Consider the following 226,107-nt stretch of genomic DNA (forward strand, 5'->3'; position numbering starts at 1 on the left):
ACCCTGTACGTCGAGGCCGACCGGCTGCTCGCCTTCGACGGCTCGCTCCAGCAGGGCACCCTGTTCATGGGCTCGCAGGGCGGGGTGATGGGCATGGTGCGCGGCCAGGTGACCGGGCAGGGTTTGTTCACCACGACCCTGACGGGTCACGGCGCGGTGGCGGTGATGGCGCACGGCGGTGTGATCGAGCTGCCGATCACGCAGGGCCGCCCGGTGCACGTGGACCCGCAGGCCTACGTCGCCCACCACGGGCAGGTCACCAACAAGCTGTCCACCGCGCTCGGCTGGCGGGACATGGTGGGACGCGGCTCCGGCGAGGCGTTCCAGCTGGAGCTCAGCGGCAACGGCGCGGTGTACGTACAGGCGTCGGAGGAAAAGCTGTGAGCACTCCCGTGATCTTCGACCCGGCGACGCTCCCGTCGGACGACAACGTCAACGCGTACACCTTCTGCGTGGAGCTCAAGGGGAGCCAGTGGTTCCTGCAGAAGGGGAAGATGATCGCCTACTACGGGCGGATCGACTTCAACGGCATCGGGCACGGCCGCTTCGACCGGCTGATCCGCACCAGCTTCCACTCCCCGCTGCACGCGAGCGACTGGGTGGTGGCCGAGGGCAGCGGCAAGATGCTGCTCGCGGACCGGGCGTTCGACGTCAACTCCTTCGACCTGGAGGACGGGAACCTCACGATCCGGTCCGGCAGCCTGCTGGCGTACCAGCCGACGCTGGCCCTGAAGCAGTCGATCGTGCCGGGCTTCCTGACCCTGATCGGTACGGGGAAGTTCGTGGCCGCGTCCAACGGGCCGGTGGTCTTCATGGAACCGCCGCTCCGGGTCGATCCGCAGGCCCTGGTGGGCTGGGCGGACTGCCCCTCGCCCTGCCACCACTACGACCACGGCTACATGACGGGGGTGCTGGGCGGGCTGCGCTCGCTGACCGGGTTCGGGGGCACCTCCGGCGAGGAGCACCAGTTCGAGTTCGTGGGCGCGGGCACGGTGCTGCTCCAGTCCACGGAAGCACTGATGGCCGAGCAGACCACCGGCGCGACCCCCAACCAGCCCGGGGTGCCCGGCGGTTCGCCTCAGCCCGGTACCGTCCCGGGGCGGCTGGGGGACCTCCAGAGGCGCTTCGGTCCGTAAGCGATACTCTGCGCAGTGTGACGCACGCGCCGGCGCGTGCGCGGCGTCACACACTCCTACTTCGTCCGGCTTTCAACTTCTTAGGTAGAATGCATCCATGGAAACCGAGACGGCCACCCGCTGGCTGACCGAAGCGGAGCAGTACGCCTGGCGTACCCATCTGGACGTCAGCAGGCTGCTGACCCACCAGCTGGAGAAGGATCTCCAGCCCTTCGGGCTGACCATGAACGACTACGAGATCCTGGTCAACCTCTCGGAGTCGGACGACCAGCGCATGCGGATGAGCGATCTGGCCACCGCCACCCTGCAGTCCAAGAGCAGGCTCTCCCACCAGATCACCCGCATGGAGACCGCGGGCCTGGTGCGCCGCGAACACTGCGAGTCGGACCGGCGCGGGCTGTACGCGGTCCTCACCGACCTCGGCGCCGGGACGATGCGCGAGGTCGCACCGCACCATGTCGAGTCGGTGCGCAGGCACTTCATGGACCTGCTGACGCCGGAGGCCCTCGCGGACCTGCACGCGGCGCTGACCCCGATCGCGGACCACCTGCGCGGGGAGCGCGGCAAGCCGTAGGACCGGCCCGGTGCGGCGGGTCAGGCCGCCGTGGACGCGGCGGGCAGCTCCAGGGTGAAGACGGCACCGCCCCCGGGCGCGGTGCCCACGGTGAGCGTGCCGCCGTGGCGGGTGGCGACGTCGCGGGCGATGGCGAGGCCGAGCCCGGCCCCTCCGTCGTCGCGGCTGCGGGCGTCGTCCAGCCGGACGAACCGCTCGAAGATCCGCTCGCGCTCGTCCTCGGGCACCCCCGTGCCGTCGTCCGCGACGGCCACCCGGACGCGGCCACGGCCGGCGGTCACCTCGACGGTGACCGAACTCTCCGCGTGGCGCCCGGCGTTGTCCAGGAGATTGCCGATCACCCGGGCCAGCTGCCCGCGCGAACCGCCGGCCTCCAGCACCTCCCCCTCCGCCACGGACACCGTGACCGGGATCCGGTCACAGGTCCGCTGCGACACCTCCTCCCGGACCAGGGCGCCCAGGTCGAGCACCGCGCGCGCCGGCCGCTCCCCCGCGTCCAGCCGGGCCAGCAGCAGCAGATCGGCGGCGAGCGCCTGGAGCCGTACGGTGTCGGCGACCGCGCCGTCCACGTCCAGCAGTTCCGGATGGGCCGCCCCCACCTCCAGCTGGGTGCGCAGGGAGGCGATCGGGCTGCGCAGTTCGTGCGAGGCGTCCGCGACGAAGCGCCGCTGCCGCTCCACGGACTCCTCCAGCGCGGTCAGGGTCTCGTTGGTCGTACGGGCCAGCCGGGCGATCTCGTCGCGCGATCCGGGCTCCGGCACCCGGCGGCGGAGGTCCTGGGACGCGGTGATCGCGGCCAGCTCACCGCGGATGCCCTCGACGGGCCGCAGGGCCCGGCGGGTCACCAGCCAGGTCACCGCGGCCACCAGGAGGAGCAGGGCCGGCAGCCCGGCCAGCATCGCGTCGCGTACGGACCGCACGGCTTCCTGCTCGGCGGCGAGCGGGGCGCCGGCCTGGACGGTCAGGGTGACGCCCTCGGAGGTGGTCGCCTCGACGGTGGCGAACCGGTAGTCGGCCCGGTCGCCGTCGACGGTGGCCGTGCCGTCGGTGACGTCCGGCTCGTCGGACGACACCTCGCCCCGGGCCGGCCGGTCCCGGCCGTCGTCACCGTCGTCACCGGCTTCGTCGTCATCGTCCTCGCCGACGCTCCCGCCCCTGCCGTCCTCGCCGCCCCCGGGGGCGATCGCCGACGGGTCGGGGACGACCTGTGACGAACCGGCGCCGGTGATCGCCTCCAGGTCGTCGGAGACCGCCACCACCCGCCCGTCCTCGTCGGTGACCCGGACCGGGTGCGTGTCCTCGTCGCCGAGGTCGAGGTCCGGGTACGGCACGTCCAGGGCGAGCTGTCCGGCGACCTCCCGCGCCGCGACCTCCGCCTCCAGGTCCGCCCGGTCGGTCAGGTTGCCCCGGAGCACCAGGATCACGGCGAGCCCGGCGGCGACCAGGGCGACGGCGACGACCAGGGTGGCGCCGAGGGCGGCCCTGGCCCGTACCGACCTCATCGCGTCTCCAGCCGGTAGCCGGCGCCCCGGACCGTGACGATGGAGGCGGCGCCCAGCTTGCGGCGCAGGGTGCTGACGTAGACCTCGACGATGTTCGGGTCGCCGTCGTAGGCGAAGTCCCAGACGTGCTCCAGGATGTCCGCCTTGCTGACCACCTCGCCGGCCCGCAGGGCGAGCTGCTCCAGCACGGCGAACTCCTTGGCGGTGAGGGTGATCTCGTCCTCGCCCCGGTGCACCCGCCGCGCGGCGGTGTCCAGCCGCAGCGGGCCGACGGTGAGCACCGGGGAGGCGGACCCGCGGCTCCTGCGGCGCAGCAGGGCCCGGACACGGGCGACGAGCACGACGTAGGAGAACGGCTTGGTCAGGTAGTCGTCGGCGCCGGTGTCCAGGCCCTCGGCCTCGTCGTACTCCCCGTCCTTCGCCGTCAGCATGAGGATGGGCACCTCGTGGCCCGCGGCGCGCAGGGCCGCGCAGACCCGGTAGCCGTTCATGCCGGGCAGCATGATGTCCAGGACGACCAGGTCGTACCCGCCCTGTCCGGCCAGGTGCAGTCCCTCCAGGCCGTCGTGGACGACGTCCACGGCGAAACCCTCGGCGGTGAGCCCCTTCGCCAGGGACACCGCGAGCCGCTTCTCGTCCTCCACGATCAACAGGCGCATACCCACAGGGTGGCAGGCGGAACCTGAAGGCTCCTTCAGGCGGCTTCAGGCTGCGTTCAGCATCGGCCCGGCAGGGTGGTTCCCGTCGCGTTCCACCCACCACATCGGGGAGAGACCATGAAGCACAGGATCGCAGCCGCCGCCGTCGCCGCCGCCGTTCTCGTCGGCGGCGGGATCGCCGCGACCGCCGCGTTCGCCGACGACGACGGCCGGGGCCACGAGCGCACGGAGCGCAACGAGGACCGGGCGGACGACCGGACGGACGACCGGGCGGACACGGACGACCAGGCGGACGGCCGGGCGGAGGCCGGGCGCGCCGCGGACGACCGGCCCGTCTCCCTCGACCGGGCACTCGCGGCGGCCCTGAAGGCGGTCCCCGGCACGGCCACCGAGGCCGAACTGGAGGACGACGGCGACGATGACGACGGCCGGGACGACGGCCGGCGGGTCTGGGAGTTCGACGTCTACGGCAAGGACAAGGTCTGGCACGACGTGACGGTCGACGCGGCGAACGCGAAGGTGCTCTCCACCCGCGACGACGACAACGACGACCGCGACCGCCACGCGCCCCGCTCGGCGTCCGTCACGCTGGTCACGGCCGTGAACGCGGCACTGAGGTCCGAGCCGGGCACGGTGACCTCGGTGGACCTGGACGACGACGATGACGACGACCGCGCCGGGGGCGGCACCCCGCGCTGGGAGATCGAGATCACCGGCGACGACGGCCGGGAGCACGAGCTGCGGGTGGACGCCGGGACGGCCGCCGTCACGGTGGACCGCGACGACGACTGACCGCGGGAGGCGGCCGGGGCGGGCACCGGCGCCCGTCCCGGGGTCCGTGGGACCGGGCTCCTGGCGCGGCTCGGCGTCCGCGGTGGCGGACACCCAGAGAGGGCTTGACGAGACGCAACGTCTCGTCTAAGTTTGCGGACGCGGCCGGCGGCGGATGTCCCCGCCGCCGGCCGCACCGCCCTGACCACCCAGCGAAGGACCGCCCTTGCACCCTGCTCCCGCCAAGACCACCGCCCCCTCCCCCGCCACCTCGCAGATCGCCCTGGCCGAGGTGACCAAGCGCTACGGCGACCGTCTGGTGCTGGACCGTGTCTCCCTCACCGTCGGACCGGGCGAGAAGGCCGGGATCGTCGGGGACAACGGCTCCGGAAAGTCCACCCTCCTGCGGCTGCTGGCAGGGCGGGAACCCGTCGGCGGCGGCAGCCTGACCGTCACCGCGCCGGGCGGCACCGCCCACCTCGGCCAGACCCTCGACCTGCCCGACTCGGCACGCGTGGGCGATGCCGTGGATCACGTACTGGGCGAACTGCGCGCCCTGGAGCGCCGTGTCCGTGCCGCCGGGGCCGCGCTGGGCACCACCGGCACCGCGGGGTCCGAGCACTACGCCGCCCTGGTGGCCGCGTTCGAGGCGCGGGGCGGGCACGACGCCGACCGGCGGGTCGAGGTGGGCCTGCGCCGGCTCGGTGAGCGCGCCCCGCTGGACCGGGACCGGCCGCTGGGCACCCTCTCCGGAGGGCAGCGCTCCCGGCTCGCGCTCGCCGCGGTCCTGGCCTCGTCACCCGAACTCCTGCTGCTCGACGAGCCGACCAACGATCTGGACGACGAGGCCGTGGCCTGGCTCGAAGGGCGCCTCCGCCACCACCGGGGCACGGTCGTCGTGGCGACGCACGACCGCGCGTTCCTGGAGCACGTCACCGGCACGATCCTGGAGGTGGACCACGACCGGCACACGGTGCGGCGCTACGGGAACGGGTACGCCGGCTTCCTCACCGCCAAGGCCGCGGCCCGGGCCCGGTGGGCGTGGGAGCACGAGCGGTGGCGCGACGAGGTCGCCCGGCAGGAGCGCCTCGCCGACTCCGGTATCGGACTGCTGGCCGAGATCCCCCGCAAGGGGCCGCGGGCGTTCAGCGGCGCCGGCGCCTTCCGCGCGCGTTCCCGGTCCCACGGCGCGCAGAGCCGCATCCGCAACGCGCACCGGCAGCTGCGACGGCTCACGGACCACCCCGTCCCGCCGCCCCCGCGGCCCCTGCGCTTCACGGGCCGCGTCGACGGCCCGCCGCCCGCCGGGGAACCACCGGCCGCGGTGTACCTGGAGGACGCCCTGGTCGAAGGGCGGCTGTACGTACCGTCCCTGCGGCTGGCCCCGGGCGGCCGTCTCCTCGTGACCGGCCCCAACGGCGCCGGCAAGACCACCCTCCTCCAGCTGCTGGCCGGTGAGCTGGCGCCTGACGCCGGTGTCGTACGCCGGCCTCGCCGGGTCGGATTCCTCCGTCAGCAGAGCGCCCCCGGGGCCGCCTCCGACACCCGCGCGCTCCTCACGGCGTTCGCGGCCGGCCGGGCGGGGCCGTTTGACGAGCACGCCGACGCCCTCCTCGCGCTCGGCCTGTTCCGCGCCGCCGACCTCGCGGTCCCCGTACGGGAGCTGTCCGCCGGGCAGCGCCGCAAGCTCGAACTGGCCCGCCTGGTGACGGCCGGCCCCCTCGATCTGCTGCTGCTCGACGAGCCGACGAACCACCTGGCCCCCGCCCTGGTGGAGGAGATCGAGGCGGCCCTGGCCCCATGCACCGCCACGCTCGTCGTGGTGACGCACGACCGGCTCCTGCGCGAACGCTTCGACGGCCCCCGGCTGGAGCTGCCCGCCGTCACCGGAGGGCGTGGTGCGCCCGCGGCGCCGCCTCGGCACCCGGGCCCGTCGCGGTCATGATCCGCTGGTACCGGGCCGGCCGCGGGGCGCCCGCCGCCGGCACACGGGGGTGCCGGCCGTCCGGCGGGCGGTGTCCGTCCGGCCCGCGCAGGAGGCCGCCGGGCGGGGCGGCGGGCGCGCTGCCCGGGCTCAGGCGGACCGCGTCCGCCGCGACCGCGCGCCGCGTCCCGTCCGGGCCCGCCACCCGGCCCCCGGCACGGCTCCGCAGGCTCCGCGCGGGGTCAGGTGCCCCGCCGGGAGCAGGGTGACGCGTGGGTCGTCGCGGATCTCGCCGGTCTCGCAGGCGTCGGCCTCCGGGTGGGCCACCAGCAGCCGGGTGGCGGTGTCCGGGCGGGCGCGCAGGAAGGTGCCGCCCGGCCGGTCGCCGCCGAGGACGGGCAGGGCCCGGCCCCCGGCGTCGCCCGGCCCGGCCTCCCCGCCCCCTCCGGACGCACGGACGGCGTGTCCCGCACCTCCCCGGACGGGAGGCGCGGGACACGCCGTCACCCGGCCCCGGGCGGCCCGCACGCCGCCCGCGGGCCGTCAGTTCCCGGACGCGCGGCCTCCGTTCCCGGCCGGGGCGCGGTCCTCGTCCCCGGGCACCGGATCCCCGTCCCCGGACGCCGGGCCCTGGTCGCCGGTCAGCCCGGCCACCAGCTCGTCGGCGGCGGCGTACGGGTCGAGGCGGCCGGCCGTGATGCGTTCGGCGAGCGCGTCCAGCCGGCGGTCGCCGTGCAGGTCGGCGATCCGCTCCCGGAGGGCGGTGACGGCGATCGTCTCGACCTCCCGGGCCGCGCGGGCGGTACGCCGCCCGGCCAGGACGCCGTGCTCCTCCATCCACGCCCGGTGCTTCTCCAGCGCCTCGACGACCTCGTCGACGCCCTCGCCCCGGGCGGCGACCGTCTTCACGATCGGCGGGCGCCAGTCGCCGGGCCCCCGGGACTCCCCCAGGCCCAGCATGTGGTTGAGCTCCCGGGCGGTGGCGTCGGCCCCGTCGCGGTCGGCCTTGTTGACCACGTACACGTCGCCGATCTCCAGGATCCCGGCCTTCGCCGCCTGGATGCCGTCGCCCATGCCCGGGGCCAGGAGCACCACCGAGGTGTCGGCCTGCGAGGCGATCTCCACCTCGGACTGGCCGACCCCCACCGTCTCCACCAGGACCACGTCGCAGCCCGCCGCGTCCAGGACCCGGATCGCCTGCGGGGCCGACCAGGCGAGCCCGCCGAGGTGGCCGCGGGTGGCCATCGAGCGGATGTAGACGCCCGGGTCGGAGGCGTGGTCCGACATCCGGACCCGGTCGCCGAGGAGCGCGCCCCCGGAGAACGGCGAGGACGGGTCCACGGCCAGCACCCCGACCCGCTTGCCGGCCCTGCGGTACGCGGAGACCAGGGCCGAGGTGGAGGTGGACTTGCCGACCCCCGGGGAACCGGTCAGCCCGACGACGTAGGCGTGCCCGGCGAGCGGTGCCAGGGCCGCCATCACCTCACGCAGCTGGGGCGAGGCCCCCTCCACCAGGGAGATGAGCCGGGCCACCGCACGCGGCCTGCCCTGGCGTGCCTGCTCGACCAGGGACGGGACGTCCACCTTCACGCTCGGTCTCCTCACTCGGTACGTACGGGACTACTTGCCGGGGACGCGGAGGATCAGCGCGTCGCCCTGACCGCCGCCTCCGCACAGCGCCGCCGCGCCGGTGCCGCCGCCGCGCCGCTTCAGCTCCAGCGCCAGGTGCAGCACCACACGGGCGCCGGACATCCCGATCGGGTGGCCGAGCGCGATCGCGCCGCCGTTCACGTTGACCTTGTCGGGCGTGACGCCGAGGTCCTTCATCGACTGGACGGCGACGGCCGCGAACGCCTCGTTGATCTCGATGAGGTCGAGGTCCTCGACACCGATGCCCTCCTTGGCGAGGGCGTGCCGGATGGCGTTGGAGGGCTGCGACTGGAGCGAGTTGTCCGGGCCGGCCACGTTGCCGTGGGCGCCGATCTCGGCGATCCAGTCCAGGCCCAGCGCCTCGGCCTTCGCCTTGCTCATGACGACGACGGCGGCGGCACCGTCGGAGATCTGCGAGGAGGTGCCCGCGGTGATCGTGCCGTCCTTGGCGAAGGCCGGACGCAGCTTGCCGAGCGACTCGGCGGTCGTCTCGGGGCGGATGCCCTCGTCCTTGGAGAAGAGGACCGGGTCGCCCTTGCGCTGGGGGATCTCGACCGGGGTGATCTCGGCCTCGAAGATGCCGTTCTTCTGCGCGGCGGCGGCCCGCTGGTGGGACAGGGCGCCGATCTCGTCCTGGGCGGCGCGGTCCAGTCCGAGGCGGGTGTTGTGCTTCTCGGTGGACTCGCCCATGGGGATGTTCTCGTAGGCGTCGGTCAGGCCGTCGTACGCCATGGAGTCGAGCATCTCGATCGCGCCGTACTTGTGGCCCTCGCGGGACTTCGGCAGCAGGTGCGGGGCGTTGGTCATCGACTCCTGGCCGCCGGCGACCACGATGTCGAACTCACCGGCGCGGATCAGCTGGTCGGCGAGCGCGATGGCGTCGAGGCCGGAGAGGCAGACCTTGTTGACCGTCAGCGCGGGGACGTTCATCGGGATGCCGGCCTTGACGGCCGCCTGGCGTGCCGGGATCTGCCCCGCCCCGGCCTGGAGCACCTGCCCCATGATCACGTACTGGACCTGGTCGCCGCCGATGCCGGCCCGGTCCAGCGCGGCCTTGATGGCCACGCCTCCGAGGTCGGCGCCGGAGAAGCTCTTCAGCGAGCCGAGGAGACGGCCCATGGGCGTCCGGGCGCCCGCGACGATCACTGAGGTGGTACCGGTCGTTCCTGACATGAGGCGCAGCCCCTTGGGATCGGTTGTGAACGAGGGTTTACCCGAATGTACTGAGCGGTACTGCCCGAGTCATCCGGCTGTGGGTGTGACGGCGCGCACGTTGCGTAACCAACTCGCGGGCGCTGCACTGGTTCCATGCTGACGCGAATCGACCACATCGGAATCGCCTGTTTCGACCTGGACAGGACAGTGGAGTTCTACCGCGCGACCTACGGATTCGAGGTGTACCACTCCGAGGTCAACGAGGAGCAGGGCGTCCGGGAGGCCATGCTCAGGATCAACGGCACCTCGGACGGCGGGGCCTCCTACCTCCAGCTGCTGGAGCCGACCCGCGAGGACTCCGCCGTGGGCAAGTGGCTGGCGAAGAACGGCGAGGGCGTCCACCACATCGCGTTCGGTACGGCGGACGTGGACCAGGACGCCGCGGACATCCGCGGGAAGGGCGTCCGGGTGCTGTACGACGAGCCCAGGACCGGTTCCATGGGCTCCAGGATCACCTTCCTGCACCCCAAGGACTGCCACGGTGTGCTGACCGAACTGGTCACGTCCCGGACGGATCACTGACCTGAGGATTCCCGGCCCGGTAGAGTAGGCGGTTCCGGGCCGGGGCCGGGCCGGGGCCGTTCCGCGTCCCCGCCGTTGATCTGTCACCATTCCCCGGGGGACCGTTCGCCGGCGGGCGGTCCTTGTGTGGAGAATTGCGACCAGGGTCGGGGCCTCCCCTGCTCAGTGGGGCATCCCCTGCTCGAACGAAGTTGAGAGCTTGGGGAAGAAATTGAGAGCTCGGGGAAGGATGGGACCGCGCAGTGCGGGGCTACGAAAGCCAGCAGAGCCACCGAGCTGACGACGACCATCTCTCACGGTTCGAAGCCGAGATGGACCGGCTGAAGACCGACCGGGAGAAGGCCGTCCAGCATGCCGAGGACCTCGGCTACCAGGTCGAGGTCTTGCGTGCCAAGCTGCACGAGGCCCGGCGCAATCTCGCGGCCCGCCCCGCGCACGACGGCGCGGATTTCGGTTACCAGGCCGAGCAGTTGCTCCGCAACGCGCAGATCCAGGCGGATCAGATGCGCAGCGACGCCGAGCGCGAGCTGCGGGAGGCCAGGGCGCAGACGCAGCGCATCCTCCAGGAGCACGCGGAGCACCAGGCCCGCCTCCAGGCCGAGTTGCACGCCGAGGCGGTGCAGCGGCGCCAGCAGCTCGACCAGGAACTGGCGGAGCGCCGGCAGACCGTCGAGTCCCACGTCAACGAGAACGTCGCCTGGGCCGAGCAGTTGCGGGCCCGGACCGAGTCGCAGGCCCGCCGCCTGCTGGACGAGTCGCGTGCCGAGGCGGAGCAGTCCCTGGCCGCGGCCCGCGCCGAGGCGGCCCGGGTGGCCGAGGAGACCCGCCAGCGCGTCGCCTCCGAGGCGGAGGCCGCCCGCGCGGAGGCCGAGAGCACCCTGCTGCGGGCCCGCCGGGACGCCGAGCGGATGCTGGGCGCCGCGTCCGCCCAGGCCCAGGAGGCCACCTCCCACGCCGAGCGGCTGCGTTCGACGGCCACCGCCGAGACGGAGCGGACCCGGCAGCAGACCGCGGAGCTGAACCGCACGGCCGAGGAGCGTGTGCAGGAGGCCGAGACCCGGCTGCGCGAGGCCCGGCTGGAGGCCGAGAAGGTCCTCTCCGAGGCGAAGGAGGCCGCGGTCAAGCGCCTCTCCTCGGCCGAGTCGCAGAACGAGCAGCGCACCCGTACGGCCAAGTCCGAGATCGCCCGGCTGGTCGGTGAGGCCACCAAGCAGGCCGAGACCCTCAAGGAGGAGGCCGAGCAGGCGCTCGCCGACGCCCGCGCGAAGGCCGAACGGCTGGTCGCCGAGGCGGCGGAGACCGCGCGCACGGCCGCCGCGGAGGACGCGGCGGCGCAGCTCGCCAAGGCGGCCCGCAGCGCCGAGGAGGTGCTGACCAAGGCGTCCGAGGACGCCCGGTCCACGACGAAGGCCGCCGCCGAGGAGGCCGAGCGGATCCGCCGCGAGGCGAAGGCCGAGGCGGACCGGCTGCGGGGCGAGGCCGCCGAGCAGGCCGACCAGCTCAAGGGCGCGGCCAAGGACGACACCAAGGAGTACCGGGCCAAGACGGTCGAGCTCCAGGAGGAGGCCCGCAGGCTGCGCGACGAGGCCGAGCAGCTGCGTTCCGAGGCGGTCGCCGAAGGCGAGCGGATCCGCGGCGAGGCCCGCCGTGAGGCCGTGCAGCAGCTGGAGGAGGGTGCCCGCACCGCCGAGGAGCTGCTGACCAAGGCGAAGGCGGACGCCGAGGAGCTGCGGACCTCCGCGAACGCGGAGAGCGAGAAGATCCGCGGCGAGGCGGCCGAACGCGCCGCCGGCATGCGCAAGCAGGCCGAGGAGGTCCTGGAGCGCGGCCGCGCGGAGGCGGAGAAGCTCCGCGCCGACGCGGAGGAGCAGGCGGCCTCGCTGACGGCCGCGGCGGAGGCCGCCGCCGGGTCGCTGCGCGAGGAGACGGAGCGGGCCGTGGAGGCCCGCAAGGCCGAGGCGGCCGAGGAGCTGGCCCGGCTGCGCACCGAGGCGGAGTCCCGCATCGCCGCCGCGGAGGAGGCGCTGGGAGAGGCGCGTACGGCGGCGGCGGCGATGCGCCGCGAGGCCGCCGAGGAGACCGAGCGGCTGCGCACCGAGGCCGCCGAGCGGGTCCGTACGCTCCAGGAGCAGGCCGGGGCGGAGGCCGAGCGGCTGCGTACCGAGGCCGCCTCGGACGCCGCGGCGTCCCGCGCCGAGGGCGAGGCCGTCGCCGTACGCCTGCGGACCGAGGCCGCCACCGAGGCGGAGCGGCTGAAGAGCGAGGCGCAGGAGAGCGCCGACCGGATGCGCGCGGAGGCGGCGGCCGCCGCCGAGCGGGTCGGCGCGGAGGCCGCCGAGGCCCTCGCGGCGGCCCGGGAGGAGGCCGACCGGCGCCGACGTACGTCCGAGGAGACGCTGGAGGCGGCACGCGCCGAGGCGGAGCAGGAGCGCGGGCGCGCCCGCGAGCAGAGCGAGGAGCTGCTGGCCTCCGCCCGCAGGCGGGTCGAGGAGGCGCAGGCCGAGGCCCAGCGCCTGGTCGAGGAGGCGGACGCCCGCGCCGCGGAGCTGGTCTCCACCGCCGAGCAGACCGCCCAGCAGGTCCGGGACGCGGTGTCCGGGCTCCAGGAGCAGGCCGCGGAGGAGATCGCCGGGCTGCGGTCCGCCGCCGAGCACGCGGCGGAGCGTACGAGGACCGAGGCCCAGGAGGAGGCGGACCGGGTCCGCGCCGACGCCTACGCCGAGCGCGAGCGGGCCGCCGAGGACGCCGGCCGTGTCCGCCAGGCCGCGAACGAGGAGTCCCAGGCCGCGACGGCCCTGGCCGAGCGGACCATGTCCGAGGCGATCACCGAGTCGGAGAAGCTGCGCTCGGACGCCGGGGAGTACAGCCAGCGGGTGCGTACGGAGGCGTCCGACGCCCTCGCCTCCGCCGAGCAGGACGCCGCGCGCGCCCGCGCCGAGGCCCGGCAGGACGCCAACCGCATCCGGTCCGAGGCGGCGGCCCAGGCCGACCGGCTGATCGGGGAGGCCACGGCCGAGGCCGAACGGCTCCGCACGGAGACCGCCGAGCAGGCCGCGCGTACGACCGCCGAGGCCACGGCCGAGGCCGAACGGCTCCGCACGGAGACCGCCGAGCAGGCCGCGCGTACGACCGCCGAGGCGGCCGACGAGGCCGAGCGGCTGCGGGCGGAGGCCGCGCAGACGGTGAGCTCGGCGCAGGAGCACGCGGCCCGCACCCGGGAGGAGTCGGAGAAGCTGCGCGCCGACGCGCGGTCCGCGGCCGAGCAGCTGCGCGCCGAGGCACGCCAGGAGGCGGACCGGCTGCTGGACGAGGCACGCGAGGCGGCGGCGAAGCGCCGTGCCGACGCCGCCGAACAGGCCGACCAGCTGGTGGCCAAGGCCCAGGAGGAGGCGCTGCGCGCCGCCACCGAGGCCGAGAAGCAGGCCGACGCCATGGTCGGTGCCGCGCGCAACGAGGCGGTACGCATCACCTCCGAGGCGACCGTGGAGGGCAACTCCCTGGTGGAGCGGGCCCGTACGGACGCGGACGAGCTGCTGGTGGGTGCGCGCCGGGACGCCACCGCCACCCGGGAGCGCGCCGAGGAGCTGCGGGCCCGGATCGAGGGCGAGATCGAGCAGCTGCACGAGCGGGCCCGCCGGGAGACGTCCGAGCAGATGAAGACCGCGGGTGAGCGCGTCGACAAGCTGATGAAGGCGGCGACCGAGCAGCGTGCGGAGGCCGAGGCGAAGGCCGAGCAGCTCCTGGCGGACGCCGGTTCGGAGGCGAGCAAGGTCCGTATCGCCGCGGTGAAGCGCGCCGAGACCCTGCTCAAGGAGGCCGAGACCAAGAAGGCCGAGGTGACCCGGGCCGCCGAGAAGATGCGGGCCGAGGCCGAGGCCGAGGCGAAGAAGATCGTCGACGAGGGGCGCCGCGAACTGGACCTCCTGGTCCGCAGGCGCGAGGACATCAACACGGAGATCTCCCGCGTTCAGGACGTGCTGGAGGCTCTGGAGTCCTTCGAGTCCCCCTCGGCGAACAAGGCGGGTGGCGGTGCGGGCGTGAAGGCGGGCGCGAGCGCCGGCAACCGGTCGGGGGGCAAGGGGTCGGACGGGTAGGGGCCGTACCGCCCGCCCGTCGGCTCGACATGAACATTCAACCCTGCGATGGCAAGTACTCCGCCGGTCAGCCACCCAAAAGGGGTGTCATTCTCCATATCAAAGCGGCATCTTCACGTTGACACGCCGCCCAGGCCCCTAGGATTCCCTACTAACACCTCTCACCGGTCTCATTCGACAGGAACCCCATGAGCGACCCTTCCTCCCCCTTCGGCTTCGAGCTCGTGCGACGTGGATACGACCGCGGTCAGGTGGACGACCGCATTTCCAAGCTCGTCGCCGACCGTGACAGTGCTCTCGGCCGTATCACCTCTCTGGAAAAGCGCATCGAGGAACTCCACCTCGAAACCCAGAACGCCCAGGCCCAGGTCAACGACGCGGAGCCGTCGTACGCCGGGCTCGGTGCCCGCGTCGAGAAGATCCTCCGTCTCGCCGAGGAGGAGGCGAAGGACCTGCGCGAGGAGGCCCGTCGCGCCGCCGAGCAGCACCGTGAGCTGGCCGAGTCGGCCGCCCAGCAGGTGCGCAACGACGCGGAGTCCTTCGCCTCGGAGCGCAAGGCGAAGGCCGAGGACGAGGGTGTCCGCATCGTCGAGAAGGCCAAGGGCGAGGCGGGCGCGCTGCGCACCGAGGCGCAGAAGGACGCCCAGCAGAAGCGCGAGGAGGCCGACGCCCTCTTCGAGGAGACCCGCGCCAAGGCCGCCCAGGCCGCCGCGGACTTCGAGACGAACCTCGCCAAGCGGCGCGACCAGTCGGAGCGCGACCTCGCGTCCCGTCAGGCGAAGGCCGAGAAGCGCCTGGCGGAGATCGAGCACCGCGCGGAGCAGCTCCGCCTGGAGGCCGAGAAGCTGCGTACGGACGCCGAGCGCCGGGCCCGCCAGACGGTGGAGACCGCGCAGCGCCAGGCCGAGGACATCGTGGCCGACGCGAACGCCAAGGCCGACCGGATCCGCAGCGAGTCGGAGCGCGAGCTGGCGGCGCTCACCAACCGCCGCGACTCGATCAACGCCCAGCTGACCAACGTCCGCGAGATGCTGGCGACGCTGACGGGTGCCGCGGTGGCCGCCGCCGGTTCCCCGTCGGAGGAGGAGTCCACGTCCCGCGGGGTCCCCGCCCAGCAGACCCGCTGACCCCGGCCCGACGGCCGTCGCGTTCCCCGCGCCCGGTTCCGCCCCTGTGGCGGTGCCGGGCGCGCGGCCGTTCCCGGGCGGGCCCCCCTCACTCCCGGCGGGCGCGCGCCGGTCCACCGGGGAGGGCGGGACACCCTTTAGCGTGAACCGCATGATCGAGCTGGACGGTCTCACCAAGCACTTCGGCCGCAAGGTCGCCGTCGATCACCTGTCCTTCCGGGTCAGACCGGGAATGGTGACGGGTTTTCTGGGCCCCAACGGCGCGGGCAAGTCCACCACCATGCGGATGATGCTCGACCTCGACAACCCCACCAGCGGTTCGGTGCGCATCGACGGCCGGCACTACCACGAGCTCCAGGAGCCCCTCAAGCACATCGGGGCACTGCTCGACGCGAAGGCGATGCACGGCGGGCGCAGCGCGTACAACAACCTGCTCTGCCTGGCCCGGAGCAACCGCATCCCGGCGAGCCGGGTCTCCCAGGTGCTCGACACGGTCGGTCTGAGCGCGGTGGCGAAGAAGAAGTCCAAGGGTTTCTCGCTCGGTATGGGGCAGCGGCTGGGAATCGCGGCGGCCCTGCTCGGTGATCCCGAGATCCTGATGTTCGACGAACCCGTCAATGGTCTGGACCCCGAGGGAATTCACTGGATCCGCAATCTGATGAAGTCGCTGGCTGCGGACGGCCGGACGATCTTCGTCTCTTCGCATCTGATGAGTGAAATGGCTCTGACCGCGGACCATTTGATCGTGATCGGCCAGGGGCGTCTGCTGGCCGACACCTCGATGGCGGACTTCATTCACGAGAATTCCCGCAGTTATGTGCGGGTGCGTTCGCCGGAGCAGGAGCGGTTGCGTGACGCGCTGCACGGGGCGGGTGTGGTCGTGGTCGAGGCGGGCAACGGCTCCCTGGAGATCGACGGCGGGACGACGGAGCGGATCGGTGAGCTCGCCGCCGGCCAGGGGATCGTGCTGCACGAGCTGAGTGCCCAGCGGGCCTCGCTGGAGGACGCGTTCATGCAGATGACGGCCGGCTCGGTGGAGTACCACGCGCACTCCGACCGCGACGGCGCCGCGCCGCCTTCGGTGGGACCGCACTGGGGTGAGGCGTGGGACGGCCGGACGGGCTCCGGCTCACCCGACGACACGAAGGGCGTGTGACCCGATGGCTTCGCTACCCGCGGTCCTGAACTCCGAGTGGACCAAGATCCGTACGGTCTCCTCGACCACCTGGACCCTGATCTCCGCGTTCGTCGTCACGGTCGCCATGGGCGCGGCCCTCAGCGCTCTGCTGAACAGCCAGTTCGACGACCTCCCGGCGGCCGAGAAGGCCACCTTCGACCCCACCTTCGTGGGTTTCTCCGGGATGGTGCTGGGCCAGCTGGCCATGGTCGTCTTCGGTGTCCTGGTGGTGGGCACGGAGTACAGCTCGGGCATGATCCGCACCTCGCTGGCGGCGGTGCCGCAGCGCGGTTCCTTCCTCTTCTGCAAGATCGCGGTGGCCGGGGTGCTGGCCCTCCTGGTCGGTCTGGCCACCAGCTTCGTGACGTTCTTCCTCAGCCAGGCGCTGCTCGGCGGGCACCGCACGGACATCGGCGCCGAGAACGTCCTGCGCGCGGTCTTCGGCGGGGGCCTCTACATGGGGCTGATCGCGGTCTTCTCCATGGGCGTGGCCGCGATGCTGCGCAGTTCCATGCTGTCGCTGGGCATCCTGATGCCGTTCTTCTTCCTGGTCTCCCAGGTCCTGTCCGCCGTGCCGGGGGCCAGGAGCGTGGCCCGCTACTTCCCGGACCAGGCCGGCGCCAAGATCATGCAGGTGGTGCCGGACGCGATGAACACCGACCCGGCACCGTACGGCCCCTGGGGCGGGCTCGGCATCATGGTGCTCTGGGTGGTGGCCGCCCTGGCCGGCGGCTACCTGGTCCTGCGGAAGAGGGACGCGTGACGCCCGCCGGGTGACGCCGGCGGGCCCCCCTCCCGGGAGCCCGTCGGCGTCAGGGCGCGGGAGGAGCGGGGGCCGCCGTCCCGCCCGGCGCCTTCGCCGGAACCGTCGGGGGCTGGTTATCCTCCTAACTCTCAGGGGGGTGTGCGGCCCGGTGGCCGGCCCCGACGACAGGTACGTCGATGGGGCTGGAAAATGATCGAGGCGGTCGGCCTGACCAAGCGCTACGGCGCCAAGACAGCCGTGCACAACCTTTCCTTCCAGGTGCGGCCGGGGGCGGTCACGGGTTTCCTCGGGCCCAACGGTTCGGGGAAGTCCACCACCATGCGCATGATGCTCGGCCTCGACCGGCCGACCGCCGGGCATGTGACCATCGGCGGCCACCCCTACCGCAGCCTGCCCAACGCGCCGCGGCAGGTGGGCGCGCTCCTCGACGCCAAGGCGGTGCACGGCGGGCGCAGCGCCCGTAACCATCTGCTGTCCCTGGCCCAGCTGGCCGGTATCCCGGCGGCCCGGGTGGACGAGGTGCTCGGGGTCGTGGGGCTCCAGGATGTGGCGCGGAGGCGGTCCAAGGGCTTCTCGCTCGGTATGGGGCAGCGGCTCGGGATCGCGGCGGCGCTGCTCGGCGACCCTCAGGTGCTCCTCTTCGACGAGCCGGTGAACGGCCTGGACCCGGAGGGCATCCTGTGGGTCCGCAACCTGATGAAGCAGCTGGCCTCCGAGGGGCGCACGGTCTTCGTCTCCAGCCATCTGATGAGTGAGATGGCCCTGACCGCGGACCATCTGATCGTGATCGGGCGTGGTCAGCTCCTGTCCGACATGAGCGTCACCGATTTCATCTCCGCCAACTCCGCGGATTTCGCCCGGGTCCGGGTGCCCGCGGACCCGCCCGAGCAGCGGGAGAAGCTGACGGCCGCGCTGACCGGGGCCGGCGGCCGGGTCATGCCCGAGGCCGACGGCGCCCTGCGGGTCACCGGGCTGGCTCTCCCCCGGATCAGCGAGCTGGCGCACGCCTCGGACGTGCGGCTGTGGGAGCTGTCCCCGCACCGGGCTTCTCTGGAGGAGGCGTACATGCGGCTGACGCAGTCCGTGGTGGACTACCGTTCCACGGCGGACGCCAAGGAGGGCCTGCAGCCGCCACCGCCCCCGTACACCCTTCCGCCGGGTCCGGACGGCCAGGGGTGGCAGGGGCCGCCCGAGGTGCCGCAGCAGGGCTGGTACGCTCCGCCGCCGCCCCATCAGAACCCGTACGCCACCCCTGCCCCGGCGGCACCGTCCGCCCCGGCTGTTCCGTCCGCCCCGGCGACGGCCGAGCACGAGACGAGCGAGGATCCCCGTTGAACGCACCGGCGACCCCACCGCCCTTCCCGCACACGTCCCGGGCCCCGGCGGCCTCCGCGGGGGCGCCCGCCGGCCGGTGGCCCGCGCAGGACGGCCCGGGGGCGGGCCCGGGGACGTACGCCTCGCCGATCCCGGTGCGGACGCCGGGGTTCGGTGACGCCCTCGCCTCCGAGTGGACGAAGATCCGTTCCGTGCGTTCCACGGTGTGGACGCTCGGTGTGATGGTCGTGCTGCTGCTCGGGGTCGGGCTGCTCGCGGCCGTCGCCATGAACCTCTCGGACGCCGAGTTCGACGGCGAGCCGGTGCTGAGCCTCGGTTTCTTCGGGGTCCTGCTGGGCTCGATCTGCGTGATCACCCTCGGGGTGCTGACCATCACGTCGGAGTACGGCACGGGGATGATCCGTACGACGCTGACGGCCTGCCCCAGCCGGGGGCGGATCCTGGCCGCGAAGTCGGTCGTCTTCTTCCTGCTCTCCTTCACCATCACCACGGTGACGACCGGCGTCGTGGGGGTGCTGCAGACGGTGATCCTGGACGGCGGGACGCCCACTGCCGGGGACTGGCTGCGCTCCACGGTGGGGGTGTCGGCCTACGTCGCGACGCTCGGGCTGCTGTCGCTGGCGCTCGGGGCGATCGTCCGGCACTCGGCCGGGGCGATCACCGTCATGATCGCGCTGGTCCTGCTGCCGCTGGTGCTGGCCATGTTCATGTTCACGCCGTCGCTCGCCGGTGTGCAGGAGGCGCTGTTCGAGTACTCGATCCCCAGCCAGATCGGCGCGCTGTACGAGGTGTCGGTGACCTCCTCGGGGCCGGCCGGCTGGGAACCCCTCCTCATCATCGCGGGCGTGACCGCGGTGGCGATGGCGGCGGCACACGTGCTCCAGGACCGGAGGGACGTCTGACCCGGCGGGCGCCCGCTCAGTAACGCGGCGCGTTCCTGGACCGCTGCACCTTGGTGGTGCGGCGGTCCTTCGCGTTCCAGCAGGCCTTGTGCCAGTGCCTGCGGTCGTCGACCCCGCCGTACTCCGGCCAGGCCACCAGGTGCGGCACACCGGAGGGGATCTCCTGGTCGCAGCCGGGGCAGCGGTAGCGCTTGCCGACCGAGCTCGCGCCGCTCACCGGGCGCACCGACCACTCCTCGCCCTGCCAGCTCTCGGTGGCCCCGCCCGTGCCGTACCGGCCGGCCGCCTCGCCTGTGCTGCCGGTGGGACTCTCGCCGCCTCGGGGGCGGTTGCGGCGCGGGGACACGGAACACCTCACAGTCGGTACGACGGTTCCGTCCAGCGTAGAGGCATCGGCGTCCGCGCCGGTGCGGCGGTGGCGGGCGAGCCCCGGCGGGACGGGTGGGTTACCGGAAAATCGCAACAACTTCGCCGTGGGCCGTGCCCTTGGCACGTGTCAGACGTTGTTGCCGGTGAGGGGGAGAACCGCGTCGGCCGCAAGGAGGTAACAGGCGATGCGCGTGGGAACGTTCGTACTGGCAGCACAGTTCCCGGGTCAGGGACAGGGCGAGGCCCTGCACCGGGCCGTCCGGTCCGCGGTGGTCGCGGACGAGTCCGGGCTCGACACGGTCTGGCTGGCCGAACATCATTTCGTACCGTACGGCGTGTGTCCGTCCGCGGTGACCCTGGCCGGGCTGCTGCTCGGCCGTACCCGCCGGATCCGGGTGGGGACGGCGGTGAGCGTGCTGCCGGCGCAGCATCCGGTGGTGCTCGGCGAGCAGGCGGCGCTGCTCCACCTGACCAGTGGCGGGCGCTTCACCCTGGGGGTGGGGCGCGGCGGCCCGTGGGTCGATCTGGAGGTGTTCGGCGGCGGCCTGGAGGCGTACGAGAAGGGCTTCCCCGAGTCGTTGGACCTGCTTCTCGACTGGCTGCGCGAGCCCCGGGTGGCGGGGCGCGGGGAGCGGTACGCCTTCCGGGAGGTGGCGGTGGTGCCCCGGGCCGACGAGCTGCTCGGGGACGGTCCGGACGGTCCGGAGGTGGTCGTCGCGTGCACCTCCCCGAAAAGCGTGAAACTCGCCGCTGAAAAGGGTTTGCCGATGCTCCTCGGGATGCACTGCGGCGACGAGGAGAAGGCCGGCATGGTCGCTCTGTGGCGTTCGGCGGCCCGGGAGGCGGGTCAGCCGGGGGACGTCGTGGAGGGGGCCGCGCATGTGTCGGCGGGGGTGGCCCAGGTCGCCGACCGCGCCGAGGACGCCGTGGAGACGCTCGTGAAGGCCATGCCGGGCTGGCTGCGGCAGGGGCTGGACGCCCATGTGACGGTCGACGGCAGGCACCGTGTGATGCGGGACCCGGTCGCGTACACGGAGTACCTCTGCGGTCTGCATCCGGTGGGGCCGCCCCGGCTGGCCGCGGACCGGCTGGCGGCGACGGCGGAACGGACGGGCATCACGCGCTTCGCGCTCATGGTGGAGGGGTCGGGTGACCTCGCGGCGACGGAGGACAATGTGCGACGGCTGGGCACGGATGTGCTGCCGTTGCTGGAGTGATCCGTTCACGGGCGTGTTCCCGCCGGGGCCCGCCGGGACTTCCGGCGGGTCCTGGTGCGGTGGTACGCGCTGCCGCTCCGGAGCCGGTTGCCCTTCTTGTGGCCCGGAGCGACAGCGGCGGCGTTCAGCAGTCCCGCAGTTCGGGCGACTGGTTGAGCAGCTGGCCGCGCACCGAGGTGAAGCGGGCCAGCCGGTCGTCGACCGAGGGGTCCAGCGGGAACACCGCGACGCGGTGGCAGTTCTGGAATGCCAGGCGCACCCCGAAGTGCCGCTGCAGAGCGCCGCGGATCGCGTCGCTCGCGAGCGCACGCAGCAGCTGACCACGTGCCTGCTCGTCCGGCGGCGGCGTCTGGTTGTCGGCGAACTCTCCGCCGTCCACCTTCAGCTGGGCCACCAGGGAGCTGATCATCTCCCATGCGTAGGGCAGGGAGGTCCGGACGCAGTCGACGAAGTCGGCTTCGTCGACCTCGCCTCGCTCGGCCTGTTCCAACAGGGCCGGTGAGACGTCGAGCGACATGGGTTCTCCTCTCGCGGCCCCGACAGGTGGACGGGGCCTTACGGGCAGGGGAGGAGGCCGGCGACGCTGCGTACACGGGCGGCGACCTCCTGTCTTCCACGGTACGGGCGCAGTCCGGGCCGCACCAGGAGAATGGGAACACAACCGGCCAATAACGAACGGTCGCAAAGGGGGGCAAAGGACTGCTCCATGATCCACCGCGGTGCCGCAGGGAGGCACGGAGCGGCCCTTCGCCGGTGGTGCGGCCGTCCGGGGCCGGGGAGGGGCGGAGGCGGGAATCGCGTGGAGCGCCGGTTGTCGAGTAGCGTTGCCGACCATGCGTCTCGTCATCGCCCGTTGCTCCGTCGACTACGCGGGCCGGCTCACCGCCCACCTGCCCTCCGCACCCCGTCTGATCCTGGTGAAGGCGGACGGCAGTGTCTCCATCCACGCCGACGACAGGGCGTACAAACCGCTCAACTGGATGTCTCCGCCGTGCACCTTGAAGGAGGGCGCCGACGACAGCGAGGGCGTGTGGACGGTGGTGAACAAGGCGGGCGAAAAACTGATCATCACCATGGAGGAAATCCTCCATGACTCGTCCCATGAGCTGGGTGTGGATCCAGGGCTCATCAAGGACGGTGTGGAAGCGCACCTGCAGGAACTGCTCGCCGACCGCATCGAGACGCTCGGCGAGGGCTACACCCTGATCCGCCGTGAGTACCCGACGGCGATCGGCCCGGTCGACATCCTGTGCCGGGACGCGGACGGGAAGACGGTGGCGGTGGAGCTGAAGCGGCGCGGTGACATCGACGGCGTGGAGCAGCTGACCCGCTATCTGGAACTGCTCAACCGCGATCCCCATCTGGCGCCGGTGCGGGGGGTCTTCGCGGCCCAGGAGATCAAGCCGCAGGCCCGTGTGCTGGCAACGGACCGAGGGATCGGCTGCCTGGTCCTGGACTACGACGCGATGCGGGGCATCGAGGACGACAAGCTGCGGCTGTTCTGACCCGCCGTGCCGGCCGCCCCGCGGGGAGGCCGGCGGGCCCCTCGTGCCCCTGGCCGTGCCGTGCGCCGGACGTACTCGGAAGGTGAGTACGTCCGGCGCGGTGCGTCAGGCCGTGCCCGTGGTGGCGGAGTCCGCCGGGGCGGCGGTCGCCGAGGCGGGCGCGGATCCGGCGGGGCCGCTCGCCGAGCTGGAGTTCTCCGGAGCCGTCGGGGTGTCGGTGGGCGCGTCCGTCGGGGTCGTCGGTTCGGTGGTCTCCGGCGGGGTCTCCTCGTCGGTGGGCTCCGGGTCCGGGTCCGGTCCCGGGTCCGGGTCCGCGGGCTCCCCCGGCTCCGGGGTGGTCCGGGTCGGCTTCGGGCTCCCGGGGGACTCGGAGGTGCCGCCCGAGGGGTCCTCCGCGCCGGGTGTCGTCCCGGCCGTCTCCGTGGCGCCGGGGTCCGGGGAGGCGGCTTCCGACGGGGTGGCGTCGCCCGAGGCGCTCGGGGCCGGTGAGCCCGGCCCGGAGGAGGTCTCGCCCACGGGTGTGCCGCCGGCCGGTTCGTCCGCGGAGAGGCCGTCCTCGGTGCTCTCCGGGTCCGCCGTCCGCTCGGTGGTGACGTCCCGGCCCGCCGGTTCCTCGCTGTCCGAGGTGGCCCCGAGGGTGACCACGGTCCCCAGTACGGCGGCGAGCAGCGCGCCGGCGCCGATCGCGACCATGTTGCGCCGGGCGCCCCGGAGTATGCCGAGCCGCGCGGAGCGGGGGCCGGACGGCTGTGCGGCGGCCTCCCCGGCGGCGGGCGCGACCCGGGGCGAGACCAGCGTCGGGGGTTCCTCGAACACCGGTACCACGACCGGGGGCCCCGGGAGGGCGGCCGTCCGGACGGGCGCGTGGCCCGCGGCCGGGGCCTCCTCGGCGAAGGGCGTCTGCCGGGCCCGGGCGGGACCGCCCGACCGGTCGGTGACCAGAGCGAGGGCGCGGCGCCCGGCCACCGCGCCGGACTTGTCGGCGAGCGCGCCGCGCATGCCGATGGAGGTCTCCAGCTCCGTACGGGCCCGGGCGAGGTTGCCGGTGAGCAGCGCGAGCACACCCAGCTCGTGGTGGAAGTACGCCTCCTCGGCGACCTCGCCGGTGGTCCGGGCGGCCCCCTGGCCGGTCCTGAGGGCCTTCTCCCAGTGCCCCCACCGCATGCCGGCGGCGAACGCCGGGGAGGCGCTGCGGGCCAGCAGCACGACGGTGCTGGCCGCTCCCGCCCGGTCGCCGGCCAGGAGCCGGTTCATCGAGGCGAGGACCGCGTCCGCCTCGGCGGCGGCGCGTTCCGGGGTGACGGACGGGTGGCCGGCCCACCAGGCGTAGTGCTGGGCGGCGTTACGGGCGTAGCCTGCCGCGTCCTCGTCGTATCCGCTCGCCTCCAGCTGGGCCAGGACACCGGCGGCGAGCCGGTAGCGGGGGCCGGCCGGGGAGAGCAGGCCGCAGAGGGACAGTTCGCCGAGGGCGGCGTCCGCGTGGGTGTCCCCCACCAGGGCCGGGAGGTGCGCCTGGTGCGGCACCTCGCCGCCGAGGGCGACGGCGAAGCGCAGGGTCTCCCGGGCGGCCTCGCTCATCCGGGACGCCAGCAGGGCGGCGGGGGCCGCGCCCTCGCCGAGGCTCGGCAGGGACACGTCCGGCGGCACGGGCGGACCGAAGGGCGCGTCGTCCGGGTCGTAACCGTCGAGGTCCTCGGCGGCGGCGCGCAGGCCGTCGAGCTGGCGCAGCAGGGCACCCGCCTGGACGAACCGCAGCGGCAGCCCCTCCGACTCGAACCAGAGGTCGCCCGCCCAGTTCGCCTCCTCCTCGGTGAGGGCGCGTCCCACGACGTGTTCCAGCAGTTCGACGGAGGCGTCCCGGCCGAGCCCGGCGAGGAAGACCTCCTCCAGGCCGGAGTCGGCGGCGGGGGCGGCCGTGTCGGGGGTCGCGGCGAACAGGAACGCGCATTCGGGGGTGGCGTCGAGGAGTTCATCGAGCGCGGATCCGCCCAGCTCCAGGTCGTCCAGGACGACGACCGCGCCGACGCCGCGGAGGAGGGTCCCGAGTTCCTCCCGGTCCGGGCGGTGCCCCGGGGAGGCGTACACCGTTTCGAAGAGGCCGTACAGCAGGTCCGCGGTGGTGCGCCGGTGGCCGCTGAGGCGCACGACGCCGTCGGGCGCCAGGTCCGCGCAGTCGGCGGCGACCGCGTCCAGCAGGGCGGTGCGGCCCGAACCGGCGGGGCCGGTGAGCCGCACCGAGCGGCCGCGCGCGAGCAGGCGCACCAGCCGCTCGCGCTCCTCCCGCCGTTCCAGCAGGAGCGGTTGCGGTGCCGGCGGGCCCGGCGGGACGGGCGGCGCGGCGTCGCGTTCGCGTGCGGCGCGCTCGGCGGCGGTACGGCGCACGGGCGCGTCGGGGTGTTCACCGGGCGGGCAGGGTTCGATCTCGCTGCCGTCGACCGGGTTGACGGTGAGCAGGAACTCGCCCGCGGTCAGCCGCACCGCACGGGCCCGCTGCGGTGGCTGGTGGGCGAAGTCGGGTGTCAGCGGGTCGCGGGGCGGCCGCCGGCGGGCGGCGTCGTCCGCCGGACCTCCGTACGGATGATCTTCCGGTTCCCGGTTGGTCGGGTCCATTCTCAAGTCCCCCAGACGCCTGGCGCGGTTGTCCCTCCCGGCCTCGTACGCCTTGCAGTCGATCCCGGTCCGGTGTCCGCCGGGCGGGTCGTCGAAGGCGGACGGGCGAACCTTAAACCTTTGTACGGTACCGCCGCACCGGCGGGGTGCCGCGCCGCCCAGGACGTCATGGTCTCGTGGGGATTGCGCGTACGGTCCCGGTCCGGCCCTCACCGGCCTGCGCGGCCCCGGCCGCGCGGCCCCTCACCGCCGTGCTCAGACGCGCGGCAGGAAGTCCGCGGCGATCCCGCCCTCGATGGCGAGGATGCGGTGGAGCCGGGTGGCCACCAGCAGGCGCTGCATCTGCGGCGGCACGCCGCGCAGCACCAGCCGCCGTCCCGCCCGGCCCGCTCTGCGGTGCGCGCCCATGATGACGCCGAGTCCGGTGGCGTCCCAGGAGTCGAGCCCGGTCAGATCGAGCACGAGGTCGCCGGCTCCGTCGTCGACGGCCGAGTGCAGGACCGTACGGGCGTCCGCCGCGCTTCGGACGTCGAGGCGGCCCCCGACGACCAGCTCGGCGTGGTCGCCCCTGATGTGCATATGCGCTCCCCGGAGATACTCCGTGACGAATTCGGTCGGTCCCCCGCTGTCTCTGCCACAACTGACGGCCATGGCGACAGGGAAGTTGCCGTCTGTAAGCGAACCGATATCGAATTCACCCTGAGGGGTGATAGAGGTTCGCCTGGAACAGGAGGTCCTGGTACCGGAGAAGGCACCGGACCCCGGGCCCCCGGGCCTGACAGACGGCGTTCAGGCATCCGGGGGCCCGGAAACGATCAGTAGGTGTAGAAGCCCTGCCCGCTCTTGCGGCCGATGTCACCCGCGTCGACCAACCGGCGCATCAGCTCCGGGGCCGCGAACTTCTCGTCCTGCGACTCGGTGTAGATGTTGCCGGTCGCGTGCAGCAGGATGTCGACCCCGGTGAGGTCGGCCGTGGCCAGCGGGCCCATGGCGTGGCCGAAGCCCAGCTTGCAGGCGGTGTCGATGTCCTCGGCCGAGGCGACGCCCGACTCGTAGAGCTTGGCGGCCTCGACGACGAGCGCCGAGATCAGCCGGGTGGTGACAAAGCCCGCGACGTCGCGGTTGACGACGATGCAGGTCTTGCCGACCGATTCGGCGAACTCCCGTGCGGTGGCGAGGGTTTCGTCGCTGGTCTTGTAGCCGCGCACGAGTTCGCAGAGCTGCATCATGGGCACCGGCGAGAAGAAGTGCACACCGACGACGCGCTCCGGGCGCTCCGTCACTGCCGCGATCTTGGTGATCGGGATGGCGGAGGTGTTGGAGGCGAGGACGGTGTCGTCCCGCACGATCCCGTCCAGCGTGCGGAAGATCTCGTGCTTGACCTCCAGCTTCTCGAACACGGCCTCCACGACCACGTCGGCGTCGGCCACCGCGTCGAGGTCGGTGGTCGTGGTGATCCGGGCCAGCGCGGCCTCCGCGTCGGCCCCGGCCAGCTTGCCCTTGGCGACGAACTTGCCGTAGCTGGCCTCGATGCCGTTCCGCCCGCGGGTCAGGGCTTCGTCGGTGACGTCGCGCAGCACGACGTCCCAGCCCGCCTGGGCGGAGACCTGCGCGATACCGGACCCCATGAGTCCGGCGCCGATGACGGCGAGCTTCCTGGCCACGTTGGCACCCCTATGCAATCTCATCGGTCGATTCCTGCACTTGCTCTCCGGCGGAGATTAGTACCCGTGAGGGGCCCTGCGGCCCTGAAGAGATGCGCGTCACGTCTCACATGACGGACATCACACGCCGGGCCTCACGTCTCGGAGCGCCGACCGTAGTTGAGGACCTTCCCGCCGAGGAGGTCCTCGATGTCGTCGAGCAGGACGAGCGCGTCCCTGGAGACCTCGGCGGGCGGCCGGCCCGCGGCCATCTCCCGGCCGATGTAGGCCGTGAGGGTGCCGTGCACCCAGGACAGCTGACCCGCCACCAGTTCGGCGGTGCGCGGGTCGCGGCCGGCCCCGGGCTCGGCGAGCAGGGTCCGCTCCAGGTCCAGCAGGGCCTCCTGCTGGATGTGCCAGAGGCGGGCCTTGAGGCTGTCCGCGTCCTGGACGACACGCATGAAGCGGTCGTACCCCTCCATCAGGCCGACGGCGGGCGAGACGCCCTCGACCCGGACGCGCAGTTCCCGCAGGACGGCGTCCGCGGCGGACTCGCCGTCGGTGCGGCCGCGGACGTAGCGGGAGAGGCGCTCGACGATGTCCCGGCCGTGGTCGAGGAAGAGGTCCTCCTTGGCCGGGAAGTAGTTGTAGACGGTGTTGACGGAGACATCGGCGGCGCGGGCGATCTCCGCGATCGTCACGGCGTCGAAGCCGCGCTCCAGGAACAGCCCGGTCGCCACGTCGGAGAGCTGCTGCCTGGTGCGGCGCTTCTTCCGCTCCCTGAGTCCCTCGGTCATGGGCTCATCCTACGGCGGGGTGGCGTCCATGAAAATTTGGCGTTGTACCAATTTTGGGGTGTCTCTGTTTCCCTGTGGCCGTGACCGCCGTCAGCGCGTCCGGGCCGTCCCGGACCGTCCCGGACCGTCATGGGGCGGGGTGCTCGTGGACTTCGTGTCCGCCGGGCCGCCGACGGTCTCGCCGGCCCCGCTGTCCTCCGCCCGGCCGTGAAGGCGCGCGCCCCGCAGGAGTCCGGCCCGGTGGCCGGCTCCCGCACCGTGCCCGCGGTGCCGCTCTCCGGGCTCCGCCGCCGCCCGTCGCCCGGACCCCGCCCGGCTGGACCCGCTCCCCCGCCGCGGTACCCGGCGGACGCGGTACGGGACGCCCGCGCGGGCGCGTACGCCACGGCGCGCATGTGGTACGGGGCCCTGGTGGCGGCGTCCTTCGCCCCGCTGACCACGGTGGCGGTCACACGCCTCTTCCGGCGGGCCGGGGTGTGGGCGGGGCCCTCGGCACGGGCCTCTAAGGTGGCCCCATGGTCAACCTGACGCGCATCTACACCCGTACCGGCGACCAGGGCACCACAGCCCTCGGTGACATGAGCCGTACCGCCAAGACCGATCTGCGGATCGCGGCGTACGCCGACGCCAACGAGGCCAACGCGGTGATCGGCACGGCGATCGCGCTGGGCGGTCTGCCCGACGCCGTGGTGAAGGTCCTCGTCCGTGTCCAGAACGACCTGTTCGACGTGGGCGCGGATCTGTCCACGCCGGTCGTGGAGGACCCGAAGTACCCGCCGCTGCGCGTGGAGCAGTCCTACGTCGACAAGCTGGAGGCGGACTGCGACACCTTCCTGGAGGAGCTGGAGAAGCTGCGCAGCTTCATCCTTCCGGGCGGCACCCCGGGAGCGGCGCTGCTGCACCAGGCGTGCACGGTGGTCCGGCGGGCCGAGCGGTCCACCTGGGCGGCGATCGAGGTGCACGGCGAGGTGATGAACGCGCTGACGGCGACCTATCTCAACCGGCTCTCCGACCTCCTGTTCATCCTCGCCAGGACGGCGAACAAGGAGGTCGGAGACGTGCTGTGGGTGCCGGGCGGCGAACGCTGAGCGGTCCGCGCGGCCGGGCCGGGCGCGCCCCGTTCAGTGGTGCGCCCCGACCCGTTCCTTCGGCTCCCGCTTGGGGAAGAGCGTGTATCCCCCGGCGATGAGCAGGTTGATCCCGATCACCCAGAGCATCTTCTGCTGCCACATCCGCAGCGAGGCGGTGTCGCCGTCCCCGCCGACGTACCAGGCCGCCGCCTGGAGCAGGGCCAGGGCCGTCACCGAGGCCAGGATCCAGCGGGCGGCGGTGCGCCACTCGTGGGCGGCCCGCGCCATCCCGTACTTCGGGGGCCTCACCGGTGGCGGGCCGCCCGCGAAGCGGTGGGCGAACCGGACGTCGGCCCACTTGATCACGGAGTGGCCCAGTCCGACGGTGAAGCCGATGTAGACGGCGGCCAGGCCGTGTTTCCAGTCGGGCTCCGCGCCGTTCTTCAGATCGATGGCCGTCACCACCAGCAGGATCACCTCCAGCAGGGGTTCGCAGAGCAGTACGGCGGCTCCCAGGCGGGGTTTCCTCGCGAGGTACCGCAGCGAGAGTCCGGCTGCCAGCAGGACCCAGAAGGCCACCTCGCAGAACACGATCAGCGCGACGATCACGGCACTCCTCCTTCCGTCCCTTCCAGGCTCCCGGTCGCGGGGCGCCCTTTCGTCGTCGCCGATGACGAAACGGGACTGCATCCTTCGATGTAGTGGGGGCTCGCCCCCGGTACGGACGCGGCGCGGGCGGGCGGCGTGTTGGATGGCCGGGTGCACATCTCTTCGCGCCCGCATCGCCAGGACCTGCTGATCGGGGCCGCCGGGCTGGCGGGCGGGCTGCTGCTCTGGGCGGCCGGTCTGCACACCCAGGGCGGCCGGGTCTTCGGCGCGCACTGGGTGGCCCTCGTCCCGCTCGCGGTGACCGCGGCGATGGAGCTGCTGCGCCGGAGCCGGCCGCAGGCCGCCCTGGCCGTCGGCACGCTCGCGCTGCTCGCCGACCAGTTGACGACGGGCAGCCTGGTGACGGTGCTGATGTACACCGATCTGATGTACGCGGCCGTGGTGTACGGCTCCCCGGCCGCGGCCCGGCGGATCCCGGTGGCCACCTTCCTGGTCACCGCGGCGGCGACCGTCGGGTTCTTCACCTGGTTCCGGAGGCCGGAGGCCCTGCTGCTCGGTGTGGTCATCGGCCTGGTCTCCTTCGCCCCGGCCCTCACCGGGGTCAGTGTGCGCAACCACCGGGAGGCCGCTTCGGCGGCCCGGCTGCGGGCCGAGCAGACGGCGCTGCTGGCGGAGATGGACCGGGTCCAGGCGGTCACCGCGGAGCGTTCCCGGATGGCGAGGGAGCTGCACGACGTGGTGGCCAACCACCTGTCGGCGATCGCCATCCACTCCACGGCCGCGCTCTCGATCGACGACCCGGCCACCTCGCGCGACGCGCTCGGTGTGATCCGGGAGAACAGCGTGGAGGGGCTGGCCGAGATGCGGCGGCTGATCGGGCTGCTGCGGGAGAGCGAGGGCGAGGAGCGGCCGAGTGCGGCGCCGACCCTGGACTCGGTGGACTCCCTGGTCGCGCAGGCGGGGTCGAACGGTGCCTCCAGCGGGCTGACGGTGACTCTGGAGGACAGAGTGGAGGACGCGGCGGCGGCTCCGCTGCCCGCGCCGGTGCAGCTGGCGGCCTACCGCATCGTCCAGGAGTCCCTGACCAACGCGCTGAAGCACGCGGCTCCCGGCCCGGTGACGGTCCGTCTGGGACGCGCGTACGGCCGGCTGACGGTCGAGGTGAGCAGCGTCCTCGGCGGCCGTCCGGGGCCGAGTGCGCCCGGTTCGGGGGCGGGCCTGGTGGGGATGCGGGAGCGGGTGGCGCTCCTCGGCGGGACGATCGAGGCGGGCCCGGCGGCCGGCGGCGGGAACGGCAGGGGCGACGGCGACGGGAACGACGACGGCGACGGCGACGGCGACGGCGACGGCGACGGCGACGGCGACAGGATCTGGCGGGTGCGGGCCGAACTGCCCGTGGAGGAAAGGGCGGTACGGGAATGACGATCCGGGTGGTGGTCGCCGAGGACCAGTCGGCGGTGCGGGCGGGCCTGGTGCTCATCCTGGGCAGTGCGCCGGACATCGAGGTGGTGGGCGAGGCGGCCGACGGCGAGGAGGCCGTCCGGCTGGCCCGCGGGCTGCGTCCGGACGTGGTGCTGATGGATGTGCAGATGCCCCGGCTGGACGGGGTGTCGGCGACCCGGCAGGTGACGGCCGAGGGGCTGGCCGACGTACTGGTGCTGACCACCTTCGACCTGGACGAGTACGTCTTCGGCGCGTTGCGGGCCGGGGCGGCCGGTTTCCTGCTGAAGAACACCGAAGCGCGCGATCTGCTGCACGCCGTCCGCACGGTGGCGGCCGGCGAGGGCATGATCGCCCCGGCGGTGACCCGGCGGCTGATCGCCGAGTTCGCGGACGCGTCCTCCCCGCGGCGGGGCGGGGACGCCGATCCTCGGGTGCTCGACGCGCTGACCCGGCGGGAACGGGAGGTACTGGTCTGCCTGGGCCGGGGACTGTCCAACGCGGAGATCGCCGAGCGGCTGACGATGGCCGAGGCGACGGTGAAGACGCACGTCAGCAGGGTGCTGGGGAAGCTGGAGCTACGCAGCCGGGCACAAGCGGCGGTGCTCGCTCAGGAGTTGGGTCTCTGAACTCACCCGCTGATCTTTGGTCTGGACCTCTTGACGATTGGTCCAGACCTTCCTAATCTCACCGAGCAATGCTGCGGTGAGTACGCCATGACAAAAGCGCGCTCAGGGCGACGCAGGGTCGGGGCTTTCGAGCGGCATGCCCTGGCAGTCCACGGACCACCCCCGTTTGTCGGACCTCACCCGAGGAGCACCGTTGAGCACTGAAACCCCCCTGTCCCGGCTCCGGCCGAGATGGCGAACCGGCCCGGGCCGGGCCACCCGGTCGAAGACCGTCGCCGGCCTGACCGCCCTGCTGGTGCCGCTGGCCGCGATGGTCGGCCTCGCCTCCCCCGCCCAGGCCGCGGCCTCGGCGACCGCCACCTTCACCAAGAAGTCCGACTGGGGCAGCGGCTTCGAAGGCCAGTGGACGGTGAAGAACACCGGTACCACCGCCCTGTCCTCCTGGACGATCGAGTGGGACTTCCCCTCCGGCACCAAGGTCGGCTCCGCCTGGGACGCCTCGGTCACCAACTCCGGGGACCACTGGACCGCCAAGAACCTCAGCTGGAACGGTACGGTCGCCCCCGGCGCCAGCATCAGCTTCGGCTTCAACGGCTCCGGCCCCGGCGCCCCCACCAGCTGCAAGCTGAACGGCGCCTCCTGTGACGGCGGCGGCACCATCCCCGGTGACGCGGCCCCCTCGAAGCCCGGCACCCCCACCGCGAGCAACGTCACCGACACCTCGGCGAAGCTCAGCTGGGCCGCGGCCACCGACGACAAGGGCATCAAGAACTACGACGTCCTGCGCGACGGCGCCAAGGTCGCCACCGTCACCACGACGACGTACACGGACAACGGCCTCACCAAGGGCACGGACTACTCCTACACCGTGCAGGCCCGCGACACCGCCGACCAGACCGGTCCGGTCAGCGGCGCGGTCGCGGTCCGCACCACCGGCGGCGACGACGGTGGCCCCGGCCCCGGCACGGGTGACAAGGTCAACCTCGGCTACTTCACCAACTGGGGCGTCTACGGACGCAACTACCACGTCAAGAACCTGGTGACGTCGGGCTCGGCCGAGAAGATCACGCACATCAACTACGCCTTCGGCAACGTCCAGGGCGGCAAGTGCACCATCGGTGACTCCTACGCCGACTACGAGAAGGCCTACACCGCCGACCAGTCCGTCGACGGCGTCGCCGACACCTGGGACCAGCCGCTGCGCGGCAGCTTCAACCAGCTGCGCAAGCTGAAGGCCAAGTACCCGCACATCAAGGTCATCTGGTCGTTCGGCGGCTGGACCTGGTCCGGTGGCTTCCCCGACGCCGCGAAGAACCCGGCCGCGTTCGCCAAGTCCTGCTACGACCTGGTGGAGGACCCCCGCTGGGCCGATGTCTTCGACGGCATCGACATCGACTGGGAGTACCCCAACGCCTGCGGTCTGACCTGTGACACCAGCGGTCCCGCCGCGCTGAAGAACCTCGCCTCGGCGCTGCGCGCCCAGTTCGGCTCGAACAACCTGGTCACCGCCGCGATCACCGCGGACGGCTCGGAGGGCGGGAAGATCGACGCCGCCGACTACGCCGGCGCCGCCCAGTCCTTCGACTGGTACAACGTGATGACGTACGACTTCTTCGGTGCGTGGGCGGCCAAGGGCCCGACGGCTCCGCACTCCCCGCTGACCTCGTACTCCGGCATCCCGCAGAACGGCTTCACCACCGCGGACGCCATCGCCAAGCTGAAGGCCAAGGGCGTCCCCGCCAAGAAGCTGCTGCTCGGCATCGGCTTCTACGGCCGCGGCTGGACCGGCGTCACCCAGGCCGCCCCGGGCGGCACCGCGACCGGCGCCGCGCCCGGCACGTACGAGGCGGGCATCGAGGACTACAAGGTCCTCAAGAACAGCTGCCCGGTCACCGGCACCATCGCCGGAACCGCGTACGCGCACTGCGGCACCAACTGGTGGAGCTACGACACCCCGTCGACCATCGCCTCCAAGATGGCCTGGGCGAACAACCAGGGCCTGGGCGGCGCGTTCTTCTGGGAGTTCAGCGGTGACACCAGCAACGGTGAGCTCGTGACCGCCATGGACGCCGGCCTCAACTAGCACCACATCCCCACGGCGGAACCTCTCCGGAGGTGACGCCACCCCCGAAAACGCCGGGGAGACAGGTCCGCCCCCTGTCTCCCCGGTCTTCGTGTGCCCGGCCTTCGTACGCCGGTCTTCGTACACCGGCCTCCGTGTGCCGGTCTTCGTACACCCGGGAAGACACGGGCCCTCCCCCGGATCACGTCCAGGGGAGGGACACCTGCTCAGGGCGACACAGCCTCTCCCCCGCACCCACCAGCGGGACGCCCGCTCAGGCGGCATCGGCCCTCCCCCGGACTCCGTCCGGGGGGACCTCACTCAGGCGACATTGACCCTCTGGCCAGGCGGTGCGGCTTCCAGCCAGGCGAGGAAACCGGTCAGCGCGTCCTCGCTCATCGCCAGCTCCAGGCGGGTCTCCCGGTGGAGACAGCCGAGCACGACGGCGTCGGACAGCAGGGCGAGCTCTTCCTCGCCCTCGGGCAGCCGGCGGTCGACCACCTCGATGGCGGCACGCTCCAGGGCACGGCGCGGGCGGGGGGCGTAGGAGAAGACACGGAACCAGTCGACGCGGTCACCGCTGTAGCGGGCCACCCCGTAGACCCAGCCCTTGCCGGACGGGTCGGGTTCCTCGGAGACGTCCCAGCGCAGACTGCAGTCGAACGTTCCACCGGACCGCTGGATCAGCCGCCGGCGCAGGCCGAAGACGAACAGCCCCACCGCGACGGCCACGACGACCAGGCCGCACACCCACAACGCGAGGACCATCTCCACCGACCTCCTCGCATCGTCGAGAAACGAATACCGTACCGAGCCGAACCGCACCTGCATCGCCTCAGCCGCGGCACGCTCTGGATGATTCCAGCTCGGGCCGCGGCTGAGTAAGAACTACTTCGTGGGGACGCTCAGCGCGCCGCCACCGCACGCAGTCGCACATCGGCGCGCCGCTCGGCGGCGGCGTCCGTGTCCGACTTCGCGCGCTCCAGCGCGCGCTCGGCGCGCTGGACGTCGATCTCGTCGGCGAGTTCCGCGATCTCCGCCAGCAGCGAGAGCTTGTTCTCCGCGAACGAGATGAAACCGCCGTGCACAGCGGCGACGACCGTGCCGCCGTCGCTCGTACGGATCGTCACCGGGCCCGACTCCAGCACACCCAGAAGCGGCTGGTGACCGGGCATGACGCCGATGTCGCCGGACGTGGTACGTGCGACAACGAGGGTGGCCTCGCCGGACCAGACACTGCGGTCCGCGGCGACCAGCTCGACATGCAGCTCAGCAGCCAAGGGTGGCTCCTCGGGTCACCACCCGGCGGTTGTGCCGGGTGTTGGGTCAATTCTACGGGGCGTGGTGAGGGGGGCGGGACACACCCACCCCCCTCGGTGAGCCGGAGGCTCAGGAGACGCCGAGCTCCTTGGCCTTGGCCTTGAGGTCGTCAATGCCACCGCACATGAAGAACGCCTGCTCGGGGAAGTGGTCGTACTCACCGTCGCAGATCGCGTTGAACGCGGCGATCGACTCGTCGAGCGGGACGTCCGAACCGTCCAGGCCGGTGAACTGCTTGGCGGCGTGGGTGTTCTGCGACAGGAAGCGCTCGACGCGACGGGCACGGTGGACAACCAGCTTGTCCTCCTCGCCCAGCTCGTCGATACCGAGGATCGCGATGATGTCCTGGAGGTCCTTGTACTTCTGCAGGATCCCCTTGACGCGGCTGGCTGCCTCGTAGTGGTCCTGCGCGATGTAGCGCGGGTCCAGGATGCGGGACGTGGAGTCCAGCGGGTCCACGGCCGGGTAGATGCCCTTCTCGGAGATCGGACGGGAGAGAACCGTCGTCGCGTCGAGGTGGGCGAACGTGGTGGCCGGGGCCGGGTCGGTCAGGTCGTCCGCGGGGACGTAGATCGCCTGCATCGAGGTGATCGAGTGACCACGCGTCGAGGTGATGCGCTCCTGGAGCACACCCATCTCGTCGGCCAGGGTCGGCTGGTAACCCACCGCGGACGGCATGCGGCCGAGCAGCGTGGAGACCTCGGAACCGGCCTGCGTGAAGCGGAAGATGTTGTCGATGAAGAGCAGCACGTCCTGCTTCTGCACATCGCGGAAGTACTCCGCCATGGTCAGCGCGGAGAGCGCGACACGCAGACGCGTCCCCGGCGGCTCGTCCATCTGGCCGAAGACCAGCGCGGTCTTGTCCAGAACGCCCGACTCGGTCATCTCGTCGATGAGGTCGTTGCCCTCACGGGTGCGCTCACCGACGCCGGCGAACACCGACACACCGTCGTGCAGCTTCGCCACACGCATGATCATTTCCTGGATGAGGACCGTCTTGCCGACGCCCGCACCACCGAACAGACCGATCTTGCCGCCCTTGACGTACGGGGTCAGCAGGTCGACGACCTTCAGGCCGGTCTCGAACATCTCGGTCTTCGACTCGAGCTGGTCGAAGGCCGGGGCCTTGCGGTGGATCGGCCAGCGCTCGGTGATCTGCGCCTCGGCCTCCGGCTCGTTCAGGATCTGACCGAGGGTGTTGAACACCTTGCCCTTGGTGATGTCACCGACCGGGACGGTGATGCCCGCGCCCGTGTCGGTCACCGGGGACTGGCGGACCAGGCCGTCGGTGGGCTGCATCGAGATCGCGCGGACCACGCCGTCGCCCAGGTGCTGGGCGACCTCGAGGGTCAGCGTCTTGCGCGCACCGGCCTCGGCCGGGTCGTCGACCTCGACGTGCAGGGCGTTGTAGATCTCCGGCATCGCGTCGACGGGGAACTCCACGTCGACGACCGGGCCGATGACCCGGGCGACGCGGCCCGTGGCAGCGGCCGTCTCAACTGTCGTCGTCATTACTTGTCACTCCCCGCGGACGCGTCGGCCAGAGCACCTGCACCGCCGACGATCTCGCTGATTTCCTGGGTGATTTCGGCCTGGCGGGCCGCGTTGGCAAGCCGGGAGAGGGTCTTGATGAGCTCTCCGGCGTTGTCGGTCGCCGACTTCATCGCGCGGCGGCGGGCGGCGTGCTCGGAAGCGGCCGCCTGCAGCAGTGCGTTGTAGATACGGCTCTCGACGTAGCGCGGCAGAAGGGCGTCGAGGACGTCTTCGGCCGACGGCTCGAACTCGAACAGCGGAAGGATCTCGCCCTTCCCGGTGCTCGTCTCCTCGCCCTTGTCGAGCGACAGCGGCAGCATCCGGCCGTCGACCGCGTTCTGCGTCATCATCGACACGAACTCCGTGAAGACGATGTGCAGCTCGTCGACGCCGCCCTCGGCCGTGTCCTTCTGGATGGCCTCGATGAGGGGCTCGGCGATCTTCTTGGCGTCCGAGTACTCGGGGTTGTCCGTGAACCCGGTCCACGACTCCGTGACCTTGCGCTCACGGAAGCCGTAGTACGCGACACCCTTGCGGCCGACGATGTAGGTGTCGACCTCCTTGCCCTCGGCCGCCAGCCGCTCCCGCAGCCGCTCCGCGGCCTTGATGGCGTTGGAGGAGTAGCCGCCGGCCAGACCGCGGTCGCTCGTCAGGAGCAGGACCGCGGCCCGGGCCGGAGCCTCGGCCTCGGTGGTGAGGGGATGGTTGGTGTTCGAGCCGGTCGCCACCGCGGTCACCGCACGGGTGAGCTCGGTCGCGTACGGCATCGACGCCGCCACCTTGCGCTGCGCCTTGACGATGCGCGAGGCGGCGATCATCTCCATCGCCTTGGTGATCTTCTTGGTCGCGGTGACGGCTTGGATGCGGCGCTTGTAAACGCGAAGCTGAGCGCCCATCGATCAGCCCTCGCCCAGGAGCTTGCCGTCCGAGGTCTCGAACTGCTGCTTGAAGGCGGCGATCGCGTCGCCGACCGACTGCAGCGTGTCGTCGGACATCTTGCCGCCCTCGGCGATGCTGGTCAGCAGGTCCTTGCGCTCGCGGCGCAGGAACTCCAGCAGCTCGGTCTCGAAGCGGCGGATGTCCTCGACCGGGACGTCGTCCATCTTGCCCGTCGTGCCGGCCCAGACGGAGACGACCTGCTCCTCCATCGGGAACGGGGCGTACTGCGGCTGCTTCAGCAGCTCGACCATGCGCTTGCCGCGCTCCAGCGACGCCTTCGAGGCCGCGTCCAGGTCGGAACCGAAGGCGGCGAACGCCTCCAGCTCACGGAACTGGGCGAGGTCCACGCGCAGCCGGCCGGAGACCTGCTTCATGGCCTTGTGCTGGGCGGAGCCACCGACTCGGGAGACCGAGATACCGACGTTGAGCGCCGGACGCTGACCCGCGTTGAACAGGTCGGACTCCAGGAAGCACTGGCCGTCGGTGATGGAGATGACGTTGGTCGGGATGAACGCCGACACGTCGTTCGCCTTGGTCTCGACGATCGGGAGACCCGTCATCGAACCGGCGCCCATGTCGTCGGAGAGCTTGGCGCAGCGCTCCAGCAGACGCGAGTGCAGGTAGAAGACGTCGCCCGGGTAGGCCTCACGGCCCGGCGGACGGCGCAGCAGAAGCGACACGGCGCGGTAGGCGTCGGCCTGCTTCGAGAGGTCGTCGAAGACGATGAGGACGTGCTTGCCGTCGTACATCCAGTGCTGGCCGATGGCCGAGCCGGTGTACGGCGCCAGGTACTTGAAGCCGGCCGGGTCGGACGCCGGGGCGGCGACGATCGTCGTGTACTCGAGCGCGCCGGCCTCTTCGAGGGCGCCGCGCACGGAGGCGATCGTGGAGCCCTTCTGACCGATGGCGACGTAGATGCAGCGGACCTGCTTGTTCACGTCGCCCGAGCGCCAGTTGTCGCGCTGGTTGATGATCGTGTCGACGGCCAGGGCGGTCTTGCCGGTCTGGCGGTCACCGATGATCAGCTGACGCTGGCCGCGGCCGATCGGCACCATGGCGTCGACGGCCTTGTAGCCGGTCTGCATCGGCTCGTGGACCGACTTGCGGACCATGACGCCGGGGGCCTGCAGTTCGAGGGCGCGACGGCCTTCGGTCTCGATCTCGCCGAGACCGTCGATCGGGTTGCCGAGCGGGTCGACGACGCGGCCGAGGTAGCCCTCGCCGACGCCGACGGAGAGCACCTCGCCGGTGCGCTGCACCGACTGGCCCTCCTCGATTCCGCTGAACTCGCCGAGGACGATCGCACCGATCTCGCGCTCCTCGAGGTTGAGGGCGAGACCGAGGGTGCCGTCCTCGAACTTCAGCAGCTCGTTCGCCTGTGCCGAGGGAAGGCCCTCGACCTTCGCGATGCCGTCACCGGCAACGCTGACCGTACCGACCTCCTCGCGCGAGGCCGCGTCCGGCTGGTACGACTGGACAAAGTTATCCAGTGCGTCCCGGATCTCCTCCGGCCGGATCGTGAGCTCCGCCATCTGGGTTCCCTGCTCTCCTTGTTGGGCCCGAAGTTTCTCAATGGGGTCTGGGGGCGACCCCCAGGAATCTTCTGCAATTTCTGCACGGCCCAACCGGGCCGCTGTACTTGCTCGTTCAGTTGGTGCGGTGCGTGCGCTGCGCGCTGTCAGCCGGCCATCCTGCGGGTGACCTCTTCGAGGCGCTCCGCGATCGTGCCGTTGATGACCTCGTCACCGACGCGCACCGAGATCCCGCCGAGGACCGCGGGGTCCACGTCCAGGTTCAGGTGCATCTGACGGCCGTAGATCTTCGCCAGGGCGGCGCCGAGGCGCTGCTTCTGGCGGTCGGACAGCGGCACCGCCGAGGTGACGACGGCGACCGTGCGGTCCCGGCGCTCCGCGGCCAGCCTGGACAGGGACTCGAGTCCCGCTTCCAGGCTACGTCCACGGGGCTGCGTCACGAGACGCGTGATCACGCGCTCGGTGACCGGCTGGGCCTTGCCGCCGAGCAGGCTGCGGAGCAGCTCGCCCTTGGCCGCGGCCGTGGCCGTCTTGCTGGTCAGGGCGGAGCGCAGGGCGACGTCGGAGGCGACGATCCGGCCGAACCGGAACAGCTCGTCCTCCACGTCGTCGAGCGCGCCGGCGCGCTGCGCCGCGGTGAGGTCCGCGGTGTTCGCCAGTTCCTCGACCGAGTCCACCAGGTCACGCGACTGCGACCAGCGGGAGCGGACCATGCCGGAGACCAGGTCCACGGCTTCGCCGCTCACCTGTCCGCCCAGCAGTCGTCCGGCCAGCTCGGCCTTGGCCTCGCCGCCCTGCGACGGGTCGGTGAGGACCCGGCGCAGCGACACCTCGCGGTGGAGCAGCGCGGTGACGGCGGCCAGCTCCTCGGCGAGCTTCGCCGCGTCGGCCGACGTGGAGTCGGTCAGCGCGTCGAGACGCTCGCGTGCGGATGCCAGTGCCTCGCGGCTCGCTCCGTTCATCGGACGGCCTCGGCCTTCGCCTCGAGCTCGTCGAGGAAACGGTCGACGGTGCCGCTCTGCCGGGCGTGGTCCTCAAGGGACTCACCGACCAGCTTGCCGGCCAGGGCGGTGGCGAGCGTGCCCACGTCCTGACGCAGCGCCGAGGCGGCGGCCTTGCGGTCGGCCTCGATCTGGGCGTGGCCCGCGGCGATGATCTCCTCGCGCTGGCGCTGGCCCTCCGCCCTCATCTCCTGGATGATGACGGCACCCTGCTCCTGCGCCTCCTGGCGCAGGCGTGCTGCCTCGTGCCGGGCCTCGGCGAGCTGAGCCTTGTACTGCTCAAGAACGCTCTGGGCCTCGGTCTGGGCCGCGTCGGCCTTCTCGATGCCGCCTTCGATGGCCTCGCGGCGCTCTTCCAGAACCTTCTCGATGTTCGGGAGGAGCTTCTTGGCGAGGAAACCGAAGACGATGGCGAAGGCGATCAGGCCGATGACGATCTCGGGGATCGCCGGGAGCAGCGGGTTCTGGATCTCTCCCTCGGACGCCAGCTGTAGGGCGTTCACATCAATGCCTTTCGTCGCTTCGGGCAGTCGGATTGCCGCGAATTAGTCGACCGGGTAGACGAAGGGCATGACGAGACCGATCAGGGCGAGCGCCTCACAGAGAACGAAGCCGAGGATCTGGTTCGAACGGATCAGGCCGGCAGCTTCGGGCTGGCGGGCCAGCGCCTGGGTGCCGTTACCGAAGATGATGCCGACGCCGACGCCGGGGCCGATCGCGGCGAGGCCGTAGCCGATGGAACCGAGGTTGCCCGTGATGTTGACGGCGGCGAGGGTCTCAAGAGCGGACATGCCGTTTCTTCCTTCTCTTTCAGAACCGGTGGGGGTTGGCCACCGGACGACTATCGGGGGTGGTGCTGGACCGGATCAGTGGTGCTCGGCGAGAGCGCCCTGAACGTAGTTGCAGGCCAGGAGGACGAACACGTAGGCCTGCAGCGCCTGGATGAACAGCTCGAAGGCGGTCATCAGGATGGTCATGACGAACGAGACACCGGCGTAGGCGATACCGATGCCGTTCAGCAGGTACCAGCTGGCGATGGTGAAGATCAGCAGCAGCACGTGGCCTGCGAACATGTTCGCGAACAGTCGCACCGCGTGCGTGAACGGGCGGATCAGCAGGTTCGACATGATCTCGATGAGCATGACGAACGGGAGGGCCGGACCGATCGACGGGTCGTAGCCGGAGATGTTCTTCCAGCCGCCGACGAAGCCGTGGCGCTTGAAGGTCAGGCTGACCCAGAGGACGTACACGATCGCGGCCAGCGCCACCGGGTATCCGATGACCGAGACCACCGGGAACTGGGCGAACGGGATGATGGCCCAGAGGTTCATGATCCAGATGAAGAAGAACAGCGAGACCATGAGGGGCACGTACTTCTTGCCCTCGCGCTTGCCGAGCGTCTCGTAGACCACGCCGGTGCGGATGAAGTCGTAACCCGCCTCGGCCACCATCTGGAGCTTTCCGGGGACCAGCTTCGGCTTGTTGAAAGCCGCCCAGAAGAAACCGACGACGACAACGGTGCTCAGGACCGCCAGCAGCATCGGCTTGTTGATCTCGATGCCGCCGACGGTGAACAGCGGTTCGAAAACAAAGGAGTGCAGGCCAGGAGCCGGGAAGCCGCATCCGTCGAAGATGTGGCAATCGGTCTCGAAGGCGAGCACCGTCGTCGGGTCAGCACTCACCGCGGGCTCCTTCAGCGTGGCGCATAGGTACGGCAACCTCGTTGTGTCGGCGCGGCAAGCAGCCGCTGGTCGGCACTGGACTGGTCTTACGGATGGAAGGGCGGCTCAGGCATGACGCCTCGCGATGAAGCAGGCGCCGATTCGGATGCCCGCGTCCGCAGTGCCGCAGTTGGCACCGGACGATAGCAGGGTCTCGAACGCGCACTTATATCGGGCCTACCACTCACGCCGAAGTCCCCGCGTTCTCGGGCTTCTTGCCCGTGGACGACTCGGGTTCGACGTACAGGATCTTGGTCTTCATGTGGACGCGGATCTGTGCGGCCACCCACGAGAGGGTCGCGACGATGATCGCCGCGGCGAACGCCCTCGGATTGAACAGGGTGGTGTCCTTGAAGGCGGCCACGAAGACGAAGAGCAGCAGCAACTCGGCGGTGTACAGCACGAGCCCCATGGACTGGAACAGGTGCGGCAGGGACTTCGCGGTGCGCTGCAGGACGGTGAGTCCGATCCCCATGAAGAGGATCACCACCAGCGTTCCGACCGCCGCTCCGATCGCCCCCTTGCCGCCCGCGACCGCACCGCAGACGGCGACGGTGACGGCACCGGCGGCGGCAGTGGGCACAGCGGTGTGGAGGAGAGTCCGGGCGTCGTTGGACGGCATGGAGGTAGCTCCGCGTTGCAGGGGGTGGTGGGCAGTGGTCGTCAGGGACGAGCGTAGGCCCGGTCGAGTCATGCCTCGGGCCGAGGGACCTGTTCACCAGTATCCTTCGACCGTTTCACCGGGCTTCGTGAACGGTATCACAAACTATTTGATGAGGTCTTTACCCGAAAGGTGTGCCTGCTGTCACACGTGAGGGTTACCGAGCCCGTGTGTGCAGAGCATTGTGGCAATTCACATGCTAATGGGCTTTTGCGTCGAGGACGTCAACGGGCGGAATCAGCGCGATCGTGATCGGTGAGCCGCGAACGGGGGCCGATCGCTGTCGCTCCGTTGACGCCGGACACTCCGACGGTCACGGGAGTGCGCTCCGGGTCGTGGTCCGCGCCCTGTTCACCGGCCTGCCCACGGGGCCGGGAGGCCTCCGGGGAGCCCTCGCGGCCCTCCTGGCCGTCCTGGTCCTCCGCCACCCGGCGCCGGCGCCGGTAGCGGGGCGGGACGACGCGCTGGGCCCAGAGCGGGGCGCGGGGGGTGAAACGCGGCATCAGCAGGAGGACCAGGCCGACCGCGCTGAGCCCCACGACCACCAGCACGATCCACAGCGAGGTGGAATGCACCGAATAACCGACGGCGCCGAACGCGATCAGCGCGGACCAGAAATACATGATCAGAACGGAACGGCTGTGCGAGTGCCCGATCTCCAGCAGGCGGTGGTGCAGATGTCCGCGGTCGGCCGCGAAGGGCGACTGGCCGTTCCAGGTGCGCCGCACGACCGCGAGGATCAGGTCGGCGGCCGGGATGGCGATGATGGTGAGCGGCAGCAGCAGCGGGATGAAGACCGGCAGCATGGCGTGGGTCGCCTCGCGTTCACCGCCCGTGAAGAGCTTCATCACATCGGGGTCGACCTGACCGGTGACGGAGATCGCCCCGGCGGCCAGGACCAGGCCGATCAGCATGGAGCCCGAGTCCCCCATGAAAATCCGGGCGGGGTGCAGGTTGTGCGGCAGGAAGCCCAGCCCCATGCCCATCAGGATCGCGGCGAAGAGGGTGGCGGGGGCCGCCGCCTCGATTCCGTAGCCGTACCAGAGCCGGTAGGTGTAGAGGAAGAACGCCGCGGCGGCGATGCAGACCATGCCGGACGCCAGGCCGTCGAGGCCGTCGACGAAGTTGACCGCGTTGATGGTGATCACCACCAGCGCCACCGTGAGCAGGGTGCCCTGCCACTGGGTCAGGGCGACGGTGCCGACGCCGGGGATGGGCAGCCACAGGATCGTCAGGCCCTGGATGACCATGACGGCGGCGGCGATCATCTGGCCGCCCAGCTTGATCAGCGCGTCGATCTCGAACTTGTCGTCCAGGACGCCGATGAGCCAGATCAGCGCCGCACCGGACAGCAGGGCCCGTGGTTCGTTGGAGAGTTCGAAGACGCTGTTCAGGTTGTTCAGGTGGTCCGCGACCACCAGTCCCGCGCACAGCCCGCCGAACATGGCGATGCCGCCGAGCCGGGGGGTCGGCTCCCGGTGCACGTCACGCGCGCGGATCGCGGGCATCGCCCCGACGGCGATGGCGAACTTCCGCACCGGTCCGGTCAGCAGATAGGTCACCGCCGCCGTGACACAGAGCGTCAGCAGATAATCACGCACGGGCTGCCCCACAGAATTCGCCGGCCATCTCAGCCCCACACCCTAGTCCCAGGAACGAGGACACAAAGGTACGGGTGATGGTTGCACGGGGTTCGCCTACCCCGGATACGGGGGGTTGAGCGCGGCCAGCTCCGCCGCTTCGGCGCGCAGTGACGCGGTGTCACCGTCTCCTCGTACGGCCGCCCCGGCCAGGGCCGCGATCCGCCCCATCGTGCTCTCGTCGAGGCCCTGGGTGGTGACGGCGGCGGTGCCGAGCCTGAGGCCGCGTGCGTCGCCGTAGGGCAGCGCGCAGGTGTCGAGGACCAGACCGGCGGCCAGGAGCCGCTCGCGCGCCTGAGGGCCGTCCACGCCCAGCGGGGCGGGGTCCACGACGATCAGGTGGGTGTCGGTGCCGTCGGTGACCACGTCGAAGCCCTCGTCGGCGAGACCGGCCGCCAGGATCCGGGCGTGGGCGACGACCTGGTGGGCGTAGAGGGCGTAGGCCGGTGTCCCCGCCTCGCCGAAGGCGACGGCCTTCGCCGCGACGGTGTGCATCTGCGCGCCGCCCTGGGTGAAGGGGAACACCGCGCGGTCGATGCGCTCGGCCAGCTCGGCGCCGCACAGGATCATGCCGCCGCGGGGGCCGCGCAGCACCTTGTGCGTCGTGGCGCAGACCACGTCGGCGTACGGCACCGGGCTGGGGGCCGCTCCCCCGGCGATCAGGCCCATCGGATGGGCGGCGTCGGCGATCAGGTAGGCGCCCACCTCGTCGGCGATGTCGCGGAAGGTCTCGTAGTCGGGGTGGCGGGGGTAGGAGATGGAGCCGCACACGATGGCCTTGGGCCGCCGGGCGCGGGCCAGCGCGCGTACCTGGCCGTAGTCGATCAGCCCGGTGTCGGGGTCGGCGCCGTAGCCGGCGAAGTCGAACCAGCGGCCGGAGAAGTTGCCCGGGGCGCCGTGGGTGAGGTGCCCGCCGTACGCGAGTCCCATGGCCAGCACCGTGTCGCCGGGGCGCAGCAGCGCGGCGTAGGCGGCGAGGACGGCGGAGGAGCCGGAGTGCGGCTGGACGTTGGCGTGCTCCGCGCCGAAGAGGCCGGTGGCGCGGCGCACGGCGACGCGTTCGGCCGCGTCGGCGTGCTCGCAGCCGCCGTGGTGGCGGGCGCCGGGATAGCCCTCGGCGTACTTGTTGGCGAGCGGGGAGCCGAGGGCGGCGAGGACCGCGGGCGAGGTGAAGTTCTCCGCGGCGATCAGCTGGAGGGTGTCCGACTGGCGGTCCGCCTCGGCCAGCAGGATCCCGGCGACCTCCGGGTCCTGGTCGAGCAGGGCGTCGAAGTCCTGGGGCAGGGCGGCGCGGGGGGCGGGTGAGGCTGGAGTGGTGACCGGCATCGAGGGCTCCGGGCCTGGAGGAGGGGTGCGCGGGGGTCGGCACCAATGTAGGCCCGTGGCCGGGCCTGTGCCCGCCGCCGTGCGGCCCCGTACGCCGGTCGGCGCAGGGCGGGGCGCCGTGTCCCCCCGGGCGGGGGTCAGTGCGGGGCGCTGACCCCGGTCAGGGCGGTGACGACCGGGTCGAGGGCCTGGCTGATCTCGTCGCCCACCGAGCGGAAGAAGGTGATCGGGGCGCCGTACGGGTCGTGGACCTCGTCCGCCTCGGCGGTGGGGGCCAGCAGCCAGCCGCGCAGGGCCGCCGCGGCGCGCACCAGGGCGCGGGCGCGTTCGACGACGCCCTCCTCGCGGGCGTCGGGCAGCGTCGCCGGGTCGATGGCCCGGACGAGGCGGGTGAACTCCTTGAGCGTGAAGGTGCGCAGCCCCGCGGAGTGGCCCATGGAGATGACCTGGGCGCGGTGGTCGCGGGTGGCGGTGAGGACGAGGTCGGCGCGGATGACGTGCTCGTCGAGGAGTTCGCGGCCGGTGAAGCCGGTGGCGTCCGCGCCGAAGTCGGCGAGGACGACCTCGGCGTTGGCTTCCATGGGGGCGCCCTCGTGGCCCCAGGTCCCGGCGCTCTCGACGATGAGGCCGCCGCTGAGCGGGTCGCCGAGTCGGTCGGCCAGAGCGTGGCGGGTCAGCCGCTCCGTGATGGGGGAGCGGCAGACGTTGCCGGTGCTGACGTGGAGGATGCGGAAGGTGTCGCCCCTCCCCGCTATGCCACGCCCCTCGGGGGCCGTCAACTGGCCACCTCGAGGTCGGGGACCACCTTGCGGAGTTCCTCGACGGAGAGCGCGCCGGCCCGCAGGAGTACGGGCACCTTGCCGGTGACGTCGACGATGGACGACGGCACGATGCCGGGGGTCGGTCCGCCGTCGAGGTAGACGGAGACGGAGTCGCCGAGCATGTCCTGGGCGGCGTCGCAGGTCTCCGGCGAGGGGTGTCCGGTGAGGTTGGCGCTGGAGACGCCCATCGGGCCGACCTCGGTGAGGAGTTCGATGGCGACGGGGTGCAGCGGCATCCGGACGGCGACGGTGCCCCGGGTGTCACCGAGGTCCCACTGGAGCGAGGGCTGGTGCCGGGCGACGAGGGTGAGGGCGCCGGGCCAGAAGGCGTCGACGAGCTCCCACGCCTGTTCGGAGAAGTCGGTGACCAGGCCGTGCAGCGTGTTCGGGGAGCCGATCAGCACCGGGGTGGGCATGTTGCGGCCGCGGCCCTTGGCGGCGAGCAGGTCGGCGATGCCCTCGGAGCTGAAGGCGTCCGCACCGATCCCGTACACGGTGTCGGTGGGCAGCACGACCAGTTCGCCGCGCCGGACGGCGGACGCGGCCTCGCGCAGACCGGTCGTACGGTCGGTCGCGTCGTTGCAGTCGTATCGCCGTGCCATCAGCCGGCCTCCTCGGGCGTGTGCGGGTCTCGTGGACGGGTTTCTCGGGGTCGTGCGCGGTGCGGTGGGCGGGTCCGCGGGGTCACGGCAGGGCCTTGCGGGCCGTCGCGAACCGGGGCCGGTTGTTCAGGTCGGGGTGGTCGGCCGCGTCGGCCCAGCCGCGTTCCTCGGTGAAGATCCACGGCACCTGCCCGCCCTGGGTGTCGGCGTGCTCGATGACGACGACGCCTCCGGGGCGCAGCAGCCGGTGCGCGGTGCGTTCGATGCCGCGGATGGTGTCGAGGCCGTCCTCACCGGAGAAGAGCGCCATCTGCGGGTCGTGGTCGCGGGCCTCGGGCGCCACGTGCTCCCACTCGGTGAGCGGGATGTACGGGGGGTTGGAGATGACCAGGTCGACCTGTCCGTCGAGCTCGGGGAGGGCGCTCAGGGCGTCTCCCTGGTGAATGGTGACCCTGGACCCCTCGGCGTTCTTCCTGGTCCACCTGAGGGCGTCCTCGGACAGTTCCACGCCGTGCACCCGGGAGCGCGGCACCTCCTGCGCCATGGCCAGCGCGATGGCGCCCGATCCGGTGCAGAGGTCGACGATCAGCGGTTCGACGACGTCCATCGCGCGGACGGCGTCTATGGCCCAGCCGACGACCGATTCGGTCTCCGGGCGGGGCACGAAGACGCCGGGGCCGACCTGGAGTTCCAGGTAGCGGAAGAAGGCGCGTCCGGTGATGTGCTGAAGCGGCTCACGGGCCTCGCGGCGGGCGACGGTCTCCCAGTACCGGGCGTCGAAGTCGGCGTCCGGCACATGGTGCAGCTCGCCCCGCTTGACGCCGTGCACGAACGCGGCGAGTTCCTCGGCGTCGAATCGCGGGGAGGGGACACCGGCGTCGGCCAGCCGCTGGGCGGCCTGGGCCACCTCGGCGAGCAGCAGGTTCATCGCGGTTCTCCGTACGGGTTCACGGGCGGGGCGGGGGGCTTGCCGGGTTTACGCGGCGGCCAGCTTGGCGGCGGAGTCGGCGTCCACGCAGGCCTGGATGACGGCGTCGAGGTCGCCGTCGAGGACCTGGTCGAGGTTGTACGCCTTGAAGCCGACGCGGTGGTCGGAGATGCGGTTCTCCGGGAAGTTGTACGTGCGGATCTTCTCGGACCGGTCCACCGTACGCACCTGGCTGCGGCGCACGTCGGAGGCCTCCTGCTCGGCGGCCTCCTGGGCGGCGGCCAGCAGCCGGGACCGCAGGATGCGCATGGCCTGCTCCTTGTTCTGGAGCTGGCTCTTCTCGTTCTGGCAGGAGGCGACGACGCCGGTGGGCAGGTGCGTGATCCGGACCGCGGAGTCGGTGGTGTTGACCGACTGGCCGCCGGGGCCGGAGGAGCGGTAGACGTCGATGCGGAGGTCGTTGGCGTGGATCTCCACGTCGACCTCCTCCGCCTCGGGCGTGACGAGGACGCCGGCGGCCGAGGTGTGGATGCGGCCCTGGGACTCGGTGGAGGGCACGCGCTGCACGCGGTGCACACCGCCCTCGTACTTCATCCGGGCCCAGACGCCCTGGCCGGGCTCGGTGGCGCCGTTGCCGCCCTTGGTCTTCACGGCGACCTGGACGTCCTTGTAGCCGCCGAGCTCGGACTCGGTGGAGTCGATGATCTCGGTCTTCCAGCCGACGCGTTCCGCGTAGCGCAGGTACATCCGCAGGAGGTCGCCGGCGAACAGGGCGGACTCGTCGCCGCCCGCGCCCGCCTTGATCTCCAGGAGCACGTCCTTGTCGTCGCTGGGGTCGCGCGGGACCAGGAGCAGGCGGAGCTTCTCGGTGATCTCCTCGCGCTGCTTCTCCAGCTCCTTGACCTCGGCGGCGAAGTCCGGTTCGTCGGCGGCGAGTTCGCGGGCGGTGTCGATGTCCTCACCGGTCTGCTTCCAGGCCCGGTAGGTGGCGATGACGGGGGTCAGCTCGGCGTAGCGCTTGTTCAGCTTGCGTGCGTTCGCCTGGTCCGCGTGGACCGACGGGTCGGCGAGCTTCTTCTCGAGATCGGCGTGCTCGCCGATCAGTTCCTCGACCGCCTCGAACATCTCCGGGCTCCTGGTTCCGTGCTCATACGTCTGCGGGCCTGCTGGACGGTCTGCCGCGGGGCGGCAGAGCCGGAAAAAACGCCGGTCCCGGGGCCCGCAAGAGGGCCCCGGGAACCGGCGCAGTGGCTCGCTACTTGCCGGCGGTGCCGGCGGCCTTGCCGAAGCGGGCCTCGAAGCGGGCCACGCGGCCACCGGTGTCGAGGATCTTCTGCTTGCCCGTGTAGAACGGGTGGCACTCGGAGCAGACGTCGGCGCGGATGGCGCCGCCGTCGATGGTGCTCCGCGTGGTGAACGAGGCACCGCAGGTGCAGCTGACCTGCGTCTCGACGTACTCGGGGTGAATGTCGCGCTTCAAGGTGTCTCCTAGTTTCGGGAGGGCTCCGGGTCGTCCGCGCGGATTGCGCGTCCGTGAACCGGGGCCGACGTACCAGTCTGCCAGGACCGGCCGTATCTCCCAAAACGAGGGTTGCCCCCCGCCTATTCCCGTGAGTCCGCGGACACGTTCCGCGACGTCGCGGCGGGGGCCGGGGCAGTCGGGGGCCGGAGCAGCCGGGGGCGGGGTCCGGCTCAGCGGACGACCTCCGCGGCCTCGCCCTTGTCGCCCGCCGACCGCGCGGTGGCGGAGGCGGGGACGGGTTCGTCGTGGGCGAGGGCCGCCCACACCCGCGCGGTGGCCTTCTCCTGCGGGAGTACGCGGTTGGGGTCGGCCGGGTCGTACTCCACGGGCAGGGTGATCATCTCCACGTCCTCGGCGCCGAGGCCCGACAGGCCCTTCGCGAAACCGGCGAGCTTCTTGACGGAGCCCAGTCCCGAGTCGGTGGTGAGGGCCTTCGTCGCGGTGCCGGCGAGGCTCAGGAGGGTCTTCGGGCCGGAGAACAGCCCGATGCTCTTCGTCCGCTCCATCAGCGCCCTGACGAATGCCTGCTGGAGCTGGATGCGCCCCAGGTCGCTGCCGTCGCCGACGCTCTTGCGGGTGCGCACCAGCCCCAGCGACTGCTCCCCGGTGAGGGTGTGGGTGCCGGGCTCCAGGTGGAGACGGCTGCCGGCGTCGTCGATGGTCCGGGTGGTGGTGATCTCGACGCCGCCGAGTTCGTCGACGATCTCCTCGAAGCCGGTGAAGTCGACCTCGACGTAGTGGTCCATGCGGATACCGGACATCGCCTCGACGGTCTTCACCGCGCAGGCGGGGCCGCCGACCTCGTAGGCCGTGTTGAACATGGCGAGCCGCCGGCCCGCGACCTCCTCGCCGGTGGTGTCGCTGGTGCAGGAGGGCCGGTCGACGAGGGTGTCCCGGGGGATGGAGACCACCTGGGCCGAGGTGTGGCCCTCGCCGATGTGGACGACCATCGCGGTGTCGGCGCGCGCGGAGCCCTCGTCGGTGCCGTAGGCGGAGTTGGCGCCGGAGCGGGAGTCCGAGCCCAGCACCAGGACGTCCTCGGAGCCGTTGTCCGCGTCGTCGGGGCGGTCTGCGCCGAGCGCGGCGTCGATGTCGACGGCCTCGATGTTGCCGTCGAGGGCGACGTAGGCGTATCCGAGGCCGGCTCCGCCGGCGAGGACGGCGGTCGCGGCGGTCACCAGGGCGGCGGTCCTCAGACGCCTGCCCCGGGAGGGCTTCCGGCGTCGGCCGGTGCCGCGTATCCGGCCGGTTCCCCTGTTCTGCTCGCTCATCCCGCTCCCTCGTCGTGTTCCTGGCCGTCCCCCGTCCGTGGTCCCCCGCACGGTCCGGCGGGACCTCGGGCACGCCGGAGCAGCGAGCAGCGTCGCACAGACGGCTGTGGCCCCCGTCCGGGGACGGGGGCCACGCAAGAAACGGCTCGGACGGCCGGGTGTCCGGCTCTCACCTGCGCTTTCCCGCCCCCGGCGAGAGGCGCCGGGGGCGGGAGAACGCTGCCACGGGTGTGGCCAAGGTCTCGGATCAGCCGAAGAGGTTGTAGTTGTCCCCGCCGGTGCCCAGCAGCTTGCGGGTGCCGAAGATGGCGCTGCCCGGCTTGCCGGTGCCGGGGTAGAGGTACAGCTCCCCGCCCTTCACCCGGACGATGACGTCCGCGTGGCCGTCGCCGGTGAAGTCGCCGGTGGTGACCAGCGCGGTGGCCACGTCCCAGGTGCGGACGTGGACCTTGGTGCCGAACGGCGCGGAGGCGTTGCCGGTACCGGGGAACAGGTACAGCTTGTCGTTGACGCCGCGGGCGATGATGTCGGCCTTGCCGTCGTTGTTGAAGTCGCCGCTGCCGCGCACCATGTCGTAGTTCAGGCCGCCGCCGCCGATCTTGCTGCGGGCGGCGAAGGTGCCGTTGCCCTTGCCCGGGTACAGCCAGAAGCCGCCGGCCGAGTCGGTGGACAGCACGTCCGGGTGGCCGTCGCCGGTCAGGTCGCCGGGCGCGAGGATCTGCGTACGGCTGCCCCAGCCGGTGGCGAGCTGCTTGACCTGCCAGTCCTGGACCGAGGGGTCGTACCACTGCCAGTACAGGTTGCCGTCGTCGCCCCGGATCAGGAGGTCCTGGTAGTCGTCCCGGTTGAGGTCCGTCTGGAGCAGGACGTCGACGCCGTCCCAGCCGGTGCCGAAGGTGGCCTTCGTCATCCCGGTGCCGGTGGAGATGAACTGGTTCAGGGTCCCCGACTTGCGGGCCAGCAGGTCCGCGCGGTGGTCCCAGTTCAGGTTGGTGTCGTACGCACGGGCGTTGACGGCCGCGGTGTAGGTGCTCACCTTGCTGAAGACGCTGTAGGCGTCCTCGCCGACGCAGTCCTCGATGCCCCAGGAGACGATGCCGGCCAGCTTGCCGCCGACCACCAGCGGACCGCCGGAGTCGCCGTTGCAGGACCCCACGGTCTCCGCGTCGGTGGCGCCCGTCGTCCCGGCGCAGACCATGTGGCCCTTGACGAAGTAACCGCCGTACGAGTCGGCGCACGTGGCGTCCGAGACGATCGGTACGGTCGCCGAGCGCAGGGTCGTGGCGATGTCGTCGTTCGTCGAGGACGTCCGGCCCCAGCCGTAGACCTTCCCCTTGGTCCCGGCGGTGTAGAGCGCGGTGTCCGTGCTCGACGCCACGGGCAGCGGCTTGGCCGGGACGGCGTCGAACAGGGTGAGCACGGCGATGTCGTTGTCGGCGGCGCCCTGGTTGTCCCTGTAGAGCGGGTGGCTCCACTGGCGGTACGGGGTCGTCACCGTCTCGCCGTTGCCCGAGTTGGTGGAGCTCGTCCCGGTGACGACGAGACCGGAGTTCGCCCAGTCGTAGCCGTCGACGCAGTGGGCGGCCGTGGCGATCTTCGTGGGCGCGATGACCACGCCGCCGCAGAAGAACCCGAGGTCGTCGGACTCGTTGTCGGTGCCCTTGTTGTCGTAGTACCAGAGCTGCGCCATCCACGGGGCGGCGGAGATGGACGTCTCGGTTCCGCCGATGACCATGGGCGCCGGAGTGGGGCGGTCGCCGTCGGCGTACTCCGACGGCAGCAGGTTCTTCTGGTCCGCGGCTTTCGCGGCGGCCAAACGCTCGCGGAGCTCGGCCTCCGACGGCGCGGCCGGCCGCTGCTGCGCGGCCGTCAACTGCCCTTCGGGCTCGGCGGCCTGGGAACCGGTCGCGGTCAGGCCCGTGCCGAGGACGGCGAGGACGGTGACGGCCACTGCCGGTACTGCGCGTCTGAGCCGGAGCGTGTGCCGGCCCCCCCTGGTGCGTATCTGCACGCGGTGATCCTTCGCGTAGGGACCGGCAGTGCGCGACGGCCTGCCGGCGATGGGAACGGCAGGGGTACACAGGTCTGTCGACAGCACGGCGGCACGCGGCCGGGCTCCCGCCCCCGCGGCACCGCTTCGATGGCCCCCCGCCTCAACTGACGCAGATGTTACGCCAGTGCCAACAAGAGGGTGCGGAAACAATCAAAAAAGAAACCACCTCGTCACCGAGGTGGTTTCCTTCCTGCTTCCGTGCGTCCGCCCACGGGGCCGTCCCCGGCCCCGTGGGGGGTACGGCGTCAGTCGTTGCCGTTGCCCGGCGCCGGCGTCGTCTTCTGGATCTGGAGCAGGAACTCCGCGTTGGACTGCGTCTTCTTCATGCGGTCCAGGAGCAGTTCGATCGCCTGCTGCTGGTCCAGGGCGTGCAGCACCCGGCGCAGCTTCCAGACGATGGCGAGCTCCTCGCCGCCGAGCAGGATCTCCTCCTTGCGGGTGCTGGACGCGTCGACGTCCACCGCCGGGAAGATGCGCTTGTCCGAGAGCTTCCGGTCCAGCTTGAGCTCCATGTTGCCGGTGCCCTTGAACTCCTCGAAGATCACCTCGTCCATGCGCGAGCCGGTCTCGACGAGCGCGGTGGCCAGGATGGTCAGCGAGCCGCCGTCCTCGATGTTGCGCGCGGCACCGAAGAAGCGCTTCGGCGGGTACAGCGCGGTGGAGTCGACACCACCGGACAGGATGCGTCCGGAGGCCGGGGCCGCCAGGTTGTAGGCGCGGCCCAGACGGGTGATCGAGTCCAGCAGGACCACCACGTCGTGGCCCAGCTCCACGAGACGCTTGGCGCGCTCGATGGCCAGTTCGGCGACGGTGGTGTGGTCCTCGGCGGGGCGGTCGAAGGTCGAGGAGATGACCTCGCCCTTCACCGACCGCTGCATGTCGGTGACCTCTTCCGGACGCTCGTCGACCAGGACGACCATCAGGTGGCACTCGGGGCTGTTGACCGTGATCGCGTTGGCGATGGCCTGGAGGATCATGGTCTTACCGGTCTTCGGCGGGGCCACGATCAGGCCGCGCTGGCCCTTGCCGATCGGGGCCACCAGGTCGATGATCCGGGTGGTCAGGACGTTGGAGTCGGTCTCCAGGCGGAGCCTGTCCTGCGGGTACAGCGGGGTCAGCTTCTGGAACTCGGGCCGGCCGCGGCCGGTCTCCGGCGCCATGCCGTTCACCGAGTCGAGGCGGACCAGCGCGTTGAACTTCTCGCGGCGCTCGCCGTCCTTGGGCTGGCGCACCGCACCGGTGACGTGGTCGCCCTTGCGCAGGCCGTTCTTGCGGACCTGGGCCAGCGAGACGTACACGTCGTTCGGGCCCGGGAGGTAACCGGAGGTCCGGATGAAGGCGTAGTTGTCCAGGATGTCGAGGATGCCCGCGACGGGGATCAGGACGTCGTCGTCGGCCACCTGGACGTCGGTCGCGAAGTCGTCGCGGCCACGGCGGCCGCGGCGGTCGCGGTAGCGGCCACGGCGTCCGCGCCGGCCGCCCTCGTCGTCGTAACCGTCGTCCTGCTGGCCGCCGCCCTGCTGCTGCTGGCCCTGGCGGCGTCCGCCGCCCTGCTGCTGGCCCTGGTCGTCGCCCTTGCCGCGGCGGTCGCGCTGGCGGTCACGGCGGTCACCGCGGTCGCCACGGTCACCGCGGTCGCCACGGCGGCCTTCCTGGCGGCCGTCCTGACGGTCGCCGCGGCGGCCCTCCGCGGTGTCGGCGGCGGGCTCGGCCTTGGCGTCGCCCTTGGACTCCGCGCGCTCGTCGCCGCGGTCCTGGCGGCTCTCGGCCTTCGGCTCGGCCTGCGGCTCGGACGCGGTCTCGGCGCGGGGCGCCTCGGCCTTGGTCTCGGGGCTGCCCGCCTGCGCGGTCGCCCGGCGGCGGCGGCGCTCGCCCGCGGGCTGGTCGTCGCTGGCCGGCTGGCCCGGGATGTCGATCTGCTGCTGGGCGGCCTTCTCGGCCGGGGCCGGGGCGCTCTCGTCACCGGTGCGGGCCTTGGAGGTGGCACGCCGCTTGGGCTTGCCACCGTCCTCGGCGGGCGCGGCGGCGGTCTTGGCGGCGGCCTTGGGCGCGGCCGTACCGCCGGCCTGCGCCTCCTTGATGACCTCGATCAGCTGGCCCTTGCGCATCCGCGCAGTTCCCCTGATGCCGAGGCCGGACGCGACCTGCTGCAGCTCGGCCAGGACCATGCCCTCGAGGCCGGTGCCGGAGCGGCGGCGCCGTGAGGTGGTGCCAGTGGCAGCACCTTCGGCGGGCGCGGCGCTGTCGACGTTCTTGTCGGCAGTCACGCCCATCAGATCGGTGGTGTCGCTCACGAAGGGTCCTTCCCTGGAGCGGACGTCGGCCTTCTGGCTCGGCGACCGGTTGTGCTGTCCGGCTGGAGTCTGTTGATCGTGTCGATCGCGGACCTTGCCGGGGCGGTGGTCCGCCGGGATACGGCGGAGAGATGAATGTGCGGGGTTCCGGCGCGAGATCCCCCTGCTCGGCCCACTCCTGGACGAGCAAGAGGGTGTCGTGCCGGTTCCGGAGCGTGCTCGAAAGCTCAGGCAGGCTGCTCAGGCAGTCGGGGAGGCTCCCGGAAGAGTGGTGGTCCCGAAGGGGGACGCGAAGCAATGCGCCACGAAGACGTCGATTGCTGACTTGAGGTTAACACTACCGGCTCCAACAAACATTCCCCCTCTCGTGCACCGGCAATCACGTACGCCTACGGAGCGAGCGGCAGTACGCTCGCCCCCGCCGCGTCGAGGGTGAGCCGGTCGGCGGCCCAGCCCTCGCCCGCCAGCAGGGCGACCTTGTCGGCGGACGCCTCGTCCGCCAGGGCCAGCACGGTCGGCCCCGCGCCGGAGATGACGGCCGGCACGCCGTCGGCGCGCAGCCGGTTCACCAGCTCGACGCTCTGCGGCATGGCCGGGGCCCGGTACTCCTGGTGGAGCCGGTCCTCGGTGGCCGCGAGCAGCAGTTCCGGGCGGCGGGCCAGGGCCTCGACGAGCAGGGCGGCACGGCCGGCGTTGAGCGCGGCGTCCACGTGCGGCACGGTGCGCGGGAGCAGACCGCGGGCGGTCTCGGTGAGCACCGGGGTGGACGGGACGAAGACCACCGGGACGACGGATCCGGCGGGGTCCATCCTGATCGCACGGGCCGACTGCCCGTCCATCCAGGCGAGGGTGAAACCGCCGAGCAGGCAGGCGGCGACGTTGTCCGGGTGGCCCTCGATCTCGGTGGCCAGCTCCAGCAGCGCGGCGTCGTCGAGGCGTGCCTCGCCGCCGGTCGTCACCGCGCGGGCGGCGACGATGCCCGCGCAGATGGCGGCCGAGGAGGAGCCGAGGCCGCGGCCGTGCGGGATGCGGTTGGCGCAGACGATCTCCAGGCCGCGGGGCTGCCCGCCGAGGAGGTCGAAGGCGGTGCGCAGGGAGCGGACGAGCAGATGGCTCTCGTCGCGGGGCAGCGTCTCGGCGCCCTCACCCGCGATGTCGATGTGCAGTCCGGAATCGGCGACCCGGACGACGACGTCGTCGTAGAGCCCCAGCGAGAGGCCCAGGGCGTCGAAGCCCGGGCCCAGATTGGCGCTGGTTGCGGGGACGCGCACCCGGACGGCGGCGGCTCGGAAGGCGGGACCGGCCATCGGTTGGACGACTCTTCCTGTACGGCGGCGGGGATAGGTCAAGCGGTACTGCTGGTGTGCGTGGGGGGCCGTTGTGCCGGGGTCGGGGGGTGCCCGTCGGTCACGACGGCGGCTGCGCCGCGGACGTGCGGCGGCGCGGGTCGGGTACAGCTTATCGAAGGAAGGTTCTGCGGCGACATAGGGCGCACAGGAGGCGCACGATGCGTGTCGCCGGCCTCCCATGCGCTCCGGACCGGTCCGGCGGGGGCGGCGCCCGTCTCTTCGGCGCGCGGCGGGACTTCGCAGGCGGGACCCGCACCCCGTGGGGCGCGGGTCCCGTCCGACGGTCCGTCAGGCGAGGCCCAGCTTCTCGGCCGCGGCGGCGGCGTCGACCGGTACGGTGACGGGCTGCGGGGCGCCCGCGACGGCCCAGTCGGGGTCCTTGAGGCCGTTGCCCGTGACGGTGCAGACGATCTTCTGGCCGGGGTCGACCTTGCCCTCTTCGGCGGCCTTGAGCAGACCGGCCACCGAGGCCGCCGAGGCGGGCTCCACGAAGACGCCCTCCTGGGCCGCCAAGAGGCGGTAGGCGGACAGGATCTGACGGTCGGTCACTTCGTCGATGAAGCCGCCCGACTCGTCCCGGGCCGCCAGGGCGTAGTTCCAGGAGGCCGGGTTGCCGATACGGATCGCGGTGGCGATGGTCGCCGGGTCCTTCACGATCTCACCGCGCACGATGGGCGCGGACCCGGACGCCTGGAAGCCCCACATGCGCGGGGTGCGCGTGGCGACCGCGTCGCGCGCGTACTCCGTGTAGCCCTTCCAGTAGGCCGTGATGTTGCCCGCGTTGCCGACCGGCAGCACATGGATGTCGGGGGCGTCGCCGAGCATGTCGACGATCTCGAAGGCGGCGGTCTTCTGGCCCTCGATCCGGACCGGGTTGACCGAATTGACCAGGGCCACCGGGTAGTTGTCGGAGAGGCCGCGGGCCAGCGTGAGGCAGTCGTCGAAGTTGCCGTCGACCTGGAGGATCTTCGCGCCGTGGACGAGCGCCTGCCCCATCTTGCCGAGCGCGATCTTGCCCTGGGGGACGAGGACGGCGCAGACCATGCCGGCCCGCACCGCGTAGGCGGCGGCGGAGGCGGAGGTGTTGCCGGTGGAGGCGCAGATGACGGCCTGCGCGCCCTCCTCCTTGGCCCGGGTGATCGCCATGGTCATCCCGCGGTCCTTGAACGACCCGGTGGGGTTGGCGCCCTCGACCTTGAGGTGCACCTCGCAGCCCGTGCGCTCGGAGAGGACCTGCGCCGGGACGAGCGGCGTGCCACCCTCACGGAGCGTGACGACTGGCGTCGCGTCCGTGACCGGGAGGCGGTCCCGGTACTCCTCGATGATGCCGCGCCACTGGTGGGTGCCCTTGCTGGTCATGGGTCCTTACTCCCCTTCAACACGCATGATGCTGGCGACACCGCGCACGGTGTCCAGCTTGCGCAGCGCCTCGACGGTCCCGGACAGGGCGGCGTCGGGCGCGCGGTGGGTGACGACGACGAGGGATGCCTCGCCGTCCGGGTCCTGTCGGCTCTGCTGGCGGACCGTATCGATGGATACGCCGCTTTCGGCGAAGACCGTCGCGACCTGGGCGAGCACGCCAGGTTTGTCGGCAACGTCGAGACTGATGTGGTACCGCGTGACGACCTCGCCCATGGGGCTGACCGGCAGGCGGGTGTACGCGGACTCGCCGGGGCCGGTGGTCTCGCCGAGCTTGTTGCGGCACACGGCGACCAGGTCGCCGAGGACCGCGGAGGCGGTCGGCGAGCCGCCGGCGCCGGGGCCGTAGAACATCAGCTGCCCGGCCGCCTCGGCCTCGACGAAGACCGCGTTGTACGCCTCGCGGACGGAGGCCAGCGGATGGCTGAGCGGGATCATCGCGGGGTGCACGCGGGCGGTGACGGACCTGCCGTCGGCGGCGCGCTCGCAGATCGCCAGGAGTTTCACTGTGCAGCCCATGCGCCGGGCGGAGGCGATGTCGGCCGCGGTGACCTCGGTGATGCCCTCGCGGTGCACCTCACCGATGCCGACCCGGGTGTGGAAGGCGATCCCGGCGAGGATGGCGGCCTTGGCGGCGGCGTCGAAGCCCTCCACGTCGGCGGTCGGGTCGGCCTCGGCGTATCCGAGGGCGGTGGCCTCGTCGAGGGCCTCGGAGTAGCCGGCGCCGCTGGTGTCCATCCGGTCGAGGATGAAGTTGGTGGTGCCGTTGACGATGCCGAGCACCCGGTTGACCTTGTCCCCGGCGAGGGACTCGCGCAGCGGGCGTACGAGCGGGATGGCGCCGGCCACGGCCGCCTCGTAGTACAGGTCCCTGCCGTGCCGCTCGGCGGCGGCGTGCAGGGCCGGGCCGTCCTGGGCGAGCAGCGCCTTGTTGGCGGAGACGACGCTGGTGCCGTGCTCGAAGGCGGTGGTGATCAGCGTGCGGGCGGGCTCGATGCCGCCGATGACCTCGATGACCACGTCGATGTCGCCGCGCTCGACCAGGGCGGTCGCATCGGTGGTGACCAGGGCGGGGTCGATGCCCTCCCGCACCTTGGAGGGCCGGCGGACGGCGACGCCGGCGAGTTCGACCGGCGCGCCGATGCGCGCGGCGAGGTCGTCGGCGTGCGTCGTCATGATGCGCGCCACCTCTGAGCCGACCACTCCACAGCCCAGCAGCGCCACCTTCAGCGGACGCGTACGCATCATCCGACCTCGTTTCTCATACTTCTGATGTGTGGACCAGTCTCACTCACCGGACGGGCGTTTCTGTCACCCGTCCGGATCCTGAGACCTCTATTTCATCACCCGACATCGAGGCGCAGGAGATCTTCCTCCGTCTCGCGCCGGACGATCACCCGGGCCTGCCCGTCGCGCACGGCGACGACGGGCGGGCGCAGGGCGTGGTTGTAGTTGCTCGCCATGGAGCGGCAGTACGCGCCGGTGGCGGGCACGGCGATCAGGTCGCCGGGGGCCAGGTCGGCCGGCAGGAACGCGTCCTTGACCACGATGTCGCCGCTCTCGCAGTGCTTGCCGACGACCCGGACCAGCATGGGGTCGGCGTCCGAGCTGCGCGAGACGAGGGAGACGCTGTACTCGGCGTCGTAGAGGGCGGTACGGATGTTGTCCGACATGCCGCCGTCGACGCTGACGTAGGTGCGCAGGCCCTCCAGGGGCTTGATGGTGCCGACCTCGTAGAGGGTGAAGGCGGTGGGGCCGACGATGGCGCGGCCCGGCTCGACGGAGATGCGCGGGGTGGCGAGCCCGGCCGCCTCGCACTCGCGGGTGACGATGTCGCCGAGCGACTTGGCGATCTCGTGGGGCTCGCGGGGGTCGTCCTCGGAGGTGTACGCGATGCCGAGCCCGCCGCCGAGGTCGATCTCGGGCAGTTCCACGCCGTGTTCGTCGCGGATCTCGGCGAGCAGCTGGACGACGCGCCGCGCGGAGACCTCGAAGCCGGCCATGTCGAAGATCTGCGAGCCGATGTGCGAGTGGATGCCGACGAGTTCGAGGCCGTCGAGCGTGAGCGCCCTGCGGACGGCTTCGGCGGCCTGACCGTCGGCGAGCGCGATGCCGAACTTCTGGTCCTCGTGCGCGGTGGCGATGAACTCGTGGGTGTGGGCCTCGACCCCGACGGTGACGCGGATCTGGACGCGCTGGCGCCTGCCGAGCCGCTGGGCGGTGTGAGCGACCCGGGCGATCTCCTGGAAGGAGTCGAGCACGATCCGGCCGACACCGGCCCCGACGGCCCGCTCGATCTCGGCGACGGTCTTGTTGTTGCCGTGGAAGGCGATGCGCTCGGCGGGCATCCCGGCGTCCAGGGCGGTGGCCAGCTCGCCGCCGGAGCAGACGTCGAGGTTCAGCCCCTCTTCCCTGAGCCAGCGCACGACGGCGCGCGACAGGAAGGCCTTGCCGGCGTAGAAGACGTCCGCGTCGGCGCCGAAGGCGTCCGCCCAGGCGCGGCACCGGGCGCGGAAGTCGCTCTCGTCGAGGATGTACGCCGGGGTCCCGAACTCCTCCGCCAGCTTGGCGACTTCGATCCCTCCGACGGTGAGGGCGCCGTCGGCGTCGCGGGTGACGGTCCGGGACCAGACCTTCTCGTCCAGCACGTTGAGGTCGGTGGCCGGGGCGGTCCAGTGGCCCTCGGGGAGGACGTCGGCGTGGCGGGGTCCGGCGGGGTGTGCGGATCGGCTCATCGTTCTGCTCTGCTCTCTCGGCTCTCTCAGAGGTGTTCGGGTGCGCTGATGCCGAGCAGGGCCAGGCCGCCGGCCAGCACCGTCCCGGCGGCTTCGGCAAGGGCCAGCCGGGAGCGGTGGGCGGCCGAGGGTTTCTCGTCGCCGACGGGGAGGGGCCGGGCGGTGTCGTGGAAGTCGAGGAAGGCCGCGGCGACCGTCTCCAGGTGGCGGGCGAGCCGGTCGGGGGCCTGGTGCCGGGCGGCGTCGGCGAGGACGCCGGGGTGGTCGGCGAGGAGGGTGTGCAGCGCGGAGGCGGACCTCTCCCCCGCGGGGTCCGGTATCTGCTCCGCGGGGGCCGGCGTCCCCTCCCCGGAGGCGGGCCTCTCCCCCGCGGGGGCCGGCGGCTTCCCCTCGGAGGCGGGCCTCTCCCCCGCGACGGGAGGCAGCTCGCCCGCGACGGCGGACGCCTCCTCCGCGACGGAGGACAGCTCCTGCGGGGAGGCTGCGGTGAAGCCGAGCAGGCGGGCGCCCCGGGTGAGCGCGCGGGCGCGGGCGTGGGCGTAGCGGACCAGGAAGAGCGGGTTGCCCTCCGCCTGGACGAGGAGGGAGCCGTCGAGCGGGGCACGGTCGTGGGTGGCGGGCCGCAGCAGCCCCCAGCGGGCCGCGTCGGGACCGAGCCGCTCCAGCAGTTCGCCCGCGGTGGCCCCGGCGGGCACGGGCCGGGTCTCGCGCAGCGGGGCGGGCGGGCGTCCGTACGCGTCGACGGTGACGCCGAGGCGGGCCCAGTCCGGGTCGGGGGCCTCTTCGCAGGTCGTACGCACCAGGGCGCCCCGGGCGCGCAGCAGCCGGGCCACGGCGTCGGCCACGACCGCGGCCCGCACCTCGCGGCGGTGGTGCAGCTGGTGGACCTGCCCGGTGGGGCCGTCGGCCCAGCCGTAGCGGATACCCCGCCGGCCGGTCTCGTGGACGAGGGCGGCGCGGGCGGCCGCCTCGGCGGCGTCGTCGAGGTGGAAGTTCAGGAACCCGGGGCCGGTGATCTCGACGCGTCCCACGCCGGGCGCGGCCGTCATCCGCTCGCGCAGGATCCCGGCGACCTCCCGGGCGGGCAGCGCGGCCGGTCCGGCCAGCTGGAGGGCGACGGCGCAGGCGTAGTCACCGCTGCCGCCGGGCCTGGTCCGCTCCACCCGCACGCGCGCGGGCACGGGCGCGCGCAGGGCGTCCTCGTCGACCGCGCGGCGCACGGCGCGCAGCACGGTCCTGGAGAGATCGGCGGGGGTCACAGGACAAGCGTATGGGAGGAAGGGGGGCACTCCGCGACCCGTTTCGCCATGCGGTCAGAAGGGTAAGGGCGCCGGACGCCGTCATGCCCCCGGCTCCGGTGCGGCGGGCGGCCACCAGGGTCACCGGACGGTCACCCGGTGCTCACGCGGCGCTCATCCGCTCCTCACCCGGCGGCGCTCCCGGCCCTTCCCGCCCCGCGTCTGCCGTCGAGCGGCGACCGGTCCTCCAGCGGGGCCGTCAGGGGGCCCCGGCCGCGCGCGAGGCGGTGGACCACCCGCACGAGCTCCTCCGGGTCGAAGGGCTTCGCCACGAACGCGTCGACCCCGGCGGCCGCTCCCGCGTCCACCTCCTCGGACGTACAGGCGCTGACCACGGCGACGGGGAGATGGCTGGTGCGGGGGTCGGAGCGGAGGCGGGTGGCGGTCTGTATGCCGTCGAGCCGGGGCATGACGACATCGAGGGTGATCACATCCGGACAGATGTGGTGCACGAGATCGAGGCACTCGACACCGTCGGCCGCGGTCACGACCTCGAAGCCCTCCAGCTCAAGGTTGACCCTGATCAGCTGCCGGATGGCCTTGTTGTCATCCACAACAAGCACACGGCCGTACGCCCCTGACACCCCTTGAGAGTAGGTCGACCGGAGGAGCCGCGTCCGGGTTTTGGCCACTTCCGCCCCGGCGGGCGCCAGGCGCCGCACGACCGGAACCCACCCTGGCCCCGCCCCGGCCCCGGAAGACCGCGCGACCCCCTCCCCGGCTACGCGTCCCGGCTACGCGTCCCGGCTCCGCGCGGACCGTGATCATCTCCTCGGCGCGCATGTCCACGGGCACGCGGAAAACCTGGTGCCGGGCACCGTCCGGGAGCTGGTAGGGTTTCACTCGTCGCCGCCGAGAGCAGCGACAACGCCCCCGTAGCTCAGGGGATAGAGCATCGGCCTCCGGAGCCGGGTGCGCAGGTTCGAATCCTGCCGGGGGCACTTCGCAAGAAGTGCCGAAAAGACCCTCTCGCCAGTGGAAACACCGCGCAGGGGGTCTTTTTCATGTCCCCGTGCACCCGCCCTCCGACGCCGTCCCCGCCCCGCTCTCACCGAGTGGCGGTTCGCCGCACGGGCGGTCTCACTTCGGCCCATGGAGCCCGGGCCGCGTTTCCTTCCCGGTCCCGGCCGGCGCTGGGACAAAAAAGGGGGAGAAACACCTCCGCCCGGGCGGGAGGATGATGGGTAGGATCAGTAGCATGGGTGAGCCCACCGGCAAGTACTCGATCACCATGCCACGCGACATCGCCGAGGCGGCCAAGGTCCGCAGCGGGCACTCCGGTCTGTCCGCCTATGTGGCCGCAGCCGTCGCCCGCCAGATCGAACGCGACGACCTCAACGAACTCATCGCTGTCGGCGAAGCCGAGCACGGCCCGATCACGGACGAGGAGATCCAGTCCCTGCGTGATCAGCTCACGCGGGTGCGCCGCGAACAGGCACAGCACGGGACGAGCGCGGCGTGACCCGCTCTCCCGCGGTTCCTGGCGGCACTCTCGTCCTGGACAGTGAAGGACTGGCGAAAGCCGTCCTGCGTGACCGTACCCTCACCGGCTGGCTCGCCCTGGCCCGCGCCGACGACCTGCGTGTGATCACTTCCGCGGCCACCCTCGTCGAGGTGGTCCACCCCCGCATCAACCGCCCGGCCCTGGAATGGACACTCTCCCGTCTGGTCGTGGAACCGGTCACCGAACCGGTGGCCCGCCATGCCGCCGCCCTGCTCGCCGACACCGGCCTGCACGGCCACAAGTACGCCATCGACGCCATGCTCACCGCCACCGCCCTGGCCGCCCCCGGACCGGTCACCGTCCTCACCTCGGACCCGGAGGACCTCATCGCCCTCTGCGGTGGGCGCCTCACCGTCATCAGGGTCTGACCGCTCCGCCTCCGCCGGGTGCCGTGTCCGGGTCCTCCAGGTCCGCCGTCTCCGTGACGCTCCTGCCCCGGTAGCCGGCGGCGGGGCCGTCGGCGGGCCGCAGGAATCCGTGGAACTCGACGGGGTCGGGGAAGCGGTGGTCGTGCTTCACCAGCAGCTGCACCCGGTTCAGCTGCACTTCACCGACGTCGCCCTCGTTACGGGTGACGCGCAGCCGGTAGACGGGGTACGCGGCCGGGGCCGCCACACCGAACTCGCGTACCAGGAAGCGTCCGGGGAAGATCTCGTCGGTGCGCCGGTCGAGGGCGGTCCATGTCCTGCCGTCTGCGGACCCTTCCAGTACCCAGTCCCTCGGGTCGCGGGCGCAGTGGTCGTTGGCGGAGGTGAGCGTGTAGGCGGTGACGGCGGCCGGGCCGGGGAGGGTGAACTCCAGCCAGGCCCGCCGGGTGCGGGCGAGCCACTTGCCCGCGCCGGAGTGGAGCACGTTGGCCGCGACCTCTCCGGCGGCCCGGTACTCGTCGTTGGCCGTGACCCCGGCCACGGGCACCGTGCTGCCGATGAGCCGGGGCCGGTCCGTGGTGAGCAGGCGGACCCTGTTCAGCTGTGTCTCCGGCAGCCCGCCCCAGTTGCGGCCGATGTCGATCCGGTACGCCTGGTACGCCGTGGAGTTGACGACCGTGAACGCGCGTTCCTGGAAGCGTCCGGGGAAGGCCTGGTCCACCCGTGAGTCGAGTGTGTACCAGGTGGTGCCGTCCATCGACCCCTGGAGCCGCCAGTCCCGGGGGTCGCGGTCGCGGTAGTCGTTGCCGGAGGTGAGCGTGTAGGCGGTGACGGCGGCCGGTTCGGACAGCGAGAAGTCCAGGGTCGCCCTGTCGTCCCAGCCGAGCCATTTGCCCGGCCCGTCGGTGAGGAGGTGTCCGGCGACCTCGTCGGCCTCCGTGTGCTCGTCGCTGGCCACCACCCCGGCCACTTCCACCGGCACCGTGCCGCCGGCCGGGGGCACGGTCCGCAGGACCACGGATATGGAGGTGTCCCGCCGGTCGCGCCAGCTGATCCGTTCGACGGGGGCCCCGCCGTCGTCCAGGACCAGGCGCAGTGTTCCGCCGGCCGCCGGGCCGTGCGGGTCTTCCGTCTCGGTGGCGAAGACGCGCGCCCGGTGGCCGAAGGGCTTGTCGGCGCCGGCCCGGTACCGCCTTCTTGTGCCGCGGTACTCCTGCGGCGTCCCGTCGGTGGTGCGCCGGTGCCCGCGGAAGGCCGTCATGCCCTCGTCGAACACGACGGTGGCCTCCGCGCCGCCTTCGGACCGCCACGCCAGCTCCACCAGGCCGGACGGTTCGCCCCGGTCCAGACGCACCGTCAGCCGCTCGGCCTTCTGCCACCGCGTCCCGCCGTGGGCCCCGGCGTGGTGCCGGATCTCGGTGTCGTAGACGATCGCGGGAACGCCCGAGGTTCCAGGTGTGCCAGGGGTGTTCTGGCCGGGCCCGGTCGGGCGGGGGCCGGTCGTGCCGTGCATGGGACGCTCCATTGAGTCGTTCGACGGTTCGCCGCAGGCCCGACCGGTCGTCACCCACTGCCGGGTGGGCCTGGGCGACCACTCTCGCAGGGAGGTCTGACAGACCGGGTGGGCGACGACCCGCCGCACGGTCGCCGTGTGGCGGCCGGCCGGCGCGGGGGCGGGTTCTTCCCGCCCTCTTCTCTTCCTGCGGGCTTGCTCCATACTCGTTCCGTACCGGTTTCTGTGCGCACTTGCCCGCAAAGCGACGGATAGACGGATACCCGACGGGGGCCATGCATGACATGGAACGAGTGGGAAGAGATCAAGTCGGCTGTTCAGCAAGGGCAGTCGCCCGGCATGCGGTTGAACGGACTTCCGGGCGAGGGGGGTTCGGGCCCGGGGCCGGGTCCGTCCTTCGCTTCCGCGCCGGAGCGGAAGAAGGCCGCCGCCGACGCCATAGACGATCACTTACTCACCGACACCCTCGCCGCACGCAGGTGGGCCGAGCAGGGGGCCGACGCGGTGGCCGGCGCGTTGCGGGGTGTGGACGGGGAGGGCTGGGACACGGCGCGTGCGCTGGTGGAGGCCGCCGAGGTCCTGGGCCAATCGGTCAGCGGGCTCTGCCAGGAGCTGGCTACGCAGAGCGCCGCACTCCGCAGCGCCGGTGCGCTGTTCCACCTCAACGACCTCGACGCGGGCAGGGCGATCGGCGCTGTCGCCGATCGTCTCCGAGGTCCCGACGGTGACGGTGGCGCCGGCCCGGACGACGGTGGCGGCGGAGGCGGGTCCGACGGTATCGCAGGGGGCTCTGGAGGTCTCGGCATCAGGGCCGGGGCCGTCGGCGGGCTCGGGGGCCCGGCCGGGGCGGTGGGCGGGATCGCCGGTGCAGTCGGCGGCGGTGCCTCGGGCGGACTCGGGGGTGGAGCGGTAACGGGGGGATCCGAAGGGCTCGGGGCCGTGGCCGGGGGCGTCACCGGTGCGGGGGGAGCGGGGGGTTCGGCGGGCGGGGGCCTCGCCGAGGCGGTCGGCGGAGCGGGAGGCGGTATCGCGGGGGCGGGTGGCGGAATCGGCGGGGCGGGCGCGGGAGCCGGAGCCGGCATCGGCGGAGCAGGCGCGGGGGGCCCGGAGGGCGCCGTGGCGGGGATCGGGGCGGGCGCCGGAGGAGGCGTGGCCGGGGGCGTGGCCGGAGCCGGGGGCGGGGCGGGTGGCGGCGACGGCGGTGGTACTGCCGGCGGCAGCGACAGTGGTCCCGGGGGCGGTTCCGTCTCCGGTCTCGACGGGCTCTGACCAGGAGGAGGGGGCACATCATGCCGAGTTACCACGAGGTCATGTCGACGGACCTGTCGGCCCTGGTCACCGCCGCTGACGCATGGGACGCGCTGGCGGGCGGACTGTCGGCCACCCAGGACACCTACCGGAGCGAGGTGTACGACATCACTCTCGGTCCGGCCTGGGTCGGCGAGAGCGCGGACGCGGCCCGCAGGCTTTTCGGTGCGACCCTCCAGGAGTACGCGACGTTCTGCGCCCAGGCCGAGGGCGTGGCCGTCCTGCTCAGGGACGCACATGCCCAGCTGGTCCCGTTGCGCAGTGCGGTGGAGGCGGCGGCGAGAGAGGCGGTCGCCGCCGGAATGGCCGTCTCCGGCCAGGGGCGCTGCCGCCTGGACTTCGGCCGGCTGCCGGAGGCCCAGCGCACCGCCGCTCTCCACGACCCGGGGCTGCCCGCGGTCGAACAGTCCTGGACCGATCACATCGCCAGGGCGGTCGAGGCGGTCACCACGGCCGACACCGCGTTCGCCGCCGCGGTGAAGGGGGCGACGGCCACAGCCGGGCCGGCCGGGACCTGAGGCGTGACCGTCGCTCTGCCCTGGGGCAGCGGCATGAGCATTCCGGACGGCCGGACGGCCCGCCTCCACACCACGGGCATCGCCCAGGAATTCGACATGGCGGGCAGCAGTTCCGTCAAGCACTACGATCCGGGCTCGTCCGCCCCGAACCAGGATCCTCTGCCCGCGCCGGATGAGCCGGGGCGCGAGGGTGACCGCACGGACCCTGGCCGTGAGCAGCAGGAAGCGCGATAGAGGACCATTGAACAGCTCCAGCAAGATCGCTTCCGGCGAGCGGACCGTGCGCAGTCGGCGCATGCCGGTCGCCGTCGTGTCGGCACTCCTCGCCTGCGTGGCCGCCGCGATCGGTGTGGTTTCCTGCGTCGCCGACGACGTGTCGTCGGACCTGTCGGACCAGGAGATGACCTGCTGCTGGGAGGACGGCGCCACCCCTGCCTGGATGAGCGGCCAGCTCGGTATCCGTATTCCGGAGGCGGCCTCGGACCGTCGTGCGGGGTACAAGACCGGGCAGCGCTACGACACCGGTCTGCTGTCCTTCGTCCTCCCCAGCGAGGAGGCGGAGACATACACCGGCCGGCTCATCGCGGTCGGTACGGAGATGATCGGGAACTCCCATCCCAAGGAGAAGGACTACCGCCCTGCGGCCGCCTTCGGCCACCTCGGACTGCCCGAACCGGAGACGTTCGTCCAGGGCCCGCGGAAGTCCAGTCTGTGCCCGGACGGCCTGGCGACGCCGGAAGGCAGGTACCTCCAGCGCTGCGTCGATCTTTTCACCCACGAGTTCACGCCCGGCACCACGCGGATCTATGTCCGGTCGACCATCGAACCGTCTGTGACGCCTCCGCCTGTGGGCAAGGCTCCGTAGGGGCCCACGGCCCGCCAGCCCCGCATCTGGGTTCCCTGGATGCGTTCGGGGCGAGTAGCGGGCGGCGGAGGGTGCGGGCGTGGCGGAGCCCGGGAGTCGTATCCAGCTCCCGGGCCCCTGGGGATGCCACCCAATTGCGCTCGCCGGCGCCGTTTAAGAGTGCGGATCAGTCGTCATACCGTCGCGTTCTGCCTTTGAACTACCGTGGCAGGAAAGAGCCACAGGCCGGATTCGAACCAGCATTCAACGGTGTTCGTCCGCACCCGGTCGATCCGGCAGTCGGTGGCGATGCTGAATCTGGAGCGAGAGTCTGAGTGTGATCACGGCTGCCTCTGTCCATGTTGGGCCACCCCGGCGTGTGGTGCCGGGGGGAGGACTCGAACCTCCACCTTGACCGTGTCTTCAGGCTGAACGTCAGTTTCAGCTTGCGCTCGTCACGCGGGCCGGACCTCAATTCCGGTCCGCGTCAGGTCGCGCGACCCCCACGTGATTGACGTGGGGGCGTCTGTGGGGCTGCCTGCGGCGTCAGCGGCCGAACAGGTAGCCGAACACCGCCTCGCCGACCCGCTGGTCGGTCACCTCGGTGCCGTTGGCCTCCTCGCGGGCGAACTTCACCGCGTTCTGGAGCTTGACGACCCGCTCCAGCAGTTCGTTCACCCGTCGCGCCGGCAGCGCTCCGGAGAACTTCACGGTGGTCCAGTACCCGATGGGCACGTCCTCGTAGTACACGTCGACCTGGGCCGGGTGCTTGTCGGTCGCCTCGGCCTTGACGTGGTTGCGCGGGACCTTCTTCGTACGGATGGTCCGCACCGGGTCGGTCTTCCACCAGTCCGTGGACGGGTCGTGCGACCAGGACTCCGCGGCGTCGAGCGTCGGGAGCTTCTTGACGAAGGTGTGCAGATCGGTGAGCTGCTTCTCCAGGAACAGGAGGTAGCTGACGGGGACTTCGGCGACGACCGTCCGTCCGTCGACGACGACGTCGGCGCGGGCCGAGCAGTTGGCCCAGTCCTTGGTCGCGGTCACGTCGAACAGCCGGGTCAGCGACGCGGCCATCTCCCGCAGCACGTCCTCGCCCTGCACCTGGACCCGCGCCGACTCGGGCGGCAGCTGCTCGCCCTCCTCGTCCTTCGGCTGGTACGTGCGCGAGATCCCGGCCAGCAGTGCCGGCTTCTGGACCTGGTGGTGGGCCGCGGTGATGTCCTGGAGCGCCTTGCTCTTGACACCCTTCTCCACGGCGATGATCTGGTTGAGCTTCGCCACTTCGCCCCCTTCGAATGGCGCCAACCTATCTCAGGGAACCCCGTTCTTTCATACGGGTTTTCGACCGCGGCGGGTGAACCGTGGCAGGCGGGGGCGGTACCGGCCCCTACTCCTCCGGCTGGTCCGCCTCGCGCTCCGGGTACGTCACCCGGCCGCGCCCGTCGACCTGTGGTGCCGCGCCCCACGCGCCCAGTTCGTGGACGCGCGGCTCGCCGGTCGCCATGATGTGCCGGACCGTCCAGCCGCGTGCGGTGAGCGTGTTGGCGATCAGCAGGCGGTGGCAGCGCCACGGCATCGGCTCGCCGCACATGACGGCGACGCGGTCGCGGTCCGCGAGGGAGGTCAGACGGGTGATGCCGCGCTCGTAGTCGGGGAGCAGGGTGTAGTCGGCGTAGTTCTTGAAGCTCGCGTTGCGCCATCCCGCGTTGGTCTCCGGGTCCACGTCCTGTTTACGCCGGCGCCCGCCCAGCTCCTCGAAGTACACGTAGTCGATCTCGGCCGTCTCCAGCCAGTCGCGCATGGTCCCGGCGGAGAACTGCGGACTCCGGCGTGATCCCGGGTGGGCCCGGACATCGGCCAGTGTGTCGATGCCCTGGGCGTCGAGGCGGCCGATGAAATCCTCCTCCGGGCACGTCCAGTGCCCGACCGTCCAGATCTCGCGCATCCCGTCCCTCCCGTGCCCGTGTGACGGGGACACCGGCATGCCGTGGGCCGTACGTGACGTGCCACCCGGCTCACCCGGCCATGATGCACCGGAGGCGCCCGACGAGGTGCGAAGGGCGCGGCTCACGCGAGACTGGAAGGGGAAAGAACATCCCTCCGAGGGAAGGACGAAGCGTTGACCAGCACTTTTTCGGTCGGGGACCACGTCCGCTGGAACTCCGAGGCGGGCCATGTCCAGGGCAGGATCACCAAGGTCCACACCGAGGACGTCGAGTTCAAGGGCCGCACCCGGCACTGCAGCCCACAGGCGCCGCAGTACGAGATCGAGAGCGACAGGACCGGCCACGTGGCCATGCACAAGGGGGACGCCCTCACCAAGGCATGACCCGCCCGCACCGCCCCCGGGCCCGCTGCCCCGCCCGCGCGGGTACGGCCCGCCACCGCCGCACGGATCCCGCCCGGAGCCGCTCGGCCCGTGGGCCCCGGCGGACACCGGTACGTCCCAGGGCCGCCCTCCCTGGGACACGCGGAACGTCTGAACGTCTGACTGCGGGATCACCCTGGTCATGGCCCGGCCTGTTCGGCTTCGCTCCGGGCTCTTCTACCGGGCTGCCCCGCCGTGTGACGTCCTACCCGCGTCAGGCGCAGGCGCCGAGGTCTTCCCAGACGCCCCACTGGCCGGTGGTGCCGGGCTCCGAGCCCTGCGCCCACCACTTGGCGCGCCAGTTGTGGTTGTTCCAGCTCACGGTGTCGCCGCCGTTGTAGATGGCGCCGGAGGTCCACGGGGTCGCGGTGCAGTCGCCGGGGGTCTCGCCGCCGCCACCGTCACCGCCGCCGTCGCCACCGCCGTCACCGCCGCCGCTGCCGATCTGGACGTCGATGCAGGCGTAGAAGGCGTTGGCGGTGTCGGCGATGTTCCAGACCGCGAGGACCTTCTGACGGCCGCTCAGGCCACCGAAGTTCACCTGGTGGGTGACGGTCGCGCCGGGCTGGGCACCGTTGTCGTTGAACTGGGCGATGTTCTGGCCACCGACGTAGTACTGCCAGGTGCTGGTGGCGTGACGCGCCGTCAGCTTCCAGGTGAAGGTGGTGGAACTGCCGACCTGGGTGGCCTTCCAGTTCTTGCCGTCGTTGTCGAGTTCGGCGAACTGCGCGTTGCCTCCGCTACAGCTCTTCAGCCCCTTGGGGCCCTCCACGCTCTGCGGTTCGTACTTGATCTGACCGCAGTCGACCGTGCCGGCGGCGCACTGCGCCTGGCGGCTCGGGGGCGAGGAGACGTAGCCGTGCGCGCTGGCGGTGGCAGCAGGCAGGGTCACCGCGATGAGGGGAGCGATCCCCACACCGATCACGGCGGCCAGCTTCCTTTTTGCGTGCATGTCAACTCCTTGGCTGCTGGGGTCCGCCACCGGGGGGTACGGCGGCGGGCGACGCATCCGCGGCAACGCCCTCCCGTGGCCCGGCGGTGGGGGTGGGCGCGGGGGGACGCATGTGCGGCCGGTGGCGAGAAGAGCTGTTCACAGACCTGTTCGCGCGCCATGGCCGCGGAGTGCCGAGCCATGGCATCACCTTCAGGTCTAGACCATACTCAGGCTCCGGCCGCCGTCAACGGTTCGAGCGTTATTGGTCTGGACAATTCCTTTGTGTGGTAAGGCGGATGGGCGCATCCACGTGCGCACTCCCCATCGGTCGAACGCACGAGCGCCCCGCGCCGGTGTCGAACCGGGCGGGGCGCTCGTGTGCGGGTCGGGGCCGGTCAGCCCCGGGCCGCGTAAGCGACGAAGTCGCCCCAGGCCGCCGGGGAGAGGGCGAGTTCGGGGATGCCCGTGTCCTTGGAGTCGCGGACGTGGACGACGGAGGGGCAGGCCGCGACCTCGACGCAGGCATCACCCTGCGAGCCGCTGTAGCTCGACTTGTGCCAGGACAGGGCCACCTCTACGCAGTTATCTCCTTCGGAGCCGCTGTGGCTGCTCTTGAACCAGGTCGATGCGGACGTGGTCATAGCTCTCCTCGCAATCGCTTCAGCAGGCTCAGGGAATCCTCGGGGGTCATGGCCTGCGAGCGCAGTTTCGCATATCGCTGCTGGAGCACGCTGATCTCCTTGGGGCCGATGATCAGACGGCCGTTCTCCTGTCCCTCCGAGTAGGCGAACCACCGGTTGTTCGGGTTCTCAGCCAGAAAGATCGGCCCATCCATGCCTGCGTGCGAAGGCCGCCGTGTCGGCATCACCTGGAACTCGATGTTCCAATTCCGGTCGATCAACTCCAACAGGTGATCGAAGAGTTCACGCGTCACTTCCTCCCCGCCCGTCCACCGCTCCAGCACGGCCTGCTCCAGGATGAAGTTGAAGGCTGTCGGCGGCTTCCGTGTCACAGAGAGCAGCTGTTGCCGCTCCAAGCGTGCCGCGATCAGTTGTTTCACCCTCGCGGGATCAGGCAGGGGCGGCACGCCCAGGATCACCGCTCGCGCGTACGCCTCGGTCTGCAACAGGCCCGGCACGACCCGGCATTCGTACGTGTACAGACTGATCGCGGTCCGTTCCACCCGAGCCCACTGCCGGAACCAACTGGCCAGACCCGCCTGGCGTGAGAGGTGTTCTGCCGCCTTCGCGAGTGCCCCGGTGTTGCCCAGGACCGGTTCTGCCCGCTTCACGAAGTCCTCGTCGGGCATGCGCCGCCCCTGCTCGATCGAGGCGACGGTGTGTTTCGAGAACCGCACCTGGCGGCCGAACTCCTCGCGGCTCAGGCCCGCGTGCTCCCGTAGGGCCTGGACGAACGCGCCGAAGGTGCGCAGGCTTCCCGACGTCTCCGGTTCAGCCCCGGGGCCGGGCCCGGGGGCCGGACCACCACCCGTGATCGCCCCCGCGCAGTCGTCCGTGTTCTCGTAGGCCACCGTCGGACACCTCCCACACACCTGATATCGCCGCAACGGTCTCCGACCTTGCCCTACGGCTCCGTGCGGACACGCGCACCATGCACCGAACGTGCGCGTACGCTTCCGCAGCGTACGCGGGGCCCGCCCGATGGATCCCCGTGTTCACCCCACGCACCGGACGCGCGACTCCCGTTCACCCGCCGGAGGATCCACCGCCGCACCCGGGGCTCGAAGCCCGGGGCTCGGGTCCCCGGCTTCGGGATCCGAGCGCTGGAAACCTCGCCCTCACTCGTTCGCGGGTACGGAGAGCCGTGCGGGGCCGGGGCTTGAGCTCCGGGATCCGGGGGCCGGTCTTCGAGGGCCGGGATTCGAGCGGTGTTCTTCGACCCGGGGGGATACACGGGGGTTCCAAGAAGGGGAAAGAGGAAACCTCCCCACCCTCCCTACCCCGTCACGGCCAGCAAGTATGACTAATAGTGAGCGACTTGCAGCGGAGAGTCGCGGCTGCTTACGGTGCCCTCGACGAAGCGACCCCGACACGGTGTTAGCGCACCGGCCGGGGTCTCACCCAAGATCGACACAGTTAGAGAGAACCCGATCTCATGGCTGCTCAGCACCTTAACGCCGCCCTGCCCACCGCCGCAGCTCCGCCCCCGCCCCGCAGGGCCCACCCCGGCTACGGCAAGCAGACCGTTCACGGCCAGCACCCCTCCAGTTCACAGGACTTCGCCTTCCTCCCGATGCGTGAGCGCTATGTCGCCGGATACGTCGACCGGCTGCCGGACGGGGCCGCCATGGACATCAAGTCCCTGGCCAAGGACCTTCCCCTGTACGGCCAGATGGCCATCGGCAGCGCCCTGCGCGCCCTCGCCGTCGCCGGTCATCTGCGCCGGGTGCGCTGCCGCGTCGAGAGCGGCGGACAGTACCGATGGGTCACCCGCACCCACTGGTCCCGCACCGCACACGACAACGAGTGGTGGACCGCGCACCTTTCAGGTGACGGACTCGCGGCAGGCTCCGCAGCGGAACCGGTATCCGCGCCGGAGACCGGGCCCCTCCCCTCCCCCGACGCGTCCGGGCCGTATGCCCCTGAGGCGCTTCCCGGGCCGGGCCCGCTGGCGTACGCGGACGCGGGTGACGCGGGTTCGGGAGAGCGCGCCACGACAGATCTGGCTCCTCGCACCTCGGCCGCCTACCTCGCCCTGGCCGGACTCGGCCGGCACGAACCCCGTCTGGGTCTCTCCGCCGCCGACTGCGCCGCCCTGGAACCGCTGGCCGCCGCCTGGTTCGCCCGGGGTGTGGACACGGACTACCTCGTCCACGCCCTCTCCTCGGGCATCCCGGCCGTGATCGATGCTCCCCGGGGCTTCGTACGCCGCCGCCTCACCGACAAGATCCCGCCCCGGCTCCCCCGGGCGGACATCCCGCCCCCGCCCGGCGCTCCCGCAGCCGCCCGCCCCCTCATGGTCGAATGCGCCGAATGCGGCCGTCCCGGGCCGCCCGGAGCGCTCCCCGACGGCCTCTGCCGCCCCTGCCGTGCCGCCGGCCGGAAGCCGCAGACTCCGGTATCAGGTGCCCCGGTGCCGGACACACCGGCGCCGAGTGCCCCGGACGCACAGCCGGTAGGCGAACGCGACGTCGCCGCACTCGTGGGCAGCCTCCGCAACCTGATGCGCGCACCCTGACCCGGTGCGTGGAGCACTGCGGACGTACGGCTCCAGGGCATCCGGTCGGCCGGAGGCTCGCGACGACGGGCCACCGTCACGCTCGGTGACACGTACCGGCCGGGCGACGGGTGCGTACGACGAGGGGACGTACGCGGATTCTGCCTGGTGAGGGCAGGTTCGGGCCGTCATCGTGGTCGCATGACACCATCCCCCGCCCCCACGGCGAACCCCGATGCCCCCGTCACCGTACGTGTGTTCACCCAGCGGTTCAGCTCCACGCCACGCGGCGCCCGGCTGGCACGGCGGCTCGCGGCACACCAGCTGGACGCCTGGGGGTTCTCCTACGGAGGGGCCGCCTCGGACACCGCCGTCGCCCTGGTCGCGGAGCTCGCCGCCAACGCCGCCACCCACGGGCGTGTCCCCGGGCGGGACTTCGAGGTCGTGCTGAGGCTGACCGGACGCGCGCTGCGGATCGAGGTGTCGGACACCCGGGGCGAACTCCGGCCCGCTGCGGCCGGTGCGGCCCGCCCGGCCGTCGCGCCGCTCGCCGAGGCCGGGCGGGGCCTGCTGATCGTGGAGGCGCTGGCCGACCGGTGGGACGTGCTGGACCGGGTGCCCGTCGGCAAGACCGTCGTCGCGGAGCTGGAGCTGGAGCTGGATCCGGAGCTGCCGGGCTGACGGTGCCGGGGTTGGTGCCGGTTCCGGGCTGCCGGTACCGGGGTCGGTGCCGGTTCCGGGCTGCCGGTATGCCGGAGGAAAAGCCGTGCCCAAGCGATGACTTCGCTCCGGAACGGGAGTCCTCCTTACGCATACCCTCACCGGACGCCGCTCGTTCCGGTGCGGTACGACGTAGAGCGCGATCCGTGACAGGAGAACTTTCCGTATGGGTGTTCCGAAGCAGGCAGGGGAACGTGGACGCGAGGCCGGCATGTGGCCCCTGGTCCACACCGAGCGAGCGGCGCTGGCAGCCGATTTCGGGGACCTGACCGATGAACAGTGGGAGATACCGTCCCTGTGCGCCGGTCTGACGGTGCGTGAGGTGCTGGCGCATCTCACCGCGGGAGCGAGCCTCGACACCGTGCGCTGGCTGGCGGGGGTGATCCGCTGCCGGTTCGACTTCGACAAGCAGGTGGCGGTGCGGCTGGCGGAGCAGCTGGGCGCGGATCCGGCGGCGACCCTCGAACGGTTCCGGCGCGTCGTTTCGAGCACGACCAAGCCTCCCCTGCCCGTCATCGCCATGCTGGGCGAGACACTCGTGCACGGGGAGGACATCCGGCGCCCGCTGGGCATCCGCCATGAGTACCCGGTCGACGTCGTCACGCGGGTCGCGGAGTACTACCGGGGTTCGGACCTCGTGGTCGTCGCCAAGGGGCGCGTCGGCGGTCTGCGGCTCGTCGCGGACGACGGCCCCTTCACCACCGGTTCCGGTCCCGTGGTGTCCGGTCCCACCCTGTCCCTGGTGATGGCCATGACCGGGCGTACGGCGTACTGCGACGACCTCGAAGGCGACGGTGTGGGGCTTCTCCGCAGTCGCTGCGGGGCGGCGTGACACGGGGCCGGGGGCCTCGGGGGCAGCCGGTCACGGCGCTCTTCTCGGCACCGGCCCGGGTGACCGCCCCCGGCCCCTGGCCCCGGTTCCGAGGGGCGGCGTGTCCCGTAGGGACTCCCGGGAGCCGGCGCCGCGGTACGGCCCGCGTGCCCGGGGGCGGTCCGGCGCCCCCGGGCGGACGGCCGCTCGACGCGGTGGGCCAGGCGCTGGTCAGCCGAGCGGGGCGGTGGTGTCGCGCAGGGCGGCCAGGGCCGGGGCGTACATGCGGGCCTTGATGGTGCCGAGGGTGTCGCCGGCCTTGTTCACCTGGGCTCGGGCGATCTCGATCGCGGTGGAGCGTACGGCGTCCTCGGCGACGGCCCGGTCGACGATGCCGGCGGTCGCGGCGTCGGTGCCGCCGTAGCGGTGGGCGGTGAGCATGGCCGTGTGCGCGGTCTGCGGGGTCAGCCGGGACTGGACGAGTGCGGCCATGCCGGGAGTGAAGGGGATGTTGATGTCGGCTTCGGGCAGGCACCAGTAGCCGCGGTCGGCGCGCATGACGCGGAAGTCGTGGGCGAGGGAGAACATGGCGCCGGCGGCGAAGGTGTGCCCCTGGAGCGCCGCGACCGTGACGAGCGGCAGCGACAGCATCCGCGCGAACAGGCCGTGGACGGAGACGACGTAGTCCTGGTGCTGGTCGGCGTGGGCGAACAGCCAGTCCAGGTCGAGCCCGTTGGAGTAGAACTTGCCGGTGGCGGCGGTGACCAGGGCGCGGGGGCCCTCCGCCTTCTCCACCTCGTCGAGCGCGGTGCTGACGGCGGTGAGCCAGTCGGGGTGGAAGCGGTTCTCCCCGTCCCCGAGGTCGAGGACGAAGACGTTGTCGTGGCGGTCGAGCGAGGGCATGGTGACTCCTTCGTTACTGATCCGACGCCGGTCGGGGACCGCCGGCTACGCCGTGCTCCGGGGCCCGGAACCGGTGCCCGCGCGGTCGCGCAGGGCGTGGATGAGCAGGTCGTGGATCTCGGGTCACTCCTGCGCGGACTCACCTGCCCACCGCCCACCCCACTGCTCCGGCGCACCACAGAGACGACCTACTCGCCAGTAACTTATGGGGTCTGTCATAGAACACGCAAGGGGGCCGGGGACCGGACCCGGAATTCCCTGGACGCGCTCCCGCGTACGCCGCCTCGGAACACGTGCGCGGCGCGCCCGCCGGAACCCGCCCGGCGGGACCGGCTGTCCCCGGGCGGCGCACCGTACGGCACGTCGGCGTCCACCCGTGCCGGGGCGCGTGTCCCCCGGGAGCGGGCCGGTGGTCCGGCGGCTTTACGGGGACCGCCCGGCCCGGGGCGGGCCGGGCGGGGTCAGTCGCAATGGGGCGGGGTCAGTCGCGGCGGGTCGGGGTCAGTCGCGGTGGGACGGGGCCAGGAGCTGTGCCTGGAGGGCCAGTTCGGTGCCGGTGAGGGGGAGGTCGGGGCGGAGCCGTTCCGGGTGGGCGTCCGGTGGGCCGGTGAGGGGGCGGGGCGCGACCGTGTGGAGGGGCGGGCCCATGGCGGGGTGGCCCATCCAGACCCAGCCCGCCGCCGTCAGCGAGAGGTAGATCTCGTACAGGGCGCGCCTCATGTGTCTCATGCGAGCCGTGCCGTGGGCCGGCCGGCGGGGGCCGGGCCGGATACGGCGGCGTCCGGCCCGGGGTCGCGGGGGGCGGGAGCGGTGTCGCTCCAGGTCCACATGCGGGCCACCGCGTTGAGGTCCAGGCCGTGGCCCTCGGTCCAGACGCGGGCGGCGGCGGTGAGCACCGACTGCCGGTCGGCCTCCGGGGTGCCGGGACGGGCGGGGAGGAGCGGGACCACGGCGCCCGCGCCCAGGCGGACCGAACGGTGCCTGCGGGCGAACGCGGTGAGGGTCTGGCGGGGGCCCGCCTCGATCAGCAGGACGTCCTCGGCGGCCAGGAGTTCGTCGAGGGCGTCGCGGAAGTACACCGTGTCGGTGATCTGGCGTGCCCAGAAGCGGGGGCTGCGGGCGTCCTCCGGGCCCATCAGGGCGCCGGTGTAACCGGAGTACAGGGGCAGCCGGGGTTCGCGCAGGGGGATCGCGCGGTAGTCGGTCTCGATGGCGTCGGAGGCCGGGGCCATCGCCGGTGAGTGGAAGGGGCTGGTGGCGGGGACCGCTACGGCGGTGTGGCCGTCGGCCTTGAGCCGGGCGGCCACCTCCTTCAGCGGTTCCCGCGAACCGGCCAGCATCACCTGCTGGTTGGCGTTGACGGCGGCCACGACGACATCGTCCTGGAGGTACGGGCGCAGCTGTTCCTCGCTCGCGGCGACCGCCAGCATGCCGCCGGCGGGGATCTTCACCGCCTCCCGGACGCGGGCCCGCACCATGCTCACCGCGTCACGCAGCGAGACGACCCCCGCGAAGGTGGCCGCGACGAGTTCGCCGGCGCTGTGGCCGAGGAAGGCCACCGGCTCGACGCCCCAGCTGAGGACGAGGCGGCCCAGGGCGTAGTCGACCGCGAAGAGCAGGGGCTGGGCCCGGCGTACGTCGTCGATGGGGATGGACGCCCGTGCCGGGTCGAGCCAGTCGGCCAGGATCCGGGGGCCTTCGTCGCCCATGTGGGCGAGGGCCGCGTCGACGGCGGCGGTGAAGACCGGCTCGGTGCGGTAGAGGCCGGCGGCCATCCGGGCGTGCTGGGAACCCTGGCCCGGGAAGAGCAGGGCGACGGGGCGGGGGCGTGAGCCGTCGGCGGTACGGGCCTGGTGGACGGCGTGGGAAGCGAGGGAGGACACGGTGACGACGGCGCCGCGTACGGGGCCGGGGGCGGTGCCGCAGGGGACGCCGGTGGGCAGCGCGGGGAAGATCTCGCGGTGGATGCCGTCGAGCATCGGCAGGAGTTCCTGGCGTACCCGGGCCTCGTCGTCCGTGTCGCGCCCCGACCACAGGAGCAGGCGGTGGCGGTCCGGGTCGGTGCCGCGCGGGTCCGGGTGCAGGGGGCGCAGCGGCGGGGCGGATTCCTCGTCCACGCCGTCCGGGGACGCGGAGACCGGAGACGCGGAGACCGGGCACGCGGGGTCCGCGCCGTCCGGGGACGCGGGCCGCTGTCCGGTGCCGTCGACGTCGAGGATCCCGAGGACGGAGTCGCCGTCCGCGACGGCCTCGGCGGCGCGCTTCACGGCGTACACGGTGATGGTCTGCGGGTCGGGTTCGCCGAAGCCGGCCACCAGGGCCAGATCGGTGTCCCCCTCGTGGAGTTCGCGGTGGGCCAGGCGCAGCGCGAGGCCGGGGGTGGGCACGGTGCGGACGGTGAAGCCCTCGTGTTCCGTGCCGAGGTCCGGGGCGGGGTGGGCGGCGCCGAGGAGGACGACCGTGCGGGCGGGCAGTTCCCCGGGGGGACGGCCGAAGGCACGCAGGACGGCGGAGACCCCGGCGGCCGAGGCGATGACCGGTGTGGGGTTCCGGGGCGCGGAGCCGGGGCTGACGATCAGCCGGCGGACCACCGCACTCAGTGAGGTGAGCTGCATGGTTCCTCCTCGTACGGGCCGGGCTCGGGCCCCGTGGGCGGTGCGACGGAACGAGCGGTGCGACGGAGCAACGGAGCGAAAGGGTGGGGGGTGAAGGGGGTGAGGGGGGTGAGGGGGGCGGGGGCGAAAGGCTGGGGAGGGCGAAGGGGACGGCCGCCCCGCCCACGGGGGGACGGGGCGCGGGGCGGCCGTCCGGGGCCGGTCGGTGCCGCGAGGGCACCGCCCGCCGGGCGCGGCCGGGGGCTGCCGGGCGGCCCGGGAGCGGAAGGCGGACGTGCCGGGGCCCGTCCGCTCCGTCCGGGGTCCGCCCGGACGCCTCCTCAGGCCGCGCTGGTCTGGCCGGCGTTGATGAGTGCGAGGAGCGCGCCCGGGGTCTCGGCGTCGACGACGGCGTCGTCGGGGATCTCGATGCCGTACTCGCGCTGGATCTGCCCGATGACCTGGAGCAGGGCGAGGGAGTCGTAGCCGAGTTCCATGAACGGCGTGTCGATGACGTCACCGTCGAGGTCGATGCCCTCCTCCTCGCCGGCGCTCTCGCGCAGCATGCGGGTCAGGTCGGCCAGGGTCACTGTGGCGGTCGTGGTGCTCATGGTCGGTGCCGTCCTCTCGGTTGGGCGTGTGGTTGGTGCGGATACGACGGTGGTGCGGGTACGACGGTGGTGCGTGGGGGTCCGGGGTGGTGTGCGCGGGGCCGTGGGAGCGGCGGCCGGGGCCGCCGCCCACGGCTCAGGACGCGCGGCGTACGACGAGGGCGGCGTTGAAGCCCCCGTGGCCCCGGGCGAGGACGAGCGCGTTGCGCAGGTCCGCGTCGCGGGCCTCGGTGACCAGGTCGATGCCGTGGTCCGGTGCCGCCGCCCCGACGTTCGCGGTGGGCGGTACGACACCGTCGCGCAGGGCGAGCAGCGCGGTGGCCACGTCGAGGGCGGCGCCCCCGGCGAGCAGCCGGCCGGTCATGGTCTTGGGCGCGGTGACCGGGACGCCCCGGGTGCCGAACAGGCCGGTGAGGGCCTGGGACTCGGCGCGGTCCAGCTCGGGCACACCGGCGGCGTCGGCGAAGACGACGTCGATGTCCCCGGGGGTGAGGCCGGCGTCGGCCAGGGCGTTCTCGGCCGCCCTGCGCAGGCCCGGCGGGCGGCCGGAGCCGGGGGCCGGGTCGAGGGTCGCCGCGTATCCGGCGATCTCCCCGTAGACGGTGGAGGCACCGCGGGCGCGGGCCGATTCCGCGTCCTCGACCAGGAGGATCGCGCCGCCCTCGCCGGGGACGTAGCCGGCCGCGTCCGCCGAGAAGGGCAGATAGGCGCGGGCCGGGTCGTCGACGGTGCTCATCAGGCCGGAGGCGATCTGCGGGACCCAGCCCCAGGGGCAGAGGGCCGCGTCGACACCGCCGGAGACGACGGCCGGGAAGCCCTTGCGGATGTGGCGCCGGGCGTGGCCGAGGGAGTCGATGCCGCCGGCCTGCTCGGTGAGCAGGACGCCGCTCGGGCCGCGCAGCTTGTGCCGGATGGAGATCTGGCCGGTGTTGACGGCGTAGAACCAGGCGAAGGACTGGTAGGCGCTGACGTACTCCTTGCCCTGGCTCCAGAGGTTCTGGAGTTCCCGCTGGCCGAACTCGACCGCGCCGCCGGACGCCGCGGTGACCACGCCGATGCCGTAGTGGGGCAGTTCGGAGGTGTCGATGCCGGCGTCGGCCAGGGCCCAGTCCGCGGCGGTGAGCGCGAGGCGGGTCATGTGGTCGGTCTGGGGCATCAGCCGGCTGGGGATGTGGTCCTCGGCGACGTAGTCGGCGACCTCCCCCGCGATCCGGGAGGGGTACTGCGAGGCGTCGAAGCGGGTGACCGGCCCGAGGCCGGACTCACCGGCCAGGGTGGCCTTCCAGTAGTCCTCGGCTCCCAGGCCGTTGGGGGCGGTGATGCCCAGGCCGGTCACCACTGCGGTGGTCATACGGTGCTCCTCTCCGGGCGGGCCAGCACCATGGCGCTCTGGAATCCGCCGAAGCCGCTTCCCACGCTGAGGACCACGTCGGTCTGCTTCTCGCGGGCGGTCAGCGGGATGTAGTCGAGGTCGAGCTCGGGATCGGGCTCGTGCAGGTTCGCGGTGGGCGGCAGGACACCGTGTTCCATCGCGAGGGCGCAGGCGGCGATCTCCAGGGAGCCGATGGCGCCGAGCGAGTGCCCGATCATCGACTTGATGGAGCTGACCGGGGTCCGGTAGGCGTGGTCCCCGAGGCTCCGCTTGAAGGCGCCCGTCTCGTGGCGGTCGTTCATCTTCGTGCCGGAGCCGTGGGCGTTGATGTAGTCGATGGTGTCCGGGGCGAGGCGGGCCTCGCCCAGGGCCGCGTCGATGGCCTCCGCCATCTCCACGCCCTCCGGCTTGAGGCCGGTCATGTGGTAGGCGTTGCAGCGGGAGGCGAAGCCGGCGATCTCGGCGTAGATGTGGGCGCCGCGGCGCCGTGCGCTCTCCAGCTCCTCCAGGACCAGGATGGCCGCGCCCTCGCCGAGGACGAGTCCGCTGCGGGTCCGGTCGAAGGGCCGGCAGGAGCTCTCCGGGGTGTCGTTGCGCGGGGTGGTGGCGTGGATGGCGTCGAAGCAGGCCGAGGTGATCGGCGAGATCGGGGCCTCCGTGGCACCGGCGATCATGATGTCGGCGGTGCCCTCGCGGATGAGTTCCACGGCGTGGCCCAGCGAGTCGAGGCCGGAGGTGCAGCCGGTGGAGACGACCGCGGCCGGTCCTTCCGCGCCGGCGGCCAGGCCGACCTCCGCGGCGATGGAGCTGGGCACGAAGTGCCGGTACAGCTCGGGTACGGCGTACTCGTGGTCCACGTTCCACTTGGCGCCGCCGTTGCTGACGACCGCGTACTCGCGTTCCAGGCTGGTGGTGCAGCCCACCGCGCTGCCCACCGCGGTGCCGACCCGGCCCGGGTCGGCGGCGGAGAGGTCGATGCCGCTGTCGGCTATGGCCTCACGGGTGGAGACCACCGCGAACTGGGCGGCCCGGTCCAGACGGCGGATCTCCTGGTGGGAGAGGCCGGCCGCCAGGGCGTCGAAGTCGCACTCCGCGGCGACCTGCGAACGGAACGGCGAGGGGTCGTAGAAGGAGATCCTGCGGGTGGCGGTGCGGCCCGCCGTGAGCAGGTCCCAGTACTCCTTGACACCGACCCCGCCGGGGGCCACGACGCCCAGGCCGGTGATGGCGACTCTGCGCATGGTCTACCTGACCTTCGACGGGGCCGGATGCGGCTGTCCGCACCTGCCGGCCGGCTCTGTGGGGGTCACTGTCGATCCCTTCGTCCGTGACGCTTCTGCTCTGCTCGTGGGTCGCGCTGTTCGTCGGGCCCCGGGGCGGTCCCGGAGGGATTCGCCGGGTCCCGGAAGGATCCGGGAGGTCCGGGGGCCGGGGCTCCGGAGGTCCGGGGCTCCGGGGGCCGGGGCGTCCGCCGGCCGGTGGGACCGGGCGGGCCGCGTGGCCGGCGGTGGTGCTCGTACATCGGCGGCCGGGGCTGTTCGGGGTGGGAACCTCCCCGGCCGGCCGGTCCGGCCGGCCACCCGCTCGTAACGGGCCGCCGCTTCCGGTGCAGCCATGGAACGTCTGTGTGCTTGACCGGGACTCGCGTACGCGTGGACCTGCCCGAATGCCCCACTATGTAGGGATGTTCCCGTGCTTTCTGGACGGGATCTCGGCGTGCTTGGCCTGGAGCATGGCCAGCGAGCGGATCAGCAGCCGACGCGTGTCACCGGGGTCCACCACGTCGTCCACGAGGCCGCGTTCGGCCGCGTAGTAGGGGTGCATCAGCTCGCTGCGGTACTCCTCGATCCGCCGGGCGCGCAGCGCCTCGGGGTCGTCGGACGCGGCGATCTCGCGGCGGAAGATGACGTTGGCCGCGCCCTCGGCGCCCATCACGGCGATCTCGTTGGTCGGCCAGGCGAAGGACAGGTCGGCACCGATGGACCGGGAGTCCATGACGATGTACGCCCCGCCGTAGGCCTTGCGCAGGACCAGGGAGATCCGGGGCACGGTGGCGTTGCAGTAGGCGTACAGCAGCTTCGCGCCGTGCCGGATGATGCCGTTGTGCTCCTGGTCGACGCCGGGCAGGAAGCCGGGCACGTCGACGAGGGTGACCAGCGGGATGTTGAAGGAGTCGCAGGTGGAGACGAAGCGCGCGGCCTTCTCGCTGGCGTGGATGTCCAGCACCCCGGCCAGCGCGGCCGGCTGGTTGGCGACGACGCCCACGGTGCGGCCGTCGAGGCGGGCCAGCGCGCACACGATGTTGGGGGCCCACGTCTCGTGGACCTCCAGGAGCTCCCCGTCGTCGACGATCTCCCCGATCACCGCCCGCACGTCGTAGCTGCGCCCCGGGTCGGCGGGCACCAGGTCGGCGAGGGCGTCGGTGCGGCGGTCGGCGGGGTCGTCGCAGGGCACCACGGGCGGGGCCTCGCGGTTGTTGGAGGGCAGCAGTGCGATGAGGAACCGCACGTCCTGGAGGCAGGTCTCCTCGTCGTCGTACACGAAGTGGCTGACGCCCGAGACGCTCGCGTGCACATCGGCGCCGCCCAGCCCGTTGTGCGTGATCCGCTCACCGGTCACCGCCTGCACCACGTCGGGGCCGGTGATGAACATCTGCGCGGATTCCCGGACCATGAAGACGTAGTCGGTGAGCGCGGGCGAGTAGGCCGCTCCCCCGGCGCACGGGCCGAGCATCACACTGATCTGCGGGATGACCCCGGAGGCCGCCACGTTGCGGCGGAAGATGCCCCCGTAGCCGGCCAGGGCCGTGACGCCTTCCTGGATACGGGCTCCCGCCCCGTCGTTGAGGCTGACCAGCGGCGCGCCGGCGGCCAGCGCGAGGTCCATCACCTTGTGGACCTTGGCGGCGTGCGCCTCGCCGAGGGCTCCGGCGAAGACGCGGAAGTCATGGGCGTAGGCGAAGACCGTACGGCCGTGGACCAGCCCCCAGCCGATCACGACCCCGTCGCCGTGCGGTTTGCGTGCTTCCAGGCCGAAACCGGACGCCCGGTGCCTGCGCAGGGGCTCGATCTCGGTGAACGAGTCGTCGTCGAAGAGGAGTTCCAGCCGCTCGTGGGCGGTGAGCTTGTTCTTGTCGTGCTGCCGCCGGGTGGCCGCCGGATCGGGGCCGCGGCCCACCTCCTCCTTGAGCCGGCGCAGTTCCGCGGTGGCGCGTCGGAGGTCGGGGGCGGCCGGTGCGACCGTCAGGTCGTCGAGGATCGTCATCGGCCGAACGTAGGAACGCCTCCTAGAGACGTGCTGGAGGCACGCCCCTGGGAAGGGGGCCGCCCGCTCAGCCGGAGGCGGGCACCTGGAGGTCGAGGGCGGGGTCCGCGGAGAGGACCGCCTGGTGGAGGTGCTGGAGCCGGGCCGAGGGCTCCAGGCCGAGCTCGTCGACGAGGGTCCCCCGCAGCCGCTGGTACGCCTCCAGCGCGCGCCAGGCGCCGCCCGAACGGTGCAGGGCCGTCATCAGCTGGGCGCAGAAGTTCTCGTGCATGGGGTGCTTGGCGACCAGGACGCGCAGCTCGGGCACGATCTCGGTGTGCCGGCCGAGCACCAGATCGGCGTCGATGCGCCGTTCCAGCGTCGCCATCCGGTCCTCCTCCATGCGGAGCACCTCCAGTTCGAGCACGGTCCCGATGCGTACGTCGACCAGGGCGCTGCCCTTCCACATCATCAGGGACCGGCTGAGCAGTTCGGAGGCGGCGTGGTGGTCGCCGGCCTCGTGCGCGGCCCGGCCGGAGGCGGCGAGCCGGCTGAACTCGTGGGCGTCGACCTGGCCGGGCTGCACCTGGAGCAGGTAACCGCCGTGCTGGGTGACGAGGATGTCCTTGGCCTGCCGGGACGGGTCGCCGTCGAGGGCGGCCGCGATCTTGCGGCGGAGCTGGAGGATGTAGGTCTGCAGGGTGGTGGCCGCGCTGCGCGGGATGTCCTCGCCCCAGATCTCCTCCATCAGGGTCGCCACCGTCACCACGCGGTCGGACTGCAGCGCGAGCAGGGACAGTATCTGCCGCGGTTTGGCCGCCGTGGGGACGACGGACACTCCGTTCTCGCGTGCCGCCAGCGGTCCCAGAACATTGATCTCCATGACGGGTGCCCTCGCTTTCATGTGCGGTGCGACAGGCCCTGAAGCGGGCCTGAAGGGTGTGCGGAGTCGGCTGCGAGCCTGCCACCTGCGCCGTTCGAGTCCCAGTGAGGCGCTCACGAGGGCGCACATGAAAATGTCATGCCCCGGTGGTGAGCCTCGCACTGTGCCCGGTGGCCCGGCGGGCAGCAGAATCCCGGTATCCGAAGCACCGAACACCTGCTCGTCACCACCGACCCGGGAGGGGCATCCCCCATGAACGTCGTCGTGAACTCCGCGCAGAACTCCTCGGCCCATCCGGCGCTCGGCTCCGCCGGGCACTTCGACGACCGTTTCGCCCTGCTGACGGCCCGGGCCGGCCTGGAACCGGAGCTGGCGCAGCGTTACACCGACGACCCGGCCTCGGTGCTCGCCGAGTTCGGCCTCACGGCGGCCGAGCCCGTCTTCGCCGGTGCCGCCTCCCTCGACGACCACGGCATGAGCGGCTGGGACCTGGTCATCGACGATCTGGACCGGGTCTCCGGCCCGCCGGCCGACTCCCCCGCCATCGGCACCGCCACCTGGGCCCACCTGGTACCGGGCGAAGCCGCCGAGGCGGCCTTTGCATGACCGTTCTCGGGGGGACCGGGAGCGTGGAGCTGCCGGTGGGGTTCAAGAGACACCTGCGGGTGGAAGCGGTCGAGGGCGACGCCGTCTACCTCCTGTCGGAGCGGGGCACGACCGCGTTGCAGGGCCGGGAGATCCAGGAACTCGCGGCCCTGCTGGACGGCACCCGCACGCTCTCCGGCGTCCTGCGGGAAGCCACCGCTTCACTGCCCGCCGCCGCCGCGGCCCGGATGATCGCCGAGCTGGCCAGGGCGGACCTGATCGGCTACCACGATCCGGCCGCCGACGCCGGGGCCGAGGGGTACTGGGAACTCTCCGGTCTCAACGGCCCCACCGCCGCGGCCTTGCTGCTGAGCACCCCGGTGGAGCTGGTGACGCTCGGCCGGGTGGACCGGGAGGCGGCCCTCGCCCAGTGCGCCGCGGCCGGGCTGCGGATCTCCGGTGACGGGGAGGAGGACGCGGCGGGGCTCACCCTCGTCCTGTGCGACGACTACCTGGACCCGCGGGTGGGCCGGGCCGGCGCCCGGTGCCGGACGGCGGGACGTGCCTGGCTGCCGGCCAAGCCCTGCGGCACCGAGACATGGGTGGGGCCGGTGTTCGAGCCCGCCGAGGGTGCCTGCTGGACGTGCCTGGCCCACCGGCTGCGGGGCCACCGCGCCTCGTGGGCCCCGGTGCTGAGGGCCCTGGGGGCGGTGGCCGGGACGGTGCCCGTGCCGGAGGTCTCCCTGCTGACCGTACGCGCGCTGGGGATGCACACCGCGATGCTGGAGGCGGCGAAGTGGGTGGCGGGGCTGCGGTACGAGGGGCAGCGGTCCGTCTGCGCGCTGGACACCCGGACCCTGCGCACCCGGCAGCACCCGGTGACGCGCCGTCCGCAGTGCTCCGAGTGCGGTGACCCCGGGCTGGTCGCGGAGCGGGTGGGCCGCCCCTTCGTGCCGGTGCCGCGCGCCAAGTCCCTTACGGTGGGCGGCAACCACCGGGCGCACAGCGCCGAGACGGTGCTGAGTCGCTACCGGCATCTCGCGGACCCGCTCACCGGAGTGGTCTCCGAACTGCGCCCCGCGTCCGACTCCCCGGACGGGCTGCACCGCTACGTGTCCGGGCGGAACCTGGCCATCGGTGACTGCCACTCGCTGGACCGGCTGCGCGGCGGACTGCGGGCGCAGAGCGGCGGCAAGGGGACGACCGCCGAGGAGGCCGAGGTCGGCGCGCTGTGCGAGGCGCTGGAGCGCTACAGCGGCACCCGGCACGGTGACGAACCGGTGGTGGTCGACACGCTGACCGGGCTCGGCGGGGCAGCCCTGCACCCCAACGACTGCCAGCTGTTCGCCGAGGAGCAGTTCACGGACCGCGACCGGTGGAACCGTACGCACTCCGCCTTCCAGCAGGTGCCGCCGCGCTTCGACGCCGCGGAGCCCGTGGAGTGGACGCCCGTCTGGTCGCTGACGGCCGGGGCGCAGCGGCTGCTGCCGACCTCGATGCTCTACTTCGGCCCGGGGCCCGGCGGCACGCCCCGTGCCCCGTGGGCCGACTCCAACGGCAACGCCGCGGGCAGCAGTCCGGAGGACGCCGTCGTCCAGGGCTTCCTCGAACTGGTGGAACGGGACGCGGTGGCCCTGTGGTGGTACAACCGCACCCGGCAGCCGGCCGTCGACCTGGACGCGTTCGACGAGCCGTGGCTGGCCCGGACCCGCCAGGTCTACGAGCGGATCGGCCGCGACCTGTGGGTGCTCGACCTGACGGCGGACTTCGGCATCCCGGTGATGGCCGCGGTCTCCCGCCGCACCGGCCGGTCCGAGGAGCGCATCTCCTTCGGCTTCGGCGCCCACTTCGACGCCTCGCTGGCGCTGCGGCGCGCGGTGACGGAATTGGCGCAACTGCTTCCCTCGGACACGGCGACCTCCCGATCGGCAGGGCCGGAACTGGCCAATTGGTGGAGCGGGGCCACCGTGCAGAATCAGCCATACCTCTGCGCAGATCCAGCCGAAACGCCCCGAGGCCCGGCGCATTACCCCTGCGTCGCGCACGACGACCTGCGGGATGACATCGCGTACGCGGAGCGGATGGTACGGGCCCATGACATGGAGTTGCTGATACTGGATCAGACACGCCCTGACGTGGGCCTTCCCGTCGTAAAGGTGATCGTTCCCGGCTTGCGCCACTTCTGGGCACGATTCGCCCCGGGGCGGCTCTTCGACACCCCGGTGCAACTCGGCCGACGCACGGGCCCCCTCCCGTACGAAGAACTCAACCCCGTGGCGCTGTTCGTTTGATTTCACCGGTTCAAGACACGGTGGATGACAGCAGAAGAAAGACATAGCATGCCGTCCGCCACTGCTGTTCCGTGCCGAGGGGACGTTCATGCCGACGACGAACGATGGCGCGAAATCATCACACACCCGCTCCTCCGGAAACGGGCGGCAGGCCGCGGACGGCACGGAGGGACCCTCCGCGGCCCCGGTCCCGCCGACGGACAGCCTGTCGCCCCGTTCCCACGTGCCGGCGCCGCGGCTGGCCCGGAGCGTCATCGTCGTGGCCCTGGTCTGCTACGCGGTCATGAGTGTGCTCAACGTCGTACGGACCCGGCCGCAGACGGCCGTACTCGTCGCCTGCGTCGGCCTCGCGCTCACGGTCTTCACCGTGCAGTTCCTGGTCTCCTCGCCGCGCGCGCGCCACTGGTCGGCCCGGCGCAAGACGGGGGTGCTCGTCCTCCAGGCGCTCCTGACCTATCTGCCCCTGTTCTGGTTCAGCACCAACTGGGGTGCGATGCAGGGGCCGTTCGCGGCCACCCTGCTGCTGATGCTCCCGGTGCGGACCGGCTGGTACGCCTACGGGCTCCTGATCGCCTCCATCCCCCTCTACAACTGGCTGGCCGGGGCCGGGCCCGACCTGATCCTCTACTTCACCATCTCGGGCATGCTCAGCGGGCTCGTGATCTACGGCCTCACCCGACTCGCCGACCTGGTCCAGGAGGTGCACGACACCCGGGAGGAACTGGCGCGGATGGCGGTGACCCAGGAGAGGCTGCGGTTCGCCCGCGACCTGCACGACCTGCTGGGCTACAGCCTCTCCGCCATCACCCTCAAGGGGGAGCTGATCCAGCGGCTGATCCTCAGCCGGCCGGAGAAGGCGCGCGCGGAGACCGCCGACCTGCTGGCGGTGGCCCGCCAGGCGCTGTCGGACGTGCGGCTGGTGTCCAGCGGGTACCGGGACATGTCGCTCACCGACGAGGCGGAGTCGGCGGGGACGGTGCTCGCGGCGGCCGACGTACGGGCGCAGGTCGACGTCAGCTGCGGCCGGCTGCACCCCGTGGTGGACACGGTCCTGGCCACCGCGCTGAGGGAGGGGGTCACCAACATCCTGCGGCACAGCCGGGTGCAGACCTGCGTCATCAAGGCCCGGTCGGACGGAGAAACGGTCCGTCTCGGCCTGGTGAACGACGGTCCCGAGAAGCAGCCCGACCTCTTCTCCGCGCGCACCGGCGGGAGCGGGCTGGATAACCTGCGGACACGCTTCGCGGCGATCGGCGGCGGGCTGACAGCCGGGCTGCGGGAGGACGGACGGTTCCATCTGGAGGTCTGGGCGCCGATGAGACCGCAGAGCAACGACGGGCTGCTGGTCCTCGACCAGCCCGCCGCGGAGAGAACCGCGGTTGCCTGATCCACATCATCTGACCGGGGGTAACGATGCTGTCCGTGAGAATCCTCCTCGCCGAGGATGTCCACATGATCCGCGGCGCGCTGGTGGCGTTACTCCAGCTGGAGCCGGACCTGCACGTGGTCGCGGCCGTCGACCGGGGTGACACGATCGTCCCCGCCGCCCTGGCGTCCAAACCCGATGTGGCCGTGATAGACATCGACCTCCCCGGCATCGACGGGCTGACGGCGGCGGCCGAACTGCACGAGCAGCTGCCCAGCTGCCGCACCCTCATCCTCACCAGCCTCGGCCGCCCCGGCACCCTGCGCCGCGCCCTGTCCGCCCATGTGTCGGGCTTCCTGCTGAAGGACTCCCCGCCGGACCAGCTCGCCCTGGCCGTACGGTCGGTGGCGACCGGGCGGCGCGTGGTCGATCCCCAGCTCGCGCTCTCCGCCTGGGACTCCCCGGAGAACCCGCTCTCACCCCGGGAGCTGGAGGTGCTGCGGCTCGCCGCCCGCGGCGCCGAGGCGGCCGAGATCGCCGGCTGCCTCTACCTGTCCAAGGGCACGGTCCGCAACTACCTCACGGCCATCGTCGGCAAGCTGGGGGCGCGCAACCGGATCGACGCCATCCGGATCGCCGAGGAGGCGGGCTGGCTGCCGTGACCCGGCCCCGCCCTCCGGGGCGGGGCGCCGTGCCTGCCCCAGCAGCGCGTCCAGCAGGCCGTGGTCCAGGGTGGTGCCGGCCGACAGGTCCGTCAGTTCGCCGAAGCCCGTGTCGCAGACGGCGACACTGGCCACGTACCCCTCCCCCACGGGGAAGGTGCCGAACTGCCACTCGCCGCCGGGCACCGGGGTGCCGTCGGGGCGCACCAGCCGGGCGGTCCCGCCGTCCAGCGCGAACCCGAACTCCGTGAAGCGGAACCGCAGCCCCTGCCCCAGTGCCTTGCTGTACGCCTCCTTGAGGGTCCACAGCCGCACCATGGTGTCGTTGCGCCCGTCCTCGCCGCCGGCGTCGAGCCGTCCCTTCTCGTACGGGGTGCACGCCTGGCGTTCGGAGCCCGTGTGGGCGAGCCGGCGGTCCGCGCGCTCCACGTCCACCCCGATGCGTCCGCGCCGGGTGATGCCGACGACCATCGTCTCCTCGGTGTGGCTGAGGCTGACGTCGATCTGGTCGCAGCCGCGCACGTAGGGGCGTCCGCCCGGCTGGTAGGCGAGGTCCACCAGCTCCGGCCCGGTGCGCAGGGCGGCGGCCGCCACCTCCCGCAGGAACAGCCGTGAGGCGACGAAACGTTCCCGGACGCGGGGCAGGCCGATGGACTCGTAGCGTGCCCGGTCCCGGCCCAGGCGGAGGTGCAGCTCGGCGTCCGTGGCGCCGCGCGGGACCCAGCCGGGCACCGGGGCGTACACCACCACGCTTCCCGTGGCCGCCAGTTCGCGGTGCAGCCGGCCGTGCAGCTCGTCGCGCGGCTCCCCCGCCGGGCCGCCGGGGCGCCCTTCCGGCCCTCCGGCGTACAACGGGCGTCCCACCCGTGCCGGCATCTCAGGCTCCGGTCAGGGCCGCGGCCAGCGGACCGGCGTCGAGGGCCGAGATCACTCCCGCGAGGTCCACGGCGTCGCTCGCCGGGCCCTGGCAGACGGGGATGCAGGCGGGGCCGCCGGAGCCGCCCAGCCGCCGCAGGTAGGGGGTGAGGACGGCCTGCGGGCCGATCTCGACGACGTGGGTGGGGGCCTGCTGGGCGAGGAGGCCGCGGGCGGCGTCGGCGAACCGGACGGGCGCGGTGATCTGCTCGGTCCAGTAGGGGCCGTACAGCGGCTCGGTGGCGAGCCTGCCGTACACCGTGGAGTAGAACGGCACCCGGGCCGCCCCGCCCGCCGTCCGCCGGACGATCGCCTCGAACTTGGGGACCACGGAGGCCATCAGCGGCGAGTGGAAGGCGTGCGAGACCGCCAGGTGGCGGCAGCGCGTCCCCCGCCCGGCGAGGGCCGCCTCGATCCGTTCCAGCCCCGCCCGGTCGCCGGAGAGCACGACCGCCTTGGCCGCGTTGATGGCGCCGATGCCGACGGCGGGTTCGGCGGCGACGGCCTCGGCGGCCTCGTACGGGGTGAGGCAGGTGGCCATCATGCCGCCGCCCGGCGGCAGGTACTGCATGAAGGCGCCGCGCATCGACACCACCCGGGCGGCGTCCGCGAGGGACAGCGCGCCGGCGATCGTGGCCGCGGCGAACTCGCCGATGCCGTGCCCCAGCACCGCCACCGGCCGCACCCCCGCCTCCTGGAGCGTCCGCGCCAGGGCGTACTCGACGGCGAACAGGGCGGGCTGGGTGAGCGCGGTGCGGTGGATCCGGGGGTCGTCGGACAGGATGAGCCTGACCACCGACTCCTTGGTCCACGGGCTGAGCGCGGCGTCGGCCTCGTCCAGGAAGGTCCGGTAGCCGGTGGAGTTCAGGTACAGGCCGGACGTCATCCCCGGGTGCTGCGAGCCCTGGCCGGTGAAGACGAACGCGGCGCGGACCCGGCCGCCCTCCCCGCGGGTGTCGCGCATCGCCAGGAGGTGGGCGAGCCCGCGCACGGTGGGGTAGGCCCAGATGTCGTCCGGCTCGATCAGCGGGCCGAACTCCTCCTCGATGTCGCCGTAGAGGCTGAGGGCGGCGACGGAGTCCAGGCCCTCGGCCGTCAGGGAGGCGTTCTCGCCGACCGGGTGGCCGAGGTAGTGGGCCACCCGCTCGCTGAGCCATTCGCGGTGCGCCACGGTGAAGTCGTCCTGCTGACTCGGCGGTTTTTCCTGCATGACGGTGCTTCCTGTCCGGCTCTGGGGCGGGGGCGCCCGGTGCGGTCGGGGGGACGGTGGGTCCTCGGCCCGGGTGGGCTTCGGCGGCGGGCCTCTCGGGAGCCGTCGCCCCAGGGGGCGGACGGCGGCTCCTCAGGCGAGCGGCGAGCTGTAGAGGTCGTAGCTGCGCCGGTTGTGGAACCGCGCCATGACCTCGTCCAGGACCAGCCGTTCGCAGTCGGCGGGCCGGTCGGGCAGCGGCAGCCCGAGCCGTCCGGCCAGCCGGTAGAGCAGGGAGGTGATCCAGGCGGTGGTCCCGAGGAAGGCGCCGGCGGCGGTGTCGCGCTGCTCGCGCCAGACCCCCAGGGCCGCGGCCCCGGCGAGCACCAGCGTGTAGCGGTCGGCGAGGCCGAAGCTGTACGGACTGGAGAGGGTCTCCCGGTCGCCTTCCGGGATCTTCTCGAACGCCTTCTTGAGTTCGACGAGTTCACCCGTGAGCGTCCTGACCAGGAAGCGCAGCGCGGGCCCGCAGTCGTGCCCCCCGCCGGTCCCGCTCTCCGACTCCAGCAGGTCGGTGCAGGCGACGAGGGTCGCGGCCAGCGGGTCGCCGTCGCCCAGCAGGGCGGGCTGGGACAGGTCGAGCGGCGGCAGCTCCCCGTCCGGCCGGAACAGCGCGGCCGGCGCCTCCGGGTCGGCGAACCAGGCGTGCCGGGCGAAGTAGGGCAGCTGGGGCAGGATGCTGACCTGGCGGCCCGCGCTCCCGGCGTGGCCCAGCGAGGTGACCGGCAGGTCCCGGCGCTGCTTCTGGAACATGCCGTACGCGCCGTCCTGCGCGAAGGTCTCCTCACCGAGGACCGAGGACATCTCGTCCATGGACTCGGCCACCAGCTTGGGCGCCAGATAGGCCGCGGCGGCGGCGTAGGCGCTCATCTGGCGGGGCAGCAGATGGAGCGCCCGGGTGGCGACCAGGGCCAGGCAGTCGATGACCAGGAGGTCCAGGAAGCCGCCGGTCAGCACGGACCGTACGTGCTGGACGTCCAGCGAGGACCGGCCGTCGGCCCGTTCCCGGACCGCGAACCGGGCGACCGTGCGCAGGGCGGTGTCCGCGCCGGCCAGCACGATCGAGGGGATCAGGCCGCGGATCAGCAGCGAGGAGCGCAGGGACAGCTCGTAGCCGTCGCCGGGCGCGCCGAGGACCGCGTCCCCGGGCACCGGGCAGTCGGTGATCCGCAGCCCGCCGAACTCGGTGCTGCGCATACCGGTGGTGGTGTGGCGGGCCAGGTCCTCGACCCGTCCGGCCGGCAGCTCGTCCCGGTCGAGGAGCAGCACGCTGTGGGTACGTCCGCGCGGTGCGTCCTCCATCCGTGCGAAGACGACCAGGCCGGTGGCCCGGGAGGCGTTGGCGACGGCGGACTTGCTGCCGTCCAGGACCAGGCCGCCGGGCACGGTGCGCGCGGTGAACTCGTCGCGGACGAAGTCGTTGCCGTGCGCCACCTCGTGGCGGGCGACGGCGACCCGCCGTCCGCCGAGGAGCAGCCGGGCCGCGTGCCCGCGCTGCTCCTCGTTCCCCGCGGTCCACACGGGGGCGGTGGCGAAGAAGCAGTTGAGGCCGTAGCCGAAGCCGAGCGAGGCGTCCCGGCGGAAGACGGGACGCAGGATCCGGCCGAGCACGTCCATGCGTTCCAGCCGGCCGCCCACGTCGGCGGGGACGAACTCCGCGTTGAGGCCGAAGGCGTCCAGGACGGCTTCGGCCCCGGGCAGCACGCTGCCCGCCGCGTCGGCGGCGAGCAGGGCGTGGGCACCGAGCGGGTTGCCGGGGTCGTCGAGGGGGCCGAACGCCCTTTCCAGGTCGTCGATCCTCGCGAGGGCCGTGTTCATCGCCGCCTCCCGGCCGCCGCGGCCCGTCCGTCGTTCATCGCTGCCTCCCGGCTGCCACGAGCAGCTCGATCTCCGGCTCCATCCGCTGGTGCAGCGGGGTGATCTCGCCGCGCAGGAACAGCCGCCGCATGGCGGCCCGTTCCACCTTCCCGCTCGTGGTGCGGCGCACCGTACCCGGCCGCACCAGCAGCACGGCCGCGGCGCTCACGTCGTACTCCTCGCTCAGCCGCTGCCGTACGGCGTCGGAGAGGGCGGCCAGGTCGATGTCGTGCCGGCTGCGGGCGCGCAGTTCCTGGAGGAGGACGACGCGTTCGCGGCTGCCGGGCACGGAGAAGGCGGTGGCGGCGCCGAAGAGGGAGCTGACCTGCTGGGCGGTGCGCTCCAGGTCCTGCGGGTAGAGGTTGCGTCCGGCGAAGACGATCATGTCCTTGAGGCGGCCGGTGACATGGAGCAGGCCGCCGTCGAGGGCGCCGAGGTCACCGGTGCGCAGATAGCCCGCTCCGCCGCCGTCGATCCGGTGGCCGAAGGAGGCGGCCGTCTCGGCCGGCCGGGCCCAGTAGCCGGGCCCGACGCTCTCGCCGCGCACCCAGATCTCCCCCACGGTGTTGTCGGGGAGTTCGCGGTGGGTGACCGGGTCGACGACGCGTACCTCGGTACCGGCCGCCGGGCCGCAGTGGGCGAGGACCCGCGCGGGCGCGCCGGGGGCGGGGGCGGCCAGCACACCGGCCTCCAGAGCCCCGGCGTCGACCGTGCGCGAGGCGGCCTCGGGTGCCGTGCGGGCGCCGGTGACCAGCAGGGTCGCCTCGGCCAGGCCGTAGCAGGGGGCCAGGGCGCCGGGTCTCAGGCCGGCCGGGGCGAAGCGTTTTGCGAAGGCGCTCAGGGTGGTGGGGGAGATGGGCTCGCCGCCGTTGACGGCGGTCTCCCAGCCGGACAGGTCCAGCCCGGCGAGCTGCGTGTCGTTGATCCGGCGGACGCACATCTCATAGGCGAAGTCGGGGGCGCCGCTCACGGTCAGCCGGTAGCGGGAGACGGTCTCCAGCCAGTTCGCGGGCCGCTTGACGAACGCGGCCGGGGACATCAGCACACTGGTCCCGCCGAGCCACAGGGCGTGCAGCAGCTGCCCGGCCAGCCCCATGTCGTGGTGGAGGGGGAGCCAGCCGCCCGTCCGGACACCGGGGCGGGTCCCCAGGGCCTCGGAGATGGCCCGCTGGTTGGCGAGCAGGCTGCGGTGGGTGACGACCACACCGTGCGGGGCGCGGGTGGAGCCGGAGGTGTACTGGAGGTAGGCGACGGTGTCCTCGGTGGGCGTGTACGGCTCCCAGGGCTCCGCGGACTCCCGGACGGCCTGCCCGTCGACGGGCAGGCACACCACGTCGCCGTGCCCGGTGCGGGCGAGCAGCCGGGAGACCTCGGGCGCCTCGTCGAGGGTGGTGAGGACGCAGGCGGCGGCCGCGTTCTTCACGATCCCGCCGATGCGCTCGTCGTGGTGGCCGTGCCCGCCGGGCGGGGCGACGGGGACCGCGACGGCCCCGGCGTACAGGCAGGCGAGGAAGGCGGTGGCGAACGGTCCGTTCGCGCGGTGGGCGATCAGCACCCGGTCGCCCACCGCGGTGTGCCGGCGCAGGACGGCGGCCAGGGCGCGGGCCGCGCGGTCCAGTTCGCCGTAGGTGACCGTGCGGGGCACCAGACGGCCCTCACGCTCGGTGAGGAGGATCAGCGCCTCCCGGTCCGGCGTCTTCGCGGCCTGGGCCTGGATGTGTTCCGTAAAGGTCCGGTGACCTGTCACGTCTCCCCCTCCCTCGGTGTGCGGCGAGTCCCGCTTCACGGCGCGGTCCAGGTGGCCGGGTTGCGGTACCCGCCGCGCTTGACGGTCCATCCGGCGTAGGCCGCCCTGGTCTCCTCGTCCGGCTCGCCCGCGCGGCGTGCCAGGGCGAGCAGTACGGCGGTCACGGCCGCGAGTTCCGCCTCGTCGGGCCGTCCGCGGACCACGGTGATACGCATCGGATTCGCCATGTGACCAGAGTGCGCCCGGCCGCTCGAAGGGGGCTCGCGCCCCGGACGCGCCGGAGCCGGGGGCCCGTGGGCCCCCGGCTCCGTACGGCGCTCTCCCGGGGAGGCCCCTCAGAGGACGACGCTCTCGTACGCCACGTGGCGGCAGCGCTCCACGGACAGGTCGGCGACGCGCCGCAGCTCCGTGGCGACCGCCCGGTGGCCGGGGTCCGCCTGGGCGCGGTCGCAGGACCGGGCGTCCTGCCACCACTGGACGCCGGTGTAGACGTCCGGGCGGAGGGTGGAGCGCAGCAGGTCGCTGCCGCCGTAGCCGCCGAGCCGGGCGAGGTGCTCGTTGCCCTCGGCGAACCACCGCTCGTAGGCCGCGGGGTCGCTGCGGACCCTGGCCCGGGTCAGGACGACGGTCGCGGAGTCGGTCACCGCGTTCCCCCGCAGTACCCGCGAGACGCTCACGGCCTGGTCCACCTCGGTCTCGACCATCGGCCCCAGCTGCCTGACGTGCTTCTGGAACGTGTCGTCGTGGACGGTGTCCAGGAAGCCGCGGGAGGTCCGCCAGTGCCCCAGGTGGACGTACACCTCGGGGCGTTCCACGAGCTGGACGGTCACCAGGAAGGCGAAGCCCTCCCGCCGGCGCAGGTACTGGGAGTGGTCGCGGAACGCGCGCTCGAAGCGTTCCGTGTCCCCCTTCACCTGGAACCGGTTGATCACCGTGAGCGGTGCTTCCCGGTTACGCCCGTGCACGCGCTTCCTCCGCGAACTCCTTGGCGTGGCGCAGGGTCGTGGAGCTGTTGGTACCGAGGGACCTGCGGACCAGCGCACGGGCCTCGGCGAGGGTGGCGTCCGGTCCCAGCGCCGTCCTGACGCCCTCCGGGTCCAGGGTGACGGTGTGCCAGGAGGTCGCCCGGACGGTGCCGTCGCCGAGGGACTCGATCACCCAGCGGCCGGTGTGGCCGGCCATCGCGACCGGGACCCGCAGCTGCTTGTAGACGATGACGTGGCGGTCCTCGAAGCAGACGCGGACCGAGGTGGTGTTGTGCGTGGAGCCGTCCGGGCTGCGGGTGTCCATGTCCATGTGCTGGATGCCCTGTTCGTCCTCGTCGAGGTCGAGGCGGGCCACGTGGGGCAGCCGCTCGGGCCACAGGTCGGCCCGGTCGAGGAAGGCGAAGACGTCGCCGGCGGCGCCGAAGACCGTCTCGGAGTCGCTGAAGGTGAAGTGGAGCTCCTCGCGGCGCCCGCCGAGTTCGGCGGTGTTCTTCAGGGCGAGGAGTTCGGCGCGGCTGTTGGTGTCGACGGCCCGCTCGATGAGCTCCTCGGCGGCCGGATCGTCGTCGACCGCCCGGTAGTCGTGCAGCAGGGTGACGCGGCTGGAGCCGTCCTCCAGCTCCTGGACGCGCCACTCGCCGCCCATCGAGGCGACCGGGGCGGCGGTGACGACCTGGCGGAAGGTGACGCTGCGGGTCGCCGGGTCCAGGACGCGGCGCGAGGTCCAGGTGCGGACCTTGTCGCCGGCGACGGCCCAGATACGCAGCAGCTGCTCGCCGCCCTCGGCCGGGGCCTCCTCCAGCACCTCGACGTGCACGGTGGGGCCGAACACCTGGGGCCACTCGGTGACGTCCGCGACGAGGGCGTAGACGGCGTCGGGTGACGCGCCGACGGTGACGGAGTGCTCCGTGACGTGGAGTGCTTCGGTCTCGGTCGTAGCGGTGGGTGCCACGGCGAACCTTCCCTTCGAACAGTCCGCAGCAGGGCGGATCACGAGGCTTGCATGGATGACTTGAGCGGAGGTGGAGAGCGGCTGGACGCGTGCTCAGACGGGGTCCGGGGCCGGACGTTCGAGGATGTCGAGGACGGCGCAGCCCCAGCTGTAGCCCGCGCCGACGCTGATCAGCACGACCCGGTCGCCGGGGGCCGCCCTGCCGGAGGACGTCAGGTGGTCCAGGCCGGCGAACTGGTCGCCCGCGCCCAGGTGTCCGACGGTGCGGCTGAAGTCCCAGGTGGTCCGGGCGGGGTCGATGCCGAAGGGCTTGTAGTAGATGGCGGCCAGACGGCGGCGCCCGAAGTGCGGCAGCACCACCCAGTCGGCGTCCCCCAGTTCGGATCCGGCGTCGGCCAGCGCCTGCTTGATGACGGTCTGCTGGCCGTTGTGGGCGCGGGTGATGGCGTACGAGATACCGGTACGGCCGGTGAAGGAGCGTTTGGCCGCCTCGAAGTCGACCGGCATCCGGTGGCCGAACGGGGCGGTGGTGAACGGGTCGTCGCCGCGGTGCAGCGGTTCCAGTTCGGGGTCGGCGTGCATGGCGAGCGAGACCAGCCGGGCGTAGCCGCCGCGCCGGGAGAGCACCAGCGCGGTGGCACCGTCGGCGTAGGGGGTGCCGGGGTCGGTGTTCCAGCGGTCGATACCGGGGGCGCAGAAGCGGTCGGCGGTGGTGAGCAGCGCGTCACCGCGGCCGTGGCCCGCCCTCAGGTAGGCGGTGGCCAGGTCGAGCGCGGCGAGCCCGCCGTTGGACATCTGCCGGATCTCCACGGCCTGGCAGGAGTTGCCGAGCGCCTCGCGCTGGATGTAGGAGGCGACCGGCCACAGGTCCTGGCCCTGGTGGTAGGTGTCCGCGTGCAGCAGCAGATCGACGTCGCCACCGTGCGTGCCGGCCCGCTCCAGGGCGGTCCTGGCGGCGGTGGCCGCCATCTCCGCGGCGGACTCGTCGGGTGAGTGGGCCACCGATTCCATGGCCGCGCCGGCGGCCACCCGGGGCGGGCAGGCGCCCGAGGCGACGGCCTCGGCGACCGGGATGCGGGCGGGGAGCCTGACGGAGGTCCCCCGTATGTAGACGTCTTCGAGACGCACCTGTCACTCCAAGAGGGTCGGGACTCAGCCCGCTGTCACGGCGGTCAGGCGCGGGGCTTCCTCGGCCCGGCCCGGCGGTCCGTCCAGCAGGACGTAGTGGACGGCGTCGAGGAGGGCCTGCCAGCTGGCGGCCGTGGTGTTGCCGTCCACGCCGACGGTGCCCCAGCGGCGGTCGCCGGCCCGGTAGGAGATCAGCACCCGGGCGGCGGCGCCGCTCCCGGTCTCGCCGCTGAGCACCCGTACCCGGTAGTCGACGAGCTCCAGCTGCGCCAGCACCGGGAAGCAGGGGTCCAGGGCGGTGTGCAGCGCGGTGTCCAGGGCGTTGACGGGGCCGTTGCCCTGACCGCTCGCGGTGACGGTGCGGCCCTGGACCTTCAGCCGCACGAGGGCTTCGGTGCGGACCTCGCCGACGTGCGTGCCGGAGACGCCGACGGACCACGACTCGACCTCGAAGGGGTACGGGGCCGGGCCCTCGCCGCCCAGCTCCTCACGCAGCAGCAGCTCGAAGGAGGCGTCGGCGGACTCGAAGCTGTAACCGGCGTTCTCCAGCTCCTTGACGCGGGTCGCGGCGCGGGCCACCTCCTCGGAGCCGGCCTCGACCTCGTAACCGAGTTCGCGGGCCTTGAGCTCGATGGAGGAGCGCCCGCCCATGTCGGAGACCAGGGTGCGCATCATGTTGCCGACCAGCTCGGGGGTGGTGTGCTGGTAGAGGCCGGGGTCCACGCGCAGGGCCGAGGCGTGCAGCCCCGCCTTGTGGGTGAAGGCGGCCCGGCCGATGTAGGGGGCGGCGACGGTGCCGGGCACCTCGGTCAGCTCGGCTACGGCGTGGCCGACGGCGGCCAGTTCCCGCAGCTTCTCCAGCGGGACGACCTCGCGGCCGCGCTTGAGGACGAGGTTGGCGGCTACGGTGAACAGGTCGGCGTTGCCGCAGCGTTCGCCGTAGCCGTGGGCGGTGCCCTGGGCGTGGACGGCGCCCGCGTCCACGGCCGCCATGGTGTTGGCGACGGCGCACCCGGTGTCGTTGTGGCAGTGGATGCCGAGCCGCACGCCGGTCATGGCGTAGGTCTCGGCGACGACCGCGCCGACCTCGTCGGGCAGCGAGCCGCCGTTGGTGTCGCACAGGACGACGGTCTCGGCACCGGCCTCGGCCGCGGCCCGGACGACGGCCAGCGCGTACTCGCGGTTGAGCTGGTAGCCGTCGAAGTAGTGCTCGGCGTCGACGAAGACCCGGCGTCCGGCGTGCACCAGGTGGCGCACGGTGCTGCTGATCATCGCGAGGTTCTCGGCGAGGGTGGTGCGCAGTGCGTTGCGCACGTGCCCGGTGTGGCTCTTGGCGACCAGGGTGACGACCGGGGTCTCCGCCTCCAGCAGGGCGCGTACCTGCGGGTCGACGGCGGCCTGGACGCCGGGCCGGCGGGTAGCCCCGAAGGCGGCGAGCACCGCGTTCTCCAGGACCAGTTCGGTGCGGGCCCGGCGGAAGAACTCGGTGTCCTTGGGCACGGCACCGGGCCAGCCCCCCTCGATGAAGCCCACCCCGAGGCCGTCGAGCCGGCGTGCGACGGCGAGCTTGTCCTCGACCGTCAGCACCATGCCTTCCTGCTGGGTACCGTCGCGCAGGGTCGTGTCGTAGAGCTGGAAACTCTGCTCGGCCATCGTCCCTCCCCTTCTCGGTGTCCGGCGAACGGCCGGCGTCTCCGGCTGCCGGTGACCAGCGTCCGGCGGGTATGCGGAGGATCGCTGGAGCCCAGGTCGATCCCCCGTGGCCTCGGCGGGACGCACCGGAACGGCGGCCCGGGGCGGGTGTTCCGCCCGGGGCCGCCGCCCGCGAGGGGGGTACCGGAGGGGGGCCGCCGGGCCGGGGGCCCTGGTCGCGGCCGTGGTCGCGGGCCTGGTCGCGGCCGTTCGGCCGCCGGCCGCGAAGGGCCGGGCCGGGCGAAGGGTCACCGGGTCACCGGGTCACCGGGTCACCGGGTCACCGGGTCACCGGTGGAGCATCGCCCGGGTGCGGCTGAACCGTGGCGCGGGGGCGCCGGGGGCGCTCCCGCGGGCCCGCTGGTGCGGGTGGAGGGCGGCTTCGTCGAGACTGAGGACGGGGGTGACACAGGCGTCGGTGTCCTCGAAGTGCCCTGCCCAGGCGTCGCGGTCGCGGCGCAGGAACCGGTCGGCGAACGCCCGCCGCAGGGCCGGCCAGTTCGCCGGGTCCTGGCGGTCCGGCAGCCGGCCCGGGTCGAGGGCGAGGCCGTCCAGGAGGGCGGCGTAGAAGCGGTCCTCCAGGGCTCCGACGGCGACGTGGCCGCCGTCGGCGCAGGCGTAGCAGGTGTAGAAGGGAGCGCCGCCGTCCAGCAGGTTGGTGCCCCGCCGGTGCTGCCACCGGCCGGTGTCCGCCATGGCGACGGCCATGCCCAGAAGGCTGTTGACCCCGTCCAGGATCGAGGTGTCCACGACCTGCCCCCGGCCGGAGGTGTACCGCTCGACGACGGCCGCGAGCACCCCCGCCACCAGGTACATCGCACCACCGCCGAAGTCGCCCAGCAGGTTGAGGGGCGGCACCGGGGGGCCGCCCGCCTCTCCCGTGGCGTACAGGGCACCGGTGAGGGCCAGGTAGTTGATGTCGTGCCCGGGGGTACGGGCGAGCGGGCCGTCCTGGCCCCACCCGGTCATCCGGGCGTAGACCAGCCGCGGGTTGCGGCGCAGGCAGGTCTCCGGGCCGATGCCGAGGCGTTCGGCGACCCCGGGGCGGAAGCCCTCCACGAGGACGTCCGCGGTGTCCGCCAGGCGCAGCAGCTCCTCGGTGCCGGCCGGGTCCTTCAGGTCGAGGGCGACCGTCCTGCGGCCCCGGTCCAGTTCCCGGTGCCAGTCGGCGAACGCCCTTGCGCCGTCGGCCCGTTCGACTCTGAGGACATCGGCGCCGAGGTCGGCGAACATCATGCAGGCGAACGGGACCGGCCCGATCGCCGACAGTTCGAGGACCTTCAGGCCGTCCAGCGGTCCGGCCCCGGTGACTGGGGACATCACTCCTCCTCCTGGTCGCTCCCGGCCCGGCCCCGCCTGGTCACGGGTACCGGGCGTGCAGGGTGCGGCCGCCGCCTCGGGCCCGGGACGAGGCGGGGCGGAGCCGGGACCGGTCCCTCGGCCCCGCCCCGCCCCGGTCCTCCTCGTACGCCCCGCCCCTCCCCGTACGCCCCGCTCTCCGCGCCCGCTCGACCGGCGCACCAGCCCGGCCGGTTGTACTGGCGCCGGCCGGACCCCGCACCGGCGTCGTCCGGCCGGTTCCGCCGGGCCGTACAGCCGAGGCCGGGAAGGCGGTCTCCCGGGTGGACCCGGCTCGCGGGAAGGAGGACGCCCTCGCCACCGGACAGTCGTCCGCCCCGGACGGATGCCCGCTCCGGGCGGAGGCATGGACGTCGCAGCGCGCCGGGCACCGGAGGGCTCCACCCGCGCCCCACCAGGAGCAGTCGCACAGCCGTGCGCCGCACCACCGTGTTCCACCACTTCCACGGACCCTTCACGGACCGGAGAGGATCGATCCACTGTGACCATCAGCGACCTGGAGTCAGCTGTCCCCGCCGAGGCGGAGGCGCAGACCTTCCCGTACAAGCGCCAGTGCCCCTTCACTCCCCCGCGCGCCTATGCCGAGATGACCGAGAAGGACGTCTCGCAGGTCACTCTGGACGGTTCCGGCCTGCGCATATGGACGGTGACGAACTATCAGACGATCCGTGAGCTGCTCACCGATCCGCGGCTGAGCGCCTCCCGCAGGCACGACAACTTCCCCTTCTACTTCGTGGCCCCGCCGGAGTACCGCACCGAGACCTCGTTCATCGGTTACGACGGCAAGGAGCACAGCAGTACCCGCCGCAAGGCCGCGCTGACCTTCACCCACCGGCAGGTCCAGCGGCTGCGTCCTCGGATCGAGGAGATCGTCGACGACCACCTGGACCGGATGCTGGCGATGGAGGGCCCGGTCGACTTCCACCGGGTCTTCTCGCTGGCCGTGCCGATGACGGTGATCTGCGAACTGCTCGGCATCCCGCAGGACCAGCACGAGTTCTTCATCAAGCACGGCACCGCGCTGCTCGGCGGGCACAGCTCGACCGAGGAGCGGCAGGCCGCGATCGTCGAGGTCAACGCCTACATCAGCGAGCTCATCCAGCTGAAGAAGAAGGAGCCGGGCGAGGACCTGCTCAGCCGGGCGATGGCCGACTACGAGGCGTCCGGCGAGGAGTACACCGACCGCGACCTGTTCAACATGGTCCGGCTCCTGATGAACGGCGGCCACGAGACGACCGCCAGCCAGATCTCCCTGGGCACGGCCTGCCTGCTGGAGAACCCCGACCAGCTGCAACTGCTGCTGGACGACCCCTCGCTGGTGGTCCCGGCGGTGGAGGAGCTGGTGCGGTTCGCGACCATCGGGGACACCGCCGTGCCCCGGGTGGCGCTGGAGGACATCGAGGTCGCCGGCCAGGTCATCCGCAAGGGCGACGGCATCCTCTGCCTCGGCCTGGCCGCCAACCGCGACCCGGAGGTCTTCCCCGAGCCGGAGAAGCTGGACATCCGCCGGGGCAGCCGCAAGCACCTGGGCTTCGGGCACGGGGTCCACCACTGCATCGGGGCGGACCTGGCGCGCCTGGAGCTGCAGATCGTCTGGAGCAAGCTGTTCCAGCGCGTCCCGACGCTGCGGCTGGCCAAGCCCTTCCTGGAGATCCCCCGCAAGGAGGGCGCCGTGATCTACGGCCTGTGGGAACTGCCCGTCACCTGGTGACGGCCCCGGCGAGGGGGGTGCGGGAGCGCGGGAGCGCCCCGCACCCCCCTCTTCCCGTGCGGGCTCCCGTACCGCTTCGCGCACGACGGCACCCCCCGCGACCGGTCCGCGGGGGGGTGCCGTCGTGCGGGAAGGGGCCGCCTCTCTTCCTCAGGCCGCCGCCCTCCCGCCGCCGCCCTCGTGGAGGGCCGGCCTCTTCCGTACCGGCACGAACAGCGCGGCCACGAACCCGGCCACGGCGAACAGGGCGGCTCCGGTGAGGGCGAGGCCGTAACCGGAGGCCAGCGCGTCGGCAGGGGCCGCGCCCTCGGCTGCCCGGCCGTCGATACGGGCCGTGGCCAGGGCCGCCAGGACCACCAGGCCGGCGGCGCTGCCCAGTTGCCGGGTGGTGTTGAGGAGGCCGGAGGCGAGCCCCGCCTGGTGCGGGGGCAGACCCGCGGTGGCCGCGTTGGTGGTGGCGTTGAGCACCGCGCCCATGCCGAACCCGAGGAGCGCGGCCGGCCCGAGGACGTCACCGGTGTAGCCGGAGCCCGCGTCGACCGCGGACAGCCAGAACAGGGCGGCCCCGGACAGGCCGAGCCCGCCGAGCAGGATCGGCCGCGGCCCGGCCCGGGGCACCAGGCGGGCCACCCCCCAGCCTCCGAGGGCGATACCGAGCGAGAGCGGCAGATAGCTCAGCCCGGTGTGCAGCGGGCTGTAACCCAGCACCTGCTGGAGGACCAGGGTGAAGAAGTAGAAGGTGCTGAAGAGCGCCGCGATACCGAAGAAGGCCACCGCGTTCGCCGCGGCGACCGACCGGTTGCGGAAGACCCCCAGCGGCACCAGCGGGTCGCGGGCGTACGTGGCCTGGATGACCACGAAGGCGGCGAGCAGCGCCACCCCGCAGACCAGCGGCCCGAGCACCCGGGCGGATCCCCAGCCGTAGGTGTGGGACTCCGCGACGCCGTACACGGTGGCCATCAGCCCGGACGTCACGGTCAGGGCGCCGGGCAGGTCGAGTCCCCGGCCCGGGCCGTTCCGGCGCGGACCGGTCTCCGGCACGGACCAGCGGACGGCGGCGAACAGCAGGACGCCGATGGGGGCGTTGACCAGGAAGATCCAGCGCCAGGAGAAGTACTCGATGATCACCCCGCCGGCCAGCACACCGACCGCGCCGGCCGCCCCGGAGACCGCGCTCCACCATCCGAACGCCTTGGCGCGGGCGGCCGGTTCGGTGAAGGTGGTGCCGAGCACGGTGAGGGTGGCGGGGGTCATGACGGCCGCCCCGAGGCCCTGGAAGGCGCGGGCGAGCACCAGGGTCACCGGATCGTGGGCCGCTCCCCCGACCACACTGGCCAGGGTGAACAGCCCCACGCCGAGCAGGAAGACCCGGCGCTGGCCGAAGAGGTCGGCGAGCCGCCCGCCGAGCAGCAGGAAGCCGCAGACCACGACGGTGTAGGCGTTGTTCACCAAGTGCAGGTTGTGCTGGTCGAAGCCCAGGTCACCGGCGATGACGGGCAGGGCCACGTTCACCACCGAGGCGTCCAGTACGTTCATGAACTGGCCCAGGCAGCAGGCGGCCAGGACGAGCCGCAGCCTCCGGCCGCCGACCGCGCCGGGGGGCGGGGCCGTGTCACGTGTCCGATCGGTCACTGTCATACGGGCACACTGCGCCGCCGTGACGGACCGGGGGTCGGCCCGCGGTGGGGAACCGGTCGAGGCGCCGGAGGCGGTCGAGAGGGGCTCCACCGCGCCTGCAGAGGGATGACCCACAGTCCGGTTTCCGTAAGGGCTGTCCCGTCGTCCCGCCCGGCCGGCCGATATTCCCCGAGGAGAGCTAGCCATGGCCAAGATCACCTACCAGCATCCCAACGGAACCGTCACCGTGGTCGACGTCGAGGCCCCGAACACGGTCATGCGCGGTGCGAAACTCAACAACGTCGAAGGCATCGAGGCCCAGTGCGGCGGTTCCGCCCAGTGCGGCACCTGCCATGTGTACATCGACCCGGCCAACACCCTGCCGCTGCCCGCGATGGACGACGTCGAGGACGACGTCCTGTACGGAACGGCCTGCGAACGCTCGGAGTTCAGCCGGCTGAGCTGCCAGCTCCCGGTGTCCGACGCGATCGACGGACTGCTGGTGCACCTCCCCGAGGCCCAGAGCTGATGGCCGCCGACTCCGTGGTCGTGGCGGGGGCCGGCCAGGCCGGGGCCGACACCGCGGCGGCGCTGCGCGCCAAGGGCTTCACCGGCCGCATCACCCTCATCGGTGACGAACCGGGCGGGCCCTGCGACCGGCCGCCGCTGTCCAAGGGCTATCTGACCGGTGCGGTCGCCCCCGAGGAGACCGTGCTGCGCCCGCCGTCCTTCTACGCCGCCCAGGACATCGAGCTGATGGCCGGCCACCGGGTCGCCTCGGTCGACCGCGACCGGCACACCGTCTGCCTGGCGTCCGGGCTGCGGCTGCCCTACGGCACGCTGGTGCTCGCGACGGGCTGCCGTCCGCGCACCCTGCCGGTCCCCGGCGCGTCCCTGTCCGGGGTGCTGACGCTGCGCGGCACCGCCGACGCGGAGGACCTCCGGCTGCGGCTCAGCGGATCGCCGAAGCGGGTCGTGGTGGTCGGCGCGGGCTTCATCGGCCTGGAGGTGGCGGCCACCGCGCGCGGGCTCGGCCACGAGGTGACGGTGGTGGAGGCACAGCCGCGGGCCCTGGCCCGGGCGCTCACCCCCGTCATGGCGGAACGGGTCGTCACCGGACACCGGGACGCCGGGGTCCGCGTGCTGCTGGGCCGTGAGGTGACCGCGCTGTACGGCGACGGCACGGGCCGGGTCCGGGTGATGGAGCTGGACGGCGGCGAACGGATCGCCGCGGACCTGGTCGTCGTCGGGATCGGGGTGGTCCCGAACACGGACCTGGCCCTGGGCGCCGGACTCGGCGTCGGTGACGGCATCGTGGTCGACAGCCACCTGCGGACCGACGACCCGGACATCTACGCGATCGGTGACTGCGCCCGCTTCCCCAGCCCGTACGCCGGCCGGCACATCCGCCTGGAGTCGGTGCAGAACGCCACGGACCAGGCGCGCTGTGTCGCGGCGGCGATCTGCGGTGAACCGGCCCCGTACACCGCGGTGCCCTGGTTCTGGTCCGAGCAGTACGGCCTGCGGCTCCAGATGGCGGGCCTCACCGCCGCCCCGGACGAGACCGTGACCGTCGGCGACGTGGCGGGCGGGCGGTTCTCCGTCCTCTGCTTCCGCGGCGGCCTGCTGATCGGCGCCGAGTCCCTGAACCGCCCCGCCGACCACGGCATCACCCGCCGCCTGCTGGCCGCGGGCACCGGCCCGTCACCCGAGGCGGCCCGGGAACCGGGCTTCGACCTCAAGACCTTCGCCCGGCCCCCCGCGCCTGTGCGGGGCCGGGCACCCGTCCAGGAGAGACAGACCACCCCTGTCTGAACCACCGCGGCGAGACGGCCCGGCGCGAGGGTGCGCGGGCGGCCGGAGGAGCCCGACCGCGCCGGGCGGAACCCGCGCCGGAGAACCGCCGGCCGCACGCCGGAGGACCGGCGCGGTCAGGCCGGCGCCCTCTCGATGGCCTCGAAGACGTCGGCGTCGGTCTCCTGCTGCCAGGCAGGCAGATCGGCCCAGTCGGCCACGTATCCGGGCTTCGGGTCCTCGAAGTGCTTGAACATCTGAGCCGTCCAGCACGTGGCGACGAAGCGGCCCTTCTGCTCACGGGACAGACGTACCGTGGTGCCGCCGCTGACCTCGACGAAGTGGCGGACCTGCTCGTGGACGGCGCCCGCCGCCTCCCGCTCCCATTGCGGAGTGCCGTCCCACGGCGTGACATAGCCGGCCTTCGGCTCACCGGGGAAGTGCCGGAGGACTCCCGCGATCCATGCCTCCCGGAACAGTCGTGCACCCTCGGTCTGCGACATACCCACCCCTCTCGTCACGGCGTGCCCGGAACGGCGATCTCCGCCCCCAGCTCCGCCACACGGCGGTCATGGCCCAATGGCCTGAACTCCTTGCGCAGGCCCAGGAGTTTACGGACGACATAGCCGGACCCGGAGGACCTGGCCAACGCGAGGGCCTCCCTCCCGTACTCCACGGCCTGTTCCCCGTCCCGCCGCCTCGCACCGACGGCAGCCAGATCGGTGAGAACCGCTGCACGTCTCCGGTAGGACTGCCCGGGTGCCAGGGCCGTCTGCTCCAAGGCGCTCTTCAAGGCCCTCTCGGCCAGATCGAGACGGCCGAGTCGTACGTAGCGTGATCCTCGCTCCTCGGCCAGTCGCGCGCCGTCGAACCGGAGCCAACCGACGTCGAGGCTTTCCGGGGTGAGGTCGCGGACGGTCTCGGCCCGGTCCATCGCGCGCTCGCATGCATCCAGGTCGCCGAGCCCGGCGTACGCCTCGGCCTGGACGGATGCGACCCAGTGCCGGGTCGAGAGGCGGCTGTCCCCTCGGCCGGCCAGTCGCTCGGCCGCGCCAAGGATCTGCGCAGCCTGCTGATAGCGCTGCTCGGACATGTCCACGTAGGCGTGACGGACCAGCGCGCAGGCCCACAGGTCGTACGCCTCGGCGTCCTTGCCGACCGACGCGGCAAGCGCGTACGAAGCGGCGGCATCGGAGTACCGGTTACCGTCGAACGCCACCTCACCAGCCAGTTGGAAGAGATCGGCAGCCGCGCCCAACAAATGCCGTGTACTTCCACGGGAGCCCGCAAGCGCCTCGTTGAGTGTCGTCAACTGGTCCCGGACCACGGGGTAGACGGACCCCTTGGAACGAGCGAGTCGGTAGACCTGCCAGAGATGCCCGTTCATGCGCGCGAAGTCGGCAGGCGCTCCCCGGCGGACGCCCTCGGCCAGAGCCTCGGCCTCCTCAGCAGGCAGAGCGGTCAGAGCACCACTGACCGTCAATATGCGGAGGAACTCACGGCGGATCATTTCGTCGGGGTCTCCCACACTTGAGGAGTCGCTGGAACGGAGACCGGGGGCCTCCTGGTCTGCGGCTCGTGGCGGCTTCAGGAAGATGTCCAGCTCGCGAAGACCGATGCCGAGGGCTGCGGCCAGACAGCGCCGCTGAGGCGGCTGGGGAGCCACCCTTCCACTTTCCCAGCGTCCGACCGTTGTGCGGTCCACACCGAGCAACTCAGCCAATTCCTCCTGACTGTAGCCCAGTGCCCGGCGTTGTTCCGCCAGTCCCACGGCGCTCCTCTCACCGGCTTCGGCCTTTTCGGCGCCCGTGCACGGATCTGCGCCAAGACTGCCGCATCAATGCCGTGGAGATCCCGGACTCCCGGCGGTTTCCTGGATATCCCCCCGGACGAGCAAGGGGATTCACAAAGGAGTTCGGTAATGATCACGAGAGGCGAGGCTTCGAGACCCGTCCCGGACGACATCGCGCGGGCTGGGGGCCAGGCCGCCGGCCGGCGCGTCCTCATGAGAATCAGGGTCTCCCGTGACTCCGGCCGGACGTGGGGCCGGCCGACAGAGGTTCGGGAGGTCGAGAACCCGGTGGCTCCCCCCGATCCCGTCAGCTTTCCCTCATGCCTGTGTCCTCGCTGCACAGGTTGCCCGCCTCACTCCAGCAGTCCTCTTCAGGTGAAAGCGTGATGCGGTGCGTGCACTGGCACCAGGTGCCCTACGGCCTGGTACGGGAAGTACAGGAGCGATCGGCCGCCCCGTACATCGACAGGGCGGTGCAGTGCCAGCTGCCCGCGCACGACGAGGATGAGCACTTCGGTCTCCTCGCCGACATCGGCGCGTACGGGACCGCGCTGTGGCTCCGCTGGCACGGGACGGACGAGGTGGAACTTGTCGTGCTGCCGGACTGTCCGGTGGCCGCCCCGGGTCCTGACGGTGAGGGTTGTTGTCTGTTCGCCGGCCACGCCGAGCAGCACACCTGGGAAGACGCCCTGGAGGAGGTCTCGCGCACCAACTGATCGCGAGCCCGAACAGGTGCCGGGCTCTCGCCCGCCTCCAACGAACGGTGCGGGGGCTGCGGTGGCAGCGGCGCCGACTCGTCCGGCAAGACCGGTCTCGATACCGACAGGGGCTCCTGCTCGACTACCGTCGGGTTTTCCATGGGCGTCGGCCGATGTCCCGTCGCCGGGGTCCATTGCATGATGCCTTGTCAGGAACTGACTCCAAGAGCCACGTGGGCTGGTGCCCGCTGGGCTCCGGACGTGCCGGAGCGCGGTGGAAAGCCCCGCGCCTCCCTGCACGGCCATGAGCGGACACCGCCGTACAACCTGGCACAGATCCCCGGAGCACTCAGAGGGGAGCCTTGAGCCTTCGCCCCGGAGGCTCAAGGGATCTCAACCGTTCCAGGTGGTTCCGCCGCCCTCAGCCGCACGACGGAGGGGCGCCCACCGCGGGGCGCCCCTCCTCGTTGTTCAACCGCTCACTCGACCGGGCCCAGCAGTACCGCCGAGTAGGTCTTGCGGGCCGACGTGTCGTACTGGAGCGCGACATGGCTGGTGGCGGACGTGATGTCCCGCCAGAAGCGCTGGAGGGCGTGCTCCTCGCCGAGGCCGCCGGTACCCGCCGCGCCGACCAGCAGGGTGACCGCCTCGCGGAGGGTCTCCGCGGCGTAGGTGGCGTTGCGCTCGTTGCGGGCCATGTGCTCGGGCGTGAACAGGCGCCGGTCCAGCACCTCGGCGTTCTGCGTGACGAGGGCGCGGGCCGCGTCGATCCGGCCGGAGGCCCGGAGGACGGTCAGTTCGGCACTCTCGCTGCGCCGCCTGCCGGTGATCGACCCGGCGCACGCCGCCAGGGCCCCGGCGGCCGCCCCGACGACCGGGGCGATGAAGCTGAGGCTGCCGACGGCCTGGAAGGGCACGTTGTGGACGGGCACGGTGGAGGTGGCGTTGCGGCCGCTGAGCATGTCGGTCCGGTCGAAGGACAGGTACGCCGGTACGAACACGTCGTCGACGACGACGGTGTGGCTGCCGGTGGCCCGCATACCGACGCTGTTCCAGGTCTCCTGCACGGTGTACGCGCCCCGGGGCAGGGTGAAGAAGCGCAGCCGCGGCGGGCCGTCGCCGCCCGGTACGGCCGCGCAGACCATCACCCAGTCGGCGAAGTCGACGCCGCTGACGTAGGCCCAGCGGCCGGTGACCTGCCAGCCGCCGTCCACGGCACGGGCCCGCCCGGCCGGCATGAGGCCGGTCGCCACGACCGTGTCGGGGCTCGTGCCCCACAGGGCCTGGTGGCCTTCCTCGGGCAGGTGGGAGGCGAAGCGCGCGGAGTACGCGGCGAGCGAGGCGCACCACGCGGAGGCGGCACAGCCCTCGCCGACCGAGACCACGGCCCGGGTCAGCTCGTCGAAGGTGCCCTCGGTGCCGCCGAAGCGGGCGGGGGCGAAGTGCCGGGCGAAGCCGGCTTCGCGTATCGCGTCGGTCACCTCACGGGGGAGGGCCCGGCCGGCGTCGGCGTCCGGTGCGTGCAGGGCCGCGAGCGGCCGCAGCCGGTCGGCGGCGGCGGCGAGGCCGGTGTCCTGGGCGGCCGCGGTGGCGGGGGCGGCCGGCGCGTCCACGCTCATGCGCCCGCTCCGTCCGCGACGGCCTTCTCGAAGAGGGCCAGGGTCTCCCCCGGGCTGGGCCCGTCCAGCGCCTTGAAGATGCGCTCGGCGCCCGGACCGTGCTGGTCCAGCTTGACGTGTGCCAGCGACACCTTGGTGCGGCCCGCGTCGACGGCCTCGAAGTCGACCTGGATCTCGCTGGCCCCCTCGTCGGTGGGCAGGGACTGCCAGTTGGGGTCGATCCGCCAGGTCATCGCGACCCGGCGGCCCGGCACCCACTCCAGGACGCGGCCCCAGGCGATCTCGGTGCCTTCCACGTCCCACTCGTAGTAACGCCCGCCCACGCCCGGCTCGAAGGCCAGTCCGGCCCGCTCCTTGCGCACCAGGACGTGGGACGGCGGCCACCAGGCCGCGGGGCGCTCGGTGAAGATCTTGAAGCACTGGTCGGGCGTCGCCGCCACGGTCACCGACTTCCTCACGTCGGGCAGGGTCTGCGTCTGCTCGGGCACGGGGCCTCCTCGCTCCAGCCGGGTGTCCGCCCGGTCGCCGCTTCGAATGGGGGCCCACGCTGGCGCCCGTCGCTCGTCCCCCTGTCGAGGACGGCTCGAACCCGCCGCCTCCACCGGCGCTCCGGCGCGGTCCGAGAAGTCCGCAAGGAGCCGGGCCCACCGTCTGACCGACGTGGACCGACCAGGCACGAGTGATGGGGAGAGCACGATGACAGACACGGGACGACGAGTCGCTTTCGTCACCGGTGCGACCAGCGGGATCGGCCTGGCCGTGACCGAACTGCTGGCCCGCCGGGGGATGGCGGTGTTCGGGGTGGCGCGCGGCGAGGAGAGCGTACGCACCGTGGTCAAGCGGCTGCGCGAGGAGGGCCTGGAGGTGGCCGGCACCGTGTGCGACGTGACCTCGCCGGAGCAGATCCGTACGGCCGTGGCGGCGGCGGTCGCCGAGTACGGCCGGATCGACGTCCTCGTCAACAACGCGGGCCGGGGCGGTGGCGGGGTGACCGCCGAGATCGAGGACTCGCTCTGGGACGACGTGATCGAGACCAACCTGAACGGCACCTTCCGGGTCACCCGCGAGGTGCTGAGCGCCGGGCTGATGCGTGACGGCGACTGGGGCCGCATCATCAACATCGCCTCCACCGGCGGCAAGCAGGGCGTGGAGCTGGCGGCGCCGTACTCGGCGTCCAAGCACGGTGTCATCGGCTTCACCAAGGCCGTCGGCAAGGAGCTCGCGCCGACCGGGATCACCGTCAACGCGGTCTGCCCCGGCTATGTGGAGACGCCGATGGCCCAGCGGGTGCGCCAGGGCTACGCCGGTCACTACGGCGTCAGCGAGGAGTCCATCCAGGAGAAGTTCAACGCGAAGATCCCGCTGGGCCGTTACTCCACCCCCGAGGAGGTCGCCGGCCTGGTCGGCTACCTGGCCTCCGACACCGCCGGGTCGATCACCGCGCAGGCGCTGAACGTCTGCGGAGGGCTCGGCAACTACTGAAGGCCGCCGACGGCACCGACCGGTGGCGAACCCACGGGGCGGCTCCGGCCGACGGCCACCGAAAGCCCTGATGGCACAAGCAGAATCGGAGTACTGACATGACCGCTGCGACCGCAGGCGCCCTGCTGGCCGGACCCGACGCGGCCGCCTTCCGCGCCGCGATGGGCCGTTTCCCCACGGGTGTCACCCTGCTCACCCAGGGGAGCGGCGAGGACGCCCTCGTCATGACCCTCAACAGTCTGGTCTCGGTGTCGCTCGACCCGATGCTGGTCCTGGTGTCGGTGAAGGCGGACGGCCGGATGCGGCCGCGGATAGCGCGCGCCGGGAGCTTCGCCGTGAACGTGCTGGCCGGGTCCCAGCGCGACCTGGCCCAGGAGTTCTGCCGCCCCGACCGCCCGAAGGGCCGGGCCGCGATGCTCCGGCTGGCCGCCGAGGAGGGGGTGACCGGTAACGCCGTACTGCCCCGGGCGGAGACGTACGTGGAGTGCGTCCTGGACTCCGAGCACCAAGCCGGGGACCACGTCCTCCTCATCGGCAGGGTCGTCGCCCTGTCCACCCGGCCGGACGCCGACCCGCTCCTCTTCCATCAGGGCCGCTTCGGCCGGCTCCTCCCGGTGGCGGAGGCGGGCGCGTGAACACGGACACCCTCACCTCCCCGGCCGCGTCCGCCGCGTCGGCCGCCTCCTCCGCCGCGTCCGCCTCCACGGCGCCGCCCGGCTCGCTGGTGCGGGTCGCCGACGACGTGTACGCCTTCGTCCAGCCCGAGGGCGGCTGGTGCCTCAACAACGCCGGCCTGGTCGCCGGCGGGGACACCGCCGTCCTGGTGGACACGGCGGCGACCGAGTCCCGCACCCGGAGGCTGCGCCAGGAGGTGGCCCGGGTGGTGCCCGGCGGCCCCGACTACGTCGTCAACACCCACTTCCACGGCGACCACACCTTCGGCAACGGGCAGTTCGTGCCCCGTGCGGTGGTCGTGGCCCACGCCGGGACCCGGGCGGACACCGAGGAGGCCGGCCTGGGCCTGCGCCACCTGTGGCCGGACGTCGAGTGGGGCGAGACCCCGCTGACCCTGCCGACACTGACCTTCCGGGACGAACTGACCCTGCACGGCAGCGGTGTACGCACCGAACTGCTCCACGTCGGCCCGGCGCACACCGCGAACGACGTGGTGGCCTGGGTGCCGGAGCGCGGTGTCCTGTTCACCGGCGACGTGGTCTGGTCGGGGGTGACCCCGTACCTCCTGATGGGGTCGGTCACCGGCTCGCTGGCGGCGCTGGAGCGGATGCGGGCCCTCCGCCCGGCCGTCGTCGTCCCCGGCCACGGGCCGGTCGGCGGCCCGGAGCTGCTGGACGCCACGGAGTCCTACATCCGGATGCTCCAGCGGCTGGCCGAGGAGGGTCTGCGGCGGGGGGCCACCCCTCTGGAGGCCGCCCGCCAGGCCGACCTGGGGGCCTTCGCCGGGCTGACGGACGCCGAACGGCTCGTCGGCAACCTGCACCGCGCGTACGCGGAGCTGGAGGGGCTGGCCCCGGGCGCCCGTATCGATGTGGCGGCCTCCTTCCAGGAGATGGTCGCCTACCACGGCGGACTGCCCGCATGCCACGCCTGAGGGCAGCCGCACCTTCCCGAGAAGGAGGACGCGTCGATGGAGACGCTTCTGCTCGACCGTGAGACAGCGGTCCGTACGACACCCGGTCCCGCGACACCGGGGCCCTCGACACCCGGGCCCTCGGCACAGGAGCCGGTGGCACAGGAGCCCCCGGCACCGGGGGCTGCGGCGCGGAAGCCGGTGCCGGGGCCCGCGGCCCCGGCACCGGTGCCGGGCGGCGCACCCCTCTGGGTCCCCCTGCTGCTGGCGGGCGACCCCGACGACGACGGGAGCGAACCGCACATCTGCCGGGGCATCGACTGAACACCGCACCGGGTGCCCGCACCCCGGTACGTGGACGAGGGGCCCTGTCGCACAGGGCCCCTCGTCCACGTACCGGGTGTACCGAAGCCTGGTCAGCCGACGGGCGGGGCCGCCGGGGTGTCGCGGTGGATGACCCGGGAACGCGTCAGCAGCCGGCCGTCACGGCGCACCAGCACGTCGTCCACGGTGAACGTCGGCTGGAAGTTGACCTTGCCCTCACGGTCGGTCTGGGTGACGAGGGTGTAGTACGAGACACGCAGGGTGTCCTCGTCCGCCGCGTCGGGCTCGATGATCAGGTGGCCGAACCAGTGGCGGACCGCTATGTCCTGGTACCGGGGGAGGCTGGACCGCATCCCGGCGATCATCTCCTCACGGCCGGACTGCCGGTGCCCGCCCGCGTGCACGACCTCCCCGTCCTCGGTGAACGTGTCGGCGAACCCCTCGATGTCGAGCCCGTCGACGCGGCGCATCTGCTGGGCGTAGAAGGTCTGCACCTCGGCGTACAGGTCACCGGTGACCTGCTGGCGGAGGGTCCCGACCGGCTGAGACATGACGACTCCCTTCGCGGCTGCGGCCCTCATGGCTGCGCCGTCACGCATCAGGCTGCCGGGGGCGGCTGCAGCGCCGCTGGAGACGCGCTCGCTCCCGCCGGGAGGGGCCGGGCGGCGGTGCGGCCGCCCGGCCCCTCCCCGTCAGGCGTCCGCCCACGCCTCCCGGTTGCGCGCGACGTCGTAGACCCGCTCCACCTGGGTGGGGGTGAGCACCCCGGACAGCGGTGCCAGCGAGGAGACCTGGCGCTCCCTCAGCACGCGCACCCCGGGCGGGGTGGTGACCACCTCCAGGGCCGTCACCCCGGCGAACACCACGACGGTCCCGACCGGCACCGGGAAGGCGCAGTGCGCCTCCAGCACGGCCTGGGCCCGCCCCGCGCCGAAACGGTCGTCGAGGGCGTACGGCAGGGGCTCCCCGTCGCCGACCCGCACGGTGCCGTCACCGATCCGTACGGACGCCTGCGGACGGTGCTCCGCGTGCACCGCGAACACCCCACCCGGCCCGATGAGCAGATGCCCGATCTCCCCGCCGTCCGGCAGGGGTACGGAGTGCAGGACGCGCCAGCCGTGCCGGGTCAGCCGCCGCAGTTCGGCCCCGACCCGCCGCTCACCGGCCAGGGCGGTGCGACGGGCGTCGGGCTCCTTGGTGCGGCGCAGCGCCCCGGTGGCGGCGCGCACCAGCGCTCCCGCAGCCCCGGACTCCCCCAGCTGCTCCCTCAGCGCTGTGCCGGGCCTGCGGACGGCGAGGTCGGTCGCCGGCGTGAGCGCGGGCAGCCCTGTCCGCCGGGGCGCGGGCCCCGGACGCCCCGAAGGCGCCTGCCGCTTCGGGGACTGCTCCGGGGACGACTGGTCCGAGGGCTGCTCCGGGGGTTGCCGCAGGGGCTGCTCCGGGGACTGCCGCGAGGGCTGCCCGGCGTGCTGTCCGGAAGACAGCCCGGCGGGCAGCCCGGAGGAAAACCCGGAGGACGGCTCCGCACAAGGCTCCGGTGACTGCTCCGTGTGCTGCTCCTGCCGGGGCGCCGCCGCCTGTTCCGGTACCCGGACCGCTTGGACCGGCCGCGCGGCACCGCCGGGGGCCGCGGCCCCGGCCCTCTTGCGCATCCGGCGCAACGGCGGGATGCGCGGTGCGGGCGGCGGTGGAGCCGGCGGGGCCGGGGGTTCCGTCTCGCCCAGGGGCGGGATGTCCGGTACCTGGCGGGCGAGCGCGTCGGTGACGGCGTCACGGTAGCTCGGGTGCAGCACGGTGATCGTGCCGCTGCCCAGGTCCGCCCAGCCGATCGCCGTGCCGTCGGGCAGGTTCACATAGAGCCGGTCGTGCCCGAACAGCTGCCATGACGTGACCTTCAGATCCTGCATCGTGTCCCCTCCTGTTCGCCGTTGGGCCGGTCCTCCGTCCTGCTCCCCCGTTCCTTCCAGCGTGGACGGCGCCCCGCCGCCGGCACAGGGCGCAGAGCGGGCGCGCGGTATCGAGGACCCGGCGTTCCGGGGCAGGCGGGGCTCCGTGACGCCCCGGCCGGCCCCGGTGGGCCGGTCACACCAGGGGGAGGCCCGGCGCCGGACAGGCGTCCATCATCACCTTCACCTCGGCCCTGACCTCGGAAACGGTGTCCTCGTCACCTGTACGAGCGGCTTCGACCACACGATCGATCCACCGGGCGACCGTGCCCATCGCGGCGGCCGGCACGCCCCGGGAGGTCAGGGCGGGGGTGCCGATGCGGATGCCGGACGGGTCGAACGGCTTACGGGTGTCGTAGGGGACGGCGTTGTGGTTCACGACGATGCCCGCCCGGTCCAGGGCCTTCGCGGCGGTCTTGCCGGGCACGTCCTTGCCGGTGAGGTCGATCAGGAGCAGGTGGTTGTCCGTGCCGCCGGAGACCAGGTCGAACCCCCGGGCGGCCAGCTCCTCCCCCAGGGCGCGCGCGTTGGCCACCACCTGGTGGGCGTATCCGGCGAACTCCGGTGCGGCCGCCTCCTTCAGCGCGACCGCGATGGCGGCCGTGGTCTGGTTGTGCGGGCCGCCCTGGAGGCCGGGGAAGACCGCACGGTCGATGGCACGGGCGTGCTCGGCCGTGGTCAGGAGCATCGCTCCGCGCGGCCCGCGCAGGGTCTTGTGGGTGGTGGTGGACACCACGTCCGCGTACGGCGCCGGTGAGGGGTGCGCGCCGCCGGCGATCAGCCCGGCGATGTGGGCCACGTCGGCGACCAGGACCGCCCCGGTCTCCCTGGCGATCTCGGCGAAGCCGGCGAAGTCGATGACCCGGGGCACCGCGGTGCCGCCGCAGAAGATCACCTTGGGCCGCTCGGCGCGCGCCAGGTCGCGCACCTCGTCCAGGTCCACGCGCCCGGTGTCACGGCGCACCCCGTAGCGCACCCCCCGGAACCAGGTGCCGGTCGCGGAGACGCCCCAGCCGTGCGTGAGGTGGCCCCCCATCGGCAGGGACATCCCGAGGACGGTGTCGCCCGGCCTCAGGAACGCCAGGTAGACGGCGAGGTTGGCGGGCGAGCCGGAGTACGGCTGCACATTGGCGTGGTCCATCCGGAACAGCGCTTCGGCCCGTTCCGCGGCGAGGGTCTCCACCTGGTCGATGACCTGCTGGCCCTCGTAGTAGCGCCTGCCCGGGTAGCCCTCGGAGTACTTGTTCTGCAGAACGGTGCCGGACGCCTCCAGCACGGCGGCGGACACGTAGTTCTCACTGGGGATCAGGCGCAGGGTGTCCGCCTGGAGCCGTTCCTCCGCCCGTACCAGGGCGGCGAGTTCGGGATCGGCTGCGGACAGGGCGGGGCGGCGGTCTTCGGACGGCTGTACGGCCACGGGGTCCTCCCGGGTCGGTCGCGCGGGGCGACGTGGACCCGGACTGCCCAGGCGGACGGCCTTCCGGCGATGACGCCCCGGATGCCCGGGGAGTGCCGCTCCCTCGTGGTCGTTTCCACTTCCGCGCCCTGGGGGCGCTCGCCAGTCGCGGCACGGCGCACCTTACCGTGCGGCCGGCCGGAGAGGACGGAAATCCGGGAACCGGAGGGAGCGGGGGCCGGGAGCGGGAGACCGTGCACCCCGGGACCGGCGGGAGGCGGCGGCGCGCGGAACGGGCCCCGGGGAGGGCCGGCCGCCTCCGGTCAGCCGCCTTCGCGGGGGTTGCGGTCGATGACCTTCCCGTCGATACCGGCCGTGAGGTGCGCGCCGCCGTAGTCGTCCGAGACGTAGACGCGCAGGACGGGCCGGTCCTCGTGGAAGACGGAGGCCGGCTCCACGATCACGTAGCAGTCCTCCAGGGCCGGATCGGGGACGTTGAGCGTCGTGCGCGCGTCGCGCAGGAGGGCGGGCAGCCTGTCCCAGTCGATCTCCTCCAGGTCGAGGAGCGCGCTGTCCGAGGTGAGGGGGCCTCCCGCGCCGGAACGCTCGGCGCGGCCGTCGCTGTAGGAGTAGTCGTCGTACAGCCCGGGGTCGCTCTCCAGCGGGGCGCTCGCCGAGGCGTGCCCGTCGTAGAGGGTGAAATCGGTGACCTCCGTACCGCCCATCACCTCCGCCAGCGCTTCGATCGCCTGCCGCGCCCCGCCGGGGGTCAGCAGGGTGGCGGGGGCCGGGGCGGTACCGGAGGCGGCGGGGGCGGGGTCCTCGCTCACGACCGGCGAAGGCGCGCCGCTGACCGCGGTACCGGAGCGTTTGCCGCCCTCCTCGTCGCCGGAGAGCGGGCCGAAGGCCCAGAGGTAGACGGCGACGGCGGCCAGGGTGGTGGTGAGCGACGAGGCGAGGGCGATCCGGCGGATCGTCCGCCGCAGACGCGCGTCGCGGTCGGGCCCGCCGTCCGGGACGGTCGCCGCTCCGGCGCCGGGCGAGGACCACGGGTCGTGCCGCCGCCCCGGCCCGGTGCCGGGGTCCGCGGCCGTCACCGGGTGCGGGGCGTGAACGGGCGGTACGGCCGGACGGGAGAGCGGCAGCGTGCCGGCCGGGACGGCGGGGGCGACGGAGGCGGGCGGGGTGGCGGGGGCGGGCGGGACGGCGGGGGTGACGGTTCCCCCGGCGGCCGCCTCGGCCAGCATCCGGTCGAGCGTCCCGGCGTCGGGCCGGGCGGCGGTGTCCCGGGTGAGCAACGCGCCCAGCACCGGTCCGAGCGCTCCGGCGCGCACCGGCGGCGGCACCTCCTCGTCGAGTACGGCGGCCAGGGTGGCGAGGGTGGTGGCCCGGCGCAGCGGGTGGTGGCCCTCGACGGCGACGTAGAGCATCATGCCCAGCGACCAGAGGTCGGAGGAGGGATCGCCCTCGGTGCCGCGGATGCGCTCGGGGGCTATGTAGTCGGGCGACCCGATGAGTGCCCCGGTGGCGGTGAGGCTGGTCGACTCACGGATCGCCGCGATCCCGAAGTCCGTGAGGACGGGGCGCCCGTCGGTCCGCAGGAGCACGTTGGCCGGTTTCACGTCACGGTGGTGGATGCCCGCCGCGTGGGCGGCCCGCAGCGCCGAGAGGACGCCCCTGCCCAGCTCCGCCGCCTCCCGCGGCGGCATGGGCCCGGCGGCCAGGCGGTCCTGGAGCGAGGACCCCTCCACCAGCTCCATCACGATCCACGGGTAGCCCTCCTCGCCCGGGTCCACGATGTGATGGATCGTCACCACGTTGGGGTGGTCCAGCCGTGCCAGCGCGCGGGCCTCCCGCATGACCCGGGCGCGCAGGGTCCGCGCGGCCCCGGGGTCGTGCTCGGCGAGGGCCGGGTCCGGCGGGCGGACCTCCTTGAGCGCGACATCGCGGTGCAGGGCCTGGTCCCGGGCGCGCCAGACCATCCCCATGCCACCGCCGCCCAGTCTTGCGACCAGCGTGAAACGACCGTCGACCACCCGTCCCGACGGGCCGGCGCCTGTGCTCATGCCCGGTAGCGTAAGGGGCCGCTCCGACAGATCCCCCCGGGGGTGCGGGGATCCGTTCCGCCCCCGCCCCGTCCCCGGGCGGGGTCCCGGCGGCCTGCGGCGGCGGACCGCAGCCCGCCCGCAGCTGCCCAGCACATGTCAGGAAAGGCCGCAAGCAGAGGGTGGAATTGCCGGGGCCGTGGTGCACACTCTGCGCAGAGCGCTTCACGGACACCGCCCGGCGAGGAGTGGGGCACGTGGGACGGCACGGGGAGGGGACGGCGTGTTCGCGGGGATCGACGAGGTCGACTGGGCCTCGATGGAGCACGCCTACGGTCCGGCCGACGACGTGCCGGTGCTGCTGCGCGGGCTGGCCTCGGCCGATCCGGCCGAGCGGGAGAGCGCGCTGGACGGGATGTACGGCGCGGTCCACCACCAGGGCGACGTGTACGCGTGCACGCTCGCCTGCATACCGTTCCTCTTCGAACTGGTCGTCGACCCCGGCGTCCAGGACCGGGGCAGCATCGTCGAACTGCTCACCAGCATCGGCGGCATCGATCTCGCCGAGGACGACGAGGACGAGATCGGCGAGGACGAGATCGAGGGCGCGGCGAACTACGCGATGGCGGCGGCCGCCGTCACCGCCGGCGCGGGGGTGTTCTGCGAGCTGGTCGCCGACGAGGACCCGGGGGTGCGGCTGGCCGCCCCGCTGGCCCTCGCCGCCCTGCACAGCAGACCGGCCCGGGTGCTCACCCTGCTGCGGGAGCGGCTGCCGGTGGAGCCGGAGGACGAGATACGCCTCGCGCTGGTCGAGGCGGCGGGCCGGGTGGCGCTGCGCCACCGGCCGGTGGCGGGGCAGGCCGCCGACTGGCTGAGCCGTCTCGCCGCCGAGGCGTACGCGCCGGGTCTACGGCTCGCGGCCCTCGCCCAGCTGGCCCGGTGCGCGCCCGACGTCCTGCCCGACGGTGTCGTGCCGCTGGTGTCCGGACTGCTGCGGGAGCTGCGCTCCCGCCCCGCGGGCCGGGACCCCGAAGGGTTCGCGGGCCCGGGTGAGCGGGCCGCGTCCCCGACGCTGGTCGGGCAGGTACGGGCGTTGCGCGCCGAGGAGACGGCGGGGCGCAGCGCGCCCTGGGCGACCGATCTGCTGCGGACCCTGCACGGGGGTCTGGACAACCGGGTGGAGGACCGCACCGCGCTGCTGACGGACCAGTTGCGCAGCCCCGATCCGTGGCAGCGCATCGACGCCGTGCGGATGAGCAGTGTGCTGATGCGGTCCTGGCGGGGCGTGTACGACGAACCGGTGCGCCTGATGGGGGAGCTGCTCGGCGACCCGGAGCCCCGGCTGGCGGAGGCCGCGGCGCACGCGCTGGAGGAGCTCCACTCGCTGGCCGTACCGGCCGCCGACGCGCTCGCCGCACGGGTGGCAGCCGCCCCGGACGCCTGGGTGCGGCGGTGGGCGAGCGGGCCGCCCGCACTGGGCCCGGCGGTGAACGCGCTGGCCAGGGCGGGGGACGCCCGGGTGCTTCCGGCGCTGGCGGCGGCCCTGGAGCAGTCCGAGGTGCCGCACGACGTGGGGTACGCCATCGGGTACCTGGGGGAGGCCGCGGCACCGCTCGCCGGGATACTGCGGCGGCGGCTGGGCGAGGTCGGGCTGGACGAAGGGGCGTACGACCGGGCGTCCCCCCTGCTCGCCGGGCTGACGGCGCTGCGGGCCGGGGAGGCGGCCGGGGAGGTGCTGCGGGTGCTGCGGGGGGCGCCGGAGTACCGGGGCGAGTGGCTGCGTACGGCCGCGCTGCGGGCACTGGACGCGTTCGGCCCGGCGGCGGCCCGCGCGGCGGACGAGCTGCGGGCGCTGGTACGGCGGGGCGGGACGACGGCGACGGAGGCCGCCGAGGCCCTCTGGTCGGTCGAGGGTGACGCCGCCGCGGTGCTCCCGGTGCTGCTGGAGGGCCTGCGGTCCCGGCGGGTGCACGACTGCCGTGCGGCGGCGGGCGTGCTGGGCCGGCTCGGCCCGGCGGCGGCGGTGGCGGCGCCGGGGTTGCGCGCGCTGCTGGCCCACGGCGAACTGTGGCTGCGGGTCGACGCGGCCATCGCCCTGAGCGGGGTGACCGGCCGGGACGACGAGAGCGTGCCGGTGCTCCTCGACGCCTGGGAGCACGACCGTCACACCCGTGTCCGGATCGCGGGACACCTGGCGCGGACGGGCCCGGCCGGTGCAGGCTCGGAGGTGGCGCGGGTGCTGCGTGCCGAGCTCCGCTCCGTCCGCCGCCACAACGCGCTGGACGGTGGATGCGGCAGCCATGACATCCACGAGGACGAGAAACTGCTGGCGCTCTGCCGGCGGGCTCTGGGAACCGACACAGGACAAGGGACCACATCATGATCATCTTCGGTACGAAGGGCTATCTCCACCAGCTCGCGGTCCTCACCATGGTCTGCGGCTGGTGCGGCAACCCCGCCGCGCACACCCTGCGCAAGCGGGTCACGAAGTTCACGCTGTTCTTCGTGCCGCTCTTCCCGTTCTCCACGAAGTACGCGACGCAGTGCACCTTCTGCGGCGGGGAGCGGCAGATCCCCGCCGAGGAGGCGGACCGGCTGCTGGCCCAGGCCCGGTCGGGCCAGGACGGCGACCCGTACGGCACCGCTCCGCAGCAGCCCGGGTACACGCCGGACGGCCGGAACCCGTACCAGGGCTAGAGCCAGGGCATAAGGACCACGAAACCGACATAAGAGAAATAACACCCGCCTCTTGCTACGTTGCGGGGCATGACCGCAACGACGGCGGACGCACGGCCGCCCGAGCTACGCCTGCCCAAGCGGCGGGGGGTCGAGCTGTCGCTCCTGACCGGGGCGGTGATCATCTCCGTCTACGGCTACACGGCCGTCGGCCTCGCCCGCAGCGGCGCCGTCCCGCCCGACGTCCTCGGGTACGGCGCCGGGCTCGGCCTCCTCTCCCTGCTCGCCCATCTCGCCGTCAGGTTCCGCGCCCCGTACGCCGATCCGCTGCTGCTTCCCATCGCGGTGCTGCTCAACGGCCTGGGCCTGGTCCTGATCTACCGGCTCGACCTGGAGACGCCGAAGGACCAGGCGGCGACGACCCAGCTGGTCTGGTCGACGCTGGGGGTGGCGTTCTTCATCGCGGTCGTCGTCCTGCTCCGCGACCACCGGGTGCTCCAGCGGTACGCGTACCTCTCGGTCGCGACGGCGCTGGTGCTGATGATCGTGCCGATCTTCTTCCCCGCGGTGAACGGGGCCAAGATCTGGATCCGGGCCGGTGGACTTTCCTTCCAGCCCGGCGAGTTCGCCAAGATCCTGCTCGCCGTGTTCTTCGCCGCCTACCTGGCGGCGAACCGCAACGCGCTGGCGTACACCGGCCGCAGGATCTGGAAGCTCCAGCTGCCCACCGGCCGGGTGCTGGGCCCGATCGTGGCCATCTGGCTGATCAGCGTGGGGGTCCTGGTCCTGGAACGGGACCTGGGCACCTCCCTCCTCTTCTTCGGCCTCTTCGTCATCATGCTGTACGTGGCCACCGGGCGGACGGGCTGGATCGCGGTCGGCCTGCTGCTCGCCGCGGCGGGCGCCTTCGTCGTCGGTTCCTTCGAACCCCATGTGCACAGCCGGGTGGAGGACTGGCTGAACCCCTTCGCCACCATCGAGGCCGGCCAGGGCCCCAGCCAGCTCGCGCAGTCGCTGTTCGCCTTCGCGGCGGGCGGCATGCTCGGTACCGGCCTGGGGCTCGGCCACTCGGTCCTCATCGGTTTCGCCGCCAAGTCCGACTTCATCCTGGCGACCGCGGGCGAGGAGCTGGGACTGGCCGGGCTCACCGCGGTCTTCCTCCTCTACGCGCTGCTGGTGGCCCGCGGCTACCGTGCCGGGCTCGCACTGCGCGACCCCTTCGGCCGGCTGCTGGCGGTCGGGCTGGCCTCGATCCTGGCGCTCCAGGTCTTCGTGATCGCCGGCGGGGTGACGGGCCTGATCCCGCTGACCGGGATGGCCATGCCGTTCCTGGCGCAGGGCGGTTCGTCCGTCGTCACCAACTGGATCATCGTGGCGCTGCTGATCCGGGTCAGCGACGTGGCCCGCACCCCGCGGCCCGGCCAGGCGGAGGGGGACGTGATCGCCCCCGTCGTCGAGGAGGACGCGCCGGACCCCGGCCGGCTCGGCGGGGCCGGCCGGTGATCCGCTGCATCCGGCGGGCCGCCGCCTTCTGCCTGCTGCTCCTGGTGGCGCTGCTGGTCAACGCGGCGCGGATCCAGCTCTTCGAGGCATCCTCGCTCGACGACAACCCCGCCAACCGCCGCAACACCATCGCCCGTTACGACCAGGCGCGCGGCGACATCCTGGTCGGCGACGAGCCGGTCACCGGCTCGGAGGACACCGGTGAACAGCTCGCCCACGAGCGGACCTACCGGCACGGCCCGCTGTACGCCCCGGTGACGGGCTACGCCTCCCAGACGTACGGCACCTCCCTGCTGGAGAACGCCGAGGACGACGTCCTGAACGGCACGGCGTCCGTCCTGGCCCCCCTCCCGCTGTGGGGCGACATCACCCGTTCACGGCAGCCGGGCGGCAACGTCGTCACCACGGTGAAGGCGTCCGTCCAGCGGGCCGCGTACGAGGGCCTGGCGGGCCGGCGCGGTGCGGCCGTGGCACTCGATCCGGCGACCGGCGCCATCCTGGCGCTGGTCTCCTCCCCCTCGTACGACCCGCAGCGGCTCTCCGGTACGGGCCCCTCGGTCACCGGTGCGTGGGCGGAGCTGAACGCGGCCGCGAGCAGGCCGATGCTCAACCGGGCCATCCGGCAGACCTACCCGCCGGGCTCCGCCTTCAAGATCGTGACGGCCGCGGCGGCCCTGGACGCCGGGGTGGTGACCGACCCGGACGCCGCCACCGACACCCCCTCGCCCTATGTGCTGCCCGGCACCACGACGACGCTGCCCGACGAGGCCCGGGGCTGCGAGGAGGCGTCACTGGCCGAGGCCATCCGGGTCTCCTGCAACACGGTGATGGCGCATCTCGGGGTCCAGGTGGGCCTGGACGGGATGCTGGAGGCCGCCGGCAGGTTCGGCTTCAACGACGACGGTCTGAGGATCCCCTCGGGGGTGTCCCGTTCCAACTTCGACTCGGACATGAGCGACGACCAGCTCGCCCAGTCCTCGATCGGCCAGTTCGACACGACGGCCACCCCGCTCCAGATGGCGATGGTGGCCTCCGCCGTGGCGAACGGCGGCGAGCTGCGCCGCCCGCACCTGGTGGACCGGATCACCGACCACGACGGGAGGACCGTCCGCCGGGAGGGCTCGGACGAGTACCGGGAGGCGATGGAGCCCTCGACCGCCCGGCAGCTCCAGCGGATGATGGTGGACGTGGTCGAGAACGGCACCGGGACCCGGGCGGCGATCGACGGGGTGCGGGTCGGCGGCAAGACCGGCACCGCCCAGCACGGGGTGGACAACACCGGTACGCCGTACGCGTGGTTCATCTCCTGGGCCCAGGACCCGGGCTCCGGTGATCCGGCGGTGGCGGTGGCCGTGGTCGTCGAGGACGCGGCGGCGAAGCGGGCCGACGTCAGCGGCGGCGGCAACGCGGCCCCGATCGCCCGCGCGGTGATGGAGGCCGCCCTCGGCGGGGCGGAGTGAGCCCGGCGCCTCTTCGACCTGGGCTCCGGGAGAAGGAGACGGTATGGAGCACGGGGCGGGGCACGGGGTGGCGAAGGCGCTGGCCCGGATCGGTGAACGGGACCCGGAGGTCCGGGCGTTCACCGAGGTGTGGCACGGGAGGGCGCTGGCCGAAGAGCCCGGGGCCCGGGAACTCCCTCTGGGCGGACTGCCGTTCGCGGTGAAGGGCCCGTCGGGCATCCGGTCGTACGCGGCCCGGCGGCTGATCGCCGCGGGCGGGGTCGCCGTCGGCGCGACCTCCGTCCCCGGACCGGGCACCTACTGGCAGACCTGGGGCCTGGGCCCCGGCGGCCCCACGCTCAACCCCTGGCGGGCCGACCGCGTCCCGGGCGGCTCCTCGGCGGGGTCGGCGGCCGCGGTCGCGGCCGGCATGGTCGGTCTGGCGACGGGCAGCGACGGCGCGGGATCGGTGCGGATACCGGCGGCCTGGTGCGGGGTGTTCGGACTGAAGACGACCAACGGCCTGCTCCCCTCCCCCGACCCCACGGGCCTGGCGGCACCCGGGGTGCTCGCGTCCTCGGCGAAGCGGGCGGAGGCGTATCTGCGCCATGTGCTGGACGGCTACGCCCCCCGGCCGGCCCGGCTGCCGCTGCCGGCCGTCCACAGCGAAACCCTGGGCTTCGCCGCGGTGGACCCGGAGGTGGCCGAGGTGGTCCGGGGCGCGGTCGCCCGTCTGGAGGCGGCGGGGGTCGTCCGGCTGTCCGGTGACGCCGTCACCCTGGACGATCCGGGGCCGGCGTGGACGGCGGTACGCGGCGGCGCCCCCACCGGGGCCACACGCCGGCTGCGGGAGGGGAACGACCGGCGGCTGTCGGAGGTGTTCGCCCGCGTGTCCCTGCTGCTCACCCCGGTCACACCGAACCCGCCGCACGGCCACGACGGTCCGGGTGAGGTCTTCTCCACCGCACTGACCTGGGCGTTCAACCTCAGCGGTCATCCGGCGGCGAGCGTGCCGGCCGGGTTCACCCCGGACGGCTGCCCGGTCGGCCTCCACCTGGTGGCCGACCGGGGCGCGGACGCGGAACTGCTGGGCGCGGCACGGGCGGTGGAGCGGGTCCTGCCGCCGACGCGGCCGCCCCGGTTCAGCTGAGCGGCTTGCGTATCTCGGTGCGGACCTTCGCGGTCTCCTCCGCCGCCTTCTCCAGGTCGATGGACCGCGCGTCCTTCGTGACCTGGTCGGGGCGGACGAGGGCGATCATCGCGGCGGTGTTGTCGTCACCCCAGGCGCACATCGGCACATTGGCACTCACGCCCATGTTGCTGGACTGCACGACCTGGCACTCCACCGTGATGTCGTAGCCCGCGGGGCGGAACTCCTCGGCGGGGACCATCACCTTGGCACCGTCGGCCGTGGCCGCGCCCTCCATGATCTTGCCGCGCATGAACGAGGGGCTGGAGAGCCGCCCGTACATGCCGGAGAGCACCAGCGCGCCGCCCTCGTCCGAGGTGTACTGGGCGACCGCGGCCCGGCCGTCCCGGATGCTCGGGTCGGGGGTGTTCTCGATCTTCCTGCCCTCGGTGGCGGACATGTCCTGGCTGAGGGTGAACTCCCCGTCCAGCATCGTCTTCTCCACCACCAGCTTGTGGGTGGCCTCGGGGAAGGCGGCGTCCGCGCCCTTGTCGATCAGTTGGTAGACCCCGAAGCCGAGTGCGGTCACCAGGACCAGTCCGCCGGCCACGATGCCGAGCACCAGACCGGTCCGGCTCTTGCGGGGCGGCTGCGGATAACCGGGCACACCGGGCTGCACGCCCGGCTGCATGCCGGGGTGGGCGCCCCACGGCCCGGGGGCGCCCTGGGGCTGCTGCTGCGGGTAGCCGTAGGGCGGCGGCGGGGTTTGCGGCGGATAGGGCCCGGGGGCGGCCGGAGGCTGCTGCCCGTACGGGTTCTGCGGAGGCTGGGGCGGCCCGTAGGGACCCTGGGGCGGCTGCGGCGGCATGCTCATGGCGTTCACGGTACGTCACCGAGGCGAACAGTCATTCGACACGGGGGGATCGGTGCCGGGCACCCGGCACCCGGTCGCGAGGCACGTCCCGCCGGACCGGCCGCCCGGGCCCGTACATCCACGCACATCCCTGTGCATCCCCGCACATCCCCGTACGGAACCGCCCAGTACCGCTCAGTCCAGCGGCTCCCGGCGCAGCAGCCATGCCTCGGGTACTCCTTCGAGCCCGGTGGCCGCCCCGACGACGCCCGCGGTGATGGCGCAGGTGGTGTCCACGTCCCCGAAGCCCTCGGCCGTCGCCCACAGGGCGGCCTCCAGGTCGCCCCGGTGCCGTGCGGCGGTCCACAGCGCGAACGGCACCGTGTCGTCGGCCCGGATGCGCCGCCCGCTGCCCAGCAGGTCGGCCGCCCGCCAGGGTTCGGTGGTGAAGGGCACCCCGGCGGCCCGCCGCAGCCCCTCCCGTACGAGCCCTTCGGGTGTACGCGCGGTGACCGCCTCCAGGGTGAACTCCCCGCGCACCGAGAGCGCCGCGGCGACCGCGACCGCCACGGCCCCGGCGACGCCCTCGGGGTGGGCGTGGGTGACCTCCGCCGACAGCGCCGCCTGCCGGGCGGTGTGTCCGAGGTCGGCGTGGAAGCGGGCCCCGAGCGGGGCGACCCGCATCGCGGCACCGTTGCCGAGGCTGCCGCCCTCGAACAGGCCGGGGGCCAGGGTCCGCCAGTCCCCGGGTGAGCCGAGCAGCTGCGGCAGCAGCAGGTGCATGCCGTGGCCGTACCCCCGCGCCCGGTCCGCGTCGAAGGCCAGGGCGAAGCAGAGGGCCAGCCGGTCCTGGTCGACGTGCCCGCGCTCCTCCAGCACACGGTGCAGGGCCCGGGCGAGCGCGGTGTCGTCGGTCCAGTGCCAGAGCGGCTCGTGCGGGGTGCGGCGCGCCCGCACCTCGGCGAACGCCTGCCGGGGCGGCCGGAAGAGCGGGAACCACCGCTCCCCGAAGGCGTCACCGAGGGCGAGCGCTTCGAGACTGCGGCGGGCGGCGGTCCGGTCCCCCGGGACGGGTGTGGAGTCCATGGGCGCCAGTCTTCCCGTGCGCCTGCGGGAGGTACATCCCTTTTCCGCGTGCCGGCCGCCCCCGGGGCGATTGAGTCGTACAGCCCCGGTACCTGAGTACGCGCACTCACGATCACCGGCCTTGGAGGCGGCAGGCTGGGCCCGACAGCAGACCTTTGAGGGAGCCCGAACATGTCGCACAACAGCCGTCTTCGCCGTCCGTACGCCACCGCGGCCGGTCTCGGCCTGGCCGCTCTGGTCCTCGCCCTGTCCACCACCGCCTGCTCGACGGCGGACGCGATATGCAGCGACGGCGAGTACCCGGTCATCGCCGTGGGCGGTCCCGGCAGCGCCTGCTTCCCGGACGGCGAGGAGCCGTCCGAGGGCTACGTCCGCTACCCGGAGGGCAAGGTGCCCGAGCACGTGGGCGACACGTGGGACACCTACTGGGAGAGCCGCACGGTGGACAAGGACGGCCGGACGGTCGGCCTGCCGGACGGGGAGTGAACACCGGAGCACCGGCCGCGCGGACCACTGCCCCGCCTCCTGCCCTCGCCCCTGCCCCCTGCCCTCGCCCCTGGGACCGTCCGCCGGGCCCCGCCGCGAGCCGTCGGCGGTGGCGGTGGCGGTCCGGTCAGCCGTCCGCCGGGTCCGCCCCGCCGTCGGCTATCGCCCGGGCGACCTCCGCGACCCGGGCCTGCTCCTCCTCGGCGAAGCGTTCGCGGTCGAGCTGTTCGGCTATCTCCTCGTCCTGGGCCATCAGCAGGTCGAGGCTGGAGTCGCCGAGTTCGAAGACGCCCATGTCGACATAGGCCTTCTGGAGCCGCTCGCCCCACAGGCCGATGTCCTTGACGCAGGGCACGATCCGGCTGAAGAGGAGTTTGCGGAACAGCTGGAGGAACTCGGAGTGCTCCGAGAGTTCCTGGGCCTCCTGCCTGCCGATGCCGAAGTTCTCCAGCACCTCGACCCCGCTGAGCCGGTCGCGCATCAGGTAGCAGCCCTCGATGACGAATTCCTCGCGCTCACGCAGTTCCGCGTCGCCGAGCTGCTTGTAGTAGTCGCGCAGGGCCATCCGGCCGAAGGCCACGTGCCGGGCCTCGTCCTGCATGACGTAGGCGAGGATCTGCTTGGGCAGCGGCTTGGTGGTGGTGTCGCGGATCATGCCGAAGGCGGCGAGCGCCAGGCCCTCGATGAGCACCTGCATCCCGAGGTAGGGCATGTCCCAGCGGGAGTCGCGCAGGGTGTCCCCGAGCAGTCCCTGGAGACTGTCGTTGACGGGGTAGAGCATGCCGACCTTCTCGTGGAGGAAGCGGCTGTAGATCTCCGCGTGCCGGGCCTCGTCCATCGCCTGGGTCGCGGAGTAGAACTTCGCGTCCAGGTCGGGGACCGCCTCGGTGATCCGGGCCGCGCAGATCATCGCGCCCTGTTCACCGTGCAGGAACTGGCTGAACTGCCAGGAGGTGTAGTGCTTGCGCAGCTCCCCCCTGTCGCGCTCGGTCATCTTCGCCCAGTGCGGGGTGCCGTGGAGCGGGAGCCCTTCGTCGGGGGTGCCGAGCGGGTCCGCGGGATCGACCTCGATGCTCCAGTCGATGCGCTTGTTGCCGTCCCACTGCTTGTCCTTGCCCTTCTGGTACAGGGCGAGGAGCCGTTCGCGGCCGGCGTCGTAGTCCCAGCTGAACCGGGCCGCGCCGGTGGCGGGTATCTGCCAGTCCGGGGCTTCGGGCGGGGTGGTGTAGAGGTCGTGTGTCGACACGGACAGCTCCTTCGCCTGGCGAGGATCGTAAGTTCCTTGGTGCTGGCGCCAGTTGGCAGGTTCACACGTTGGTAGACGCGCGGTCAACAAGTCGTGCGCAAGGGATTGACGCACTTGCTGACAGGCAGTCTCATAAAGCATGACCGCCGGTAACCCATGTGCGAGGTGCTCTCAGCGATGACCACGGTGAGCGAACAGGACGTCCAGGCGCTGCGCGATGCCCTCGGCCCGCTCAAGGACCGCGAGCAGGTCGCGATACGCCTGCTCGAAGCCTCGGCCAGGCACTCCTTCGACCCGGACACCGAACTCGACTGGGAGGCACCGGTCGAGGAGGGCAAGTGGTTCTGGCCGCCGGAGCTGGTATCGCTCTACGACACCCCGCTCTGGCGGAAGATGTCCGAGGAGCAGCGGATGGACCTGTCCCGGCACGAGGCCGCCTCGCTGGCCTCCCTGGGCATCTGGTTCGAGATCATCCTGATGCAACTGCTGGTACGGCACATCTACGACAAGCCGGTGACCAGCCAGCACGTCCGGTACGCCCTCACCGAGATCGCCGACGAGTGCCGCCATTCGATGATGTTCGGCCGGATGATCCAGTGGGGCGGCGCCCCCACCTACCCGGTACCGCGCGGTTACCACAACGCGGCCCGCATCCTGAAGACGATCTCCACCACGCCCGGCTCGTTCGCGGCGACCCTCCTCGGTGAGGAGATCCTCGACTGGATGCAGCGCCTCACCTTCCCCGACGAGCGCGTCCAGACCCTGGTCCGCGGTGTGACCCGGATCCATGTCGTGGAGGAGGCCCGGCATGTGCGGTACGCCCGGGAGGAGTTGCGCCGCCAGATGGTGACCGCGCCGTCCTGGGAGCGGCGGCTGACCCGGCTGAGCTGCGGCGAGGCGGCCCGGATCTTCTCCGTCTGCTTCATCAACCCGCAGGTGTACGACAACGTCGGCCTGGACCGCCGTGAGGCCGTCGCCCAGGTCAAGGCCAGCGGCCACCGGGCCGAGGTCATGCAGTCCGGGGCCAGCCGGCTCACCGAGTTCTTCGACGACATCGGGGTCCTGAACGGCGTCGGGCGCAGGCTGTGGAAGAGTTCGGGTCTGCTGGCCTGAGGCCGCTCGCCGTCGCGGGTGAGGCCGTTAGGCTGCGGGGCATGACCTCCGCACCGGCAGCACAGGCGAGAGCACAGGCGGCACCGCCGGCCCGCGCCTACCGACGGCTGGGGGTCGAGGAGCGGCGTTCCCAGCTCCTGGCCGCCGCGCTCACGCTGTTCGCCCACCGGGCGCCGGACGAGGTGTCGATCGACGAGGTCGCCGCGGTGGCCGGAGTGTCCCGGCCGCTGGTCTACCGCTACTTCCCGGGCGGGCGGCAGCAGTTGTACGAGGCCGCGCTCGGGTCCGCGGCGGAGCAGCTGACGCTCTGCTTCGCCGAGCCGGCCGCCGGCCCGCCGACCGAGCGGGTGAGCCGTGTACTGGACCGCTACCTCGGCTTCGTCGACCAGCACGACGCCGGTTTCAGCGCGTTGCTGCGCGGGGGCAGCGTGGTGGAGACCTCGCGTACGTCTGCGATCGTGGACGGGGTGCGCAGGGCCGCCGCCGAGCAGATCCTGCTGCACCTGGGCCGGGGCGCGGGGCCGGGTCAGCGACAGGCGGGTCCCCGGCTGCGGATGATGGTGCGCACCTGGATCGCGGCCGTGGAGGCCGCGTCGTTGATCTGGCTGGACGAGGGGAAGCAGCCCTCCGCCCCCGAGCTGCGGGGCTGGCTGGTCGACCATCTGGTGGCGCTGCTGGCGGCGACGGCGGCGTCCGACAGTGAGACCGCGGGTGTCGTGGCGGACCTGCTGGCCCAGGAGAGCGCCGACGGGCCCGCGGCCCGGCTGGCGGCGGGCATGCTCCCGGTCGCCTCCCACGCGGCGCACCTGCTGCCGCCCGCCTGAGGGGCCGCCGCCCGCCGGGGCCGCCCGCCCCGCCGGAAAGGCCCGGCGCGGCTGCCGGGCGGGTGGCGGGTGCACAGGGCGGGTGGCGGGCCCCACCGCCGGCCCTGCGCCAGACTGGCGGGGTGAAAAGCGAGAACACCCCCTTCACCGGCGGCCCGCTGGACGGCCGGGTGCTGCCCGTCCTGCTGGGTCCGACCGGTCATCCGCCCAAGTGGTACGAGGTCCCGGTGCCGGCGGCCGACGGCGGTCCGGCCACCGTGTACGCCTACCGGCGCGTCCCCGCCGGGTATTCGAAGAGGCTCGGGCTGCAACGCGGCTGGGTGTACGAGTACGCCCCCGGGGGCCGTGTGCGCACGCGCCCCAAGTGGCCCTGGACGAAGCCGGAACGACCGGGCTCCTGAAGGGCGGCACCGGCCCCGCCCCCCGCACCGTGACGCCGCTTCCCGTGGTCCCCCAGGTCGTAAGATCGGCGATCAGGTGCTGAAGGCTGTGTCAACAAGGGGGTGCGCCATGGAGGCGCTGAGGCAGGACGATCCACGCCACTTCGGCCCGTACACGGCGCTGGCGCGTCTGCGCGAGGCCGCGAGCGCGGTGCAGTTCCTGGCCCGCGACTCCGCGGGGGCCCGGGTCGTGGTGACGGCCGCCCGGCCCGGACTCGCCGCTGTTCCCGCCTTCCGGCGCCGTTTCCAGGCGGAGGCGCGTACGGCGGAGCGGCTGGCGGGCGGCTGGGTGCAGCCGCTGCTGGCCGGGCCGGGCAGCGGGGACGAGGGGCTGTGGACGGCCGTCGCGTACGTCCCCGGGCTGACCCTCGCCGAGGCGATCTCCCTCACGGGTCCGCTGCCGGAGCGTGCCGTACGGATACTGGGCGCGGGTCTGGCCGAGACGCTGTCACGGGTGCACGCCACGGGAGCCGTGCTCCAGGGCCTGGCGCCGGAGACGGTGCTGCTCGCCGGGGACGGGCCCCGGCTGACGGCGTTCGGGCCGCTCGGCGGGGCGGCGGGGGCCGAGGCGAAGCCGGGCGGCCAGCTCTCCGTGCGGCTGGGCTATCTGACTCCCGAGCAGGTCGAGGGACGGGAGGCGGGCGCGCCCTCCGACCTGTTCGTCCTCGGGCTGCTGCTGGCGTACGCGGCGACGGGCGCGACCCCGTTCGCCGAGGGCCCCGCCGAGGAGGCCGCGGCCCGGATCGCCCATGGCAGTGCCGAACTGGGCCCGGTACCCGACGCGTTGCGTGAGCTGATCGGCCGCTGCCTGGCCAAGGACCCCGCGGACCGGCCGGGTGCGGGGGCGGTGGCGGCGGAGCTGGCGCTGGAGGGCGCCGCCGGCATGGCCAAGGGCGGCTGGCTCCCCGAGGCCGTGGCGGCGGCGGTCACGGATCAGGCCGCGCGGGCCGGGGCGCTGGAAGCGTCGTCGGAGACGGAGGCGGAGTCGGAGACCGGGACGGAGGAGGGGCCGGAGACGGGGGCGGACGAGGTTCCGGAACCGGACGCGGGCCCGGACGCCGTGTCACCGGACACCGTCCCGGCCACCGTGCCACCGGGTGCCGCCCCGGAGCCGGGGCCCGGTGACGGCCTCGCCGCGGAGCCGGCGGACGCCGTACCGGACGCGGCGGGCGCCCCGGGGCCGGAGGGGCCGGGCGGCTTCGGCCCTGCCGCCGGCGGACCGGCGGTCCCGGAACCGGCCGACGCGGTGCCGGCGAAGGCGCTGCCCCCCGCCCCGGCCGCCGCCGGGCCCGGTACCGCGACGGGCGGGGAGGACGGCGGTACCGACGCCGACACCCGGACCACCCGTTTCCTGCGGGCCGGTCCGCGTCCGCCGTGGACGGACCGGAGCACGGCCCAGCTGGCCCTCCCCCGTGAACTCACCGGACCGCCCGCCCCCGGGACGCCCGGCTCCCCGCTTCCCCCCGCCGCCCCCGCGTCCGCACCGGAAGCCCGGCAGCCCTACCCCTACGCCTACCCGGCGGCTCCCGTCCCGCTGCCGCAGACGCAGGCGCAGTCCCCGGTACCGCCGGCCACGGCACCGGCCGCCGCAGGCGGTACCGCGACCGGCCGCCGGGCGCTGCTCACGGCTGTGGCCGCCGGGGCCGCCGGGCTGGTCGTCGGCGGGGGTTCGGTGCTGGCCCTCGGGTCCGACGAGCCGGCAGCCGCCACGGACGACAAGCCCGCGCCCGCTCCGCGCCCCACCGTGCCGGGGCAGGCGCCCGGTCCGCTGTGGATCCACACCCGGCCGGCCTCCGCTCCGGCCCCGCTGACCGCCGGGATCTGGCGGGACGAGCTGCTCGTACTGACCGACAGCGCCGGGGCGACCGGGATCGATCTGCGTACCGGGCGCGAGAAGTGGAAGAGCAAGGACGCGGCGGGCGGCCAGAAGGTACTGGCCGCGGGGGACGAGTCCTGTTTCCTGGCGAGTCCGACCGAGTTCCTCTGGCTGTCGCCCGAGGACGGGAAGGTCGAGCACCGCGTGCGGTTCGTGGACCAGTTCGACGGCGTACCCAACATGAAGGTGGCTCCGCTCACCGGGCAGTCCGGGTCCGTCCTCTGGTTCACCGGTTCCCACACGGTGACGGTCAAGGCCCCGAAGCCGAAGAAGGGCAAGAAGCCGGGCAAGGACCGCCAGGTGCCCAGGGCCTACTTCTTCGCGTACGACATCGTGCTCCGCAAGGAGGTCTGGCGGGTGGAGGTCCCGGCGGGCCGGGACCCCGGTACCCCCGCCTACCGGCTGACCGCGGTCCGGGACACCGACATCCTGGTGCTCCAGTCCCCGGCGACGCTCACCGCGGCCGATGTGAAGGCGGCCAAGGGCAAGGCGTTCTTCCGCTGCTTCGACCGGACCACCGGAAAGCTCCTGTGGAACCGGCAGTTCGGCGCCGTCTCCCCGCAGGCCGCGGCTCTCGGCGACACCGAGGGACGGCTGTACGCGGCGGTCGGGGAGGACCTCCATGCCTTCGAGACCGGCACCGGCAAACCGGTGTGGACGCTGCCCGGCGGAGAGGGGTCCGTCTTCGGCACCCCCGTCCGGGCGGCCGGGAACCTGCTCCACACCACCAACCGGAACCAGGAGGTGGGAGCGGTTGACGCGGCGACCGGCCGGCAGGCCTGGCGCCGTTCCACCGAGGTGCCGCTCGGCGGGAACGCCCCGGCGCTGACCCTGAGCGGTGGCGGCGGGACCCTGCTCGCCTCGGACCCCACCCAGGTGACGGCGTTCGCGGCGGCGGACGGGCGCCGGCTGTGGAAGTTCCAGGACATCGGCGCGGCGGACCCGAAGGGTGCCACCGTCAGCGCCCCCTACCGGGTGCTGGCCGCCGGGAAGAACGCCGTCGTGCAGCGTGAACGGGCCTTCTACGCCTTCCCGGTGGAGTAGGGGCTTCCGGACCGGAAGGGGGTCCCGCCGGCTCACGGCCCCCCTTCGGCGCGGAGCTCCAGGGGCCGGACGGCGGCGGGCCGGGGCCGGACGCCCCGGGGCCGGGCCGGTGCCGGGCGGCGTGCCCCGGCCCCGGCCCTGGGGCGTTCGGGGGATCCGCCGCCCGCCACGCGGGGCGGTCCTTGCATCGCCTGACAGCGGGTGACCGGATGGACGGGGTCCGAACACTTATGGGGTAGACCGTCCGCACGAGCGTCCGATCGTCCTGCGCGTCCCGGACGGCGGGCACGGATCCACCCCCGCCACCGGAGGTGATGTCGTGTCAGCCGGATTCGTCCGCACCCTCTGCACGGCGGCGGTGGCCGCGGTCGTCGCCGCCTCTCCCGCTCTCGCCGGTCCCCCGCCCGGCCGCGTCCCGGCCCAGCCGGCGTCCTCCCCCGCCGCACCCCGGGAACCGGCCGGCGGCAAAACGGCGGACGAGGAACCGCCCGGCGGGTCCGCCGAGGACGAGGGGGCCGCCGAGAACGGCGGGGCTCCGGCGGCCGGCGGGTCTCCGGCAGCCGGGAAGGGAGCCCCGCAGAGCGTCTCCGTACTGCTCGGACGGCTGCAGACCCTCTACCGGAAGACGGCCGAGGCCGGGCAGTCGTACAACGGCACCGCCGAGGCCCTGCGGAAGAAGACCGCGGAGGCCAGGAAGCTGGACGCCCAGCTGACCCGGGCCCGCGCCGAACTCGCGGCCGCCCGGGGCGACGCGGGCCGGCTCGCCCGCGACCAGTACCAGGGGCGGACCGGCTTCTCCGTCTACCTGCACCTGCTGCTCGCCCGGAACCCGCAGAGCGCCCTGGACCAGAGCCATGTGCTCACCCGCCTCCAGGAGGGCCGGGCCGCGACCGTGGAACGGCTCGGCAGCGCCGAGGAACGCGCCGCCGCCCTGGCGGCGAAGTCCCGTACGGTCCTGGAGCGGCAGCGGGCCCTGGTCCGCAAGCGGAAGGAGCAGCGCGACACCGTGCACGCGCGTCTGCGGGAGGTCGAGGCGATGCTGGCCTCGCTCTCCGGCGAACAGCTCGCCCGGCTCACCGAACTGGAGCGGCGCACCACCGAAGCGGCACAGGAGAAGCTGGTGGCCTCCGGCGCCCTGAGCTCCACCCGGCTGCCCTCCGCCCAGGGCGGCGCGGCCGTCCGGTACGCCGTGGAGCAGATCGGCAAACCGTATGTGTGGGGGGCCGAGGGCCCCGAGTCGTTCGACTGCTCCGGGCTCACCTCGGCCGCCTGGTCGAAGGCCGGACGCGCCGTCCCGCGTACCTCGCAGGAGCAGTGGCGGCGGCTGCCGCGCGTACCGGTGTCCTCACTGCGCCCCGGCGACCTGGTCGTCTACTTCCCCGAGGCGACCCATGTGGCGCTCTACATCGGCGACGGCCTGGTGGTGCAGGCGCCCCGGCCCGGTGCCACGGTGAAGGTGTCACCGCTGGCGTCGAACCCACTGCTCGGGGCGGTCAGGCCCGACCCGGGAAGCCCGTCACTGGCCTCGTACACCCCGCCGGAGCTGCCCCAGGGCGCGAGCGACGGGGACGACACCGGCTACGACGCCCCGGCGGCCGGCTGACCGGTCCCGGGCCGCGCCGGGACCGGGCCGTGCCGGGGGAGGCAGAGCCGGGCCGGGGGGGGCGGAACCGGTGCCGGGGGGGGGCGGAACCGGTGCCAGGGGGGCGGAACCGGTGCCGGCACCCGTCGGCCGGTCTCAGCCCTGGGCCGCCGCCGTGACCTCGGCGAGGTAGGCGTTCGCCTTGTCCGGCTCGAAGAAGAAGTTGTCGAAGTCGGCCGGGTTGTTGAACCCGTTGGCGAACCGGTCGGCGACCGGCTGGAGCTGGCCGGCCGCGCCGATCAGGTTCAGCACGTGCTCCGGCGGCGGTGCCAGCATCGCGTTCGTCCACCTCACGACGTGCTGGGTGTTCTCCCAGTGCCGGTCGAACGTGGCCTGCATCCACTCCGCGTCGAACGCGCGGTCACCGTGCTCGATGATCGAGTGCAGGTAGGAGTGCGCGCACTTGGACGCGGTGTTGGAACCCTGCCCGGTGATCGGGTCGTTGGCGACGACCACGTCACCCACGCCCAGCACCAGACCGCCGCCGGGCAGCCGGCCGATCGGATTGCGCACGGTCGGGGCGTAGCGGCCCGCCAGGGTGCCGTTGGCGTCGGTCAGCTCCACCTCGGTGGCACGGGCGTACTCCCAGGGCGTGAACTTCTCCATCAGCTCAAGGGTCAGGGCCAGGTGCTCGGACGGGTCCTTGATGCCCTGGAAGACGTCCAGCGGCCCGCCGGGGACGCCCTCCCAGAACAGGATGTCCGCGCGGCCGGTGGTCGTCAGGGTCGGCATGACGAAGAGCTCGCCGACGCCCGGGACCAGGTTGCAGCGGACCGCGTCGAACTCCGGGTGCTCCGGGCGCGGCCCCATGCCGTGGACGTAGGCGACGGCGAGCGCGCGCTGCGGGGTGCCGTACGGCGAACGCGAGGCGTCCCGGCCGAACATCGAGACCAGCTCGCCCTTGCCGGCCGAGACCATCACCAGGTCGTAGGTGCGGGAGAAGTAGTCCAGGTCGGAGACGGCCGCCCCGTGGATGACGAGCTGGCCACCGCGCTGGGCGAAGGTCTCCATCCAGCCGGCCATCTTCACCCGCTGGTCCACGGACTGCGCGAACCCGTCGAGCCGGCCGACCCAGTCGACCGCGCGGGAGGAGTCGGGGGCGGCGACGGAGACACCGAGGCCCTCGATGCGGGGGGCCTGCGACTCCCAGAAGTTGAGCTGGAGGTCGCGCTCGTGTTCCAGGGCCGTGTGGAACATGCACTGGGTCGACATGACCCGGCCGGACCGGATCTCGTCGGCCGTGCGGTTGGACATGAGGGTGACCTCGTACCCGGCGGACTGGAGGCCGAGGGCCAGCTGGAGACCGGACTGGCCGGCTCCGACTATGAGTATCTTCCGCATCGCGGTTCTCCGTTACGTGGACGTGGGTGCGGGGGGGGCACGCGAGAGGGCACGCGTCCGGTGGAACGTGCCCGGGGCGCGTTCTCTACGCGGGGGTGACGTCGAGAGCGTGGCCCACCAGGGCGAGCAGTGATTCGACGACGGTGATCCTCTTGCGCGCGTCCATGATCACAACCGGTACGTGCGGCGGGACCGTCAGGGCCTCCCTCACGTCCTCCTCGGCGTAACCGGGCGTCCCCTCGAAGTGGTTGACGGCCACGATGTACGGCAGTCCGCAGCTCTCGAAGTAGTCCAGGGCCGCGAAGCAGTCGGCGAGACGGCGGGTGTCGGCCAGTACGACCGCGCCGATCGCCCCGCGCACCAGGTCGTCCCACATGAACCAGAAACGCTGCTGGCCCGGGGTGCCGAAGACGTACAGCACCAGGTCGTCGTCGAGGGTGAGCCGGCCGAAGTCCATCGCGACGGTCGTGGTGACCTTGTCCGGGGTGGCGGAGAGGTCGTCCGTCGCCTCGCTGGCCTGGGTCATCAGCGCTTCGGTCTGGAGCGGGGTTATCTCCGAGACCGAACCCACGAACGTCGTCTTGCCCACGCCGAATCCGCCCGCGACCACGATCTTGGTCGCGGTGGGCGCACGGGTGTGGTCGAGCTGCCAGGCCTGCACCGACTCGTCGGCCTGGTCCCGGGGCCCCGGCCGGCGCGGGGCGAAGAGCGGCGCCTCAGAGACGGCGGAGTCCATTGAGCACCCTTTCGAGCAGTGCGCGGTCGGGCTGGCCGGTGCCGTGACCGGTCCCGTACACGCGGATCTTTCCCTGGTCGGCCAAGTCGCTGAGCAGCACCCGGACCACACCGAGCGGCATCTTGAGCAGGGCCGAGATCTCCGCGACCGTACGCATACGGCGGCAGAGTTCGACGATGGCGCGGAGCTCCGGCATGACGCGCGAGGCGAGGTTGCCGTTGGTCAGCTCACGGCGCTCCTCGGGTGCCTCCAGCGCGGCGACGAACGTCTCGACCAGCAGGACGTGGCCGAAGCGGGTACGGCCACCGGTGAGGGAGTACGGGCGTACTCGCGCGGCCTTGCGGTCGGCTCCCCGGACGGGGAGCCTGCGGGCGGGTTCGGCGGCTGACGTCACTGGGCGCTCTCCATCGATTTGCGCAGCTCACTGCGGAGTTCGGGGGTGAGTACGTGTCCGGCCCGGCCCACGAAGAGCGCCATGTGGTAGGCGACGACGCTCATGTCGCAGTCGGGGGTGGCGTGCACACCGAGGAGGGAGCCGTCGCTGATCGACATGACGAAGACACTGCCCTCGTCCATCGCGACCATCGTCTGCTTCACGGCTCCGCCGTCCATCAGCCGGGCGGCGCCGACGGTCAGCGAGCCGATGCCCGAGACGATGGTGGCGAGATCGGCGCTGGAGCCTCTCGGACCCCGCTCCTGCCCCGCGGCCCTGGCCGTGGTGAGACCGGGATCGGAGGAGAGCAGCATCAGGCCGTCGGACGAGACGACGGTGACCGAGTGGACCCCTGGCACCTCCTCCACGAGATTGCTCAGCAACCAGTGAAGGTTCCGGGCCTCGGTACTCAGCCCGAATGTGCTGGGCGCAGTCAACTGCGTGCCTCCTCGACTGTGTCCCCCGTCTCATCGGTGTGTGAAGTGGTCTCGGTGAGCTCGGCCTCCACATCGCGCCGGCCGTCCTTCGCGCCCTGGTGGAAGCCGCCGAGCCTGCGGCGCAGGGCTTCCTTGTCCAGCGTCCCCTTGCGCTCGGAGGCCGGTGCGGTGGCCGGTGCGGTGATCCTGGGGGTCCGCTTGGGCAGGCCCTTGTCCGTGAGGCGTTCCGGCGAGGGCGCCGGGTCGGGCACCTCCTCGCCCAGCCCCGAACCGGGGGCCGGCCTGGGCGGCAGCGCCGGGGGCGCGGCGGTGGGCTGCCGGGGTCCGCGGTCCTCGGCGGCGGGCTGCGCGGTGGCCGCGGCGTCCGTGGGGGCGGCGGGGCCACCGGGAGCCGGGACGGCGGCGGACGCCGGGGCGGGCCCGGCGGCGGGGCCCTTGCCGGTCCCTTCGCCAGAACCTTCGCCGGCACCTTCGTCGGTGGCCCGTTCGTGACGGTCCGGGCCGATGGCGTACGGGTCCGGGACGCGCTGCGGCGAGGGCATCCGGACCTGCATGGTGGTCTCGGAGTCCGACTCGACCGGCCGCGAGGGGGACGGCGACGGAGAGGGGGACGGCACCTGGGCTGCCGGTGCCCCGGGGGCCGGGGCCTCGGGGGACGCGGTCTCCGGTGCCCCGGCTTCCGGCGCCTCGGGGGAGACGGTCTCCGGGACCTCGGCTTCCGGTGCCTCGGAGGCCGGGGCCTCGGGTGCTTCGGGAGCGGAGGCTTCCGCGACGGGCGCCTCCGGCACGGCGGGTTCCGGCGTCCCCGTGCCGGGCCCGGCCACCGGTGCGGGCCCGGTCGTCACCGTGGCCCCGGGCGCCCCAGCGTCCGGGGCGGCTGCCGCGCCGGTGGCGTCCGGTACGGCGGAACCGGTGTCCGAGGCTGCGGGGGCGGCGGCACCGGATCCGGGGGCCGTCCCGGTCTCCGTACCCGCTTCCACGGCCGAGCGTTCCGCGATCGTGCGTTCCGCGGCGGCGATCAGCGGATCCGGGTCCTGGGTCTGGTTCTGGTCCTGGGACCCGGCCTGGTCCTGGTCCTGGGACCCGGCCTGGTCCTGGCCCTGGTCCGGTTCCTGGTCGGCCGAACGGGGCGGCAGAGCGTTGGAGTTGGCCTCGGCGACCGATCCCGGCAGGTTCAGGGTGGGCGCGTCCCCAGACATCCTGACCGGCGGCGGGGAAGCAGCGGGCGGCGCCTCGGGCAGCAGGGCCTGGGGGATGACGACGACAGCGGCCACCCCGTTCCCCTTCTGCTCGCGCAACTGCACCCGTACGCCGTGGCGCGCGGCGAGCAGCGAGGTCACCTGGAGCCCCAGTCCCGCTCCGTCCGCCGCCTGTTCGCCGGCCTCGAAGGAGGCCGGGTCGGCCAGCCTGGCGTTGAGTTCGGCCATCCGGACCGCCGACATGCCGATGCCCTCGTCCTGCACGGAGAGCATCACCTCGCCGGTCTCCAGCAGCCAGCCGGACAGCTCGACGCGGGAGTCCGGGGGTGAGAAGGAGGTGGCGTTCTCCAGGAGTTCGGCCACCAGGTGGCTCAGGTCGTCGGCGGCGAAACCGGCGATCTGCGCGTGCGGCGGCAGGGCCTGGATGGTGACCCGCTCGTACCGTTCGATCTCGCTGACCGCGGCGCGCGCCACGTCCACCAGCGGAATCGGGCCGACGTGCCCCTGGCCGTGGTCGGCGCCCGCGAGGACCAGCATGTTCTCGCTGTGGCGCCGCATGACGGTGGCCATGTGGTCCAGTTTGAAGAGCGTGGCGAGGCGGTCCGGGTCCTGTTCGCGCTCCTCCAGCCCCTCGATGACGCCCAGCTGGCGCTCGACCAGGCCGAGGGTGCGCAGCGACAGGTTGACGAAGGTGTGGTGGACGGTGTTCTTCAGCCGCTCCAGCTGCTCGGTCAGCTCCGCCACGTGCTCCTGGAGCTCCTCGCGCCGGAGTGCGAGTGCCTCGCGATCGGCGATCAGCTCGCCGCGCTCCGCCTCCAGGGTCTCCAGCCGTCCGGTGGTGCCGTGGTGCAGACCGTGCAGTTTGCCGTGCAGGGCGTTGATGGACCGTACGACCTGGGCGAACTCGTCGTTGCGTCCCGTGTAGCGGACCGGCTCGGCGGTCTCGGGCTCGGCGGCGATCCGGGCCGCGCCGATCCTGAGGACGGCCAGCGGCTGGGTGAGGGTGCGGGCCACGGCAGTGGAGACCCCGACGGCGATCAGCAGGCAGCCGCCGAGCAGGGCGAGCCGGAGCTCCAGGGCGGTGACGTCGTCGTCCCGCAGCTGTTCCAGGCGCTCGACCCGGGCGGTCCCGAGCGCGGACTCGGCGCCGCGCATCCGGTCGATCCGGGCGGAGAGGGCCGCTTCGACCTTCTTCGGGGCGGACCGGCGGTCCGCGTCGGACAGTTCGGGGCGGTCGGTGAGCCGGGTGAGGTACTTCTCCGCGGTGTTGACCTCGGAACCGGTGACCGTGGAGGCGAATCTGTCCCGGGCGGCCGGCTTCGCGGCCTGGTCGAACTCGGCGAGGGCGGCCAGCTCCCGTACACGGCTCTGCTGGGCGGCGGCGCTCAGCTCGTCGCGGGTCCGGTCGCCTTCGCCGTCGCTCCCGTCCTGGGGCTGCACGGGCAGACCGGTGAACGGATCGGTCTGCGGGGCCGCGGGTTCGGTGCCGGGGACCGCGAGGGCCGCCAGGAGCAGTCCGCGGGTCGCGGACGCCTGCTCCACCGCGTTACCGAGGGCGAGCGGGGCGCGGGTGGCGTCGGCGGCCCGCGGCGGGGTCTTCTCCGCCAGCTCGTCGGCGAGGTCGTGCAGCTTGGCGATGACGTCGGAGTACGCCTGGAAGGCTTCCAGCGCCGAACCCTTGCCGGTCAGGGCCTCACGGCGGAGCGACGGGACGGTGGAGAGGTCCCGGCGCAGCGAGGCGGGCGCCGCCGGGCTGATCTCGGCCACCTGCTGGTCGACCCGTTCGGCGGCGTCCGAGGAGCCGTTCTCACGGTCCTCCTCGCGGCCGGCCGCGATGTGCGCGATGACCTGGTCGCGTTCGTCGGCGAGGGAGTGCGCGAGGGTGATCGCCTGCTGGTTCAGCTCGGCGAGCGTGACCAGCCGCTGGGACTCGTTGAGGTCGGAGGAGGCACCGAGGGCCGCCGGAGCACCCGCGGCGATCACGGTGATCCCGACGACGGCGACGCCGGCGACCAGCCGGCTGCGCACCCGTACGGTCCGCTTGCCCGCACCCACGGCCGGAGGCGTCGCCTCGGGTCCGTCGAGCGTGCTGTCCTTGCTCCGAGGCCGCTTCTTCTGCACCGGTGCTCGCAATCTTGACTCGTCCACCCTTGAAGCAGAGATGACGCACGGTCACGTGCAATGGGCACCCCGCCCCGTTATGCGCCGTACGTCTTCCGACCATTCCAGCGCTTTTGGGAGGGGAGCGCGCATCAACGGCTCCGCCACTCGAACGAGTGAACATCACTCCCGAGACGGCGAACAAGTCTCCCCAGAGCCGCCGTCAGCCATGCATGGCGGCCCAGGTGGAACTTCCGCCCCTGCTTTGGCAGGATGCCCGCCCGCACGTCCGCGGAGCCCCGCCCTCCGCCCGGCGGCCTGTTCTGACCTGGTGGTACAGGCCAACACCCGCATCGTGCAGGCCCCGTGAAGGCATCGTGCAGACTGGCCCGATGCGCATCGAAGTCGCCACCGAGCCCGGCAGGCCGGAACACCCCAACGAGGACTGGGCCTCCGCGTCCGTCCCGGCATCCGGCCTGGGTGGTGTCCTCGTCGTACTCGACGGTGTCACGCCGCCGCAGGGGGACGACGGCTGTGTGCACTCGGTGCCCTGGTTCACCACACGACTCGGCGGGACACTGGCCGAACTGTCCGCTTCGCGCCGGGATCTGACCCTGGCGGAGGTCCTCGCCCTGTCCATCCGGCACACCGCCGACGCACACCGCTCCACGTGTGACCTTTCTCACGTACGAACGCCTCAGGCGACGGTGGTCCTCGCGCGGTGGGACGCCTCACGTGTCGAGCACCTGGTGCTCTCCGACTCGGTCCTGCTCCTCCAGGCACCGGACGGCACGGTCCGGCCGGTCCTGGACGACCGCCTCGACCGCCTTCCGCCGGGCACGCTGGCCACCGAGGCGATCGCGGACGCCCGGGCGCGGAACAAGGAGGGCGGCTTCTTCACCGCCGCGGCCGACCCCCGGGTGGTCTCGCGCGCGGTGACCGGCGAGAGCCCCCGCTCCCGGGTGCGGGCGCTGGCGGCGCTGACCGACGGCGCGAGCCGCTGGACCCAGATGTTCGAGGAGGGCGACTGGTCCGCCGCGTTCGCGCTGCTGCGCGAGGAGGGCCCCCAGGGGCTGATCGACCGCGTGCGGGAACTGGAACGGGCGGACACCGGGCGGGTGTTCCTGCGCCGCGGCAAACAGCACGACGACGCCACGGCGGTCCTCGCCGAGCTGTAGGCGGCCGGGGCGGGCGAAGGCCCCGGGCGGACAGGCACCGGAAGGGCGGAGGCGCGGCGGGGCGGAGGCGGCCGGGCCGGGGACGGCGGCTCCCTCAGCTCTCCGCCCGTGCGTTCAAGTGGTGCAGCAGGCGGGCCAGTTCCGCCACCTCCGTACGGTCCCAGTCCGCCAGCTTGCTGGCGTACCGCAACCGCCGGGCGTCACGGACCCGCCGGAAGCGGGCCAGCCCCTCGCCGGTCAGCCGGACGAGCGAGACCCGCCCGTCGGCCGGGTCACTCTCACGGGACACCAGACCGAGCTCCTCCAGGGCGCGCAGCTGCCGGCTCATGGTCGCCCTGCCGACACCGAAGTAGGCGGCGAGGTCCGTGGGGCGCTGCCGGTCCGCCGACTCCAGGCGGACGAGCAGCCCGTAGGCACCTGGCTCCAGGTCGGGATGGACCTCGCGGGCCATCTCCCCGGAATTGGCCCGCGCCCGGCGCAGGAAGACCGCCAACTCGCGCTCCAGCTCCAGGAATTCCTGGTCCACCCCGCTCCGGCCCGTCGCGCCGGGTTCACTCCCGCTTCCGCTCCCGTGCACGTCAGCACCCCTCGTACGCTTTCGGGCCGATGAAAGTTTCCGTCCACCGCGGCCATCACCGCAGCTCGGCCAGTATTTCGCAGGAGTAGACCTTAGGCGGAGCCCGGGCCCTCTTCCGCAAGGGCTGTCTACGTGCGTAGAGTCGAAATGCCGAGGTGGCATGTCCACACCATGGCGCACGCCGTTCAGGAGTGTCCCGCACCCGCTCCTGGGTCATGAGCTCCCCCCACCGAGCCTTCGGAGGCATCCAGATGCCCGTGCACAGATCCGGAACCGCAAAGACGCTCCGCCCGCGCCTCGCCGCCGCGGGCACGCTCCTCTCCGCCCTCGCCCTGCTGCTCACCCTCCCCGGGGCGGCGTCGGCGGCCGACAGCTCCGTCATCCCCGAGCGGGGTACGGCGAGGATGGGCCAGGGCGTCATCGCCCATGACGGCCAGAAGGGCGGCGCCGCGCCCATAGGCACCGCCGCCGTCCAGACCGAAGGGGTGGACGTCAGCAGCCACCAGGGCAACGTCGCCTGGTCGACGCTGTGGAACAGCGGCGTGAAGTGGGCCTATGTGAAGGCCACCGAGGGGACCTACTACAAGAACACCTACTTCGCGCAGCAGTACAACGGGTCGTACAACGTCGGGATGATCCGCGGCAGCTACCACTTCGCCACCCCGGACACCACCAGCGGCGCGGCCCAGGCCAACTACTTCGTGGACAACGGCGGCGGCTGGTCCAGGGACGGCAAGACCCTGCCCGGCGTGCTGGACATCGAGTGGAACCCGTACGGAGCGCAGTGCTACGGCAAGACCCAGGCCGGCATGGTGGCCTGGATCCGCGACTTCGTGAACACCTACAAGGCGCGCACGGGCCGGGACGCGGTGATCTACACCGCGACCAGCTGGTGGACGACCTGCACCGGCAACAACGCGAGCTTCGGCACCACCAACCCGCTCTGGGTGGCCCGCTACAACACCACCGTCGGCGAACTCCCGGCCGGCTGGGGCTTCTACACGATGTGGCAGTACACCTCGTCCGGTCCCACCGTCGGCGACCACAACCGCTTCAACGGCGCACTGGACCGCGTCCAGGCCCTCGCGAACGGCTGAGGAGACCCGCGGGCGGCGATCCCCCCGCACCCGCCGGGCCCCGGTGACCGCCCCACGGTCACCGGGGCCCGGCCGCGTCCGGCCCGGCCGCGCCATCCGCCAGTGGCGCACCGCCACCCCGCTATGCATCATGTGTATACGCTCTATGTATAGTCACGGCGTGCCGCGCCACGGGGGTGCGGACCGGTTCCGGGAGTGACGTGCTGTGCCCAGAGAGATGACGCCGCGCGGTCGCAGGTTGACCGCCGCGCTTGTGACGGTCCTCACCTTCGCGCTGGCCGGCTGCACGATGGAGACGACCGCCCCCGGCGCGGCACGGGGCGACGCCGCGTCCGACGCCAAGGGCGAGTTCGGGCCGGTGGACTGCCGCGAGGCGAAGTGCATCGCGCTGACCTTCGACGCGGGTCCGGGCGAGGACACCCCGCGGCTCCTGGACATCCTCAAGGAGGAGAAGGTCCCGGCGACGTTCTTCCTGCTGGGCAAGAAGCACGTGCTCAAGTACCCCGAGGTGGTGCGCCGCATCGCGGCGGAGGGGCACGAGGTCGCCAACCACACCTGGACCCACCGGATCCTGACGGACCACGAGCCGGAGGAGATCCGGGCCGAGCTGGAGAGGACCCAGCTGGCGATAGAGGAGATCACCGGGAAGAAGCCCCGGCTGATGCGCCCGCCGCAGGGCCGCACCGACGACACCGTCTCCCGGATCAGCAAGGAGCTCGGGCTCTCCCAGGTCCTGTGGAGCGCGACCGCCAAGGACTACTCCACCGAGGACCCGGCGCTGATACGGAGGCGGATCCTCGACCAGGCGGACAAGGACGGGATCATCCTCCTGCACGACATCTACAGGGGGACGGTCCCTGCGGTACCCGGCATCATCGGCACGCTGAAGGAACGCGGCTACACCTTCGTGACCGTCCCCCAGCTGATGGCCCCCGCCGAGCCGGTACCGGGCACGGTCTACCGCCCCTGAGCCCCGCCGGGGCCCCGGGCCGGCCGGCACACGCGACGGCCCGCCCTCCCCTCCGGGAGGAACGGGCCGCCCGTACCGGCCGTGCGCGGGGTGCCGCGCCCGTCACCGCGTGGCGCCTACGCCGCGGCCGGGATCCTGTCCCCCGCCGTGGCCGGGGCGAGGGCGATCTCCAGCACCTGGCGGACATCGGTCACCGGGTGCACCTCCAGGGTGTCGAGGACCTCGGCCGGGACGTCGTCCAGGTCGGCCTCGTTCCGCTTGGGGATCACCACGGTGGTGATCCCGGCCCGGTGGGCGGCGAGCAGCTTCTGCTTCAGGCCGCCGATCGGCAGCACCCGCCCGGTCAGCGAGACCTCGCCGGTCATCGCCACGTCCGTGCGGACCAGCCTCCCGGAGAGCAGCGAGGCCAGCGCCGTCGTCATGGTGATACCGGCGCTCGGGCCGTCCTTGGGGACCGCGCCCGCCGGGAAGTGGATGTGCGCTCCCCGGTCCTTGAGGTCGGCGACCGGAAGCTCCAGCTCCGCACCGTGCGACCGCAGGAAGCTCAGGGCGATCTGCGCGCTCTCCTTCATGACGTCGCCGAGCTGGCCGGTCAGGGTCAGCCCGGACGCCCCGGTCTCCGGATCGGCCAGCGACGCCTCGACGTACAGCACGTCGCCGCCGGCGCCGGTGACCGCCAGCCCGGTGGCCACGCCCGGCACCGCGGTACGGCGCTCGGCCGGGTCCTGGGCGGACTCGGGTACGTGGTGGGGCCGCCCGATCAGCCCCCGCAGGTCGACCTCGGTCACCGTGAACGGCAGCTCGCGGTCGCCGAGTTCGTGCTGGGCCGCGATCTTGCGGAGCAGCCGGGCGACGGCCCGCTCCAGGTTGCGCACGCCCGCCTCGCGGGTGTACTCGCCGGCCAGCTTGCGCAGCGCCGGCTCGTCCAGGGTGACCTCGTCCGCCTCCAGGCCGGCCCGCTCCAGCTGGCGCGGGAGCAGGTGGTCACGGGCGATGACGACCTTCTCGTCCTCGGTGTAGCCGTCCAGCCGGACCAGCTCCATGCGGTCGAGCAGGGCCTCCGGGATGGCTTCGAGGACGTTGGCGGTGGCCAGGAAGACGACGTCGCTGAGGTCGAGGTCGACCTCCAGGTAGTGGTCGCGGAAGGTGTGGTTCTGGGCGGGGTCGAGCACTTCGAGCAGGGCGGCGGCGGGGTCGCCGCGGAAGTCGGAGCCGACCTTGTCGATCTCGTCCAGCAGGATGACCGGGTTCATCGAACCGGCCTCCTTGACCGCCCGCACGATACGGCCGGGCAGCGCGCCGACGTACGTACGCCGGTGGCCGCGGATCTCCGCCTCGTCCCGGACACCGCCGAGCGCGACCCGCACGAACTCACGGCCCATGGCGTGCGCGACGCTCTCGCCGAGCGAGGTCTTCCCGACGCCGGGCGGGCCGACCAGGGCCAGCACCGCGCCGCCGCGCCGGCCGCCGACGACACCCATCCCCCGGTCGGCACGCCGCTTGCGCACCGCGAGGTACTCGGTGATGCGCTCCTTCACGTCCGTCAGCCCCGCGTGCTCGGCGTCCAGGACCTCTTGGGCGCCCCTGATGTCGTAGGCGTCCTCGGTCCGCTTCGTCCAGGGGAGTTCGAGGACGGTGTCCAGCCAGGTCCTGATCCAGGAGCCCTCGGGGCTCTGGTCGGAGGCGCGCTCCAGCTTCTCGACCTCCTTGAGCGCGGCCTCACGGACGTGCGCGGGCAGATCGGCGGCCTCGACGCGGGCCCGGTAGTCGTCGCCCTCGCCCTCCGGGTCGCCGTTGAGCTCGGCCAGCTCCTTGCGCACCGCCTCCATCTGGCGGCGCAGCAGGAACTCGCGCTGCTGCTTGTCGACGCCCTCCTGGACGTCCTTGGCGATGGACTCGGCCACGTCCTGTTCGGCGAGGTGTTCGCCGAGCCACTGGATGGCCAGCTTCAGCCGGGCGACCGGGTCGGAGGTCTCCAGCAGCTGCACCTTCTGGGCGGTGGTCAGGAAGGGCGAGTACCCGGAGTTGTCGGCGAGGGCGGAGACGTCCTCGATCTGCTGGACCCGGTCGACGACCTGCCAGGCCCCGCGCTTCTTCAGCCAGCTGGTGGCGAGCGCCTTGTACTCCTTGACCAGCTCGGCGACGGAACCGGGCAGGGGGTCGGGCACGGCGGCGCCGGTCCTGGTGCCCTCCACCCACAGCGCGTTCCCCGGCCCGCTGGTCCCGGCGCCGATCCGCACCCGGTCCCGGGCCCGGATGAGCGCGCCGGGGTCACCGTCCGAGAGCCGGCCGACCTGCTCGACGGTGCCGAGCACCCCGGTCCCGGTGTAGTTCCCGTCGATGCGCGGCACCAGCAGCACCTCGGGCTTGCCGCCCTCCGGCCGCGCGACGGCCTGGGCGGCCTCCACGGCGGCGCGCACCTCCGGGTCGGACAGGTCGAGCGGGACCACCATTCCCGGCAGGACGACCTCGTCGTCGAGAGGCAGCACGGGCAGGGCGATCGGCTCGAAAGCCTCGGACGTGTGGGACTCGGCAGTCATGATCTCCCCTTCGGCAGACAAGTTGAGCTATGCCGACTCAATGCTTGTGAGCCCCGGAATGTTCCCCACCCCGTGTTCGCTCTCAGCGATCACAGGTCCTCACCCCCGCACGAGGCCCCGCACCCCCTCCGCACACGCTTCCGTACGAGGCCCCGCAGGACCGCGCACCCCGGTCCGCCGCTCCCAGGGCAGCGCCGGGCGCGGTCCCGGCATTCCCGGACCCCGCGCCGGCGGGCGGCCCGAAGGGGACATGAGCCCGGCCGCCGGGCGGGCGGCGGAAAAGGCGCGGCCCGGAGGGCCGGTCCCGGAGAGGATGGGCGGACGACGACAGCCGCACGACCGGAGACCGGAGACCGCACTGATGCCCGCCACGGACGCCCGCACCCCCGTCACCCTCGACCGGCACGAAGGGCCCTACGGAGAGGTGGTGCTGCGGGAGCGCGGCGGCCACTTCGAGATCATCGCCAACGGGTGCTTCCTGATGGACACCTCCGACGGACGGTCCGAGCGCCTGCTGGTCGACGCGGCGCTGGCCGCGCTGCCCGGCGGGCGCCCGGAGCCCGCCCTGCTCATCGGCGGCCTGGGGGTCGGCTTCTCCCTGGTGCGCGCCGCCGGCTCCCGCTGGGGCAGGATCGTGGTCGTCGAACGGGAGCAGGCCGTCGTCGACTGGCACCTGGAGGGCCCGCTGGCCCGGATCTCCGAAGCCGCCCTCGCCGACCCGCGTACGGAGATCCTCCGCACAGACCTCGTCGCCCACCTCCACACCACTACGGAGCGTTACGACGCTCTGTGTCTGGACATCGACAACGGGCCCGACTGGACGGTCACCGAGGACAACGGAAGTCTCTATTCCGCCACCGGTCTGGCGGCCTGCCGGGCCCGTCTGACGCCCGGCGGGGTGCTCGCCGTGTGGTCCGCACAGCCTTCCGCCGCGTTCGAGGAAGCACTGCGGAATGCCGGGTTCCACGCGGTACGGACCGAAGAAGTAGCCGTTGCCCGAGGTGTTCCGGACGTGGTCCATCTCGCACTGCGCGGGGACTGAACCCCCTCCCCGTACGCACGGTCCCGCTCTCCCGCCGCGAAAGCGCCGTACGGGTGCCGGGCGGCCCCCTCCGCGGGGGCCGCTCCCGCGGACCGGACAACACCCTGCGTAGCCGAGAGCCCTCTTCTCCCCTTACGCTGCTGAGCGGTACAGGGGCTGTGACCCACGAAATCCACGAGCGAAAACCGTGTCCCGGGGGGAATGGCCTCCGCGAGAACGGGCAGGGGCGGGGCGATGGAACAGACACACACCACCCACAACGGCGTCGCGGCCACCCCCGGGGCCCAGCGCCGGGTCCTGGTGGTCGAGGACGACGCGACGATCGTCGATGCCGTCTCCGCCCGTCTGCGGGCCGAGGGCTTTCTGGTGCAGACCGCACTGGACGGGCCCGCGGCCGTGGACGCGGCCGAGGCATGGCAGCCGGACCTGATGGTGCTCGACATCATGCTTCCCGGCTTCGACGGCCTGGAGGTCTGCCGCCGGGTGCAGGCCCAGCGGCCGGTGCCGGTGCTGATGCTCACCGCACGGGACGACGAGACCGACATGCTGGTCGGGCTCGGGGTCGGCGCCGACGACTACATGACGAAGCCGTTCTCCATGCGCGAGCTGGCCGCGCGGGTGCACGTCCTGCTGCGGCGGGTCGAGCGCGCGGCGCTGGCCGCCGTGACGCCGCGCAGCGGCATCCTCCGGCTCGGCGAGCTGGAGATCGACCACGCGCAGCGCCGGGTCCGGGTGCGCGCCGACGACGTCCACCTCACGCCGACCGAGTTCGACCTGCTGGTCTGCCTGGCCAACACCCCCCGGGCGGTGCTCTCCCGGGAGCAGCTGCTGGCCGAGGTGTGGGACTGGGCCGACGCGTCCGGCACGCGCACCGTCGACAGCCACATCAAGGCGCTGCGCCGGAAGATCGGCGCCGAGCGCATCCGTACCGTGCACGGTGTCGGCTACGCCCTGGAGACCCCCGCGCCATGACCCGGCCCGGTTCCGGACTGCGGCCCTTCTCCATCAAGGCGAAACTCGGCACACTCGTCGTGATCTCGGTGTTCATCACCACGGGTCTGCTGATCGTCGCCCTGCGGACCCGGACCGAGTTCCGGTTCATCACGGTGTTCTCGGTGATCGCGACCCTGCTGATCACCCAGTTCGTGGCCCACGGCCTGACCGCGCCGCTGGACGAGATGCGGGCGGTGGCCCGGTCCATCTCGCACGGCGACTACACGCGGCGGGTGAGCGGCGCGGGGCGCCGCGACGAACTCGGGGACCTCGCCCGGACGATCAACCGCATGGCGGACGACCTGGAGGCGGAGGACCGGCACCGCAAGGAGCTGGTGGCCAACGTCTCCCACGAGCTGCGCACCCCGATCGCCGCGCTCAGAGCCGTGCTGGAGAACGTGGTGGACGGGGTGTCCTCCGCCGATCCCGAGACGATGCGCACCGCCCTGAAACAGACGGAGCGGCTCGGCGGCCTCGTGGAGACCCTGCTGGACCTCTCCCGCCTGGACAACGGCGTGGTGGCGCTGAAGGCCCGCCGCTTCGAGGTGTGGCCGTACCTGTCGGGCGTACTGAAGGAGGCCAACCTCGCGGCCTCGCAGCGCCGGCTCTCCTCGGGCTCCGGCAACCACTCCCGCACGGACGTGCACCTCCACCTCGACGTGTCACCGCCCGAACTGACGGCCTACGCGGACGCGGAACGCCTGCACCAGGTGGTCGCCAACCTCATCGACAACGCCGTCAAGCACAGTCCGCCGCACGGCAGGGTGACGGTGCTGGCGCGGCGCGGGGCCTGCCCCGAGTCGCTGGAGCTGGAGGTCGTCGACGAGGGGCCGGGCATCCCGGAGGCCGAGCGCCACCGGGTCTTCGAGCGCTTCAACCGGGGGCAGGTCCCGTCCCCGCACGGCCCCGGCAGCGACGGCGGCACCGGTCTGGGCCTCGCCATCGCCCGCTGGGCCGTGGATCTGCACGGCGGACGCATCGGAGTGGCCGAATCCGCTCGGGGTTGCCGGATCCAGGTCACTCTTCCAGGGAATCCACAGCTCCGCGGTTGACCGACGGTCCGAACCGGAGGCCCAAGTTCTCCCTTCTGACCAGGGAGGAGATACGGTCCAAGGGGCCGAACCTCGGCCTCGCGTACCGAAGCACGGCGGAACCCCGCTTGTTTCCCGCCATTTCGCGCACCGAAACCTGGCTTCCAATGTGATGTGCACGACGAAGACCAGGCCGGGCCTGCACGTAACGGCTTGGGAGGCGTAGCCTTGATTTCCGCTGTCCATCACCTTGTGAAGCGGAAGAGGGCGGTTGCCGCCGTGTCGTCTCAGTCCCCCAGTAACTCAAGCATCTCGACCGATCAAGAAGCTGGCTCCGGGTCCAACCCGGCGGCCGCGTTCGGCCCCAATGAGTGGCTCGTCGACGAGATCTACCAGCAGTACCTCCAGGATCCCAATTCGGTCGACCGCGCCTGGTGGGACTTCTTCGCCGACTACAAGCCGGGCACGTCCGGCACGGCGGACAAGCCCGTCCCCACGGTCCCGGTGACCCCGGCTCCGACCGCGACCCCCGCAGCCCCGGCCGCCGCCGCACCGGCGAAGGCCCCGGCGCCCGCGCCCGCCGCACCCGTGAAGGCGGCCCCGCCGGCCGCCGCCGCCCCGGCGAAGCCGGCTCCCGCGAAGGCAGCCCCCGCGAAGCCGGCCGAGGCCGCGCCCGCTCCGGCGGCGAAGGCCGACGCCTCCACCGAGGCCCCGGCCGGCCCCGAGTACGTGACGCTGCGCGGCCCGTCCGCGGCCGTGGCGAAGAACATGAACGCCTCGCTGGAGCTGCCGACGGCCACGTCCGTCCGCGCCGTCCCGGTGAAGCTGCTGTTCGACAACCGCATCGTCATCAACAACCACCTCAAGCGCGCCCGCGGCGGGAAGATCTCCTTCACGCACCTCATCGGGTACGCCATGGTGCAGGCCCTCAAGGCCATGCCGTCGATGAACTACTCCTTCGCGGTCAAGGACGGCAAGCCGACCCTGGTCAAGCCGGAGCACGTCAACCTCGGCCTGGCCATCGACCTGGTGAAGCCGAACGGCGACCGCCAGCTCGTCGTCGCGGCCATCAAGAAGGCCGAGACCCTCAACTTCTTCGAGTTCTGGCAGGCCTACGAGGACATCGTCCGCCGTGCCCGCGTCGGCAAGCTGGGGATGGACGACTTCACCGGCGTCACCGCCTCGCTGACCAACCCCGGCGGCATCGGCACCGTGCACTCGGTGCCCCGCCTGATGCCCGGTCAGGGCCTCATCATGGGCGTCGGCGCGATGGACTACCCGGCCGAGTTCCAGGGCACCTCGCAGGACACCCTGAACAAGCTGGGCATCTCCAAGGTCATGACCCTGACCTCGACGTACGACCACCGGGTCATCCAGGGCGCCGCGTCCGGCGAGTTCCTGCGGGTCCTGGCCCAGCTGCTGCTCGGCGAGAACGACTTCTACGACGAGATCTTCAAGGCGCTCCGCATCCCCTACGAGCCGGTCCGCTGGCTCAAGGACATCGACGCCTCGCACGACGACGACGTCACCAAGGCCGCGCGGGTCTTCGAGCTGATCCACTCCTACCGGGTCCGCGGCCACGTCATGGCCGACACCGACCCGCTGGAGTACCGCCAGCGTAAGCACCCCGACCTGGACATCACCGAGCACGGTCTCACCCTGTGGGACCTGGAGCGGGACTTCGCGGTCGGCGGTTTCGCCGGCAAGACGATGATGAAGCTCCGCGACATCCTCGGTGTCCTGCGTGAGTCGTACTGCCGCACCACCGGCATCGAGTTCATGCACATCCAGGAGCCGAAGGAGCGCAAGTGGCTCCAGGACCGGGTGGAGCGCCCGCGTCCGGCCCCGGAGCGCGAGGAGCAGCTGCGGATCCTGCGCCGCCTCAACGCCGCCGAGGCGTTCGAGACGTTCCTGCAGACCAAGTACGTCGGCCAGAAGCGGTTCTCGCTGGAGGGCGGCGAGTCCGTCATCCCCCTGCTCGACGCGGTCATCGACTCCGCCGCCGAGGCCCGCCTCGACGAGGTCGTCATCGGCATGGCCCACCGCGGCCGCCTCAACGTCCTGGCGAACATCGTCGGCAAGTCGTACGCCCAGATCTTCCGGGAGTTCGAGGGCAACCTCGACCCGCGGTCGATGCACGGCTCCGGTGACGTCAAGTACCACCTGGGCGCCGAGGGCACCTTCACCGGGCTGGACGGCGAGCAGATCAAGGTCTCGCTGGCCGCCAACCCCTCGCACCTGGAGGCGGTCGACCCGGTCCTGGAGGGCATCGCCCGCGCCAAGCAGGACATCATCAACAAGGGCGGCACGGACTTCACGGTCCTGCCCGTGGCGCTCCACGGCGACGCGGCCTTCGCGGGCCAGGGCGTCGTCGCCGAGACGCTCAACATGTCGCAGCTGCGCGGCTACCGCACCGGCGGCACCGTGCACGTGGTGATCAACAACCAGGTCGGTTTCACCGCCGCCCCGGAGTCCTCGCGCTCCTCGATGTACGCCACCGACGTGGCGCGCATGATCGAGGCGCCGATCATCCACGTCAACGGCGACGACCCGGAGGCCGTGGTCCGCGTCGCGCGGCTCGCCTTCGAGTACCGGCAGACGTTCAACAAGGACGTCGTCATCGACCTCATCTGCTACCGCCGCCGCGGTCACAACGAGGGCGACAACCCGGAGTTCACCAACCCGCAGATGTACACCCTGATCGACAAGAAGCGCTCGGTGCGCAAGCTGTACACCGAGTCCCTCATCGGTCGCGGCGACATCACGCTGGAAGAGGCCGAGCAGGCGCTCCAGGACTTCCAGGGGCAGCTGGAGAAGGTCTTCGCGGAGGTCCGCGAGGCCACCTCCGCCCCGGCCCAGCCGCATGTCCCGGACGTCCAGGCGGAGTTCCCGGTCGCCGTGAACACCGCGGTGACCTCCGAGGTCGTCAAGGTGATCGCCGAGTCCCAGGTGAACATCCCGGACACGGTCACCGTGCACCCGCGCCTGCTGCCGCAGATGCAGCGCCGGGCCGCGTCCGTGGAGAACGGCACGATCGACTGGGGCATGGGCGAGACCCTGGCCATCGGTTCGCTGCTGATGGAGGGCACCCCGGTCCGGCTCGCCGGCCAGGACAGCCGCCGCGGCACCTTCGGCCAGCGCCACGCGGTCCTCGTCGACCAGAAGACCGGCGAGGACTACACCCCGCTGCTGTACCTGACGGACGAGCAGGCACGTTACAACGTCTACGACTCGCTGCTCAGCGAGTACGCGGCGATGGGCTTCGAGTACGGCTACTCGCTGGCCCGCCCGGAGTCGCTGGTGATCTGGGAGGCCCAGTTCGGTGACTTCGTCAACGGCGCGCAGACCGTCGTGGACGAGTTCATCTCCTCGGCCGAGCAGAAGTGGGGCCAGACGTCCGGCGTCACGCTGCTGCTGCCGCACGGTTACGAGGGCCAGGGCCCGGACCACAGTTCCGCCCGCCCGGAGCGCTTCCTCCAGCTGTGCGCGCAGAACAACATGACGGTCGCGATGCCGACCCTGCCGTCGAACTACTTCCACCTCCTGCGGTGGCAGGTGCACAACCCGCACCACAAGCCGCTGGTCGTCTTCACCCCGAAGTCGATGCTGCGCCTGAAGGCCGCGGCGTCGAAGGTGGAGGAGTTCACCACGGGCGGGTTCCGTCCGGTCATCGGCGACGACTCGGTCAAGCCGGAAGCCGTCCGCAAGGTCGTCTTCTGCGCGGGCAAGCTCTTCTACGACCTGGACGCCGAGCGGGTCAAGCGCGGCGACACGGAGACGGCGATCATCCGTCTGGAGCGCCTGTACCCGCTGCCGGGTGCGGAGGTCCAGGCCGAGATCGCCAAGTACCCGAACGCCGAGAAGTACCTGTGGGCCCAGGAGGAGCCGGCCAACCAGGGTGCGTGGCCGTTCATCGCGCTCAACCTGATCGACCACCTGGACCTGGCCGTCGGCGCCGACGTGCCGCACGGTGAGCGCCTGCGCCGCATCTCGCGTCCGCACGGCTCGTCCCCGGCGGTCGGTTCGGCCAAGCGCCACCAGGCCGAGCAGACCCAGCTGATCAACGAGGTCTTCGAGGCCTGACCGGCTGTCGTGTCCGGAGAAGGGCCCGGCCCCCGCGGTTCGTCCGCGGGGGCCGGGCCCTTCGGTGTGGTGGCGCGCCCCTCGTGGCCGGGCGCACGGGCGGCGCTTCCCCCGCGGCGCCTTCGGGGACAATGTCCCGGGGACGGTGCGCGAAGGGCGCACGCCCTACCCTTGCAGGTAGTCGCAGGCAGGACGACGACAGATCACCCGGAGCGAGCACAGGCATGTATTTCACCGACCGTGGTATCGAGGAACTGGAGAAGCGGCGCGGCGAGGAGGAGGTCACCTTCGAGTGGCTCGCCGAGCAGCTGAGGACGTTCGTCGACCTCAACCCCGACTTCGAGGTCCCCGTCGAGCGTCTGGCGACGTGGCTGGCCCGGCTGGACGACGACGAGGACGAGTGAGCGGGCGCCTCGCGCCCCGCGTCACCGCGCGACCGGGCGCCCGCGGCCTCGGGGCCGGGCACCCGGGGCCCCTGTGCCGGACGGTGCGCTGAGGCCGGACGGTGCGCTGAGGCCGGACGGCCTGCCGGGGCCGGGGGCCGTGCCGGGGTCAGGGGCGTGCTGAGGTCAGGGGCGTGCCTGGGTTCACCGCCCCGGTAGTCCTCGCGGGTCGCGTTCCGCCCCGGCCCTGAACCGGTCGTACGCCAGTCCCAGCACTCCCTGTACGAGCAGCAGCAGGCCGGCCGTGGTCCAGCCGCCGCTGCGTCTGCCCATGCCCCACAGGGTGAGCGGCAGGCCCGCGGCGATCTGTGCGGTGGCCACGGCGCGCGCTCTCGGGCCGCGCATCCAGGGACCGAGTCCGGAGCTCTCGACGACGTCGAGCTCCACCTGGACGGCATCGCGCCAGCCGCCCCATTCGATGCGTTCCGCCTTCGGGTGCACCTCGGCCGCGGTACGCAGCCGGTCGGCCGGCGCGCCCGGGACCAGTCCTGCGGGCAGGGCCACTCCGGCGCGGGTGAGCACGGCGAGCAGTCCGCGCAGCCGGGCGGCGGCGTCCGACTCCGGGTCCTGGCGGGTGAGTTCCTCCAGTTCCTGGAGGTCCATGACCGGGTCGAGGCCCAGGCGCACCGCGAAGGTGCGCATGGCCTCGTCCTCGCCGGCCGGGGTGCCGTCGGCCAGCCAGACGTAGCCGACCGGGCGGCGGAATCCCGCGGCCAGGGTGTATCCGGCCCGGTCACCGTCCCACCACAGCGCCAGCACCGGCCAGGGCGAGCCGACCGCGAGCGCGGTGGCCCATCCGCCCATGACCCGGTCGACGGGCTCGCTCTCCGTCTCCGGGCCCGCGTGTCCCTGTTCGACGGGGCCGGGGCGCCACGGCTTCCCCTCGGGGACCAGCACGCTCCAGCCGGTCCCGGCGGGCAGGAGCAGCATGTTCTCCCGCAGCAGATGAGCCGGCGGCCGCACGGTCTCGGGGTCGGTCCGGCACAGCAGAAGCGCGCCCACGGATCTTGTGCTCATGCTCATACGCTAGGTCAGTTTGCCCATCCAAGGTGCCATTTGTACCTATATCGACCATGGCAGGCCCCATGGATCACCCTTGACTTACGCGATCCGCGATATATCGTGTTCATCAGAGACGCGATATGTTGCGTGATGCCACGCTCCAGGAGGTCAGACCCATGCCTGAATCCACGTGGACCGTCGCCGAGCCCCGGAAGCTCACCTTCGACGACCCCGTGACGACGCTCCGTGTGCGCGTCGTCGACGGCGTGGTCAACGTCGTGGGGACCTCGGAGCCGACGGCGCGGCTGGAGGTCTCGGAGATCAACGGCCCGCCCCTGGTCGTCACCCAGCGGGACGGTGTGCTGACCGTGGCGTACGAGGACCTGCCGTGGAAGGAGTTCCTGAACTGGCTCGACCGCCGGGCCCCACGGCGGCGGGCGGTGGTCTCGCTCGCGGTACCGGCCGGGTCCGCGGTGGAGGTCGGCGTGATCGGTGCGGGGGCCGTCGTCTCCGGCGTCCACGGGCGCACGGAGGTGCGGGGCGTCGGCGGTGACGCCACACTCGTGAGGCTCTCCGGGCCGGTCCGCGCGGAGACCGTATCCGGCAGCCTGGAGGTCCAGGCCATGACCGGTGATCTCCGCTTCCACTCCGTGTCGGGCGACCTCACGGTCGTCGAGGGCGCCGGGTCCTCGGTGCGGGCCGACACGATCAGCGGGGACATGGTGCTGGACCTCGACACCTCGGCGGAGCCGACGGACATCAGCCTGACCACGGTCAGCGGTGAGATCGCGATCCGGCTGCCGCATCCGGCGGACGCGAAGGTGGAGGCGAACACCACCACCGGCGCGGTCAGCAACGCCTTCGAGGACCTCCGGGTCAGCGGCCAGTGGGGCGCGAAGAGGATCACCGGCAAGCTGGGGGCGGGCACGGGCCGGCTGAAGGCCACCACCGTCTCCGGTTCGATCGCCCTCCTGCGCCGGCCACCGGCCCAGGAGGCCCCCCAGGATGCCGAGCCGACCGGAAAGGTGCTCTGACATGGCTCCCGTTTTCGCCCACGGCCGACTGCGCCTGTACCTCCTCAAACTGCTGGACGAGGCCCCTCGCCACGGGTACGAGGTGATCCGCCTCCTGGAGGAGCGCTTCCACGGCCTGTACGCCCCGTCCGCGGGCACCGTCTATCCGCGGCTGGCCAAGCTGGAGGCCGAAGGGCTGGTCACCCACGCCACGGAAGGCGGGCGCAAGGTCTACTCCATCACCGACGCGGGCCGGGAGGAGCTGGCGGGCCGCGGCGGCGAGCTGGCCGACCTGGAGCTGGAGATCCGCGAGTCGGTCTCGGAGCTGGCCGCCGAGATCCGTGACGACGTGCGCGGCGCCGCGGGCAAGCTGCGCAGCGAGATGCGCGCGGCGGCCTCCCGGGCCCAGCAGGGGCAGGGCGGCCCCGGGGAGGACGGGGCACCGGAGGCCGGGGAGAGCGACGCCTGGCGCATCGCGAAGGAGGAGCTGCGCAAGGCGAAGCAGGAGTGGAAGGAGCAGGCCCGCAGGGCGAAGGCCGAATCACGCCGGGCCCGCGAGGAGGCCGACCGGGCCCGCCGCCAGGCCCAGGAAGCACACGAGAAGGCCCGGGAGCAGATGCAGAGTGCCGCACGGCAGGTGCAGGAGCACTTCGCGCGCGGCGACTGGCCGTCCGGTGTGCGGGAGGGACTGGCCGAGATCACCGGCCAGCTGGGCAACTTCGCGAGGACCGGTTCCTGGCCGACGTTCACCGCGCCCGATCCGGCCGAACCGGACATCGAGTGGGCCGCCGACGCCCGGACCACCGGCGATCCCGCCCGCGACCTGGACCGGCTGCTGGACCGCTTCCGCGACGACATCAGGGACACCGCACGGGACTGCGGTATCGACGAGCACCGGCTGTCGGAGACCCGGCGCCACCTCTCCACCGCCGCCGCCCGCATCGAGACGCTGCTCCGCTCACCCGCCGACGACACCTCGCACCCGCGGTAAGGGGGCCCGGCGTGCGCGGCCGGGGCGGGGACACCGTGTGGCCGGCCCGGCCTGCCCCGGCCTGCCCCGGCCACACGGTCCCGGCGGGCACACCCGTCCAGGCGGGCGTACACCCGACCCGGGACCGCGGGGACCGGGCCCGGGTACACGGGGGCACACCGGGCCCGGAGAAACGAGGTCCGGGGCACGGGGCACACCGGGCCCGGGAGGACGGGCTCCGGGGCGCACCGGGCCCAGGTCCGTGTCGGCGTCTCAGCCGGCCTCGGCCCTGCCTTCTCCCCCGGTCCCGTACAGCGCCCGTTCCACCGCCGCGTAGGTCGCACCGTGGTCCGCGAGCGCATCGGCGACGATCCCGGGGCTCGCCGTCAGCGCCAGCAGGATGTGCTCCTCCCCGATGAAGCGGTCACCCCGGCCGAGGGCGACGCGAAGGGATTTCTCCAGGATCTTCTTGGCGCCCCCGGTGAAGGGGCGTCGTCCCTGCCGCCGGCGGCGGCCGGAGCGGTCAGCGGCGAGGGCCCCCTCCCCGTGCGCCCCCTCGATCCGGGCCACGATCTCGTCGACGTCGACCCCGATACCGGCGAGCGCTTCCGTGTCCGCCTTGGTCAGGCCGCCACGCCGGCGGGCCTCTCCGAGCGCCGCCTCCAGCGACGCCCGGCGGTCGGTGAGCCCCAGCGCGGTGACGGCGAAGGCCGACCTGCCGTCCCGCTGGTCCAGCAAGGACAACAGCAGGTGTTCCTCGGTCACCGAGTCCGCGCCGGCCTGCTCGGCATGGGTCACCGCCCCGGTCACCGTGGCACGAGCCGCCTGGGTGAATCGCTCGAACATCAACGCCTCCCGTACTTCTTGTGTACGGCCTGCCGGCTGACGCCCAGCTCGGCGGCGATCTCCTGCCACGACCAGCCCTGCGCACGGGCGCTCCTGACCTGGACGGCCTCAAGTTGTTCCAGCAGCCGCCGCAGCGCGGCGACGGCCCGCAGCCCGACCCTCGGGTCGCGGTCACCGGCGCGCGCGGCGAGATCCGTTGCTTCCGTCATGACGTCAACGTACGTTGACAGAGAGGGGACGTCAACCCCAGTTGACATAATCGGTGGCGAGACGGGCGTGCCGCTCCACGTCGTACCGGGTGTCCCTGTAGCGCAGTTTCGCCCGTTCGATGCCTTCCGCCGGGAAGCCGGCCCGGCGGGCCACCGCGCAGGAGGCCGGGTTGTCCGTCCGGTGTCCGAGTTCCAGCCGGTACAGCCCGAGCTCGTCGAAGGCCCAGCGGGCGAGGGCCCGCACACCGGCCGTGGCCACCCCGGTGCCGCGTGCGGTCCCGGTGGTCCAGTAGGACACCCAGCCGGATCCGTGGACCCTGTCCACGGCGGACACGGACACGCTCCCGAGGGGCTCCCCGCCCCGGACGACGGCCCAGGTGAAGGCGGTGCCGGCCGCGCGCTCCCGCTCGCGGCCGGTGATCCAGTCCCGCGCCTCGGCCGGGGTGGTGACCGGGCGGCCGCCCGACTGCCGGGACATCTCCTTCGGGGCGAAGGCCCGCAGCACAGCGGCCACGTCCTCCGCCCGCCAGGGCCGCAGCACGAACCCCCCGGATGCGCGCGGCTCGCCGCCCACCGCCACCGGACCACCGGCCCGCTCCCCCGCCGGGCCGACGGACCGCTCCCCTGCCGGACCGCTCCCCGCCGGACCACCGGCCCGCTCCCCCGTGAGGCCGCCGGCCTCTTCCGGCATCACGATGTGGTCAGCACGATCTTCCCGAACAGCTCTCCCGCCGCGAGCCGCTCGAAGCCCTCCCTGGCCCGGTCCAGCGGCAGGGTCCCGTCGATGACGGGCCGTACGCCGGTGGCGGCGCAGAACGACAGCAGGTCCTCCAGTTCGTCCTTGGACCCCATCGTGGAGCCGACGACCTTGAGTTCCAGGAAGAAGATCCGGGTCAGCTCCGCGTGGGAGGGGCGGTCGCCGCTGGTCGCGCCGGAGATGACCACGGTGCCCCCGGGCCGCAGCGACTTCACCGAGTGGGACCAGGTCGCGGCCCCGACGGTCTCGATGACGGCGTCGACCCTCCTCGGCAGCCGGGCACCGGGCTCGTACGCCTCGACGGCCCCCAGTTCGACGGCCCGCTCACGCTTCGCCTCGTCACGGCTGGTGGCGTACATCCTGAGGCCGGCGGCCTTGCCCAGCACGATCGCGGCGGTGGCCACCCCGCCGCCCGCGCCCTGGACGAGTACGGAATCCCCCGGGCGCACACCGGCGTTGGTGAACAGCATCCGATAGGCCGTCAGCCAGGCCGTGGGGAGGCAGGCGGCCTGCTCGAAGGTGAGCTCCCTGGGCTTGGGCAGGACGTTCCAGCTCGGCACGGTGACCAGTTCGGCGAAGGTGCCCTGATAGCGCTCGGTGAGGATGGACCGCGGTTCGCCGGGGCCGACCCCGTGGCCGCTCTGGCCGATGACGGAGTGCAGGACGACCTCGTTGCCGTCCTCGTCGATCCCGGCAGCGTCACAGCCGAGGATCATGGGCAGCTTGTCCTCGGCGAGCCCCACCCCGCGCAGGGACCACAGGTCGTGGTGGTTGAGCGAGGCGGCCTTGACCCGGACGGTGGTCCAGCCGGGCCGCGCCCCGGGGGCAGGGCGCTCACCCAACTCCAGGCCGTCGAGAGGCTGGTCGCGGTCGATGCGTGCGGCGTAGGCGGCGAACATGGCCACGACCCTAGGGGGTGACACGCCGTGACGTAACCGTTCGATGGTGTGACACAGACCCCAGTACGCCCGATGGCCCGGCGGGCGGGCCGACCGGCCGGCCGGCCGGAGCAGGAGCGGGGGCGGGAGCCGGGCGGGACCGGTGGTGCCCTCGTCGCGGAGGAGGCCGCGCCCTCACCGGGAGGCGGCGTCCTCACCGCGGCGGGAGGCAGAGACCGGCGCCCCTGCCTCCCGCGGCCCCGCATACACGAAGGGCGGGCGGACACGGTCCCGTGCCCGCCCGCCCTCCACGGTGATCAGCGCCGCGCCACGCCCTCGGCACGGGCCGCCGCCGCCACCGCGGCGGTGACCGCCGGTGCGACCCGCTCGTCGAACGGGGACGGGATCACGTAGTCCGCCGCCAGCTCGTCACCGACGACGTCCGCCAGTGCCTTCGCCGCGGCGATCTTCATGCCCTCGGTGATCCGGGAGGCCCTGACCTGGAGGGCGCCCGCGAAGATGCCCGGGAACGCCAGCACGTTGTTGATCTGGTTCGGGTAGTCCGACCGGCCGGTGGCCACCACGGACGCGTACTTGTGCGCGACGTCGGGGTGGACCTCCGGGTCCGGGTTGGCCATGGCGAAGACGAACGCGCCCGGCGCCATCGAGGCGACGGCCGCCTCCGGCACGGTGCCGCCGGAGACGCCGATGAACACGTCGGCGCCCGCCAGGGCCTTCTCCAGCGGGCCGCTGACACCGGCCCGGTTGGTGAGCCCGGCCAGCTCGCGCTTGACGTCCGTGAGGTCGTCGCGGTCCCGGCTGACGATGCCCTTGCGGTCGGCGACGGCGATGTCGCCGATACCCGCCTCCAGCAGGAACTTCGCGATGGCCACACCGGCCGCGCCCGCGCCGGAGATGACACCGCGCAGGTCGCCGAGGGTCCGGCCGGAGAGCTTCGCGGCGTTCCGCAGGGCGGCGAGCGTCACGACGGCCGTACCGTGCTGGTCGTCGTGGAACACCGGGATGTCCAGGCGCTCCTGGAGCTTGCGTTCGATCTCGAAGCACCGGGGCGCCGAGATGTCCTCCAGGTTGACACCGCCGAAGGACGGCGCGAGCCGCACCACGGTCTCGACGATCTCGTCCGCGTCGGTCGTGGCGAGCGCGATCGGAACCGCGTCCACCCCGCCGAACTGCTTGAAGAGGATCGCCTTGCCCTCCATCACGGGGAGGGACGCCTCGGGACCGATGTCCCCGAGGCCGAGCACGGCGGTGCCGTCGGTCACGACGGCGACGACCTGCGACTTCCAGGTGTAGTCGTGGACCAGCTCGGGCTTTTCGGCGATGGCGCTGCACACCTTGGCGACGCCGGGCGTGTACGCGAGGGAAAGGTCGTCCTTGTCACGGATCGGGACGGTGGCCTGCACGGCCATCTTCCCGCCCCGGTGCAAGGCGAAAGCCGGATCGAACGGCTCGTCCGCACCGATACCGTCCGCGCCGGCGGTGCCGGCCGTGCTGTCGCTGCGAGGATTGACGATCTCCGCTGCCATTGTGTTGACCCCTTAAGTCTTCATCATTTGAGGGTGGCCACTCCTGGTTGAGGAGGGGTGGGCGGGCACCGCGTACGTTTCCGGCCCCGGGCGGTCGTCCCGCCCTCCCGGCCGGAGAGGTGTACGCGCGGGCGCGCCGCACACGCGCCCTGAGCCCCGGATGAGGGGTGTAAAGGTCTTTCTTACCTGACGGACCAGGCCCGGGACGAGTCCATAACAACGCGGTGACATGACTCATAGTCGAATATCTGGACAAGTCCACTAAGGGACACAAAGGTCGTCCACGGGTCGAGACGTGCTGGAGATTCTCCGGCGGGGCGCTCGAATACCGAGAGATGATCCGGCCTTGCGGCACAAGCCCGTTGAGGTCCGGGGGTCGCCCGTTACCCGATTTTGACATGCCCGGCCCCCTGAATGGGCCCGTCCGAATGGCAAGATGCCCTAATCACACAAGGTGGCGACACTCGAAGGTGCGTGCGTGCCCACCTGACCAGCCTTCCCTCACCGCCGGAGGACACCGACCATGACCGCAAGCACCATTCGTCGTACGACCGCGAAGTCCCGGATTGCCGCGGTCTGCGCGGTCGCGGTCGCCGGCACCCTGCTGCTGACCGCCTGCGGGGACCAGACCGACGACGCGGCCACCAAGACCGGTGACGGTGCCACCGCCGAGAACAGCGCGCCGCTCTTCGACAAGCTCCCCGAGAAGTACCAGAAGTCGGGCGTGATCAAGGTCGGCACCAACGCCGAGTACGCCCCCATGGAGTCCGTCGAGAACGGCAAGATCGTCGGTGTGGACCCGGACATCGCCGCGGCTCTCGGCGAGAAGCTCGGTGTGCGGTTCGAATTCACCTCCGGCTCCTTCGACGGCCTGATCACCGCTCTGAACACCGGCCGCCACGACATCGCCATGTCGTCCATCACGGACAACAAGCAGCGCCAGGAAGGCCTCGACGACAGCGGCAAGAAGCTCGGCAAGGGCGTCGACTTCGTCGACTACTTCCTGGCCGGCACCGCCGTCTACACCAAGAAGGGCAACCCCGAGGGCATCAAGTCCATCGAGGACCTGTGCGGCAAGGGCGCGGCGGTCCAGCGCGGCACCACCTACGAGGAGGCCCTGGAGAAGCAGTCCAAGGCCTGTACGGACGGTGGCGAGAAGGCCGTCGACATCCAGTCGTTCGAGAACGACACCGAGGCCCAGACCCGTGTGAAGTCGGGCGGCGCGGTCGCGGGCGTCAACGACTACCCGGTCGCGGTCGACCTGGCCCGCAAGGCCGGCGGCGGCAACGACTTCGAGGTGGTCGGCGAGCAGGTCGACGCGGGCCCGTTCGGCATCGCCGTGAACAAGGACAACACCGAGCTGCGCGACGTCCTGAAGGAGGCCGTGGACGCGATCATCGCCGACGGCTCCTACCAGAAGGTGCTCGACAAGTGGGGTGCCGGCACCGGCGCGATCCCCAAGGCCGTCATCAACGGCGGCAAGTGACCGGCGCACCCCCGGAGGGCAGTCACCGTGACTGACATGTTCGACAAGGCGCCCGGCGGCCCATCGGCCGCCGGGCCGCCCGTCTCCAAGGCCGCCACCGTCGCACCGGAGACCATCAGAGCCGTTCCCGTGAGGCACTACGGCCGCTGGATCAGCGGTGTGGTCGTCGTCGCGCTCCTCGCCGCCCTCGTGTACGCCTTCTCGCAGGGCGACATCCAGTGGCAGGCCGTCCGGGACAAGCTGTTCGACGACGCCGTGCTGGCCGGCGCCGGACGCACACTGATGATCAGCGTGCTCGCCATGGTCCTCGGTGTGGCCCTGGGCGTGGTCCTCGCCGTCATGCGGCTCTCGAGGAACCCGGTGACCAGCTGGGTCGCCTGGCTGTACATCTGGTTCTTCCGCGGCACCCCGGTCTACGTACAGCTGCTGCTCTGGTTCAACCTGGCCCTGGTCTTCCCGGTCCTCAACATCCCGCTCGTCTACAAGGACGAGATGACCGACGTGATGACCCCGTTCATGTGCGCCCTGCTGGGGCTCGCGCTCAACGAGGCCGCGTACATGGCGGAGATCGTCCGGGCGGGCATCCAGTCGGTGGACGAGGGCCAGACCGAGGCCTCGCACGCGCTCGGCATGACCCAGGCCAAAACCATGCGCCGCGTGGTGCTCCCGCAGGCCCTGCGGGTGATCATCCCGCCGACCGGCAACGAGTTCATCAACATGCTGAAGACCTCGTCCCTGGTCTACGCGGTCACCTACAACGAGCTGCTGCGCTCGACCTCGCAGATCGGCTCCACCAGCTACGCCGTGATGGAGATGCTCTTCGTCGCCTCGATCTGGTACATCGTGATGACGAGCGTGTTCAGCGTGGGCCAGTACTACCTGGAGCGCCGCTACGCCCGGGGCACCCTGCGGAGCCTGCCGCCCACACCGTTCCAGCGGGTCCGGCTCGCGCTCACCTCCTTCAGCAACCGCCCCTCGGGAGGTGTCTCCTCATGACCGCCATGGTGAAGGCCGAGGGCGTCCACAAGTCCTTCGGCACGGCGCACATCCTCAAGGGCATCGATCTGGAGGTCGCCCCGCGGGAGGTCTTCTGCCTGATCGGCCCGTCCGGTTCCGGCAAGTCGACGTTCCTGCGGTGCATCAACCACCTGGAGAAGATCAACGCGGGCCGGCTGTACGTCGACGGCGACCTGGTCGGCTACCGGCAGAAGGGCGACAGGCTCTACGAGCTCAGGGACAGCGAGGTCGCCCTGCAGCGCCGGGACATCGGCATGGTCTTCCAGCGCTTCAACCTGTTCCCCCACATGACGGCCCTGGAGAACGTCATGGAGGCCCCGGTCCAGGTCAAGGGCGAGGCCAAGGCCGTCGCCCGGGCGCGCGCCGAACGGCTCCTGGACCGTGTCGGCCTTTCGGACAAGGCGAGGAACTACACTTCCCAGCTCTCCGGCGGACAGCAGCAGCGGGTGGCCATCGCCCGCGCGCTGGCGATGGAGCCGAAGCTGATGCTCTTCGACGAGCCGACCTCGGCCCTCGACCCGGAGCTGGTCGGTGACGTCCTGGACGTCATGCGGGGCCTGGCCGAGGACGGCATGACGATGATCGTCGTCACCCATGAGATGGGCTTCGCCCGCGAGGTGGGTGACGCGCTGGTCTTCATGGACGACGGTGTGGTGGTCGAATCCGGCCATCCTCGCGACGTCCTGACGGACCCGCAGCACGACCGGACGAAGTCCTTCCTGTCCAAGGTGCTGTGACCCGGGCACCGGCCGTACGCGAAGAGGGCGGCACGGGCTCCGGCCCGCGCCGCCCTCCCGCGCACCACGCCGGCACGCCCCGGGCGTCCGGCCGCTCCCCCTGCGCTCCCCTACGCGCCCGGCAGCAGCTCCGGCCGCCGCATCAGCGCGCGCAGCGCGTCCTGGCCGAGAGGCGGGCTCTTGAGCAGGGGGCCCTGCGACCGCTCACCGAGGTAACCGCTGCTGGCCCGCACGCCCAGCAGGGACCCGTCCTCCAGGCGCAGCCGCCCGACGGTCTCCGGGCCCCACCGCGGTGTGCCGCCGTCCCCGTACTCCATCGCGTCGCTCCAGGTCGTCAGGACACCGCCGTCCGGGAGTTCCTCGCGCACGCAGCCGGTGACGGGCGGCTCCTTCCCCCGCCGCACACAGATGTCGTCCTGCGGGGCACCGCCGAGCTTCCTTCCGGCGGCCGCGCTGTCCATGAAACGCACGACGAGGTAACCGACGCCGCCGTCCGCACGGATCATGTACTCGCCGTCCAGCGGCCCCGCGTACGTCGTCTCCGCCTGTTCCGGCGTCGCGTTCTTGATCAGCACGGCCAGGGAGACCTGCTCGACGCTCCCCGTACCGGGCGGCAGCAGCGCCTCGACGCGGCCGGCCCTGCCGCTCGTGCCGGTCTCCCCGGCCCGGCCGGCCCGCTCCGCCGCCACGGAGGACTGTTCGGCACCCGTCCCGCCGGTGACCCGGGGAAGGCCGACCGCCCCGGCCGCGACCACCGCGAGCGCGGCGGCCGACACGGCGGCCCGGCGCCGGAACCGGAGCCTGGCGGCCCGGACGTACACCGCCTCCGTGGAGACCGTGGGCCTGCCCGCGTCCTCGGCGGCCCGCTCCAGCAGTTCCCGTACGTCGTTCATACGAATTCCTCCGCCTTGTCCGCCATCTCGGCGCGCAGCGCCGCCAGCCCCCGGGCCGCGTGGCTCTTGACCGTGTTCTCCCGCATGCCGAGCGTCCGGGCCGTGGCCTCGACGCTCAGGTCCTCCCAGTAGCGCAGCACCAGCACCGCCCGCTGCCTGGCCGTGAGCCGCGCGAGCGCCGCCCGGACCACCAGGCCGGTGTCCGTGTCGGCCGGTGCGCCGGCCCGCTCGGGCAGTTCCCCGTACGCCTGTTCACGCCGCCAGAAGCGGCGGCGGCTCGCGATGAAGGTGTTGACCAGGGTCTTGCGCGCGTACGCCTCGATGTTGTCGAGCCGGCCGTGCCGTCTCCCGCCGAGCACCACCTTGACCAGCGCCGACTGGACGAGGTCCTCCGCCTCGTGCCGGTCGCCGCACAGCAGGTAGGCGCTGCGGAACAGCGAGGTGCGGCGGTTCTCCACGAAGGCGTACAGCGCGGCATCGTCCTCGATCCGCGTCATCGGCATCCCTTTCCGGGTCCGCGGGTGCGGACCGTCCCACCCTTCCAGTGCGGTGGGCCCGGCGGGGGGTTGCGGGCGGAGGGACGGGAAACGGGAGAGGGGCGGCACCGGGCCGCCCCTCTCCCGCCGTGTCCGGCCCCCTACTTCAGGGCGAGGACCAGGCTGTCCGACGGGGAGCACCAGACCGGCCGTGCCTCCGCGAAGCCGGAGGCACGCAGGGTGCGCGCGTGCCACTCGGGGGACGGCATGTCACCGTCGGCGTGGTCGCCGTAGATGCGGAAGCGCTCGGCGGTCGGTTCCGCCAGGACCGGGTCCGCGGCGGCCAGCGCCCACCACTGGGACCAGTCCACGGCACCGCCGGCCCGGGCGCGGTCCATCGCGGCGTGCCGGTGGGCGCGTTCGGCGGCGTTGATGCGGGGCGTACCGGTGTCGATCATGTGGTCGGCGTTCATGAACACCCCGCCCTCACGCACCAGGTGGCCGATCTGCCCGTACAGTGCGGCCAGCGGCTCGCTGTGCAGCCAGTGCAGGGCCGTGGCGGTCAGGACGGCGTCGTACGAGGTGTGCGGGAGCCGTTGCGTCCAGGCGGGGTCCTTGAGGTCGGCGGTCACGAAGGTGACCCGGCCGTCCCCCTCGAAGGTGCCGCGGGCGATGGCGAGCAGGGCGGGGTCCAGGTCGACACCGGTGCTGGTGGCCTCGGGGAACCGCGCGAGGAGGCGGTCGGTGATACTTCCCGTACCGCACGCCAGGTCGAGGACCCTCGGTGCGGGCCCCACCACGGCCTCCACCATGTCCAGCATCACCCGGAACCGCTCCTCGCGGTCCGGCATGTACCACTCCTGCTGCCGGTCCCAGCTCGCCTGCCAGGACCGCCAGTCGGCACCCACCGGTGTCTCCGTCACCAGAACCTCCATGTAATACCCTCGAATCCATGTCAGCCATTACGCTGGCCGACAACGCGACCTTAGACCCACGCCGTAAGGACTACAAGTGGAACTGGCCTATTACTCGGATTACGCCGTGCGTCTGATCAACACCGAGGAGCCGGCCCGCAACAAGGACTCCCTCACCACGGTCGAGGCGGTACGCGGCCTCTTCGGCGCCGGCGCGCAGGCCGCCAGACGCGCCACGGACGCGGACGTGACGCGCTTCCGCGCCGTGCGCGCACGGCTGCGCGCGGTGTTCGAGGCGGCCGACGGCGGCGACGAGACGCTCGCGGTGGACCTGCTCAACTCACTGCTGCTGGAGTTCCCGGTGAGCCCCCAGATCAGCGGCCACGACGTGCGCGACTCGGACGGGAAACCGGACTGGCACATGCACCTGGCCGACCACCCCTCGAACGCGACCGCCGGTTTCGCCGCCATCGCGGCGATGGGCCTGGCCTTCCACCTCACCTCGCACGGCGCGGACCGGCTCGGCCTGTGCGAGGCGGCCCCGTGCCGCAACGCCTACCTCGACACCTCCACCAACCGCTCCCGGCGCTACTGCTCCGACCGCTGCGCGACCCGTGCCAACGTGGCGGCCTACCGGGCCCGCAAGCGGCTGGAGACGGAACGGTCCGAGGAGACCCTGCGCACCGCGGACAGCGCCCAGCCGAGCATCCCGAACAGCGACCGCTGATCCGCCCGCGGCGGACGGTAACGGACACGCACCCTGGCCAGGACCAGCTCCTCCGGCACGGCCCCGTAGTCCGTACTGTCGCCGCCCGCGTACGCGTTGTCGCCCAGCACCCACCACGCGCTGCCACGCCGTTCGGCCGCCCGCTTCACCACCAGCAGGTCCTGCTGGAACGGATGACGCAGGATCACCACGTCCCCGGGACGCACCGGCGCCCCGTACCGCACGAGCAACCAGTCCCCGTGGTAGAGCGTGGGCACCATGGACGGCCCCGTCACCTCCACCACCTGGAACGCCCCGCGCGCCGACCGCCCGCGCCCTGGTCCTGGACCCGACCCCGGCCCCCGCATCAGCTCCGGCATCCGTGGCACCTCCCGTTCCGTCCTCCGGTACACCCTCGTGCGCACCGCCTCGTACAACCGGCCGGTGATCCTGCCCCGGCCCTGGACTTTTGACCTAAGCCCATGGGGGCAGGCGCAAAAACCACTCCCTCACGGAGTAATGTCCCACCTGAGAAGACGATCACGAGGAAGGACAGCTCCATGCTCTCCCGCCTGTTTGCCCCCAAGGTGAAGGTCAGCGCCCACTGCGACCTGCCCTGCGGCGTTTACGACCCGGCCCAGGCCCGCATCGAGGCGGAGTCCGTCAAGGCCGTCCAGGAGAAGTACCAGGCCAACGAGGACGCGGACTTCCGCACGCGCGCCGTCCTGATCAAGGAACAGCGTGCCGAGCTCGCGAAGCACCACGTCTCCGTGCTCTGGAGCGACTACTTCAAGCCCCCGCACTTCGAGAAGTACCCCGAGCTGCACCAGCTGGTCAACGACACCCTGAAGGCGCTCTCCGCGGCCAAGGGCTCGAACGACCCGGCCACGGGCCAGAAGGCTCTGGACCTGATCGCCCAGATCGACAAGATCTTCTGGGAGACCAAGCAGGCCTGATCTTTCATCCCTGTTCCGAAGGGGTACGACCGCTCACCGGTCGTACCCCTTCGGGCGTTCCGGGAGACGGAACGGGAGAGCGGCCGAAGCCCCGGGCAGCGGGTCGGCGGTATTCATGCCTCAGTCGGCACGGGCGGCGGGCAGCTGCGAGGCCCATGCCGTGAGCTCGGTCAGGTGCCCGGGCCGCAGCCCGAGGCGCGGGTCGGGCTGAACGAGGAGGGTCGGCGTTCCCTCGGCGGTGCGTTCCGCTGCCCAGGCGTGGTCGAGGCCGGTGAAGTCGTCGTCGATCCAGACGGCGGGGGCGTCTGCCAGCCAGGCGTCGACGTGGTCGCGCTTCCACAGGTAGCCGTTGGGGTGGCTGGTGGTGATCCGGGAGCGCGGCAGGTCGACGTGCGGCAGGGACGGAAGGCCGAGGATCGGCCCGATGAGGGTGGTGGCGTCCTGGCGCCAACTGGTGCACCAGACAGGGGTGACCAGGCCGGTGCGGATCACGTCCATGAGCATGGGGCCGTGGTCGGGGTTGAGCCAGACGGTGACCGGGTTGTCGGCGCTGCGGCCGGCGGGCACGACCTCATGGCGGACATGGGTGGCCGGGATCGAACCGCCCGTACCAGGAAAGGGGATGAGGACTCCGTCGATGTCGAGGAGCAGGTAGGTCGGACGCATCGGTCCTCCATAGGCCGGATGAGCGCGGCTGTCAGAGCCTGCGGGCGTGGATCAGCAGGGTGGCGGGCCAGTGGCCCACGCGAGGGTCGTGGAACTCCTGCGCCGAGGTGAGCCAGAAGCCCGCCTGGCTGAGGTGCTTCTCCCAGCGGTCGGTGCCGAACTCCCAGCGGGCGATGGGGAGCCGGGTGCGGTCGGGGAGGGTGACGTGGTCGCGGCGGGGACGGTCGTCGCCCGCGGGGCTTCGGCCACCACGCTGCGGGTGCGGGACGGAGAAGACGAGCACCCGGCCGGGCGAGAGGCGTTGGGCGATGGCCGACAGCAGGAGTCCAGGGGCGACCAGGCCGACGGCACCGAAGACGGAGTAGATCGCGTCGAACTGCTCGTCGGAGGCGTGCAGGTAGTGCAAGGCGTGGCCGACGACGAAGGTGAGGTTGTTCAGCCGTCCGTAGTGGGAGCGGGCGCGGTGGACCTGGAGGCCGACCAGGTCGAGGCCAGTGACGTGGGCGCCGGTTGGGGCGTCCCCTGCCCGAGTGAAGCCGAGAGCTTGGGGAAGGGTGGCGAGGTGGGCGGCGTTGTGGCCAGGGCCGCAGCCGAGTTCCAGGAGTCGCTTGCCGTGAAGGTCGGGTCCGAGGATCTCGGCTCCGGGCCCTTGGCCGGGTCTCGTGGTCCATTGCATCCGGGCGGGTACGGAGAGGGGTTCGGTGAGTCCGGCTGTGGTGCGCTGGAGGGCGTGGGCGTGCCAGGGGGATGCCTGGGCGAGCACGTCAGATCTCCAGGAGGTGGAGGACGTCGGTGAGGTGGCGGCGGACGACCTTGATGTAGCCGGGGTCGGTGGCCGGGTCGTTGATCCAGCGAACCGCCTGCTCCATGAACCACTCGACGGCCCACATGCGGTGCCAGCCCAGGGCCCAGTTCTCGGCGGTGAGCCCGCCGCGCGGGGTGAGGGCGTCGGGGGTGCCGCCGGCGGTGACGTACTGCTCCAGGAAGACGCGCAGGCGCACGGGGTGCGGCGGGTCGATGGTGCCGTGCCAGCTGGCGAGGTCGAACAGGCCGGGGCCGGTGAAGGCACGGGCGAAGTCGAGCAGCCGCCAGCCGCGCTCGCCGATGTGGAGACTGGTGGGGTGGAACTCGGAGTGCACCCAACCGAACGGTGCCAGCGTCGCTCCGGTCGAGCGGGCCTCGGCGGCCTGGGCGATACGGCCGAGCGCGTCCGCGATGTCGTCGGCGTCCTGCCACCGGTCAGCTTTGCGCAGCCGTTCGAGATGCTCCAGCGCCAGGGCCGGCAGCGTCCGCAGCCGCTCCTGGTCGAGGACGGGCAAGGGCGGAGCCGTACGGGTGCCGTGCAGGATCACGGCCGCGGCGACGCCGTCGAGGTCGTCGGCCCCGCGGACGGACGGTCCGAGGTCCTCCATGAGCATGCCGAGCCATCCGTCCACGACGGCGGAGGCGTGGACCTGGGGGACGGGTACGCCGAGGGTGCGGGCCAGGCGGAGGGCCTGGTCCTCGCTGTCGAAGGGCTTCTTGGCGTACTTGAAGACGGCCGTGGTGCCGTCGGGGAAGGCCACGCGCTCGACGCCGGACATGGACCACACGCGCACCTCCTCCCGTACGGCGGTGGTCCGGCCGGTCGCGGTGAGCAGGTTGTCGAGGAGTTCGGCGCTGGGGTTCGTGGTCACAGGAGGGCTCCGGGTAGATGGTGGCGTCCGGGGCGGGCGAAGGATGCCGGCCCGCCCCGGAGCCTGATCGGTGGAGTTACGCGGCGGGGTTCACACGGTGGGCGTAGACCTGCTCGATCCAGCCCGCCTTGAACGCGGCGAGGTCGTCGCGGAAGTTCGCCATCGAGGCACCGTAGGGCGCGACGACGCCGCCGGACTGGTCCGGCACGGACTGGCAGCCGTGCACGAGCCGGCCGCCGAGGGCGGCGTGGGCCTTGATGGACTCGATCCGGCGGTGCTCGTTGAACCAGCCGCCGTGGTAGACCTCGTCGAGCATCCCGCCCGTCTCGTCGTCCAGGTCGAAGACGACGGAGGTGGCGGCGGGGAAGAACCAGCACGGGCCGACGTTGGAGATGTGCCCGTCCAACTCGACCTTGTTGAGCGCCATGAGCGTGGCCGCCTCGTGGAGCATCCGCAGGTGCTCGGCGGTGATCTGCGGCAGACCTAGGCCAGCCAGGTGCTCCTCGCGGAAGAGGTGGGCGTACACCTCGTAAGCGGTGCTCAGGACGCGGGCCGCGTCGGAGGTGGACTCGCTGTGCTGCTTGATGAAGTCGAGCGCGAGCTGCTCGACCGCACTCTCGGTCGTCTCGTCTGCACCCAGGAGCTGGGCCTTGACCAGCTCCCAGTCGGCGACGAGCCACGTGTTCGACTCGAAGCGGAAGAAGTACTCGGCCGGGTCGATCGTGATGCGCCGGCCGTCGACCTGGATACCGGGCAGGCGGTTCCAGCGCGGGTCGAACGCTTCGGGCAGTTCGACCGTGATGGCCGTGGTGTCGATGGTGGTCACCGTGTCTCCGTCTCTGTTCGGCCGGGTTCGGGCACAGGAATGCCCGAGCCTGATGTGGGCGTACGGAACTTCGGGGTGCCGCCCGGACCAAGGGGGAGCCTGGATCACGGTCACGCCGTTCTGGGCGGCTGCTGATAAGTGAACCGGTGGTCACGCTCAGTGGGTACGGTGGAAGGCAGTTGAAGCGGTATACGCGGTTTACAGCTCCGGTGGGGAGGTGGTCGTGGTGGGGCAGAGAGATCCCAACTCCCTTCTGCGGGATGCCATAAGCGCGGCAGGATGCACCTACGAGGCGCTCGCGAGGGACGTGCGTCACGTGGCCGCCGAGAACGGCGAGATGCTCCAGACCAACAAGTCGGCCGTCTCGCACTGGGTGAACGGCAGCCGAGCCCCGTCAGGGCAGGTGGGTCAGTACCTGGCCGAGGTGCTGACCCGCCGAGCAGGACGCACGATCACCCGGACCGAAATCGGTCTGCATGCCGGGGAAGCCGAAGAACCGGCGGAGGCCGATCCCGTCCTCGCTGTCACCGACCTGGGCCGCGCCGACGTCGAACGCCGCCGCTTCCTCGCCATCGCAGCCTTCACCACCGCCGGCGTCGCCATGCCGCTCAGCCACGACCACGAAGCCACCGCCCGCATGCTCCGCGCCCGCACCGGCACGTCCCTCGTCGGCGCGGAGGACGTGGACGTCGTACGCCAGATCACCACCGCCTTCAGCGCCGCCGACGAACGCCTCGGCGGCGGGCACGGCCTGACCACCGTCTGCGCCTACCTCGCCGACACAGCCGCCCCCATGCTGCGCGGACGCTTCCCCAGCGAAATCTTACGTCGGGCCGCCTTCGGAGCCGTCGCCGAACTCGCCTACCTGGCGGAGTGGAAGCACCACGACCTCGATCAGGAAGGCGCCGCCCAGCGCTACTACCAGGTCGGCTACCAGCTCGCCTGCGAAGCCGACCCCCAAGGCCACGCCGCCTGGATGATGCGTGCCCTCGCCCACCAAGCGCTGAGCCTCAAGCAGCCCCATCACTGCGTCGATCTCGTCGAAGGCGCCCTACGCCTGGGCCTCGGCCACGTCGACGGCCAGACGGAAGCTCTCCTCCACATCACACATGCCCGCGCCTACGCGGCCACAGAGGAGAGCGCATCAGCCGCACGCGCCCTGCTCGCCGCCGAGGATGCCCTCCTACGCGACGACGGCCCCCAGCCCAGCTACTCCCGCGTGAGCGGCCCCGCCGCCGGCACCGTGGCCAGCCACACCGCCCGCACCCTGACCGACCTCGCCGACCACATCGGCACCGAGCAGCAGCACCGCGACGCCCTCACCCGCTGGGACCCCGTGAAGTACAAGCGCGTCCACGCTCTCACCCACGCCGACCTCGGCGACAGTCTCGCCGCCCAGGTTCGCGCCGACGAAGCCGTCGCCGCCTGGACCCAGGCCCTGAGCCTCATGGAGGGCATGACCTCCGACCGGACGCGCAAGGCCATCTCCTCGATCCGCTCCACCCTCGCGGTCTACCAGCACCGGCGAGTCCCCGGCGTGGCCGATCTCGCCCGCCGAGCCCGCGAAGCCCTCGCCTAACATGCCCAACAACCGCCCCGACGAAGGGAACCCCGTGGCCCAGCAGACCGACGACCAGTCGAAGGCGTTGAAGCCGGCGCTCGAATCGATGACCCTGCTGGTCGCCGCCGTCATCGTCCACGACAAGGTCACCAACCGCGTCGTTCTCCTCCAGCGCAGCGAAAGCGCCAAGTTCGCCCAGGGAATGTGGGACCTCCCCGTCGGCAAGAGCGAACCGGGCGAACCCATCACGGAGACCGCGGTCCGCGAGCTCTACGAGGAGACGGGCCTCACGGTGAAGTCCGAGTCCCTCAAGGTCGCCCACATCATCCACGGCGCATGGGGCGTGGAGGCCCCCAACGGCTTCCTCACGGTCGTCTTCGCCGCCCACGAATGGACCGGCGAACCCGAAAACCGCGAACCCCGCAAGCACTCCCAGGTCCGGTGGGTCGACGTCAACTCCATCCCCGAAGAATTCGTGGAGACCACCGACAGCGCCCTCGACCGCTACCTCGGAGGCGGGCCGCAGGTCTCGCTGAACGGCTGGGCTAGCTAACCAGAGCCCGAAAAAGGACTTACCCACGCTGGATGCCCTCGGTGTTCCAGAGGAGGCCGCGCTTCCCGTCCTGTGTCTGGGCGATCAGCGCGGTCGCATTGCCTCCCTCATACGGCCCTACGGCCAGGTACCAGGTGCCAGGTGCCAGGCAGGCAACTACGCTTGGCGACAAATCCTCGGCGACCAGCTGCCGCTCCGTGGGTACTGCAAACCAGAATGGGACGAACGACTGGTCATGGTCGGGCCCCGTCTGCGCTCGCGAGGCAGCGCCCCTGACACTTGGCTGGAGCCGTCCGTCCGCCGCATCTCTCATCCGCCCGACGTCAAGGTCGATATGGGACGCGGCTCGTCCCTGCACCTGTCCGCTCCGTGCCCACAAAGCTGCCTCGACATCAGGCAGTTCCTTTCGGAGTCTGCCCTTTCCAGCTGCCACGAGAGCCTCGTCGGCGTCGCGATCGCGTGACGCGTAGCGCAGAAGGGTAATGAGGTACGCGAGGGCAGCGGGCCGCTGGAGTCGGCCCGCGTATCGCATCAGGTTGTCCGCCAGGAACGGGTACTTGCCGTACCGCAAGGAGTGCGCCACTTCTACGAGCTCTGCCGGAGGCCAGTCACGTCCGACACGTTTCAGCGCAGCATGGACATCGTCCCTCTCCCCCGCCTCCCATCGGGCAGTGAGGGCTGGCACCAACCGCACAAGCGGCAGCCCTCCAAGGGTGCGCGCATCGAGGACAGGTTCATCGCCCTCGGCCCTTGAGGCGACTTGGGCTGGCACGTCCGGGGCAGTCCGTTCCCGAGGCTGCGGCGGGACCGCGGCCCCTGCCCCAGGGACAGCCGTGACCGTGGGCAGCGCCGCGAGGGACACCGCCGAGGAGGCAGGCGTCGGAGGCGAGTCTGAGGCACTCCGCGGCCTCTGCTGCCGAGCGATCTCCGCGAGGCCCACTCGCGCTTGCTCGGCGGTGAGTCGCGCCTCAGGCTCGCGGGCGAGCAGTCCAGCCAGAACAGGAGCCAGTTCACCTGCTCGCTCGGTCTCCTCCGGATCCTCGTGACAGATCGCGTACATGACCGCTTCCTCGATCTCTCCTGTGAAGGGACGTCGTCCCTCGACAAGCTCGTACAGGATCACCCCGAGAGACCAGAGGTCTGCCGGGGCCTCACCCCGGTGCCCGCGCAGGCGCTCGGGAGCCATGTAGCTCACCGATCCCGGCCCTGCGCCGGTCCTCGTCAGCTGTGTGGCGCCCTTGACGAGGGCGATCCCGAAGTCGACGACCACCACACGCGCACCAGCCACGAGGATGTTGGCGGGTTTAAGATCCCGGTGCACGACCTCCTTGTCGTGCACCTCGGTCAACGCGTCCACGATCGCGAGCCCTATCCCGACGGTCTCTGGGACCGACAGCGGCCCCTCGTTTCGCAGCAGTTGCTGCAGCGAGGAGCCCGCAACGTATTCCATGACCATGACAGGTGGCTCGAGGTCTTTGAGGACGTCGTGGACGACGACGATCCCGGCGTGGCGGAGGTTAGCTAGCACCTCAGCCTCGCGGATGAAGCGTCTCCGCTGGAGAGCCCGGCTCGCTTCGCTATCGTCGACGTACACGACGCTCTTGAGGGCGACATCGCGCCCGAGCGTCTCATCACGGGCCAGCCAGACCCTGCCCATGCCACCTTTTCCGATGGCTCTGACGAAGCGATATCGCCCACCGACCAGCTCGTCCTGCTCCCCAGGCATGGTCAGCATCCTAGCCCCGAACGAGATGGAAGCCCGCCTGAACCGAAGCCGCCACCAGTAGCTCCAGCAGGCATCGCAGATCGTCGGCGCTCTCGCCCACGCAGCGCCTCAGCTCCAAGTGCTGAGGCGCCGACACCTCACAGCCAGAGCGAAGCAGTCCGCACACAGTCCGCAGGACGCCCGCTCAGGACCGTCGCACCCCATCGCCAGCCAACAGCAAAAGGCCAGGTCAGCGCCCCACAGGGAAAATCCCCGCAGGTCACCGACCCGGCCCCTTACTAGGAGACCAAGCATGCCTGGCCTCCGGCCGGACCATGCGCCCCGCGATCCAGCGGGCCGCGCCGTCCGCCCACCCGCGCCCGGCCCCCGGGCCGCCGGACACGGCGGTCGCGGCGGCCGGGCGCGGTCGTCTTCGCCCCTCCGGTTCCGGTGGTACCGCGCTTGCGCGGCGGGCCGGTGCGGCAGGGGCGTTCCGTTGTCGCCCGCGGACTGCCGCCCCGCAGGCGGGACTTCCGGGGCGCGCCCTACGCCGCGCAGAACTCGTTGCCCTCCGGGTCCCGCATGACCCACCAGTGGCCGGCCGGGCCCTTGTCCACCTCCCGTACCCGGGTCGCCCCCAGGCCCTCCAGCCTCGCCACCAGCGCGTCGAGGCCGCCGGGTTCGCTGTGGACGTCGATGTGCAGGCGGTTCTTGCCCGTCTTGGCCTCGGGTACGTCCTGGAAGAGGAGCCGCCGCCCGCGGCCGACGCCGCTGGTCTCGTCGAAGGGGTCCTCGGGGTGGCGGATCGCGGCGTAGCCGCGGAAGGTCCTGCGGCCGCGGTGCTCGGTGACCGCTTCCTCGCCGATGTGTCCGGCGGCCAGCAGTTGCCCGATGAGGGCGTCGGGGTCCTCCACCTCGTACTCCAGGGCCGCGGCCCAGAAGTCCGCGAGGGCGGGGGCGTTCGCGCTGTCGATGACCAGCTTCCAACTCAACGTCATGTAACCAGTTATATTGGTTACATGAACTCCGCCGCAACTACCGGGCTGACGCTGTACTCCCGTACCGGTGCCGCCTACCGGTTCGACCCCGGCGCGCTGTGCCTGGAGCTGCTGACCACCGGCGGCCCCGGCCCCTACAGCCGGTACGAGGTCCTGCGCGAGCCCGCCGACCTGGCCGCCTGGGCGGACCGGTCGCGGCTGACCCCGACGCCCGTGCTGGAGATCTCGGCGGACGAGGTGGCCGCGGCGCGCGGGCTGCGTGACGCGTTGTTCGGGGTGGTTCTCGCCCGTACGCACGGTGAGCCGTACCCGGCCGGTGACCTGGAGGCCGTCAACGAGGCGGCCGCCCGTCCGGCCCTGGCACCCGCCGTCACGGCGGAGGGGGAGCGGCGGTGGACCGGGCCCCTCACCGGCGCCCGCCTGGCGTCCACCGTCGCCCGCGATGCCGTCGAGCTCCTGACCGGCCCTTTCGCGCACCGCATACGCACCTGCGCCTCCGAGAACTGCCACCTCGTCTACGTCGACACCTCGCGCCCCGGACGCCGTCGCTGGTGCTCCATGGAGCACTGCGGCAACCTCCACAAGGTCAGGGCGCTGCGTTCCCGCCAGACCGGGGCCGAGGGAGGCTGACCGCCCCGCCCGCGGGGCCGGCCCGGCCCGTCAGACCGCCCGTGCCAGCGGGCTGTGGTGTCTCAGCAGCCACTGGTGGTAGGCGGCCGCCCGCTGGGCCGCCTCGCGGTAGGCCGCCTCCAGCTCCTCGTAGGCCGCGTCCATGCCGGTGTCCGGGTGTGCCACCAGCAGGAGCCGTACCGCGAGCGGGTCGCCGCGCAGGGGGCGGATCGCCATGTCGTCGCGGGGGCCGGAGGTGGGCTGGCAGGGGGCGACCGCCTCGCCGAGGACGACGAGTGACGCCGCCGTGAGGTAGTCGCCGTGCAGGACCGGCGGGTCCAGGCCGGCCGCGCCCAGTACCCGGCGGACCCCGTCCCACTCGCCGTCGACCGAGGGGTCGACCATCCAGCGGTCCCCGGCCAGGTCGTCCAGGTCCACCACGGGCTGCGCGGCCGCGGGGTGGTCACGCGCGAGGGAGATGAACTGCGGCTCGCGCTCCACGAGTACGCGTTGTACAAGCCCTTCCGGTACGTCCAGGGGGCACCCCTCGACCTCGTGCACGAACGCGATGTCGAGCCGGCCCCCGGCCACCGCGTGCAGCAGCGCGGTGGCGGAGACATCGACCCTGAGGGAGATGTCGGTACCGGGCAGCCGTACCCGCAGGCGGCGCAGCCAGCCGCCGATGACCCGGCTCGCGGTGGAGCCGATGCGCAGCCGGGGGCCGTCCGCGCGGGCCGCCTCGGCTTCGGCGAGTGCGGCGCCGACCAGCGAGGACATGCCCTCGACGAGGGGGCGGGCCCGGCTGAGCACGGTGCGTCCGAGCAGGGTCGGCCGGCAGCCCGTACGTCCGCGGCTGAACAGCTCCGCTCCCAGGGCCCTCTCGATCCGCTGGAGTTGGGTGGTCAGCGCGGGCTGGCTGACGCCCAGCCGCCGTGCCGCCTGGTGCAGGCTGCCCGCGTCGGCGATGGCGCAGAGCGCCCTGAGGTGACGCACCTCGAGCTCCATGCCGATGAGCGTAGGGCCGTTCGTACGCCCGGCGCCAGATGCCCCTCCCGCCCGCGCCCCGCGCACAACGCGCTTCGAGCCAGGGGCGGTTGGCCCTCCGCTTCACCCCGGGGGGGGCGCCGGACCGGCCACACGGGTGCGGGCCCGCGCCGACCGTGGCCGGGGGCCGGTGATAGGGCCGCGCTATCGCCTGCTGACATCATCCGCGGCGGCCCGGGCGGGCCCACACTCTCTGCGTACCTCCACCCCCCACCGTCCGTTCACCGGACGGTGATCCACCGGACAGGCAGGAGAAACCCCCCATGGGACACCCCCGAACCGCCCTGGTGTCGGCCGTCGCCGGACTCGGACTCGCCGCGACGCTCGGCATCTCACCCGCGGTCGCCGCCACCGCGGCCCCGTCGGCGCCCGCCGCGTCCTCGGCCACCGCCGAGGCGGGTTACGCCGCGTACGCCGGATCGAGCGAGAACGCCGCCGCGAACCGGGCGTTCTTCGAGGCCGTGGTGAAGTCGGTCGCCGAGAAGCGCGCCGCCAACCCCGGCGCCCAGGTGGTCACCGTGGTCTACAGCGCGGCGAACGCCCCCAGTTTCCGCAGCCAGATAGCGGCCAGTACCAGCATCTGGAACAGCTCGGTCAGCAACGTGAAGCTCCAGGAGGGCTCGAACGCGGACTTCGCCTACTACGAGGGCAACGACTCCCGTGGCTCCTACGCCAGCACCAACGGCCACGGCAGCGGTTACATCTTCCTGGACTACGCCCAGAACCGGCAGTACAACTCCACCCGGGTCACCGCGCACGAGACGGGCCACGTCCTCGGGCTGCCCGACCACTACAGCGGCCCGTGCAGCGAGCTGATGTCGGGCGGCGGCCCCGGCACGTCCTGCACCAACGCCTACCCGAACGCGGCCGAGCGCTCCCGGGTCAACACCCTCTGGCAGTACGGCTTCGCGGCGGCCGTGGCCCGCGCCGCCTCCTGACCGGAACCAGGCACCCCGGCGCACGGGGCCGCTCCGCGACGTCGCGGAGCGGCCCCGTGCCCATATCGCCTACCGCTCAGGCGTTCAGCTCGGTACGGACCAGGGCCAGCAGATCGTTCTCCGCCATGCCCAGCTCCCTGGCCTGGGCGACGGCCGTACGGACCGAGTCCAGCAGCTGTGCCCGGAGGGGGGAGGCCCCCGCGGTGACCACCGCGCCCCGGCCTCTGCGCAGTTCGATCAGTCCTTCCTCGCGCAGCCGCTGGTAGCCGCGCAGCACGGTGTGGACGTTGACCCCCAGGGAGTCCGCGAGCGCGCGGGCCGCCGGCAGGCGCTCGCCGGCCGCCACCGAGCCGTCGGCCACGGCGCGGCGGGCACAGGCGGCGATCTGGTCGCCGAGCGGTACCGCGGACGAGGGATCGACCCGGAAGAGCACGGTCAGCTCTCCCCTCGGTCGCGGCCGGCCAGGGTGTTCAGCAGCGCGGCCCCGGTGGCGGAGTCGTCGATCGTGACGGTGAACTCCCGGCCGCCCTTCAGCCTGGCCACGATGGCCTCACCGGACCGGAGGATGACGCCCGAGCCCCCGGGCCGGATGCGGTATCCCCACCCTCCGTACTCGCCGAGGGCCTTGACCTCGCGGCTCGTGGCGCCCTCGACCCGCTCCAGCGGTATGCGTACCCGGGGCCAGGGGAGCAGTCCCGAGACGGTGAGTCCACGCCGGTCCACCGTGACGTTCGGGCGGCTGAAGGTCACGAGGAACGCGCCCACCACGACCAGGGGCAGCCCCGCCGCCGGTCCCGCCTCCACCGTCACGGCGACCCCGCCGGCCGCGAGCGCGACGGCACCCAGCGCCGGCCACCAGGAGGTGGTGCCCCGGACCCAGCCCGCGACCTCGCCCTCGGCCAGCGCGATACGGGCCCCGCGCCCGGCCCCCTCGTGTCCCTCCGGGCCGTCCGGCGGGGCGGGCAGCAGCCGGTTCGCCAGCAGTCCCAGCGCGGCGGCGGCGACCGCCGTGCCGGCGGCGGCGGCCATCTGCCAGGGGGAGAGGGCGGCGGCCGGTCCGCCGTCGGCCGTGTCGACGTTGGCCAGCAGGGTGGCGGCCGTCAGATAGCCGGTGAAACCGGCCACGGCGTATCCGCTGACGAGGAAGCCGTCGTACGCCCGGCCCCCGCGGAAGGTGTCACGGGCGGCCAGGAAGGACCACACGGCGCCGAGCAGGACCGGCAGTGCCACCGTGACGAGGAGGAACACCGTCCGGCCGGTGTGCCCGTCGGCCTTCCCGGAGAACGAGAAGTGACTGGCGACCCGGCCGGGGAGCCGGTCGCCGACCGCGACGACAAGGGCGAGGTCGGTGAGGACGACGAGGACGAACGGCAGGGCGCCGAGAGCCGCGTACACGAGTTTCCGATGGTTCATGCATACCTCCGTTGTTCGCATGCTAGTAGAACAATGCGAACAAGACAACGAACCTTCCGCCGGCACACGAAGACGCCCCGCCACCGGTGTTCCGGTGACGGGGCGTCAGGGGCCAGGAGCCGGCTTCCCGGGCCCTCGCGCTTCAGGCCGGTTCGGGCAGGAAGGCGCCCAGCTGCCGGGGATCGCTGTCGGCCGTCGGGCGGGGGTCGAACTCCCGGCAGCTCCATATCTCCTGGACCAGTCCGGTGCGCCGCTCCCACAGGGCCGCGAGGTCGGTGTCCTCGGCCGCGTCCCGGTAGGCGTCCTTCGCGTCACGGAAGCAGCCGAGCCCTCCGGAGATCCGCCGGGCCGGCGCCGGCAAGTAGCCGGACAGGGCGCAGGCCGCGCATATCTGCAGATGCATGTCCGGGGGCAGGATGCGCCGGATCGTGGCCAGGGCCGAGGCGAAGTCGCCCTCCGCCCTGTTGGATTCATACACCGCTCCGTCCAGGTGGAGGGCGAGGTACAGGTCCGGGTCGGCGCGGCGCAGCGACAGCAGGCAGCTGAGCGTGGCCTGCCGGACCGTGCCGGCCACCAGGACCGGCAGCGGCAGGTCCCACTCCAGTACGCAGTCCCCGAGGACCCCGTCCGCCAGGTCGAACAGTCCCGCTTCGGGCGGCGGTCCGGCCACCGGGCCGAGGCTGTCGAAGCTCTCCCCCTCGAAGTCCGTCCCCCGGACCCGGACGCGGAGCTGCCGTCCGTCTGTGGTGAGGATGACGGCCTCGGAACCGTGACGGTCCCGGTACCAGCCTGCCCACGACTCATCTGTCATGAGCAGGGACTGTAGCCGCTTCCCCCGCCCCGCCCCCTGCCGCCCTCCCCTCCCGTCGGCCGCCCCGGGCCCGTACGGCGAAACGCCTGGTAGGAGCGGTAGTCAGACACCGCGGGGTTCACGCCACATGGGCCACATCGAAGGTCCGCCGGGAAGCTCCACCGTCCGGCCCGTGAAGGCGAAGCCGAGACGTTCGTAGAGCCCGCGGCTGCGCTCGCTGCTCGCCTCCAGATAGGCGGGGACGCCCTCCCGGTCGCAGCGTTCCAGGACTCCGGCGATCAGCGCCTCCCCGATGCCTTCGCCCTGGCACCCGGGAAGGACGCCGATCATCAGCAGGTACTCATGGGCACGGTCGTGCGGGTGGACGGCACCGGTCAGCCTGCCCACCAGTTCGGCCCGCTCGTTGTCGGGGTCGGCGGTCTCCCGCATCAGCGCGGGCGTGGTGTCCTCCCCCTCGGGCTCACCCGCCGGCACCGGAAGCCAGAGGGCGGCGGCCGTGCCGTCCTCCAGCAGGTCGACCCGCCCCTCGGCCAGCGCGACGTCGGCGAAGACACCGAGGAACCTGCCGTGCACCGCCTTCCGGTGCGTCTCCTCGGGAAACACCCAGCTGCTCACCGGGTCGTGGTGGAACGCCTCCTCCAGGATCGCCACGATCCGGTCCCTGTCCCGCCCGTCCGCCTGCCGTATCCGTACGCCCATGACCGGCCCCGCCCCTCAGTACCCTCGTGATGATCTCAACTGGCATACGAGATCCTAGGGTTGGCGACGGAAGCCGGTCATCGGCGCCGCCCTGCGGGAGGGGGGGCATCTGTTCCCGGTGCGCACCGGGAACAGATGCCCCACTCCCTCAGCGCGTCCTCGGTGCGCCTTCAGCCGGTGTCCGGCCGGCCTTCAGTGCGTCCTGCGCGTCACGAACTCCGCCAGGGCCAGCAGCTCCTCGGCGGTGGCCGGATCGGGCACGGCGCGGGAGAGGTGGTGCACGGCCCGCGCCATCCGGTCGGCCGCGCACTCCTGTGCCCAGTCCCGGCCGCCGGCCCGCTCGATCACCTCCGCCGCCCGGCCGACCTCGCCGGGCGTGTTCATGGGGCCCCCGTAGAGCGCGGCCAGTTCACCGGCGGCCGGTGTACCCGAGGTGAGCGCGGCCACCACCGGCAGGGATTTCTTGTGGGCGGCGAGGTCCGCGCCGACCGGTTTGCCGGTGCGGCCGGTGTCCCCCCAGATGCCGATCAGGTCGTCGATGAACTGGAAGGCCAGACCGGACTCCCGGCCGAAACCGTCCATGCTCCTGACCGTCCCCCCGTCGGCCCCGGCGTACAGGGCGCCGAGAGCGCAGGCGCAGCCGAGCAGGGCGCCCGTCTTGGCGGTGGCCATCGCGAGGCACTCGTCGAGGGTGACGTCGCGGGGTTCGCGCTCCTCCAGCGCGCAGTCGGCCTGCTGCCCGGCGCACAGTTCGATCACGCAGGCGGAGAGCCGGGCCGCCGCCTCCATGGCCGCGGGGTGCGGGTCCTCCGCCAGCAGCCGCTGCGCGAGGGCGAGCAGGGCGTCACCCGCGATGACCGCGTCGGGCACTCCGAACAGGGCCCATGCCGTGGGCCGGTGCCTCCGGGTGGTGTCCTCGTCGATGACGTCGTCGTGGAGCAGAGTGAAGTTGTGGACGAGCTCCACCGCCACGGCCGCCCGCATCGCCGACTCCGCGTCACCGCCCAGCGCCCGGGCGGCGGCGAGGACGAGCGCGGGTCTGATGGCCTTGCCGGACGGCCCCGCGGTGGGTGTGCCGTCCGCGTCCTGCCAGCCGAAGTGGTAGAGGGCGACCCTGCGGATCGCTCCGGGCAGCGTCTCCACCGCCGCTCTGAGGTGCGGGCCGACGGCATCGCGGGTGCGCTCCAGGAGCGCCGCCGCCTCGTGCCCTTCCGTCGCGGTGCCCGTACTGGTCATGGACACGGTCAGTCCTTCCTGGCGCCTCACGGGCGCCGTGGTCGCGGCCGGACGCGGCCTGCGCCGCACACGGCCCCGGGGCGGGCGGGGCGGGCACCGCCCTGGTCCACCCCGGGGCCGCCGGGGGTCAACGCCAGCGGCTCACCTCGACGTTCTCCAGTACGCCGAGGGCGTCCGGCACCAGGATCGCGGCGGAGTAGTAGGCGGTCACCAGGTAGGAGATGATCGCCTGCTCGTCGATGCCCATGAAGCGGACCGACAGGCTCGGCTCGATCTCGTCCGGGATGCCGCTCTGCTGGAGCCCGATGACCCCCTGGTCCGCCTCCCCGGTCCTCATGCAGATGATCGAGGACGTGCGGGCCTCGGACACCGGGATCTTGCTGCACGGGAAGATCGGTACGCCGCGCCAGGCGGGCACGTGATGGCCGCCGACGTCCACGCTCTCCGGCACCAGCCCGCGCTTGCTGCACTCCCGCCCGAAGGCGGCGATGGCGCGCGGGTGGGCGAGGAACAGCTTGGAGCCGCGCCGGCGGGAGAGGAGCTCGTCCATGTCGTCGGGACCGGGAACCCCGTCGTGCGGCTGGATCCTCTGCCCGTAGTCGCAGTTGTTGAGCAGTCCGAACTCGCGGTTGTTGATGATCTCGTGTTCCTGGCGCTCGCGCAGCGCCTCGACCGTGAGCCGCAACTGCTGCTCGGTCTGGTTCATCGGCTGGTTGTAGAGGTCGGCGACCCGGCTGTGCACCTTCAGCACGGTCTGCGCGACGCTCAGTTCGTACTCCCGGGGCGCCGCCTCGTAGTCGACGAACGTGTGCGGGATGACGCTCTCCCCCACGTGCCCGGCCGACAGGTCGATCGCCGCCTCGCCGTAGTGGTTGGTCCGCTGCTGCGGGATGTTCAGCAGTCCGGCGAGATGGGTGCGGAGCGAATCCGCGCGTTCGGCGAGGTTGAGCACGTCCGCACGGCTGAGGGTCAGCAAGGTGCAGGCGGTGACGGCGCGCGTGGTGTACTCCCACGAGGCGTCCCCGTCGATCAGGGCGCGGTCACCGAAATAGGCACCGTCGGCGAGGACCCCGAGCACCGTCTCGTCGCCGTAGAGGCCGGTGCCGGTCTTCTCCACCTTGCCGTGTGCCAGCAGGTAGACGCGGTCCGCCGCGTCCCCCGCCGTCGCGAGCACCTCGCCGGCGGCCACATCGCGCTGTTCGCACCTGCGGGCCAGCTCGGCGAGCACCTCCTCGTCCTCGAAGTCCCGCAGAGCGGGAAGTTCGCCGAGCTCCGCGGGGATGACGGCGACCCGGTCGCCGGTCTGGACGAAGGTCACCCGCCCGTCCCCGACCGAATAGCTCAGCCGCCGGTTCACCCGGTAGGTCCCGCCCTGTACCTGCACCCACGGCAGCATGCGCAGCAGCCACCGGGAGGTGATCTCCTGCATCTGCGGGGCGGACTTGGTCGTCGTCGCGAGGTTCCGCGCGGCCGCCGTGCCGAGACTCTGCTGCGGCGGCTGCGTGTTGCGAACCTCTTCACCAACGGACATCCGACATCCTCTCAATCATGGGCTGACCTGCGTGAAGAAGCCTTTCAGCAGGGGGTGCCACGCGCTATTACACAAAAGAGTGCGATTAATCAGCTTCGAACTGGGCAGGCTGCCGGCGTCGCTGTCCGCGCGCCTTAAGTTGCATAGGAGATGCAAGTTATCTACTGTGACCCCCATGCGGCTGACCAGATTCACCGACGTGGCGCTCCGGGTGCTCATGCGCCTGGCCGTCACCACGGAGAGCGGGGACCTGCCGACCACCCGGGAGGTGGCGGCCACCATGCAGGTGCCGTACACCCACGCGGCCAAGGTCGTCGCCCGCCTCCAGCACCTCGGCCTGGTCGACGCACGCCGCGGCCGCGGCGGGGGCCTGGCCCTCACGTCCGCCGGCCGGTCCGCCTCCATCGGCGGCCTGGTGCGCGAACTGGAAGGACCGGGAGAGGTCGTCGACTGCGAAGGCAGCTCCCCCTGCCCCCTGCGCTCAGCCTGCCGCCTCCGCTCCGCCCTGCGCCTGGCCGAGGACGCCTTCTACGCCACCCTCGACCCGCTCACGGTCGGGGACCTCACCTCCTCCCCCACCGGCCCGGTCCTCGTCGGCATCAGCAGCGGCCCCGCACCCGGCTGATCCGCCCCGGCCCCCTCCACGCGCGCCCCACCGCGCACCGGTTCCACCACGGGCCGGTTCCGCCGCCCAAAAATACGCATTTCACATACCAATTAGAGTCCGGCCGCCACGGCCGGCCCGCCCACTCGCAACCGAGGAGTCACCCGATGCTCTCCGAGACGTCGACCGCCACCGTCAAAGCCACCCTCCCCGCAGTCGGAGCGGCCATCGGTGACATCGCCGACCTCTTCTACCGGAAGCTGTTCGACGCCCACCCGGAGCTGCTCCGGGACCTGTTCAACCGGGGCAACCAGGCGTCCGGCACCCAGCGCCAGGCGCTGGCCGGCTCCATAGCCGCCTTCGCCACGCACCTCGTGGAGCACCCGGACACCCGCCCGGACGTGATGCTGAGCCGGATAGCCAACAAGCACGCCTCCCTGGGCATCACCGCCCCGCAGTACGAGATCGTGCACACCCACCTCTTCGCGGCGATCGCCGAGGTCCTCGGCGACGCGGTCACCCCCGAGGTCGCCGCCGCCTGGGACGAGGTCTACTGGCTGATGGCCAACGCCCTGATCGCCCTGGAGGAACGCCTCTACGCCCAGCGGGGCGTGGCCGCCGGCGACGTGTGGCACGAGTGGACCGTGGTCTCCCGCACCGAGGACACCGAGGACGTGGCCACCTTCCGGATCACCCCCGCCGACGGGACCCCGGCCCCCGCCTTCCGCCCCGGCCAGTACGTCTCCGTCCAGGTGGAACTCGCCGACGGCGCCCACCAGATACGCCAGTACAGCCTCACCGGCGCCCCCGGCGCCGAACTCCGCTCCTTCAGCGTCAAGCGGGTCCGCGACGAGGGCTCGCCCGAGGGCGAGGTCTCCCGGCACCTGCACACCCGGCTGCGCGAGGGCGACCGGCTGCGCGTCTCGGTACCGTACGGCGACCTGGTGCTGGAGGACACCGGCGCACCGCTGCTCCTCGCCTCCGCCGGCATCGGCTGCACCCCGATCCTCGCCATGCTCGAACAGCTCGTGGCCGAGGAACACCGCTCGCCTGTCACCGTCGTACACGGCGACCGGTCTCCCGCCGGGCACGCCCTGCGGGCCGGCCACCTGGCCCTCGCCGGCGAACTCCCCGACGCCACCGCCCACTTCTGGTACGAGCACCCCGAGCCCGGCCAGCCGGCGCAGCGCTCCGGCCTCGTCGACCTGAGCGACGTCCCCCTCTCCCCCGGCACCCACGCCTACCTCTGCGGCCCCCTGCCCTTCATGCGCGCGGTCCGCGGCCAGCTGCTGGCCAAGGGTGTCGCGGCCTCGGACATCCACTACGAGGTCTTCGGCCCCGACCTGTGGCTGGCCCAGGGCTGACCCCCTCCGTACGCCCGGACGCTCGCGGGCTGTCCGGATCGGCTCGCACACGGCTTCGCACAGAACGCGACCCTGTAGCCCGGAGAGCGGCATTCCGGTACAAGCGGTATAGAGGGCACACTCCCCACGTACCGAAGGAGCCGGCCATGTCGTCACCCATGTCCGCGAGCAAGTTCCTCAAGGCCCTGAAGAACGAAGGACTCACCGTCGTCCAGGTGGGCGACTGGCGCACCCACAACCGCAACCACAAAGGGCCCTGGGGCCCGGTACACGGGGTGATGCTCCATCACACCGCCACCAAGGGCACCTCCCGTACCGTCGACATCTGCCGCAAGGGGTACGCGGGCCTGCCGGGCCCCCTCTGCCACGGCGTGATCACCAAGGACGGCCGGGTCCACCTGGTCGGTTACGGACGCGCCAACCACGCCGGTCTCGGCGACGACGACGTCCTGCGCGCCGTCATCGCCGAGAAGCGGCTGCCCACCGACAACGAGAGCAACACCGACGGGAACCGCCACTTCTACGGGTTCGAGTGCGAGAACCTCGGCGACGGCGACGACCCGTGGCCCGACGCCCAGCTGGAGGCCATCGAGCGGGCCGCCGCCGCCGTCTGCCGCTTCCACCGCTGGGACGCCCCCTCGGTGATCGGCCACCGGGAGTGGCAGCCCGGCAAGGTGGACCCGCGCGGCTTCTCGATGACCGCGATGCGCGCCCGCATCCACGACCGGCTGAAGTGACCCCGGACCGCCGCCCCGGCCGGGGGCGTGCCCCGACCCCTGCGAGGGGGCGCGCCCCGGCCGGGGCGACAATGGCCGGGTGAACCGGCCCGTGGACCCCGCCCCCGTACTCCGCCCCCGGCTCCCCTCCCCGCTGGAGGAGGTCCCCGACGAGCGTTTCACCCGGTACGGGCGCATCCCCGGGTAAGTGGAGAAGAGCGGGACCGGCCGGCCCCGCCCTCCTTTGCCGCTGTCCCTTCCGGCGCCGGATGAGCACGCAGGGCCATCTGGAGCCGTCAGGGCCTCCGTCAGGCAGAGAGCCATCCTGGGATGCCGTTAACGAGCGGCGAACCAGGTGACAAGTAACCCGCAAGTAGCTTCCTGGTCGGGTTTTCACTTCTCTGGGTGGCTTGTCCGGCTGATGGGTGTGCTGCTGGTCCGGCGCCACGGCTTCTCGTACTTGCCGCCGCACACCCGGCACCGGGGGAGGCAGCGGGGCCCATCTGATCGCTGGGCTCCGCGGGGTACCCGGCATTCTGGATTCTCGCGACGAGATGCGGGGTCGTGCAGGTGCAGATGTGCACGCTCGACGAGATGCGCGGGCAGGATCCGGCAGGGCCTGGGGGCGGGGCGTCGACGAAGCCGGTCCGGCTGGGGAAGAACAGGGGAGGCCGGCCAGGAGCCGGAAGGCGCGGCCGCGTACCCACCCGGGGCCGCGGCCGGTGCGGGTGCAGGTGCTGCTGAGAATGATCGCGGTCTTCGGCAACGTGACTCCTGTGGGCGAGAGCTTTCCGGGCGGGGGGAGAGCCGCGTGCGGCGGGCGCACCGGCGCCGTGGGGAAGGCCGGCGGGCCCGCCGCTGCGTGGCCGGGGGTCACCGGGCCGCCGGTCCGGTGGTGAAGAGCGCCGTCATCTCCTCCAGGCCCTGCGGGCCGAACATCGTCTCCAGGCTCTGGGCGGAGTCGGCGGCGGAGGCTTCGCTGCGCGGGAAGAGGGCTTCCTCGTAGGCGGTCAGGGCGGCCTCGGTGTCGCCGGGGTGGGTGGCGACGGCCGAGGCGAGTTCGGCGCCGTCGAGCATGGCGAGGTTCGCGCCCTCTCCGGCGAAGGGCGACATCACGTGAGCGGCGTCGCCGAGCAGGGTCACACCCGGCGCGCGATCCCAGCGGTGGCCCACCGGCAGTGCGTGGATACGGCGCGGGGTCATGGTGTCCGCGTCGGCGATCAGGCCGCGCAGGGTCTCGTCCCAGCCCTCGAAGTGGGCGAGCACGGCCTGCTTGGCGGCCGGCGGATCGGTGAAGTCGACCGTGTCCAGCCAGCCCTCGTCCGCTTTGAGGGCGGTATAGACGTGGACACTGCCGTCGGTCTCCTTGTGGGCGAGGAAGCCGCGCTCGCCGCCGAGGCAGATGAAGAACCCGCTGCCGACGACGGCCACGCTGCGCGGGTGGCGGGTCTCGGCCTCCAGCAGGTCGGTCTCCACGAAGGAGATGCCGGTGTAGGCGGGCACAGCCTCGGAGAGCAGGGGACGGACGCGTGACCAGGCGCCGTCGGCGCCGATCAGCAGGTCGGTGGTGATGGTGGAGCCGTCGGCGAAGGTCACCTCGTGGCGTCCGCCCTCCTGGGCGCGGGCTCCGGTGACCTTCCTGCCCCAGTGGACTGTGCCGTCGGGCAGGGAGTCGAGGAGCAGGTCGCGCAGGTCGCCGCGGTCGACCTCGGGCCGGCCGCCGGTACCGTCGTCCTCTTCCGCGACGTGGACGGTGCCGTCGGGGCCGAGCAGGCGCATGGCCTGGCCGCCCTCGTGGATGATCTTGAGGAAGCCGTCATGGAGGCCGGCGGCGTGCAGGGCCTTCTGGCCGTTCTCCTCGTGGATGTCGAGCATGCCGCCCTGGGTGCGGGCCTCCCTGGACGGCTCCAGCTCGAAGACGGCCGCCTCGATGCCGTTCACGTACAGAACGCGGGCGGCGGTGAGGCCACCGAGGCCTCCGCCGATGATCGCGATGGGGTGGTGCGTGCCCATGGGAGGCCTCCTGGGGGTGGGGGACGATGCCGCAGGCGCCCTCATCAGCCTGCCCCTCCACCGTAACGAACATGTTCGTTACGAACAAGTTCTTCAGTGGGTGTGCCGCGACCCCTCCCGCGGCCTTCGCGCGCGGACCGTCTGCCGGCAGCGGGAATCCGCGAGAGCTCAGCCGGTGGTATCCGGTACCGGGGTGTGGATGATCCCGTTGATCACGACGTTGAGGCCCCAGGACAGGCGGGCGTCCTGGGTGCCGGACAGCAGTGTCGGCAGGTGCGCCTTGATCATCGGGTGCCCGGCCTCGTCCACCCCGTGCGCGGCACGGGTGAGCGCGTCCCAGTCGCCCTGGCTCATCGGCTCGTGTTCCTGCGTAGCGTGCTCCGCCGCGGTCGCGGTCGCGTACTGCAGGAGGCTGTCCACGCCCCAGGCGACCTGCTCGCGTGGGGCGCCGCTGCGGGAGAGCAACAGCAGAAGGCGTTCGACCAGGTCGAGGTAGTTCGCGCCGCTGGGGCGTGCGACCAGGGCGGAGCGGGCCAGCTGAGGATGCTCGAAGAGCAGACGGGTGTAGGAGGTGAGGACCGCGACGAGATCCTCACGCCAGCCGGTCCCAGGCCGGTCGGTGGACAGCTCCACCTCGCCCAGGAGCGCGTCCAGCACCGCCGCGTGCAGCTCGGCGGTGTTGGCCACGTAGACGTAGAGCGAGGCCGGGCCGGTGTCCAACTCCTGGGCCAGGCGCCGCATGGTCACCTTCTCCAGCCCCTCGGACCGCATGACCCGCACCGCCGCATCGACGATCCCCCACCGCGTCAGGGCCGGCTTCGCGGGGCGCTCACGCCGGCTGATCGGTTCTCGCTTCGCAGTCATACCTCGATCGTAACGAACATGTTCGTCGCCCCGAGGGGTGCGGAATCGCGTCTCACCCCGAAAACCCCGCGGAGCCGGCGCCCTGGGCGGGCTCCTTCATCGCGGGAGCACCGGACCGGTACGCCCGTCAGGCCACCGGCCGGGCAAGGGCGAGCACCGCCAGTGCCACCGGCACCACGGTGCCGAACCCCTCCGGGTCCCGCACCCCCGGGGCCGCCGCCAGGACGCCCACGACCACTAGCGCCGGCCCGACCGCTCCCAAGGTCCAGCGCCGCGGCCAGCGCTCCGCCCGCTCCTCCGCACGGCCCGCTTCTGGTCGATCTCGACCTGGAGCGCCTCACGGCTGACGCGCACCATGACTGCCATATGGAGACGCGTTTCAGCCATGCCGAGGACGCGGTGAACCATGTATCCCTGGCTGTGTTCCGCTTCGATCACGACGCACTCGTCACACCTCATCTGGCCCGGCTCGTCGGACACGACTCCCCACTCCTCCACCTGCGCCGCCAGGGGAGACGGCGGGATGTCCGACCGCTTCGCCGAGCATGCGGAGGAGCTGTGGGGCCGGGGCCCCCGGCCCCTGTGAGGGGGCGCGCCCCGGCCGGGGCGACAATGGCCGGGTGAACCGGCCCGTGGATCCCGCCCTCGCACTCCGCCCCCGGCTCCCCTCCCCGCTGGAGGAGATCCGCGACGAGCGTTTCACCCGGTACGGGGTGGCTCTGCTGCTGAAACGGGACGACCTGATCCACCCGGATCTGCCGGGCAACAAGTGGCGCAAACTCGCCCCCAATCTGCGGGCCGCCGCGGGGCGTACCGTGCTGACCTTCGGCGGGGCCTACTCCAACCACCTGCGGGCCACCGCCGCGGCCGGGCGGCTCCTCGGCTTCCCCACCATCGGTGTCGTACGGGGGGACGAGCTGGCGCACCGCCCGCTGAACCCGTCCCTCGCCCGGTGCGCCGAGGACGGGATGCGCCTGCACTTCGTGGACCGGGCGGCCTACCGCGCGAAGGGCTCCCCCGAGGTCCTGGACGGCCTGCTGGACCTCTTCGGGGACTGCGCGGTCGTCCCGGAGGGCGGCAGCAACGCCGCCGCCGCGCGGGGCTGCGCGGAGCTCGGCCGCGAGCTGTCCGGACAGACCGGGCGGGCCGGGCAGGCCGCCGGTACGGTCGCGGTGGCCTGCGGCACCGGCGGCACCCTGGCCGGGCTGGCCGCAGGGCTCGGGTCCGGGCAGCGCGCCCTGGGCATACCGGTGCTGCGGGGCGGTTTCCTCGGGGCCGCCGTGCGCGGCCTCCAGCGGGAGGCGTTCGGCGGGCCCGCCGGGCGGTGGTCGCTGGACGAGCGCTTCCACTTCGGCGGCTACGCCCGTACGACACCGGAACTGCACGCCTTCGCCGAGGACTTCGAGGACCGGCACGGACTGCCCGTCGAACGCCTCTACGTCGCCAAACTGCTGTACGCGCTGACCACGCTGGCCGCCGAGGGCGCCTTCGCGCCGGGATCGGCGGTCGCCGCGGTGATCACGGGGAGGCCCGGCCCCCTTCAGGACCCGTCCGTCTCCCGGTAGGCCGCGGCCTCCTCCAGGTCCAGCCGGCGCAGCAGGGTCCGCAGCATCTCGTCGTCGATCCGCCGTTCGTCCCTGAGCCGGACGAAGACCTCGCGCTCGGCCCCGATCATCTCGCGTGCCAGACGCCGGTAGGTGTCGTCCGCCGACTCGCCGGTGACCGGGTCGAACGCCCCGAGCCGCTCCCACACGGCGTTGCGGCGCCGTTCCATGACGGTGCGCAGCCGGTCCGCGAGGGGTCCGGGCAGCTGGTTGCGCGGGTCGGCCAGCAGGGCGTCCAGCCGGGCCTCGGCGGCGGTGGACGCCTCGCTCTGCGCCTGCGCCTCGGCCAGTGTCTCGGCCGTCGGGTCGCGTCCCGGCAGCTTCAGCACCCGCACCAGGACGGGCAGGGTGAGCCCCTGGACGACCAGCGTGCCGATGACGGTGGTGAAGGTCAGGAACAGCACGAGGCTGCGGGCCGGGAAGGGCTCCCCGTCGTGCGTGGCCATCGGGACGGAGAAGGCGATGGCGAGCGAGACGACCCCGCGCATCCCGGCCCAGCTGACGATCAGCGGCGAGGTCCACGGCATCGCGGGCTCGCGCTCCCTGATCCGCCTCAGGAGCCGGCGCGGGAGGTAGGTCGCCGGGTAGACCCAGACGAAGCGCACCACGACCACCGCGGCGAACACCGCGACCGCGTAACCGGCCGCCTCGGTGACGCCGTACGCGCCGAGTTCCCGCAGCACGAAGGGCAGCTGGAGGCCGATGAGCGCGAACACCGAGGACTCCAGGACGAAGGCGACCATCTTCCAGACCGCCGCCTCCTGGAGCCGGGTCGCGAAGTCCACCTGCCAGGAGCGGTGCCCCAGGTACAGCGCGACGACGACCACGGCGAGCACCCCCGAGGCGTGCACCCGCTCCGCCGCCGCGTACGCGACGAAGGGGATCAGCAGCGACAGGGTGTTCTGGAGCAGCGCCTCCCTGAGGTGGGTGCGCAGCCAGTGCAGCGGCACCATCAGGACCAGTCCGACGCCGACTCCCCCGCCGGCCGCCAGCAGGAACTCGCCGATGCCGGCGCCCCAGCTCATGCCCTCGCCGACGGCGGCGGCCAGGGCGACCTTGAAGGCGGTGATCGCGGTGGCGTCGTTCACCAGGGACTCGCCCTGGAGGATCGTGGTGACACGGGCGGGCAGTCCGACCCTGCGGGCGATGGCGGCGGCCGTCACCGCGTCGGGCGGGGCCACGATCGCGCCGAGCACCAGGGCGGCGGTCAGGGGCAGGCCGGGCACGACGAGGTGGGCCAGCCACCCCACGGCGACGGTCGCGAACAGCACGTAGCCGACGGAGAGCAGGGCGACCGGCCGCACGTTGGCCCGCAGGTCGAGGTAGGAGCTGTCGATCGCCGCGGTGTGCAGCAGGGGCGGCAGCAGCAGGGGCAGCACGATGTGGGCGTCCAGCGTGTAGTCGGGCACCCCCGGCAGGTACGAGGCCAGCAGCCCCACGGCCACCAGCAGCAGCGGGGCCGGCACCGGGGTGCGCCGCGCCGCGCCCGCGACCGCCGCGCTGACCGCGACGAGTGCCACCAGTGGCCAAGCGTCCATTCCACCGTCCCCACGACCGGATCCGACCGACGTACCGTTGTCATCATGAGTGAGTGCACGCACGTCGCCGAACTGCCGCGCCCCGAACCCGCTCCGCTCAGTGACACCTGTCCGGAGTGCCTGGAGGCGGGGAGCCACCCCGTGCAGCTGCGGCTCTGCCTGGTCTGCGGACACGTCGGCTGCTGCGATTCCTCGCCCCTGCGGCACGCCACGGGACACTTCCGCGAGACCGGCCACCCGGTGATCCGCAGCTTCGAGGCGGGGGAGAGCTGGCGCTGGTGCTTCGAGGACGGTTCGATCGTCTGACGTCTGGGTACGTCAATCCGGCGCCGGTTCTTCACAATTGCCCGCCGCCGCCCCCCGGACACCGTCCGAACGCATGGGCCTACCATGAGTGACGGCCGGGGAAGGGGTCGCGGGGACACGGCATCATGGACCGCGACAACGTCGCCGGACCACACGGCCGGCGGCGTACCGGACGGCCCCGGGCACGTGTCCCGGAGTCTCGAACGAGTGTGTGCCACCTTGGAGGTGAGGGTGTCCCAGATCGCAGGCGAGCCCGGGAACCAGGACTTCGTTGAGGTCCGGCTGCCCGCTGCGGGTGCCTACCTGTCGGTGTTGCGTACGGCCACGGCCGGTCTCGCAGCACGCTTGGACTTCACCCTCGACGAGATCGAGGATCTTCGCATCGCGGTAGACGAGGCCTGCGCGATCCTGCTCCAGCAGGCCGTGCCGGGCTCGGTACTCAGCTGCGTCTTCCGTCTCGTCGACGACTCCCTCGACGTGACCGTCTCGGCCCCCACGACGGACGGCCGCGCCCCCGAGCGCGACACCTTCGCCTGGACGGTGCTCTCCGCACTCGCCGGCAAGGTCGACTCCACGGTCGCCGACGACCGTACGGTCAGCATCAGCCTCTACAAGCAGCGCGGCGCGGGACCCGGGCCGGCGTGAGCGACGGGAACGGGGACGGTCCTGTGCGTGACGAGACGATCGGTTCCGGAGTGGTGGGCCCAGCCGCCGTTCCCGAGCAGCAGGCCCGCCCGCATCCGGCCGACGGGGCGGGCGGAGCGGACGGCGAGCGGGAGCCTACGGCCGCGGTGGAGCGGTCGCAGGTGAAGCGGGCGGGCCGGATGAGCGAGCACGGGGACCACGATCCGCACGACCGGAGCGCGGCACGCGCCCTCTTCGTCGAGCTGCGGGCGCTGCCCGACGGTTCGCCGGAGAAGGCCGAGCTGCGCAACCGGCTGGTGCGGATGCACCTGCCGCTGGTGGAGCACCTGGCCCGCCGCTTCCGCAACCGCGGCGAGCCGCTGGACGACCTGACCCAGGTCGCCACGATCGGGCTGATCAAGTCCGTGGACCGGTTCGACCCGGACCGCGGCGTCGAGTTCTCGACGTACGCGACGCCCACGGTCGTCGGCGAGATCAAGCGTCACTTCCGGGACAAGGGATGGGCGGTACGGGTGCCGCGCCGCCTCCAGGAGCTGCGGCTGTCGCTGACCACGGCCACCGCGGAGCTCTCCCAGCAGCACGGCCGTTCGCCCACCGTGCACGAGCTGGCGGAGCGCCTGGGCATCTCCGAGGAGGAGGTGCTGGAGGGGCTGGAATCGGCCAATGCCTACAGCACGCTCTCGCTGGACGTGCCGGACACCGACGACGAGTCTCCGGCCGTCGCGGACACGCTGGGCTCGGAGGACGAGGCCCTGGAGGGGGTGGAGTACCGCGAGTCGCTGAAACCCCTGCTGGAGGGCCTCCCGCCGCGCGAGAAGCGGATCCTGCTGCTGCGCTTCTTCGGCAACATGACCCAGTCGCAGATCGCGCAGGAGGTCGGCATCTCCCAGATGCACGTCTCCCGGCTGCTGGCCCGCACACTCGCGCAGCTGCGGGAGCGCCTGCTGGTCGACGAGTAGCCGGGCGGGCGCGGGGCGGGCAGGAGGCGACGGGCCGTCCACGCGGCCGGCCCGGTACGCCCCGCCGACGGGCCCGGTGCGCCGCCGTGGCCCCGGGCCGCACGGCGGCGCGTCCGGGGCGGCTGCTAGGCGTCAGGGGTCGTACGCGGGTCCCTGATGCCCAGCGCCTGTGTGGTGGCCGGGTTGAGCAGCAGCACCAGTCCCGTCACCGCGACCACGGCCAGGACGATCCCGGCGGGGATCAGCGCGCCCTGCGACCGCAGCAGCGTCCAGGCCACCGGCAGCGCCATGAGCTGGGTGATGAGGGCCGGTCCCCGGCTCCAGCTGCGGCGGCGCAGCAGACCGCGGGCGGCGAACAGCGGGATGAGCCCGAGCGCCACCAGGGTCAGACCGCCCGTCTCGGCCTGCCGGGGGCTGTCGGGGTGCCCGACGAGCCCCATCACCAGCATGTAGAGCCCGCCGAGGACGAGAGCGGCCCCCTCAAGGGTGTTGAGTGCGGCCAGCAGGGGGATCCGGGCCGGCTTCCCCTCGCCGGCCGGGGGCGGGGAGAGGGGCGCGTTCGCTTCAGTACTCACGCCCTTCAGGTTGGCATCCCCGGCCGCCCGGAGCGAAGCCGGGGCCGGAGCCGCCTGTCGCGCCGACGGGGATCATCACCCTGTGTGACCGACTCCGGACCGTGAAGTCCGCGGCTTCTGGGAGGTACCGCACGGTAGGTAGGCTTACGCCATGCGCGCACTCCTCGTGGTCAATCCAGCCGCCACCACCACCAGTGCGCGGGTCCGTGACGTGCTGATCCACGCCCTGGCGAGCGAGATGAAGCTGGAGGTCGTGACCACCGAGTACCGCGGTCACGCCCGGGACCTGGGGCGGCGTGCGGCGGACGCCGACGACATCGACATGGTGGTCGCGCTGGGCGGTGACGGCACGGTCAACGAGGTGGTCAACGGCCTGCTGCACCGGGGCCCCGACCTGGAGGGGCTGCCGGCCCTCGCCGTCGTCCCCGGTGGCTCCACCAACGTCTTCGCGCGCGCCCTCGGCATCCCCAACGACGCCGTGGAGGCCACCGGCGCCATCCTGGACGCCCTCGCGGACCGCAGCGAGCGCACGGTGGGACTCGGTGTGACGGCCGGCACCCCGGGTACCCCGGACGAAGCCGTCCCGAAGCGCTGGTTCACCTTCACCGCCGGCCTGGGCTTCGACGCCGGCGTCATCGGCCGAGTCGAACAACAGCGCGAGCGCGGCAAGCGTTCGACCCACGCGCTGTACGTGCGCCAGGTGCTCCGGCAGTTCCTGGAGGAGCCGCACCGGCGGAACGGTCTGATCACCCTGGAAGTTCCCGGCGAGGCCCCTGTGACGGAGCTCGCACTGTCCATCGTCTGCAACACCTCCCCCTGGACCTACCTGGGGAATCGACCGATGTACGCCACCCCCCGGGCGTCCTTCGACACCGGCCTGGACGTGCTCGGACTGAAGCGCCTGTCCACCGCCGCGGTGACCCGGTACGCCACCCAGCTGCTGACTTCGAGCCCCGAGAGAGGCCCTCGCGGCAAGCACGCCGTGACCCTGCACGACCTGACGGACTTCACCTTGCATTCGAAGGCGCCACTGCCCTTCCAGATGGACGGCGACCACCTGGGACTGCGGACGAGCGTGACGTTCACAGGCGTACGCCGTGCACTGCGTGTGATTGTGTGAGTGGAAGGGCCCAAAGTCCTTTAACTCGAACGTTTGGGCTGGCCCCCACCCCTTAGAAGTACGGCTGTGACCTAGTCGACACCGAGGAATCAAAAAAAACTTTCCAGAAGGGGTTGTATCCGCCGTCGAGGTTTGGGAATCTCTACTTGGCGATCGGGACAGCCCGCAGGACCGGCATCCCTGAGAGCCAGAACCCCTCCTTATCACAACAGGGCCACAACCAGTTCTTCTGGGAGTCGGACCTTCACCTACGGGGGGATTCGTGAAAGCGTTCACATTCACAAGCAACATGTATGTAATACCAAGGAGAGGTAGCAGCCATGGACTGGCGTCACAACGCCGTTTGTCGTGAGGAAGACCCCGAGCTGTTCTTCCCCATCGGCAACACCGGTCCTGCGCTGCTGCAGATCGAGGAAGCCAAGGCCGTCTGCCGTCGCTGCCCCGTCATGGAGCAGTGCCTGCAGTGGGCGCTCGAGTCCGGCCAGGACTCCGGCGTCTGGGGTGGCCTCAGCGAGGACGAGCGCCGTGCAATGAAGCGCCGTGCCGCTCGCAACCGGGCGCGTAACGCCAGCGCCTGACCGACGCCCCCGCATCACGAGCCTCAGCCAGGCGGCGCGTACAGAGCGTACGCACAGCCCCGCCTTCGAGTCGCAGCGCGCAGTACCCCCGAAGCGCATCGCACCGTGAGCATCACCCAGTGGGCCCGGACCGTCACCACGGTCCGGGCCCACTGTCATGCGCTGCCCTACGTGGCGCCGGGCACGCGCCCTCCGGGAGAGGGCTCCCGGGAGGCGCGCGGTCACTTCACGGCGCGGGCCGTCACCTCTCGGCCCGGACGGTCACCTCACGCGGGCGGTCACCTCCCCGCGCGAACCGTCACTTCTCGGCCCGGACGGGGACGTCGAGGACGACCTGGGTGCCGCGTTCGGGGCCGGGCACCATGCCGAAGCTGCCGCCCAGTTCGCCTTCCACCAGGGTGCGGACGATCTGGAGCCCCAGATTGCCGGCCCGCTTCGGGTCGAAGCCCTCGGGCAGCCCCCGCCCGTCGTCCGTGACGGTGATCAGCAGCCGCCCCTCGGCCGAGGTGCCGCCGCGCACCGCGGAGACCTCCACCGTGCCGTGCTCGGCCATGGTGAAGGCGTGCTCCAGGGCGTTCTGGAGGACCTCGGTGAGCACCATCGACAGGGGTGTGGCCACTTCCGCGTCCAGGATCCCGAAGCGGCCCGTACGGCGGCAGGTGACCTTGCCGGGCGAGATCTCCGCGACCATCGCGATCACCCGGTCGGCGATCTCGTCGAACTCCACCCGCTCGTCCAGGTTCTGGGACAGCGTCTCATGCACGATGGCGATCGAACCGACGCGCCGCACGGCCTCGTCGAGCGCCTCACGGCCCTGCGGCGAGTCCATCCGGCGCGACTGGAGGCGCAGGAGGGCCGCCACCGTCTGGAGGTTGTTCTTGACGCGGTGGTGGATCTCCCGGATGGTGGCGTCCTTGGTGATCAGCTCCCGTTCACGGCGGCGCAGTTCGGTGACGTCCCGCAGGAGCACCAGCGAACCGATGCGCACACCCTTGGGTTTGAGCGGGATCGCCCGGAGCTGGATGACCCCGCCGGCCCCCTCGACCTCGAACTCCCTCGGCGCGTAGCCGCTGGCCACCTTGGAGAGGGCTTCGTCCACCGGCCCCCGGGAGGGGGCGAGTTCGGCGGTGGTGGCGCCCAGGTGGTGGCCGACCAGGTCGGAGGCGAGGCCGAGCCGGTGGTAGGCGGAGAGGCCGTTGGGGCTGGCGTACTGCACGATGCCGTCGGCGTCGAGCCTGATCAGCCCGTCGCCCACGCGCGGGGAGGCGTCCATGTCGACCTGCTGGCCGGGGAACGGGAAGGAACCGGCGGCGATCATCTGGGCCAGGTCGGAGGCGGACTGCAGATAGGTCAGTTCCAGCCGGGAGGGGGTGCGCACGGTGAGCAGGTTGGTGTTGCGGGCGATGACACCGAGGACCCGGCCCTCCCGGCGCACGGGGATGGACTCGACCCGCACGGGCACCTCCTCGCGCCACTCCGGATCGCCCTCGCGCACGATCCGGCCCTCGTCGAGGGCGGCGTCCAGCAGCGGGCGGCGTCCGCGCGGCACCAGGTGGCCGACCATGTCGTCCTGGTAGGAGGTGGGGCCGGTGTTGGGCCGCATCTGCGCCACGGACACATAGCGGGTCCCGTCCCGGGTGGGCACCCACAGGACGAGGTCGGCGAAGGACAGGTCGGAGAGCAGCTGCCACTCCGAGACCAGCAGATGGAGCCACTCGAGGTCGGATTCGCTCAGGGCGGTCTGCTGGCGGACGAGGTCGTTCATGGAGGGCACAAGGGGGAGCGTACCCGTGGCAACCCACAGGTTCCGAACCGTTCACCCCGCCCGTACGTGACACTGGGGAAGGCCGCGTACACGGGGCGAGAACGTCCGTGCCCGCGGATGGACACAGCATAATGGTCTAGTCCACAATGCCGGTGTACGGCAGTGTTCTACGGGAGGGGCCGAAGGGGCGCGGAGAACCGCCCGCACACGGCAGACTGCACCTGTACGACAGACCTCCGCTCTCCCCGCACAGGAGAGCGGACCGAGGCACCCGGCGCTCTCTGCCCTGACCGCGCCAGGCGCCTCACCGTGGCCGGAGGCACCGCACACCGCCGGCCGGAAAGCTCCGGGCTGCGGTGCCGGACGGGCTGAGGGTCCCGTCCCGGCGCCGCGGCCCGCGGGTGTTTCAGGGCCCCTCCCCCGGCCCCCTCCCCGCGCCGCTCCCGGGACCGCCCGGCCCGCTCCCTTCCCCCCTGCCCCAGGGACACCCGGCCCGCTCCCCGCCCCGCCCCCGGGGCCGCCGGCCCCGCTCCTCTCCCCCCGCCCCGGGCGCGGCCGGATTCCGTACGGCGCCGTTCGCCCACCGGGCCGCCCGGTTCTGCTAGATTGAGCCCATAATTGGTCTATACCACATGAGCTCTCTTCAGATCGGCAGGCACAGCGTGGAAGTTGTCATCGTCCCGGACGCCACGGCAGGCGGCGAACTCATCGCGGAGGCCATCGCCGCCCTGCTGAGCCGCAAGCCCGACGCCCTGCTGGGCGTTGCCACCGGCTCCACCCCGCTGCCCGTCTACCAGGCCCTGGCGGCGAAGGTCCGCTCCGGCGCCGTGGACGTCTCACGCGCCCGCGTCTGCCAGCTCGACGAGTACGTCGGCCTGCCGGAGGGCCACCCCGAGTCCTACCGCTCGGTGGTGCTGCGCGAGGTCGTCGAACCGCTCGGTCTGTCCGAGTCCTCCTTCATGGGCCCCGACGGCTCCGCCGAGGACATCCAGGCGGCCTGCGAGGCGTACGACCGGGCGCTCGCCGAGGCGGGCGGGGTGGACCTCCAGCTGCTGGGCATCGGTACCGACGGACACATCGGCTTCAACGAGCCCTGCTCCTCGCTGGCCTCGCGCACCCGGATCAAGACGCTCACCGAGCAGACCCGGATCGACAACGCGCGCTTCTTCGACGACGACATCGAGCAGGTGCCGCACCACGTCATCACCCAGGGCATCGGCACCATCCTGGAGTCCCGCCACCCGGTCCTGCTGGCCACGGGCGAGGGCAAGGCCGACGCGGTGGCCCGGACGGTCGAGGGCCCGGTCGCCTCGGTCGTGCCCGCCTCGGCCCTCCAGCTGCACCCGCACGCCACGGTCGTCGTGGACGAGGCCGCCGCCTCCGGTCTGAAGCTGGCGGACTACTTCCGCGCCACCTACGCGGCGAAGCCGCGCTGGCAGGGCCTGTAAGGGCTCCGGGCGGGAGGGGGCGCCCCTGCTCTCACGGCGCCCCCTCCCCGGAGCCCCGCAACCGCGAAGAAGGCCGGGCGGCCCCGATCGGGGCCGCCCGGCCTTCTTCCGTTCCGCGTGCGGGAGCGCTCCCCCGCCCGCTGCTACGGGATACGCGTGCCGGTGACGGCCTCCGCGGCGGCGAGGCCGCACACCCGTGCGGCGCCGTGCGTGGCGATGTGCAGGGCGCCCCGGGCGGGTGCCTCGGGCAGCCCCATCTCGACCACGACCGTGTCGGGGCGCGCCGCCAGCAGGCCGTCCAGCGCCTCCCCCATCCAGGCGTGCCGGTGCTCGTCGCGGACGACCGCGACGATGCGCCGCTCCCCCGCCGCCCGGAGCACCTCGCCGGTCTCGGCACCGCTGTAGCTGCCGGCCTCGGTGCCCGGCAGCAGCCGCGCCAGTTCGGCGGCGACGCCCCACGGGGTCTCGGCGCCGACGGCGATGTTCGCGACCGGGGTGAACGAGGCGACGTACACCGGCTCGGTCTGCGGGGCGAGGGTGCCGGTCAGCCGGACCGCACGGCGGGCCGCGGCGAGTCCGACGTCGTTGCCCACTCCGGTGCCGGGCGCGGTCCCCTCCTGCACGTCCGCGCCCGGCGCCGGCACAGCCCCCCTGGCCCCCTGCGTCCAGGACGCGAGGGCCCGTACCCGGGCGGCGGCGTCGGCCAGCCGCTCCTCGGGCAGGTCGCCGCCGCGGACGGCCGCGACCAGCGCGTCACGCAGCCGCAGCACGGTCTCCTCGTCCGCGAGACCGCCGCCGACGCAGATGGCGTCGGCGCCCGCGGCGATGGCGAGGACGGAGCCGCGCTCGATGCCGTACGTACCGGCGATGGCGTCCATCTCCATGCCGTCCGTGACGATCAGGCCGTCGTAGCCCAGTTCCCGGCGCAGCAGACCGGTGAGGATCTGCGGGCTGAGGGTCGCGGGGCGGGTGGGGTCGAGCGCGGGCAGCAGGATGTGCGCGCTCATCACGGATTTGGTCCCCGCCGCGATCGCCGCCCGGAAGGGCACCAGCTCGCGGGCGTGCAGGGTGTCCAGGTCCACGTCGATGGCCGGCAGCGCGAGGTGCGAGTCGACCGCGGTGTCGCCGTGCCCGGGGAAGTGCTTGGTGCAGGCCGCGACGCCGGCGGCCTGGAGGCCCTCGACGTACGCGGCGGTGTGCCGGGCCACCAGGTCCGGGTCCGGCCCGAAGGACCGGACGCCGATGACCGGGTTGCCGGGGTTGGAGTTGACGTCCGCGGACGGGGCCCAGTTGAGGTTCACCCCGCACTCGGCCAGCCTGCGGCCGAGCTCCCGGGCCACCGCCCGGGTCAGCTCCACGTCGTCGACGCGGCCGAGGGCGTAGTTGCCGGGGAAGGAGGAACCGTCCCGGACCTCGAGGCGGGTGACGTCGCCGCCCTCCTCGTCGATCGCGACGAGGACGTCGTCGCGCTCGGCCCGCAGCTGGGCGGTGAGGGCGGCGAGCTGCTCGGGTGAGTGGATGTTCCGGCCGAACAGCCCGACGGAGGCCAGCCCTTCGCCGACCCGGCGCAGCAGCCAGTCGGGGGCGCTCGTCCCGGTGAACCCGGGCTGGAGCACGGCGAGGGCGTCGCGGGTGACGGTGTCCGTGGAGGATACGAGGGTGGTCATGGCAGGGCGTTATCCCTTCACGGCGCCGGAGGTGAGCCCCGTCGCCATCTTCCCCTGGATGATCATGAAGAAGATGACGACCGGGATGGAGATGAGCGTGGAGGCCGCCATGAGGGCGCCGTAGTCCGTACCGCGTTCGGTCGTGAAGGTCATCAGCCACACGTTGAGCGTGTACTTGGAGTTGTCGTTGATCAGGATGTACGCGAAGAGGTACTCGTTCCACGCGTTGACCAGCGAGAAGATGGAGGCGGCGGCGAGACCGGGCGCCAGCAGGGGGAAGATGACCCGGCGGAAGGCCCCCATCCGGGTACAGCCGTCCACCATCGCGGACTCCTCGAGCTCCACCGGGATGTTGATCACGAACCCGCGGATCATGATGGTCGCGAACGGCAGCGTGGAGACCAGGTAGACGACGATGAGCCCCCAGTACTCATCGATGCCTCCCAGGGCGTTCAGCTGGAGGTAGATCGGGATCAGCATCGCGGTCGGCGGCAGCATCTGGACCAGGATCATGACCATCATCAGCGCCTTCCGCCCGAAGAAGCGGAAGCGTCCGATGGCGAGCGCCGCGAGCGTCGCGATGATCATGCCGCCGACGACGGCCGTGACCGAGACGATGAGGCTCGACTGGATCGCCGTGGCGAAGTTGTCCTGCTTCACCGCACGGGCGAAGTTGTCGAAGGTGAGCGAGGACGGCCACAGGGTCTGGTCGTACGAGCGGATCTCGTGGTTGGGACGCAGCGAGCTGACGACCAGCCAGTAGACCGGGAACGCCATGATCACGGCGGTGACGAGCGCCAGGATGTTGTAGCCGAGGCGGTTCTTCTTGCGGTCGGGCCTCAGGACCTGGGCCGGCGCGTTCGTGGGCGTGGAGGTGCTCATTCGACCTCTCCCGTCTTGATCAGCTGGCGCAGGTAGTACACGGCTACTCCGGAGAGCAGCAGGACGGTGATCAGCGCGATCGCGCTGCCCTGGCTGAAGGAGGTGGACTCGAACGCCTTGGAGAAGGAGTAGAGGCCGAGCGTCTCGTACTCGGGCTCGGGCTTGTTGCCGCGCAGCAGCCAGATCTGGCCGAAGACGTTGAAGTCCCAGATGACCGAGAGCGTGGCGACCATGATGAAGACCGGCTTGATGACCGGCCAGGTCACGAAGCGGTAGACGCCGAACGCGGAGGCGCCGTCGAGGGCCGCGGCCTCTTCCAGCTCCTTGGGGACCTGGGTGAGGGCCGCGTACAGGGTGATCACGACGAACGGGATCGCGCCCCAGACGACCAGGACCATGATGATCCCGAAGCCCTGGACCGGGTCGAGGAACCAGTTGTGGCCGAGCCACTTGTCCTCGTTGCCGGTGATGTCGGCGAGCAGGGTGTTGATCAGGCCGTAGTCGGAGTCGGAGAGCCAGCGGAAGACCGACGCGGCGACCATGAGCGGCATGGACCAGGCGGCGACCAGCGCCACGGTGAGGGTGAGCCGCACCCAGGTGGAGAGCCGCAGCATCATCAGGGCGATCAGCAGGCCGAGGCCCATGGTCAGCACGACGCAGACGGTCATGAAGACGATGGTCCGGACGACGACCCACCAGAAGTCGGCGTCACCCAGGATGACGGTGAACTGCTCGAAGCCCACCCACTCGGCCTCGGCGTTGCCCCACAGCGCCGCCCGCCCCAGGTCCTGGAAGGACATGATGACGGTCTTGGCCAGGGGATAGACGTAGACGGCGGCGATCGCCAGGATCGCCGGCAGGATCAGGAGGTAAGGGAGGAGCTCTCCCTTGGTCCGCCGCTTCTTCGGGCGTGGCCCAGCGGCGTCCTGAGTGGAGGGCGATTTCCCGGTCTTCTCCGGGGCATCCGGTACGGGGACCGGTGGACCGGCGGCCTGGGTGTCGGCAGCAGTCACGTGGCTGACCTTCCATCGGGATTCCGGGGGTGTCCGCCCGGCATCACGGCGTTCTCTACCTACCAAAGAGGGGCGGGGACCCGGTGACGTGCCGGGCCCCCGCCTGGCGAGCCGAGGCTCGGTGCGACTACTTGTTGATCAGCTCGTTGACACGGGCGTCGGCCTTCTTGGTGGCGTCGGCCACGGAGCTGCCCTTGAGGATCTCCAGGAGCATGTTCTCCAGGACCTCCTCCTTCTCGATCGAGGTCCAGCCCGGCGCGATCGGCGTGAACCAGGCGTCCGGCACCGCGTTGGCGACGGCGGCCGTCTCAGGGTTCGACTTCAGCGGCTCGAGCTGCTTCTCGTTGTTCGGGAGGATGTTCTTGGAGGTGAGCACCTCCTGCGACTTCTCGCTGGTGAACATCGAGATCCACTCCTCGCCCAGGTCGGTGACCTTGGACTTGGCGGTCACCGCGAGGTCCGAGCCACCGATGAAGGACGGGAGGGCCTTGCCGTTCGGGCCGGGCATACCGGCCGTGGCGATCTTGCCCTCCAGCTTCGGGTTGCCGTTGTTGGTGCCGTCGGTGACGGAGCCCGACTCCCAGCCGTTGCCGTAGATCAGGGCCGCCTTCTCGTTGGCCATGACGTTGGCGTGGTCCTGCTCGTCCTTGGTCTGGTCAGCCTTGTTGTACTTCTTGACCAGGTTGATGAAGTGCTCGACGCCCTTCTGGGACTCGGGGGAGGAGAGGTTGCCCTTCCACTCCTTCGCGCCCTCGTCGTACTCGGCGATCGAGCCGCCGAAGCCGGCGACGTAGGACATGGCGGCGTACCAGTAGCGGCCCGGCAGGTAGAGGGACGAGGCGCGCTTGTCCTTCTTGCCCAGCTCGGCCGAGACCTTGTCGAGCGCCGTGAGCAGCTCGTCCTCGGTCTCCGGCAGCGCGTCGCTGCCGGTGCCGGCCTTGAACATGTCCTTGTTGTAGATCGCCACACGGGCACCCGCGTAGTAAGGCACGCAGAACTGCTTGCCCTCGAAGGTGCAGGTGTCCTTCAGACCCTTGATCCAGGTGTCCGAGTTGTCGTACTTCTTGGGGTCGATCTCGGCGAGGGCGCCGTTGAGGATGTACTGCATGGTCTCGGTGTTGCCGAGCTCGACGACATCCGGGAACTTGTCGCCGCCGAGGGCGGTGTCGAGCTTCTTGGCCTTGTCCGCCCACTGCTGGTACTGGACGTTGACCTTGACCTTCGGGTACTTCTTGTTGAACTGCGCGTTGACGTCCTTGACCAGTTCCGGCCAGGTGCTCTGCGCGTCCACCATCAGCCAGACCGTCAGGCTCTCGCTGCGGTCCTTCGGGTCCTTCGCAGCGTTGTCGTCGTTTCCGTCCCCGCCACACGCCGCGAGACCGGTCATCATCGCTGCGACGCCGACCGCCGCCATGAGCTTGCGCTTCATGCCACACCCTCCTCAGGGATACCAGCAACCCCCCGCCCACCGCGAAGACGTACGCCTGGTACTGCCTGTGGGGCTGGGATCTGGTCTTTAATGGTTTAGACCAGTACCGGGAGCTTGGCCTAGACCTTTAGGGGTGTCAAGGGTGTATAAGAAGTGCACTCGCGTCCGTTATAGGACCGACATCTAAGGGAGGGCGACGAGCCGTGACCGGACCGTGCCACCATGTGAGCCGCGACAGACGGAGGAGCCGGTGACGGCAGCGACACAGCAGTCGGGAAGGCGGGCCATGGGTGCCGACGGGGGCAGTACCACCAGTGAGACGGGGGTGGCCACGCGCACCGCGCGCGTACCGAAGTACTACCGGCTCAAACGGCACCTCCTCGACATGACCGACACCATGCCGCCCGGTACGCCGGTACCCCCCGAGCGGACCCTGGCGGCCGAGTTCGACACCTCGCGCACCACGGTCCGCCAGGCCCTCCAGGAACTCGTCGTCGAGGGCCGGCTGGAACGCATCCAGGGCAAGGGCACCTTCGTCGCCAAGCCGAAGGTCTCCCAGGCGCTGCAGCTCACCTCGTACACCGAGGACATGCGCGCCCAGGGACTGGAACCCACGTCCCAGCTGCTGGACATCGGCTATGTCACGGCGGACGACACGCTCGCCGGCCTGCTGGACATCACCGCCGGCGGCAGGGTGCTGCGGATCGAGCGGCTGCGGCTGGCGAGCGGCGAGCCGATGGCCATCGAGACCACCCATCTTTCGGCCAAACGCTTCCCGGCGCTGCGCCGTTCGCTGGTGAAGTACACCTCGCTGTACACCGCCCTGGCCGAGGTCTACGACGTACGCCTCGCGGAGGCCGAGGAGACCATCGAGACCTCGCTGGCGACCCCGCGCGAGGCGGGCCTGCTGGGTACGGACGTCGGCCTGCCGATGCTGATGCTGTCCCGGCACTCGATCGACGGGCGGGGGGAACCGGTGGAGTGGGTGCGCTCGGTGTACCGGGGCGACCGCTACAAGTTCGTGGCCCGGCTGAAGCGGCCCCTCGACTGAGGAGCCGCCCGGCCGGAGGACAGCTCGGCCGGGAGTCCGCTCGGCCGAGGAGCCCCTCGGCCGGGAGGCCCCGGCGGGAGGGGGGCCCGCGAGCCGGGCGCCCTTCCGCACGGCCCTCCGGCGCCGAATGGCCTGAAGCGGCTCCTTGACAGGACGATCCGCCGCACATCGATCCCCTCGCCCCGGCGGGGGGATCGGTCGTTTCCCGCCCGGGTGAACCTCCGCCCCCCGGCGGCCGTGTTCCCTGCGGGCGCAGGGAACGGAGGGGCGTGCCGGGACCGTTGCAGGACCGCAATGCGGACGAGGGGTGACGGTGGCCGGAGACCTCCCCTAGATTTCCTGCGCGTTGCCACAGGCGATCGACGAGGGGACGGAGAGCCATATGCCGGAAGAGAACGACGCGAAACCACCAACGGTGACACCCATGAGGGTGGTGATCGCCCTGTGTCTCATCGCTCCGTTCGTCGCGATGCTCTGGGTGAGCTCGTACGCGAAGATCGAGCCGACCTTCATCGGCATCCCGTTCTTCTACTGGTACCAGATGCTCTGGGTGCTCGTCTCGGCCCTGCTCACCATGATCGCCTACAAGCTGTGGCAGCGTGACCAGCGTGCCCGCAAGGGGGGTGCGTCGGCATGAAGGACGGCGTGAACGGCGTCGCACTCGCCGTCTTCATCTTCTTCTTCCTGGCCGTGACGGTCATGGGGTTCATGGCCGCGCGCTGGCGCAGGGCCGAGAACGAGGCCACCCTGGACGAATGGGGTCTGGGCGGCCGGTCGTTCGGCACCTGGGTCACCTGGTTCCTGCTGGGCGGCGACCTCTACACGGCGTACACCTTCGTCGCGGTCCCGGCCGCGATCTACGCGGCGGGCGCCTCCGGCTTCTTCGCCGTCCCGTACACGATCCTGATCTACCCGCTCATCTTCACCTTCCTGCCGAGGCTGTGGTCGGTCTCGCACAAGCACGGTTACGTCACCACCTCGGACTTCGTGCGGGGCCGTTTCGGCTCCAAGGGGCTGTCGCTGGCGGTCGCGCTGACCGGCATCCTCGCCACCATGCCGTACATCGCGCTCCAGCTGGTCGGCATCCAGGCCGTGCTGGACGTCATGGGCGTCGGCGGCGGCGAGACCACGCACTGGTTCGTCAAGGACCTGCCCCTGCTGATCGCCTTCGCCGTGCTCGCGGCCTACACCTACTCCTCCGGGCTGCGCGCCCCGGCGCTGATCGCGTTCGTCAAGGACGGCCTGATCTATCTGGTGATCGCGGTGGCGATCATCTACATCCCGATCAAGCTGGGCGGCTTCGACCAGATCTTCGACGCGGCGAGCAAGGCGTTCGAGGAGAAGAACGAGGCGGCCGGCAAGCCGGTGGCCGGACTCGCACCCGGCGTCTCCGGCCAGTGGGGCTACGCCACGCTGGCGCTCGGCTCGGCGCTGGCGCTCTTCATGTACCCGCACTCCATCACGGCGACGCTCTCCAGCCGCAGCCGCGAGGTGATCCGCCGCAACACCACGATCCTGCCGCTGTACTCGCTGATGCTGGGGCTGCTGGCCCTGCTCGGCTTCATGGCGATCGCCGCGGGCATCAAGGTCCAGAACGGCCAGCTCGCCATCCCCCAGCTGTTCGAGAACATGTTCCCGGACTGGTTCGCCGGTGTGGCCTTCGCCGCCATCGGCATCGGCGCCCTGGTACCCGCGGCGATCATGTCCATCGCCGCGGCGAACCTGTTCACCCGCAACATCTACAAGGACTTCCTGAAGCCGGACGCGACGCCCGAGCAGGAGACGAAGGTCTCCAAGCTGGTCTCGCTGCTGGTGAAGGTCGGCGCGCTGGTCTTCGTCCTCACCATGGACAAGACGGTCGCGATCAACTTCCAGCTGCTCGGCGGGATCTGGATCCTCCAGACCATGCCGGCCCTGGTGGGCGGCCTGTTCACCCGCTGGTTCCACCGGTGGGCGCTCATCGCCGGCTGGGCGGTCGGCATGATCTACGGCACCGTCGCCGCCTACAACGTGTCCTCCCCGACCCAGCCGCACTTCGCCGGGTCCTCGAAGGAGATCCCCGGCATCGGGGAGATCGGCTACATCGGTCTCACCGCGTTCGTGCTGAACGTCGTCGTGGTGGTCGTCCTGACCTTCGTCCTGAACGCGGCGAAGGCCCCGGCCGGCATCGACGAGACCTCGCCGTCGGACTACACCGCGGACGTCGGCGACCCGGGCGTCAAGGCGGAGCTCCCGCCGGCCACGGCGGGCGCCCCCGGCGGCCACTGACCCGCCGGTCCGTCCACGGCGGATGCCCGTCGCACCCCCTCCCGGGGCGCGGCGGGCATCCGCCGTCCCGGCCCGGAAAACCCCGGGCGGCTCCGGCCGCCCCACGGCACACTGCCCCGCATGGACGTAACCATCGAACGGGTGCACCCCTCGCGGTACGCCGCCCTCGGCGAGCTCACCGCCCTGGCCTATCTCGACGAGGGCCTGCTGGACCTCGGCGCCGACGACCCCTATCTGGAGAGGCTGCGGGCCGTCGCGCGGCGGGCCGAGGAGGCGGAGGTGCTCGTGGCCCTGGACGAGGACGGCACGCTGCTGGGCGGCGTGACCTACACCGTGGCCGGCGGGCCCTGGGCCGACATCGCCCGCCCCGGCGAGGCCGAGTTCCGGATGCTGGCCGTCTCCCCCGGGGCCCGTGGCCGGGGCACCGGCGAGGCCCTCGTACGGGCCTGTATCGACCGGGCGCGGGCCGCTGACGGCGTCAGGGCACTCGTGCTCTCCAGTCAGCGGGCCATGCTCGGCGCCCACCGCCTCTACCGGCGCCTGGGCTTCGTCCGGACCCCGGAACGCGACTGGGCGCCGATGACCACCGGCACGCTGCTGACGTTCCGTCTGGAGCTGTGAGCCTTCCCCCGGCACACCCGTACACAACATGTGGGGGCTGTCCTGACGGGCAGCCCCCACATGTATGCTCGTGCTCGCTGTCGCCGCAGGGGAATCCGGTGTGAATCCGGAACTGTCCCGCAACGGTATGACCGGTGTGCTTTCGCGCACCCGCAAGTCCGAGGACCTGCCGGCAGCGCGTCCGGCTCGACCGAACCGGACGCCCTACGTCCGGGCCTCGCGGAAGGCCGGTGGACGCCGTGCGCGGTACGCCCCTGCCGGGGCCGCCGGCCTGCCCGGCTGCCCCTGTCCCCGCCGGCCCCGAGCCGAGCGAGGACAGCCCCCGTGAGCATCGCGCCAGCCGACCCTGTTTCCGTCCCGGATCCGGCCCCCCCGGCAGGGCCCGGGGCCGGAGCCGCCCCCGACGCCCCCGGTGCCGCCCTGCTGCGGACCCTGACCGCTCTCACCGCCGACCTGCCGGACACCGACCCGGGCCGGATCGCCGCGGCGGCGCTCCGCGGCCGCAGCGCCCACGCGGACGAGGACGAGCTGCGCTCCCTGGCCACGGAGGCCGCCGCCGGGCTGATCCCGGAGGACCCGTCCTACTCCCGGCTGGCGGCCCGGCTGCTCACCCGCTCGATCGCCCGGGAAGCCGCGGGCCAGGGCGCGGTGTCCTTCTCCGCGTCCGTCGCCGTGGGCCACCGCGAGGGTCTGATCGCGGACCGTACGGCCGGGTTCGTCACCCGGCACGCCGCCTTTCTCGACGCGCTGGCAGGCCGGGCGCTCGCCGACGGCGCCGACGACCGCTTCGGCTACTTCGGCCTGCGGACGCTGTACAGCCGCTATCTGCTGCGCCACCCGCTCACCCGCGAGGCCGTGGAGACTCCGCAGTACTTCATGCTGCGTGTGGCCTGCGGGCTCGCCGAGGACGAATCCGAGCGGGCGCTGGACGAAGTCGCCTCGCTGTACGGCCTGATGAGCCGGCTGGACTACCTGCCGTCCTCCCCCACGCTCTTCAACTCCGGCACCCGCCATCCGCAGATGTCCTCCTGCTACCTGCTGGACTCGCCGCTGGACGAGCTGGACTCGATCTACGACCGCTACCACCAGGTGGCCCGCCTCTCCAAGCACGCGGGCGGCATCGGTATCGCCTACTCCCGGGTCCGGGCGCGCGGTTCGCTGATCCGGGGCACCAACGGCCACTCCAACGGCATCGTGCCGTTCCTGAAGACGCTGGACGCCTCGGTCGCCGCGGTCAACCAGGGAGGCCGGCGCAAGGGGGCCGCCGCGGTCTACCTGGAGACCTGGCACGCGGACGTCGAGGAGTTCCTGGAGCTGCGCGACAACACCGGCGAGGACCAGCGGCGCACCCACAACCTGAACCTGGCCCACTGGGTCCCCGACGAGTTCATGCGCCGGGTCGAGGCGGACACCGCGTGGTCGCTGTTCTCCCCGGCGGACGTCCCCGAGCTGACCGACCTGTGGGGCGGGGAGTTCGACACCGCCTACCGGGCCGCCGAGGCGAAGGGCCTGGCCCGTAAGTCGGTTCCGGCACGTGAGCTGTACGGCCGGATGATGCGGACCCTCGCCCAGACCGGGCAGGGCTGGATGACCTTCAAGGACACCGCCAACCGCACCGCCAACCAGACCGCCGAGCCTGGCCGGGTGGTGCACTCCTCGAACCTCTGCACGGAGATCCTGGAGGTCACCGACGACGGCGAGACGGCCGTCTGCAACCTGGGTTCGGTCAACCTCGGCGCGTTCGTCGCCGACGGCACCATCGACTGGGAGCGGCTGGACGCCACCGTCCGCACCGCGGTGACCTTCCTCGACCGGGTCGTCGACATCAACTTCTACCCGACCGGGCAGGCCGCCCGCTCCAACGCCCGCTGGCGCCCGGTGGGCCTGGGCGCGATGGGCCTCCAGGACGTCTTCTTCCGGCTGCGGCTGCCGTTCGACTCCGCCGAGGCCCGCGCCCTCTCCACGAAGCTGGCGGAGCGGATCATGCTCGCCGCCTACGAGACCTCCTGCGACCTCGCCGAACGCGCGGGTCCGCTGCCCGCCTGGTCCGCGACCCGCGCCGCCCGCGGGGTGCTCCACCCCGACCACTACGCCACCGAACCGGCCTGGCCCGAGCGGTGGGAGGCCCTGCGGGCGAGGATCGCGCGGACCGGGATGCGCAACTCCCTGCTGCTCGCCATCGCCCCGACGGCGACGATCGCCTCGATCGCCGGGGTGTACGAGTGCATCGAGCCGCAGGTCTCCAACCTCTTCAAGCGCGAGACGCTCAGCGGTGAGTTCCTCCAGGTCAACGCCTACCTGGTGGAGGACCTCAAGCGGCTCGGCGTCTGGGACGCCCGGACCCGGGAGGCGCTGCGCGAGTCGAGCGGCTCGGTGCAGGGCTTCGGCTGGATCCCCGAGGACGTACGGGCGCTGTACCGCACGGCCTGGGAGATCCCCCAGCGCGGCCTGATCGACATGGCGGCGGCCCGTACGCCCTACCTCGACCAGAGCCAGTCGCTGAACCTGTTCCTGGAGACACCGACCATCGGCAAGCTCTCCTCGATGTACGCGTACGCCTGGAAGCAGGGTCTGAAGACGACGTACTACCTGCGTTCGCGCCCGGCGACCCGGATCGCCCGCGCCGCCTCCGGCGGCGCCCCGGCCACCGCCGCCGTCCCCGTACAGCAGGCCCCCGCTCCCGACGCGGACGCGGTCGCCTGCTCCCTCGAAAACCCCGAGTCCTGCGAGGCCTGCCAGTGATGAGTACGTCCAAGAACAAGAACCTGCTCGACCCGGGCTTCGAGCTGACCCTGCGCCCCATGCGCTACCCGGACTTCTACGAGCGCTACCGGGACGCGATCAAGAACACCTGGACGGTGGAGGAGGTCGACCTGCACTCCGACGTCGCCGACCTCGCCAGGCTCTCCCCGGGCGAGCAGCACATGATCGGCCGGCTCGTGGCGTTCTTCGCGACGGGCGACTCGATCGTCGCGAACAACCTGGTGCTGACGCTGTACAAGCACATCAACTCCCCGGAGGCGCGGCTGTACCTGTCGCGCCAGCTGTTCGAGGAGGCCGTGCACGTCCAGTTCTACCTGACCCTGCTCGACACCTACCTGCCCGATCCCGAGGACCGGGCGGCGGCCTTCGCCGCGGTCGAGAACATCCCGTCGATCCGCGAGAAGGCGCAGTTCTGCTTCCGGTGGATGGACTCGGTGGAGAAGACGGACCGGCTGGAGTCCCGGGCCGACCGCCGGCGTTTCCTGCTGAACCTGATCTGCTTCGCCGCGTGCATCGAGGGCCTGTTCTTCTACGGCGCCTTCGCCTACGTCTACTGGTTCCGCTCACGCGGCCTGCTGCACGGCCTCGCCACGGGCACCAACTGGGTGTTCCGTGACGAGACGATGCACATGAACTTCGCGTTCGAGGTGGTCGACACCGTCCGCAAGGAGGAGCCCGGGCTCTTCGACGACGCGCTGCGGCAGCAGGTCACGGACATGCTGCGGGAGGCCGTCGAGGCGGAACTGCAGTTCGGCCGCGACCTGTGCGGGGAGGGACTGCCCGGCATGAACACCGAGTCGATGCGCCAGTACCTGGAGTGCGTCGCCGACCAGCGCCTCACCCGGCTGGGCTTCCCCCCGCTCTACGGCTCCGAGAACCCCTTCCCGTTCATGGAGCTGCAGGGGGTCCAGGAGCTGACGAACTTCTTCGAGCGCCGCCCCTCGGCCTACCAGGTCGCGGTGGAGGGCTCGGTCGCCTTCGACGACGACTTCTGAGCGGCTCCCGCACCTGTTCAGATCCGCGCCCAGGACCTGAGGTAAGGGCGCCGCGTGGCCGTGAGCGGCTGCGCGGCGCCCGCCGCTTCCGGGAGCCGTTCCTCCCTCCTCCGTTCCGCCTCCCGCAGTTCCCGGGAGATGCGCCCTTCCCGGGCGAGGCCGAGGAGCACGGGCAGCAGGACGAAGGCGAAAAGTGCCGTTATGGACAGGTAGCTCAGGAATGTGTTCATGACCCCACTCTCCCCGCCCCGGCCCTGCCACGGCAGTGGCAGGACTGTCACACAGCATCGAATTACTGCCACACTGTTCTCATGCTGAAGAATGTGGCGGCCCTGCTGCTCGACGAAGTCCACCCCTTTGAGCTCGGCGTCCTGTGCGAGGTGTTCGGGCTCGACCGGTCCGACGACGGACTGCCGGTCTACGACTTCGCGGTGGTCTCCGCGGAGGGCCCGGCGCTGCGCACCCACGCCGGCTTCACCATCAGCACACCGCACGGCCCCGAACGCCTGGAGGAGGCCGACCTCATCGCCGTACCGGCGGGCAGCCGCTTCGGGGACCGCGAGTACCCCGAGGAGATCCTCGAAGCGCTGCGCCGCGCGGTGGCACGCGGGGCGCGGGTGATGAGCGTCTGCTCCGGCGCCTACCTCCTCGGCGCCGCCGGGCTCCTGGACGGCCGCCGCTGCACCACCCACTGGCGCCACACGGAGGAGCTGGCCCGCCGCCACCCGAAGGCCGTGGTGGAGCCGGACGTGCTCTACGTGGACGACGGCCCGGTCATCACCTCGGCGGGCACCGCCGCCGGGATCGACGCCGCACTGCACCTGGTGCGCCAGGCGCACGGTCCCGCCGTCGCCAACGCCGTCGCCCGCCGGATGGTGGTGCCCCCGCACCGGGACGGCGGCCAGGCGCAGTACATCGCGCGCCCGCTGCCCCGCACCCGCTGCGACACGGTCGGCGGGACGCTCGCGTGGATGGAGGGCCACCTCGACCAGGAGCTGACCATCGAGCAGCTGGCCGCGCACGCGCACATGTCACCGCGGACGTTCGCCCGCCGCTTCCAGCAGGAGACGGGGACGACCCCCTACCGCTGGCTGCTGCGCCAGCGGGTCCTGCTGGCGCAGCAGTTGCTGGAGTCCTCGGACGAGACCGTGGACACGATCGCGGGGCGCACCGGCTTCGGCACCGCGGCCGCCCTGCGCCACCAGTTCGTACGCTCGCTCGGCACGACCCCGCAGGCCTACCGCCGCACCTTCCGGGGGCCGTCCGCCCTGACCGGCGCGGCCTGACGGACGGCCCCCGGGCGCGGAGGTCAGATGCCGCAGCTGGGGGCCGACCAGTAGTGGCTCGGGCCCTGGTTCACGTGGATGTGGTCGTTGTGGCCGGGGTAGCCCGGGCCGAGGATCCCGTTGAAGCCGTGGTAGCGGGCCTGCTTGGCGATGGTGCACAGCGAGTGCGGCCCGGATCCGAGGTCGACGGCGTCGCCGTACATGTGGCGGCTGTTGGAGGCCCCGCCGACCGCCGAGTTGCAGGAGGCCGACCGGAAACCGCTGGTGACCCGGAGCGGCTGGTCACCCAGCGCGTGCCGGAGCGCCTCCAGCTTCCACATGGAGCTGAGCGCGTTGGCCTTGGCCGTACCGGCCGCCACCTTGCCGCCGGCCCAGGTGCTGTTGCACTGGTTGAGCTCGGGATAGGTGAAGTGGATGGGGGTGCAGTCGTTGTCCTGGAGCGCGTAGAGCTTGGACTGGGTGGCCGGCCCCGCGACTCCGTCGGCGGCGAGCCCGTAGGCGGCCTGGAAGCGCTTGACCGCCGCCTTGGTGGCGGGGCCGTACGAGCCGTCGATGGCCAGCACCGAGTTGTACCCCGGGTAGCCCGCCACTCTGATCTGGAGCTGTGTGACGTCGTTGCCCGTGGCGCCCTCGGAGAGCGTCCGGGTCCAGGTGTAGCAGCCGTCGGCCTGCGCGGTCCCGGCGGTGGCGAGAGCACCACCCACACAGAAAGCCATGATCATGACAAAGCCGAGCAGGGCGCGCGAGATGCGTCGGAGCATGTTCTCCCCTCTCGTGGACGAGATGTGGGGAGAGCCTCCCGGAAGGCATCTACCCGCGTCAACCACGCCCGGGGAAACGGTTGTCGACGACAAGCCCCGCGAGAACCCCGGCAGTTGACGGCAGGGCCCCGCCCGGCTCCCCGGGCGGGGCCCTGCCGTCGGCGGACGGTTCCTCAGTCGTTCGCGACGACCGGGTAGCGCGGCGTGCCCTCCGCCATCTGCTTCAGGGCGTCCTTGCGGTCCCGCTTGGAGAGCCGGTCGATGTACAGGTAGCCGTAGAGGTGGTCGGTCTCGTGCTGGAGGCAGCGGGCGAAGTAGCCGTTGCCGCGCACCCGCACGTCGTTGCCCCGCGCGTCCTTGCCGCGCACCACCGCGTAGTCGGGCCGGGCGAGCGAGGCGTACGCCGTCGGCACGGAGAGGCAGCCCTCGTTGGAGTCGTCGAGGTTGCGCTGCTCCGGTGCCAGGTCCTCCAGCACCGGGTTGCAGATCGCGCCGACGTGCCGCACCCCGTCGTCGTCCATGCAGTCGTAGACGAAGACCTTGAGGTCCACACCGATCTGGTTGGCGGCCAGGCCCACGCCCTCCGCCGTCCGCTGGCTGGCGAACATGTCGTCGATCAGCCGGGCCAGTTCGTCGTCGAAGGCCGTGACGTCCTTGCACTCCTTGTGCAGCACCGGGTTGCCCACCACCGTGATCGGGCGGGAGGTGCCACGCTCACGATGCGCGGTCTCCCGCGCCTCGCAGTCCTCGGTGTCCACGAGGAAACCCTCGTCGTCCACGCCGACCTGCTCGTCCGTCTCCTGCTGCGACATGTCCGCCGTACGCCTTCCTGCGACCCGAAACCCGTGTACCGCACCACGACAGTGCCCGTACAGCCTACGGGCTGCGGTCAGCAGACTTCTTCCAGATCCCGCCACTCACGGCTGTCCGGGCTGTCCGCGACCCAGCCGTCCAGCAGCCCGCGCACCAGTGCGGACGGGGCGGCTATCCCGCACTCACGCTCCGGCACCCACAGCTCCCCGGCGGTGCGGTGGCCCAGCGGTCCCGGGTGGCCGGGCTCGCTGTGGTCGTGCGGGTCCAGGTGCTCCCCGTCGCCCTCGTCGCTCTCCATCCGGCTCTCCGAACACGCCCGGCACAGCAGCCGCACGGAGGACGACCAGTCCTCGGCGGCGAACCCGGCGTCGGAGGCCAGCTTCTCCAGCGCGTCCCGGTCCGCCTCGGTGGCCGCCTCCAGGAGCACCACCCAGGTCGGCACGGGGGACGGCGCCCACAGCTCGATCTCGTCGAAGACCGGATAGGACGGCCCGGCCGCGGTGACCCGCTCGCCGTTGGGGACGCCGTCGTGCAGGACGACCTCGCCCCAGCGCCGCCCCGAGGACGGCAGCGGGATCGACAGCACCTCCAGGCGCGCCGGGTCCAGCCGGCGGCCCCAGACCACCTCCGCCTCGCCCTCGGGCGACAGCCGCACGGCCGCGCTCCCCAGCTCCATGCCCGCGGGCTCGCTGGTGGAGGCGGCGTTGTACTGCCCGCCCGGCACCTTCAGGCCGTACGCCTGCCAGGCGCGGCGAGCCAGCGGCCAGTCCTGGAGCGCGGTCGCCGCGATCCCCACGTTCCACCAGTCCGGAGCCCCGGCCTCCCGGTCCAGCAGGGCGACGGCACGCAGCCCCGCGGCCCGCGCCTGCTCCCAGTCGTGCCGGAACTTGTGCAGCAGCGCCAGATTGAACCAGGACTCCGAGAGCCAGGGTTCCAGATCCGCCGCGCGTGTCAGCAGCGCGCCCGCGTCCTCGTACCGGCCGTCGCCGATCAGCGTGAACGCGCGGTCCGTGGCCTGCCGCCAAGAGGCGGAGGGCCGATGCCGTACCTTCCCGAAGATCCTCACGATTCCCGCCTGTCCCGACTGGACACCCACATAGCCACGCTCTCTTCGCATCCAACCATGCCCGGCCGGACGCCCGCTCATTACCCATGGGTTACCCGGTACGCACCGGGGTCAGACCTCCGCGCGCCAGGACCCGCGCCAGCGCCTCGACCACCTGCGGCTGGTAGTCGTGGCCGGTGCCGAGCCTGAGCGCCTCCAGCGCCTCCAGGGCCCCGCCGGGGCCTTCCCCGCACAGGTCCTCGTACGCGTTGACCACGCGGACGATACGCGCGGCGGCCGACTGTTCCCGATAGGGGTCGGCCTGCTGTTCGACCACCACCGCGACCGCGGTGTCCACCCCGGTCCGGCGGACCACGGCACCGCCGAGCAGTGCGATCCGGCGCTGCTCGGCGGGCGGGAGCCCGACCGTCGCACCGCCCGGCACCGGGTCCACCAGCGAGAGCTGGCCGATGTCGTGCATCAGCGCCGCGTGCTCCAGGACGGTCAGCTCCGCTCCGGACAGGCCGAGCTCCCTCCCGACGGCGGCGGAGAGGCCGGCCACCCTGCGGGCGTGCCCGTGCGGGGTGTAGCCGGCGATCTCCGTCGCCCTGGCCAGCGAGGCGATGGTCTGCCGGTAGGTGGTGCGCACGGCCGCGTACCGGCGGAAGGAGATCTGGGCCAGCAGCAGCGGTACGCACAGGACCGGCAGCGCCCACAGCCCGGCGACGGCGACCCCGAGCGCCATGACCGCGCCGGTGGCGCAGACCGCGGGGCCGATACCGGCGAGCGCCCGGAGCTCGTCGCGCAGCAGTGGCCCGAAGCGCCGGCCCGACGGCGTGGTGAGCGCCGCGAGCACGGCGTCGCACAGGGCGGTGAGGAACAGCAGGACCAGGAGGAAGAGGGCGAAGTGCGGGCCCTCCCCGAACCAGCGCGCCGCGAGGCCCGCGTGCGAGAGGGGCTGGAAGCACACGGCGGCGAACCCCACGGCCAGGACGCGGCGGGCCGCCCGGTCCGGCTCCAGAGCGCTGCCCCGGGCCGTCTGCGGTACCGAGGCGAGCAGTTGGGCCGCGACGACGACCGCGACCACCTGGAGGGCCCCGTGCCCGGTCGGCTCCCCCCGGCTGCTCCCGAGCAGCGCGTACGCCAGTGCTCCGGCCGCGCCGAGGGGGGCGGGCTCCCGCTCACCGGGCGGCGAGCCCCAGCGCGCCAGTTCACCGACGGTGATCAGGGCCCCGAAGGCGAGCGCGTGTCCGGGCCCGGCGAGGCCGTTCCAGAAGGTGTGCCCGAGGGCCACCAGGGCGAGGAGGAGGGCGGCGGCGCGGACGGCGGGGGCGGCCGGGCGGCGCACCGGCCTCACCGCCGCCTCCCCCACCGGCCTGCGGGACGGGCGGCGGCGGGGGGCAGCGGTCCCGGGCCGGACCGCTGCCGCGGCGGCCGGGTGTCCGTCTCGTCCGAGGTCACCGCGGTGGCGGCGGACCAGCCGTACCGGTCCAGGGCGCGGACCAGCGCCCGTACCATCCGGGGGTCGAACTGGCTCCCGGCGCAGCGTTCCAGCTCCGCCACGGCGGCGGGCACGGGGCGCCCGGGCCGGTAGGAGCGGGTCGAGGTCATCGCGTCGAAGGCGTCCGCGACGGCGACGACCCGGGCGAACTCCGGGATGGCGTCCCCGCTCAGGCCGTAGGGGTACCCGCTGCCGTCGAGGCGTTCGTGGTGGTGCAGGATCGCGGCGCGCGCCTCGTCCAGGAACTCGATGCCGCGGACGATCTCGTGGCCGTACTCCGGGTGCAGTTCGATGAGCCGGCGCTCCTGCGGGGTGAGGGGCCCCTCCTTGCGCAGGACCCGGGTGGGGACGCCGAGTTTGCCGACGTCGTGCAGGATCCCGGCGAAGCGGAGCGCCTCCGTCCGCCTTTCCCCCATGCCGAGTTCACATGCGATCAGCTCGGACGCGCGGCCCACCCGCTCGCTGTGCCCGCGGGTGTACCCGTCCTTGATGTCGACGGCCTGGACGAGCGCCCTGATGGTGGCGCGGTGCGCCGCGTGCCGGCGGTGGTACTGGGCGAACATCCAGCAGGAGATGTACATCGGCAGGAGCACGACCAGCGCGGACAGCGGCCCGTAGGGGCTGCGCCACAGCACGGCCATCATCAGCCCGGCGGGCGCGTGCACCAGGTGCGGTCCCACCGACGCCGGGAGCCCCCGCCAGGCCCGCCGCAGCGGCACCCGCTCGGCGGCGGCGAGGATGCCGCCGTCCAGGGCCCCCTGGACGGCGCTGAACACCAGCGCCGCGGCACAGGCGGGCAGCAGGGCGTACGGGAGGCCGGGCCCGGCCTCCCCTCCGGGCCCGCCGAGGCTCGCCGGCCCCCCCAGCGACGCGTACGCCGACGAGGCCGCCCCCACGGTGAGGGCGAGTTGCGCCGCCCGCCAGACGCGGCGGGCGGCGACGGGCGGCCGCTCGACCCGCCCGGCCAGCGCGCCCGGCACCGCGGCCAGCGCGGCGGCGGCGGGCGGCAGCAGGAAGGCGGCGGCGAGCAGCAGGGGAAAGAAGGAACCGGCGGCGACCGGCACGAAGTCGCCGGACGGCGGGCGGCGGCCGGGCAGTTCGCACACCAGGTAGAGCGCGGCGAGGAGGGCGAGGGTGTCCCACGGGGTCCCGGCTCCGGGCAGGAGGGCCGGCAGGGCGCAGCCGACGGCACCGGCCGACACACCGAGGATGTAACCCCGCGCCGCCCACGGTGTGCCCCTCACCCGTATCCGCCCGCCCCAGCCTGGTCGTTGGAGGCGCCAGGCTAGCGAGTCAGGGGTGTCCCCCGGTCCGGGGAAGGACCGGATTAGCACATTCGGGTGATACCGCGGAGATCCGGCCCCGGCGGTGGGGCAGCGGGAATCCGGCTGCCCGGCCGGGGCGGGGGCTCCGGCCGGCGGTCAGCGGGAGGGCGGCGCCACGGGCGCCGGTGTCACTCGGCGGTGGCGGCCGGCCGGCCGGCGCCGCCCAGGGAGATGTCCTGCTCGGGGACAACCTCCCCGGCCCGGATCAGCTCGATCCGGCCCATCACCTTGGACCGCAGGTCGGTCGGGACGTCGTCCTGTCCGCAGCAGCGCTTGACCAGCTTCTTGACCGCCTGCTCCAGGCCGTACTTCTCCAGGCACGGCGAGCACTCCTCGAAGTGCACCTCGAACTTGGTGCAGTCGCCCTCGGGCATCTCGTGGTCGAGGAACTCGTAGAGATGGTCGAGGACCTCTGAGCAGTCCGTCTCGTGCGGCTCTCCGCAGCTCATGAGGCCGAGCCTTTCCTGTCGTCCGACTCACCGGCACCGGCCGGGACGAGCCCGCGCTCGCGCGCGTAGTCCTCCAGCATGCCGCGCAGCTGGCGGCGCCCCCGGTGCAGCCGGGACATCACCGTACCGATGGGTGTCCCCATGATGTCCGCGATCTCCTTGTAGGCAAAGCCCTCGACATCGGCGAGATACACGGCGATGCGGAACTCTTCGGGGATCGACTGGAGGGCGGACTTCACGTCGGAGTCCGGCAGGTGGTCGAGTGCCTGGGACTCGGCCGAGCGCAGACCGGTCGACATGTGCGACTCGGCGCGCGCCAGCTGCCAGTCCTCGATCTCCTCGGCGGCACTCCGCTGAGGCTCCCGCTGCTTCTTGCGGTACGAGTTGATGAAGGTGTTCGTGAGGATGCGGTACATCCACGCCTTGAGGTTGGTCCCCTCGCGGAACTGGTGGAAGGACCCGTACGCCTTGGCGTACGTCTCCTGGACCAGGTCCTCGGCGTCGGCGGGGTTACGCGTCATGCGCAGGGCGGCGGAGTACATCTGGTCGAGATAGCCCAAGGCGTCCCGCTCGAAGCGCGCGTTGCGCTCGGCGGTCGTCTCCTCCGCACGGCCGTCGTCGGTCCCCGTGTCGGTCCCAGTGACCGGACCCACCTCCTCCAACGAAGTGGCGGAGCCGAAACCGGACCCGCTCGCATCGGAGAATAGTCGACCCCGCCCCTGCGCGGGCTGACGACCGGCTCCGGACACGGCGCGCCCGGGGGTGGTCCTCGCCGCGTGCAGCACCGTCCACTCCAGGTCAGCGGTGTTCGAACGGCGCGGGCAGATGGTCGAACCCATGCGACGGACTCCCTCTTCCACGTACGACTGCGTTGTACCGATGTCACGGACAACAGCCGTCCCCCGCGCCGCATTCCCGGGAGCGCGGCGCGGGGGGCGGGAGGCGGGCGAAGCCGCTACAGGCCCTGCTCCGGCAGCGCGTCCAGCCAACCGGCCACCGCGCCGGTGAGAACGCCCAGCGCCTGATCCTGGGTCACCGGCGCCCTCCTGGGGACCGCGAAGCCGTGGTCGCCGTACGCCACCTCGGCCATCCGGTACTCCCCCGCCGGGAATTCGTCCGGCCGTCCGAAGGGGTCGCGGCCGCCCTGCACGACGAGGGTGGGCACCCCGGTGCCGAGGAGTTCGCCGGCCCTCGACCGCTCCGGGCGGCCCGGCGGGTGCAGCGGGAAGCTCAGCGCGAGCACCGCGTGGGCGCCGAGCCCGGCCGCCGTGCGGCAGGCGACCCGGGCCCCCGCGCTGCGGCCGCCCGCGACCACGGGCAGGCCCCGGGCCGCCAGCCGGGGCCACAGCCCGCGCCAGCCGGCGTCCAGGGTGCGGGGCGCGGGGGCGACCTTCTTCCCCGCCACCCGCCAGGGCTGTTCCACCAGGGCGACGGTCACCCGGCGCCCGGGGAGGACGGCGGCCAGCGCGGCCAGGTCCCGGGCCCCGACGCCGCCGCCCGCGCCGTGGCCGAGGGCGAGCAGCAGCCGGGGCCTTTCGGCGGGCAGCCAGGTGATCCTCGCCACCCCTGCCTCCGTCTCGACGGTCTCGGTCCCACGACCGCTCTCCACCGGGCTCACCGCACCGTCCCGCCGGCTCAGAAGAGCGTGCCGAGTTCGGGCGCGGCCAGTTCCTCCAGGAGTTCCGGGCCGTTGTTGCGGACGCTGCTGACGGCGGTGGCCACGGGGTAGGCCCGCATCAGGCCGGCCGGCGGCGGCTCCAGCAGCGGCCGCAGCTCCTCCGTGCCGGTGCGGGCCGGGTCCAGCCACGCGTCCCAGCGGTCCGGGGTGAGCATCAGCGGCATCCGGGGGTGGATGTCGGCGAGCGCGGCCGGCCCTTCGGCGGGTGCGACGGCGAGCGGGGAGGTCTCCGCCTCGGTGGTGATCACCGAGCAGGTCGCCCACCAGGCCCGCTCGTGGTCGTCGGGCAGGGTGCGGTCGCGCCAGAACTCGTAGATCCCGGCCATCGCGAAGACGGAGCCGTCGGCGGGGGTCACGAAGTAGGGCTGCTTGCGGGGCCGCTTCTTCTTCCCCTCCTCCTCCAGCTGCCGCTCGTCCGCGGCGGTCATCCACTCGTAGTAGCCGTCGGCGGGCAGGATGCACCGCCGTGCGGCGAAGGGGCGGCGGAAG

208 protein-coding genes, 1 tRNA gene, 3 pseudogenes and 1 riboswitch (2 of these 213 cut by a window edge) are annotated in these 226,107 nt (G+C 72.3%); of the genes and pseudogenes, 89 read left to right on the forward strand and 123 right to left on the reverse strand.

Translation table 11 applies throughout. The features are described from left to right. From CP967_RS09810 to CP967_RS09820, 3 genes are all read left to right on the forward strand, one after another. Positions 1-384, forward strand: the 3' portion of a protein-coding gene (locus CP967_RS09810) for an AIM24 family protein (protein ID WP_150487603.1). It extends 267 nt beyond the left edge of the window; 384 of the gene's 651 nt are visible here — the last part of the coding sequence; its start codon lies off the left edge, out of view; its stop codon occupies positions 382-384. Next, positions 381-1,136: an AIM24 family protein gene (locus CP967_RS09815; protein ID WP_150487604.1), complete on the forward strand. Its 756-nt coding sequence runs from the start codon at positions 381-383 to the stop codon at positions 1,134-1,136. Before CP967_RS09810 ends, CP967_RS09815 begins: the two co-directional genes overlap by 4 nt. Positions 1,137-1,233: 97 nt before the next feature. Continuing rightward, positions 1,234-1,710, forward strand: a complete 477-nt coding sequence (locus CP967_RS09820; RefSeq protein ID WP_150487605.1) for a MarR family winged helix-turn-helix transcriptional regulator — start codon at positions 1,234-1,236, stop codon at positions 1,708-1,710. Positions 1,711-1,730: 20 nt separating this feature from the next. On the opposite strand, the gene CP967_RS09825 is transcribed toward CP967_RS09820, so the two are convergent. Beyond that, positions 1,731-3,212, reverse strand: a complete 1,482-nt coding sequence (locus CP967_RS09825; protein WP_150487606.1) for a sensor histidine kinase — start codon at positions 3,210-3,212, stop codon at positions 1,731-1,733. Next, a complete protein-coding gene (locus tag CP967_RS09830) occupies positions 3,209-3,871 on the reverse strand; it encodes a response regulator transcription factor (protein WP_150487607.1) in 663 nt (220 codons plus the stop codon). Before CP967_RS09830 ends, CP967_RS09825 begins: the two co-directional genes overlap by 4 nt. Before the next feature lie 117 nt (positions 3,872-3,988). Between CP967_RS09830 and CP967_RS09835 the strand changes: the two genes are divergently transcribed. Beyond that, the gene (locus CP967_RS09835) at positions 3,989-4,663 is read left to right on the forward strand and encodes a PepSY domain-containing protein (RefSeq protein ID WP_150487608.1); all 675 of its coding nucleotides are present in this window, start codon (positions 3,989-3,991) and stop codon (positions 4,661-4,663) included. Between the two features lie 205 nt (positions 4,664-4,868). Next, the gene (locus CP967_RS09840) at positions 4,869-6,587 is read left to right on the forward strand and encodes an ABC-F family ATP-binding cassette domain-containing protein (RefSeq protein ID WP_150487609.1); all 1,719 of its coding nucleotides are present in this window, start codon (positions 4,869-4,871) and stop codon (positions 6,585-6,587) included. A gap of 129 nt (positions 6,588-6,716) precedes the next feature. Here CP967_RS09840 and CP967_RS09845 read toward each other — a convergent pair whose 3' ends face one another. The 3 genes and pseudogenes from CP967_RS09845 to CP967_RS09855 all read right to left on the reverse strand — a co-directional run bounded on the left by CP967_RS09845 (position 6,717) and on the right by CP967_RS09855 (position 9,389). Further along, positions 6,717-7,073: a hypothetical protein gene (locus tag CP967_RS09845; RefSeq protein ID WP_150487610.1), complete on the reverse strand. Its 357-nt coding sequence runs from the start codon at positions 7,071-7,073 to the stop codon at positions 6,717-6,719. A 129-nt stretch (positions 7,074-7,202) separates the two neighbouring features. Next, a pseudogene (meaB, locus tag CP967_RS09850) lies at positions 7,203-8,156 on the reverse strand (methylmalonyl Co-A mutase-associated GTPase MeaB); the annotation flags it as partial. A gap of 30 nt (positions 8,157-8,186) precedes the next feature. Then, positions 8,187-9,389 (reverse strand): acetyl-CoA C-acetyltransferase, encoded by a 1,203-nt coding sequence (locus tag CP967_RS09855; protein WP_150487611.1) that lies wholly within the window; start codon positions 9,387-9,389, stop codon positions 8,187-8,189. A gap of 135 nt (positions 9,390-9,524) precedes the next feature. On the opposite strand from CP967_RS09855, the gene mce reads away from it, so the two are divergent. The 7 genes from mce to CP967_RS09890 all read left to right on the forward strand — a co-directional run bounded on the left by mce (position 9,525) and on the right by CP967_RS09890 (position 19,354). Beyond that, complete coding sequence (mce, locus tag CP967_RS09860) at positions 9,525-9,953, forward strand: methylmalonyl-CoA epimerase (RefSeq protein WP_150487612.1); 429 nt, start codon at positions 9,525-9,527, stop codon at positions 9,951-9,953. A gap of 242 nt (positions 9,954-10,195) precedes the next feature. Further along, positions 10,196-14,047: a polarized growth protein Scy gene (scy, locus tag CP967_RS09865; protein WP_150487613.1), complete on the forward strand. Its 3,852-nt coding sequence runs from the start codon at positions 10,196-10,198 to the stop codon at positions 14,045-14,047. Positions 14,048-14,235: 188 nt separating this feature from the next. Then, complete coding sequence (locus tag CP967_RS09870) at positions 14,236-15,174, forward strand: coiled-coil domain-containing protein (RefSeq protein ID WP_150487614.1); 939 nt, start codon at positions 14,236-14,238, stop codon at positions 15,172-15,174. 151 nt (positions 15,175-15,325) lie between these two features. Then, the gene (locus CP967_RS09875) at positions 15,326-16,330 is read left to right on the forward strand and encodes an ABC transporter ATP-binding protein (protein ID WP_150487615.1); all 1,005 of its coding nucleotides are present in this window, start codon (positions 15,326-15,328) and stop codon (positions 16,328-16,330) included. A gap of 4 nt (positions 16,331-16,334) precedes the next feature. After that, positions 16,335-17,114, forward strand: a complete 780-nt coding sequence (locus tag CP967_RS09880) for an ABC transporter permease (protein ID WP_150487616.1) — start codon at positions 16,335-16,337, stop codon at positions 17,112-17,114. A 192-nt stretch (positions 17,115-17,306) separates the two neighbouring features. Continuing rightward, the gene (locus CP967_RS09885; protein ID WP_150487617.1) at positions 17,307-18,452 is read left to right on the forward strand and encodes an ABC transporter ATP-binding protein; all 1,146 of its coding nucleotides are present in this window, start codon (positions 17,307-17,309) and stop codon (positions 18,450-18,452) included. Further along, the gene (locus CP967_RS09890) at positions 18,449-19,354 is read left to right on the forward strand and encodes an ABC-2 transporter permease (protein WP_150487618.1); all 906 of its coding nucleotides are present in this window, start codon (positions 18,449-18,451) and stop codon (positions 19,352-19,354) included. Before CP967_RS09885 ends, CP967_RS09890 begins: the two co-directional genes overlap by 4 nt. A 16-nt stretch (positions 19,355-19,370) precedes the next feature. On the opposite strand, the gene CP967_RS09895 is transcribed toward CP967_RS09890, so the two are convergent. After that, a complete protein-coding gene (locus CP967_RS09895) occupies positions 19,371-19,700 on the reverse strand; it encodes an ATP/GTP-binding protein (protein WP_150487619.1) in 330 nt (109 codons plus the stop codon). Positions 19,701-19,908: 208 nt separating this feature from the next. On the opposite strand from CP967_RS09895, the gene CP967_RS09900 reads away from it, so the two are divergent. After that, positions 19,909-20,940 carry an LLM class flavin-dependent oxidoreductase gene (locus tag CP967_RS09900; protein ID WP_150487620.1) on the forward strand — a complete coding sequence of 344 codons (1,032 nt, stop codon included), beginning with the start codon at positions 19,909-19,911 and terminating at the stop codon, positions 20,938-20,940. 124 nt (positions 20,941-21,064) lie between these two features. Here the strand turns inward: CP967_RS09900 and CP967_RS09905 are convergent, their stop codons facing one another. Next, the gene (locus tag CP967_RS09905; RefSeq protein WP_150487621.1) at positions 21,065-21,457 is read right to left on the reverse strand and encodes an SCO5389 family protein; all 393 of its coding nucleotides are present in this window, start codon (positions 21,455-21,457) and stop codon (positions 21,065-21,067) included. A 316-nt stretch (positions 21,458-21,773) separates the two neighbouring features. On the opposite strand from CP967_RS09905, the gene nucS reads away from it, so the two are divergent. Next, entirely contained in the window at positions 21,774-22,445 is a 672-nt protein-coding gene (gene nucS / locus CP967_RS09910; RefSeq protein ID WP_150487622.1) for an endonuclease NucS, read from the forward strand. Positions 22,446-22,550: 105 nt separating this feature from the next. Here the strand turns inward: nucS and CP967_RS09915 are convergent, their stop codons facing one another. The 4 genes from CP967_RS09915 to CP967_RS09930 all read right to left on the reverse strand — a co-directional run bounded on the left by CP967_RS09915 (position 22,551) and on the right by CP967_RS09930 (position 27,495). Beyond that, on the reverse strand, positions 22,551-25,055 hold the full coding sequence (locus tag CP967_RS09915) for an ATP-binding protein (protein ID WP_150487623.1): 2,505 nt from the start codon (positions 25,053-25,055) through the stop codon (positions 22,551-22,553). Positions 25,056-25,310: 255 nt separating this feature from the next. Then, a complete protein-coding gene (locus tag CP967_RS09920) occupies positions 25,311-25,634 on the reverse strand; it encodes an STAS domain-containing protein (protein WP_150487624.1) in 324 nt (107 codons plus the stop codon). Positions 25,635-25,870: 236 nt separating this feature from the next. Continuing rightward, complete coding sequence (locus CP967_RS09925) at positions 25,871-26,719, reverse strand: 3-hydroxyacyl-CoA dehydrogenase family protein (protein ID WP_150491774.1); 849 nt, start codon at positions 26,717-26,719, stop codon at positions 25,871-25,873. A 134-nt stretch (positions 26,720-26,853) separates the two neighbouring features. Continuing rightward, positions 26,854-27,495, reverse strand: coding sequence for a TetR/AcrR family transcriptional regulator (locus tag CP967_RS09930; protein ID WP_150487625.1), 642 nt, complete (start codon positions 27,493-27,495; stop codon positions 26,854-26,856). A 515-nt stretch (positions 27,496-28,010) separates the two neighbouring features. On the opposite strand from CP967_RS09930, the gene CP967_RS09935 reads away from it, so the two are divergent. Continuing rightward, on the forward strand, positions 28,011-28,583 hold the full coding sequence (locus tag CP967_RS09935; RefSeq protein WP_150487626.1) for a cob(I)yrinic acid a,c-diamide adenosyltransferase: 573 nt from the start codon (positions 28,011-28,013) through the stop codon (positions 28,581-28,583). 33 nt (positions 28,584-28,616) lie between these two features. Here the strand turns inward: CP967_RS09935 and CP967_RS09940 are convergent, their stop codons facing one another. Beyond that, a complete protein-coding gene (locus CP967_RS09940) occupies positions 28,617-29,174 on the reverse strand; it encodes a hypothetical protein (RefSeq protein ID WP_150487627.1) in 558 nt (185 codons plus the stop codon). A gap of 150 nt (positions 29,175-29,324) precedes the next feature. Here CP967_RS09940 and CP967_RS09945 point away from each other — a divergent pair, with 150 nt between their 5' ends. From CP967_RS09945 to CP967_RS09955, 3 genes are all read left to right on the forward strand, one after another. Further along, positions 29,325-30,596 (forward strand): sensor histidine kinase, encoded by a 1,272-nt coding sequence (locus CP967_RS09945; protein WP_190174977.1) that lies wholly within the window; start codon positions 29,325-29,327, stop codon positions 30,594-30,596. Then, positions 30,593-31,243 (forward strand): response regulator, encoded by a 651-nt coding sequence (locus tag CP967_RS09950; protein ID WP_150487628.1) that lies wholly within the window; start codon positions 30,593-30,595, stop codon positions 31,241-31,243. Before CP967_RS09945 ends, CP967_RS09950 begins: the two co-directional genes overlap by 4 nt. A gap of 193 nt (positions 31,244-31,436) precedes the next feature. After that, on the forward strand, positions 31,437-33,326 hold the full coding sequence (locus tag CP967_RS09955; RefSeq protein ID WP_150487629.1) for a glycoside hydrolase family 18 chitinase: 1,890 nt from the start codon (positions 31,437-31,439) through the stop codon (positions 33,324-33,326). A 300-nt stretch (positions 33,327-33,626) separates the two neighbouring features. Here CP967_RS09955 and CP967_RS09960 read toward each other — a convergent pair whose 3' ends face one another. The 26 genes from CP967_RS09960 to CP967_RS10085 form a co-directional block, all read right to left on the reverse strand. Continuing rightward, positions 33,627-34,073 carry a DUF2550 domain-containing protein gene (locus tag CP967_RS09960; protein ID WP_150487630.1) on the reverse strand — a complete coding sequence of 149 codons (447 nt, stop codon included), beginning with the start codon at positions 34,071-34,073 and terminating at the stop codon, positions 33,627-33,629. A 137-nt stretch (positions 34,074-34,210) separates the two neighbouring features. Further along, on the reverse strand, positions 34,211-34,585 hold the full coding sequence (locus tag CP967_RS09965; RefSeq protein ID WP_150487631.1) for a F0F1 ATP synthase subunit epsilon: 375 nt from the start codon (positions 34,583-34,585) through the stop codon (positions 34,211-34,213). A gap of 109 nt (positions 34,586-34,694) precedes the next feature. Continuing rightward, positions 34,695-36,137, reverse strand: a complete 1,443-nt coding sequence (atpD, locus tag CP967_RS09970) for a F0F1 ATP synthase subunit beta (protein ID WP_150487632.1) — start codon at positions 36,135-36,137, stop codon at positions 34,695-34,697. Next, positions 36,137-37,054, reverse strand: coding sequence for a F0F1 ATP synthase subunit gamma (locus tag CP967_RS09975; RefSeq protein WP_150487633.1), 918 nt, complete (start codon positions 37,052-37,054; stop codon positions 36,137-36,139). Before CP967_RS09975 ends, atpD begins: the two co-directional genes overlap by 1 nt. A 3-nt stretch (positions 37,055-37,057) precedes the next feature. After that, entirely contained in the window at positions 37,058-38,629 is a 1,572-nt protein-coding gene (atpA, locus tag CP967_RS09980) for a F0F1 ATP synthase subunit alpha (RefSeq protein ID WP_150487634.1), read from the reverse strand. 146 nt (positions 38,630-38,775) lie between these two features. Continuing rightward, entirely contained in the window at positions 38,776-39,591 is an 816-nt protein-coding gene (locus tag CP967_RS09985; RefSeq protein ID WP_150487635.1) for a F0F1 ATP synthase subunit delta, read from the reverse strand. Next, the gene (locus tag CP967_RS09990; RefSeq protein WP_150487636.1) at positions 39,588-40,133 is read right to left on the reverse strand and encodes a F0F1 ATP synthase subunit B; all 546 of its coding nucleotides are present in this window, start codon (positions 40,131-40,133) and stop codon (positions 39,588-39,590) included. The genes CP967_RS09985 and CP967_RS09990 overlap by 4 nt, the downstream gene beginning before the upstream one ends. Positions 40,134-40,175: 42 nt before the next feature. After that, entirely contained in the window at positions 40,176-40,421 is a 246-nt protein-coding gene (gene atpE, locus CP967_RS09995; protein ID WP_014048348.1) for an ATP synthase F0 subunit C, read from the reverse strand. 75 nt (positions 40,422-40,496) lie between these two features. Next, positions 40,497-41,312 carry a F0F1 ATP synthase subunit A gene (atpB, locus tag CP967_RS10000; protein ID WP_150487637.1) on the reverse strand — a complete coding sequence of 272 codons (816 nt, stop codon included), beginning with the start codon at positions 41,310-41,312 and terminating at the stop codon, positions 40,497-40,499. A gap of 223 nt (positions 41,313-41,535) precedes the next feature. After that, positions 41,536-41,973, reverse strand: coding sequence for a Cg1360 family ATP-synthase-associated protein (locus CP967_RS10005; RefSeq protein ID WP_150487638.1), 438 nt, complete (start codon positions 41,971-41,973; stop codon positions 41,536-41,538). 263 nt (positions 41,974-42,236) lie between these two features. Further along, a complete protein-coding gene (locus tag CP967_RS10010) occupies positions 42,237-43,625 on the reverse strand; it encodes an MraY family glycosyltransferase (protein ID WP_190174976.1) in 1,389 nt (462 codons plus the stop codon). 84 nt (positions 43,626-43,709) lie between these two features. Further along, entirely contained in the window at positions 43,710-44,978 is a 1,269-nt protein-coding gene (locus CP967_RS10015) for a serine hydroxymethyltransferase (RefSeq protein WP_150487640.1), read from the reverse strand. A gap of 137 nt (positions 44,979-45,115) precedes the next feature. After that, a complete protein-coding gene (locus CP967_RS10020) occupies positions 45,116-45,757 on the reverse strand; it encodes an arsenate reductase/protein-tyrosine-phosphatase family protein (protein ID WP_150487641.1) in 642 nt (213 codons plus the stop codon). Next, on the reverse strand, positions 45,754-46,401 hold the full coding sequence (locus CP967_RS10025) for an L-threonylcarbamoyladenylate synthase (RefSeq protein WP_150487642.1): 648 nt from the start codon (positions 46,399-46,401) through the stop codon (positions 45,754-45,756). The genes CP967_RS10020 and CP967_RS10025 overlap by 4 nt, the downstream gene beginning before the upstream one ends. Before the next feature lie 82 nt (positions 46,402-46,483). Then, a complete protein-coding gene (gene prmC / locus CP967_RS10030) occupies positions 46,484-47,329 on the reverse strand; it encodes a peptide chain release factor N(5)-glutamine methyltransferase (RefSeq protein ID WP_150487643.1) in 846 nt (281 codons plus the stop codon). A 48-nt stretch (positions 47,330-47,377) separates the two neighbouring features. Further along, positions 47,378-48,454: a peptide chain release factor 1 gene (gene prfA / locus CP967_RS10035; protein WP_150487644.1), complete on the reverse strand. Its 1,077-nt coding sequence runs from the start codon at positions 48,452-48,454 to the stop codon at positions 47,378-47,380. Between the two features lie 130 nt (positions 48,455-48,584). After that, on the reverse strand, positions 48,585-48,809 hold the full coding sequence (gene rpmE, locus CP967_RS10040) for a 50S ribosomal protein L31 (protein WP_014048339.1): 225 nt from the start codon (positions 48,807-48,809) through the stop codon (positions 48,585-48,587). Between the two features lie 212 nt (positions 48,810-49,021). Further along, positions 49,022-50,122 (reverse strand): LCP family protein, encoded by a 1,101-nt coding sequence (locus CP967_RS10045; RefSeq protein WP_150487645.1) that lies wholly within the window; start codon positions 50,120-50,122, stop codon positions 49,022-49,024. A gap of 247 nt (positions 50,123-50,369) precedes the next feature. Next, positions 50,370-52,073, reverse strand: a complete 1,704-nt coding sequence (locus CP967_RS10050) for a trypsin-like serine protease (protein ID WP_229888188.1) — start codon at positions 52,071-52,073, stop codon at positions 50,370-50,372. 347 nt (positions 52,074-52,420) lie between these two features. After that, complete coding sequence (gene rho / locus CP967_RS10055) at positions 52,421-54,469, reverse strand: transcription termination factor Rho (RefSeq protein ID WP_150487647.1); 2,049 nt, start codon at positions 54,467-54,469, stop codon at positions 52,421-52,423. A gap of 389 nt (positions 54,470-54,858) precedes the next feature. Then, positions 54,859-55,776 carry a homoserine kinase gene (gene thrB / locus CP967_RS10060; protein WP_150487648.1) on the reverse strand — a complete coding sequence of 306 codons (918 nt, stop codon included), beginning with the start codon at positions 55,774-55,776 and terminating at the stop codon, positions 54,859-54,861. A 330-nt stretch (positions 55,777-56,106) separates the two neighbouring features. Continuing rightward, positions 56,107-57,177 (reverse strand): threonine synthase, encoded by a 1,071-nt coding sequence (gene thrC, locus CP967_RS10065; RefSeq protein ID WP_150487649.1) that lies wholly within the window; start codon positions 57,175-57,177, stop codon positions 56,107-56,109. Positions 57,178-57,183: 6 nt separating this feature from the next. Then, complete coding sequence (locus tag CP967_RS10070) at positions 57,184-58,485, reverse strand: homoserine dehydrogenase (protein WP_167535358.1); 1,302 nt, start codon at positions 58,483-58,485, stop codon at positions 57,184-57,186. 95 nt (positions 58,486-58,580) lie between these two features. Next, on the reverse strand, positions 58,581-59,972 hold the full coding sequence (gene lysA / locus CP967_RS10075) for a diaminopimelate decarboxylase (RefSeq protein WP_150487650.1): 1,392 nt from the start codon (positions 59,970-59,972) through the stop codon (positions 58,581-58,583). Positions 59,973-59,998: 26 nt separating this feature from the next. Continuing rightward, a complete protein-coding gene (gene nrtL / locus CP967_RS10080) occupies positions 59,999-61,231 on the reverse strand; it encodes an ArgS-related anticodon-binding protein NrtL (RefSeq protein WP_150487651.1) in 1,233 nt (410 codons plus the stop codon). Positions 61,232-61,395: 164 nt separating this feature from the next. Further along, on the reverse strand, positions 61,396-61,902 hold the full coding sequence (locus CP967_RS10085; RefSeq protein WP_150491777.1) for a response regulator: 507 nt from the start codon (positions 61,900-61,902) through the stop codon (positions 61,396-61,398). A gap of 237 nt (positions 61,903-62,139) precedes the next feature. On the opposite strand from CP967_RS10085, the gene CP967_RS10090 reads away from it, so the two are divergent. From CP967_RS10090 to CP967_RS10100, 3 genes are all read left to right on the forward strand, one after another. Then, a tRNA-Arg gene (locus CP967_RS10090) sits at positions 62,140-62,211 on the forward strand. A gap of 257 nt (positions 62,212-62,468) precedes the next feature. Continuing rightward, the gene (locus CP967_RS10095) at positions 62,469-62,732 is read left to right on the forward strand and encodes a CopG family transcriptional regulator (protein ID WP_150487652.1); all 264 of its coding nucleotides are present in this window, start codon (positions 62,469-62,471) and stop codon (positions 62,730-62,732) included. After that, positions 62,729-63,142, forward strand: coding sequence for a PIN domain-containing protein (locus CP967_RS10100; protein ID WP_150487653.1), 414 nt, complete (start codon positions 62,729-62,731; stop codon positions 63,140-63,142). Before CP967_RS10095 ends, CP967_RS10100 begins: the two co-directional genes overlap by 4 nt. Here the strand turns inward: CP967_RS10100 and CP967_RS10105 are convergent. Further along, a complete protein-coding gene (locus CP967_RS10105) occupies positions 63,132-64,655 on the reverse strand; it encodes a discoidin domain-containing protein (protein WP_150487654.1) in 1,524 nt (507 codons plus the stop codon). The genes CP967_RS10100 and CP967_RS10105 overlap by 11 nt on opposite strands. 279 nt (positions 64,656-64,934) lie before the next feature. Here CP967_RS10105 and CP967_RS10110 point away from each other — a divergent pair, with 279 nt between their 5' ends. Genes CP967_RS10110 through CP967_RS10125 form a run of 4 tightly spaced genes read left to right on the forward strand, consistent with a single transcriptional unit; the run spans position 64,935 to position 67,346 of the window. After that, positions 64,935-65,924: a hypothetical protein gene (locus tag CP967_RS10110; RefSeq protein WP_150487655.1), complete on the forward strand. Its 990-nt coding sequence runs from the start codon at positions 64,935-64,937 to the stop codon at positions 65,922-65,924. A 20-nt stretch (positions 65,925-65,944) separates the two neighbouring features. Further along, the gene (locus CP967_RS10115; RefSeq protein WP_150487656.1) at positions 65,945-66,481 is read left to right on the forward strand and encodes a hypothetical protein; all 537 of its coding nucleotides are present in this window, start codon (positions 65,945-65,947) and stop codon (positions 66,479-66,481) included. Positions 66,482-66,484: 3 nt separating this feature from the next. After that, complete coding sequence (locus CP967_RS10120) at positions 66,485-66,715, forward strand: hypothetical protein (protein ID WP_229888187.1); 231 nt, start codon at positions 66,485-66,487, stop codon at positions 66,713-66,715. 7 nt (positions 66,716-66,722) lie between these two features. After that, positions 66,723-67,346, forward strand: a complete 624-nt coding sequence (locus CP967_RS10125; protein ID WP_229888186.1) for a hypothetical protein — start codon at positions 66,723-66,725, stop codon at positions 67,344-67,346. Positions 67,347-67,871: 525 nt separating this feature from the next. Here the strand turns inward: CP967_RS10125 and CP967_RS10130 are convergent. Then, complete coding sequence (locus CP967_RS10130) at positions 67,872-68,606, reverse strand: DUF7873 family protein (RefSeq protein ID WP_150487657.1); 735 nt, start codon at positions 68,604-68,606, stop codon at positions 67,872-67,874. Between the two features lie 106 nt (positions 68,607-68,712). Then, positions 68,713-69,270 carry a DUF488 domain-containing protein gene (locus CP967_RS10135; RefSeq protein WP_208838865.1) on the reverse strand — a complete coding sequence of 186 codons (558 nt, stop codon included), beginning with the start codon at positions 69,268-69,270 and terminating at the stop codon, positions 68,713-68,715. A gap of 174 nt (positions 69,271-69,444) precedes the next feature. Between CP967_RS10135 and CP967_RS10140 the strand changes: the two genes are divergently transcribed. Next, on the forward strand, positions 69,445-69,654 hold the full coding sequence (locus tag CP967_RS10140) for a hypervirulence associated TUDOR domain-containing protein (protein WP_150487659.1): 210 nt from the start codon (positions 69,445-69,447) through the stop codon (positions 69,652-69,654). A gap of 253 nt (positions 69,655-69,907) precedes the next feature. On the opposite strand, the gene CP967_RS10145 is transcribed toward CP967_RS10140, so the two are convergent. The 3 genes from CP967_RS10145 to CP967_RS10155 form a co-directional block, all read right to left on the reverse strand. After that, a complete protein-coding gene (locus CP967_RS10145; RefSeq protein ID WP_150487660.1) occupies positions 69,908-70,645 on the reverse strand; it encodes a lytic polysaccharide monooxygenase in 738 nt (245 codons plus the stop codon). Positions 70,646-71,022: 377 nt separating this feature from the next. Further along, complete coding sequence (locus CP967_RS10150; RefSeq protein WP_150487661.1) at positions 71,023-71,268, reverse strand: DUF397 domain-containing protein; 246 nt, start codon at positions 71,266-71,268, stop codon at positions 71,023-71,025. Then, complete coding sequence (locus CP967_RS10155) at positions 71,265-72,158, reverse strand: helix-turn-helix domain-containing protein (RefSeq protein WP_150487662.1); 894 nt, start codon at positions 72,156-72,158, stop codon at positions 71,265-71,267. Before CP967_RS10155 ends, CP967_RS10150 begins: the two co-directional genes overlap by 4 nt. A 584-nt stretch (positions 72,159-72,742) precedes the next feature. On the opposite strand from CP967_RS10155, the gene CP967_RS10160 reads away from it, so the two are divergent. The 3 genes from CP967_RS10160 to CP967_RS10170 all read left to right on the forward strand — a co-directional run bounded on the left by CP967_RS10160 (position 72,743) and on the right by CP967_RS10170 (position 75,356). Next, complete coding sequence (locus CP967_RS10160) at positions 72,743-73,825, forward strand: MarR family transcriptional regulator (RefSeq protein ID WP_150487663.1); 1,083 nt, start codon at positions 72,743-72,745, stop codon at positions 73,823-73,825. Positions 73,826-74,005: 180 nt separating this feature from the next. Beyond that, on the forward strand, positions 74,006-74,485 hold the full coding sequence (locus CP967_RS10165) for an ATP-binding protein (protein ID WP_150487664.1): 480 nt from the start codon (positions 74,006-74,008) through the stop codon (positions 74,483-74,485). Positions 74,486-74,690: 205 nt separating this feature from the next. Continuing rightward, complete coding sequence (locus tag CP967_RS10170) at positions 74,691-75,356, forward strand: maleylpyruvate isomerase family mycothiol-dependent enzyme (RefSeq protein ID WP_150487665.1); 666 nt, start codon at positions 74,691-74,693, stop codon at positions 75,354-75,356. A gap of 210 nt (positions 75,357-75,566) precedes the next feature. Here the strand turns inward: CP967_RS10170 and CP967_RS10175 are convergent, their stop codons facing one another. The 8 genes from CP967_RS10175 to CP967_RS10210 form a co-directional block, all read right to left on the reverse strand. Continuing rightward, positions 75,567-76,238 carry an enoyl-CoA hydratase-related protein gene (locus tag CP967_RS10175; protein ID WP_150487666.1) on the reverse strand — a complete coding sequence of 224 codons (672 nt, stop codon included), beginning with the start codon at positions 76,236-76,238 and terminating at the stop codon, positions 75,567-75,569. Positions 76,239-76,739: 501 nt separating this feature from the next. Next, the gene (locus tag CP967_RS10180) at positions 76,740-76,958 is read right to left on the reverse strand and encodes a DUF6059 family protein (protein ID WP_150487667.1); all 219 of its coding nucleotides are present in this window, start codon (positions 76,956-76,958) and stop codon (positions 76,740-76,742) included. 5 nt (positions 76,959-76,963) lie between these two features. After that, positions 76,964-78,853 carry an acyltransferase domain-containing protein gene (locus tag CP967_RS10185; RefSeq protein WP_229888185.1) on the reverse strand — a complete coding sequence of 630 codons (1,890 nt, stop codon included), beginning with the start codon at positions 78,851-78,853 and terminating at the stop codon, positions 76,964-76,966. A gap of 320 nt (positions 78,854-79,173) precedes the next feature. After that, the gene (locus tag CP967_RS10190) at positions 79,174-79,443 is read right to left on the reverse strand and encodes an acyl carrier protein (RefSeq protein ID WP_150487668.1); all 270 of its coding nucleotides are present in this window, start codon (positions 79,441-79,443) and stop codon (positions 79,174-79,176) included. A 136-nt stretch (positions 79,444-79,579) separates the two neighbouring features. Continuing rightward, entirely contained in the window at positions 79,580-80,794 is a 1,215-nt protein-coding gene (locus CP967_RS10195) for a ketosynthase chain-length factor (RefSeq protein WP_150487669.1), read from the reverse strand. Beyond that, the gene (locus tag CP967_RS10200) at positions 80,791-82,056 is read right to left on the reverse strand and encodes a beta-ketoacyl-[acyl-carrier-protein] synthase family protein (protein ID WP_150487670.1); all 1,266 of its coding nucleotides are present in this window, start codon (positions 82,054-82,056) and stop codon (positions 80,791-80,793) included. The genes CP967_RS10195 and CP967_RS10200 overlap by 4 nt, the downstream gene beginning before the upstream one ends. Positions 82,057-82,489: 433 nt before the next feature. Further along, positions 82,490-84,079 (reverse strand): acyl-CoA carboxylase subunit beta, encoded by a 1,590-nt coding sequence (locus CP967_RS10205; protein WP_150487671.1) that lies wholly within the window; start codon positions 84,077-84,079, stop codon positions 82,490-82,492. 67 nt (positions 84,080-84,146) lie between these two features. Continuing rightward, positions 84,147-84,941, reverse strand: a complete 795-nt coding sequence (locus tag CP967_RS10210) for an AfsR/SARP family transcriptional regulator (protein ID WP_150487672.1) — start codon at positions 84,939-84,941, stop codon at positions 84,147-84,149. A 252-nt stretch (positions 84,942-85,193) separates the two neighbouring features. Here CP967_RS10210 and CP967_RS10215 point away from each other — a divergent pair, with 252 nt between their 5' ends. From CP967_RS10215 to CP967_RS10230, 4 genes are all read left to right on the forward strand, one after another. Beyond that, positions 85,194-85,547, forward strand: coding sequence for a hypothetical protein (locus tag CP967_RS10215; protein WP_150487673.1), 354 nt, complete (start codon positions 85,194-85,196; stop codon positions 85,545-85,547). Then, entirely contained in the window at positions 85,544-87,817 is a 2,274-nt protein-coding gene (locus CP967_RS10220) for a TOMM precursor leader peptide-binding protein (protein ID WP_150487674.1), read from the forward strand. Before CP967_RS10215 ends, CP967_RS10220 begins: the two co-directional genes overlap by 4 nt. Before the next feature lie 223 nt (positions 87,818-88,040). Then, positions 88,041-89,204, forward strand: coding sequence for a sensor histidine kinase (locus tag CP967_RS10225; protein ID WP_229888184.1), 1,164 nt, complete (start codon positions 88,041-88,043; stop codon positions 89,202-89,204). A gap of 26 nt (positions 89,205-89,230) precedes the next feature. After that, positions 89,231-89,845: a response regulator transcription factor gene (locus CP967_RS10230; protein ID WP_150487676.1), complete on the forward strand. Its 615-nt coding sequence runs from the start codon at positions 89,231-89,233 to the stop codon at positions 89,843-89,845. A gap of 135 nt (positions 89,846-89,980) precedes the next feature. Here CP967_RS10230 and CP967_RS35200 read toward each other — a convergent pair. From CP967_RS35200 to CP967_RS10280, 10 genes and pseudogenes are all read right to left on the reverse strand, one after another. Further along, positions 89,981-90,721, reverse strand: a pseudogene (locus CP967_RS35200) (4'-phosphopantetheinyl transferase family protein); the annotation flags it as partial. 1 nt (position 90,722) lies between these two features. Beyond that, positions 90,723-91,970 carry an acyltransferase domain-containing protein gene (locus CP967_RS10240; RefSeq protein WP_150487678.1) on the reverse strand — a complete coding sequence of 416 codons (1,248 nt, stop codon included), beginning with the start codon at positions 91,968-91,970 and terminating at the stop codon, positions 90,723-90,725. Between the two features lie 132 nt (positions 91,971-92,102). Then, positions 92,103-93,827, reverse strand: a complete 1,725-nt coding sequence (locus CP967_RS10245) for an acyl-CoA dehydrogenase family protein (protein WP_150487679.1) — start codon at positions 93,825-93,827, stop codon at positions 92,103-92,105. Between the two features lie 34 nt (positions 93,828-93,861). Further along, the gene (locus tag CP967_RS10250) at positions 93,862-95,613 is read right to left on the reverse strand and encodes a fatty acyl-AMP ligase (RefSeq protein ID WP_229888183.1); all 1,752 of its coding nucleotides are present in this window, start codon (positions 95,611-95,613) and stop codon (positions 93,862-93,864) included. Between the two features lie 35 nt (positions 95,614-95,648). Further along, positions 95,649-95,840, reverse strand: coding sequence for an acyl-CoA carboxylase subunit epsilon (locus CP967_RS10255; protein WP_150487681.1), 192 nt, complete (start codon positions 95,838-95,840; stop codon positions 95,649-95,651). A gap of 108 nt (positions 95,841-95,948) precedes the next feature. Further along, the gene (locus CP967_RS10260; RefSeq protein ID WP_150487682.1) at positions 95,949-96,578 is read right to left on the reverse strand and encodes an antibiotic biosynthesis monooxygenase family protein; all 630 of its coding nucleotides are present in this window, start codon (positions 96,576-96,578) and stop codon (positions 95,949-95,951) included. After that, entirely contained in the window at positions 96,565-97,551 is a 987-nt protein-coding gene (locus tag CP967_RS10265; RefSeq protein WP_150487683.1) for an aromatase/cyclase, read from the reverse strand. The genes CP967_RS10260 and CP967_RS10265 overlap by 14 nt, the downstream gene beginning before the upstream one ends. Positions 97,552-97,644: 93 nt before the next feature. Beyond that, on the reverse strand, positions 97,645-98,679 hold the full coding sequence (locus tag CP967_RS10270) for a ketoacyl-ACP synthase III family protein (protein WP_190174975.1): 1,035 nt from the start codon (positions 98,677-98,679) through the stop codon (positions 97,645-97,647). Positions 98,680-98,703: 24 nt separating this feature from the next. After that, the gene (gene cimA / locus CP967_RS10275; RefSeq protein WP_150487684.1) at positions 98,704-100,332 is read right to left on the reverse strand and encodes a citramalate synthase; all 1,629 of its coding nucleotides are present in this window, start codon (positions 100,330-100,332) and stop codon (positions 98,704-98,706) included. Between the two features lie 327 nt (positions 100,333-100,659). Next, entirely contained in the window at positions 100,660-101,691 is a 1,032-nt protein-coding gene (locus CP967_RS10280) for a CaiB/BaiF CoA transferase family protein (protein WP_150487685.1), read from the reverse strand. A gap of 520 nt (positions 101,692-102,211) precedes the next feature. Here CP967_RS10280 and CP967_RS10285 point away from each other — a divergent pair. Further along, a complete protein-coding gene (locus tag CP967_RS10285) occupies positions 102,212-103,441 on the forward strand; it encodes a cytochrome P450 (RefSeq protein WP_229888182.1) in 1,230 nt (409 codons plus the stop codon). Between the two features lie 150 nt (positions 103,442-103,591). On the opposite strand, the gene CP967_RS10290 is transcribed toward CP967_RS10285, so the two are convergent. Then, positions 103,592-105,079, reverse strand: coding sequence for an MFS transporter (locus CP967_RS10290; protein ID WP_167535359.1), 1,488 nt, complete (start codon positions 105,077-105,079; stop codon positions 103,592-103,594). Positions 105,080-105,263: 184 nt separating this feature from the next. On the opposite strand from CP967_RS10290, the gene CP967_RS10295 reads away from it, so the two are divergent. Then, positions 105,264-105,587: a 2Fe-2S iron-sulfur cluster-binding protein gene (locus tag CP967_RS10295; protein ID WP_150487687.1), complete on the forward strand. Its 324-nt coding sequence runs from the start codon at positions 105,264-105,266 to the stop codon at positions 105,585-105,587. Beyond that, positions 105,587-106,873 (forward strand): NAD(P)/FAD-dependent oxidoreductase, encoded by a 1,287-nt coding sequence (locus CP967_RS10300; RefSeq protein WP_150487688.1) that lies wholly within the window; start codon positions 105,587-105,589, stop codon positions 106,871-106,873. Before CP967_RS10295 ends, CP967_RS10300 begins: the two co-directional genes overlap by 1 nt. Before the next feature lie 116 nt (positions 106,874-106,989). On the opposite strand, the gene CP967_RS10305 is transcribed toward CP967_RS10300, so the two are convergent. Both CP967_RS10305 and CP967_RS10310 read right to left on the reverse strand, forming a co-directional pair. Next, positions 106,990-107,355, reverse strand: coding sequence for a hypothetical protein (locus CP967_RS10305; RefSeq protein WP_150487689.1), 366 nt, complete (start codon positions 107,353-107,355; stop codon positions 106,990-106,992). A gap of 14 nt (positions 107,356-107,369) precedes the next feature. Then, entirely contained in the window at positions 107,370-108,623 is a 1,254-nt protein-coding gene (locus CP967_RS10310) for an NsdA family TPR-like regulatory protein (RefSeq protein WP_150487690.1), read from the reverse strand. A 407-nt stretch (positions 108,624-109,030) separates the two neighbouring features. On the opposite strand from CP967_RS10310, the gene CP967_RS10320 reads away from it, so the two are divergent. Further along, the gene (locus CP967_RS10320) at positions 109,031-109,360 is read left to right on the forward strand and encodes a hypothetical protein (protein ID WP_150491782.1); all 330 of its coding nucleotides are present in this window, start codon (positions 109,031-109,033) and stop codon (positions 109,358-109,360) included. A gap of 461 nt (positions 109,361-109,821) precedes the next feature. Here CP967_RS10320 and CP967_RS10325 read toward each other — a convergent pair whose 3' ends face one another. Both CP967_RS10325 and CP967_RS33935 read right to left on the reverse strand, forming a co-directional pair. After that, entirely contained in the window at positions 109,822-110,961 is a 1,140-nt protein-coding gene (locus CP967_RS10325) for an acyl-CoA dehydrogenase family protein (protein WP_150487692.1), read from the reverse strand. After that, complete coding sequence (locus tag CP967_RS33935; protein ID WP_167535360.1) at positions 110,958-111,449, reverse strand: SRPBCC domain-containing protein; 492 nt, start codon at positions 111,447-111,449, stop codon at positions 110,958-110,960. The genes CP967_RS10325 and CP967_RS33935 overlap by 4 nt, the downstream gene beginning before the upstream one ends. A 208-nt stretch (positions 111,450-111,657) precedes the next feature. On the opposite strand from CP967_RS33935, the gene CP967_RS10335 reads away from it, so the two are divergent. The 4 genes from CP967_RS10335 (at position 111,658) to CP967_RS10350 (ending at position 114,355) form a co-directional block, all read left to right on the forward strand. Then, positions 111,658-112,443, forward strand: a complete 786-nt coding sequence (locus CP967_RS10335) for an SDR family NAD(P)-dependent oxidoreductase (RefSeq protein WP_150487694.1) — start codon at positions 111,658-111,660, stop codon at positions 112,441-112,443. Between the two features lie 98 nt (positions 112,444-112,541). Continuing rightward, positions 112,542-113,078 carry a flavin reductase family protein gene (locus CP967_RS10340; RefSeq protein WP_150487695.1) on the forward strand — a complete coding sequence of 179 codons (537 nt, stop codon included), beginning with the start codon at positions 112,542-112,544 and terminating at the stop codon, positions 113,076-113,078. Next, a complete protein-coding gene (locus tag CP967_RS10345; RefSeq protein WP_150487696.1) occupies positions 113,075-114,052 on the forward strand; it encodes an MBL fold metallo-hydrolase in 978 nt (325 codons plus the stop codon). The genes CP967_RS10340 and CP967_RS10345 overlap by 4 nt, the downstream gene beginning before the upstream one ends. Positions 114,053-114,088: 36 nt before the next feature. Continuing rightward, the gene (locus tag CP967_RS10350; RefSeq protein ID WP_150487697.1) at positions 114,089-114,355 is read left to right on the forward strand and encodes a hypothetical protein; all 267 of its coding nucleotides are present in this window, start codon (positions 114,089-114,091) and stop codon (positions 114,353-114,355) included. 92 nt (positions 114,356-114,447) lie between these two features. Here CP967_RS10350 and CP967_RS10355 read toward each other — a convergent pair whose 3' ends face one another. The 4 genes from CP967_RS10355 to CP967_RS10370 all read right to left on the reverse strand — a co-directional run bounded on the left by CP967_RS10355 (position 114,448) and on the right by CP967_RS10370 (position 119,763). Continuing rightward, positions 114,448-114,906 carry a nuclear transport factor 2 family protein gene (locus tag CP967_RS10355; RefSeq protein ID WP_150487698.1) on the reverse strand — a complete coding sequence of 153 codons (459 nt, stop codon included), beginning with the start codon at positions 114,904-114,906 and terminating at the stop codon, positions 114,448-114,450. A gap of 141 nt (positions 114,907-115,047) precedes the next feature. Further along, a complete protein-coding gene (locus CP967_RS10360) occupies positions 115,048-116,262 on the reverse strand; it encodes a nuclease-related domain-containing protein (protein ID WP_150487699.1) in 1,215 nt (404 codons plus the stop codon). A 175-nt stretch (positions 116,263-116,437) separates the two neighbouring features. Continuing rightward, positions 116,438-117,718 (reverse strand): serine hydroxymethyltransferase, encoded by a 1,281-nt coding sequence (locus CP967_RS10365; protein WP_150487700.1) that lies wholly within the window; start codon positions 117,716-117,718, stop codon positions 116,438-116,440. A 302-nt stretch (positions 117,719-118,020) separates the two neighbouring features. Beyond that, complete coding sequence (locus CP967_RS10370) at positions 118,021-119,763, reverse strand: serine/threonine-protein kinase (protein WP_190174974.1); 1,743 nt, start codon at positions 119,761-119,763, stop codon at positions 118,021-118,023. Between the two features lie 262 nt (positions 119,764-120,025). On the opposite strand from CP967_RS10370, the gene CP967_RS10375 reads away from it, so the two are divergent. From CP967_RS10375 to CP967_RS10395, 5 genes are all read left to right on the forward strand, one after another. Next, the gene (locus CP967_RS10375) at positions 120,026-122,125 is read left to right on the forward strand and encodes a HEAT repeat domain-containing protein (RefSeq protein WP_150487701.1); all 2,100 of its coding nucleotides are present in this window, start codon (positions 120,026-120,028) and stop codon (positions 122,123-122,125) included. Continuing rightward, on the forward strand, positions 122,122-122,439 hold the full coding sequence (locus CP967_RS10380) for a zinc ribbon domain-containing protein (RefSeq protein ID WP_150487702.1): 318 nt from the start codon (positions 122,122-122,124) through the stop codon (positions 122,437-122,439). Before CP967_RS10375 ends, CP967_RS10380 begins: the two co-directional genes overlap by 4 nt. A 69-nt stretch (positions 122,440-122,508) precedes the next feature. Then, positions 122,509-123,921: an FtsW/RodA/SpoVE family cell cycle protein gene (locus CP967_RS10385; RefSeq protein ID WP_150487703.1), complete on the forward strand. Its 1,413-nt coding sequence runs from the start codon at positions 122,509-122,511 to the stop codon at positions 123,919-123,921. Continuing rightward, positions 123,918-125,381, forward strand: a complete 1,464-nt coding sequence (locus CP967_RS10390) for a peptidoglycan D,D-transpeptidase FtsI family protein (RefSeq protein ID WP_150487704.1) — start codon at positions 123,918-123,920, stop codon at positions 125,379-125,381. The genes CP967_RS10385 and CP967_RS10390 overlap by 4 nt, the downstream gene beginning before the upstream one ends. Positions 125,382-125,424: 43 nt before the next feature. Continuing rightward, positions 125,425-126,510: an amidase family protein gene (locus CP967_RS10395; protein WP_150487705.1), complete on the forward strand. Its 1,086-nt coding sequence runs from the start codon at positions 125,425-125,427 to the stop codon at positions 126,508-126,510. Here CP967_RS10395 and CP967_RS10400 read toward each other — a convergent pair. Together CP967_RS10400 and CP967_RS10405 are read right to left on the reverse strand one after the other, a co-directional pair. Then, positions 126,503-127,363, reverse strand: a complete 861-nt coding sequence (locus CP967_RS10400) for a hypothetical protein (RefSeq protein ID WP_150487706.1) — start codon at positions 127,361-127,363, stop codon at positions 126,503-126,505. The two genes, CP967_RS10395 and CP967_RS10400, sit on opposite strands and share 8 nt — an antisense overlap. 174 nt (positions 127,364-127,537) lie before the next feature. Continuing rightward, entirely contained in the window at positions 127,538-128,428 is an 891-nt protein-coding gene (locus CP967_RS10405; protein ID WP_150487707.1) for an ADP-ribosylglycohydrolase family protein, read from the reverse strand. A 171-nt stretch (positions 128,429-128,599) separates the two neighbouring features. On the opposite strand from CP967_RS10405, the gene CP967_RS10410 reads away from it, so the two are divergent. Next, positions 128,600-128,914, forward strand: coding sequence for an SCO0607 family lipoprotein (locus CP967_RS10410; protein ID WP_150487708.1), 315 nt, complete (start codon positions 128,600-128,602; stop codon positions 128,912-128,914). A gap of 127 nt (positions 128,915-129,041) precedes the next feature. On the opposite strand, the gene CP967_RS10415 is transcribed toward CP967_RS10410, so the two are convergent. Beyond that, positions 129,042-130,160, reverse strand: coding sequence for a ferritin-like domain-containing protein (locus CP967_RS10415; protein ID WP_150487709.1), 1,119 nt, complete (start codon positions 130,158-130,160; stop codon positions 129,042-129,044). A gap of 177 nt (positions 130,161-130,337) precedes the next feature. Here CP967_RS10415 and CP967_RS10420 point away from each other — a divergent pair, with 177 nt between their 5' ends. The 5 genes from CP967_RS10420 (at position 130,338) to CP967_RS10440 (ending at position 137,060) form a co-directional block, all read left to right on the forward strand. Beyond that, on the forward strand, positions 130,338-131,273 hold the full coding sequence (locus CP967_RS10420) for an AurF N-oxygenase family protein (RefSeq protein WP_150487710.1): 936 nt from the start codon (positions 130,338-130,340) through the stop codon (positions 131,271-131,273). 41 nt (positions 131,274-131,314) lie between these two features. Next, positions 131,315-132,097, forward strand: coding sequence for a TetR/AcrR family transcriptional regulator (locus CP967_RS10425; protein WP_150487711.1), 783 nt, complete (start codon positions 131,315-131,317; stop codon positions 132,095-132,097). A gap of 122 nt (positions 132,098-132,219) precedes the next feature. After that, positions 132,220-132,498: a hypothetical protein gene (locus tag CP967_RS10430; protein WP_150487712.1), complete on the forward strand. Its 279-nt coding sequence runs from the start codon at positions 132,220-132,222 to the stop codon at positions 132,496-132,498. A gap of 109 nt (positions 132,499-132,607) precedes the next feature. Further along, entirely contained in the window at positions 132,608-135,457 is a 2,850-nt protein-coding gene (locus tag CP967_RS10435; RefSeq protein ID WP_150487713.1) for an outer membrane protein assembly factor BamB family protein, read from the forward strand. A 319-nt stretch (positions 135,458-135,776) separates the two neighbouring features. Next, entirely contained in the window at positions 135,777-137,060 is a 1,284-nt protein-coding gene (locus CP967_RS10440) for a C40 family peptidase (protein ID WP_150487714.1), read from the forward strand. Between the two features lie 135 nt (positions 137,061-137,195). On the opposite strand, the gene CP967_RS10445 is transcribed toward CP967_RS10440, so the two are convergent. The 5 genes from CP967_RS10445 to CP967_RS10465 all read right to left on the reverse strand — a co-directional run bounded on the left by CP967_RS10445 (position 137,196) and on the right by CP967_RS10465 (position 143,366). Next, complete coding sequence (locus CP967_RS10445) at positions 137,196-138,440, reverse strand: styrene monooxygenase/indole monooxygenase family protein (RefSeq protein ID WP_150487715.1); 1,245 nt, start codon at positions 138,438-138,440, stop codon at positions 137,196-137,198. Positions 138,441-138,525: 85 nt separating this feature from the next. Beyond that, positions 138,526-139,176 carry a GTP-binding protein gene (locus CP967_RS10450; RefSeq protein WP_150487716.1) on the reverse strand — a complete coding sequence of 217 codons (651 nt, stop codon included), beginning with the start codon at positions 139,174-139,176 and terminating at the stop codon, positions 138,526-138,528. Next, positions 139,157-139,570, reverse strand: a complete 414-nt coding sequence (locus CP967_RS10455) for a DUF742 domain-containing protein (protein ID WP_150487717.1) — start codon at positions 139,568-139,570, stop codon at positions 139,157-139,159. The genes CP967_RS10450 and CP967_RS10455 overlap by 20 nt, the downstream gene beginning before the upstream one ends. Further along, positions 139,567-140,046 (reverse strand): roadblock/LC7 domain-containing protein, encoded by a 480-nt coding sequence (locus tag CP967_RS10460; RefSeq protein WP_150487718.1) that lies wholly within the window; start codon positions 140,044-140,046, stop codon positions 139,567-139,569. Before CP967_RS10460 ends, CP967_RS10455 begins: the two co-directional genes overlap by 4 nt. Next, complete coding sequence (locus CP967_RS10465; protein WP_150491784.1) at positions 140,043-143,366, reverse strand: sensor histidine kinase; 3,324 nt, start codon at positions 143,364-143,366, stop codon at positions 140,043-140,045. The genes CP967_RS10460 and CP967_RS10465 overlap by 4 nt, the downstream gene beginning before the upstream one ends. Positions 143,367-143,737: 371 nt before the next feature. Here CP967_RS10465 and CP967_RS10470 point away from each other — a divergent pair, with 371 nt between their 5' ends. Further along, positions 143,738-144,523 (forward strand): protein phosphatase 2C domain-containing protein, encoded by a 786-nt coding sequence (locus tag CP967_RS10470; protein ID WP_150487719.1) that lies wholly within the window; start codon positions 143,738-143,740, stop codon positions 144,521-144,523. A gap of 94 nt (positions 144,524-144,617) precedes the next feature. Here CP967_RS10470 and CP967_RS10475 read toward each other — a convergent pair whose 3' ends face one another. Beyond that, positions 144,618-145,100, reverse strand: a complete 483-nt coding sequence (locus CP967_RS10475; protein ID WP_150487720.1) for a MarR family winged helix-turn-helix transcriptional regulator — start codon at positions 145,098-145,100, stop codon at positions 144,618-144,620. A 251-nt stretch (positions 145,101-145,351) separates the two neighbouring features. Here CP967_RS10475 and CP967_RS10480 point away from each other — a divergent pair, with 251 nt between their 5' ends. Both CP967_RS10480 and CP967_RS10485 read left to right on the forward strand, forming a co-directional pair. After that, positions 145,352-146,197 carry a lysozyme gene (locus CP967_RS10480; protein WP_150487721.1) on the forward strand — a complete coding sequence of 282 codons (846 nt, stop codon included), beginning with the start codon at positions 145,352-145,354 and terminating at the stop codon, positions 146,195-146,197. Between the two features lie 217 nt (positions 146,198-146,414). Continuing rightward, positions 146,415-147,167, forward strand: coding sequence for a polysaccharide deacetylase family protein (locus tag CP967_RS10485; RefSeq protein WP_150491785.1), 753 nt, complete (start codon positions 146,415-146,417; stop codon positions 147,165-147,167). 116 nt (positions 147,168-147,283) lie between these two features. Here the strand turns inward: CP967_RS10485 and lon are convergent, their stop codons facing one another. Then, complete coding sequence (gene lon, locus CP967_RS10490; protein ID WP_150487722.1) at positions 147,284-149,707, reverse strand: endopeptidase La; 2,424 nt, start codon at positions 149,705-149,707, stop codon at positions 147,284-147,286. Positions 149,708-150,068: 361 nt separating this feature from the next. Between lon and CP967_RS10495 the strand changes: the two genes are divergently transcribed. The 5 genes from CP967_RS10495 to CP967_RS10515 all read left to right on the forward strand — a co-directional run bounded on the left by CP967_RS10495 (position 150,069) and on the right by CP967_RS10515 (position 157,260). Then, on the forward strand, positions 150,069-150,749 hold the full coding sequence (locus tag CP967_RS10495) for a spermidine synthase family protein (protein ID WP_150487723.1): 681 nt from the start codon (positions 150,069-150,071) through the stop codon (positions 150,747-150,749). A gap of 234 nt (positions 150,750-150,983) precedes the next feature. Beyond that, the gene (locus CP967_RS10500; RefSeq protein ID WP_150487724.1) at positions 150,984-151,721 is read left to right on the forward strand and encodes a response regulator transcription factor; all 738 of its coding nucleotides are present in this window, start codon (positions 150,984-150,986) and stop codon (positions 151,719-151,721) included. After that, positions 151,718-152,794 (forward strand): HAMP domain-containing sensor histidine kinase, encoded by a 1,077-nt coding sequence (locus CP967_RS10505; protein ID WP_150487725.1) that lies wholly within the window; start codon positions 151,718-151,720, stop codon positions 152,792-152,794. Before CP967_RS10500 ends, CP967_RS10505 begins: the two co-directional genes overlap by 4 nt. 258 nt (positions 152,795-153,052) lie before the next feature. Then, positions 153,053-156,856 carry a multifunctional oxoglutarate decarboxylase/oxoglutarate dehydrogenase thiamine pyrophosphate-binding subunit/dihydrolipoyllysine-residue succinyltransferase subunit gene (locus CP967_RS10510; RefSeq protein ID WP_150487726.1) on the forward strand — a complete coding sequence of 1,268 codons (3,804 nt, stop codon included), beginning with the start codon at positions 153,053-153,055 and terminating at the stop codon, positions 156,854-156,856. A gap of 224 nt (positions 156,857-157,080) precedes the next feature. Then, complete coding sequence (locus CP967_RS10515; RefSeq protein ID WP_014048295.1) at positions 157,081-157,260, forward strand: DUF6104 family protein; 180 nt, start codon at positions 157,081-157,083, stop codon at positions 157,258-157,260. Positions 157,261-157,443: 183 nt separating this feature from the next. Here the strand turns inward: CP967_RS10515 and CP967_RS10520 are convergent, their stop codons facing one another. Continuing rightward, positions 157,444-158,316, reverse strand: a complete 873-nt coding sequence (locus CP967_RS10520) for a hypothetical protein (protein WP_150487727.1) — start codon at positions 158,314-158,316, stop codon at positions 157,444-157,446. 161 nt (positions 158,317-158,477) lie between these two features. Between CP967_RS10520 and CP967_RS10525 the strand changes: the two genes are divergently transcribed. Together CP967_RS10525 and CP967_RS10530 are read left to right on the forward strand one after the other, a co-directional pair. Beyond that, positions 158,478-159,335 (forward strand): DUF4097 family beta strand repeat-containing protein, encoded by an 858-nt coding sequence (locus tag CP967_RS10525; protein ID WP_150487728.1) that lies wholly within the window; start codon positions 158,478-158,480, stop codon positions 159,333-159,335. 1 nt (position 159,336) lies between these two features. Then, entirely contained in the window at positions 159,337-160,305 is a 969-nt protein-coding gene (locus CP967_RS10530) for a PadR family transcriptional regulator (RefSeq protein WP_150487729.1), read from the forward strand. Between the two features lie 252 nt (positions 160,306-160,557). Here the strand turns inward: CP967_RS10530 and CP967_RS10535 are convergent, their stop codons facing one another. The 5 genes from CP967_RS10535 to CP967_RS10555 all read right to left on the reverse strand — a co-directional run bounded on the left by CP967_RS10535 (position 160,558) and on the right by CP967_RS10555 (position 164,521). Continuing rightward, positions 160,558-161,130, reverse strand: a complete 573-nt coding sequence (locus tag CP967_RS10535) for a Clp protease N-terminal domain-containing protein (RefSeq protein WP_150487730.1) — start codon at positions 161,128-161,130, stop codon at positions 160,558-160,560. Next, positions 161,130-161,339, reverse strand: coding sequence for a helix-turn-helix domain-containing protein (locus tag CP967_RS10540; protein WP_064068547.1), 210 nt, complete (start codon positions 161,337-161,339; stop codon positions 161,130-161,132). Before CP967_RS10540 ends, CP967_RS10535 begins: the two co-directional genes overlap by 1 nt. Positions 161,340-161,370: 31 nt before the next feature. Further along, positions 161,371-162,030 carry a GNAT family N-acetyltransferase gene (locus CP967_RS10545; RefSeq protein ID WP_150487731.1) on the reverse strand — a complete coding sequence of 220 codons (660 nt, stop codon included), beginning with the start codon at positions 162,028-162,030 and terminating at the stop codon, positions 161,371-161,373. Further along, entirely contained in the window at positions 162,030-162,995 is a 966-nt protein-coding gene (locus CP967_RS10550; protein WP_150487732.1) for a zinc-binding dehydrogenase, read from the reverse strand. Before CP967_RS10550 ends, CP967_RS10545 begins: the two co-directional genes overlap by 1 nt. Positions 162,996-163,291: 296 nt before the next feature. Continuing rightward, positions 163,292-164,521, reverse strand: coding sequence for an NAD(P)-dependent malic enzyme (locus CP967_RS10555; protein ID WP_150487733.1), 1,230 nt, complete (start codon positions 164,519-164,521; stop codon positions 163,292-163,294). Between the two features lie 523 nt (positions 164,522-165,044). Between CP967_RS10555 and CP967_RS10560 the strand changes: the two genes are divergently transcribed. Genes CP967_RS10560 through CP967_RS10570 form a run of 3 tightly spaced genes read left to right on the forward strand, consistent with a single transcriptional unit; the run spans position 165,045 to position 167,761 of the window. Then, complete coding sequence (locus CP967_RS10560) at positions 165,045-166,007, forward strand: ABC transporter substrate-binding protein (RefSeq protein ID WP_150487734.1); 963 nt, start codon at positions 165,045-165,047, stop codon at positions 166,005-166,007. A 27-nt stretch (positions 166,008-166,034) separates the two neighbouring features. Next, positions 166,035-167,003 carry an amino acid ABC transporter permease gene (locus tag CP967_RS10565; protein WP_373300316.1) on the forward strand — a complete coding sequence of 323 codons (969 nt, stop codon included), beginning with the start codon at positions 166,035-166,037 and terminating at the stop codon, positions 167,001-167,003. Further along, positions 167,000-167,761 (forward strand): amino acid ABC transporter ATP-binding protein, encoded by a 762-nt coding sequence (locus CP967_RS10570; RefSeq protein WP_150487735.1) that lies wholly within the window; start codon positions 167,000-167,002, stop codon positions 167,759-167,761. Before CP967_RS10565 ends, CP967_RS10570 begins: the two co-directional genes overlap by 4 nt. 110 nt (positions 167,762-167,871) lie before the next feature. On the opposite strand, the gene CP967_RS10575 is transcribed toward CP967_RS10570, so the two are convergent. The 3 genes from CP967_RS10575 to CP967_RS10585 form a co-directional block, all read right to left on the reverse strand. Then, the gene (locus CP967_RS10575; protein WP_150487736.1) at positions 167,872-168,654 is read right to left on the reverse strand and encodes a hypothetical protein; all 783 of its coding nucleotides are present in this window, start codon (positions 168,652-168,654) and stop codon (positions 167,872-167,874) included. Next, on the reverse strand, positions 168,651-169,151 hold the full coding sequence (locus tag CP967_RS10580; protein ID WP_150487737.1) for a SigE family RNA polymerase sigma factor: 501 nt from the start codon (positions 169,149-169,151) through the stop codon (positions 168,651-168,653). The genes CP967_RS10575 and CP967_RS10580 overlap by 4 nt, the downstream gene beginning before the upstream one ends. A gap of 140 nt (positions 169,152-169,291) precedes the next feature. After that, positions 169,292-170,065: a class I SAM-dependent methyltransferase gene (locus tag CP967_RS10585; RefSeq protein ID WP_150487738.1), complete on the reverse strand. Its 774-nt coding sequence runs from the start codon at positions 170,063-170,065 to the stop codon at positions 169,292-169,294. 76 nt (positions 170,066-170,141) lie between these two features. Between CP967_RS10585 and CP967_RS10590 the strand changes: the two genes are divergently transcribed. Beyond that, positions 170,142-170,771 (forward strand): CGNR zinc finger domain-containing protein, encoded by a 630-nt coding sequence (locus CP967_RS10590; RefSeq protein WP_150487739.1) that lies wholly within the window; start codon positions 170,142-170,144, stop codon positions 170,769-170,771. Here CP967_RS10590 and sodX read toward each other — a convergent pair. Beyond that, positions 170,675-171,130 carry a nickel-type superoxide dismutase maturation protease gene (gene sodX, locus CP967_RS10595; protein WP_150487740.1) on the reverse strand — a complete coding sequence of 152 codons (456 nt, stop codon included), beginning with the start codon at positions 171,128-171,130 and terminating at the stop codon, positions 170,675-170,677. The genes CP967_RS10590 and sodX overlap by 97 nt on opposite strands. A 180-nt stretch (positions 171,131-171,310) precedes the next feature. Here sodX and sodN point away from each other — a divergent pair, with 180 nt between their 5' ends. Continuing rightward, complete coding sequence (gene sodN, locus CP967_RS10600) at positions 171,311-171,706, forward strand: superoxide dismutase, Ni (RefSeq protein ID WP_150487741.1); 396 nt, start codon at positions 171,311-171,313, stop codon at positions 171,704-171,706. A 120-nt stretch (positions 171,707-171,826) separates the two neighbouring features. On the opposite strand, the gene CP967_RS10605 is transcribed toward sodN, so the two are convergent. The 4 genes from CP967_RS10605 to CP967_RS10620 all read right to left on the reverse strand — a co-directional run bounded on the left by CP967_RS10605 (position 171,827) and on the right by CP967_RS10620 (position 174,874). After that, entirely contained in the window at positions 171,827-172,372 is a 546-nt protein-coding gene (locus CP967_RS10605; RefSeq protein WP_150487742.1) for an HAD domain-containing protein, read from the reverse strand. A gap of 31 nt (positions 172,373-172,403) precedes the next feature. After that, the gene (locus CP967_RS10610; protein WP_150487743.1) at positions 172,404-173,135 is read right to left on the reverse strand and encodes a class I SAM-dependent methyltransferase; all 732 of its coding nucleotides are present in this window, start codon (positions 173,133-173,135) and stop codon (positions 172,404-172,406) included. Position 173,136: 1 nt separating this feature from the next. Next, a complete protein-coding gene (locus CP967_RS10615) occupies positions 173,137-174,048 on the reverse strand; it encodes a phosphotransferase family protein (protein ID WP_150487745.1) in 912 nt (303 codons plus the stop codon). Positions 174,049-174,124: 76 nt separating this feature from the next. Further along, the gene (locus CP967_RS10620; RefSeq protein WP_150487746.1) at positions 174,125-174,874 is read right to left on the reverse strand and encodes a hypothetical protein; all 750 of its coding nucleotides are present in this window, start codon (positions 174,872-174,874) and stop codon (positions 174,125-174,127) included. Between the two features lie 223 nt (positions 174,875-175,097). Between CP967_RS10620 and CP967_RS10625 the strand changes: the two genes are divergently transcribed. Continuing rightward, the gene (locus CP967_RS10625; protein ID WP_150487747.1) at positions 175,098-176,453 is read left to right on the forward strand and encodes an NsdA family TPR-like regulatory protein; all 1,356 of its coding nucleotides are present in this window, start codon (positions 175,098-175,100) and stop codon (positions 176,451-176,453) included. Position 176,454: 1 nt separating this feature from the next. Then, entirely contained in the window at positions 176,455-176,988 is a 534-nt protein-coding gene (locus CP967_RS10630) for an NUDIX domain-containing protein (protein ID WP_150487748.1), read from the forward strand. Between the two features lie 19 nt (positions 176,989-177,007). Here CP967_RS10630 and CP967_RS10635 read toward each other — a convergent pair whose 3' ends face one another. After that, positions 177,008-178,714 carry a serine/threonine-protein kinase gene (locus CP967_RS10635; protein ID WP_167535361.1) on the reverse strand — a complete coding sequence of 569 codons (1,707 nt, stop codon included), beginning with the start codon at positions 178,712-178,714 and terminating at the stop codon, positions 177,008-177,010. A 524-nt stretch (positions 178,715-179,238) separates the two neighbouring features. After that, on the reverse strand, positions 179,239-179,691 hold the full coding sequence (locus tag CP967_RS10640) for a VOC family protein (protein ID WP_150487750.1): 453 nt from the start codon (positions 179,689-179,691) through the stop codon (positions 179,239-179,241). 21 nt (positions 179,692-179,712) lie between these two features. Between CP967_RS10640 and CP967_RS10645 the strand changes: the two genes are divergently transcribed. Then, the gene (locus CP967_RS10645; protein WP_150487751.1) at positions 179,713-180,321 is read left to right on the forward strand and encodes a CGNR zinc finger domain-containing protein; all 609 of its coding nucleotides are present in this window, start codon (positions 179,713-179,715) and stop codon (positions 180,319-180,321) included. A gap of 30 nt (positions 180,322-180,351) precedes the next feature. On the opposite strand, the gene CP967_RS10650 is transcribed toward CP967_RS10645, so the two are convergent. Further along, complete coding sequence (locus CP967_RS10650; RefSeq protein WP_150487752.1) at positions 180,352-181,305, reverse strand: LysR family transcriptional regulator; 954 nt, start codon at positions 181,303-181,305, stop codon at positions 180,352-180,354. A gap of 302 nt (positions 181,306-181,607) precedes the next feature. On the opposite strand from CP967_RS10650, the gene snpA reads away from it, so the two are divergent. Next, on the forward strand, positions 181,608-182,282 hold the full coding sequence (gene snpA / locus CP967_RS10655) for a snapalysin (protein WP_190174973.1): 675 nt from the start codon (positions 181,608-181,610) through the stop codon (positions 182,280-182,282). 76 nt (positions 182,283-182,358) lie between these two features. On the opposite strand, the gene CP967_RS10660 is transcribed toward snpA, so the two are convergent. From CP967_RS10660 to CP967_RS10685, 6 genes are all read right to left on the reverse strand, one after another. Continuing rightward, on the reverse strand, positions 182,359-182,715 hold the full coding sequence (locus CP967_RS10660; RefSeq protein ID WP_150487753.1) for a GntR family transcriptional regulator: 357 nt from the start codon (positions 182,713-182,715) through the stop codon (positions 182,359-182,361). A 2-nt stretch (positions 182,716-182,717) separates the two neighbouring features. Continuing rightward, positions 182,718-183,695 carry a DUF1648 domain-containing protein gene (locus tag CP967_RS10665; protein WP_150487754.1) on the reverse strand — a complete coding sequence of 326 codons (978 nt, stop codon included), beginning with the start codon at positions 183,693-183,695 and terminating at the stop codon, positions 182,718-182,720. A gap of 142 nt (positions 183,696-183,837) precedes the next feature. Next, complete coding sequence (locus tag CP967_RS10670) at positions 183,838-184,506, reverse strand: DUF6304 family protein (protein WP_150487755.1); 669 nt, start codon at positions 184,504-184,506, stop codon at positions 183,838-183,840. A 102-nt stretch (positions 184,507-184,608) separates the two neighbouring features. Continuing rightward, a complete protein-coding gene (locus tag CP967_RS10675) occupies positions 184,609-185,205 on the reverse strand; it encodes a GNAT family N-acetyltransferase (RefSeq protein WP_150487756.1) in 597 nt (198 codons plus the stop codon). Positions 185,206-185,397: 192 nt separating this feature from the next. Beyond that, complete coding sequence (locus CP967_RS10680; RefSeq protein WP_150491788.1) at positions 185,398-186,441, reverse strand: family 2 encapsulin nanocompartment cargo protein polyprenyl transferase; 1,044 nt, start codon at positions 186,439-186,441, stop codon at positions 185,398-185,400. A 127-nt stretch (positions 186,442-186,568) separates the two neighbouring features. Continuing rightward, entirely contained in the window at positions 186,569-187,972 is a 1,404-nt protein-coding gene (locus tag CP967_RS10685; protein WP_150487757.1) for a family 2B encapsulin nanocompartment shell protein, read from the reverse strand. 175 nt (positions 187,973-188,147) lie between these two features. Between CP967_RS10685 and CP967_RS10690 the strand changes: the two genes are divergently transcribed. From CP967_RS10690 to CP967_RS10700, 3 genes are all read left to right on the forward strand, one after another. Next, the gene (locus CP967_RS10690) at positions 188,148-188,597 is read left to right on the forward strand and encodes an RrF2 family transcriptional regulator (protein ID WP_150487758.1); all 450 of its coding nucleotides are present in this window, start codon (positions 188,148-188,150) and stop codon (positions 188,595-188,597) included. Positions 188,598-188,743: 146 nt separating this feature from the next. After that, entirely contained in the window at positions 188,744-189,940 is a 1,197-nt protein-coding gene (locus CP967_RS10695; protein WP_150487759.1) for a globin domain-containing protein, read from the forward strand. Between the two features lie 146 nt (positions 189,941-190,086). Beyond that, a complete protein-coding gene (locus CP967_RS10700; RefSeq protein ID WP_190174972.1) occupies positions 190,087-190,677 on the forward strand; it encodes an N-acetylmuramoyl-L-alanine amidase in 591 nt (196 codons plus the stop codon). A gap of 852 nt (positions 190,678-191,529) precedes the next feature. On the opposite strand, the gene CP967_RS10715 is transcribed toward CP967_RS10700, so the two are convergent. Together CP967_RS10715 and CP967_RS10720 are read right to left on the reverse strand one after the other, a co-directional pair. Further along, a complete protein-coding gene (locus CP967_RS10715) occupies positions 191,530-192,669 on the reverse strand; it encodes an FAD-dependent oxidoreductase (protein ID WP_167535362.1) in 1,140 nt (379 codons plus the stop codon). 168 nt (positions 192,670-192,837) lie between these two features. Further along, positions 192,838-193,533: a TetR/AcrR family transcriptional regulator gene (locus tag CP967_RS10720; RefSeq protein ID WP_150487761.1), complete on the reverse strand. Its 696-nt coding sequence runs from the start codon at positions 193,531-193,533 to the stop codon at positions 192,838-192,840. Between the two features lie 366 nt (positions 193,534-193,899). On the opposite strand from CP967_RS10720, the pseudogene CP967_RS34555 reads away from it, so the two are divergent. Next, positions 193,900-194,119 (forward strand): annotated as a pseudogene (locus CP967_RS34555) (XRE family transcriptional regulator); the annotation flags it as partial. Between the two features lie 34 nt (positions 194,120-194,153). After that, positions 194,154-195,098 carry a 1-aminocyclopropane-1-carboxylate deaminase/D-cysteine desulfhydrase gene (locus tag CP967_RS10735; RefSeq protein WP_229888181.1) on the forward strand — a complete coding sequence of 315 codons (945 nt, stop codon included), beginning with the start codon at positions 194,154-194,156 and terminating at the stop codon, positions 195,096-195,098. Here CP967_RS10735 and CP967_RS10740 read toward each other — a convergent pair. After that, positions 195,074-196,675 carry a Na+/H+ antiporter gene (locus CP967_RS10740; RefSeq protein WP_150487764.1) on the reverse strand — a complete coding sequence of 534 codons (1,602 nt, stop codon included), beginning with the start codon at positions 196,673-196,675 and terminating at the stop codon, positions 195,074-195,076. The genes CP967_RS10735 and CP967_RS10740 overlap by 25 nt on opposite strands. Positions 196,676-196,720: 45 nt before the next feature. On the opposite strand from CP967_RS10740, the gene CP967_RS10745 reads away from it, so the two are divergent. The 3 genes from CP967_RS10745 to CP967_RS10755 all read left to right on the forward strand — a co-directional run bounded on the left by CP967_RS10745 (position 196,721) and on the right by CP967_RS10755 (position 198,585). Continuing rightward, positions 196,721-196,981, forward strand: coding sequence for a UBP-type zinc finger domain-containing protein (locus CP967_RS10745; RefSeq protein ID WP_150487765.1), 261 nt, complete (start codon positions 196,721-196,723; stop codon positions 196,979-196,981). A gap of 231 nt (positions 196,982-197,212) precedes the next feature. Beyond that, positions 197,213-197,626, forward strand: a complete 414-nt coding sequence (locus tag CP967_RS10750) for an ATP-binding protein (RefSeq protein ID WP_150487766.1) — start codon at positions 197,213-197,215, stop codon at positions 197,624-197,626. 23 nt (positions 197,627-197,649) lie between these two features. After that, a complete protein-coding gene (locus CP967_RS10755) occupies positions 197,650-198,585 on the forward strand; it encodes an RNA polymerase sigma factor SigF (protein WP_150487767.1) in 936 nt (311 codons plus the stop codon). Between the two features lie 125 nt (positions 198,586-198,710). Here the strand turns inward: CP967_RS10755 and CP967_RS10760 are convergent, their stop codons facing one another. Continuing rightward, positions 198,711-199,088, reverse strand: coding sequence for a hypothetical protein (locus CP967_RS10760; RefSeq protein ID WP_150491790.1), 378 nt, complete (start codon positions 199,086-199,088; stop codon positions 198,711-198,713). Positions 199,089-199,311: 223 nt separating this feature from the next. Between CP967_RS10760 and CP967_RS10765 the strand changes: the two genes are divergently transcribed. Both CP967_RS10765 and CP967_RS10770 read left to right on the forward strand, forming a co-directional pair. Then, positions 199,312-200,280 (forward strand): diacylglycerol/lipid kinase family protein, encoded by a 969-nt coding sequence (locus CP967_RS10765; protein ID WP_150487768.1) that lies wholly within the window; start codon positions 199,312-199,314, stop codon positions 200,278-200,280. A gap of 320 nt (positions 200,281-200,600) precedes the next feature. After that, positions 200,601-200,858, forward strand: a complete 258-nt coding sequence (locus tag CP967_RS10770; RefSeq protein WP_003953983.1) for a WhiB family transcriptional regulator — start codon at positions 200,601-200,603, stop codon at positions 200,856-200,858. Between the two features lie 298 nt (positions 200,859-201,156). Here the strand turns inward: CP967_RS10770 and CP967_RS10775 are convergent, their stop codons facing one another. Beyond that, on the reverse strand, positions 201,157-202,623 hold the full coding sequence (locus CP967_RS10775; RefSeq protein WP_150491791.1) for a sensor histidine kinase: 1,467 nt from the start codon (positions 202,621-202,623) through the stop codon (positions 201,157-201,159). Between the two features lie 662 nt (positions 202,624-203,285). Here CP967_RS10775 and nagB point away from each other — a divergent pair. Further along, positions 203,286-204,071 carry a glucosamine-6-phosphate deaminase gene (gene nagB / locus CP967_RS10780; RefSeq protein ID WP_150491792.1) on the forward strand — a complete coding sequence of 262 codons (786 nt, stop codon included), beginning with the start codon at positions 203,286-203,288 and terminating at the stop codon, positions 204,069-204,071. 143 nt (positions 204,072-204,214) lie between these two features. On the opposite strand, the gene CP967_RS10785 is transcribed toward nagB, so the two are convergent. The 4 genes from CP967_RS10785 to CP967_RS10800 all read right to left on the reverse strand — a co-directional run bounded on the left by CP967_RS10785 (position 204,215) and on the right by CP967_RS10800 (position 209,062). Then, positions 204,215-205,738, reverse strand: a complete 1,524-nt coding sequence (locus tag CP967_RS10785) for a glycoside hydrolase family 3 protein (RefSeq protein ID WP_150487769.1) — start codon at positions 205,736-205,738, stop codon at positions 204,215-204,217. A gap of 9 nt (positions 205,739-205,747) precedes the next feature. After that, positions 205,748-206,620 (reverse strand): carbohydrate ABC transporter permease, encoded by an 873-nt coding sequence (locus tag CP967_RS10790; protein WP_150487770.1) that lies wholly within the window; start codon positions 206,618-206,620, stop codon positions 205,748-205,750. Further along, positions 206,617-207,633 (reverse strand): carbohydrate ABC transporter permease, encoded by a 1,017-nt coding sequence (locus CP967_RS10795; RefSeq protein ID WP_150487771.1) that lies wholly within the window; start codon positions 207,631-207,633, stop codon positions 206,617-206,619. The genes CP967_RS10790 and CP967_RS10795 overlap by 4 nt, the downstream gene beginning before the upstream one ends. Before the next feature lie 127 nt (positions 207,634-207,760). Continuing rightward, complete coding sequence (locus CP967_RS10800) at positions 207,761-209,062, reverse strand: sugar ABC transporter substrate-binding protein (protein WP_150487772.1); 1,302 nt, start codon at positions 209,060-209,062, stop codon at positions 207,761-207,763. A gap of 286 nt (positions 209,063-209,348) precedes the next feature. On the opposite strand from CP967_RS10800, the gene CP967_RS10805 reads away from it, so the two are divergent. The 6 genes from CP967_RS10805 to CP967_RS10830 all read left to right on the forward strand — a co-directional run bounded on the left by CP967_RS10805 (position 209,349) and on the right by CP967_RS10830 (position 216,760). Then, positions 209,349-210,113 carry a GntR family transcriptional regulator gene (locus tag CP967_RS10805; protein WP_150491793.1) on the forward strand — a complete coding sequence of 255 codons (765 nt, stop codon included), beginning with the start codon at positions 209,349-209,351 and terminating at the stop codon, positions 210,111-210,113. A 382-nt stretch (positions 210,114-210,495) separates the two neighbouring features. Then, positions 210,496-210,750: a DUF3311 domain-containing protein gene (locus CP967_RS10810; protein ID WP_167535363.1), complete on the forward strand. Its 255-nt coding sequence runs from the start codon at positions 210,496-210,498 to the stop codon at positions 210,748-210,750. Beyond that, positions 210,747-212,381, forward strand: coding sequence for a monocarboxylate uptake permease MctP (mctP, locus tag CP967_RS10815; protein WP_150487774.1), 1,635 nt, complete (start codon positions 210,747-210,749; stop codon positions 212,379-212,381). The genes CP967_RS10810 and mctP overlap by 4 nt, the downstream gene beginning before the upstream one ends. Before the next feature lie 120 nt (positions 212,382-212,501). Continuing rightward, on the forward strand, positions 212,502-213,002 hold the full coding sequence (locus CP967_RS10820) for a GNAT family N-acetyltransferase (RefSeq protein ID WP_150487775.1): 501 nt from the start codon (positions 212,502-212,504) through the stop codon (positions 213,000-213,002). 64 nt (positions 213,003-213,066) lie between these two features. Then, positions 213,067-213,190: riboswitch (cobalamin riboswitch) on the forward strand. 136 nt (positions 213,191-213,326) lie between these two features. Then, the gene (locus CP967_RS10825; RefSeq protein WP_150487776.1) at positions 213,327-215,744 is read left to right on the forward strand and encodes a ribonucleoside-diphosphate reductase subunit alpha; all 2,418 of its coding nucleotides are present in this window, start codon (positions 213,327-213,329) and stop codon (positions 215,742-215,744) included. After that, a complete protein-coding gene (locus tag CP967_RS10830) occupies positions 215,744-216,760 on the forward strand; it encodes a ribonucleotide-diphosphate reductase subunit beta (protein WP_190174970.1) in 1,017 nt (338 codons plus the stop codon). The genes CP967_RS10825 and CP967_RS10830 overlap by 1 nt, the downstream gene beginning before the upstream one ends. A gap of 17 nt (positions 216,761-216,777) precedes the next feature. On the opposite strand, the gene CP967_RS10835 is transcribed toward CP967_RS10830, so the two are convergent. Next, on the reverse strand, positions 216,778-216,990 hold the full coding sequence (locus CP967_RS10835; protein ID WP_150487778.1) for a hypothetical protein: 213 nt from the start codon (positions 216,988-216,990) through the stop codon (positions 216,778-216,780). An 81-nt stretch (positions 216,991-217,071) separates the two neighbouring features. Between CP967_RS10835 and CP967_RS10840 the strand changes: the two genes are divergently transcribed. Further along, positions 217,072-218,046: a GlxA family transcriptional regulator gene (locus CP967_RS10840; protein WP_150487779.1), complete on the forward strand. Its 975-nt coding sequence runs from the start codon at positions 217,072-217,074 to the stop codon at positions 218,044-218,046. A gap of 23 nt (positions 218,047-218,069) precedes the next feature. Here the strand turns inward: CP967_RS10840 and CP967_RS10845 are convergent, their stop codons facing one another. The 9 genes from CP967_RS10845 to CP967_RS10885 form a co-directional block, all read right to left on the reverse strand. Next, entirely contained in the window at positions 218,070-218,807 is a 738-nt protein-coding gene (locus CP967_RS10845; protein ID WP_150487780.1) for a D-Ala-D-Ala carboxypeptidase family metallohydrolase, read from the reverse strand. Positions 218,808-218,980: 173 nt separating this feature from the next. Further along, positions 218,981-219,619, reverse strand: a complete 639-nt coding sequence (gene def / locus CP967_RS10850; protein ID WP_150487781.1) for a peptide deformylase — start codon at positions 219,617-219,619, stop codon at positions 218,981-218,983. A gap of 77 nt (positions 219,620-219,696) precedes the next feature. Continuing rightward, on the reverse strand, positions 219,697-220,686 hold the full coding sequence (locus CP967_RS10855) for a tetratricopeptide repeat protein (protein ID WP_150487782.1): 990 nt from the start codon (positions 220,684-220,686) through the stop codon (positions 219,697-219,699). Positions 220,687-220,777: 91 nt separating this feature from the next. Next, positions 220,778-222,022 (reverse strand): HD-GYP domain-containing protein, encoded by a 1,245-nt coding sequence (locus CP967_RS10860; protein WP_150487783.1) that lies wholly within the window; start codon positions 222,020-222,022, stop codon positions 220,778-220,780. Next, positions 222,019-223,410 (reverse strand): HD-GYP domain-containing protein, encoded by a 1,392-nt coding sequence (locus tag CP967_RS10865; RefSeq protein ID WP_167535364.1) that lies wholly within the window; start codon positions 223,408-223,410, stop codon positions 222,019-222,021. Before CP967_RS10865 ends, CP967_RS10860 begins: the two co-directional genes overlap by 4 nt. A gap of 209 nt (positions 223,411-223,619) precedes the next feature. Next, entirely contained in the window at positions 223,620-223,940 is a 321-nt protein-coding gene (gene rsrA, locus CP967_RS10870; protein ID WP_150487784.1) for a mycothiol system anti-sigma-R factor, read from the reverse strand. After that, positions 223,937-224,593: a sigma-70 family RNA polymerase sigma factor gene (locus CP967_RS10875; protein WP_190174995.1), complete on the reverse strand. Its 657-nt coding sequence runs from the start codon at positions 224,591-224,593 to the stop codon at positions 223,937-223,939. The genes rsrA and CP967_RS10875 overlap by 4 nt, the downstream gene beginning before the upstream one ends. A 302-nt stretch (positions 224,594-224,895) precedes the next feature. Then, positions 224,896-225,558 (reverse strand): alpha/beta hydrolase family protein, encoded by a 663-nt coding sequence (locus CP967_RS10880; protein ID WP_150487786.1) that lies wholly within the window; start codon positions 225,556-225,558, stop codon positions 224,896-224,898. A 17-nt stretch (positions 225,559-225,575) separates the two neighbouring features. After that, on the reverse strand, positions 225,576-226,107 hold the 3' portion of the coding sequence (locus CP967_RS10885) for an SOS response-associated peptidase (RefSeq protein WP_150487787.1). Its footprint extends 284 nt past the window's final position; 532 of the gene's 816 nt are visible here — the last part of the coding sequence; its start codon lies beyond the right edge, outside the window — the gene reads right to left on this strand; its stop codon occupies positions 225,576-225,578.

The organism is Streptomyces nitrosporeus (assembly GCF_008704555.1).
GTDB lineage: Bacteria > Actinomycetota > Actinomycetes > Streptomycetales > Streptomycetaceae > Streptomyces > Streptomyces nitrosporeus.

Coding starts and splice junctions, on each gene's coding strand:
- CP967_RS10165 (WP_150487664.1), top strand. CDS start 74,006: ATGACACCATCCCCCGCCCCCACGGCGAACCCCGATGCCCCCGTCACC.
- CP967_RS10685 (WP_150487757.1), bottom strand. CDS start 187,972: ATGTCCGTTGGTGAAGAGGTTCGCAACACGCAGCCGCCGCAGCAGAGT.
- CP967_RS10210 (WP_150487672.1), bottom strand. CDS start 84,941: ATGGAGATCAATGTTCTGGGACCGCTGGCGGCACGCGAGAACGGAGTG.
- CP967_RS10560 (WP_150487734.1), top strand. CDS start 165,045: ATGACCGCAAGCACCATTCGTCGTACGACCGCGAAGTCCCGGATTGCC.
- CP967_RS10550 (WP_150487732.1), bottom strand. CDS start 162,995: ATGTTCGCCGCCTACGCCGCACGCATCGACCGCGACCAGCCTCTCGAC.
- CP967_RS10370 (WP_190174974.1), bottom strand. CDS start 119,763: ATGAGCACAGGCGCCGGCCCGTCGGGACGGGTGGTCGACGGTCGTTTC.
- CP967_RS09820 (WP_150487605.1), top strand. CDS start 1,234: ATGGAAACCGAGACGGCCACCCGCTGGCTGACCGAAGCGGAGCAGTAC.
- CP967_RS10240 (WP_150487678.1), bottom strand. CDS start 91,970: ATGCAGGAAAAACCGCCGAGTCAGCAGGACGACTTCACCGTGGCGCAC.
- mctP (WP_150487774.1), top strand. CDS start 210,747: ATGAAGGACGGCGTGAACGGCGTCGCACTCGCCGTCTTCATCTTCTTC.
- CP967_RS10700 (WP_190174972.1), top strand. CDS start 190,087: ATGTCGTCACCCATGTCCGCGAGCAAGTTCCTCAAGGCCCTGAAGAAC.
- CP967_RS10555 (WP_150487733.1), bottom strand. CDS start 164,521: ATGGCAGCGGAGATCGTCAATCCTCGCAGCGACAGCACGGCCGGCACC.
- CP967_RS09825 (WP_150487606.1), bottom strand. CDS start 3,212: ATGAGGTCGGTACGGGCCAGGGCCGCCCTCGGCGCCACCCTGGTCGTC.
- CP967_RS10045 (WP_150487645.1), bottom strand. CDS start 50,122: ATGAGCGAGCAGAACAGGGGAACCGGCCGGATACGCGGCACCGGCCGA.
- CP967_RS10835 (WP_150487778.1), bottom strand. CDS start 216,990: ATGAACACATTCCTGAGCTACCTGTCCATAACGGCACTTTTCGCCTTC.
- CP967_RS10205 (WP_150487671.1), bottom strand. CDS start 84,079: ATGACGATCCTCGACGACCTGACGGTCGCACCGGCCGCCCCCGACCTC.
- thrB (WP_150487648.1), bottom strand. CDS start 55,776: ATGGCCGGTCCCGCCTTCCGAGCCGCCGCCGTCCGGGTGCGCGTCCCC.
- CP967_RS10185 (WP_229888185.1), bottom strand. CDS start 78,853: ATGCAGCTCACCTCACTGAGTGCGGTGGTCCGCCGGCTGATCGTCAGC.
- CP967_RS10350 (WP_150487697.1), top strand. CDS start 114,089: ATGGAGACGCTTCTGCTCGACCGTGAGACAGCGGTCCGTACGACACCC.
- CP967_RS09950 (WP_150487628.1), top strand. CDS start 30,593: ATGACGATCCGGGTGGTGGTCGCCGAGGACCAGTCGGCGGTGCGGGCG.
- cimA (WP_150487684.1), bottom strand. CDS start 100,332: ATGGCCGAGCAGAGTTTCCAGCTCTACGACACGACCCTGCGCGACGGT.
- CP967_RS09935 (WP_150487626.1), top strand. CDS start 28,011: ATGGTCAACCTGACGCGCATCTACACCCGTACCGGCGACCAGGGCACC.
- CP967_RS10575 (WP_150487736.1), bottom strand. CDS start 168,654: ATGAACGACGTACGGGAACTGCTGGAGCGGGCCGCCGAGGACGCGGGC.
- CP967_RS10485 (WP_150491785.1), top strand. CDS start 146,415: ATGACGCCGCGCGGTCGCAGGTTGACCGCCGCGCTTGTGACGGTCCTC.
- CP967_RS10245 (WP_150487679.1), bottom strand. CDS start 93,827: ATGAACACGGCCCTCGCGAGGATCGACGACCTGGAAAGGGCGTTCGGC.
- CP967_RS10230 (WP_150487676.1), top strand. CDS start 89,231: ATGCTGTCCGTGAGAATCCTCCTCGCCGAGGATGTCCACATGATCCGC.
- CP967_RS10105 (WP_150487654.1), bottom strand. CDS start 64,655: ATGCACGGCACGACCGGCCCCCGCCCGACCGGGCCCGGCCAGAACACC.
- CP967_RS10320 (WP_150491782.1), top strand. CDS start 109,031: ATGCGGTGCGTGCACTGGCACCAGGTGCCCTACGGCCTGGTACGGGAA.
- CP967_RS10070 (WP_167535358.1), bottom strand. CDS start 58,485: ATGATGCGTACGCGTCCGCTGAAGGTGGCGCTGCTGGGCTGTGGAGTG.
- CP967_RS10160 (WP_150487663.1), top strand. CDS start 72,743: ATGGCTGCTCAGCACCTTAACGCCGCCCTGCCCACCGCCGCAGCTCCG.
- CP967_RS09975 (WP_150487633.1), bottom strand. CDS start 37,054: ATGGGCGCTCAGCTTCGCGTTTACAAGCGCCGCATCCAAGCCGTCACC.
- CP967_RS10470 (WP_150487719.1), top strand. CDS start 143,738: ATGCGCATCGAAGTCGCCACCGAGCCCGGCAGGCCGGAACACCCCAAC.
- CP967_RS10545 (WP_150487731.1), bottom strand. CDS start 162,030: ATGCCGGAAGAGGCCGGCGGCCTCACGGGGGAGCGGGCCGGTGGTCCG.
- CP967_RS10790 (WP_150487770.1), bottom strand. CDS start 206,620: ATGAGCACCTCCACGCCCACGAACGCGCCGGCCCAGGTCCTGAGGCCC.
- CP967_RS10845 (WP_150487780.1), bottom strand. CDS start 218,807: ATGCTCCGACGCATCTCGCGCGCCCTGCTCGGCTTTGTCATGATCATG.
- mce (WP_150487612.1), top strand. CDS start 9,525: ATGCTGACGCGAATCGACCACATCGGAATCGCCTGTTTCGACCTGGAC.
- CP967_RS09855 (WP_150487611.1), bottom strand. CDS start 9,389: ATGTCAGGAACGACCGGTACCACCTCAGTGATCGTCGCGGGCGCCCGG.
- CP967_RS10715 (WP_167535362.1), bottom strand. CDS start 192,669: ATGGGCACGCACCACCCCATCGCGATCATCGGCGGAGGCCTCGGTGGC.
- CP967_RS10405 (WP_150487707.1), bottom strand. CDS start 128,428: ATGGACTCCACACCCGTCCCGGGGGACCGGACCGCCGCCCGCCGCAGT.
- CP967_RS10635 (WP_167535361.1), bottom strand. CDS start 178,714: ATGCCTGGGGAGCAGGACGAGCTGGTCGGTGGGCGATATCGCTTCGTC.
- CP967_RS10360 (WP_150487699.1), bottom strand. CDS start 116,262: ATGCAGGATCTGAAGGTCACGTCATGGCAGCTGTTCGGGCACGACCGG.
- CP967_RS10665 (WP_150487754.1), bottom strand. CDS start 183,695: ATGAACCATCGGAAACTCGTGTACGCGGCTCTCGGCGCCCTGCCGTTC.
- atpA (WP_150487634.1), bottom strand. CDS start 38,629: ATGGCGGAGCTCACGATCCGGCCGGAGGAGATCCGGGACGCACTGGAT.
- CP967_RS10280 (WP_150487685.1), bottom strand. CDS start 101,691: ATGTCCCCAGTCACCGGGGCCGGACCGCTGGACGGCCTGAAGGTCCTC.
- CP967_RS09985 (WP_150487635.1), bottom strand. CDS start 39,591: ATGAACGGAGCGAGCCGCGAGGCACTGGCATCCGCACGCGAGCGTCTC.
- CP967_RS09835 (WP_150487608.1), top strand. CDS start 3,989: ATGAAGCACAGGATCGCAGCCGCCGCCGTCGCCGCCGCCGTTCTCGTC.
- CP967_RS09875 (WP_150487615.1), top strand. CDS start 15,326: ATGATCGAGCTGGACGGTCTCACCAAGCACTTCGGCCGCAAGGTCGCC.
- CP967_RS10500 (WP_150487724.1), top strand. CDS start 150,984: ATGGAACAGACACACACCACCCACAACGGCGTCGCGGCCACCCCCGGG.
- CP967_RS10005 (WP_150487638.1), bottom strand. CDS start 41,973: ATGCCGTCCAACGACGCCCGGACTCTCCTCCACACCGCTGTGCCCACT.
- CP967_RS10765 (WP_150487768.1), top strand. CDS start 199,312: ATGCGCGCACTCCTCGTGGTCAATCCAGCCGCCACCACCACCAGTGCG.
- CP967_RS10385 (WP_150487703.1), top strand. CDS start 122,509: ATGACCGCAACGACGGCGGACGCACGGCCGCCCGAGCTACGCCTGCCC.
- CP967_RS10145 (WP_150487660.1), bottom strand. CDS start 70,645: ATGCACGCAAAAAGGAAGCTGGCCGCCGTGATCGGTGTGGGGATCGCT.
- CP967_RS10300 (WP_150487688.1), top strand. CDS start 105,587: ATGGCCGCCGACTCCGTGGTCGTGGCGGGGGCCGGCCAGGCCGGGGCC.
- CP967_RS10805 (WP_150491793.1), top strand. CDS start 209,349: ATGGGTGCCGACGGGGGCAGTACCACCAGTGAGACGGGGGTGGCCACG.
- prmC (WP_150487643.1), bottom strand. CDS start 47,329: ATGAACCTGCTGCTCGCCGAGGTGGCCCAGGCCGCCCAGCGGCTGGCC.
- CP967_RS09870 (WP_150487614.1), top strand. CDS start 14,236: ATGAGCGACCCTTCCTCCCCCTTCGGCTTCGAGCTCGTGCGACGTGGA.
- CP967_RS10215 (WP_150487673.1), top strand. CDS start 85,194: ATGAACGTCGTCGTGAACTCCGCGCAGAACTCCTCGGCCCATCCGGCG.
- CP967_RS10115 (WP_150487656.1), top strand. CDS start 65,945: ATGCCGAGTTACCACGAGGTCATGTCGACGGACCTGTCGGCCCTGGTC.
- CP967_RS10195 (WP_150487669.1), bottom strand. CDS start 80,794: ATGACCACCGCAGTGGTGACCGGCCTGGGCATCACCGCCCCCAACGGC.
- CP967_RS10110 (WP_150487655.1), top strand. CDS start 64,935: ATGACATGGAACGAGTGGGAAGAGATCAAGTCGGCTGTTCAGCAAGGG.
- CP967_RS10435 (WP_150487713.1), top strand. CDS start 132,608: ATGGAGGCGCTGAGGCAGGACGATCCACGCCACTTCGGCCCGTACACG.
- CP967_RS10305 (WP_150487689.1), bottom strand. CDS start 107,355: ATGTCGCAGACCGAGGGTGCACGACTGTTCCGGGAGGCATGGATCGCG.
- CP967_RS10170 (WP_150487665.1), top strand. CDS start 74,691: ATGGGTGTTCCGAAGCAGGCAGGGGAACGTGGACGCGAGGCCGGCATG.
- CP967_RS10180 (WP_150487667.1), bottom strand. CDS start 76,958: ATGAGGCGCGCCCTGTACGAGATCTACCTCTCGCTGACGGCGGCGGGC.
- nucS (WP_150487622.1), top strand. CDS start 21,774: ATGCGTCTCGTCATCGCCCGTTGCTCCGTCGACTACGCGGGCCGGCTC.
- lysA (WP_150487650.1), bottom strand. CDS start 59,972: ATGAGCCGATCCGCACACCCCGCCGGACCCCGCCACGCCGACGTCCTC.
- CP967_RS10325 (WP_150487692.1), bottom strand. CDS start 110,961: ATGAGCGTGGACGCGCCGGCCGCCCCCGCCACCGCGGCCGCCCAGGAC.
- CP967_RS09880 (WP_150487616.1), top strand. CDS start 16,335: ATGGCTTCGCTACCCGCGGTCCTGAACTCCGAGTGGACCAAGATCCGT.
- CP967_RS10770 (WP_003953983.1), top strand. CDS start 200,601: ATGGACTGGCGTCACAACGCCGTTTGTCGTGAGGAAGACCCCGAGCTG.
- CP967_RS10690 (WP_150487758.1), top strand. CDS start 188,148: ATGCGGCTGACCAGATTCACCGACGTGGCGCTCCGGGTGCTCATGCGC.
- CP967_RS10695 (WP_150487759.1), top strand. CDS start 188,744: ATGCTCTCCGAGACGTCGACCGCCACCGTCAAAGCCACCCTCCCCGCA.
- CP967_RS10810 (WP_167535363.1), top strand. CDS start 210,496: ATGCCGGAAGAGAACGACGCGAAACCACCAACGGTGACACCCATGAGG.
- CP967_RS10175 (WP_150487666.1), bottom strand. CDS start 76,238: ATGCCCTCGCTCGACCGCCACGACAACGTCTTCGTCCTCGACCTCGGG.
- CP967_RS10135 (WP_208838865.1), bottom strand. CDS start 69,270: ATGCGCGAGATCTGGACGGTCGGGCACTGGACGTGCCCGGAGGAGGAT.
- CP967_RS10420 (WP_150487710.1), top strand. CDS start 130,338: ATGACCACGGTGAGCGAACAGGACGTCCAGGCGCTGCGCGATGCCCTC.
- CP967_RS10505 (WP_150487725.1), top strand. CDS start 151,718: ATGACCCGGCCCGGTTCCGGACTGCGGCCCTTCTCCATCAAGGCGAAA.
- CP967_RS10745 (WP_150487765.1), top strand. CDS start 196,721: ATGAGTGAGTGCACGCACGTCGCCGAACTGCCGCGCCCCGAACCCGCT.
- atpD (WP_150487632.1), bottom strand. CDS start 36,137: ATGACGACGACAGTTGAGACGGCCGCTGCCACGGGCCGCGTCGCCCGG.
- CP967_RS10290 (WP_167535359.1), bottom strand. CDS start 105,079: ATGACAGTGACCGATCGGACACGTGACACGGCCCCGCCCCCCGGCGCG.
- CP967_RS10355 (WP_150487698.1), bottom strand. CDS start 114,906: ATGTCTCAGCCGGTCGGGACCCTCCGCCAGCAGGTCACCGGTGACCTG.
- CP967_RS10530 (WP_150487729.1), top strand. CDS start 159,337: ATGGCTCCCGTTTTCGCCCACGGCCGACTGCGCCTGTACCTCCTCAAA.
- CP967_RS10640 (WP_150487750.1), bottom strand. CDS start 179,691: ATGACGTTGAGTTGGAAGCTGGTCATCGACAGCGCGAACGCCCCCGCC.
- CP967_RS10480 (WP_150487721.1), top strand. CDS start 145,352: ATGCCCGTGCACAGATCCGGAACCGCAAAGACGCTCCGCCCGCGCCTC.
- CP967_RS10740 (WP_150487764.1), bottom strand. CDS start 196,675: ATGGACGCTTGGCCACTGGTGGCACTCGTCGCGGTCAGCGCGGCGGTC.
- CP967_RS09905 (WP_150487621.1), bottom strand. CDS start 21,457: ATGTCGCTCGACGTCTCACCGGCCCTGTTGGAACAGGCCGAGCGAGGC.
- CP967_RS10670 (WP_150487755.1), bottom strand. CDS start 184,506: ATGACAGATGAGTCGTGGGCAGGCTGGTACCGGGACCGTCACGGTTCC.
- CP967_RS10525 (WP_150487728.1), top strand. CDS start 158,478: ATGCCTGAATCCACGTGGACCGTCGCCGAGCCCCGGAAGCTCACCTTC.
- CP967_RS10535 (WP_150487730.1), bottom strand. CDS start 161,130: ATGTTCGAGCGATTCACCCAGGCGGCTCGTGCCACGGTGACCGGGGCG.
- CP967_RS10630 (WP_150487748.1), top strand. CDS start 176,455: ATGCCCAACAACCGCCCCGACGAAGGGAACCCCGTGGCCCAGCAGACC.
- lon (WP_150487722.1), bottom strand. CDS start 149,707: ATGACTGCCGAGTCCCACACGTCCGAGGCTTTCGAGCCGATCGCCCTG.
- CP967_RS10255 (WP_150487681.1), bottom strand. CDS start 95,840: ATGGCGAATCCGATGCGTATCACCGTGGTCCGCGGACGGCCCGACGAG.
- rsrA (WP_150487784.1), bottom strand. CDS start 223,940: ATGAGCTGCGGAGAGCCGCACGAGACGGACTGCTCAGAGGTCCTCGAC.
- sodX (WP_150487740.1), bottom strand. CDS start 171,130: ATGCCGGAGCTGATGCGGGGGCCGGGGTCGGGTCCAGGACCAGGGCGC.
- CP967_RS10580 (WP_150487737.1), bottom strand. CDS start 169,151: ATGACGCGGATCGAGGACGATGCCGCGCTGTACGCCTTCGTGGAGAAC.
- CP967_RS10150 (WP_150487661.1), bottom strand. CDS start 71,268: ATGACCACGTCCGCATCGACCTGGTTCAAGAGCAGCCACAGCGGCTCC.
- CP967_RS10840 (WP_150487779.1), top strand. CDS start 217,072: ATGCTGAAGAATGTGGCGGCCCTGCTGCTCGACGAAGTCCACCCCTTT.
- CP967_RS10450 (WP_150487716.1), bottom strand. CDS start 139,176: ATGGACTCCGCCGTCTCTGAGGCGCCGCTCTTCGCCCCGCGCCGGCCG.
- CP967_RS10425 (WP_150487711.1), top strand. CDS start 131,315: ATGACCTCCGCACCGGCAGCACAGGCGAGAGCACAGGCGGCACCGCCG.
- CP967_RS10190 (WP_150487668.1), bottom strand. CDS start 79,443: ATGAGCACCACGACCGCCACAGTGACCCTGGCCGACCTGACCCGCATG.
- snpA (WP_190174973.1), top strand. CDS start 181,608: ATGGGACACCCCCGAACCGCCCTGGTGTCGGCCGTCGCCGGACTCGGA.
- CP967_RS10775 (WP_150491791.1), bottom strand. CDS start 202,623: ATGAACGACCTCGTCCGCCAGCAGACCGCCCTGAGCGAATCCGACCTC.
- CP967_RS10380 (WP_150487702.1), top strand. CDS start 122,122: ATGATCATCTTCGGTACGAAGGGCTATCTCCACCAGCTCGCGGTCCTC.
- CP967_RS10605 (WP_150487742.1), bottom strand. CDS start 172,372: ATGCGTCCGACCTACCTGCTCCTCGACATCGACGGAGTCCTCATCCCC.
- CP967_RS10400 (WP_150487706.1), bottom strand. CDS start 127,363: ATGAGCATGCCGCCGCAGCCGCCCCAGGGTCCCTACGGGCCGCCCCAG.
- CP967_RS10585 (WP_150487738.1), bottom strand. CDS start 170,065: ATGGAGGTTCTGGTGACGGAGACACCGGTGGGTGCCGACTGGCGGTCC.
- CP967_RS09885 (WP_150487617.1), top strand. CDS start 17,307: ATGATCGAGGCGGTCGGCCTGACCAAGCGCTACGGCGCCAAGACAGCC.
- CP967_RS09915 (WP_150487623.1), bottom strand. CDS start 25,055: ATGGACCCGACCAACCGGGAACCGGAAGATCATCCGTACGGAGGTCCG.
- CP967_RS10650 (WP_150487752.1), bottom strand. CDS start 181,305: ATGGAGCTCGAGGTGCGTCACCTCAGGGCGCTCTGCGCCATCGCCGAC.
- CP967_RS10645 (WP_150487751.1), top strand. CDS start 179,713: ATGAACTCCGCCGCAACTACCGGGCTGACGCTGTACTCCCGTACCGGT.
- CP967_RS10570 (WP_150487735.1), top strand. CDS start 167,000: ATGACCGCCATGGTGAAGGCCGAGGGCGTCCACAAGTCCTTCGGCACG.
- CP967_RS10540 (WP_064068547.1), bottom strand. CDS start 161,339: ATGACGGAAGCAACGGATCTCGCCGCGCGCGCCGGTGACCGCGACCCG.
- CP967_RS10675 (WP_150487756.1), bottom strand. CDS start 185,205: ATGGGCGTACGGATACGGCAGGCGGACGGGCGGGACAGGGACCGGATC.
- CP967_RS10680 (WP_150491788.1), bottom strand. CDS start 186,441: ATGACCAGTACGGGCACCGCGACGGAAGGGCACGAGGCGGCGGCGCTC.
- CP967_RS10335 (WP_150487694.1), top strand. CDS start 111,658: ATGACAGACACGGGACGACGAGTCGCTTTCGTCACCGGTGCGACCAGC.
- CP967_RS09900 (WP_150487620.1), top strand. CDS start 19,909: ATGCGCGTGGGAACGTTCGTACTGGCAGCACAGTTCCCGGGTCAGGGA.
- CP967_RS10495 (WP_150487723.1), top strand. CDS start 150,069: ATGCCCGCCACGGACGCCCGCACCCCCGTCACCCTCGACCGGCACGAA.
- CP967_RS10295 (WP_150487687.1), top strand. CDS start 105,264: ATGGCCAAGATCACCTACCAGCATCCCAACGGAACCGTCACCGTGGTC.
- CP967_RS10095 (WP_150487652.1), top strand. CDS start 62,469: ATGGGTGAGCCCACCGGCAAGTACTCGATCACCATGCCACGCGACATC.
- CP967_RS09830 (WP_150487607.1), bottom strand. CDS start 3,871: ATGCGCCTGTTGATCGTGGAGGACGAGAAGCGGCTCGCGGTGTCCCTG.
- CP967_RS10395 (WP_150487705.1), top strand. CDS start 125,425: ATGGAGCACGGGGCGGGGCACGGGGTGGCGAAGGCGCTGGCCCGGATC.
- thrC (WP_150487649.1), bottom strand. CDS start 57,177: ATGACCAGCAAGGGCACCCACCAGTGGCGCGGCATCATCGAGGAGTAC.
- CP967_RS10340 (WP_150487695.1), top strand. CDS start 112,542: ATGACCGCTGCGACCGCAGGCGCCCTGCTGGCCGGACCCGACGCGGCC.
- CP967_RS10410 (WP_150487708.1), top strand. CDS start 128,600: ATGTCGCACAACAGCCGTCTTCGCCGTCCGTACGCCACCGCGGCCGGT.
- CP967_RS10520 (WP_150487727.1), bottom strand. CDS start 158,316: ATGAGCACAAGATCCGTGGGCGCGCTTCTGCTGTGCCGGACCGACCCC.
- CP967_RS10515 (WP_014048295.1), top strand. CDS start 157,081: ATGTATTTCACCGACCGTGGTATCGAGGAACTGGAGAAGCGGCGCGGC.
- CP967_RS09930 (WP_150487625.1), bottom strand. CDS start 27,495: ATGACCGAGGGACTCAGGGAGCGGAAGAAGCGCCGCACCAGGCAGCAG.
- CP967_RS10720 (WP_150487761.1), bottom strand. CDS start 193,533: ATGACTGCGAAGCGAGAACCGATCAGCCGGCGTGAGCGCCCCGCGAAG.
- CP967_RS10820 (WP_150487775.1), top strand. CDS start 212,502: ATGGACGTAACCATCGAACGGGTGCACCCCTCGCGGTACGCCGCCCTC.
- CP967_RS09960 (WP_150487630.1), bottom strand. CDS start 34,073: ATGGTCCTCGCGTTGTGGGTGTGCGGCCTGGTCGTCGTGGCCGTCGCG.
- CP967_RS10830 (WP_190174970.1), top strand. CDS start 215,744: ATGAGTACGTCCAAGAACAAGAACCTGCTCGACCCGGGCTTCGAGCTG.
- atpE (WP_014048348.1), bottom strand. CDS start 40,421: ATGTCCGCTCTTGAGACCCTCGCCGCCGTCAACATCACGGGCAACCTC.
- sodN (WP_150487741.1), top strand. CDS start 171,311: ATGCTCTCCCGCCTGTTTGCCCCCAAGGTGAAGGTCAGCGCCCACTGC.
- CP967_RS10015 (WP_150487640.1), bottom strand. CDS start 44,978: ATGCCGGTCACCACTCCAGCCTCACCCGCCCCCCGCGCCGCCCTGCCC.
- CP967_RS10025 (WP_150487642.1), bottom strand. CDS start 46,401: ATGGCACGGCGATACGACTGCAACGACGCGACCGACCGTACGACCGGT.
- CP967_RS10445 (WP_150487715.1), bottom strand. CDS start 138,440: ATGCGGAAGATACTCATAGTCGGAGCCGGCCAGTCCGGTCTCCAGCTG.
- CP967_RS10200 (WP_150487670.1), bottom strand. CDS start 82,056: ATGCGCAGAGTCGCCATCACCGGCCTGGGCGTCGTGGCCCCCGGCGGG.
- CP967_RS10220 (WP_150487674.1), top strand. CDS start 85,544: ATGACCGTTCTCGGGGGGACCGGGAGCGTGGAGCTGCCGGTGGGGTTC.
- CP967_RS10785 (WP_150487769.1), bottom strand. CDS start 205,738: ATGACCACCCTCGTATCCTCCACGGACACCGTCACCCGCGACGCCCTC.
- CP967_RS09920 (WP_150487624.1), bottom strand. CDS start 25,634: ATGCACATCAGGGGCGACCACGCCGAGCTGGTCGTCGGGGGCCGCCTC.
- prfA (WP_150487644.1), bottom strand. CDS start 48,454: ATGTTCGAGGCGGTCGAGGAACTGATCGGCGAGCACGCCGATCTCGAG.
- CP967_RS10800 (WP_150487772.1), bottom strand. CDS start 209,062: ATGAAGCGCAAGCTCATGGCGGCGGTCGGCGTCGCAGCGATGATGACC.
- def (WP_150487781.1), bottom strand. CDS start 219,619: ATGTCGCAGCAGGAGACGGACGAGCAGGTCGGCGTGGACGACGAGGGT.